Source organism: Pelagimonas sp. KU-00592-HH (assembly GCF_040369695.1).
In the GTDB taxonomy this organism is placed as follows: domain Bacteria; phylum Pseudomonadota; class Alphaproteobacteria; order Rhodobacterales; family Rhodobacteraceae; genus Shimia.
The window spans coordinates 1,287,475-1,455,762 of sequence record NZ_BAABWM010000001.1 but is presented as its reverse complement, the minus strand read 5'-3'; the positions used below and the strand labels follow the sequence as shown (position 1 = coordinate 1,455,762).

At 61.0% G+C, this 168,288-nt stretch carries 178 protein-coding genes, 1 other RNA gene and 1 riboswitch (1 of these 180 only partly in view); of the genes, 94 read left to right on the top strand and 85 right to left on the bottom strand.

Annotation, left to right across the window (positions count from 1 at the left end; all coding sequences use genetic code 11):
- Positions 1–207: 207 nt before the first annotated feature.
- Positions 208–756 (top strand): hypothetical protein, encoded by a 549-nt coding sequence (locus ABWV42_RS07130; RefSeq protein WP_353339496.1) that lies wholly within the window; start codon positions 208–210, stop codon positions 754–756.
- A 60-nt stretch (positions 757–816) separates the two neighbouring features.
- On the opposite strand, the gene ABWV42_RS07125 is transcribed toward ABWV42_RS07130, so the two are convergent.
- Entirely contained in the window at positions 817–1,590 is a 774-nt protein-coding gene (locus tag ABWV42_RS07125; RefSeq protein WP_353339495.1) for a FadR/GntR family transcriptional regulator, read from the bottom strand.
- A gap of 333 nt (positions 1,591–1,923) precedes the next feature.
- Between ABWV42_RS07125 and ABWV42_RS07120 the strand changes: the two genes are divergently transcribed.
- The 5 genes from ABWV42_RS07120 to ABWV42_RS07100 all read left to right on the top strand — a co-directional run bounded on the left by ABWV42_RS07120 (position 1,924) and on the right by ABWV42_RS07100 (position 8,621).
- The gene (locus ABWV42_RS07120; protein WP_255109994.1) at positions 1,924–2,976 is read left to right on the top strand and encodes a TRAP transporter substrate-binding protein; all 1,053 of its coding nucleotides are present in this window, start codon (positions 1,924–1,926) and stop codon (positions 2,974–2,976) included.
- A gap of 126 nt (positions 2,977–3,102) precedes the next feature.
- The gene (locus tag ABWV42_RS07115; protein ID WP_353339494.1) at positions 3,103–4,806 is read left to right on the top strand and encodes a TRAP transporter large permease subunit; all 1,704 of its coding nucleotides are present in this window, start codon (positions 3,103–3,105) and stop codon (positions 4,804–4,806) included.
- The gene (locus ABWV42_RS07110; RefSeq protein ID WP_353339493.1) at positions 4,803–5,168 is read left to right on the top strand and encodes a TRAP transporter large permease subunit; all 366 of its coding nucleotides are present in this window, start codon (positions 4,803–4,805) and stop codon (positions 5,166–5,168) included. Before ABWV42_RS07115 ends, ABWV42_RS07110 begins: the two co-directional genes overlap by 4 nt.
- Positions 5,169–5,183: 15 nt before the next feature.
- Complete coding sequence (gene dld / locus ABWV42_RS07105; RefSeq protein ID WP_353339492.1) at positions 5,184–6,866, top strand: D-lactate dehydrogenase; 1,683 nt, start codon at positions 5,184–5,186, stop codon at positions 6,864–6,866.
- A 93-nt stretch (positions 6,867–6,959) separates the two neighbouring features.
- A complete protein-coding gene (locus ABWV42_RS07100) occupies positions 6,960–8,621 on the top strand; it encodes a sulfatase-like hydrolase/transferase (RefSeq protein ID WP_353339491.1) in 1,662 nt (553 codons plus the stop codon).
- Position 8,622: 1 nt separating this feature from the next.
- On the opposite strand, the gene ABWV42_RS07095 is transcribed toward ABWV42_RS07100, so the two are convergent.
- Complete coding sequence (locus ABWV42_RS07095) at positions 8,623–9,303, bottom strand: GntR family transcriptional regulator (RefSeq protein WP_353339490.1); 681 nt, start codon at positions 9,301–9,303, stop codon at positions 8,623–8,625.
- Between the two features lie 103 nt (positions 9,304–9,406).
- Here ABWV42_RS07095 and ABWV42_RS07090 point away from each other — a divergent pair, with 103 nt between their 5' ends.
- Genes ABWV42_RS07090 through ABWV42_RS07070 form a run of 5 tightly spaced genes read left to right on the top strand, consistent with a single transcriptional unit; the run spans position 9,407 to position 14,226 of the window.
- Entirely contained in the window at positions 9,407–10,009 is a 603-nt protein-coding gene (locus tag ABWV42_RS07090) for an amino acid synthesis family protein (RefSeq protein WP_353339489.1), read from the top strand.
- Entirely contained in the window at positions 9,981–10,799 is an 819-nt protein-coding gene (locus tag ABWV42_RS07085) for an alpha/beta fold hydrolase (protein WP_353339488.1), read from the top strand. The genes ABWV42_RS07090 and ABWV42_RS07085 overlap by 29 nt, the downstream gene beginning before the upstream one ends.
- The gene (locus ABWV42_RS07080) at positions 10,786–11,703 is read left to right on the top strand and encodes a flavin reductase family protein (protein ID WP_353339487.1); all 918 of its coding nucleotides are present in this window, start codon (positions 10,786–10,788) and stop codon (positions 11,701–11,703) included. Before ABWV42_RS07085 ends, ABWV42_RS07080 begins: the two co-directional genes overlap by 14 nt.
- A 3-nt stretch (positions 11,704–11,706) precedes the next feature.
- Entirely contained in the window at positions 11,707–12,744 is a 1,038-nt protein-coding gene (locus ABWV42_RS07075; protein ID WP_353339486.1) for an LLM class flavin-dependent oxidoreductase, read from the top strand.
- A gap of 18 nt (positions 12,745–12,762) precedes the next feature.
- Positions 12,763–14,226 carry an aldehyde dehydrogenase gene (locus ABWV42_RS07070; RefSeq protein ID WP_353339485.1) on the top strand — a complete coding sequence of 488 codons (1,464 nt, stop codon included), beginning with the start codon at positions 12,763–12,765 and terminating at the stop codon, positions 14,224–14,226.
- A gap of 31 nt (positions 14,227–14,257) precedes the next feature.
- Here ABWV42_RS07070 and ABWV42_RS07065 read toward each other — a convergent pair whose 3' ends face one another.
- On the bottom strand, positions 14,258–15,142 hold the full coding sequence (locus ABWV42_RS07065) for a LysR family transcriptional regulator (protein ID WP_353339484.1): 885 nt from the start codon (positions 15,140–15,142) through the stop codon (positions 14,258–14,260).
- A gap of 106 nt (positions 15,143–15,248) precedes the next feature.
- Between ABWV42_RS07065 and ABWV42_RS07060 the strand changes: the two genes are divergently transcribed.
- The 5 genes from ABWV42_RS07060 to ABWV42_RS07040 are packed head-to-tail and all read left to right on the top strand — an operon-like array spanning position 15,249 to position 20,942.
- A complete protein-coding gene (locus tag ABWV42_RS07060) occupies positions 15,249–16,685 on the top strand; it encodes an aldehyde dehydrogenase family protein (protein WP_353339483.1) in 1,437 nt (478 codons plus the stop codon).
- Entirely contained in the window at positions 16,685–17,659 is a 975-nt protein-coding gene (locus ABWV42_RS07055; protein ID WP_353339482.1) for a membrane dipeptidase, read from the top strand. The genes ABWV42_RS07060 and ABWV42_RS07055 overlap by 1 nt, the downstream gene beginning before the upstream one ends.
- A gap of 5 nt (positions 17,660–17,664) precedes the next feature.
- A complete protein-coding gene (locus ABWV42_RS07050) occupies positions 17,665–19,353 on the top strand; it encodes a hypothetical protein (protein ID WP_353339481.1) in 1,689 nt (562 codons plus the stop codon).
- A complete protein-coding gene (locus ABWV42_RS07045) occupies positions 19,350–19,919 on the top strand; it encodes a DUF3726 domain-containing protein (protein ID WP_353339480.1) in 570 nt (189 codons plus the stop codon). Before ABWV42_RS07050 ends, ABWV42_RS07045 begins: the two co-directional genes overlap by 4 nt.
- A 12-nt stretch (positions 19,920–19,931) precedes the next feature.
- Positions 19,932–20,942 carry an Ldh family oxidoreductase gene (locus ABWV42_RS07040; protein ID WP_353339479.1) on the top strand — a complete coding sequence of 337 codons (1,011 nt, stop codon included), beginning with the start codon at positions 19,932–19,934 and terminating at the stop codon, positions 20,940–20,942.
- Positions 20,943–20,978: 36 nt separating this feature from the next.
- On the opposite strand, the gene ABWV42_RS07035 is transcribed toward ABWV42_RS07040, so the two are convergent.
- The gene (locus ABWV42_RS07035) at positions 20,979–21,614 is read right to left on the bottom strand and encodes a ChrR family anti-sigma-E factor (protein ID WP_255110023.1); all 636 of its coding nucleotides are present in this window, start codon (positions 21,612–21,614) and stop codon (positions 20,979–20,981) included.
- A complete protein-coding gene (locus tag ABWV42_RS07030; RefSeq protein ID WP_502930943.1) occupies positions 21,614–22,177 on the bottom strand; it encodes a sigma-70 family RNA polymerase sigma factor in 564 nt (187 codons plus the stop codon). The genes ABWV42_RS07035 and ABWV42_RS07030 overlap by 1 nt, the downstream gene beginning before the upstream one ends.
- Positions 22,178–22,340: 163 nt before the next feature.
- Between ABWV42_RS07030 and ABWV42_RS07025 the strand changes: the two genes are divergently transcribed.
- The 7 genes from ABWV42_RS07025 to ABWV42_RS06995 all read left to right on the top strand — a co-directional run bounded on the left by ABWV42_RS07025 (position 22,341) and on the right by ABWV42_RS06995 (position 28,477).
- On the top strand, positions 22,341–23,630 hold the full coding sequence (locus ABWV42_RS07025) for an NAD(P)/FAD-dependent oxidoreductase (RefSeq protein WP_353339478.1): 1,290 nt from the start codon (positions 22,341–22,343) through the stop codon (positions 23,628–23,630).
- 14 nt (positions 23,631–23,644) lie between these two features.
- The gene (locus tag ABWV42_RS07020) at positions 23,645–24,376 is read left to right on the top strand and encodes a DUF1365 domain-containing protein (protein ID WP_353339477.1); all 732 of its coding nucleotides are present in this window, start codon (positions 23,645–23,647) and stop codon (positions 24,374–24,376) included.
- On the top strand, positions 24,370–25,518 hold the full coding sequence (locus ABWV42_RS07015) for a class I SAM-dependent methyltransferase (protein ID WP_353339476.1): 1,149 nt from the start codon (positions 24,370–24,372) through the stop codon (positions 25,516–25,518). Before ABWV42_RS07020 ends, ABWV42_RS07015 begins: the two co-directional genes overlap by 7 nt.
- A 61-nt stretch (positions 25,519–25,579) precedes the next feature.
- Complete coding sequence (locus ABWV42_RS07010; RefSeq protein ID WP_353339475.1) at positions 25,580–26,020, top strand: chalcone isomerase family protein; 441 nt, start codon at positions 25,580–25,582, stop codon at positions 26,018–26,020.
- Positions 26,020–27,222, top strand: coding sequence for an MFS transporter (locus ABWV42_RS07005; protein WP_353339474.1), 1,203 nt, complete (start codon positions 26,020–26,022; stop codon positions 27,220–27,222). Before ABWV42_RS07010 ends, ABWV42_RS07005 begins: the two co-directional genes overlap by 1 nt.
- Positions 27,219–27,764, top strand: coding sequence for a DUF3833 family protein (locus tag ABWV42_RS07000; RefSeq protein WP_353339473.1), 546 nt, complete (start codon positions 27,219–27,221; stop codon positions 27,762–27,764). Before ABWV42_RS07005 ends, ABWV42_RS07000 begins: the two co-directional genes overlap by 4 nt.
- Entirely contained in the window at positions 27,764–28,477 is a 714-nt protein-coding gene (locus ABWV42_RS06995; protein ID WP_353339472.1) for an SDR family NAD(P)-dependent oxidoreductase, read from the top strand. Before ABWV42_RS07000 ends, ABWV42_RS06995 begins: the two co-directional genes overlap by 1 nt.
- Positions 28,478–28,479: 2 nt before the next feature.
- Here the strand turns inward: ABWV42_RS06995 and ABWV42_RS06990 are convergent, their stop codons facing one another.
- Entirely contained in the window at positions 28,480–29,268 is a 789-nt protein-coding gene (locus tag ABWV42_RS06990; RefSeq protein WP_353339471.1) for a helix-turn-helix transcriptional regulator, read from the bottom strand.
- Between the two features lie 70 nt (positions 29,269–29,338).
- Here ABWV42_RS06990 and ABWV42_RS06985 point away from each other — a divergent pair, with 70 nt between their 5' ends.
- The 8 genes from ABWV42_RS06985 (at position 29,339) to uvrC (ending at position 39,235) form a co-directional block, all read left to right on the top strand.
- Entirely contained in the window at positions 29,339–32,551 is a 3,213-nt protein-coding gene (locus tag ABWV42_RS06985; RefSeq protein ID WP_502930942.1) for a reductive dehalogenase, read from the top strand.
- A 60-nt stretch (positions 32,552–32,611) separates the two neighbouring features.
- Positions 32,612–33,133, top strand: coding sequence for an SRPBCC family protein (locus ABWV42_RS06980; RefSeq protein WP_353339469.1), 522 nt, complete (start codon positions 32,612–32,614; stop codon positions 33,131–33,133).
- 93 nt (positions 33,134–33,226) lie between these two features.
- Positions 33,227–34,156 carry an ABC transporter ATP-binding protein gene (locus tag ABWV42_RS06975; protein WP_353339468.1) on the top strand — a complete coding sequence of 310 codons (930 nt, stop codon included), beginning with the start codon at positions 33,227–33,229 and terminating at the stop codon, positions 34,154–34,156.
- The gene (locus ABWV42_RS06970; RefSeq protein WP_255110047.1) at positions 34,153–34,914 is read left to right on the top strand and encodes an ABC transporter permease; all 762 of its coding nucleotides are present in this window, start codon (positions 34,153–34,155) and stop codon (positions 34,912–34,914) included. The genes ABWV42_RS06975 and ABWV42_RS06970 overlap by 4 nt, the downstream gene beginning before the upstream one ends.
- 108 nt (positions 34,915–35,022) lie before the next feature.
- Complete coding sequence (locus ABWV42_RS06965; RefSeq protein WP_353339467.1) at positions 35,023–35,820, top strand: S49 family peptidase; 798 nt, start codon at positions 35,023–35,025, stop codon at positions 35,818–35,820.
- 1 nt (position 35,821) lies between these two features.
- Complete coding sequence (locus tag ABWV42_RS06960) at positions 35,822–35,989, top strand: hypothetical protein (RefSeq protein ID WP_255110051.1); 168 nt, start codon at positions 35,822–35,824, stop codon at positions 35,987–35,989.
- A 3-nt stretch (positions 35,990–35,992) separates the two neighbouring features.
- Positions 35,993–36,949 (top strand): calcium/sodium antiporter, encoded by a 957-nt coding sequence (locus ABWV42_RS06955; RefSeq protein ID WP_353339466.1) that lies wholly within the window; start codon positions 35,993–35,995, stop codon positions 36,947–36,949.
- A 411-nt stretch (positions 36,950–37,360) separates the two neighbouring features.
- Entirely contained in the window at positions 37,361–39,235 is a 1,875-nt protein-coding gene (gene uvrC, locus ABWV42_RS06950) for an excinuclease ABC subunit UvrC (protein ID WP_353339465.1), read from the top strand.
- Between the two features lie 19 nt (positions 39,236–39,254).
- On the opposite strand, the gene ABWV42_RS06945 is transcribed toward uvrC, so the two are convergent.
- Positions 39,255–39,587, bottom strand: coding sequence for a hypothetical protein (locus ABWV42_RS06945; RefSeq protein ID WP_353339464.1), 333 nt, complete (start codon positions 39,585–39,587; stop codon positions 39,255–39,257).
- Positions 39,588–39,720: 133 nt separating this feature from the next.
- Between ABWV42_RS06945 and pgsA the strand changes: the two genes are divergently transcribed.
- From pgsA to ABWV42_RS06930, 3 genes are read left to right on the top strand one after another with little or no spacing between them, the layout of a single operon-like run.
- Positions 39,721–40,380 (top strand): CDP-diacylglycerol--glycerol-3-phosphate 3-phosphatidyltransferase, encoded by a 660-nt coding sequence (gene pgsA / locus ABWV42_RS06940; RefSeq protein ID WP_353339463.1) that lies wholly within the window; start codon positions 39,721–39,723, stop codon positions 40,378–40,380.
- Between the two features lie 4 nt (positions 40,381–40,384).
- Entirely contained in the window at positions 40,385–40,636 is a 252-nt protein-coding gene (gene moaD / locus ABWV42_RS06935) for a molybdopterin converting factor subunit 1 (protein ID WP_353339462.1), read from the top strand.
- Between the two features lie 4 nt (positions 40,637–40,640).
- Positions 40,641–41,084 carry a molybdenum cofactor biosynthesis protein MoaE gene (locus ABWV42_RS06930; protein ID WP_353339461.1) on the top strand — a complete coding sequence of 148 codons (444 nt, stop codon included), beginning with the start codon at positions 40,641–40,643 and terminating at the stop codon, positions 41,082–41,084.
- A 241-nt stretch (positions 41,085–41,325) separates the two neighbouring features.
- Here the strand turns inward: ABWV42_RS06930 and ABWV42_RS06925 are convergent, their stop codons facing one another.
- From ABWV42_RS06925 to ubiA, 3 genes are all read right to left on the bottom strand, one after another.
- Positions 41,326–41,652 (bottom strand): hypothetical protein, encoded by a 327-nt coding sequence (locus tag ABWV42_RS06925; protein WP_353339460.1) that lies wholly within the window; start codon positions 41,650–41,652, stop codon positions 41,326–41,328.
- Positions 41,639–43,621: an OmpA family protein gene (locus tag ABWV42_RS06920; protein WP_353339459.1), complete on the bottom strand. Its 1,983-nt coding sequence runs from the start codon at positions 43,619–43,621 to the stop codon at positions 41,639–41,641. Before ABWV42_RS06920 ends, ABWV42_RS06925 begins: the two co-directional genes overlap by 14 nt.
- A gap of 79 nt (positions 43,622–43,700) precedes the next feature.
- Positions 43,701–44,666, bottom strand: a complete 966-nt coding sequence (gene ubiA / locus ABWV42_RS06915; protein ID WP_353339458.1) for a 4-hydroxybenzoate octaprenyltransferase — start codon at positions 44,664–44,666, stop codon at positions 43,701–43,703.
- Between the two features lie 12 nt (positions 44,667–44,678).
- On the opposite strand from ubiA, the gene ABWV42_RS06910 reads away from it, so the two are divergent.
- The 5 genes from ABWV42_RS06910 (at position 44,679) to ABWV42_RS06890 (ending at position 50,249) form a co-directional block, all read left to right on the top strand.
- A complete protein-coding gene (locus ABWV42_RS06910) occupies positions 44,679–45,404 on the top strand; it encodes a 16S rRNA (uracil(1498)-N(3))-methyltransferase (protein WP_353339457.1) in 726 nt (241 codons plus the stop codon).
- 10 nt (positions 45,405–45,414) lie between these two features.
- Entirely contained in the window at positions 45,415–46,329 is a 915-nt protein-coding gene (locus ABWV42_RS06905; RefSeq protein WP_353339456.1) for a hypothetical protein, read from the top strand.
- A complete protein-coding gene (locus tag ABWV42_RS06900; RefSeq protein ID WP_353339455.1) occupies positions 46,326–46,835 on the top strand; it encodes a hypothetical protein in 510 nt (169 codons plus the stop codon). The genes ABWV42_RS06905 and ABWV42_RS06900 overlap by 4 nt, the downstream gene beginning before the upstream one ends.
- Positions 46,836–46,900: 65 nt before the next feature.
- The gene (locus ABWV42_RS06895; RefSeq protein WP_353339454.1) at positions 46,901–48,271 is read left to right on the top strand and encodes a glutamate--cysteine ligase; all 1,371 of its coding nucleotides are present in this window, start codon (positions 46,901–46,903) and stop codon (positions 48,269–48,271) included.
- Between the two features lie 148 nt (positions 48,272–48,419).
- On the top strand, positions 48,420–50,249 hold the full coding sequence (locus ABWV42_RS06890) for a calcium-binding protein (protein ID WP_353339453.1): 1,830 nt from the start codon (positions 48,420–48,422) through the stop codon (positions 50,247–50,249).
- Between the two features lie 58 nt (positions 50,250–50,307).
- On the opposite strand, the gene ABWV42_RS06885 is transcribed toward ABWV42_RS06890, so the two are convergent.
- From ABWV42_RS06885 to ABWV42_RS06865, 5 genes are all read right to left on the bottom strand, one after another.
- Positions 50,308–50,784 (bottom strand): YHS domain-containing (seleno)protein, encoded by a 477-nt coding sequence (locus ABWV42_RS06885; protein ID WP_353339452.1) that lies wholly within the window; start codon positions 50,782–50,784, stop codon positions 50,308–50,310.
- A 169-nt stretch (positions 50,785–50,953) separates the two neighbouring features.
- The gene (locus tag ABWV42_RS06880) at positions 50,954–51,886 is read right to left on the bottom strand and encodes an AEC family transporter (protein ID WP_353339451.1); all 933 of its coding nucleotides are present in this window, start codon (positions 51,884–51,886) and stop codon (positions 50,954–50,956) included.
- A gap of 109 nt (positions 51,887–51,995) precedes the next feature.
- Complete coding sequence (locus ABWV42_RS06875; protein WP_353339450.1) at positions 51,996–52,484, bottom strand: hypothetical protein; 489 nt, start codon at positions 52,482–52,484, stop codon at positions 51,996–51,998.
- Positions 52,485–52,549: 65 nt separating this feature from the next.
- A complete protein-coding gene (locus tag ABWV42_RS06870; protein WP_353339449.1) occupies positions 52,550–53,149 on the bottom strand; it encodes a pyridoxamine 5'-phosphate oxidase family protein in 600 nt (199 codons plus the stop codon).
- Between the two features lie 55 nt (positions 53,150–53,204).
- On the bottom strand, positions 53,205–53,786 hold the full coding sequence (locus ABWV42_RS06865; RefSeq protein ID WP_353339448.1) for a TetR/AcrR family transcriptional regulator: 582 nt from the start codon (positions 53,784–53,786) through the stop codon (positions 53,205–53,207).
- Between the two features lie 117 nt (positions 53,787–53,903).
- Here ABWV42_RS06865 and ABWV42_RS06860 point away from each other — a divergent pair, with 117 nt between their 5' ends.
- The gene (locus tag ABWV42_RS06860; RefSeq protein WP_353339447.1) at positions 53,904–54,791 is read left to right on the top strand and encodes a DMT family transporter; all 888 of its coding nucleotides are present in this window, start codon (positions 53,904–53,906) and stop codon (positions 54,789–54,791) included.
- Positions 54,788–55,186 (top strand): SAM-dependent methyltransferase, encoded by a 399-nt coding sequence (locus ABWV42_RS06855; protein ID WP_353339446.1) that lies wholly within the window; start codon positions 54,788–54,790, stop codon positions 55,184–55,186. Before ABWV42_RS06860 ends, ABWV42_RS06855 begins: the two co-directional genes overlap by 4 nt.
- A 19-nt stretch (positions 55,187–55,205) precedes the next feature.
- On the opposite strand, the gene mbfA is transcribed toward ABWV42_RS06855, so the two are convergent.
- The gene (gene mbfA, locus ABWV42_RS06850) at positions 55,206–56,180 is read right to left on the bottom strand and encodes an iron exporter MbfA (protein ID WP_353339445.1); all 975 of its coding nucleotides are present in this window, start codon (positions 56,178–56,180) and stop codon (positions 55,206–55,208) included.
- Between the two features lie 124 nt (positions 56,181–56,304).
- On the opposite strand from mbfA, the gene ABWV42_RS06845 reads away from it, so the two are divergent.
- Positions 56,305–56,937 (top strand): TetR/AcrR family transcriptional regulator, encoded by a 633-nt coding sequence (locus ABWV42_RS06845; protein ID WP_353339444.1) that lies wholly within the window; start codon positions 56,305–56,307, stop codon positions 56,935–56,937.
- Here the strand turns inward: ABWV42_RS06845 and ABWV42_RS06840 are convergent.
- Both ABWV42_RS06840 and ABWV42_RS06835 read right to left on the bottom strand, forming a co-directional pair.
- On the bottom strand, positions 56,910–57,632 hold the full coding sequence (locus tag ABWV42_RS06840) for an NYN domain-containing protein (RefSeq protein ID WP_353339443.1): 723 nt from the start codon (positions 57,630–57,632) through the stop codon (positions 56,910–56,912). The two genes, ABWV42_RS06845 and ABWV42_RS06840, sit on opposite strands and share 28 nt — an antisense overlap.
- A gap of 79 nt (positions 57,633–57,711) precedes the next feature.
- A complete protein-coding gene (locus ABWV42_RS06835; RefSeq protein WP_353339528.1) occupies positions 57,712–58,848 on the bottom strand; it encodes an S-(hydroxymethyl)glutathione dehydrogenase/class III alcohol dehydrogenase in 1,137 nt (378 codons plus the stop codon).
- A gap of 133 nt (positions 58,849–58,981) precedes the next feature.
- Here ABWV42_RS06835 and ABWV42_RS06830 point away from each other — a divergent pair, with 133 nt between their 5' ends.
- On the top strand, positions 58,982–59,257 hold the full coding sequence (locus ABWV42_RS06830) for an I78 family peptidase inhibitor (protein WP_353339442.1): 276 nt from the start codon (positions 58,982–58,984) through the stop codon (positions 59,255–59,257).
- A 12-nt stretch (positions 59,258–59,269) separates the two neighbouring features.
- Here ABWV42_RS06830 and ABWV42_RS06825 read toward each other — a convergent pair whose 3' ends face one another.
- The gene (locus ABWV42_RS06825) at positions 59,270–59,566 is read right to left on the bottom strand and encodes a c-type cytochrome (RefSeq protein WP_353339441.1); all 297 of its coding nucleotides are present in this window, start codon (positions 59,564–59,566) and stop codon (positions 59,270–59,272) included.
- Positions 59,532–59,714, bottom strand: a complete 183-nt coding sequence (locus tag ABWV42_RS06820) for a hypothetical protein (protein ID WP_353339440.1) — start codon at positions 59,712–59,714, stop codon at positions 59,532–59,534. The genes ABWV42_RS06825 and ABWV42_RS06820 overlap by 35 nt, the downstream gene beginning before the upstream one ends.
- A gap of 93 nt (positions 59,715–59,807) precedes the next feature.
- Between ABWV42_RS06820 and ABWV42_RS06815 the strand changes: the two genes are divergently transcribed.
- Both ABWV42_RS06815 and ABWV42_RS06810 read left to right on the top strand, forming a co-directional pair.
- Entirely contained in the window at positions 59,808–61,481 is a 1,674-nt protein-coding gene (locus ABWV42_RS06815) for a Y-family DNA polymerase (RefSeq protein WP_353339439.1), read from the top strand.
- Positions 61,482–61,686: 205 nt separating this feature from the next.
- The gene (locus ABWV42_RS06810; protein ID WP_353339438.1) at positions 61,687–62,028 is read left to right on the top strand and encodes a DUF2794 domain-containing protein; all 342 of its coding nucleotides are present in this window, start codon (positions 61,687–61,689) and stop codon (positions 62,026–62,028) included.
- A 6-nt stretch (positions 62,029–62,034) separates the two neighbouring features.
- On the opposite strand, the gene ABWV42_RS06805 is transcribed toward ABWV42_RS06810, so the two are convergent.
- The 3 genes from ABWV42_RS06805 to ABWV42_RS06795 all read right to left on the bottom strand — a co-directional run bounded on the left by ABWV42_RS06805 (position 62,035) and on the right by ABWV42_RS06795 (position 64,711).
- On the bottom strand, positions 62,035–62,874 hold the full coding sequence (locus ABWV42_RS06805) for a C40 family peptidase (RefSeq protein WP_353339437.1): 840 nt from the start codon (positions 62,872–62,874) through the stop codon (positions 62,035–62,037).
- Entirely contained in the window at positions 62,871–64,253 is a 1,383-nt protein-coding gene (locus ABWV42_RS06800; protein WP_353339436.1) for a leucyl aminopeptidase family protein, read from the bottom strand. Before ABWV42_RS06800 ends, ABWV42_RS06805 begins: the two co-directional genes overlap by 4 nt.
- Positions 64,254–64,318: 65 nt before the next feature.
- Complete coding sequence (locus ABWV42_RS06795; protein WP_353339435.1) at positions 64,319–64,711, bottom strand: hypothetical protein; 393 nt, start codon at positions 64,709–64,711, stop codon at positions 64,319–64,321.
- A 135-nt stretch (positions 64,712–64,846) separates the two neighbouring features.
- Here ABWV42_RS06795 and ABWV42_RS06790 point away from each other — a divergent pair, with 135 nt between their 5' ends.
- Positions 64,847–65,494, top strand: a complete 648-nt coding sequence (locus ABWV42_RS06790; RefSeq protein ID WP_353339434.1) for a carbonic anhydrase — start codon at positions 64,847–64,849, stop codon at positions 65,492–65,494.
- A 72-nt stretch (positions 65,495–65,566) separates the two neighbouring features.
- Here ABWV42_RS06790 and ABWV42_RS06785 read toward each other — a convergent pair whose 3' ends face one another.
- From ABWV42_RS06785 to ABWV42_RS06765, 5 genes are all read right to left on the bottom strand, one after another.
- The gene (locus ABWV42_RS06785; protein ID WP_353339433.1) at positions 65,567–65,860 is read right to left on the bottom strand and encodes a hypothetical protein; all 294 of its coding nucleotides are present in this window, start codon (positions 65,858–65,860) and stop codon (positions 65,567–65,569) included.
- 129 nt (positions 65,861–65,989) lie between these two features.
- Entirely contained in the window at positions 65,990–67,012 is a 1,023-nt protein-coding gene (locus ABWV42_RS06780; RefSeq protein WP_255107840.1) for an aspartate-semialdehyde dehydrogenase, read from the bottom strand.
- 123 nt (positions 67,013–67,135) lie between these two features.
- Positions 67,136–68,179 carry a glycosyltransferase family 4 protein gene (locus ABWV42_RS06775; protein ID WP_353339432.1) on the bottom strand — a complete coding sequence of 348 codons (1,044 nt, stop codon included), beginning with the start codon at positions 68,177–68,179 and terminating at the stop codon, positions 67,136–67,138.
- Between the two features lie 7 nt (positions 68,180–68,186).
- Positions 68,187–69,359 carry an MFS transporter gene (locus tag ABWV42_RS06770; protein ID WP_353339431.1) on the bottom strand — a complete coding sequence of 391 codons (1,173 nt, stop codon included), beginning with the start codon at positions 69,357–69,359 and terminating at the stop codon, positions 68,187–68,189.
- 66 nt (positions 69,360–69,425) lie between these two features.
- The gene (locus ABWV42_RS06765; protein ID WP_353339430.1) at positions 69,426–70,838 is read right to left on the bottom strand and encodes a pyridoxal phosphate-dependent decarboxylase family protein; all 1,413 of its coding nucleotides are present in this window, start codon (positions 70,836–70,838) and stop codon (positions 69,426–69,428) included.
- A 176-nt stretch (positions 70,839–71,014) separates the two neighbouring features.
- Between ABWV42_RS06765 and ABWV42_RS06760 the strand changes: the two genes are divergently transcribed.
- A complete protein-coding gene (locus tag ABWV42_RS06760; RefSeq protein ID WP_502930941.1) occupies positions 71,015–71,380 on the top strand; it encodes a MarR family transcriptional regulator in 366 nt (121 codons plus the stop codon).
- 3 nt (positions 71,381–71,383) lie between these two features.
- Here ABWV42_RS06760 and ABWV42_RS06755 read toward each other — a convergent pair whose 3' ends face one another.
- The 7 genes from ABWV42_RS06755 to ABWV42_RS06725 form a co-directional block, all read right to left on the bottom strand.
- A complete protein-coding gene (locus ABWV42_RS06755; RefSeq protein ID WP_353339429.1) occupies positions 71,384–72,205 on the bottom strand; it encodes a PaaX family transcriptional regulator C-terminal domain-containing protein in 822 nt (273 codons plus the stop codon).
- 96 nt (positions 72,206–72,301) lie between these two features.
- Positions 72,302–74,332, bottom strand: coding sequence for a phenylacetic acid degradation bifunctional protein PaaZ (paaZ, locus tag ABWV42_RS06750; RefSeq protein ID WP_353339428.1), 2,031 nt, complete (start codon positions 74,330–74,332; stop codon positions 72,302–72,304).
- Between the two features lie 154 nt (positions 74,333–74,486).
- On the bottom strand, positions 74,487–75,674 hold the full coding sequence (locus ABWV42_RS06745; protein ID WP_353339427.1) for a cytochrome P450: 1,188 nt from the start codon (positions 75,672–75,674) through the stop codon (positions 74,487–74,489).
- Entirely contained in the window at positions 75,674–77,026 is a 1,353-nt protein-coding gene (locus ABWV42_RS06740) for a TRAP transporter large permease (protein ID WP_353339426.1), read from the bottom strand. Before ABWV42_RS06740 ends, ABWV42_RS06745 begins: the two co-directional genes overlap by 1 nt.
- Positions 77,023–77,529: a TRAP transporter small permease gene (locus tag ABWV42_RS06735; RefSeq protein ID WP_353339425.1), complete on the bottom strand. Its 507-nt coding sequence runs from the start codon at positions 77,527–77,529 to the stop codon at positions 77,023–77,025. The genes ABWV42_RS06740 and ABWV42_RS06735 overlap by 4 nt, the downstream gene beginning before the upstream one ends.
- Before the next feature lie 81 nt (positions 77,530–77,610).
- Positions 77,611–78,633, bottom strand: coding sequence for a TRAP transporter substrate-binding protein (locus tag ABWV42_RS06730; RefSeq protein ID WP_353339424.1), 1,023 nt, complete (start codon positions 78,631–78,633; stop codon positions 77,611–77,613).
- Between the two features lie 78 nt (positions 78,634–78,711).
- On the bottom strand, positions 78,712–80,745 hold the full coding sequence (locus ABWV42_RS06725; protein ID WP_353339423.1) for an FAD-dependent oxidoreductase: 2,034 nt from the start codon (positions 80,743–80,745) through the stop codon (positions 78,712–78,714).
- A gap of 103 nt (positions 80,746–80,848) precedes the next feature.
- On the opposite strand from ABWV42_RS06725, the gene paaG reads away from it, so the two are divergent.
- The 4 genes from paaG to ABWV42_RS06705 are packed head-to-tail and all read left to right on the top strand — an operon-like array spanning position 80,849 to position 83,986.
- A complete protein-coding gene (gene paaG, locus ABWV42_RS06720; protein ID WP_353339422.1) occupies positions 80,849–81,634 on the top strand; it encodes a 2-(1,2-epoxy-1,2-dihydrophenyl)acetyl-CoA isomerase PaaG in 786 nt (261 codons plus the stop codon).
- A complete protein-coding gene (gene paaI / locus ABWV42_RS06715; RefSeq protein ID WP_353339421.1) occupies positions 81,631–82,056 on the top strand; it encodes a hydroxyphenylacetyl-CoA thioesterase PaaI in 426 nt (141 codons plus the stop codon). The genes paaG and paaI overlap by 4 nt, the downstream gene beginning before the upstream one ends.
- 19 nt (positions 82,057–82,075) lie before the next feature.
- A complete protein-coding gene (gene paaK, locus ABWV42_RS06710) occupies positions 82,076–83,386 on the top strand; it encodes a phenylacetate--CoA ligase PaaK (RefSeq protein WP_353339420.1) in 1,311 nt (436 codons plus the stop codon).
- A gap of 3 nt (positions 83,387–83,389) precedes the next feature.
- Positions 83,390–83,986, top strand: a complete 597-nt coding sequence (locus tag ABWV42_RS06705) for a TetR/AcrR family transcriptional regulator (RefSeq protein WP_255107798.1) — start codon at positions 83,390–83,392, stop codon at positions 83,984–83,986.
- 62 nt (positions 83,987–84,048) lie between these two features.
- On the opposite strand, the gene ABWV42_RS06700 is transcribed toward ABWV42_RS06705, so the two are convergent.
- Positions 84,049–85,098, bottom strand: coding sequence for a Glu/Leu/Phe/Val family dehydrogenase (locus ABWV42_RS06700; protein ID WP_502930952.1), 1,050 nt, complete (start codon positions 85,096–85,098; stop codon positions 84,049–84,051).
- Between the two features lie 147 nt (positions 85,099–85,245).
- On the opposite strand from ABWV42_RS06700, the gene ABWV42_RS06695 reads away from it, so the two are divergent.
- Both ABWV42_RS06695 and bluB read left to right on the top strand, forming a co-directional pair.
- A complete protein-coding gene (locus tag ABWV42_RS06695; protein ID WP_255107793.1) occupies positions 85,246–85,704 on the top strand; it encodes an Lrp/AsnC family transcriptional regulator in 459 nt (152 codons plus the stop codon).
- Positions 85,705–85,832: 128 nt separating this feature from the next.
- A riboswitch (cobalamin riboswitch) is annotated at positions 85,833–86,026 on the top strand.
- 42 nt (positions 86,027–86,068) lie between these two features.
- A complete protein-coding gene (gene bluB / locus ABWV42_RS06690; protein WP_353339416.1) occupies positions 86,069–86,842 on the top strand; it encodes a 5,6-dimethylbenzimidazole synthase in 774 nt (257 codons plus the stop codon).
- Between the two features lies 1 nt (position 86,843).
- Here bluB and ABWV42_RS06685 read toward each other — a convergent pair whose 3' ends face one another.
- Positions 86,844–87,317, bottom strand: a complete 474-nt coding sequence (locus ABWV42_RS06685; RefSeq protein ID WP_255107789.1) for a PACE efflux transporter — start codon at positions 87,315–87,317, stop codon at positions 86,844–86,846.
- 78 nt (positions 87,318–87,395) lie between these two features.
- Here ABWV42_RS06685 and ABWV42_RS06680 point away from each other — a divergent pair, with 78 nt between their 5' ends.
- Positions 87,396–87,896, top strand: a complete 501-nt coding sequence (locus tag ABWV42_RS06680; RefSeq protein WP_353339414.1) for a MarR family winged helix-turn-helix transcriptional regulator — start codon at positions 87,396–87,398, stop codon at positions 87,894–87,896.
- Between the two features lie 34 nt (positions 87,897–87,930).
- On the opposite strand, the gene ABWV42_RS06675 is transcribed toward ABWV42_RS06680, so the two are convergent.
- The 14 genes from ABWV42_RS06675 to hmgA all read right to left on the bottom strand — a co-directional run bounded on the left by ABWV42_RS06675 (position 87,931) and on the right by hmgA (position 100,627).
- The gene (locus ABWV42_RS06675) at positions 87,931–88,689 is read right to left on the bottom strand and encodes a Phenylacetic acid catabolic protein (RefSeq protein WP_353339412.1); all 759 of its coding nucleotides are present in this window, start codon (positions 88,687–88,689) and stop codon (positions 87,931–87,933) included.
- 13 nt (positions 88,690–88,702) lie between these two features.
- Positions 88,703–89,779 carry a 2Fe-2S iron-sulfur cluster-binding protein gene (locus ABWV42_RS06670; protein WP_353339411.1) on the bottom strand — a complete coding sequence of 359 codons (1,077 nt, stop codon included), beginning with the start codon at positions 89,777–89,779 and terminating at the stop codon, positions 88,703–88,705.
- A 12-nt stretch (positions 89,780–89,791) separates the two neighbouring features.
- Positions 89,792–90,253, bottom strand: coding sequence for a 1,2-phenylacetyl-CoA epoxidase subunit PaaD (gene paaD / locus ABWV42_RS06665; protein ID WP_255107777.1), 462 nt, complete (start codon positions 90,251–90,253; stop codon positions 89,792–89,794).
- A gap of 48 nt (positions 90,254–90,301) precedes the next feature.
- The gene (gene paaC / locus ABWV42_RS06660) at positions 90,302–91,066 is read right to left on the bottom strand and encodes a 1,2-phenylacetyl-CoA epoxidase subunit PaaC (RefSeq protein ID WP_255107775.1); all 765 of its coding nucleotides are present in this window, start codon (positions 91,064–91,066) and stop codon (positions 90,302–90,304) included.
- Positions 91,066–91,350: a 1,2-phenylacetyl-CoA epoxidase subunit PaaB gene (gene paaB / locus ABWV42_RS06655; RefSeq protein WP_093095465.1), complete on the bottom strand. Its 285-nt coding sequence runs from the start codon at positions 91,348–91,350 to the stop codon at positions 91,066–91,068. The genes paaC and paaB overlap by 1 nt, the downstream gene beginning before the upstream one ends.
- Positions 91,351–91,371: 21 nt before the next feature.
- A complete protein-coding gene (gene paaA, locus ABWV42_RS06650) occupies positions 91,372–92,364 on the bottom strand; it encodes a 1,2-phenylacetyl-CoA epoxidase subunit PaaA (RefSeq protein ID WP_353339409.1) in 993 nt (330 codons plus the stop codon).
- A 17-nt stretch (positions 92,365–92,381) separates the two neighbouring features.
- Positions 92,382–93,584: a 3-oxoadipyl-CoA thiolase gene (pcaF, locus tag ABWV42_RS06645; protein ID WP_353339407.1), complete on the bottom strand. Its 1,203-nt coding sequence runs from the start codon at positions 93,582–93,584 to the stop codon at positions 92,382–92,384.
- 211 nt (positions 93,585–93,795) lie between these two features.
- Positions 93,796–94,434: a maleylacetoacetate isomerase gene (gene maiA, locus ABWV42_RS06640; protein ID WP_353339405.1), complete on the bottom strand. Its 639-nt coding sequence runs from the start codon at positions 94,432–94,434 to the stop codon at positions 93,796–93,798.
- An 81-nt stretch (positions 94,435–94,515) separates the two neighbouring features.
- On the bottom strand, positions 94,516–95,061 hold the full coding sequence (locus tag ABWV42_RS06635; RefSeq protein WP_255107766.1) for a VOC family protein: 546 nt from the start codon (positions 95,059–95,061) through the stop codon (positions 94,516–94,518).
- Between the two features lie 6 nt (positions 95,062–95,067).
- Positions 95,068–95,268 (bottom strand): DUF2783 domain-containing protein, encoded by a 201-nt coding sequence (locus ABWV42_RS06630; RefSeq protein WP_255107763.1) that lies wholly within the window; start codon positions 95,266–95,268, stop codon positions 95,068–95,070.
- A 5-nt stretch (positions 95,269–95,273) separates the two neighbouring features.
- Entirely contained in the window at positions 95,274–96,896 is a 1,623-nt protein-coding gene (locus ABWV42_RS06625) for an FAD-dependent oxidoreductase (protein WP_255107762.1), read from the bottom strand.
- Between the two features lie 134 nt (positions 96,897–97,030).
- Complete coding sequence (locus ABWV42_RS06620; RefSeq protein ID WP_255107761.1) at positions 97,031–97,981, bottom strand: MBL fold metallo-hydrolase; 951 nt, start codon at positions 97,979–97,981, stop codon at positions 97,031–97,033.
- An 11-nt stretch (positions 97,982–97,992) separates the two neighbouring features.
- Positions 97,993–99,252: a fumarylacetoacetase gene (fahA, locus tag ABWV42_RS06615; RefSeq protein WP_353339402.1), complete on the bottom strand. Its 1,260-nt coding sequence runs from the start codon at positions 99,250–99,252 to the stop codon at positions 97,993–97,995.
- A gap of 13 nt (positions 99,253–99,265) precedes the next feature.
- Positions 99,266–100,627 (bottom strand): homogentisate 1,2-dioxygenase, encoded by a 1,362-nt coding sequence (hmgA, locus tag ABWV42_RS06610; RefSeq protein ID WP_500154569.1) that lies wholly within the window; start codon positions 100,625–100,627, stop codon positions 99,266–99,268.
- Positions 100,628–100,704: 77 nt separating this feature from the next.
- Between hmgA and ABWV42_RS06605 the strand changes: the two genes are divergently transcribed.
- From ABWV42_RS06605 to ABWV42_RS06590, 4 genes are all read left to right on the top strand, one after another.
- Complete coding sequence (locus ABWV42_RS06605; protein WP_353339401.1) at positions 100,705–101,142, top strand: MarR family transcriptional regulator; 438 nt, start codon at positions 100,705–100,707, stop codon at positions 101,140–101,142.
- 6 nt (positions 101,143–101,148) lie between these two features.
- The gene (locus ABWV42_RS06600) at positions 101,149–102,378 is read left to right on the top strand and encodes an adenylate/guanylate cyclase domain-containing protein (protein ID WP_353339400.1); all 1,230 of its coding nucleotides are present in this window, start codon (positions 101,149–101,151) and stop codon (positions 102,376–102,378) included.
- 83 nt (positions 102,379–102,461) lie between these two features.
- On the top strand, positions 102,462–103,922 hold the full coding sequence (locus tag ABWV42_RS06595) for a pyridoxal phosphate-dependent decarboxylase family protein (protein WP_353339398.1): 1,461 nt from the start codon (positions 102,462–102,464) through the stop codon (positions 103,920–103,922).
- Complete coding sequence (locus ABWV42_RS06590; RefSeq protein WP_353339396.1) at positions 103,919–104,782, top strand: DMT family transporter; 864 nt, start codon at positions 103,919–103,921, stop codon at positions 104,780–104,782. Before ABWV42_RS06595 ends, ABWV42_RS06590 begins: the two co-directional genes overlap by 4 nt.
- Here ABWV42_RS06590 and ABWV42_RS06585 read toward each other — a convergent pair whose 3' ends face one another.
- Complete coding sequence (locus tag ABWV42_RS06585; protein WP_353339395.1) at positions 104,783–105,592, bottom strand: division plane positioning ATPase MipZ; 810 nt, start codon at positions 105,590–105,592, stop codon at positions 104,783–104,785.
- 218 nt (positions 105,593–105,810) lie between these two features.
- Between ABWV42_RS06585 and ABWV42_RS06580 the strand changes: the two genes are divergently transcribed.
- Positions 105,811–107,268 carry a sulfatase family protein gene (locus tag ABWV42_RS06580; protein WP_353339393.1) on the top strand — a complete coding sequence of 486 codons (1,458 nt, stop codon included), beginning with the start codon at positions 105,811–105,813 and terminating at the stop codon, positions 107,266–107,268.
- 14 nt (positions 107,269–107,282) lie between these two features.
- Here ABWV42_RS06580 and ABWV42_RS06575 read toward each other — a convergent pair whose 3' ends face one another.
- A complete protein-coding gene (locus tag ABWV42_RS06575; protein ID WP_353339527.1) occupies positions 107,283–107,918 on the bottom strand; it encodes a pseudouridine synthase in 636 nt (211 codons plus the stop codon).
- Between the two features lie 109 nt (positions 107,919–108,027).
- Between ABWV42_RS06575 and ABWV42_RS06570 the strand changes: the two genes are divergently transcribed.
- A complete protein-coding gene (locus ABWV42_RS06570; RefSeq protein WP_353339391.1) occupies positions 108,028–109,170 on the top strand; it encodes a trans-sulfuration enzyme family protein in 1,143 nt (380 codons plus the stop codon).
- A 93-nt stretch (positions 109,171–109,263) separates the two neighbouring features.
- On the opposite strand, the gene ABWV42_RS06565 is transcribed toward ABWV42_RS06570, so the two are convergent.
- From ABWV42_RS06565 to ABWV42_RS06555, 3 genes are read right to left on the bottom strand one after another with little or no spacing between them, the layout of a single operon-like run.
- The gene (locus ABWV42_RS06565) at positions 109,264–110,226 is read right to left on the bottom strand and encodes an NAD-dependent epimerase/dehydratase family protein (protein ID WP_353339390.1); all 963 of its coding nucleotides are present in this window, start codon (positions 110,224–110,226) and stop codon (positions 109,264–109,266) included.
- Positions 110,126–111,067, bottom strand: a complete 942-nt coding sequence (locus ABWV42_RS06560) for a hypothetical protein (protein WP_353339389.1) — start codon at positions 111,065–111,067, stop codon at positions 110,126–110,128. Before ABWV42_RS06560 ends, ABWV42_RS06565 begins: the two co-directional genes overlap by 101 nt.
- Positions 111,068–111,105: 38 nt before the next feature.
- The gene (locus ABWV42_RS06555; RefSeq protein WP_353339387.1) at positions 111,106–111,657 is read right to left on the bottom strand and encodes a helix-turn-helix domain-containing protein; all 552 of its coding nucleotides are present in this window, start codon (positions 111,655–111,657) and stop codon (positions 111,106–111,108) included.
- A gap of 96 nt (positions 111,658–111,753) precedes the next feature.
- Between ABWV42_RS06555 and ABWV42_RS06550 the strand changes: the two genes are divergently transcribed.
- Positions 111,754–112,923, top strand: a complete 1,170-nt coding sequence (locus ABWV42_RS06550) for a benzoate/H(+) symporter BenE family transporter (RefSeq protein WP_353339386.1) — start codon at positions 111,754–111,756, stop codon at positions 112,921–112,923.
- On the opposite strand, the gene ABWV42_RS06545 is transcribed toward ABWV42_RS06550, so the two are convergent.
- The gene (locus ABWV42_RS06545; protein ID WP_353339385.1) at positions 112,920–114,308 is read right to left on the bottom strand and encodes a sensor histidine kinase; all 1,389 of its coding nucleotides are present in this window, start codon (positions 114,306–114,308) and stop codon (positions 112,920–112,922) included. The two genes, ABWV42_RS06550 and ABWV42_RS06545, sit on opposite strands and share 4 nt — an antisense overlap.
- A gap of 289 nt (positions 114,309–114,597) precedes the next feature.
- Between ABWV42_RS06545 and ABWV42_RS06540 the strand changes: the two genes are divergently transcribed.
- Entirely contained in the window at positions 114,598–115,356 is a 759-nt protein-coding gene (locus tag ABWV42_RS06540; RefSeq protein ID WP_353339384.1) for an acyl-homoserine-lactone synthase, read from the top strand.
- Between the two features lie 77 nt (positions 115,357–115,433).
- Here the strand turns inward: ABWV42_RS06540 and rpmE are convergent, their stop codons facing one another.
- The 11 genes from rpmE to ffh all read right to left on the bottom strand — a co-directional run bounded on the left by rpmE (position 115,434) and on the right by ffh (position 122,677).
- Positions 115,434–115,655, bottom strand: coding sequence for a 50S ribosomal protein L31 (rpmE, locus tag ABWV42_RS06535; protein WP_255107730.1), 222 nt, complete (start codon positions 115,653–115,655; stop codon positions 115,434–115,436).
- An 11-nt stretch (positions 115,656–115,666) separates the two neighbouring features.
- A complete protein-coding gene (rplS, locus tag ABWV42_RS06530; RefSeq protein WP_255107729.1) occupies positions 115,667–116,041 on the bottom strand; it encodes a 50S ribosomal protein L19 in 375 nt (124 codons plus the stop codon).
- A 311-nt stretch (positions 116,042–116,352) separates the two neighbouring features.
- Positions 116,353–116,685 carry a YegP family protein gene (locus tag ABWV42_RS06525; protein ID WP_255107727.1) on the bottom strand — a complete coding sequence of 111 codons (333 nt, stop codon included), beginning with the start codon at positions 116,683–116,685 and terminating at the stop codon, positions 116,353–116,355.
- 84 nt (positions 116,686–116,769) lie between these two features.
- Entirely contained in the window at positions 116,770–117,588 is an 819-nt protein-coding gene (trmD, locus tag ABWV42_RS06520) for a tRNA (guanosine(37)-N1)-methyltransferase TrmD (RefSeq protein WP_353339382.1), read from the bottom strand.
- Between the two features lie 77 nt (positions 117,589–117,665).
- Positions 117,666–118,478 carry a hypothetical protein gene (locus ABWV42_RS06515; protein ID WP_353339381.1) on the bottom strand — a complete coding sequence of 271 codons (813 nt, stop codon included), beginning with the start codon at positions 118,476–118,478 and terminating at the stop codon, positions 117,666–117,668.
- Between the two features lies 1 nt (position 118,479).
- Positions 118,480–118,983: a ribosome maturation factor RimM gene (gene rimM, locus ABWV42_RS06510; RefSeq protein ID WP_255107720.1), complete on the bottom strand. Its 504-nt coding sequence runs from the start codon at positions 118,981–118,983 to the stop codon at positions 118,480–118,482.
- A 173-nt stretch (positions 118,984–119,156) separates the two neighbouring features.
- On the bottom strand, positions 119,157–119,513 hold the full coding sequence (gene rpsP, locus ABWV42_RS06505; protein ID WP_353339379.1) for a 30S ribosomal protein S16: 357 nt from the start codon (positions 119,511–119,513) through the stop codon (positions 119,157–119,159).
- Between the two features lie 71 nt (positions 119,514–119,584).
- Positions 119,585–119,881 (bottom strand): chorismate mutase, encoded by a 297-nt coding sequence (locus ABWV42_RS06500; RefSeq protein ID WP_500153200.1) that lies wholly within the window; start codon positions 119,879–119,881, stop codon positions 119,585–119,587.
- Between the two features lie 4 nt (positions 119,882–119,885).
- On the bottom strand, positions 119,886–120,491 hold the full coding sequence (locus ABWV42_RS06495; protein ID WP_353339378.1) for a GNAT family N-acetyltransferase: 606 nt from the start codon (positions 120,489–120,491) through the stop codon (positions 119,886–119,888).
- The gene (locus ABWV42_RS06490) at positions 120,491–121,045 is read right to left on the bottom strand and encodes a GNAT family N-acetyltransferase (protein WP_353339377.1); all 555 of its coding nucleotides are present in this window, start codon (positions 121,043–121,045) and stop codon (positions 120,491–120,493) included. Before ABWV42_RS06490 ends, ABWV42_RS06495 begins: the two co-directional genes overlap by 1 nt.
- Positions 121,046–121,156: 111 nt before the next feature.
- Positions 121,157–122,677, bottom strand: coding sequence for a signal recognition particle protein (gene ffh, locus ABWV42_RS06485; protein WP_353339376.1), 1,521 nt, complete (start codon positions 122,675–122,677; stop codon positions 121,157–121,159).
- Positions 122,678–123,145: 468 nt separating this feature from the next.
- Here ffh and ABWV42_RS06480 point away from each other — a divergent pair, with 468 nt between their 5' ends.
- A complete protein-coding gene (locus tag ABWV42_RS06480) occupies positions 123,146–123,682 on the top strand; it encodes a prolyl-tRNA synthetase associated domain-containing protein (protein WP_353339375.1) in 537 nt (178 codons plus the stop codon).
- A 51-nt stretch (positions 123,683–123,733) separates the two neighbouring features.
- Here the strand turns inward: ABWV42_RS06480 and ABWV42_RS06475 are convergent, their stop codons facing one another.
- Complete coding sequence (locus ABWV42_RS06475; protein ID WP_353339374.1) at positions 123,734–124,276, bottom strand: FMN-dependent NADH-azoreductase; 543 nt, start codon at positions 124,274–124,276, stop codon at positions 123,734–123,736.
- 124 nt (positions 124,277–124,400) lie between these two features.
- Here ABWV42_RS06475 and ABWV42_RS06470 point away from each other — a divergent pair, with 124 nt between their 5' ends.
- Together ABWV42_RS06470 and ABWV42_RS06465 are read left to right on the top strand one after the other, a co-directional pair.
- Positions 124,401–125,282 (top strand): LysR family transcriptional regulator, encoded by an 882-nt coding sequence (locus tag ABWV42_RS06470; protein ID WP_353339526.1) that lies wholly within the window; start codon positions 124,401–124,403, stop codon positions 125,280–125,282.
- A complete protein-coding gene (locus ABWV42_RS06465) occupies positions 125,279–126,160 on the top strand; it encodes a DMT family transporter (RefSeq protein WP_353339373.1) in 882 nt (293 codons plus the stop codon). The genes ABWV42_RS06470 and ABWV42_RS06465 overlap by 4 nt, the downstream gene beginning before the upstream one ends.
- 103 nt (positions 126,161–126,263) lie before the next feature.
- On the opposite strand, the gene ABWV42_RS06460 is transcribed toward ABWV42_RS06465, so the two are convergent.
- On the bottom strand, positions 126,264–126,593 hold the full coding sequence (locus tag ABWV42_RS06460; protein ID WP_255107699.1) for an ArsR/SmtB family transcription factor: 330 nt from the start codon (positions 126,591–126,593) through the stop codon (positions 126,264–126,266).
- A 200-nt stretch (positions 126,594–126,793) separates the two neighbouring features.
- Between ABWV42_RS06460 and ABWV42_RS06455 the strand changes: the two genes are divergently transcribed.
- The 6 genes from ABWV42_RS06455 (at position 126,794) to ABWV42_RS06430 (ending at position 129,812) form a co-directional block, all read left to right on the top strand.
- A complete protein-coding gene (locus ABWV42_RS06455; RefSeq protein ID WP_255107697.1) occupies positions 126,794–127,153 on the top strand; it encodes an AtpZ/AtpI family protein in 360 nt (119 codons plus the stop codon).
- A gap of 53 nt (positions 127,154–127,206) precedes the next feature.
- A complete protein-coding gene (locus ABWV42_RS06450) occupies positions 127,207–127,914 on the top strand; it encodes a F0F1 ATP synthase subunit A (protein WP_502930951.1) in 708 nt (235 codons plus the stop codon).
- Positions 127,915–128,005: 91 nt separating this feature from the next.
- Entirely contained in the window at positions 128,006–128,230 is a 225-nt protein-coding gene (locus ABWV42_RS06445; protein WP_022572950.1) for a F0F1 ATP synthase subunit C, read from the top strand.
- A gap of 91 nt (positions 128,231–128,321) precedes the next feature.
- Complete coding sequence (locus ABWV42_RS06440) at positions 128,322–128,849, top strand: F0F1 ATP synthase subunit B' (protein ID WP_255107693.1); 528 nt, start codon at positions 128,322–128,324, stop codon at positions 128,847–128,849.
- 4 nt (positions 128,850–128,853) lie between these two features.
- On the top strand, positions 128,854–129,411 hold the full coding sequence (locus ABWV42_RS06435) for a F0F1 ATP synthase subunit B (protein ID WP_255107690.1): 558 nt from the start codon (positions 128,854–128,856) through the stop codon (positions 129,409–129,411).
- 107 nt (positions 129,412–129,518) lie between these two features.
- Entirely contained in the window at positions 129,519–129,812 is a 294-nt protein-coding gene (locus ABWV42_RS06430; RefSeq protein WP_255107688.1) for a hypothetical protein, read from the top strand.
- Here ABWV42_RS06430 and ABWV42_RS06425 read toward each other — a convergent pair.
- Positions 129,781–130,428, bottom strand: a complete 648-nt coding sequence (locus tag ABWV42_RS06425; RefSeq protein WP_353339370.1) for a ribonuclease T2 family protein — start codon at positions 130,426–130,428, stop codon at positions 129,781–129,783. The genes ABWV42_RS06430 and ABWV42_RS06425 overlap by 32 nt on opposite strands.
- 133 nt (positions 130,429–130,561) lie before the next feature.
- Here ABWV42_RS06425 and ABWV42_RS06420 point away from each other — a divergent pair, with 133 nt between their 5' ends.
- Entirely contained in the window at positions 130,562–131,320 is a 759-nt protein-coding gene (locus ABWV42_RS06420; RefSeq protein WP_255107684.1) for a DUF1013 domain-containing protein, read from the top strand.
- 69 nt (positions 131,321–131,389) lie between these two features.
- Here the strand turns inward: ABWV42_RS06420 and ABWV42_RS06415 are convergent, their stop codons facing one another.
- From ABWV42_RS06415 to ABWV42_RS06400, 4 genes are all read right to left on the bottom strand, one after another.
- Positions 131,390–132,850 carry a calcium-binding protein gene (locus tag ABWV42_RS06415; RefSeq protein WP_353339369.1) on the bottom strand — a complete coding sequence of 487 codons (1,461 nt, stop codon included), beginning with the start codon at positions 132,848–132,850 and terminating at the stop codon, positions 131,390–131,392.
- A gap of 110 nt (positions 132,851–132,960) precedes the next feature.
- Positions 132,961–133,551, bottom strand: coding sequence for a recombination mediator RecR (recR, locus tag ABWV42_RS06410; protein WP_255107679.1), 591 nt, complete (start codon positions 133,549–133,551; stop codon positions 132,961–132,963).
- A 47-nt stretch (positions 133,552–133,598) separates the two neighbouring features.
- Positions 133,599–133,943, bottom strand: coding sequence for a YbaB/EbfC family nucleoid-associated protein (locus tag ABWV42_RS06405; RefSeq protein ID WP_255107677.1), 345 nt, complete (start codon positions 133,941–133,943; stop codon positions 133,599–133,601).
- Positions 133,944–134,035: 92 nt separating this feature from the next.
- The gene (locus tag ABWV42_RS06400; protein WP_502930940.1) at positions 134,036–135,787 is read right to left on the bottom strand and encodes a DNA polymerase III subunit gamma/tau; all 1,752 of its coding nucleotides are present in this window, start codon (positions 135,785–135,787) and stop codon (positions 134,036–134,038) included.
- A gap of 186 nt (positions 135,788–135,973) precedes the next feature.
- Between ABWV42_RS06400 and ABWV42_RS06395 the strand changes: the two genes are divergently transcribed.
- Both ABWV42_RS06395 and ABWV42_RS06390 read left to right on the top strand, forming a co-directional pair.
- A complete protein-coding gene (locus ABWV42_RS06395) occupies positions 135,974–136,897 on the top strand; it encodes a calcium-binding protein (protein WP_353339367.1) in 924 nt (307 codons plus the stop codon).
- Between the two features lie 129 nt (positions 136,898–137,026).
- Positions 137,027–137,509 (top strand): phosphatase domain-containing putative toxin, encoded by a 483-nt coding sequence (locus tag ABWV42_RS06390; protein ID WP_353339366.1) that lies wholly within the window; start codon positions 137,027–137,029, stop codon positions 137,507–137,509.
- A gap of 177 nt (positions 137,510–137,686) precedes the next feature.
- On the opposite strand, the gene rsgA is transcribed toward ABWV42_RS06390, so the two are convergent.
- The 3 genes from rsgA to ABWV42_RS06375 form a co-directional block, all read right to left on the bottom strand.
- Positions 137,687–138,721 (bottom strand): ribosome small subunit-dependent GTPase A, encoded by a 1,035-nt coding sequence (rsgA, locus tag ABWV42_RS06385; RefSeq protein WP_353339365.1) that lies wholly within the window; start codon positions 138,719–138,721, stop codon positions 137,687–137,689.
- 276 nt (positions 138,722–138,997) lie between these two features.
- Positions 138,998–139,096: signal recognition particle sRNA small type (gene ffs, locus ABWV42_RS06380), an RNA gene on the bottom strand.
- Positions 139,097–139,151: 55 nt separating this feature from the next.
- Positions 139,152–140,960 carry a bifunctional 2',3'-cyclic-nucleotide 2'-phosphodiesterase/3'-nucleotidase gene (locus tag ABWV42_RS06375; protein WP_353339364.1) on the bottom strand — a complete coding sequence of 603 codons (1,809 nt, stop codon included), beginning with the start codon at positions 140,958–140,960 and terminating at the stop codon, positions 139,152–139,154.
- 214 nt (positions 140,961–141,174) lie between these two features.
- Here ABWV42_RS06375 and nudC point away from each other — a divergent pair, with 214 nt between their 5' ends.
- Together nudC and ABWV42_RS06365 are read left to right on the top strand one after the other, a co-directional pair.
- Complete coding sequence (gene nudC, locus ABWV42_RS06370) at positions 141,175–142,143, top strand: NAD(+) diphosphatase (protein ID WP_353339363.1); 969 nt, start codon at positions 141,175–141,177, stop codon at positions 142,141–142,143.
- 34 nt (positions 142,144–142,177) lie between these two features.
- Positions 142,178–142,645 carry an SRPBCC family protein gene (locus tag ABWV42_RS06365; protein WP_255107663.1) on the top strand — a complete coding sequence of 156 codons (468 nt, stop codon included), beginning with the start codon at positions 142,178–142,180 and terminating at the stop codon, positions 142,643–142,645.
- 3 nt (positions 142,646–142,648) lie between these two features.
- On the opposite strand, the gene ABWV42_RS06360 is transcribed toward ABWV42_RS06365, so the two are convergent.
- Positions 142,649–143,503, bottom strand: a complete 855-nt coding sequence (locus ABWV42_RS06360) for a LysR family transcriptional regulator (RefSeq protein ID WP_353339362.1) — start codon at positions 143,501–143,503, stop codon at positions 142,649–142,651.
- A 95-nt stretch (positions 143,504–143,598) separates the two neighbouring features.
- On the opposite strand from ABWV42_RS06360, the gene ABWV42_RS06355 reads away from it, so the two are divergent.
- Positions 143,599–144,594 carry a quinone oxidoreductase family protein gene (locus tag ABWV42_RS06355; RefSeq protein ID WP_353339361.1) on the top strand — a complete coding sequence of 332 codons (996 nt, stop codon included), beginning with the start codon at positions 143,599–143,601 and terminating at the stop codon, positions 144,592–144,594.
- A gap of 45 nt (positions 144,595–144,639) precedes the next feature.
- Here ABWV42_RS06355 and ABWV42_RS06350 read toward each other — a convergent pair whose 3' ends face one another.
- Positions 144,640–145,539, bottom strand: coding sequence for a TauD/TfdA dioxygenase family protein (locus tag ABWV42_RS06350; RefSeq protein WP_353339360.1), 900 nt, complete (start codon positions 145,537–145,539; stop codon positions 144,640–144,642).
- Between the two features lie 132 nt (positions 145,540–145,671).
- Between ABWV42_RS06350 and ABWV42_RS06345 the strand changes: the two genes are divergently transcribed.
- Positions 145,672–146,547: a LysR family transcriptional regulator gene (locus ABWV42_RS06345; RefSeq protein WP_353339359.1), complete on the top strand. Its 876-nt coding sequence runs from the start codon at positions 145,672–145,674 to the stop codon at positions 146,545–146,547.
- A 15-nt stretch (positions 146,548–146,562) separates the two neighbouring features.
- On the opposite strand, the gene ABWV42_RS06340 is transcribed toward ABWV42_RS06345, so the two are convergent.
- Positions 146,563–147,399 carry a prephenate dehydratase gene (locus ABWV42_RS06340; RefSeq protein WP_353339358.1) on the bottom strand — a complete coding sequence of 279 codons (837 nt, stop codon included), beginning with the start codon at positions 147,397–147,399 and terminating at the stop codon, positions 146,563–146,565.
- Between the two features lie 119 nt (positions 147,400–147,518).
- Between ABWV42_RS06340 and ABWV42_RS06335 the strand changes: the two genes are divergently transcribed.
- From ABWV42_RS06335 to ABWV42_RS06310, 6 genes are all read left to right on the top strand, one after another.
- Positions 147,519–148,040 carry a c-type cytochrome gene (locus ABWV42_RS06335; RefSeq protein ID WP_353339357.1) on the top strand — a complete coding sequence of 174 codons (522 nt, stop codon included), beginning with the start codon at positions 147,519–147,521 and terminating at the stop codon, positions 148,038–148,040.
- A gap of 209 nt (positions 148,041–148,249) precedes the next feature.
- A complete protein-coding gene (locus ABWV42_RS06330; RefSeq protein ID WP_353339356.1) occupies positions 148,250–150,184 on the top strand; it encodes an extracellular solute-binding protein in 1,935 nt (644 codons plus the stop codon).
- A gap of 6 nt (positions 150,185–150,190) precedes the next feature.
- Positions 150,191–151,291, top strand: a complete 1,101-nt coding sequence (locus ABWV42_RS06325; RefSeq protein WP_255107645.1) for a microcin C ABC transporter permease YejB — start codon at positions 150,191–150,193, stop codon at positions 151,289–151,291.
- A gap of 3 nt (positions 151,292–151,294) precedes the next feature.
- Complete coding sequence (locus ABWV42_RS06320; RefSeq protein WP_353339355.1) at positions 151,295–152,401, top strand: ABC transporter permease; 1,107 nt, start codon at positions 151,295–151,297, stop codon at positions 152,399–152,401.
- Complete coding sequence (locus tag ABWV42_RS06315) at positions 152,398–152,694, top strand: hypothetical protein (RefSeq protein WP_353339354.1); 297 nt, start codon at positions 152,398–152,400, stop codon at positions 152,692–152,694. Before ABWV42_RS06320 ends, ABWV42_RS06315 begins: the two co-directional genes overlap by 4 nt.
- Positions 152,691–154,274, top strand: coding sequence for an ABC transporter ATP-binding protein (locus tag ABWV42_RS06310; protein ID WP_353339353.1), 1,584 nt, complete (start codon positions 152,691–152,693; stop codon positions 154,272–154,274). Before ABWV42_RS06315 ends, ABWV42_RS06310 begins: the two co-directional genes overlap by 4 nt.
- 40 nt (positions 154,275–154,314) lie before the next feature.
- On the opposite strand, the gene ABWV42_RS06305 is transcribed toward ABWV42_RS06310, so the two are convergent.
- Both ABWV42_RS06305 and hemN read right to left on the bottom strand, forming a co-directional pair.
- On the bottom strand, positions 154,315–155,229 hold the full coding sequence (locus ABWV42_RS06305; RefSeq protein ID WP_353339352.1) for an endonuclease/exonuclease/phosphatase family protein: 915 nt from the start codon (positions 155,227–155,229) through the stop codon (positions 154,315–154,317).
- Between the two features lie 22 nt (positions 155,230–155,251).
- Positions 155,252–156,607, bottom strand: coding sequence for an oxygen-independent coproporphyrinogen III oxidase (hemN, locus tag ABWV42_RS06300; RefSeq protein WP_353339351.1), 1,356 nt, complete (start codon positions 156,605–156,607; stop codon positions 155,252–155,254).
- A gap of 64 nt (positions 156,608–156,671) precedes the next feature.
- Between hemN and fnrL the strand changes: the two genes are divergently transcribed.
- On the top strand, positions 156,672–157,418 hold the full coding sequence (gene fnrL, locus ABWV42_RS06295) for a transcriptional regulator FnrL (protein WP_353339524.1): 747 nt from the start codon (positions 156,672–156,674) through the stop codon (positions 157,416–157,418).
- 70 nt (positions 157,419–157,488) lie between these two features.
- Here fnrL and ABWV42_RS06290 read toward each other — a convergent pair whose 3' ends face one another.
- Positions 157,489–158,328, bottom strand: a complete 840-nt coding sequence (locus ABWV42_RS06290; protein WP_353339350.1) for a universal stress protein — start codon at positions 158,326–158,328, stop codon at positions 157,489–157,491.
- 207 nt (positions 158,329–158,535) lie between these two features.
- Between ABWV42_RS06290 and ccoN the strand changes: the two genes are divergently transcribed.
- The 6 genes from ccoN to ABWV42_RS06260 all read left to right on the top strand — a co-directional run bounded on the left by ccoN (position 158,536) and on the right by ABWV42_RS06260 (position 163,774).
- Positions 158,536–160,140, top strand: a complete 1,605-nt coding sequence (gene ccoN / locus ABWV42_RS06285) for a cytochrome-c oxidase, cbb3-type subunit I (protein ID WP_255107623.1) — start codon at positions 158,536–158,538, stop codon at positions 160,138–160,140.
- Between the two features lie 14 nt (positions 160,141–160,154).
- Positions 160,155–160,883, top strand: a complete 729-nt coding sequence (gene ccoO / locus ABWV42_RS06280) for a cytochrome-c oxidase, cbb3-type subunit II (protein ID WP_255107620.1) — start codon at positions 160,155–160,157, stop codon at positions 160,881–160,883.
- A gap of 12 nt (positions 160,884–160,895) precedes the next feature.
- Positions 160,896–161,066: a cbb3-type cytochrome c oxidase subunit 3 gene (locus ABWV42_RS06275; RefSeq protein WP_255107619.1), complete on the top strand. Its 171-nt coding sequence runs from the start codon at positions 160,896–160,898 to the stop codon at positions 161,064–161,066.
- Between the two features lie 12 nt (positions 161,067–161,078).
- A complete protein-coding gene (gene ccoP / locus ABWV42_RS06270) occupies positions 161,079–161,945 on the top strand; it encodes a cytochrome-c oxidase, cbb3-type subunit III (RefSeq protein ID WP_353339348.1) in 867 nt (288 codons plus the stop codon).
- Between the two features lie 204 nt (positions 161,946–162,149).
- Positions 162,150–162,545 carry a hypothetical protein gene (locus ABWV42_RS06265; RefSeq protein WP_353339347.1) on the top strand — a complete coding sequence of 132 codons (396 nt, stop codon included), beginning with the start codon at positions 162,150–162,152 and terminating at the stop codon, positions 162,543–162,545.
- Between the two features lie 371 nt (positions 162,546–162,916).
- Entirely contained in the window at positions 162,917–163,774 is an 858-nt protein-coding gene (locus tag ABWV42_RS06260; protein ID WP_353339346.1) for a LysR family transcriptional regulator, read from the top strand.
- Here the strand turns inward: ABWV42_RS06260 and ABWV42_RS06255 are convergent.
- Positions 163,771–164,400, bottom strand: coding sequence for a DUF2270 domain-containing protein (locus ABWV42_RS06255; protein ID WP_353339523.1), 630 nt, complete (start codon positions 164,398–164,400; stop codon positions 163,771–163,773). The genes ABWV42_RS06260 and ABWV42_RS06255 overlap by 4 nt on opposite strands.
- Positions 164,401–164,866: 466 nt before the next feature.
- Here ABWV42_RS06255 and ccoG point away from each other — a divergent pair, with 466 nt between their 5' ends.
- The 3 genes in view from ccoG to ABWV42_RS06240 are tightly spaced (at most 4 nt apart) and all read left to right on the top strand, a layout consistent with a single transcriptional unit that may run on beyond the window.
- On the top strand, positions 164,867–166,300 hold the full coding sequence (gene ccoG / locus ABWV42_RS06250; protein ID WP_255107611.1) for a cytochrome c oxidase accessory protein CcoG: 1,434 nt from the start codon (positions 164,867–164,869) through the stop codon (positions 166,298–166,300).
- The gene (locus ABWV42_RS06245; protein ID WP_353339345.1) at positions 166,300–166,761 is read left to right on the top strand and encodes a FixH family protein; all 462 of its coding nucleotides are present in this window, start codon (positions 166,300–166,302) and stop codon (positions 166,759–166,761) included. Before ccoG ends, ABWV42_RS06245 begins: the two co-directional genes overlap by 1 nt.
- A gap of 4 nt (positions 166,762–166,765) precedes the next feature.
- Positions 166,766–168,288, top strand: the 5' portion of a protein-coding gene (locus tag ABWV42_RS06240) for a heavy metal translocating P-type ATPase (RefSeq protein WP_353339344.1). The gene runs 664 nt beyond the window's last position; 1,523 of the gene's 2,187 nt are visible here — the first part of the coding sequence; it begins with the start codon at positions 166,766–166,768; the stop codon falls past the right edge of the window.

The window sequence follows — 168,288 nt, the reverse complement described above, 5'->3', positions numbered from 1 at the left end:
TCCTACGTCGAATATCAAATACTTAGCGCCCCAAGGGGCGCTTTTTGTCGTTTGAACTTAAAAGCCTGCAGATGAATTGTGCGTGGATGCCGTTGTGGAGAGGTAGATACTGTAGATACTAAGGGTCGTGTCTGTGGCGTGCTAGGGGAGTTTTCTGGCGTTGCTCCGGGAAAAAGTGATTTGAGAAACGAGAACTAGGGGAAGCATGTGAAAAGAACTTTTTTGAGGGTCATTGTTGTGAATTTTTTCGCTCTAATGTGTTGGGGTGTCACGCCGTCCAGTCGCGTTCATGCGGACGAGTTTAAGAGCAGATTTGCTGCCGAATTCTTCAACGAGGGCGGAAAAAAGATCGACTACGTTCTTTGGGGATTTCCCGAGGGGTTTGAGTCTTCATTTAAAGAACAGGATAAGGAAGGCTTCTTTGGAGAGCAGTTGAGCATCTATGATTTCGATCGCGCAGACATGTTGTTTTTCTCGCTTGAGGCCTGGCGAGATGCGTTGTTGTTGCCACTACTTTTGCTGGATTTTAAAGCAGTGTTTGATCACGCAGCTGAAGAGTCTGAACGCCAAAACCTGTCAGTAGATATTGTTGTGGAAAGAGAGGAGCGTCAAAGCCCAATGCGCGTTTACTTTATCAACACCACGATATCTGGAAATGCAGTGGCGAGCACTTGGTGTTTCGCAGAAACTGTTTATGTGACGTCGACAACAGATGAAGTGTTTGAAAACAGGGATCGTACGATTTGCACGCCGTGAGATTGACTCTTCATTCTGGGTCAGCGGTGGAGCTGCCGTGACAAAGGTGGCCAGTGCTTCCTACTGAGAAAGCTTCCTGCGTTTGGCGGCGCGGGTTTCGCGTTCGGCTTGCTCCTGGCCGAGACGGAAGCACTGTTCCACAAAATCCAGGTGAGCGCGCGCGGCCCGTTCTGCCCGATCAGGATTACCGGACAGGATGGCTTCGACGATCTGTCGGTGCTGGTCCAGGAGCTTCTCGCCGGTACCGTCCATGGTGCGCAGGTATTTGCGATTATAGAACAGGCCTTGGCGCGTGAGGTCATAGATGGAGGCCATCATGTGGATCAACGTGGTGTTCTGGCTGGCGTCCACGACGGCAACGTGCAGTGCGAGGTCGGCCTCCTGACTGGTTTCCGCGTCTTCCTCTTCCCAGGCTTTCTGGAGGGTCTGGAGGATGTCCGACAGGCGTTCCTTGTCGGACTGCGTGGCGCGTTCCGCTGCCAGTCGGCTTGCGAAGGCTTCCTGTTCGCGCCGGTATTCGAGATAGTCGTAGAACGCGCGTCCGTGACGCGTGTAGAGCGCGAGGAGGGCGGGGGACATGGCCCGTCCACTCAGGGCGGCGATGTAAGTTCCTTCTCCGTGACGGACGTGCACAAGCCCGCGTTCTTCCAGGATCTGTAGGGCTTCACGCAGCTTGGGGCGCGAGACGCCAAGGGCTTCTGCAAGGTCCCGCTCTGAGGGAAGTTTTCGACCTTCCTTGAGAATGCCGTCAACGATCATCGATTCGATTTGATCGACCACGGCGACGGCAAGTGATTCGTGTCCAACAGGGTCAAAGGGGCTGGAATGGTCCATGATTTCCCGTTTCTGCGGTTCTGGCGGTGAAAAAAGGTTGTCACTAATATTTACCAGTGAGGCGCTTTCAATCAAGGGGCTGCTACCCAGAAACCCGTATATCAACAGCGTCGGTATGCGATTGAATACAAAAGAAATTCGATTTTTTCTTAAGAAAAACGCAGATTTTTGCCTGTCTGAACGTCGATCTTGAATTCGCCACTTCGCTCATGAATTGGTCAATAAAGTTGTTGACTGAATTTAGAGGTAAACAATATTTACCATGATGTGCCGCGGAGGCGGTGTGATTGCTGGCCGAGAAACCGGCTGATCTGAATTCTGGAGGAGACACTCATGAAAAAGACCCTGACTTCGCTGGCTGTGGCCGCGTCGCTTCTGGCAGCCCCTGCCGCAATGGCGAAAGACAAGATGCTGCTGAAAACCCCGATCGCGTTCTCGACTGCGCTGCCGGGCCTGGGCTCGCCGATCCCGCGTGTTGCCGAACAGCTTGACCTGATGTCGGGCGGCACCCTGAAGATGAAGGTGTACGAGCCGGGCAAGCTGGTTCCGCCGTTTGAAATCCTCGACGCTGTTTCGTCGGGCAAGATCAACTCGGGTTACACCACTGCCGGCTACTGGGCGGGTAAAATCCCCGCGGCACCGCTGTTCTCGGCCGTTCCGTTTGGTCCGGAGGCGGGCGAATACATGGCGTGGCTGTACTATGGCAACGGCATGAGCCTGTACCAGGAGATGTATGACCAGGCTGGTTTCAACGTGAAGGTTCTGCCCTGCGCGATCATCGCACCGGAAACCTCGGGTTGGTTCGCAAAAGAGATCAACAGCCCGGCCGACCTTGAGGGCCTGAAGATGCGTTTCTTCGGTCTGGGTGGCAAAGTCATGCAGAAACTGGGTGTTGCGACTTCGCTGCTTCCGGGTGGTGAAATCTTCCCGGCGCTGGAAAAGGGCGCAATCGACGCAACCGAATTCTCGATGCCTGCCATCGACGCGCGTCTGGGCTTCCACAAGCTGGTCAAGTTCAACTACTTCCCGGGCTGGCACCAGCAGGCCACCGTGTTTGAACTGCTCGTGAACAAGGACGTCTGGAACGAAGCATCTGAGCAGCACAAGGCGATCATCGAGAACGCATGTAAGGCTTCGATGGCAGACTCGTTCGCAGAAGGTGAAGCGATCCAGCACGCGGCTCTGATCGACAACGTCGAGAACAACGGCGTGACCATCAAGCAGTGGGATGACGAGATGCTCGCCACCTTCCGCAAGACCTGGGACGAGGTTGCTGCCGAAGAAGCAGGCAAGGATGCCTACTTTGCCAAGGTTCTGGCTGACATGAACGAGTTCCGCGCGGGCTATGCCGTCTGGAAAGAGAACGCGTTCCTCCCTCGCAAGTAATCCCGATTACTTGCACCCCGGGGGCGGCCTTCCCATGCGCCGCCCCCGACCTTTCTGATTTTCTTTATTTCCCCGACTTTTCCGGCCGCTTTTCCGGCCCCGTGCCAGCATCTTTAGGAGGAGACCATGGCCGAGAACCTGCATCCGCAAGACGACCCGATCGAGGTCTATGAGCACATCCTGGAACACGACGACCGCGACCAGCAGGCGATTGCCGTTGCAATCGACAAGGGGGTCAAGGGCGTCGGCAATGTCGTGATGTGGGCGAACCTGCTTCTGGTGCTTGCCATCGTATCGCAGGTGGGACTGCGGTATCTCTTTAACCAGAACTACCCCAAGCTGGACGAGATCCAGTGGCACTTTTACGGTCTGGTGACGATGATCGGCATTTCCTATGCGCTTGTCACCGACAGCCACGTGCGTGTTGACCTGTTGCACATGCAGCTGTCCGAGCGTGCTCGGCGGGTTATCGAGATCATCGGTATCCTGACGCTTCTGGTGCCGTTCATCTACCTGATGATCGACCAGGGCTATGACTATTTCTATGAAAGCTGGCGGGTGAACGAGCGCTCGGACAGCCCGACCGGTCTGCCGGCGCGTTGGGCCCTGAAAGCGGTGATCCCGATCAGCTTTGTCATGCTGGCGCTAGCAGCCGTGGCGCGACTGATCCACGACGTTCATGCGCTTTGGATGAACCTTGAGGAAGAGCGCGAAGGCAAAGGCCTGCGGCTGATCTTCTGGGCGTTGGTCTGCTTTGCAATCGTTGCGACCGCCTTGACCTTCCTTGTGCACACAACCGAGGAAAAGCTGGTCATCGCGATGTTCCTGACCTTTATCGCGCTTCTGTTCACCGGTTTTCCGGTGGCCTGGACGCTGGCGGGTGTGGGTGTTGCCTACTGTGGTCTGGCCTACCTGTTCGACAATGGCATGATGAACTGGACAGGTCTGGAAGAAACCCTGACCGGTCTTGATTACCTGACATTGGGTGCCGTGGTGAACCGGGTCTATGCCACCATGTCGAACGCTGTTCTGGTCGCGCTGCCCATGTTCATCTTCATGGGGCTGATGCTGGACGAGTCCGGTGTGGCCGAACGCCTGATGTCTTCGATGCAGCGCCTGTTCGGCACGGTGCGGGGAGGTCTGGCGATCACCGTGACCATGATCGGTATCATCCTTGCTGCTTCGACCGGTATCATCGGGGCCTCGGTGGTGCTTCTGGGTGTGTTGTCGTTGCCGTCGATGATGGAGCAGAAGTACAACCCGTCGCTGGCGGCGGGTGTGGTGTCCGCCTCTGGTACGCTGGGTATCCTGATCCCGCCGTCGATCATGCTTGTGATCATGGCCGACCAGATGGCGCTGTCGGTTGGTGACCTGTTCATGGCAGCAGTCTTCCCCGGCGTGATCATCGGTGCGCTGTACCTGAGCTATATCTTCGTGATCGCCCTGATCAAACGGGATGTCGCGCCGGTTCCCGAAGGCGCAAAGGCGCCGGACTGGGCCGCTGTTAAAGACGTGCTGATTGCCGTCCTGCCGACGCTTGGCCTTATTCTCGCGGTTCTCGGGTCGATCTTTGCGGGCCTGACAACGCCGACCGAAGCCTCCGGTGTTGGTGCCTTGGGCGCGACCCTGCTGGCGCTTGGGTATCGCAAGTTGACGTTGCACAAGCTGATCAACGTTCTGAAGGCGACCTTCAACACCACCGCCTATATCTTTGCGATCTTCCTTGGCGCGACCGTGTTTTCCTATGTTCTGCGTGAACTGGGCGGCGACGCGCTGATCGAAGAGATGATCCAGGGACTGGCTTTGGTCCGAATGGCACAGTCTTCATGATCCTGTTCATCGTCTTCCTGCTTGGCTTTGTGCTGGACTGGATCGAGATCACGCTGATCGTGCTGCCGCTGATGCGTCCGATCGTGAATGGCCTTGGTCTTGATATTCCGGGCTTTGGCGTGATGGATGAACCGGCGCTGGTTTGGTTCGTGATCCTTGTCGCGGTGACATTGCAGACGTCCTTCCTGACGCCACCCGTGGGATTTGCGCTCTTCTATCTCAAGGGGGTCTGTCCACCTGAGATCAAGCTGACGGATATCTACAAGGGCATCATTCCCTTCGTGATCCTTCAGTTGACCGGTCTGGCCTTTGTCTTCCTGTGGCCGCAACTGGCAACGTGGTTGCCATCGGTTGCCTACTAAGCGAGGCTTGACCCCATGACCGATGCAGAACTGATCAAGCGTTTGAAATCCATTTGTGGGCGGCGGCATGTGCTGACCGGCGCCCGCCGGACCCAGCGGTTTCGCAAGGGGTTTCGATCCGGTGAAGGGGATGCGATTGCCGTGGTGCAGCCTGCGACCCTTCTGGAGCAGTGGAAGGTGCTTGAGGCCTGTGTCGAAGCGGACAAGATCGTCATCATGCAGGCGGCCAACACCGGCCTGACCGAAGGGTCGACGCCGAAGGGCAGCTATGATCGTGATGTCGTGCTGATCAACACGCGGCGGATGGATCAGCTGCAACTGATCAATGACGGCAAGCAGGTGATCAGCTTTCCGGGGTCGACCCTGTTCGCGTTAGAGAAGCTTCTGGCACCCATTGGCCGGCAGCCGCATTCGGTGATCGGGTCGTCCTGCATTGGTGCTTCGGTTGTCGGGGGCGTCTGTAACAACTCTGGCGGTTCGCTTGTCGAGCGTGGCCCTTCGTATACCGAGCTGTCGCTGCATGCGCGGATCAACGCGGAGGGGCAACTTGAACTATTGAACCATCTGGGGATCGATCTTGGTGACAGCCCGGAAGAGATTCTGAGCCGACTGCAATCCGGCACCTATGGCGATCAGGACATTGCGGTCGACAATCGCAAGGCATCCGACACCGATTACGCGCGTCGGGTGCGCAACGTGGATGCCGACACGCCCGCGCGGTTCAATGCCGACAAGTCGCGCCTTTACGAAGCAGCAGGGTGTGCCGGAAAGCTCGCGGTTTTTGCGGTGCGTCTGGACACCTATCCCAAGAATGATGACGAGCGCACGTTCTACGTCGGGACGCGTGATACCGCCGCGTTGACAGAGTTGCGCCGTCGAATCCTTGCGGATTTCAAGACCCTTCCGGTGAGCGCGGAGTACATGCACGAAGAGGTCTTTGACGTCTCTGATCGCTATGGCAAGGACACCATGGTGATGATCGACAAGCTTGGCACGGATCGCTTGCCGGTGTTTTTCGCGATCAAGGGGGCTGTAGACGCGCGATTGGCAAATGTGCCGGGCCTTGCGAATTTCACGGACAACTTCATGCAGTTCGCGATGAAGTTCTGGCCTGACATTCTGCCGAAACGCATGCGGGCCTTTCGCACGTCGTTTCCGCATCATCTGATCCTCAAGATGCGCGATGGGGGGATTGAAGAGGCGAAGGTGCTGCTGTCGGATATGGCGGGTGAGGGGAAGCTCGACTTTTTCGAATGTGATGACCGTGAGGCCAAGATCGCAGGGTTGCACAGGTTTGCCGCGGCGGGGGCCGCCATTCGCTACATGAAAGTGCATGCTAGCGAGGTGGAAGACATTATCGCCCTGGATATTGCCCTGCGCCGCAATGACACCGAGTGGTTCGAAGACCTGCCGGCAGAGATTGGCGATCAGCTGGTGAGCCGTCTCTATTATGGCCACTTCATGTGTCACGTTCTGCATCAGGACTATGTTGTGAAGAAAGGGGCTGATCCCAAGGCCCTGAAGCAGGCGATGCTGGAGATCCTGGACAAGCGTGGCGCTGAATACCCGGCCGAGCACAATGTCGGGCATCTGTACCCTGCCAAGCCGGACCTTGCGGCGTTCTACAAGTCGGTTGATCCGACCAACAGCATGAACCCCGGTATCGGGAAGATGTCGCGGAACAGGAATTACGGCTGAAGGATGGGGCGTAATTAAATTTGCCTTGTTAATTACTTTCCGTTGGACAGCAGATCAAGTTGTGGCAGTCTCCCCTGAAACGAGGAGGCCCACATGTCCGCGCAATCCCAGGCACCCAACATCCTGTTCATCATGTATGATCAACTGCGGTTTGATTACCTGAGTTGTGCCGGCCATCCGCATCTGCATACGCCCAACTTTGATCGCGTCGCCAAGATGGGAGTGCGGTTTACCAATACATACGTGCAGTCGCCGATCTGTGGCGCGTCGCGGATGAGTTTCTATACCGGGCGCTATTGTGCGAGCCACGGCGCACAGTGGAACGGTTTTCCCCTGCGTGTGGGCGAACAGACCCTTGGCGATCATCTGCGGCGCGAGGGGATGGCGTGTTGGTTGCTGGGCAAGACGCACATGAAGGCAGATGCAGAGGGCATGGCGCGTCTGGGTCTTTCACCGGACAGCGAGATTGGCGCAAGGCAGGCAGAGTGCGGGTTCGACAGTTGGATCAGGGATGACGGGCTTTGGGCCGAAGGGCCGGACGGGTTCTATGATGAGAAGCGGTCCCCTTATAACGAATACCTGAAGTCAAAGGGCTATCCCTCTCAGAACCCTTGGTCGGATTTCGCCAATGCCGGGGTAGATGAGGACGGTGATATTGCCTCTGGCTGGATGTTCAGGAATGCCGACAAGCCAGCGAACATTCGCGAGGAAGACAGCGAGACCCCGTGGCTCACCCAGCGCACGATCGAGTTTATCGAGCAAGCGGAAGGCGCGTGGTGTGCGCATGTGAGTTTCATCAAACCCCATTGGCCCTATATCGTGCCGGCGCCCTATCATGACATGTTCGGGGCCAACCATGTTCCGGCGGCCAGCCGTGACGCGATTGAACAGGATGATCCGCATCCGGTGTTCGGGGCCTATATTGGCAACAAGATTGCTCAGGCGTTCCAGCGCGAGGATGTGCGCCAGAAGGTGATCCCGGCCTACATGGGGCTGATCAAGCAGTGTGATGACCAGTTGGGGGTGCTGCTCGACTATCTGGAAGAGAGTGGTCGGCTGGACAACACGATGATCGTGCTGACCTCGGACCACGGGGATTATCTGGGAGATCACTGGCTGGGCGAGAAGGACCTGTTTCACGAGCAGAGCGTGAAGATCCCGCTGATCATCTATGACCCGCGTCCGAAAGCGGATGCAACGCGCGGCACCACCTGTGATGCGCTGGTTGAGAGCATCGATCTTGCCGCCACCTTTGTGGAGGTGGCCGGGGGCAAGGTGCCAGACCACATTATCGAGGGGCGGTCGCTGGTACCCTGGCTTCATGGTGAGGTGCCGGAGTGGCGGGAGTTCGCGATCAGTGAGTATGACTACTCGGCCACGCCACAATGCGTGAAGCTGGGGCTTGAGCCACGTGATGCGCGTCTGTTCATGGTGTTTGATGGACGTTACAAGATGATGCATGCCGAAGGCGGTTTCCGCCCCATGCTGTTCGACCTAAAAAACGATCCGGAAGAGTTTCACGATCTTGCAAAGGGCGATGCCCATCAGGCGGAAATTGATCGGCTCTATGGCTATCTCGCGCGGTGGGGGCGGCGCCTGTCGCAGCGGGTGACGCGTTCGGAAGATGATATCAAGGCGATGCGCGGCAGATCACTGCGCAAGGGTATCCTGCCGTTCATGTATGACGGGTCAGAGGTGCCTGATGATCTGACAGAGAAGTACCGTGGCAAGGCACCTGCGGACTATACCGAGTAGGTCAGGAGGCTTGGGCGGCGAGGAGGCGTTCTGCAATAGCCGCCGTATCCGCCAGATGCGCATGAACCGCGCGTTCGGCGGCCTCGGGATCGCCGGCGACAATTGCATCGCAGATTGAGAGCATATGGGACGGGCCGGGCTTTTCCCGGTTGGTATCGGACAGGGTCATCATCCTCAGGCGGCTGATGCGGCCGTTCAGGCGCTGGACGATTTCCCAGGCGACATTGTGGCCCGCGCCTTCGAAAATCTCCTGATAGAACCGATTGGTCGCGGCGAACAGATCGCTGGCGACACCGCTGTCGATACCCCTTTGCAGGTCGGCCAGAGCCGATTTGAGACGTTCAGCGCGATCCCCGGTCACAGAAAGGGCACAGGCACGGGCCGCAGCGGTTTCGAGCATGCGACGGATGTCATAAATCTGGCGGGCGTCGGACCAGTTCATCTCGGCGACGATCGGGCCGTGGCCGGGGAGGATTTCCACCAGACCTTCTGCTTCGAGGTAGCGGATGGTTTCGCGCACTACCGTACGGCTTACCCCCAACTGTTCGCAGAGTGGGCGTTCGACAAGGCGTTCGCCGGGTTTGAAATGGCCCGTGATGATCGCGTCGCGCATGCGTTCCTGCACCATGTCCCGCAGGGTTTGTGGAGGTTGCGCGATCTTTTCGAGCGAGGGCGTGTTCATGGCGACGGTAATACCAATGGGTTGGAAGATGGGCAAGCAGATTGACAGACTATATGTTGGTATACCATAAGATCGGAGAGAGATTCCCACAACAGGTGCCGCCATGCCCGCTGACATCCGAAAAACACTTCTGCACGTCGAGAACACGCTGATCGAGGGCGGGAAGGTTGCCGAGACCCCGTTGAAGATGATCGCTGCGGTTGCCGTGATCCGAAACCCATGGGCGGGGCTTGGGTTTGTCGAAGACCTGCGCCCGGCGATTCACGATTGCGCGCCGGGGCTGGGGGCGTTGCTGACCGAGATGATCCTTGAGGCGGCCGGTGGGGGTGACAAGGTCGAAGGCTATGGCAAATCGGCGATTGTCGGTGTGAACGGCGAGGTCGAACACGCGTCGGCGCTGATCCACACGCTGCGGTTCGGGAACCACTATCGTGAGGCGGTCGGGGCGAAGTCCTATCTTGCGTTTACCAACACGCGCGGCCCGGCGAATGCGCCTTTGCAGATTCCGTTGATGGACAAGAATGATGGTGGGCGCCGGAGCCACTATTTGACCATCCAGTTGTCGGTCGCGGATGCGCCCGGACCGGATGAGATCGTGGTTGCGCTGGGCGCGTCGGTTGGTGGGCGTCCACATCACCGGATCGGGGATCGCTATCAGGACCTCAAGGAATTGGGCCATGACCTCGACAATCCGGCAGCTGTATGAGCCCTACGGTAGTCTGTCCTACCGCGAGGTGGGGCATGGCCGCCCTTTGGTGCTGGTGCATGGTGTCGGCATGCAGTCGGCGGCCTGGGGGCCGCAGATCGACGCCCTGTCGCGCAGTCATCGGGTGATCGCATTGGACATGCCGGGGCATGGAGGTTCGTCGCCCTTGCCCGAGGGCGCGGAACTGTCGGACTTTGTGGCCTGGTTGGCGGCGGTGTTTCAGGCCCTTGGTCTGGAAGGCGTGAGCCTTGCCGGGCATTCCATGGGGGCCTTGATCGCATTGGGGTTTGCTGTTGAGCATCCGGAGCGGTTGGCGCGGGTTGCCCTGCTGAATGGTGTCTATCGACGTTCGATGGCGGCGCGTTCGGCGGTTGAAGCGCGGGCGGACGAGATAAAAGCTGGCATCGTGGATTTCGACACACCCTTGTCGCGCTGGTTTGGCGATAGCCCGCGTGAGCAGGCAGCGCGCGCGGATGTGGCGGCATGGCTTGGGCAGGTCGATCTGGCGGGATACGCGACGGCCTATGGCGCCTTTGCGCGCGGCGATCAGGTCTATGCCGACCGGCTTGCCGACATAACGTGCCCCTTCCTTGCGATCACGGGTGACGGTGATCCGAATTCAACGCCTGAGATGACACATGCAATGGCGGACGGCGTCGCGCATGGCCGGGCTTTGGTGATTTCCGGACATCGGCATATGGTGAACCTGACCGCGCCGGATGTGGTGACGGCGGCCATGCAGGAGTGGCTGGACTGGTGTGAGGAGGGAAGCGCAGATGACCGAGATTGATCCGCGCGAATTGCGCAATGCTTTCGGGGCTTTCATGACGGGTGTCACAGTTGTGACAGCGCATGACGAAGACGGGCAGCCGATCGGGTTTACGGCCAATTCCTTTACCTCTGTGTCCCTTGATCCGCCGCTGGTATTGGTGTGTCTTGCCAACACGTCGAGCAACTATGGCCCGCTGTCCCGTGCGCGCGGATTTGCCGTCAACGTCTTGGCCGAAAATCAGAAAGATGTGTCCAACACCTTTGCCCGACCGGTCGAGAACCGGTTTGCGGCGGTGGAGTGGCAGGCCGGGCCGCATGGATCGCCTGTTTTCGACGGTGTGTCCGCCTGGTTCGATTGCTCGATGTTCAACACGGTTGAAGCGGGCGATCACCTGATCCTGATCGGCAAGGTCGAGGCGTTTGAAAACAGCACGCATCCCGGCCTTGGCTATGCGCGGGGGGCCTATGTCACCCCTGCCGCCGAGGCCGAAGCCCTGAGCAACAGCGCCAACCTGATGGTATCGGCGATGATCGAATACCAGGGGAAAATCCTTTTGGTGGACAATGGCGCCGGGCGTTTGGTGCTGCCGGAGATCAAGGTCGGCAAGGCTGGAACAACGGCGGCGCTTGGGCGGTTGATCGACGCCAGCGGCACGGATGCCGAACCCGGTTTTGTCTATTCCGTTTACGAAGATGAAGCGCGCGAAACACAGCACATCTCGTTCCTGTGCCAGGCAAGCGGTGAGGTCGCCTCGCAAGGGGTTTTCACCGAGCTGACGGCTTCGACCCTCATGGATATTGCCGACCCTGCGGTCTGCACCATGCTTGAGAGGTTCGCAGCTGAAAGCCGGATGGGGAATTTCGGGGTGTATTACGGCAATCAGGTCAGCGGCAAAGTCCGTCCGATGACATCAGGGAGGTGAGACATGAAGTTCTCGCTTTTTGCGCATATGGAGCGCATTTCCTCGGCTGAGGATCAGAAGAAACTGTATGACGAGTTCATCGCGCTCTGCAAAATCGCCGACGAGGGCGGTATGCACGCGGTCTGGACCGGCGAGCATCACGGGATGAATTTCACCATCGCGCCCAATCCGATGCTCAACCTTGTCGATCTCGCGCGTCAGACCAAGAACGTGCGCCTTGGGACGGGCACGGTCATTGCGCCGTTCTGGCATCCGATCCGGTTGGCGGGCGAGGCGGCGATGACGGATATCATCACCGGGGGCCGTCTTGATCTGGGGATCGCCCGGGGGGCCTATTCGTTTGAGTACGAACGGCTGATGCCGGGTATGGATGCCTGGGAGGCAGGACAAAGGATGCGTGAGCTGGTGCCCGCGGTACAGGCCCTGTGGAAAGGGGACTACACCCACGAAGGTGAGTTTTTCCAGTTCCCCAAGACCACTTCGTCGCCGCAGCCCGTGCAACAGGACGGCCCGCCGATCTGGATTGCGGCGCGTGATCCGAACAGCCACGAGTTTGCCGTGTCGAACGGCTGCAACGTGCAGGTCACGCCGCTTTGGAACGGCGACGGAGAAATCCGCGACCTGATGGGCAAGTTCAATGCGGCCTGCGAGAAATTTCCCGAACGTCCGCGTCCGAAGATCATGCTGTTGCAGCATACCTACGTGGCCGACAGCGATTCAGACGCCAAGCAGGGCGCAATCGAGTTGAACCGTTTCTATTGCTATTTCGGCGCGTGGTTCATGAACAAACGCGAGATCAACCAGGGTTTGATTGACCCGCTGAGCGATGAGGAAATCGCAGCCCATCCGATCTATTCGCCCGAGGCGATGGAGCGGGATCTCGTGATCGGCACGCCGGACACGGTGATTGCGCGTCTCAAGGAATACGAGGCGCTTGGGTATGACGAGTATTCCTTCTGGATTGACAGTTCGATGCCGTTTGAACGCAAGAAAGCTTCGCTCGAACGGTTCATAAACGAGGTCATGCCAGCGTTCGCCTGAGGCGGGAAAGGAAGAGAGATGCAGAGCTTTCAGCAGTACATCGGTGGGGCATTCGAGGACGCGGCCCAGCAGTTCGAGAGTCTTGACCCGGCCACCGGTACGCCTTGGGCGCGGATGCCTGCTGCATCGGCGCAGGATGTTGATCGGGCGGTTTCGGCGGCGGAACGTGCGTTTCTGGCACCGGAGTGGGCCGGGATGACGGCGACCGCCCGTGGTAAGCTGTTGATGCGACTGGCTGACCTTGTTGCCGAAGCCGCGCCGCGCCTTGCCGAGCTGGAAACGCGGGATACGGGCAAGATCATCCGCGAAACCAGTGCGCAGATTGCCTATGTAGCGGAATACTATCGTTACTATGCGGGGTTGGCGGACAAGATCGAGGGCGCGCATCTGCCGATCGACAAGCCGGACATGGAAGTCTGGTTGCGGCGTGAACCGATCGGTGTCGTCGCGGCGGTGGTGCCGTGGAACTCGCAGTTGTTTCTTTCGGCGGTCAAGATCGGACCAGCCTTGGCAGCGGGGTGCACCGTTGTTTTGAAAGCCTCGGAAGAGGGGCCCGCGCCGATGTTGGAATTCGCGCGGATTTTCGACCAGGCAGGGTTTCCCAAGGGCGTGCTGAACGTGATCACCGGCGGACCGGATGCCGGGGCCGCGTTGACCAGCCATCCGAAAGTTGCGCATGTGGCCTTTACCGGCGGGCCGGAAACGGCGCGGCATATCGTGCGGAATTCGGCAGAGAACCTTGCCTCGACCTCTTTGGAGCTGGGGGGGAAGTCGCCGTTCATCGTGTTTGACGATGCCGATCTTGAAAGCGCGGTGAATGCGCAGGTTTCAGGTGTTTTCGCGGCAACCGGGCAGAGTTGCGTGTCGGGGTCGCGACTTGTTGTTCAGGAAGGCATCAAGGAGGCTTTCCTAGCGCGCCTGAAGGAGAAGGCAGAGGCCGTGGTGATCGGGGCGCCGGATGAAATGGCAACGGAAGTTGGCCCCTTGTGCACCGAGAAGCAGCGGGAGAATGCGCTGCGCCTGATTGATCAGTCGGTTCAGCAGGGGGCGACGCTGATCACAGGGGGCGTTGCGCTGGATAGGCCCGGTTTCTATTTCCCGCCGACCATTCTGGACTGCGACGGCGCACCGGACGCGGCAAGCCTAAGCAACGAGTTTTTTGGGCCTGTGCTGTCGGTGGTCAGCTTCAAAGACGAGGCCGAGGCCATCGAGATTGCCAATGATACGCAATTCGGGCTGGCGTCGGGGCTGTTCACGCGTGATCTGACCCGGGCGCATCGCATGATCCGTGCCATCCGCGCCGGGATCGTCTGGGTGAACACCTACCGTGCAGTCAGCCCGATTGCCCCGTTCGGCGGGCATGGGCTTTCGGGGCATGGACGCGAAGGGGGCATCGAGGCCGCGCTGGATTACACCAAGGTGAAAGCTGTCTGGCTGCGCACCAGTGATGAGCCGATTCCCGATCCATTTGTCATGCGGTGAAGGCTGCATAAGACGGGCTTGCCTCGGTGCATCACCCGTCCGGATTTCCGTTCAGCAGGTTCGTCAGTTTATGGCGCGCGTCCTGCGTGGCCTTGGGATGAGAACTCTGGTCACGCGTGTAGAGGAAGACCTGCCTCACATCGGGCAGGTTCCGGATTGGACGGAACGCGAGACCCGAAGGGGCTAGCCCCAATACGGATTGGGGAAGGACGGTCACCCAGTCCCCCTGAAGAACCATGGCCAGCAGGGACTGCGTATTGTGAACGGTCACATCTGTTTGGCCCAGGTGGTCGCGAAAGGCCTGAGTTTCGATCTGGTCGCAGAGGGCGTTGCGCAGGAACGGCGCGCCAAAGATGTCTTCAATGGCAAGTGGCGTCTTTGATTTCGCCAGAGGATGGGTTTCGGACAGGACCAGCCCATAGTTGTCTGTGGACAGGGGGACCGTTTCTATTCCGTTCAACACGTGGTGCGTGGACGCGATCCCGATGTCGGCCCAGCCCTGTACCAGCGCCTCGATCACACTCGGGCTGTCGGCATCGCGCAGTTCGATTTTGAGACCAGGATGATTGGACGTCAAATGCCGCACCAGAGGTGGAAAGGCGAGGGCCGCGACGGATGGTACGGCGGACACACGCAGCACACCCTGCGGTGCCTGCGCGAGAAGCTCCATGGCGCTTATCGAACTGTCAAAGTGTTTGAGCTGTTTCTCGCCCAGTTGGAACACCTGCTCTCCTAGGGCTGTCAGGCGGTTCTTGCGCTCGCTTTCGAAAAGCGGGCTGCCAAGGTTGGCTTCCAGTTGCTTGAGCGACATGGAGACAGCGGATTGCGTGCGCCCCAGGCGGGAGGCGGCATCCGAGAGGTTTCCAGCCTTGGCGACGGCGCAAAAGCAGCGCAGCATTTCGATCTTTATGGCCATGTTTCAGAAATTCTGAAGTTTACTACAGAAGTTTGAATTTGACTGATGTGACTTGAAATGTCCACCATTGGCCAAATTCCCAAATTCGAGAACTCCCGTGACTCATATGAATCTTATCGCCGGCGAATGGCTGGCAGGCGACACCGAGATCGAAAACCGCAATCCGTCTGACGTGACTGACCTGATCGGCATGTTTGCCCAGGCCACGCCCGACCAGCTTGAGGCGACATTGGATCAAGCCCAGGTCGCGCAGCGTGAGTGGGCTGCCTATGGTCTTGAGCGCAAGCAGGCCGTGCTGAATGCGATTGGCAACGAGATGATGGCGCGGGCCGAAGAGCTTGGCACGCTGTTGTCGCGCGAAGAGGGCAAGCCCTTGGCCGAGGGCAAGGGCGAGGTCTATCGCGCGGGCCAGTTCTTTACCTACTATGCCGCCGAATGCCTGCGCCAGATCGGCGAAAATGCAGATTCGGTGCGTCCGGACATTGAAATCGACGTGCGCCGTGAAGCTGTTGGAACCGTGGCTATCATCAGCCCCTGGAACTTTCCGACCGCGACCGCCTCGTGGAAAATCGCGCCGGCGCTTTGCTATGGCAACGCGGTGGTCTGGAAGCCCGCGAACGTGACGCCGGCCTCTGCCGTTGCTCTGACTGAAATCATTAACCGGCAGGACATTCCGAAGGGCCTGTTCAGCCTCGTGATGGGTGCGGGCGGTGCGATTGGCCAGCGTTTGGTGGAAAGCCCCAAGGTGAACGCGATTTCCTTTACGGGGTCGGTGCCAGTGGGCAAGGGCATTGCCGCTGCCGCGATCCAGAACCTGACCAAGGTGCAGATGGAAATGGGATCGAAGAACGCATTGGCCGTGATGGATGATGCCGATCTTGATCTGGCTGTTTCCCTTGCGCTGGGCGGTGCCTTTGGTGGGACGGGGCAGAAATGCACGGCCTCTTCGCGCCTTGTGGTGCATGAAGCCATCCACGACGCTTTTGTCGAAAAGCTGGTGGCCGGTGCGCAGGCGATGAAAGTTGGGCACGCTTTGGAAGAAGGCACCCAGATGGGGCCGGTGGTCAGCGAACAACAGTTGAATGAAAACCTTGCCTATGTTGATCTGGGTAAATCGGAAGGGGCGGAGCTGGCCTGTGGCGGCGCGCGTCTCGAGATGCCGCACCAGGGGTTCTATATGTCGCCGGGGGTTTTCCTGAACACCACCAATGACATGCGCATCAACCGCGAAGAGATGTTTGCGCCGCTGACTAGCGTGATCAAGGTCGGCAGCTATGATGAAGCCCTTGCCACGGTGAATGACACCAACTTTGGCCTGACCTCGGGGATCGTGACCAAGTCTTTGGCGCGAGCCACGCACTTCCGTCGCAATGCACGAACCGGCGTTGTAACTGTTAACCTGCCGACGGCGGGCACGGATTATCACGTGCCGTTCGGGGGACGTGGTGACAGCTCGTACGGTCCGCGCGAACAGGGCAAGGCGGCAGCCGAATTCTACACAACCGTGAAAACGGCCTATATTTCGGCAGGGAGCCCGGAATAATGCTTATTGATGGCCTGCAATATGCCAATTGGTCGGAAAAGGTTTTCCGCCAGATGCGTGAAGGGGGCGTGGACGCGGTTCACGTCACCATCGCCTATCACGAGACATTTCGGGAAACGGTGCTGAACTTTGAAAAGTGGAACCGCTGGTTCGAACAGTATCCTGATCTGATCATGAAGGGGCAGTGGGCCAGCGACATCGATAAGGCCCGCGAGACGGGGCGTACGGCGATTTTCTTTGGCTTTCAAAACCCTTCGCCGATCGAGGATGACATTGGCCTTGTGGAAATCCTCCACACCCTCGGCGCGCGGTTCATGCAGTTGACCTATAACAACCAGTCGCTTCTTGCGACCGGGTGTTACGAGGCCGAAGACATGGGGCTGACCCGGATGGGCAGGCAGGTTGTCAAAGAGATGAACCGCGTGGGTCTCGTGGTGGACATGAGTCACTCGGGCGATCGTTCGACCATTGAGGCCGCCGAGGCATCAGAGCGTCCGATCGCGATCACCCATGCGAACCCGCATGACTGGCACCCGGCGCTGCGCAACAAAAAGGACGACGTGATCCGCGCGGTAACGGAGAACGGTGGCATGCTTGGGTTCTCGGTCTATCCGCATCACCTTAAGGGAAAATCGGATTGCACGCTCGAGAGCTTTTGCGAGATGATCGCCCGAACCGCCGAGAAATTCGGAGCCGAACATCTGGGGATCGGAACGGACCTGTGTCAGGATCAGCCTGACAGCATCGTTGAATGGATGCGCGTCGGTCGCTGGACCAAGGAAATCGACTATGGAGAAGGATCGGCCGCGGCGCCCGGATTTCCGGATATGCCAAGCTGGTTCGAGGACAACCGACATTTCGGCAACATCAAGCAGGGGCTGTGCGCGACCGGCCTGAGCGAAGATGAGGTTGCCGGGATCATGGGCGGGAACTGGTATCGGTTCTTTGCTGAAAACTTTGGCCCACAAGGATAATCCACATGCACGGTGCCGCGCATACATCTATCCCCCGGCGAGACCCGCAGACAGTCATGCGCCTGTCGCGGTTGGGTTCGCTTCATCAATGTCGTCTGAGTTTCATGCGGGTGCTGACGCGCCGCATGGCGGAAGAAAACTGGAGCTTTTCGCGCCCCAAGTTCGACGTTGACGAAAAGGGCGTGGGGCGTGCGGTTTATACGGCGCAAGGGCCGGAGCGGGCTTATTCTCTGGTGGCTTTTGCGCATGATCTGCCGCCCGAGATGCGTTCGGATCGGGTGATCGCGACGGCGTGGGATGCAACGTTCACCCTGTTTGATGGTATCCCGAACGAGGCGGACATCGACCGCTTGTCGGGCAATGTACCGCTACAGGAAGCCGGTCGGGTGAGTGAACGCGAGATTTCTGTTTCGCGGGCCAACCGGTCCGTGCGGCTTTGGGAGCACATGGTGGATGCGTTGTCGCGTGGGGAACAGCCCGATGCCGCGATGCTGCGCTCTGTTGGCTACCTGATGCGGACCACCGCGGTTTATGGCTCGGGTAAGCTGGGAGCTGCGGATCGCGAGATGATCGCGGATCGACCAGAGATGCAGGCACCTTTTCAAGCCGAGATGCTTTCGGTTTTCCTGACCCGCTGGTTCGTGCGTGATCTTGTTGAACACATGGCAAAGGTGCGCGGCGGAGATGCGGCTGTGTCGCTTGCGCCCGAAACAGCACGTCAGCTTGGGATCGGGAACTCGACCGGCCTTGGTATGGCGCCGTTCATCGTTAACCATCCGGTGCTGTTCAACAACTGGATCATGGCGCGGGAAGAGGCGATTTCCCGTGTCAGGAGTGTTGAGAAGGCGACCGAGGAGGAGATCGCGCATTTCCTTGAACTGCTGGCCAAGACGCGAACCTCGGTGGATAGCTGGATGTCCGAGCATCCCTTGCAGATCGAAAAGCTGGCCCAGTTGAAAGGCGATCTCGATGCGTTGGAAACGCAGGTTGAGACCCATGATTTCGCAGGCCGTTTTCCGTGGGACGGTCTTGTGTCGTGGGCGCAGGAAGCCTTGAGCGAGGAGGGGCAGGAATGTCTGGCCTCGTTGATCCTCGAACCCTATGGCGCATTGGTGGACGGGTTGTCGAGGTGCATGGCCGACAGCAATTCGGACGCCTTCGTGATTGACGGTGCCATGCCGGTTGGCGAAGTGCGCGACCTGATCGAAAACAGCTTTGGCTGGGCCAAAGATGTTGATTGGTCCGCGCGAGAGAATTGCGCGCGTGCCTGGTATGTATCCGAAGAAAAGCTCGAGCCCCGTCTGGGTGAACGGTTTGAAGAACCCATTGCAGACTATGAACAGCCGCTCGCGCCCGCGCGGGATGCAGCGATGGCGTTGCGGGCTTTGGAAGGATGGTCTCCGGACGGGCCGGTTGCCGCCTTCCTGTCGGCACATCCCGAACACCGCCACACGGTGCGCAGGGCGCAGATCACCCGCGTCGCGCCCTATGGTGAAATCCACGACAACACGATTTCCGCCCAGGTCATGCCGATCGACATGCTGCGTGCCAAGCTCTCGTTCTTCGGGGCGACACATTTCGATCCGAGGTCGGATCGCTGGGTGCGCATCTGCATGTACGCAGGGGCGCCCTATCCGCAGGAACTCTCGACCGAGAACTGTGATTTGTGGGTCTATCCGGAGGGTCGGGCATGAGCTTTGCATTGAACGAAGTTGAGGCAACCGCCAAACGGGCGACGCGTGGGGCCGGGTATCCGTGGGGGCTTGCCGAGGAGGCATCAAAGGCAACACGGTGGCTTTGTGCGCAGGGCCTTGATGGGGTGTCTGTATTGGCTGCGGTGCTTCAGGGCGAGACAAAGCCGGTGTCTACGATCAGCCAAGGTGCTGCGCTATCCGACCGTGCCGCAGGGTTGAAACAGGCGGATGCGAGCCTTGGAGAGATTGCCGAACCTTTGATGATACTGCCGTTTGCGGCCATGGCGGCGCGGCAACTTGAACAAACGGTGACGGTCGCCTGTGCCAAGGCTAAGGCTGTTACAGATGGTTCGCTGGTGAGTATTTCGGGAGAGTTTCCGAAAGACGCTAAACTGATTGTGCAGCTTGGAGGGAGGCTTGATGCAGCCCGTACCAAGGTCACACGCGCCACACCCGACAAAGCCGCATGGGAGGCGCTGAATGCGCTGGCCCATCGCACATATGCTCCTGCCACAGAAGAAAGCCGCCGCCTTGGAGCGGGTGCCGGGCTTTCCGACAATGATTGATCCGAGGTTCCGATGATTGAAACGAAAACCCTGACGCTTGCTGAAATCGAAGACCTGTCGCTGCGCGCCCTGATGGCGGTTGGCACGACCGAAGAGAACGCCCGCCCGCTGGCCGTGGCCACCGCCGCGACCGAGGCGGATGGCGTTGCAAGCCACGGGCTGGCCTATATCCCGATCTATTGCGAGCACGTGCAGTGCGGCAAGGTTGATGGCGCGGCTGTGCCAGTTGTCGAACGTCCCCGTCCCGGTGTCGTGAGCGTCGATGCGGCGACCGGATTTGCGCATGCTGCGATCGACAAGGGGTTCGAGGCGCTGATCCCGCTGGCCCGCGAACAAGGTGTGGCCGCCCTGGCCATTCGCAACAGTTATAACTGCGGGGTTCTGGGCTATCACACCTATCGCCTTGCGCAGGCGGGGCTGATGGGGATCGGGTTTACAAACGCGCCTGCATCCATTGCCCCGTCGGGTGGTGCGAAGCCGGTTGTGGGCACCAATCCGTTTTCGATTGCAGCACCCGGAGAAGATGGGCAGCCGGCTGTGTTGATTGACCAAAGCGCCAGCACCATTGCCAAGTCAGAGGTGATGAAACACGCGCGCGAAGGTCAGCCCATTCCCGTTGGTTGGGCGCTGGATGCCGAGGGCAATCCGACCACCGATCCTGAAGTGGGCCTCAAGGGGTCGATGGCGCCTTCGGGTGGCTACAAGGGGGTGGGCGTTGCCCTGATGACCGAGATGATGGCGGCCGCGATGACGGGGGCGACCCTGGGCATTCACGCCTCGCCGTTTTCGGGCACGGCGGGTGGGCCGCCGAAGACCGGACAGTTCTTCCTTGCGATTGATCCGGGAGCCACTTCGGGTGGCGATTTTGCGGCGCGCATGCGCGATCTGGTGGCGGCCATTCACGATCAGGATGGTGCGCATCTTCCCGGCGACGGTCGCCGGTCCAAGCGTGTCAAATCTGCGGACGACGGTGTGGCCGTGAACGTTGCAACGCTGGCGAAGATCGAAGCCCTATTGGGGTGATGTCTAAAGATGATGCGCCGCAGGGAGCTGCGGCGCTCAGATCTTGAGAATGGGCTGAAGCAGGCGCGGGATCAGGCTGTTGAAGCGCAAAGACGCGTCTGTTGCCGCAAGGCAGATACAGGCCTCGCCTTCTTCTGCAATCGGTGTGTGCTCCAGATCGTCATTGGCGATTTCCAGATCCCCGACACCGAAACGGCCGGTGGAGTCGCTGAACGCGCCTTGCAGGACCAGTGTCAGTTCCAGACCATTGTGGCCGTGATCCGGCACGGCCTGACCGGCCGGAATGTAGAGCAGCCGCACCGACCCCTTGTTGTCGTCCGACAAGATCGACTGGCGTGATCCGAAACCAAGGTGTTTCCAGCGGGGTGGCTCGAAATTCAGCGCCTCGAACAGGGGGGCGGGGAAGATGCCTGCACCCTGTACAGGCGGGGCAATCGGAGCCGGTTCGTCAAGCATGGCAAGCACACGTGACTTGAGTCCGGGATCGACATCCATGGCGGCTGTTTCTTCCACGATGAGGCCGGCCATGGTTTCATGGGCGGCAAGGCGGACGCGGCATTCATCGCACATCGACAGATGCGTCGCGACCACGAGGGCAAACGGGTAGGGCAACGCACCAGCGGCGTAGGCTACCAAGAGCTCCTCAGAGACGTGATGATTGATGCGTTTCATTAGCTGCGGTTTCCTTTCAACTCGTGCCGGAGACGTTCCAGCCCGAGCCTTATTCTCGATTTGATAGTGCCAAGCGGCATTCCCGTTTCCGCCTGGATTTCCGTGTGGCTCAACTCGCCCAGATAGGCCTTTTCGAGCATTTGTCTCTGGTTGGGAGACAATTTTTCGAGAGCACTGCGGAGTTGTTGTGTTTCCTGTTCCAAAGCAACGATATGCGCGGCGTCCACTTCGGTTTCTTCTGCCGGCGCGAGCTCCTCTGGGACCGGGCGCCGTTCCTTCCTGATGATGTCGATCTGGCGGTTGCGGGCGATCTGGAACACCCAGCCCGAAACCTGGGCACGATGCGGGTCGAACTGATCTGCTTTGCGCCAAACGGTGAGCATGGTGTCCTGAACGATATCCTCGGCCATGGCCGAGGATGCGCCAGACCGCATCAGGACGGCCTTGATCCGCGGAGCGTAGTAGTCGAACAGCTTGGCAAATGCCCGTTTGTCGCGGTTCGAACGCACCGCGATCATCCAGACCGTTTGCTCGGAAAATTCAGGGCGAGATGGTTCCGCCACGCGGGACACAGTCCTTTCCGCCCCGATCTTGGGGCCCGCAATCCTATGATCATCCAGCACGAACATATGACGACTACGACGCCGCCAGATTTTTGGATCACTTTATTTGATCCGATGTGCTTTTTATCTCGTAACACTCTCAAACAACTACAGGGTTTTCGCAATGTCCTTTGATGCCGCGCCTCCTTCACCACAGCGTATTGCCGTAATCGGAGGCGGAATTTCCGGCCTGTCGGCGGCTTACGAGCTGACGCCGGGTGCAAGTGTCACCCTATTTGAGTCAGAAGACCGTCTTGGGGGTCATGCGCATACCGTTCTTGCAGGGCGCAACGGTGATGTTCCGGTGGATATGGGTTTCATCGTTTTCAACTATGCCAACTATCCGCACCTGACCCGCATGTTCCGCGATCTTGAGGTGCCGGTCGTGCGCAGCAACATGAGCTTTGGTGCGACCATCGATGACGGGCGGGTTGAATATGGTCTGCAAAGTGCCGGCGCGCTGGTTGGGCAGAAGCGCAACCTTGGACGCCCGGGCTTTTATCGGATGGTGAGGGACATCTTTGCCTTCAACGCACGGGCGGAAGACGCGGCCGCCACTGATGAAGTCAGCGTTGGGGACCTGATGAAAGAGTTGGGTCTTGGGGACTGGTTCAAGGAATATTACCTGATGCCGATTTGCGGGGCCATCTGGTCGACACCGCCGAACGGGATCGAAGCCTTTCCGGCGCGTAGTCTGGTCCGGTTTTTCCGTAATCATGCCCTGTTGAGCGCGACAGGCCAGCATCAGTGGTGGACCGTGGATGGCGGCAGTATCGAGTACGTCAAACGCCTTGAGCGTCACTTGCGCGGTTTGGGTGTGGTTATCCACACGGGCACGCCGGTGCAGGGTGTGACGCGGAACGAGAGTGGCGTGGAAGTGTCCTTTGACGGGCGCAGTGAACGGTTCGATCAGGTCATCTTTGCCTGCCACAGTGATGTGGCTCTGCGGCTTATCTTTGACCCGACCCCGGCAGAGACCTCGGCGCTGGGCGATGTGCGGTATCAGGATAACGAGGTGATCCTGCATTGCGATCCGACACAGATGCCGCGGCGCAAGGCGTGTTGGGCAAGCTGGGTCTACAAGGCGGATACGCGGTTCCCGCAGACGGCCATTGGCGTGACCTATTGGATGAACCGGCTTCAGAACCTGCCGGAGGATGATCTTCTTCTGGTCACGCTGAATCCGGCCCAGCCCATTGCGAAAAACAAGATTTATGAAACACGGGTGTTCCGCCACCCGGTGTTCGACAAGGCGGCATTGGATGCCCAGGAGCGGATCAAGACCATGCAGGGCCAGAACCGGACGTGGTTTGCAGGCGCCTGGCTGCGTCACGGTTTCCACGAGGATGGCTATGCCAGTGCCATGCGCGTCGTGCGTCAGATGGGGCTGCAATTCGAAGGCCAGCCCGCATGAACCGCCCGCTTCACATGAAAGGGTCAACAACCCATGCCCGCAAGGGCGGGATCGACAATGCTTTTCGCTATGGCGTTGATTTCGTGATGATTGATCCGGACGAGACGGCTGGTCCTGTGGTTTTTTCGCGGAACAGGTTCAACCTTTATGCGGTTCATGATCGCCTGCATGGCGGTGAACGGAAGAAGGGCAAAGGGGTTGCTTGGGCGCGCGAGGTGTTCGAAGGCGCGGGGCTCGAGACCTGCGATATCCGCTTGCTGACCCAGCCCAGTTTTCTTGGGCACAACTTCAATCCGGTCAGCTTTTGGATGGCGTTTCGCGGTGCGGATCTTGTGGCGGTCATTGCCGAGGTGAACAACACCTTTGGGGATCGGCACAGCTATCTTTGCCATTTGCCGGGTTTTGCGCCCATGAAGGGAAATGACAGGATAGAGGCAAAGAAGATTTTCCACGTCTCGCCGTTTCAGGACATCGCCGGAACTTATGTGTTCCACTTTGATGTGACCCGATCCAAGGTCGCCATTCGCATCCAGCATGACAATGGCGAAGAAGGTTTGATCGCGACACTGGTCGGATCGCTTAAACCTGCCTCAAGTGCCTCGCTGATGGGTGCCGCGATCCGCCGGCCGTTTGGCACGATACGTGTTGTTGCGTTGATCTACTGGCAGGCCCTCAAACTGAAATTCAAGGGCGCGCGCTATAGAACGCGTCCGGTTCCCCCAACAGAGGAGATCAGCGGATGCTGAGCAAACGCGTAAAACACGACTTTCTCGAAAGCTGTCAGCGCATTCGAAAGGGCTCGCTTCGTATTCTGACGCCCGAAGGAGAGGTGCATGATTTCGGCGGAGGGGGACCGCAGGCCGAGATGGTGATCCATGACTGGGCTGTTGTGACGGCAATGGCGGCGCGGGGTGATATCGGCCTTGGCGAGACCTATGTCGCGGGCCTGTGGGATACCCCGTCGATCGAGGATGTGACGACGGTGGCGCTCAACAATCTGGATGAGCTGTCGGAATATGCCTATCCGGGGTTCTGGAATCGCGGGAAATTCCGCCTCGTCGACCGCCTGCTGCGGGCCAATTCGCGCAGGGGGGCCTCGCGCAATATCCGGGCGCACTATGATGTCGGCAATGAGTTCTATCAGCTGTGGCTTGACGACAGCATGACCTATTCCTCGGCGCTGTTTGCCGATGGGGATGCGGATCTTCAGCGTGGGCAGCTGCGCAAGTATGACCGTATCTTGCAGCGTGCGCGGGGCGAGCGGGTTCTCGAAGTGGGCTGTGGTTGGGGCGGTTTCGCCGAACGCGCCGCCGAGCAGGGGCGGGACGTGACCGGCATCACCATTTCGCCAAGCCAAAAGGGATATGCGGATGCGCGCCTTGATGGTCGGGCGCTGATCCAGTTGCAGGACTATCGCGCGACCCAGGGCAAGTTTGACAGCATCGTTTCGATCGAAATGGTCGAGGCCGTCGGCGAGCGGTACTGGCCGGACTATTTCAACATGCTGAACGCACGTCTGGCCGAAGGTGGCCGTGCCGTTGTGCAGGCTATTACCGTTCCCGATGTGTATTTCGACATCTACCGCCGTGGGTCGGATTTCATCCGCCACTATACTTTCCCCGGCGGTATGCTTTTGTCGGATGCGGTGATTGCCGGACAGGCGCGAAAAGCGGGCCTCAAGGTTGTCGAGAGCTTTGCCTTTGGCGACAGCTATGCCCAGACCTGCCGGATGTGGTCGGAGCGTATCAAGGCGCAGGAGCAGAAAATCCTCAGACTGGGCTACGACCAGAAATTCCTGCGCAACTGGCATTTTTACCTCGAAATCTGCGCCGCGTCCTTTGCGGTGAAACAGACCGATGTCGTTCAAGTGGAGTTATGTCATGCATAGAGCACTACTTTTGGCCGTCCTGATTTGTATCGCTTCTGTCGCGAGAGCGGACGCATCGACCATGCCGGGGATAAACCAGGCGCAGCTTGCCGGGCAGGCAACACTGCGATGGTTCGGGGTGAAGGTTTATGATGCAGAGCTGTTCACGCCAAACGGCGCACCCTACAAGCGTGGGAGCGCTGCGGCGCTGCGTTTGCGCTATAACGTGGAGTTCTCGCGGGAAGAGCTGGTGGGGGCGACGATCAAGGAACTCGTGCGGCTGGAGAACACGCAAGCCGACCATGAGGTCCTGCGCCGCAAGCTGGGCAATTGCTTTGCCTCGGTTGGAAAGACGGACCAGTTTCTTGCGCTTGCCCCGAAGGCGGATCAGATCAAGTTTTACCTGAACGGGCGGCAGACCTGTAGCCTTTCGCACCCTGACATTCGGGGGCGTTTCCTTGATATCTGGCTTTCTCCCAACAGTCGAAACCCGCGTCTTTCCGAGCGCCTTCGAGGTTCTTGATGGCCAACGCCTCTGTCTCCCTTTACGCGATGGCGCTCGCTGCGGCGGGGCTTCCGCTCTATATCCACTTGCCGCGATACGCCGAGGTTGAACTCGGCTTGTCGCTGTCCGTGGTGGGCGCGGTGCTGATCGGGGTACGGATTCTGGATTTCGTACAAGACCCCGCCCTGGGGTGGATGGTGGATCGCTGGCCCCGTTTGCGATCGCGGTTTGCCTGGGGGGCAACCATCGGGCTTGGCCTCGGGTTTCTGGCGCTGTTTTCCGCGCCACCGCTTGTTGATTCGGTGACGTGGCTTGTGCTGGTTCTGGTTCTTGTCTTCACCAGCTATAGCCTCGCCGCGATCCTGTTCTACAGTCAGACTCGCGCTCTGGCAGAGAGTGACAGCGCCGAGGACCTAGTGAAGGTGGGCACATGGCGCGAGATTGGCACCCTTGGGGGGATCGTGGTGGCCGCCGTGTTGCCGAGCCTCTTTGGCTACACGGTGTTCGGGTTCGTTTTGATGGTGATCGTGCTAGTGGCCGGTGTCGCCGCCGCGCCGATCTGGCGGCTGCAGACCGAGCGCCAAGCCAAGCTGAACTGGTCGCGGTTTGCCGCCTCAGGGGGGATGTGGCTCCTTGGGTTGGCTCTTGTGAATAGCCTGCCCGTTGCGATCACCTCGACGCTTTTCCTGTTCTTTGTGGAAGATGCCCTGCAGCTTTCCGGCATGTCGGGCCTCTACCTGATCCTGTTCTTTGTCGCCGCGGGGACATCCATTGCACTTTGGTCCATGCTGGCGAGACGTTTCGAAGCGCGAAACGTGCTGGTCGGGGCGATGACGCTGGCGATCTTCTGTTTTGTCTGGGCGGCCTATCTGCCTGCGGGCGCATCCCTTAGCTTTGCCATGATCTGCGTTGCCTCTGGGCTGGCGGCGGGCGCGGATATCCTGCTTTTGCCTGTGCTGTTTTCGGGGGTTCTTGCCCGCGCCGGGCTGCAGGCCGGACAGGCGTTTGGTCTTTGGGCATTTGCCAACAAGATGGCGCTGGCCCTTGCTGCGGCGCTTGTCTTGCCCATTCTTGATGCGTCCGGTTTCCGTTCGGATCAGGGGAATTCGCCCGAGGCGATTGAAACCCTTACCATCCTCTATGCGGTCGTTCCGCTTGGCCTCAAGGCCCTGGCGATCGGTCTCGTTCTTCTCCTTCCTCGAAAGGCGCTTTTGCAATGAAACTGTTGCTTGTGTTCGCGGTACTGTTGGTTGTGGTTCTTTTGTGGGGGCCGGGGAGTGGCTTTCGCCTGAACCGGTTGCAGGACTTTGCGGGGACGTCCCCGAAGCTCGACATTCGCGAGGCGATGGCCGGGCGGATGATCAGCGAAGGCGTGATCTATGGACCCAGCGGCAAGGTTGCCTCGCGGTTCGTGGCCGAAATGCAGGGCGATTGGACCAGTAATTCGGGCGAGATCGGCGAGAGTTTTGTCTATGACACCGGCAACACCCAAGAGCGGCGCTGGACTTTGACGGTCTCGGATGACGGCAAGATCACGGGTACGGCGCCTGATATCGTGGGCAAGGTCGAAGGCCAGCAGATGGGATCTGCGGCGCGGCTAACCTATCGCATTCGATTGACCGAAGAGGCCGGGGGGCATGTGCTGTCTGTCACGGACTGGCTTTATCTGATGGACAACGGAACGCTCATGAACCGTTCCCAGATGCGCAAGTTCGGAATCACCGTTGCCGAGCTGATCGCAACAATCCGACCGGTCGAGTGATGCTGTCGGGCAAACGCGTCTGGCTGATCGGGGCAAGCGAGGGGTTGGGTCGGTCCCTTGCCTTGGCGCTTGCATCAGAGGGATGCCGGCTGGTTCTGTCGGCGCGGACCTTGTCTCGTCTGCAAGATATCGGGATTGAGGGTGCGCAGCTGGTTGAGTTGGATGTGACGGATGATGCCTCTGTTGCTGAAGCTGTCGCGGCGGTAGGAGATGTCGATATCGTTCTCTACTGCGCCGGGGCCTATGATCCGATGGTCGCGCAGAAGTGGGACAGTGCGCGCGCCTTGAAAGTTTTTGATGTGAACTTCCTTGGGGCGATGCGCGTTTTGCCAGATGTTCTGGCGGGCATGGTGGCCCGCGACGCAGGGCGTGTTGTGCTGATTGGGTCATTGTCCGCCTACTACGGTTTGCCCGGTGCCATTGGCTATAGCGCAAGCAAGGCCGCGCTGATGCATCTGGCCGAGAACCTCTATGTCGATCTCAAGAACACCGGTGTCGAGGTGCAGATCATCAACCTCGGCTTCATTGCCACGCGACTGACCGACAAGAACTCGTTCAAAATGCCCCAGATCATGACACCGGATGCGGCGGCGAAACATGTGATCAAGGCGATGAAGCGTGGCAGGTTCCGCACGGATTTCCCAAGGCCGTTTGCATGGGTGTTCCCGCTGATGCGGCTTTTGCCGGACCGGTGGGTTCGGGCGATGTTCTGAATCTACGCAAGATCGTTCAGGACAAGCGCTGCGATCTGCATCGCGGAATTGACCCCCAGTTTGACATAGGCACGTTTGCGTAGCGTGCGAACCGAGTTGTCGGAGATGCCAAGGGCAACGGCCGTGCCGGCGACGCTGACACCTTGGACCAGCATGTCACAGACTTCGGCTTCGCGATCGGACAGGCGTGCGAACTGGCCGACCTGACGTTCCTTGAGGGCCGACACACGCTGTTGCGAAGAAAAGTGAAAGGCTTCCGACCCGATGATGCGGTGGCGTAGCCCGATGAGTTCGTGCGCGAGCGGGAGAATGGCGCTTAGTCGGTTGACCTCTTCCTCGTCCATCCAGCCGTGTTCCTTGCCCCGGAGGTAGAACGACAGAAAGCCGGTGTTGTCCGTGCGCGAGGATACGGTGATGCGTTCGATCACCTCGTCGCGTACGTAGATCGGTGCGCGAGGGTCATCAGGCTGAGGTCTCCAGCGTTCAATGGCGAGGCCCTGTTCCGGCGCGGATTGGATTCGGCGCAGGATGTCCTGTTTCAGGCTGTCGTGAGAGAGGATGGTTCGGGCATTGCGGTTGAACCAATAGCTGCTCATGTCGCCGGCCCAGATTGAAAGAACGGGTTCCGGGCGGCGCAGGTCGGACACGTAGAAGGCGCCGATGTTGGCGATTTCAGCTGCCTCGCGGACGTATTGCATCAAGGCTGCGCTGAACGCGGGGCTTGGGACAGCGGCGGCAAGCGCGGCGGTTGCATCACGAGGCAGGGGGCGAGAAGGGAATGTGTCACTCATTTGGGTGACAGATTGAGGGTTTGGGTATGGGATAGTCAAGACGCCTAGCCACCACTCATGAGCCACCGCCTTGTCCCAGATCTTTTCAACCCGAAATCGCCCTGTCCATCTTGGTCCGTATCCTCTTGAGCGGCTCGCGCGAGGGGCGATGCCGGACCTGAGCAGGGTGGTGGCCTCGGAGCCTTTGAGCTTTCACCGGCCGGAAAATCCCGAGAGCATCGTGAACGCGATGGGCGAATTCCAGGCGATGATGGATGCCATTCGCGATGGCTTTGTGAACAAGGCGACCGCAGATATTCCTGCTGATCCGGTTGAGCGTGCCAATCACCTGAAGGCCTTTGGCTATTTCAACGATGCTTCGATGGTCGGCATTGGGCCGCTGCCGGACGCCGCGCTGTTGAAAGAACCGATCCGCAATCCGGATATTGATCGCCTCGCGCACGCCCTGAAGACGCGGCAGACCAAGACACTGGCCAGCGGCATTGACGTGATCATGGCCGATCTCAAGGAAAGCATGGAGGCCCCGGCGACCACGATTGAGGGGCACAAACATGCAATCGTGTTTCTGTACGAGCATATGCGTGATCCGAAACCCGATGAGCCGGGCAGCGATTGGATCATGGACGCGCAGGACCATCGCGGCTGTATTCGTGCAACCGAAACGGCCGTTGTGATTGCGAACTATATTCGACTATTGGGCTTTGATGCGCGGGCGCATACGGCGACATCCAGTGACGTCGATCTCAACAAACTCACGATCGCCGCCGGATTGGCCAGCTGCGAAGACGGCGTTCCCGTGGTGCCCTGGTTGGGCCGTCGGTTCAGCGTGGCCGTGGTGACCACGGAAATGGACCTTGGCCATGACGGGGCGTTGCTTGAGATGGCCAAGCAACCCAGCCGCGTTTTGGGCGGCATGGGCTGGAAACTTGGTCTGGGGCACGCCAAGGCCGCGTTCAACCGTGATCCCTTTTCCAAGCGCAACTATGCCGACGGGGCGCATCCGTTCGAGCGGTTGAAGCGTGTGGAAACCCCGACGACCTATATCGACGAAGCCAACGTGGCGCGCGTGCCAAAGCGGGCCGACATGTTTGCACGTGCCCAGTTCGGGGATATGGGCAAAGCACTTCAGGACAGTGCGAAGGGGGGATACTATGTTCGCAAGTCCGCGCCGAGCTTTGCGCAGCGCAGAGCCCTTGGCGCATTTGTTCTCTTGCAGGATGGCGCAAGTGCGGATGTGGAGCGGCCGACGGACGCAGAGCGCAATGCAGCGAATGTGAAGGCGGCCACCTATTTCCTTGGGGTGGATGCGGTGGGTCTGTCCCGCTGTCCCGAATGGGCGTGGTACAGCCATGATGCAACCGGAGAAGAGATTGTGCCCGAGCATGATCAGGCGATCAGCATGATCGTCGATCAGGGCTATGAGACAATGGAAGGCGCAAGCGGTGACGACTGGATCAGCGTCGCGCAGTCCATGCGGGCTTACCTTCGGTTTTCCCTGCTGGGCGGCGTGATCGCCCAGCAAATCCGGAATCTGGGTTACAAGGCCAAGGCCCACACGGTCATGGATGGCGAGGTCTTGCAGCCGCCTCTCCTGCTTCTGAGTGGCTTGGGCGAGGTGAGCCGTATCGGTGAGGTGATCCTGAACCCCTACCTTGGCCCCCGCCTGAAAAGCGGCGCGGTGACGACCGACATGCCGCTTGTGCATGACAAGCCGATCGACTTCGGGCTTCAGGCGTTTTGCGAGTCCTGCAACAAGTGCGCGCGCGAATGCCCGTCCGGAGCGATTACGGCAGGGCCAAAGCTGATGTTCAATGGCTATGAAATCTGGAAGTCGGACAGCCAGAAATGCGCCACCTACCGGATCACCACCCAAGGCGGATCCATGTGTGGGCGCTGTATGAAAACTTGCCCTTGGAACCTTGAAGGGCTGTTTGCCGAAGCGCCGTTCCGATGGGCGGCGTCCAACATCCCCGCCGCCGCGCCGGTGCTGGCCAAGTTGGATGACATGGTTGGCAATGGCGGTCTGAACGACACGAAAAAGTGGTGGTGGGACATCGAGTTGCAGGATGATGGTTCCTATCGGCCGACCAAACACCCGTTGAACCGCCGCGATCTTCAGACTGATCTGGACCTGAAGTACGAAGATCAGACGCTTGCCGTCTATCCGGCGCCGCTGGCACCGCACCCGTGGCCCTATCCGTTTCCGATGGATCGGGAAGCGGGCATTCAGGCCTACGAAAAGATGGTGTCGGCGCAGGAATATCGCGCGCGGATGGCCAAAGGCGACATGAGCGTCGTGCATACCTATTCCGTTCCGGATGTGGCCGACGCGCCGGTTATCCGCGTGGCGTTGAGCAAGGCCGAGAAGATGACCGCCGACGTCACGAAATACGAGTTTTCGACCCTTGATGGATCGGAGTTGCCCGAGTGGACGGCTGGGGCGCACCTTGACGTGTTGGTAGCGCCAGAGTTCCTGCGCCAGTATTCAATGTCGGGAAATCCGTCGGACCGTTCCAAGTATCAGATCGGTGTGCTGCGCGAGGATGAAGGGCGGGGCGGATCGTTGCTGATGCACAGGATCTTCAGTGAAGGACGCAAGGTTTTCATTTCCAAGCCGATCAATCACTTTGAATTGGACGAGGGGGCGACAAAAACCTTCCTGATGGGCGGCGGTATCGGGATCACGCCGATGATCGCCTTTGCCCATCGCCTGCATCAATTGGGGGCGGATTTCGAACTGCACTATTCCGCGAGCCGAAAGGACGGGGCCGGGTATCTGGATGATCTGGCCGAAGTGCCCTGGGCGGATCGCGTGCAGTTTCATTTTTCGGATCAGGGCACCCGTGCCGATCTGGATCAGGTGCTGGCGGGGTACAGGGACGGTTGGCACGTCTATACCTGCGGACCGGATCGGTTCATGGAGGGTGTCATGGCTGCGGCTGAACGGCAGGGTTTTCCGGAAGAGGCCTGCCATCTTGAGTACTTCAGCGTGCCTGAACAGCCGGAGTATGAAAACCATCCGTTTACGGCAAAGCTGGCGAAGTCGGGCAAGGAGTTGCATGTAACGGCGGACAAGCTTTTGTCGGATGTCCTGCTTGAGAATGGTATCCATGTGGATGTCAAATGTTCAGACGGTATTTGCGGGGTGTGCAAGTGCGGGGTGCTGTCGGGCGAGGTTGAACATCGCGATTTCGTGCTGTCGAACAAGCAACGTGAAACGACGATCATCACCTGCCAGAGCCGCGCTGCCGAGCCGGATGGCGTTATTGAATTGGACCTGTGACTGGACCTTGCCTGCGAAGCTGCCTAACTTGTTCACCAACAGGAGAGAGGAAACAGTTTCATGCACATGAGCGATCAGCGCGAGATTGCCGCGCCAGTGTCCGAGGTTTGGGCGGCCCTTCTGAGTGCCGACACCTTGCTTGCCTGCGTTCCCGGCGCAAAGGAGGTGATGGGCAACGCGGAAGATGGCTTTGATGCCACGGTCGTTCAGAAAGTTGGCCCGGTGAAAGCGACGTTCAAAGGGCATGTCTCTCTGTCCGATCTGGTGGAGCACCAGAGTTTGACGCTGTCGGGCGAAGGCAAGGGCGGAGCCGCCGGATTTGCCAAGGGTGGCGCAGATGTGAAGCTGTCTGAAACCGAGGGCGGAACGCTTCTGGAATACGAAGTGGATGCCAAGGTTGGCGGTAAGCTGGCACAGCTTGGAAGCCGCCTGATCGACGGATTTGCCAAGAAGATGGCGGATCAGTTCTTTGCCAACCTTCAGGAAACGCTGGAAGGTCCGGCAGAGCCCGAGGACGATGACACCGAGGCGGACGCGCCAGAGGAAAAGAAGGGTTGGGTCAAGCGCCTGACCGGCGGCTGATCCTGCGCGGGCGCACAGGCCCTCCTCTCGAAATATCGGTTTGATCCTTCTGCCACGTTGCTATCCTATGGGCCGGCGATCAGGAGGGGTATGATGTCGGCGATTGTAGAGATTGAAGGCCTGCGCAAGGTCTATGCAGGCGGGTTCGAGGCGCTCAAGGGCGTATCGCTTGCCATCGAGGAAGGCGAAATTCTCGCGCTTCTGGGGCCGAATGGGGCCGGCAAGACCACATTGATTTCAACCGTCTGCGGAATCACCAATCCGGGTGGCGGCGTGATCCGGGTTGGCGGGCATGACGTGGTGCGCGAGTATCGTCAGGCGCGCCGCCTTATCGGTCTGGTGCCACAGGAGATCAATCTCGAACCCTTCACCAAGGTGATTGATACGGTGCGCTTTTCCAGAGGCCTTTTTGGCAAGGGGCGCGACGATGCCTACATCGAGAAGCTCTTGAAACAGCTGTCCCTTTGGGACAAACGCGACTCGCGCACGATGGAATTGTCCGGTGGGATGAAGCGCCGCGTCTTGATCGCCAAGGCGCTGGCGCACGAGCCGCGCGTTCTGTTTCTTGATGAGCCGACTGCGGGTGTCGACGTGGAACTGCGCAAGGACATGTGGGATGTCGTGGCGGACCTCAAGGCAGATGGCGTGACGATCATCCTGACCACCCACTATATCGAAGAGGCCGAGGCGATTGCAGACCGTGTCGGAGTCATCAACAAGGGTGAACTGCTGCTGATCGAAGAAAAGGCCTCGCTCATGGCGCGGTTTGGTCAGAAGCACCTGCAGATCGAATTGCAGACCCCGATTGCAGAGGTCCCTGAGGCCTTGGCCTCGCATGGTCTGAGCTTGGGCGATGGCGGCGATGTGCTGCACTATGCCTATGACACGCGGGGCGAGCGGACAGGCATTACGGCGCTGTTGAATGACATTGCCGCTGCCGGTCTGGTGATGCGGGATTTGCGAACCGAAGAAAGCAGCCTTGAGGAAATTTTCGTGTCTCTGGTCAAGGAGGATGCGGCATGAACTGGTCCGCGATCAAAGCCATCTACGTGACCGAAATGGCGCGGTTCTTCCGTACATTGGCACAGTCTTTCATTTCGCCCGTGATCTCGACGTCGCTTTACTTTGTCGTCTTTGGCGCGGCTATCGGCAGCCGTATCCAGGAGGTCGAGGGCGTGAGCTATGGTGCGTTCATCGTACCGGGGCTGATTATGCTGTCGGTGATCACCCAAGCCATTTCGAACGCCTCTTTCGGGATCTATTTTCCAAAGTTCATCGGGACGATCTATGAGCTGTTGTCAGCGCCGGTGAACTTTCTTGAAATTGTCCTCGGGTTTGTTGGTGCGGCGGCGACCAAGGCTCTTTTCATTGGCGTGGTAATCCTTGGGACGGCCTCATTGTTTGTCGATCTCGAAATCCAGCATCCGATTGCAATGGTCGCTTTCCTTGTCCTGACCTGTCTGAGTTTTGCCCTGTTCGGCTTTATCATCGGGATCTGGGCGCAGAACTTTGAACAGCTGCAATTGATCCCGCTGCTGGTTGTGACCCCGCTCGTGTTCCTTGGTGGGTCGTTTTACTCGATCTCGATGCTGCCGCCGATCTGGCAGACGATCACGCTCTTTAATCCGGTGGTCTACCTGATTTCAGGGTTCCGGTGGGCGTTCTTCGGGCTGGCGGATGTACCCATCGGCCTGAGCCTTCTGGCGATTGCGGGATTCACGGCGCTTTGCCTTGCCGCGATTTGGTGGATCTTCCGGACGGGATGGCGCATCCGGTCGTAAGTGACGTCGCGATATGCGTATCACGAAAACGGGATATTTCTGCCACGTCGCACGTTTCATGGCCCTCATGCCTTGTCTGAGGGCACATGCGCTTTTAAATGGCTCTGCATGGCACGCTGGATCCCCTTCACCAAATCTCCGCCCACGGTGGCTGTACTGCGCCTTTCGGGCGCTATCGGCGCAGGCAATCGTGGGGCGTTGAATGATCGCGCATTGGCGCCGTTGATCGAAAAGGCGTTCAGAAAAGGAAAGCCGGTGGCAGTTGTCCTTGAGGTCAATTCGCCCGGTGGCAGCCCTGTGCAGTCCTCGTTGATTGGCGCACGTATTCGCCGCCTGGCCGAGGAAAAGGATATTCCCGTTCTGGCCTTTGTCGAAGACGTTGCCGCGTCGGGCGGCTATTGGCTCGCTGCGGCGGCGGACGAGATTTACGCGGACGAGAGTTCGGTGGTTGGGTCTATCGGCGTGATTTCCGCAAGCTTCGGGGCGCATGTGTTCCTGAGCCGGCAGGGGATCGAGCGTCGGGTGCATACGGCAGGTAAGTCGAAGTCCATGCTGGACCCGTTCCGCCCGGAGAAACCGGAAGACGTGGTTCGGCTGCGTTCGATGCTGGAGCAGATCCACGCCAATTTCATCAACCACGTTAAGGCCCGTCGCGGACCGAAGCTGTCGAATGAACCAGAGCTGTTCACCGGCGAGGTCTGGATTGGTCGTCAGGCACAGGAGCTTGGCCTGATCGACGGGATCGGGCACATGGTGCCGATGCTGAAGGAACGGTTTGGCGACAAGGTGCGCCTGCGCCGCTATGACACGCGCCGCCCATTCTGGCAGCGGTTCGGGGCGTCGGTGGCAGCAGATGCCATTGCCGCGATTGAGGAACGCGCCGAGTTCGCGCGGTTCGGTCTCTGAGATGATATTCAAGATTGTCACCCTGTTTCTGGTCGGCATGGCAGTGCTGGCGATGTTTGGAAAGCTGACCTATCCGGGCAAGAAACGGCTGCAATCGGCGAAATGCCCCAAATGCGGGCGCTACAAGATCGGCAAGGGCCCGTGCCCCTGCACCAAGGGTAAGGGATAATCCATGGAGTGGCTTTTTGCCGGACTTGGTCTGCTCATTCTGCTTCTGGCAGGCGACTCGCTTGTGCGCGGTGCCGTGAATCTGGCGCTGCGTCTTGGCATTCCTGCGCTTGTTGTCAGCCTGACCATCGTGGCCTTTGGCACCTCTGCGCCAGAGTTGCTGATCTCGGTGCAAGCGGTGCTTCAAGGGGTGCCGGGCATTGCAATCGGCAACGTGGTGGGGTCGAATACGGCCAATATCCTGCTGGTCCTGGGCTTCCCGGCCATTCTGGCTGCGCTGCATACCTCTGCCTGCGAGAGCAGAAAAACCTATATCCAGATGATAGTCGCCACGGTGGTCTTCATCGGGCTGGCCTTCCGGGGTGTCTTTGATTTCTACGCCGGGCTGCTGTTGCTGGCGATGCTGGCCTACATGCTCCTGGACGCGGTGCGCGAAGCGCAGATGCATCGGCGGATGGGGGATGAATGCTGTGATCCGGATCTTGACGAGCCGGAAGGCATGGACCCGGATATGCCCTGGTGGAAGATCGTTGTTTTTCTGGTGCTTGGCCTGATCGGCTTGCCTTTGGGGGCGGATCTTCTGGTCGACGCTGCGCAGGTGATTGCACGTGATTTCGGAGTGAGTGAAAGCGTGATTGGACTGACGCTTGTCGCGCTTGGCACATCGCTTCCCGAGCTGGCGACGACCACCATGGCGGCGCTTCGTCGGCAGGCGGATGTGGCCATAGGTAACGTCATCGGTTCGAACATGTTCAACCTATTGGCGATTATTGGCGTCGCCACCATGGTTGGACCAATTCCTGTCGATCCCGAGTTCCTCAAATTCGATCTCTGGGTGATGCTGGCGGCGTCGCTCTTGCTGATCCCCTTCGTGTTCTTCCGTCGTGACATTGGGCGCACGTGGGGGATCGTGTTGACGGTGCTCTACCTTGTCTACGTGATCGGTGTCCTGACCTGCTGATAACACTGGTTAGGCGTTTTGCTTCCCGAGCGATCTTTTCTGCTTACTGAGCGTTGCTCAGGTGCGTTTCATGCGCGGTAGTGCTTGCCGATAGGGAAGGCATTCTGCCCCTTGAAAAGATGTGGCTGACCAAAGTTTTGCACTTGTAACGGGAGCGTTACAAATGTGTTACGAATTTCCTAATGTTTTCAGTCCTTTGTTAAGGGGTGAAAAAAATATCGTTTAAAGTCAATGCCTTGCATTTGTGCCTATTTTTTAATCAATCACATGAAATGGGCGGAAAACAAGGGAATTTCCCTCGTCACGAAAAGATATCTTCAGACTTATCCACAGGAATGGTGGACATGTTTTTTCTTGCCCTCGGTTTCTGAAGATTGCAGGCGTCGCAAAAGAATCATATTTCGTTAAATGATGACGGATCAGGATAAACAAACGTCGGCAGGACCGTTCGGTCATGACTGTATCAAGGGCTATCTCAAAACTCTGGATGGCTCACCCGGCGTCTACAGGATGCTGGATTCGCAGGCGCGCGTTCTTTACGTGGGCAAGGCGCGGAACCTGAAAGCGCGGGTTTCCAACTATGCGCGCCCCGCCGGACATTCCGGCCGGATTGCGCGGATGATCTCGGAAACCGCGTCGATGATGTTCCTGACGACGCAAACCGAAACAGAAGCACTCCTCTTAGAGCAGAATCTGATCAAGCAGCTCAAGCCCAAGTACAACGTGCTTTTGCGGGACGATAAGAGCTTTCCGAATATCCTTGTGAGCCGGGAACATGCCTTTCCGCTGATCAAGAAGCATCGTGGGGCGAAGAAGGAAAAAGGCAGCTATTACGGACCCTTCGCAAGTGCGGGCGCGGTGAACCGGACGCTGTCGCAATTGCAGAAAGTTTTCCTCTTGCGGAACTGTTCGGACGCGATGTTCGAGAGCCGGTCGCGCCCCTGTCTGCTCTACCAGATCAAGCGGTGTTCCGGGCCTTGTGTCGGCAAGATCAGCGAGGCGGATTATGCCGACAGCGTGCGTGATGCAGAGCGTTTCCTTGCCGGGCGGTCGACCCAGATCCAGGAGACGCTGGGCAAGCAGATGATGGCGGCATCAGAAGCGATGGAGTTCGAGCGGGCAGCGGCGTTGCGGGATCGCATACGGGCGTTGACGCAGGTGCAGACGGCGCAGGGGATCAATCCGCGCGGCGTGACCGAGGCCGATGTAATCGCGCTTCACCTCGAGAACGGGCAGGCCTGTGTTCAGGTATTCTTTATCCGCGCCAACCAGAACTGGGGCAACAAGGATTACTACCCGCGGGTTGGGGCCGATATCGAGGCGGCGGAAGTGCTCGAGGCCTTTGTCGGTCAGTTCTACGACACCAAGGAGCCACCGAGGCAGCTTATCCTGAGCCACCCGATCGACAACCCGGACCTGATGGCCGAAGCCTTGAGTGGCAAGGCGGGACGCAAGGTGGAGATCCTTGTGCCGCAGCGCGGGGAGAAGGCCGAGCTGATTGCCAATGCGGCCCGCAACGCGCGCGAAAGCCTTGCGCGCAAGATGAGCGAGACCGCGACGCAGGCGAAGCTGTTGAAAGGTGTGGCAGAGGCCTTTGACCTGGATGGCCCGCCTGCACGGATCGAGGTTTACGACAACAGTCACATACAGGGCACGAACGCCGTGGGGGCGATGATCGTGGCGGGGCCGGAAGGGTTCATGAAGAACCAGTACCGCAAGTTCAACATCAAGGGGGATGACCTCACGCCGGGGGATGATTTCGGCATGATGAAAGAGGTGCTGACCCGGCGGTTCAAACGGTTGCTCAAGGAAGATCCGGACCGGGCGCAGGGCATGTGGCCGGACCTGTTGTTGATCGACGGGGGCGCGGGGCAGGTGTCTGCCGTGGCCGAGATCATGCGCGAACACGGGGTAGAGGATATCCCGATGGTGGGCGTGGCCAAGGGGGTGGACCGCGACCACGGCAAGGAGGAATTCCACCGGAGAGGCACGCGGCCCTTTGCTCTCAAGCGCAATGATCCGGTGCTCTATTTCATCCAGCGGATGCGGGACGAGGCACACCGGTTTGCAATTGGTACCCACCGTGCCAAGCGGGCAAAGGCCGTTGGCGCGACACCGCTGGACGATGTGCCAGGCGTGGGGGCAACCCGCAAGCGCGCGTTGCTGGCGCATTTCGGATCAGCCAAGGCCGTGAGCCGCGCGAATCTTGCCGATCTGAAAGCCGTAGACGGCATCTCGGACGCATTGGCCGAGACAATCTACGACTACTTCCACGAAAAAGGGTAAACGCATCGGTCTGGCCGGGTCAGGCGGCTTCGCGTTCGCGTTTTCGCAGCACGATGTTCTCGACGATCTGCGCGGCGAAGGGGGCGAGGCCGTGCGGGCCGGATGCGCGGTCCTTGAGGTGAATGCAGACGTCCGGGCGCATCTGGGCAATGAGCCCGACGAGATCGCCGCGCATCCGGTCATCAAGGCCGCCGCCCATGATCACGCATTCGATCCTTGGTTCGGTTTCCAGCTGGCGCACGACTTCGCCGTGATCGTGTGCGCCGAGCCATTCGATTGGCAGGTGATCAAGCTGTTGCGCGATCTCGCAGGATTGCGGCATGTCGGCCACGAGCAAAACAATGGGGTGCATCTTGTCCTCCCGTTCTTTGGTGCAGGCAGGGGAGGCCGCCACGAAGGCGCCCGCCCCCGTTCATTGGCCCAGTATAGCACATTTCGAAAGGGCAGTGCTTTCCACGCCCTGAAAGACAGGTTAGGAAGACCTCATGACTTGGACGATCCCCAATATCCTTTCCGTGCTTCGTCTTCTCGCGGCGCCTCTTGTCGCGGTAATGTTCCTTTATTTCACCCGCCCCTATGCGGATTGGTTCGCACTGGGCCTGTTTGTGCTGGCCTCGGTGACCGATTGGTTCGACGGCTATCTTGCGCGAGCCTGGGGGCAGGAGACCCGGATGGGCGCGATGATCGACCCGATTGCCGACAAGGCGATGGTGGTGATCGCGTTGATGGTGATCGTGGGCTATTCGTCGATGTCGCCCTGGCTGGTGCTGCCGGCCACCGTGATCCTGTTCCGCGAAGTTTTTGTCAGCGGCTTGCGGGAGTTTCTTGGCGACGTGGCTGGGACCCTCAAGGTGACAAAGCTGGCCAAGTGGAAGACGGCGACGCAGATGGTGGCGATTGCCTGCCTGTTCGGGCAGGGTGTTTTTGAACACTACCTTGGCATGTCGTCGCTGGGCATGGATCCACAGATCGTTGCGCAGATGGTGGCCGGAGAAATCGAGGATACACAGGGGCTTGGCTGGAAGCTGACGGGTATGATCTGGAGTGGTTGGGCCGGTTTGATCCTGCTGTGGATCGCGGCGGCGCTGACCGGGATCACCGGGATCGACTATTTCCGCAAGGCCTATCCGCATTTGAAGGACTGACGCGATGAAGCTGGATGTTTTGTATTTTGCCTGGGTGCGTGAACGGATTGGCCTGCCGAAAGAGAAGGTCGAGACGAGCGCCACGACGGTGGCCGAGCTGGTCGAGGAGCTGAAGGCGCGGGAAGAGCGCTACGAGGCGGCCTTTGCCGACCTGGGTGCCCTGCGGGTGGCGATTGACCAGGAGTTGACCGAGTTCGATGCGGCGCTGGATGGCGCGCGTGAGGTGGCGTTTTTCCCGCCGATGACCGGGGGCTGACGGTATGAAGATTCTGGTTCAGGAAGAGGCGTTTGATTTCGGTGCCGAGGCGCAGGCCTTTGCCAGTGGTCACACCGACATGGGCGCCATTGTGACCTTTACCGGCGTTGTGCGCGACCTGCCGGATGACCCGCTGGACCGGATGGAGATCGAGCACTATCCGGGGATGACGGAAAAGGCGCTGACCAAGATCGCGGAAGAGGCGCAAAGCCGTTGGAATCTGGGAGATGTTCTGGTGATCCATCGCCACGGGACGCTGCGCCCGGGCGACATGATCATGATGGTGGCAACCGCTGCGCCGCACCGTGTGGATGCTTTTGCGGCGGCCGAATTCCTGATGGATTACCTCAAGTCGCGGGCGCCGTTCTGGAAGCAGGAATTCACTGCGGATGGCGGTGCATGGGTTGCGGCCAAGGATGAAGATGAGGACGCGCTGAACCGCTGGTGAGCGGTTAACGGGGCGCGCCCTATCGGTATGTGTGGCGCGGGCGCATTTGGGCGAATCGTTCAGGTTAACAAGGCAGAATTGGCAAAAACGGCTGTCGGTGCCACGTCGGTATTACGTCGGTATTACGGAGGTGGGCACAGACGATCTGGCCAGTTTAAGGCACCGTGCGCTCAGGCTTTGTTAAGGAATTTCTTCACCGATTTTGGCCGGGCTTGATGCAGCACCCCGCATCGAAAACGGCTTAGCCAGCGTTCATGCGTTCGATGTGGCTGCGCAGTTCTTCGGCCTCGTGGCGGGCGTCGCGCAGGCCTTCCATGGCGGCAGAGAGTTCGGCTTCGGTCTGGGCCAGCTGGTTGGTCAGTTCGGCCTCGCGCTGTTGCAGGTAGGTGATGGCCTGATCGCGGGTTTCCTCGGCCTCGTGCAACTCCTGGCTCATGCGCTCAAGCTGGTCGACGTCGGACTGCGAAACGCGCGAGAAGCGGTGCACCAGCCAGTTGGCGAACCAGCCCATGCAGAAGGCGACGAACAGGATGATCGCGGTGGCGATGATGAAATCAGTTCTGGTCATCGGTTGTCTCCTGCTGGCCGTCGTCTTGGGGTTGTTCGGCCGGTGCCGCATCCTGTGCGGCGTCGTCTTGTACCGGATTCGCGCCGGTGTCTACAGCGGTTTCTTCACCGGTTTGTGCTTCACCATCCGCATTTTCGCCCTCTGGCGGGGTCTCTTCGGGTTGGATGAGGACAAATTCGATGCGGCGGTTGGCCTCGCGGCCTTCCTCGGTCTTGTTGTCGGCAATCGGCTGGGCCTCGCCATAACCCTGTGCCGAGAAGTTTCCGGTCAGGATACGGCGGTCGTGCAGGGCGTTCAGAACCGATTGGGCGCGGGTCTGGCTTAGGGCCATGTTCATTTCCTCGCGGCCCTGGCTGTCGGTGTGGCCCTGAATTTCCAGCTTGAGGTTGATGTCCTGACAGTCCTGAAGGATCGCGGCAAGTTCGTCGATCACGGGGCCCGCGGTTTCATCCAGCGTGCCGGAGCCGGGTTCGAAGCTGATCTTCTGGGTGCCCTGTACCTCTTGCAGGCGGGCCAGACATTCCTCAGGGGTGGGAAGCTGGGCAATCGGGTCGAGCGCCTCTTCGTAGCGCACGTTGAGGGCATAGTGGTCGCCCTGATCCAGCTTTTCCGCCAGCAGGCGGGAAATGCGGTCACTGGCCTGCGGATCACCAGTGGTGCCGGAGATGTCGAGGGTGTCGGGGGTGACGGTCAGGGCACCGTTGTGCAGCTGTGACAGGGCGTCGAGACCGGCGAGAACGCGAAGCGACCAGGTGCCGGGCAGGTTTTCGTCAAGGCGGGCGGCCATGTAGACGTCTTCCATGCCGAAACGGGCGTTGGCGTAGCTTTGCGCCATGGTGCGGCTGACGTCGTCGCGCAGGCGACCGCGCAGTTGCAGGGTGCCTTCGGGGCTTAGGGTCGCGGTGAATTCCGGGGTGCCTTCGTCGGTTTCCTCGATCGGGACCGGGCGGGTGGCGTGCAGGGCGAAGACCTCGGGAAGGGCGCTTTCGACCTCGCCGATGACCTTGTCGAAGAGATCCTGTTCGGTGCCGATGCGGGCGATCAGGGTGATGTCGGCGTCGGAGAAGGTAACGCTGCCGCCACCCAGTTCGGAGAGGCCTGAGATGGCGGTTTCGACCGCGTCGCCCCAAGACGGAGTAGGCACGCCGAGACCGATGGTGCAGGCGGCACTGCCTTCGAGGCCGGCCTGTGTCGCGGCGGCGAGGATCTGGCTGCGGGCGTCCTCGGTGTCGGCAGAGCAGGCATCGAAGCGCGCGCCAAGATCGTCGATCAGGAAGCGCAGGGTGAAGGGCGTGATGACGGGGCGGGGCGCCGAAATGGTCAGAGCGAGGTCAAGCGTCGGCGGTGCCTTGCGGGTTAGGATGCCTTCCAGCTCGCGGCGAGCTTCGGGGCTGTCGCTCATGGCGGTGACGCTGACGCGGCCTGCCTCAAGCGAGATCTTGGCGCGGGGCAGTTCTTCGAGGGCGAAGAGGGCATAGCTCAGGGCCTGCTGCCATCCTTCGGGAACGTCGTATTCGGCGGTTTCAAGGAAGTCGGTGACCACCGGACTGCCGTCGAGGCCACGCAGATCGCCAATGATTTCGGCGCGGTTGCTGTCTTCGGGGATCAGACCGATGAGCTGGATGCCCGAGTCATTGCGCAGGATCTCGATCGAGAAACGCGGCGGGCCGATGTCGGCGGTGGCCTCGATCTGCATGTTGTCGATCACCCGGGCGGCATCGACAATCTTGCCAGCCGAAGAGATGGCCTTGAACCGCTCGGCCTCGGTCGGGGCGACGCCGGTGATGAAGACCTGAAGGCCCTCGGCATGGATGGTGGCCCAAGTCATGCCTTCCTTGGCCAGCTCGCTTTGCACGCCGCGGCGCGAGGCCTCTTCGATCAGGTCTGCCGAGAACACCGCGGCGACGGCGCTGAAGCCGGCGGCCAGAGTGAAGGTGGTGGCAATGGGCAGGTAGTCGGAAAGGCGCATCAGGAGCGTTCGGAAGCGTTTGTTTTGTTCGAGTTAGCGTTTGATACGCTGCTGCCAGCCTGCATGCAATCACTTGCGCTCAAAGGAAGCAGGCGACGGCGAAAAACAGCAAGGGGATCAGACCGGTGTCGCGGTTCGAGCGGAACAGGTGCAAGAGCACGTCGTTGTCCTCGGTGTTCAGGCGGCGCATCTGCCACTGCATGTGCCAGCCCATCGCCCAGGGGCCGGCGAGGGCGATCACCATCGAGAGCGGGCTGCGGTCGCGGGTGGCAAGGAAGGTGGCGATGGCCATCAGGGTGACGGTGAGGATCAGGAAGGCCTGAAGCCATTGCGGGGTTTTCTCGGCAAAGAGGCGGGCGGTGGACTTCACGCCGATGAGGGCGTCGTCCTCGGTGTCCTGATGGGCATAGATGGTGTCGTAGAACAGGGTCCATGCGATGCCCGCGAGATAAAGGACAACGGCGGGCCATTGCAGCGATCCGGTGTGTGCCGTCCATGCCAGAAGCGCGCCCCAGTTGAAGGCGATGCCAAGGAAGACCTGCGGCCACCATGTAAACCGTTTGGCAAAGGGGTAGACGGCGACGGGGGCGAGGGAGACCACGCCAAGCAGGATGGCATTGGGGTGGAATGTCAGCAGGATGGCGAATGAGATCAGCGCCTGAATGCCCATCCACAGCGCGGCCTGCCGTGCGGTGACCTGACCCGAGGGGATCGGACGGGAGCGGGTGCGTTCGACCTGGGCATCGAAGTCGCGGTCGGTGATGTCGTTCCAGGTGCAGCCTGCGCCGCGCATCAGCCATGCGCCCGCCGCGCATCCGATGGCGATCCAGAGGTCTTCGAGGCGCGCCTGACCATCGTAGAGCATGGCCAGCAGGAGCGACATCCAGCAGGGCAGCAGCAACAGCCAGGTGCCGATGGGACGGTCGGCGCGGCTGAGGCGCAGGTAGGGGCGGGTGGCGTGCGGGGCGAGGTGATCGACCCAATTGCCGCGGACCGCGTCGGAAACCTGACCTTTCGGCTCTGGTGTTGTGGGCGTGTCGCTCATATGAAGGTTTCCATGAAACAGGCAAAAGTCAGGCTGTATGTAGAGCATCCCTTGGGCCAAGGGCAATCGGTTCCTCTTGAACGCGATCAGGCGCACTACCTTTTCGGGGTGATGCGGATGGGCGTGGGGGACCCGGTTTTGTTGTTCAACGGGGTAGATGGTGAGTGGCGCTGCGAAGTTGCCCAAGCCGGCAAGCGCGGTGGTGTTCTTGTGTGCGAGGAACAGACCAAGCCGTTGCAGATGCCGCCGGACCTTTGGTTGATGTTTGCCCCGATCAAGAAGGCGCGGACCGATTTCATCGTCGAGAAGGCGGCCGAGATGGGGGCCGCGAAGATCATGCCGGTGCAGACGGCCTTTACCAATTCCGAGCGCATCCGGCAGGACCGGTTGCAGGCCCATGCGGTCGAGGCGGCAGAGCAATGCGGGGGCACCTTTGTGCCCGAGGTTCGTGACTTGCAGAAACTGGAGCGGGTTCTGGCGGAGTGGCCGGAAGACCGGCAGTTGATGTTCTGTGACGAGGCCGAGGTTGGATCGGCCAAGTGTCTTGGAGCTGCCGAAGGCGGCAAATGGGCGATCCTGATTGGACCGGAAGGTGGTTTTTCCGAAGCAGAGCGCGCCAAGCTGCATGCGCATCCACAGGCGCACGTGGTGGCCTTGGGGCCACGTATCCTGCGGGCGGACACCGCGGCGGTGGCGGCGATGACGCTTTGGCAGCAGGCCCTTGGCGACTGGGCGTGAAGGGGGCGACATGAGCCAGGGGTTTCTTGACCGAATGCTGGAATGGTCAGCACGGGGACAAGAGATTCAGGACCTGCTCGACCGGGTTTACGGGACGAAGACTGCCGAGATCAAAGACGTTGTGAAATCCGATGATCGCGCCACTGTCATCAGGGGCAGGTTGCGTGGGGCGCCGGTGTTTTTCAAACACCTGCGCGTCAAGGATGCGAGCGGAGGTGTGGAGCGTGCTTGCCGCGAGCTTGGATTTCTGCACGAGGCGCTGGGCGATGGGCAGAACCGGGTGATGCGGGTTCTGGATGCCTTTCCCGATCACGGGCTACTGGTGACAGAGAAGGTGCCCGGCAAGACGGTTGGCGAACGGATAAAATCCGCGCCATCGCGGCGGCGTCAGAAGCTGGTGCGCCTGTCGGCGGAGTGGTTGCAGGAGGTGGCGGCGCTGCGGGCTGAGACGCGGGTCTTTCCGGCGCAAAAAAGCCTGACACGGCTTATGCCGCCTGATGCCAGAGCCAAGCCGGAGATCATCAAGGCGCTGAACCGCTTTCGCTCGGAGCTGGATGTCTTGGCGCGGGAGATGGAGGGCCGCGAGGTCATGTTCTCGGTCGGGCATGGGGATTTTAGCCTGACCAACCTGATGTATGATGGCACCCACATGTGGGGGATCGACATTCATGGCAGCCACCAGATGCCGGTTTTGCAGATGGCGGCGCGGTTTTGCCTTGGGCAGGAAATCTGGTGTACCCCCGACGAACTTGCCGCATTTCGCCCAAGCCGGTTTGCCGTTGGTGACGATTACGCAACCGTGTTCCGGTTTTTCATCGGGTTGGAGATGTATCGCAAGTATGGCTCACCTAAGTATCTAGAACGTGACGACCTGATCTTGCCGCAGGTTGATCTGTTTCTAGCAGGATGGGAGCCTGACGCATGAGTTTCATTCGACCAGAAGCCAGCGCTTTTGTTGATCGATGGCGCGAGGTGATGATCGGGATCGTGGTCGTGGCCCTTGGCATCTACTGGGCAAGCGGTTTCGGACTTCTGAAGTGGGTCGGGATCGTGGTGATCCTGATTGGTGCGGCCCTTTTGGTGGCCGGTGTTCAACGCGCCCGGTTTCGAATGGGCAAGGGCGGCCCGGGTGTCGTGCAGGTCGACGAGCGGCAGATCACTTATTTCGGCCCCCTGGATGGCGGGGCCGTTGCGATTGACGAGATGATGGGCCTGAGCCTTGAGGCGCATAGCGTGCCGCCGGTTTGGGTATTGCGCCAGCCCGGACAGGCCGATCTGCGCATTCCCGTGAACGCGGAAGGATCAGATGCGTTGTTCGATGCCTTTGCCGCCTTGCCGGGTATCCGGACCGAGCGCATGCTGGCGCAGTTGAAGTCGAAACCGGATCACCCTGTCGTGATCTGGTCAAAGGTCGCCGCAACGTTGCATTGACACTTTGCGCATTTCCGATCACCACTGACCGGACATGCGCATCCAAAAGGACCGGAGAAACCGCAATGTCCATTCCTCAGTCCGGTGGCGGACCGATCGAGCACCACTCCCAACTTGGTGAATATCTTGAAAGTGGCTGCAAGCCGCGTGAACAGTGGCGGATCGGGACCGAACACGAGAAGTTCGGGTACTGCAAGGAAACCCTCAAGCCGCTGCCCTACGAGGGCGAGCGGTCGATTCTCGCGGTGCTGAAAGGCCTGCGTGATGGCCATGGCTGGACGCCGGTGGAAGAGGGCGGCAAGCTGATCGGTCTTGAGAAAGATGGCGCCAACGTGAGCCTTGAACCGGGTGGTCAGCTGGAACTGTCCGGCGCGCCGCTGGAGAGCATCCACCAGACCTGTGACGAGGTGAATCAGCACCTTGCCGATGTGAAGGACATTGCCGACAAGATCGGTGTCGGGTTCATCGGTCTCGGTGCGGCGCCTGTTTGGTCGCACGAGGAAATGCCGGTGATGCCGAAAGGGCGTTATCGCTTGATGACCGATTACATGGACCGTGTGGGCACCATGGGCAAATCCATGATGTACCGGACCTGTACCGTGCAGGTGAACCTTGATTTCGCCTCTGAGGCGGACATGGTGCAAAAACTTCGCGTGGCGCTGGCCCTGCAACCGGTGGCGACCGCGCTGTTTGCCAATTCGCCGTTCTTTGATGGCAAGCCGAATGGCCACAAGAGCTGGCGGTCGCGCGTCTGGCGTGACCTTGATCCGGCGCGCACAGGCATGCTGCCTTTCGTGTTCGAAGAGGGCTTCGGGTTCGAGGCATGGGTGGAATACGCGCTCGATGTGCCGATGTATTTCGTCTATCGCGACGGTGAATATATCGACGCGCTGGGCATGTCGTTCCGTGATTTCCTGAAGGGTGAACTGCCTGCACTGCCGGGCGAGACCCCGACGTTGAGCGACTGGGCGGACCACCTGACCACGGCCTTCCCAGAGGCGCGGATCAAGAAATACATGGAGATGCGCGGCGCCGACGGTGGCCCGTGGCGTCGCCTGTGTGCGCTGCCTGCTTTCTGGGTCGGGTTGATGTACGACCAGTCATCGCTGGATGCAGCCTGGGATCTGGTGAAGGGCTGGGATGCCGAAACCCGCGAGATGTTGCGCGTGGCGGCCTCGGTCGACGGTTTGCAGGCACAGGCGGGCAACGTGAAGATGCACGATCTGGCGCGCGAAGTGCTGGCGATTTCCGAAGCGGGCCTTGCGGCGCGTGGCAAGGAAGGCGCGGGCGGTCTGGTGCCGGACGAGACCCATTTCCTCAACGCGCTGAAGGAAAGCGTGGAAAGCGGCAAGGTGCCGGCGGATGAGTTGCTGGACCACTACCATGGTGACTGGAACGGTGACCTGAGCCGGATCTACGGCGAGTTCAGCTACTGACCTTGTCTGAGAAGCAACATCTGAAAGGGCGCCTTGGGGCGCCTTTTTTGTTGAGGTGAAGGGGGAGTGAATTGTGTCGTTTTGTTCGGGGGGGTGCGCTAAGCTGGGGTCAATTTCCAGAATATAGATATCTCAGTTGGAGCAATTCATGGCGACGATTACCGAGACGACCGATGCGGCAACCGGTTTCAGCACGATCTATACCCTCAATGTTGGCGATACGTTTTTCGGCTCGGTTGCGGGAAGCGACGAAGTGGATCGCGTACTTGTCGATCTGACGGCGGGGGAGGAATACACGGTTACAATGACCGGCCTTTATGGTGGCACAAGTGCAGGTGTGCTGTTGGTTGCGAATTTCGACAGCGGCGTGACGTCCTGGGTTTTGGGATACGCCGATGGGGCGACAAGCGGACAGATCGGGGGATTGCAGGTCACCGACCTTGGTGACGGGTGGCGCGTTGTGTTTACCGCGCCGGTGACGGGGCAGTATTCGCTGGTGGTTGATGATAACGGGGATGCGCTGGCGGCTGCATATCAGATGTCTATCACCGGGGTCCTGCCGCCGCAGCCGACGCCGGGGGATGATGTGATCCAAGGGACCGCAGGGGCGGATGTGTTCAGCCTTTTGGCGGGGAACGATCTGTTTACGGACTTTGGGGGGGACGACACGGTTTCGGGGAACGGCGGTAAGGACACGCTGCTTGGTGGTGGCGGAAATGACCTGCTGCTTGGGGGGGCTGGAAACGACTCCCTCAAAGGGGGTGGGGATGAAGATGACCTGCGGGGCGGGGATGGCAATGATCGTCTTTTCGGCGGTAGCAAGGATGACAAGCTGCTTGGCGGGGGAGGTAATGATTATGTCGAAGGCGGGGCTGGCGACGATACGATCCGTGGCAACGCCGGGCGAGATACGTTGAACGGCGATGCTGGTGACGATCGCCTTTTTGGCGACAACGGATTTGACCGTCTCAATGGCGACGCTGGCAAGGACCTTTTGTCCGGAGGTGTGGGCGAAGATACCCTGAACGGCGGGCGCGGCCATGACACGCTTGTCGGTGGAAAGGATAACGATGTTCTGAATGGCGGCAACGAAGGCGACATCCTTCGAGGCGATGCGGGTGCAGACCGGCTTTATGGCCAGAAAGGCAAGGACCGGCTTGATGGCGGTTGGGGCCATGACACGCTGGTTGGCGGGGATGGTGCGGATGTCTTTGTCATTGATGGCAAGGGTGTGGATCGCATCAACGACATGCAGATCGGCAAGGACACGATTGATTTGTCCGGGTTCGCAGACGGATCGGTGTATTCAGTGGCCGATGATGGGACCGGTAATACCAGCCTGAGCGTGGATGGTACTTTGGTTGCGGTTCTCAAGGGCATTGATGCCGGGGATTTGTCCGATGCTGATTTCGTTTTGCCTGCGCCGCTGACCAGCAAAATTACCTTTGATGGCGGTGCGGTTTCCGGCAGTACCTACACGGAAGCGGGTTTCACCGGCACGGTTCAGACGCACGCTTTTCAGACGGTGTCACAGGACCCCTTCCAGGATCTTGATGGCGATGGTGATCTCGACTTTGGTGTCACCGACGAAAGTGATGCGGTGACAAATATCGATGTCTTCGCCGCGATCACCTTTACCAAGGACGATGGTGATGCGTTCGATTTCCTGGGCTTCACTCTTGTCGGCGAAGGGGGCGGGGACGCGGATGGGAACCTGATCTTCTCGGGTGAGAACGACACGACGGGTTACGCGGCGACCGCAACCTTTATGGCCGAGGGAGATGGTTTGTGGGACCTGACAATCCGGCCCGATTTTGCCAGCGGGTTCAACACGAACCTTCAGGATGTGTCTGAAGCGGACATGCTTGGGTATTTTGTTGATCTGGATAGCCTGTATATCCGGTCGGCGGATGGCGATGGGAGATTGGCCGTGGACACCGGCAACGGGATCGGTGTGGATGATCTGATTTTCGGATGATACGCAAAACGGCGGCAGGATGCCCTACCGCCGCTCTGATCCGTGAGTGGATTGGGATTTACTGCTCTTGCAGCTCTTCCGGGGTCTTGTCTGCGATGTCGACCCAGTTGGCCGAAGCTTTTTCGATGAAGCCCGGAACGTCGCCTTCCCAGCGTTCTTGAACGCCAGCCGACAGGTTCAGGTAGAGCTTGTTGTCAACGATTTTCCAGATTTCCGGATCGCCGTCGAATTTGAAGCCCATCGCGGTGCCGAAGGCGCAGTAGCCGCCGTAGGCCGGAGCGTATGCTTCGGGGTTGGCTTCGAAGGTGGCTTTGTTCTCTTCCGAGGCGAAGCGGTAGGTCGCGTCGTTGTAGGTTGCGGTGATCTGGAAGTCGCCTGGGGTCGGTTCACCTACGGTATGGTATGCAACCGGATCGTAGCCGCGCAGGGCAAGGCCGGTGGTGGTGGCATTGACGTCGACGCCTGCTGCCAGGGCCGAGGTGACGAGAGCTGCGGAGAGGGCGATGCCGCCGATGAGGGATTTGAAAGCGTTCATTGGTTTTGCCTTTTCAGAGTGCTTGACCTGGCCAGCCGAAATTTCCGGACAGATCGGAGTTGTTTGCGCCGCAAGCGATATTGCGCTGCGGTGACCTCGAGTTAGGAACCGGGTCAATCACGTTCAAAACAACTAAGGGTGATGTGCGCCTTTGCAGAAAGGCTGTGCGTCAGGTGAGGGTGGCGACCCATGCGATGACAGCGGAAACGGTGCCGATGCTAACGACGGTCGAGAGCAGGATGGCGGCCGAAGCGCGGTGGGGGGCGACGCCGTAGTGCTGGGCGAGGATATAGACGTTGCCGGCCACGGGCAGGGCGGCAGCGGAGATCACCACGGCAGCGGAATAGGGATCGATCGGGATGATCCAGAGCGCCGCGATGGCAACGGCGGCCGGATGCAGGACCAGTTTGCAGAACGAGAGCCAGGCGGCGACCTGAACGCGTTCCGCGGCAATGGCGGCCAGCGAGGCTCCGATGGCGAACAGCGCGCCGGGGGTGGCTGCCGCGCCAAGCAGTGCGAGGAATTCATTCAGCGGCGCGGGGATCGGGATTTCGAGGGCTGACCAGATCAGGCCCGAGGAGATCGCCACGATCATCGGGTTGCGCAGCAGGCCGAGACCGACGGTGCGCAGGATGGCAAAGCTCATCCGGCCATCCCGGGAGCCGGTGATCAGGATCACGATCAGAGAGGAAAAGACGATCAGGTCGACCGCGAGGACCAGCATGACCGGACCAATGGCCCGTTCGCCGAGCAGCAGGACAAGCATGGGCACGCCAAGGAAACCGACGTTGCCGATGACGGCGCATTGGGCCTCGATCGCGGCGGTGGGAATGTCGAGGCGGCGCAGAAATGCGACGCCGGTGGCGAGCAGGTAGATCGCCAGCGTGCCCAGTAGGTAGGCGCCGACGAGCGGCCAGTCGAGCACCTCGGCCAGCGAGAGGTTCGCGGCAAAGCGGAACAGCATGGCCGAGAGGGCGAAGTAGAAGACGAACTTGGTGAGGTAGGCGGTGGCTTCCTGGCTGAAGAACTTCGTGCGCCCGGCCCAGTAGCCAAGGCCGATGATCGCAAAGAACGGCAGGGTCTTGAGGAAGATCGCTAACATGGCAACTTGGTAGCATCCCGGCAGGGCAGGGCAAGGGATTTGTTGGCCCGTCGCGCATTCGCGGGGGCGACCGTGTCATTGTCGGGTGTTTTCGAAGCGAATGGCGGGATCAAAAGCGGGTACAGTCCGGATCGGTCAACGGGTTGCAGTTGGAGCTCCAGGTGCCGCCTTGGCCGAGGGGGACCGTCGGACGGAAGGCATGGGAGGGCGTCAAAGGCTGTGAAGGCTGGCGTTTTTCGGCCCAGTACCAGCGGCGGTTGGTCCATATCAGCCCAAGGGAAATGCTGCCGTCTTTTTGCAACCCGCCCCGGAAAGTCAGGATGCCATCGGGGTGGCGTGATACGGGGCTGCTGAAGGACAGGTCGGTAAATCGATCGGGAATGCGACCGGAAAATGCAGGCGGCGGGCATTCGGGGCAATCGCGTATCAGGGGATAGGGCGTGAGGGTTTCAGGATCATAGGTCAGCCCAAAGTCCGAGAAAGGCGGCGTGGTGGACGGGAAAACCGTATCGTCTGCCAGGCTTTGGGCGTGTGCCGCCGAGAGCGACACGCCCAGTAAGAGGCAGCAGGCTACCAGGGGTTTCAGCGGTTTGGCCACGGTCTTTCGGCCCTTTCCTGACGGGCGTCCAGCATAGGCCAAGGCGCGGCGCATGGCAAAGGCGGCTACCACATCCGCGTTTTGGCGTATTCCGCGTAGCCTGCGTCATAGGATTTGCCGTCGAAGTCAGCTTTCATTTCCTGGATGAACTGTCCGGCGGTTGGGACGTTGTCCGGGTGTGGCGTGGTCCAGAGGCCCGAGCGCATGATCGCCTTGGCGCATTGGAAGTACATTTCGGCGAGGGTGAAAACGATGACGGACTTGGGGTGCTTGCCCGCCTGCGTGAACTGTTCGGTCATCTCTGCATCTGTTGTCAGGATCGCGGTTCCGTTGCAGCGCACGACGTTGGTTGTGCCGGGGATCATGAACATCAGGCTGGCGCGCCCGTCGCGTACGATGTTGCGCAGGCTGTCGATGCGGTTGTTGCCGCGCCAGTCCGGCAGCAGGAGGGTGTGATCGTCGGCGATTTTCACAACCGGGCCATCGTCACCGCGCGGGCTGGCGTCGGTGCCCTCGGGGCCAACAGTGGAGAGCACGACAAAGCGCGCGGCCTCGATCCACTGGCGGTACAGCGGGGTCATGCGAATGGCGACCTTGGTCAGCGAGGCAGGAACCGGTTCGCCGTATAGGGCTTCGAGAGAGGCGATGTCGGTGATCTGGGGCATGGGTGTCTCCTGTTCCCCTTGGTTCTAGCGGGTCTTTAGGGAAATGGTGATCGAATTATTCGTTTGCGACGGCCGAAAGGAGCCAGCGGGTTGAAGTGCGGGCGTGGTCTTCGAGGGCGTGGGCATCGGGCACGGGGCGGCCAAGCAGAGCATCGGTGCGATATGCCAGAAGCATACCGGTGTATTGGCGAAGGGCGGTTTCGGGGTCTTCGATGTTCAGCCTGTCGCGGAAGAAGGTGGCAAGGGTTGAGCCCGTGTCATCAGGGCCCACTTCGAAAAAGGCACTGACCAGTTCGGGGGCCTTGGTGCTTTCGGCGATCAGCAAGCGGAAGGTTTCCAGATGCGCGTCACTCATATGTGCCTTCACGAAGCCAATGGCGAACTTCTCAAGTGCTGTTTTGGTATCCGGGATTTGGAGGTGTCGCAGAAAGCTATCGCCGGCGCGTTCACCCATATGGCGCAAGGTGTCCCGGAAAAGATCGCTCTTTGAAGGGAAGTAGCGGTAGACGGTCTGTTTCGTGACCTGTGCCTGGGCCGCGATTCTGTCCATGTTGGCCAGCAAAAAACCGTCTGAGAGAAAGGCCTCTTGCGCGGCTTCCAGGATGGCACGGCGTTTCTGTGCGCGTTTCTCTTCCATTTTTCCCAAGGTTTTCAATTCTCCTGCGGAAAACATCATACCAATAAGTATGATTATATTGACATTTGGGCAAGGGTGAATAAATCACACCAATCAGTATGATTTTGGATGAGCATCATGACCCAGACCACGACCTTTCCGTCCCTTGGACAAAACCCCCGCTCGACGGGGCTTGCGATTGCCCTAGCAGGGGCGATCTTGATGAGCTTTGACCCGATTTTCATCCGGTTTTCGGGTGTCGGAGGATTTGACACCGCTTTCCTGTTCGGCCTGTTCACGGCGATCTCGATGCCGATTTTCATTCACCTGCGCGACGAGAGGGGTGTTCTTGGAACGTTGAAAGCCAGCGGCTGGCCGGTGGTTCTGTCCGGGCTCTTGATGCTTGGCAGTGCCTCGGCATTGGTGCTGAGCATCAAGAACACTTCGGTCGCCAACACCTTTGTCATCCTGAGTACGGCCCCTGCGCTTGCGGCTGTCTTCAGCAGGATCTTCCTGGGTGAGGTGACGCGGAGGGCCACTTGGATTGCCATCGTCGCGGTGATGGTCGGGATCGCAATCGTGGTGTCGGGCTCTTTCGGGGCAGGCAACCTTTATGGGGACGTGCTGGCGTTTTTTGCGGTGACCTGCGTGTCACTGAACCAAACCCTGTTGCGGCGGTTCCAAAGTGTCAGCCGTATGGCCAGCGTGGGCATGGGCGGATTGTTCCTTGCCGTGGTGATGTTCTTTCTTGCCTCGCCGGAAAGCTTCAGCCTGAGCACATGGATCATCATGGCTGCGATGGGTCTGTTTACCGCGCCGTTTGGACGAGTGCTGTCGCAGGTTGCGACCCGCTACATCACCGCTCCTGAAGTAGGGATGATCCTGATGTTGGAGGCCGTCTTTGCCCCGCTTTTCGCTTTTGGTTTTTTTGGTGAGGTGCCGCCGCTGACGAGCTTTGTTGGCGGGACAGTGATCCTTGTGACGGTGTTTGTCTATGCGGTGGTATCCAGCCGGGAGGAGGCATGATGGGACAAGCCGAGTTGACGTTCATTGGTGAAATTCGCACGCCCTACGTGCGGCTGGAAGACTGCCCAAACAATGTGCAGGCCGACGGACCAGAGTGTGTGTTGGAGCTGGACCAGGCTTACGCCCACGGGCTGGTCGGTTTGCGGCCGGGACAAAGGGTGCTGGTGCTTTACTGGTTTGAAGGTGTGGATCGGAATCGTATCAGCCAAAGCCGCGGGTGTCGTGGTGGCGGGGCGGCGACGGGTGTCTTTTCGCTACGCTCGCCGCACCGACCAAACCCGATTGCTGCCGCTGAAGTGCCGATTTTGAGCATTGCTGATGGTTGCCTCTTCGTGCGGGGGCTGGACTGCCTGGATCGAACCAAGCTGTTGGATATCAAGCCCGCATCCCGGTGAAAAAGCGCAGCGGCCGGATCTAGCCGCTGCCGATCAGCACCCCTGCGGCGAAGACGAGGGCACCGCCCAGCACGACCTGGAAGGCAGCACGGAAGAACGGGGTCTCCATGAATCGGTTCTGAATCCAGGCGATGGCCCAGAGTTCGAGGAATACCACGAGGATCGCGATGGTGGTTGCGGTCCAGAAATCGGGGATCAGGTAGGGCAGGGCGTGGCCGAGGCCGCCCACGGTTGTCATGATGCCCGACGCGAAGCCGCGCTTGATGGGAGAGCCGCGACCCGAGAGTTCGCCGTCGTCCGAGGCGGCCTCGGTGAAGCCCATCGAGATGCCGGCACCAACCGACGCCGCAAGGCCGACAAGGAAGGTGGTCCAGGTGTCCTGCGTAGCGAAAGCGGTGGCGAAGATGGGGGCCAGAGTTGACACCGACCCATCCATGAGACCGGCAAGGCCGGGTTGCACCCATGTCAGGATAAACTGGCGTTTGGCGGTGTCTGCTTCTGTCTCGCGGCTGTCATCGTCGAGGTGCTGCTGCTCCAGACCGTGCGCCGTGTCCTGATGGCCGGCCTCTGCGGCGGCGAGATCACCAAGCAGTTTGCGGGTCGCGGCATCCTGACTGCGGGCGGCGGCGGCAAGGTAGAACCGTTCGGCATCGCGTTCCATCGCGGCGGCTTCGGTGCGGATGCGGTCGATCCCGAGGTTTTCAACCAGCCAGATCGGGCGGCGGGCATAATAGCCTGCAACGTGTTCGCGGCGGATCAGGGGGATCACATCGCCAAAACGGGTTTGATGCAGGTCGATCAGTCGCTGGCGGTGGGTGTCCTCCTCGGCGGCCATGCCATCGAACACCTTTGCCGTTGCCGGGAAATCGCTGCGTAGCATCTCGGCATAGGAGCGGTAGATTCGGGCGTCATCCTCTTCCGAGGAGATGGCCAGCGCGATGAGTTCCTGTTCGCTCAGATCCTTGAAGTGGCGTCGTTGAGAGAAAAAACGCATGGGGGGACTCGCATGTTTTAGAATAATTCTAATTTATGTGACTGCGGGTCAGGTGCAAGGTGTTTTTCTTGTGGTAACTGAACCGCTCAGTTTATATTCGAATTCCAAATAGCCAGGAGCGTCAATGAACACGCACAGCCCAGTCATCCGTAGGGGACGCAAATTCGACCAGGTGCTTGAAGGAGCACGTGAGGTGTTCCTTCGCGACGGGTTCGAAGGGGCGAGCGTGGACGAGATTGCTAAGGTGGCCGGTGTCTCAAAGGCCACGCTTTATAGCTATTTTCCCGACAAGGCCGTTCTGTTCCGTGAAATTGCGACCAACCAATGCGACCGGATGGCGGATGAAATCCTTGCCATGCTGACCGAGGACTGTCCTTTGCGTGAAGCCTTGCTGATCGCGGCAGAACGCTTGGCGAGCTTTCTGGTTTCTGATGTGGCCCAGGGGGTGTTTCGTATCTGTGTGGCAGAAAGGGACCGCTTTCCCGAACTGGGCGCGGCCTTCTACGAGGCCGGGCCGCGGATGGGACGGGACCGGATGGCGGCCTTTCTTGAATGCGCGGTGGCGGAAGGCGCTTTGCAGATTGATGATGTGAAGATGGCCGCGGAACAGTTTTCGGAACTGTGCAAGTCGACGATCTGGAACAGGGCGGTTTTTGGGATCCAGAGCGAGTTTTCCCAAGAGGAGATCCGCAACGTGGCGGAGAATGCGGTCGAGACGTTCCTTGCGCGTTATGGGGTGCGGGCGACCTCAAGCTGATTGCCGTTTCCACTTGTGCGGCGGGTTTTGAACCCCTTCAGGCTTTGAACAAGAGTGCTGAGCTTGGCATGCCCATAGGTTCGGGTGTCAAAGTCGGAATGCGCTGCGGCAATTTTCTGACCCAAGGCCCCGAGAGCGTACCATTCGCTGTCCGGATCGATCTTGTCCATCGCGGCTTCGAGCATTGGCACAACTTCTTTGAGGGAACGCTTGCTTTGCTGCTCGGTGCTGTTGGTCGTGGATTGCGGCGTGGGGGCAACTATGTTCTCGATCAGGACAAAGCGATTGCAGACGTTGCGCAGGCTGAGGGGCGCTTTGCTTTCGCCAATGCCGATAACTGTAAGCCCCTGTTCGCGTATGCGGTTGGCCAGTGCCGTAAAGTCGCTGTCGGAACTGACTATGACGAACCCGTCAAAGCGCCCCGTGTGCAGGATGTCCATTGCATCTATGACTAGCCCTATATCGGAGGCGTTTTTGCCTGCCGTATTGGCCGTTTCCTGGTGCGCGACAAGACCAAGGGCGCGGGCCTGCTGCGTCCAGTTTTGCAGGGATGCAGAGGACCAATCTCCGTAGACCCGTCTCAATGCGGGTTCCCCGAAGGAAGTAATCTCCTTGAGGATGGCGGCGGCATGTTTCGCGGGAATGTTGTCTGCGTCGATGAGAACGGCGAAAAGCGGACGGTCAGGTTTTGTCATGTAATTTATCAAGCAATTTCAAAAAGAAAGGCGCGCCAAGGTGGCGCGCCCTGTTGTCTCTAGAATGGGTGATCGAAGATCAGAATTCAACCACCGCGCGGATGGATTTGCCTTCGTGCATCAGGTCGAAGCCTTCGTTGATCTGATCGAGGGTCAGCTTGTGGGTGATCATCTCGTCAATCTCGATGGTGCCGTTCATGTACCAGTCGACGAACTTGGGCACGTCTGTGCGGCCCTTGGCGCCGCCGAATGCAGTGCCTTTCCAGACGCGGCCGGTGACCAGCTGGAATGGGCGGGTCGAGATCTCGGCCCCGGCCGGCGCCACGCCGATGATGACCGACACACCCCAACCGCGGTGCGAGCATTCCAGCGCGTCGCGCATGACCTGCACGTTGCCGGTGGCGTCGAAGGAATAATCCACGCCGCCGAACTGGTCTTCCTCGGTCTTGGTGAGCTCGATGATGGCCTCGGTGACCGACTGGCCCTCGGGCAGGTCTTTCGGGTTCACGAAGTCGGTCATGCCGAACTTCTTGGCCATCTCGGCCTTGTCGCTGTTCAGGTCGACACCGATGATCTTGCTGGCGCCAGCCATGCGCAGGCCCTGGATCACGTTGAGGCCGATCCCACCCAGGCCGAAGACCGCCGCGGTGGCGCCGGTTTCAACGCCGGCGGTGTTGATCACCGCGCCGATGCCGGTGGTGACGCCACAGCCGATGTAGCAGATCTTGTCGAAGGGCGCGTCGTCGCGCACCTTGGCCAGCGCGATTTCCGGCAGGACGGTGTGGTTGGCGAAGGTCGAGCAGCCCATGTAGTGGTAGATCGGGGTGCCATCCAGCATCGAGAAGCGGGTGGTGCCATCGGGCATGAGGCCTTGACCCTGGGTGCCGCGGATCGCGGTGCAGAGGTTGGTCTTGCCCGAGCGGCAGGCAAAGCATTCGCCGCATTCCGGGGTGTAGAGCGGGATCACGTGATCGCCGGGTTTGAGCGTGGTGACGCCTTCGCCCACCTCCAGAACGACGCCCGCGCCTTCGTGGCCGAGGATCGAGGGGAACAGGCCTTCGGGGTCGGCGCCCGAACGGGTGAATTCGTCGGTGTGGCACAGGCCGGTGGCCTTGATTTCCACGAGAACCTCACCGGCCTTGGGGCCTTCCAGGTTCACTTCCATGACTTCGAGGGGTTTGCCGGCCTCAAGGGCGACGGCGGCTCGGGTGCGCATCATTATTGAATCCTCCTTGGTTGACGCGAGGTTGGGCGAAACCGTGCCGCTTTTCAATAGAGGTTGCGACCAAGACTTGTTTCATAGCGACGAGACATCAGATAATTGTCGGAAAATGAAAGGAAATTGTCGGATGAAACATATCGGGCTGGTGGCGCTGGTGGCCCTGGCGGGCTGCATTGGCGAAGACGACGAGGCACAGCAGCGGACCCTTGGGGCGGCTGTTTGCGATCCGGCGGCGTTCTCCTTTCTGATCGGCAAACCGGTCGCGGCGCTGGACGGGGTGCTGACACCCGAGGCCATGCGGATTGTCGCGCCGGATTCGATGTTGACGATGGATCACAACCCGGAGCGTCTGAATGTTTACCTTGATGACAAGGGGATCATTCGCGAGGTGCGCTGCGGGTAGTCAGGGGGCCGCTTAGTTTTTGATTTTGCGGTATTTTTCGTGGCAGTCGAGGCAGGTTGCGCCGAGCTGGATCAGGGATTGCTGAAGGCCACCCAGCGTCTTGGTGTCAACGGCCTGTGCAGCGCGCACCGTGGCCTCGTTCTTTTTCAGAAAATCGTCCCAGTTCTCCCAGATCAGGGGCAGGGCCTCGCTTGTCGGGTCTTTGGCGTGGGTCTTGAACAACTCGGGGGTCTGGCGCGAGAGGGTCACCAGTGCCGATTTGGCCTGTTCCGCCCTATCCGGATCGAGTGGACGCAGGCCTTTGGCCATGTCGCCAAGTATGTTGAGCGCCTTTTTTACTGTCCAGCATGGCATCCATGCGGGCAAGAACGGTTTTGTCCTTGGTGCCGCCGTGGGCATGGACAAGCCCGGCCAGCGCGAGCGTCAGGATAATGGCGGTGGGCAAAGTCGGGCGCATGGCGGATCTCCTGTGAGTGGACATCATCAACTCGACATGCGGGGTAGAATCAAGATAAAAAATAAGAACAAAAAGCGAACATATGCTGCCAATATGCCTACGCGACGTCTGTTATCCCTGTGGTTTCCCCGCTTCGGGGCCGAACGCCTGATCCGGCTGGATCCGGGACTGATCGGCGTGCCGCTCGCGGTGTTGCGGGATACCGGACAGATGCAGGTGGTGGAGTCGCTTTCGGCCGAGGCCAGCGCGGCGGGCGTCCATATCGGCCAGCCGTTTCGTGATGCGCAGGCGATGTGCCCGGAGTTGGTGACGCGGTTGCAGAACCCGCAGGCGGAGGCGGCGTTCCTGTCGGTCCTGTGCCGCTGGGCCGGGAAGTATTCGCCCTGGGTCGCGCAGGAACCGCCTTCTGCCCTGATGCTGGATATCACCGGATGCGCGCATCTGTTCGGGGGGGAGGCAGAGATGCTGGCCGCGATGCAGGCGGATTGCGCGGTGCTTGGATTGCAGGTCGAGGGCGGGGTGGCGGATACGCCGGGGGCGGCCTGGGCGCTGGCGCGGTTTGCCGGGAGTGCGGGGGCCGAAAACCATCGCAGCGGGGATGCCATTGACCAGGAGGCGCGGGCCACGCGGTCGCGGGCGGTGAAACGGCGGCACTGGACCAAGGGCGGCGCGGCACCGGCAGTGCAGGGGGGCGGGCAACCTGTTGCGCGGATTGCACCACCGGGACAGATGCACGGGGCGCTTGCCGCCTTGCCGGTGGCTGCCCTGCGGATCGAACCGGCGACGCGGGAGGCGCTGGCGCGGCTTGGGCTGCGGCAGATCGGGGATGTGCTGGGCCAGCCGCGGGCCAGCCTTGCGCGGCGGTTCGGGCAGGGGTTGGTGTTGCGGATCGATCAGGCGCTGGGTGGGGTGCCGGAACCGATCAGCCCGGCCAAGGCGACGCCGCATTTCGCGGTGCGGATGACATTGCCCGATCCGATCGGGTTGTTTGATGACGTGATGGCGGCGGTCGAGCGGTTGCTGGAGCGGTTGTGTGACCTGCTGCGCGACAAGGGGCAGGGCGCGCGGGTTGTGCGGCTTCAGGCCTATCGGGCGGATCAGACGATGCAGTGGGTGGATGTGGGGCTGGCGCGGGCCAGCGATCAACCGGAGCGGATTCGCCCCCTGCTGGCGATGAAGGTGAGCGAGATCGAAGCGGGCTATGGCATCGACATGCTGCGCCTTGCGGTGGTGCGCTCCGAGGCCCTGCCCAGGCGCAAGCAGGTGGGGCATCTGGATGCGGCCCGCACCGTCATGGAACGGCAGGCCGCCGAGGCCGCAGGGGGGCGGGCGATGGAAGACCTGTTCGGGCGGATCGGAGCCCGGATCGGGCTGGAGCGGGTGGCACGGTTGCATCCGGCCGAGAGCCATATTCCGGAAAAGGAGGCGCAGGTGATGGCGGCGGCGTGGTCGGAACCGCATGAAGGCGAGTGGCCCGCGCCGGTGGCGCAGCGCCCCTTGTGTCTTTGGCGTCCCGAGCCTGTCATGGTGCCGGATCACCCGCGCCTGCCCGAGTGTTTCCGGTTTCGCGGGCGGGATTTGCAGGTGGCCGAGGTGGTCGGGCCTGAGCGGATTGCCCCGGAATGGTGGCTGGATGATCCGCTTTGGCGCAGCGGCACGCGGGACTATTGGCAAGTGGATTGTCGTGACGGAACAAGGCTTTGGCTGTTCTACGCACATGGCGGCACGATGTCCTCTGGCTGGTTCTGCCAGGGGGCGTTTGCATGATCTGGGAAAAAGGGCCTCCGGCGACGCAGACTGGGTGGGGGCAATAACGCCGCGCCGCCGAAGGTAGCGTTTGTGTTTCGCTATGATGTGAATATGCAGGCGGGGTTGGGCGACAAGAGGGAAGGTGCGAGGCCTTTTGCAGAAGAATTTGGGGCAAAAGCGGGGCAGGCTTGATTTATTGAAAATTCAGCGCAACTCTGGAGATATGAATGCACAGCCTCCCATTCCCTTTGCCGGAAGCGCCCCGACGCAGGTCTCATTTCATCGCACGGAACTGAACGTGATCCTTTCGCTTTACGGGCGGATGGTGGCCGCGGGCGAGTGGCGGGATTATGGGATTTCATCGCTGAAGGACGTTGCCGTGTTCTCGGTGTTCCGGCGCACGGCCGAGAACCCGCTCTACAAGATCGAGAAGCGGCCGAAGCTGCGTGCAAAGCAGGGGATGTACGCGGTGATCGGCATGGATGGCCAGATTCTGAAGCGCGGGCATGACCTCAAGACCGTGCTTCGGGTGCTGGAACGCAAGCTGATCCGCGCGGTCGAGTAAGACCCTTCAAACCTCTACGACAGGCAGGCGGCGATGAGCCGTGACCGGGCCGTCGCCCTGTTGCGCGATGCGCTCGATCGCGGCGTCAAGGGGTTCATAGGCCACCGCCATGTGGTGAGCATTGGCGTGAATCAGGGTGTCGCCACTGACCACAAGCGCGACATGGCCTTTCCAGAACAGGAGATCACCGCGTTGTGGTGGCGTGCCTTCGGGCAGCAGCGTGCCAAGTTCAGCGGCCTGCATGTCGCTGTCACCGGGGCAGGGGATGGTGCAGGCAAGGCAGGCGGCCTGGATCAGGCCTGAACAGTCGATGCCGAAGGCCGAGTTGCCGCCCCAGAGGTAGGGGGTGCCAAGGAAAAGCGCAGCGACAGCGGTGGGATCGGTAAGGTGTTCGCCCAGGGGCGTTACGTGCTGTGCCGGGATGAACCCGTCGGGAGTTTCGCAGAAGCGGCCCTTTTGGGAGGTGATCCGAACCCGGCTGCCAAAGCTGAGGGACAGGCGGTCGGCGGATTTGAAATCGGGCTTGGTATAGAGATGTGTGGCCGGGGCGCTGACCCAGTGGGTTGCCTCTTGCGGGGCGGCAAGCGCGGTGTCGGGCAGGTAGCCGACGTAGCCGTCTTTTGCGGCCTGAACAAAGCTGAATCCGTTGCGCGCCTCGATCAGGGTGACCTCATCGCCGAACAGAAGCTGGCGGTCGCGCGCGCCTTCGGGCGCGGCGAGGAGATCGGCGACAGGCACCGAGATGCGCGCGGGAACACCTGCCACGCGCGGCAGGTTGGCCGGGGCCGAGGTGGCGCTTTCAAGGGCGACACGGGCGTTGGCCGGGGTGCGGCGGCGGTCCATCACAGGCCCAGCATGTCCGGCAGGGCATCAAGCAGCGCGCGCGCCCCCATGCCGACGCCGCCCTTGGGGCGTGCCGGTGCCGGGGCGGGGTTCCAGCCGTAGATGTCGAAATGGGTATAGCGCGCATTGTCGACGAAACGGCGCAGGAACAGCGCGGCGGTGATGGAGCCTGCGAAACCGCCGGAGGGGGCGTTGTCGAGATCGGCGATGCCGGGTTCGATCATCTTTTCATAGGGCTCCCAGAAAGGCATCCGCCAGACCGGATCGGAGACGTTGGTTGCGGCCTTGGAAAGGGCGGCGGCGGTGGCGTCGTCATCGGTGTAGAAGGGCGAGAGATCGGGGCCGACGGCGACGCGGGCCGCCCCGGTCAGCGTGGCCATCGAGATGATGGTGTCGGGATTGTCCTCGTTGGCAAGCGCAAGGGCGTCGGCCAGAACAAGGCGGCCTTCGGCGTCGGTATTGTTGATCTCGACGGTCAGCCCCTTGCGCGATGTGAGGATGTCACCGGGGCGGAAGGCGTTGCCGGACACGGCGTTTTCCACTGCCGGAATCAGGACACGCAGTTGCAGCGGCAGGTTCAGCGCCATGATCATGCGGGCGAGGCCAAGAACGGTTGCCGCGCCGCCCATGTCCTTTTTCATAAGCGCCATCGAGCCGCCGGGTTTGAGGTTGAGGCCGCCGGTGTCGAAACAGACGCCCTTGCCGACAAGGGTAAGTTTCGGGCCAGTGTCGCCCCAGTTTATGTCGATCAGGCGCGGCGCCTTGGCAGCGGCGCGGCCAACGGCGTGGATCATGGGGAAGTTGTTGTCGAGCAGCGCCTCGCCGGTGGTGACGGCAATGGTGGCATCGAAGGTGTCGGTCAGATCGCGGCAGGCGGCCTCAAGGGCGTCCGGCCCCATGTCGGCGGCGGGGGTGTTGATGAGATCGCGGGTCAGGGCCTCGGCGTTGGCGATGGCTTCGACGCGCGCGGCGTCGACCCCTTGGGGACAGGTCAGGCGGGCCTTGGCCCCGGATTGCTTGGCGTAACGGTCAAAGGCATAGGCCGACAGGAGCCAGCCGAGGCATTCGGTTTCGAGGTCGCCCGCGGGCAGGTCACTGGCAAGATGATAGGTGCCTTCGGGCAGGGATTTGGCCGCGGCGGCAAGCGGGAAACGGCCGCGGGCGCGGGCCTTGGCATCGCCGTATCCGGCAAGGGCCATGACGGGCGTGCCATCAGTGCCCGGGATCAGGGCCGTCGCGCCGATGGACGGTTTGAACCCCGTTGCGTCGAGCCAGCTGCGCGTGGCATCGGATTGCGCTTCGCGCCAGGTGTCGAAGCTGTCCTTGTCGACGATGTGCAACGGAAGGGTATCGGAAGACGCGGGCGCAAAGCTGAGGGTCATGTGGGGCCTATTCGATCAACGGTTTGATCGCAGGTTAGCGCCTTGGGGCAGCCCTGCAACCCGTATCAGCGCGTCAGGCCCTGCAACTCGCAAATCTCGGACAGGGAGCGTTCGCCGATCCGCAGAAGGCGGGCGGTGGTCGCGGCGGTGGCGATGGGGTCATTGTTTTCGATGCAGGTGGCGACGTCTTCGGCCACCATCGTCAGGGTATCAAGGCCGATCTGGTCGGAGATGCCAAGCAGTGACCGCGCGCAGCGGCAGAGTTCATCGGCGGAGGCCGTTTCAAGGCGGTTTGCCAGATGCCCCAGCCGCAGGGCGGTTTCCTCGACCGCGCGGGCAAGGATGTCATGGGCGGCCTCCTGTCCGGATTGGCGCACCAGTTGTTTCACCCGGTCAGGATTGACATAGACCGGTTCCTTCATTGTCAGGATGGATACCTGCATTTCCTTCACCCACATCGTTTTGCCCCCACAGCACGCCCAAAATGCGGCAAAGGCCTTCGAAAAAGGTTTATCTGCGACACGAAAATAACTCGAATTTCTCTGCAATTGAGACTATTCCACCTTTTCAGAAAAAGAATGGAAGGGACGCTGATGACACATGCGAAGGCTCTGCCGTCATATCTGGTGAAGCGCTATCAGGGCTGGAAGGCCAACACATACGAGGCGAATGCGTCCTGGTATCGCAAGTTGGGCGAGGGTCAGCATCCTCGTGCAATGGTGATTTCCTGTTGCGACAGCCGCGTTCATGCCACCGAATTGTTTGGCGTTGATCAGGGCGAGTTCTTTATGCACCGCAACATCGCCAATATCGTGCCGCCCTATCAACCGGATGGCGGGCAGCACGGAACCTCTGCGGCGATCGAATATGGTGTGACTGCCTTGAAAGTGGCGCACCTGATCGTGATGGGGCACTCGGCATGCGGTGGCGTTCAGGGCTGCATTGACATGTGCGAAGGCAATGCGCCGTCTCTGGAAGAGAAAGAGAGCTTTGTCGGTCGCTGGGTGGATGTTCTGCGTCCGGCATACGCCAAGGTTGCGGAAATTTCGGACCCGGCCGAGAAGGCGCGGGAACTTGAAAAAGTCGCGGTTCTTGAATCAATCGCCAACCTCATGACTTTCCCGTTCATCAAGGAACGCGTGGAACAGGGCGACCTTTCGCTGCATGGTTTGTGGCACAATATCGCCGAGGGCGGGCTGGAAGCCTATGATCCGGCGACCGGAAACTTCAAGCAGGTCTGAAGCACATAAAAGTTTCGCGAAAGCAGCCCATTTCCCGGGCTGCTTTTTTGTTCGCCATGCGGTTATCGGGTGTTACTGCATGGCGCGGCGTTTGATCCCCAGAAAATCAAGCGAGCAGATTGCGGCGCGGGTCTGGATGTCGCGCAGGATGAGACCGCCCGGACCTTGCGAGAGGTAGACGCCTTTCTTGGCGAGGCGCGCCTTGAGGCCGCGGAGTGTATTCGAGGCTTCGAAGGCGGGGCGCAGGCTGGCGCGGAGCCAGACGCTTGTTTCGGTATCCAGTCGCGCGGCGTGGCGGGCGCTGGCCCATGCGGTCTGGCCGAGCGATTGGTCAGAGATTGATTGGTCGTTGCGTGGAGTCTGCATGGGTTTGGTTCCTTTGGCAGAGATGCCCCCAAGGATCATGCTATGCGGTGAGGTCTGTCAGAGTCGGCCCCCTCAAACGGAGAAGGGGCGCCCCTTTCGGAGCGCCCCCCTATCCGGATGTCGAAAGGCTTAGCCTTTCTTGAGAACCTCGCGGCCCAGGGTTTCGGCGATCTGAACGGCGTTCAGCGCGGCGCCCTTGCGCAGGTTGTCCGAGACGCACCACAGGTTGATGCCGTTCTCGACGGTCGAATCCTGACGGATACGCGAAATGAAGGTGGCGAAATCGCCAACGCATTCGCGCGGGGTGACGTAGCCGCCGTCTTCACGCTTGTCGATGACCATGATGCCGGGCGCTTCGCGCAGGATGTCACGGGCCTCGTCTTCGTCGAGGAACTCTTCGAACTCGATGTTCACGGCTTCGGAGTGGCCCACGAAGACCGGCACGCGCACGCAGGTTGCGGTGACCTTGATCGACGGATCGACGATCTTCTTGGTTTCAACAACCATCTTCCACTCTTCCTTGGTCGACCCGTCTTCCATGAACTTGTCGATGTGGGGAATGACGTTGAAGGCGATGTCCTTGGTATAGACCTTGCGCGCATAATCGTCGGTGGGGTTGTACTGGGCCTTGGTCTGATCCCAAAGCTCGTCGATGGCGTCTTTGCCCGAGCCGGAGACCGACTGGTAGGTCGAGACGACAACGCGCTTGATCTTGGCGCGGTCGTGCAGCGGCTTGAGCGCCACAACCATCTGCGCGGTCGAGCAGTTGGGGTTGGCGATGATGTTTTTCTTGGAATAGCCGTGGATCGCTTCGGCGTTACACTCGGGCACGATCAGCGGTACGTCCGGATCGTAGCGGTAGAGCGACGAGTTGTCGATCACGACACAGCCGGCCGCCGCAGCGATGGGCGCGTATTTCTTGGTGGCGTCCGAACCGATGGCGAACAGGGCCATGTCCCAGCCCGAGAAATCGAACTGTTCGATGTCCTGGGTCTTGAGAGTGGTGTCACCAAAGCTGACCTCAGTGCCAAGCGAACGACGGCTGGCAAGAGCGGCGATTTCATCCACCGGGAACTGGCGCTCGGCCAGGATATTCAGCATTTCGCGGCCCACATTGCCCGTGGCGCCTGCGACAACGACGCGATAACCCATTGTCTCTCTCCAAAGTTTAGGACGCGCTCTATTAGCGCCGTTTTGGCAGGGAAAAAAGGGGGAGGTGATGGATTCTTCTTATTTGCCGCATTCTGAAACGCGATGTTTCGCTTCAAAAGTGGGTTACTTGGCGTCGAGAAGGCCCTTGTAGATGGCGACAAGGCGCTGGGCTTCACCTTCGATGCGGAAGTTTTCCTCGACATGGGCGCGGGCTGCGCGGCCGGATTCGGCAAGGGCGGCGGCGTCGGACAGGAAGGGTCTGGCGGCTTCGGCAAGTGCCGCGGGATCGCCGGGTTCGACAACGGTGCCGATCTGGGGCGTGGTCACGATTTCCGAGAAAGCACCCACGTCGGTGGCCACGACCGGGACACCGCAGGCCATCGCTTCGAGCGGGGTGAGGCCAAAGCCTTCCCAGCGTTGCGGGGCGATGAACAGGTCGAGCACCTGATACCACGCGGGGATTTCATCCACGGTGACTTCGGGCTTGAAGAGGATGCGATCAGCGAGGCCTTCGGCGGCGACCTTGTCTTTCAGGTCTTGCAGGAAGGTCTGGTGCTTTTCGGTGGCACGGCCCATGACGATGCCAAAGACATCCTCGCGGTCCTTGCAGAGCGTGATCATCGCATCGACAAAAGCATCGGTGCCTTTCTGGTGGCGGATGCGGCCATAGCAGCCAAGGAGCAAACCTTCGGGCAGACCAAGGTCGCGGCGCAGGGCGGGTTTGTCGGCGGGGATGGCAAAGTTTTCAAGGTCGATGCCGTGCATCACCACGTGCGCCTCGTGATTGAGGTAGCTGCGGGTCTTCTGCGAGGTGGCGATGACGTCGTCCATCTTGGAGATCAGCCACTTGGTATAGCCGCTGTGATGGCGCTGCGAGGCGCTGGTGAACAAAAGCTTGAGCGGCAGGCGCAGGACATTGCGCAGGAACAGGCCCAGCAACATTTCGGTGTTGCGGCGGGCGTGCCAGACAATCGGGGTGCGGCGCGACAGGAAGGGCAGTTTCCAGAGCGGGATATGCGGAACATCCGCTGGCAGACCGGGGCCGGTGGCGCGGATGCCGATCATCGAGGACTGCAGCGGGACAAGGCGCGCGATGGTGGCGGTTACGCCAGAGAGGCGGCGCTTGAGATTGGGGGCGATGACCTCGATCTGTGTTGTGTCGCGCATGGGGGCCTCAATCGGTTCTGTCGGTGGAGAACAGATAGACCAGAAGGCCGACGAGCAAAAGCACCCCGAAGAAGGCAAAGAGGGTTTGGTAGGCAAGCGTGGGAGAGGTGGCGGCAATCTGCCCGTGCAACCGGCCCGAGGCGAACTGCATGACGCCGACGCCACCGATTCCGAATAGGTTGAGGAGCGTCACGCCGCGCCCGGTGAGATGCGGCGGAAAGAAGCTGCGGGCGTGGGCGATGATGACGGGGAAGGCGGCACCGAAGAAGCCGATGACGCTCATAAGGATGATCGACACAAGTGCGGAGGAGGTGAGCCAGAAGGCCAGGGCAAAACAGGACAGGGCCACGATCAGGTTGCCGATCAGGACCACCCATTTGCGGGTGCCGAAGATGCGGTCGGCGGGGCCATAGGCCAGTGTGCCGGCGATCATCGCGAGCCCCATGATCAGGGAGGCGGTGCCGACGCCGGTGGTGGAGGTGCCGAAGACATCGCCAAGGTAGGGGCCGATCCAAAGGCCGCGAATGCCTGCGGCGGGCATGTAGTTCACGAACATCAGCGGGAACAGGCACCAGAGGGCAGGCATTTTGAGAAGGTCCAGCAGCGAGCCTTTTTCGGAGTGATCTTCCTTGGCGGGGTCCTTCACAAGGAAAAACAGGCCAACGGCCGTCAGCGCGCTGAATGCGGCGAGGGCCACGAGGGAAAGGCGCCAGCCGATCATCTCGGTCGCCCAGGCCATCGGATAGGAGGCGACGAGGTTCCCGACCGATCCGACGCCCAGCATCAGGGCGGCGAGCGTTGCAAAGCGGGCGGGGGGATAGGATTTGGCAAAGATGAAGTAGGAGGCCATCAGGACTGGCGAACAGCCGACCCCGATCAGGGCCATCGCAATGCTGATGTGCAGGGGTGTTGTGGCAAAGGCAAACAGCAATGCGCCGCCACCACCGCCGATCAGCAGGAGGGCCGAGGATGTGAGGCGCGGGCCAAAGCGGTCAAGCCAAGCGCCCACGGGGATCTGCATCGCGGCAAAGACGAGGAACCAGAGGCCGGAGGCGGCGGCCAGATCCTCGGGGGTGGCACCGATGTCGGCGTTCAGAACTTGGCTCAGGACCGCGAGGAAGGCGCGGAAGAACTGGCTGAGCACGTAGGCAAAGCACAACAGGATCAGGTCAGGGCGCATAGGGTTGGTCTCCTCCGGCGGTGACAAGAGCGGAGGAGACCGGGAAAGGCAAGGCCCAAGGTCAGATCAGGAAAGCGCGCGGGCGATTTCCTTGATGGTGTCGAAGGCAAAGAGCACGTCTTCGCGGGTGGCATCTACCTGCCCAGCCTGAAAGCGGATCACCAGCTGGCCCTTGGTGCGGGTCTGGGTGATGTAGATGCGGCCGTCGTTGTTGATGGTGTCGACGAGGCGCTGGTTCAGGGCGTCGAGATCGCTGGCCCCGTCCGGGGTGTAGCGGAAGGTAAAGAGCGACAGGACCGGTTCGGTGACGATCTCGAAATCGGGTTCGGCGGCGAGCAGGTCGCGCAGTTCGTGTGCCCATGTAACGTGATTGCGGATCATCTGTTGCAGGCCGTCGAGGCCATAGACCCGCAGGACAAACCAGATTTTCAGCGCACGGAAGCGGCGGCCAAGGGGAACGGACCATTCCGAGTAGTTGATGATGCCGTCCGCGCCGTGGGTTTTGAGGTATTCGGGTCGGATGGCCAGCGTGCGCACGAGATCTTCGGGGTTCTTGACGAAATGGGCCGAGCAGTCGAACTGCATGCCCAGCCATTTGTGCGGGTTGAAGACAACGGAGTCGGCCTTGTCGACCCCCTCCCAGTAGGGACGGTATTCGGGGCAGATCATCGCGGCCCCGGCCCATGCGGCATCTACGTGGACGTAGAGGTCGTATTTGGCAGCAATGTCGCAGACGGCGGAAATGTCATCGCAGCCACCGGTGCCGGTGCCGCCAACGCAAGCGACGATGCCCGCGGGTTTGAGGCCATTGGCGAGGTCTTGCTTGATTGCGGCTTCGAGCGCGTCGGGCTGCATGGAGCGCAGGGGACCGTGGGTCGGGACGCGGCAGAGGTTGTCCTGGCCGACACCGGCAATCCAGATGGCGCGGTCAACCGATGTGTGGACCTCTTCCGAGCAGTAGATGCGCAGGGTGTCGAGGCCGGAGAGCCCCTTTTCGTTGCCCTGCCAGCCAAGCGCGCGTTCGCGCATGGTGAGAACGGCGGCAAGTGTGGCGGTGGAGGCGCTGTCTTGAATGACACCTTCGAAGTGGTCGGCAAGGCCCAGCGACTGGCGCAGCCATTGCAGCATCCGGGTTTCCATTTCGGTGGCGGCAGGGGAGGTCTGCCAGAGCATACACTGCGGGGCGATCACCGTGGCGAGGTAGTCTGCCAGCATCGAAGGGGGCGTTGCGTTGGCCGGGAAATAGGCAAAGAAGCGCGGGTGTTGCCAGTGAGTGAGGCCCGGCATGACGATCTTTTCGAAATCGGCAAAGACCGCATCCATGCTTTCGCCGACTTGCGGCGGGGTGGTGGGCAGTTGCGCGAGAATATCGCCGGGCGCGACCTGTGCGCGGACAGGGTGATCGCGCAGCGTGCGATGATAGCCCTTGGCCCAATCCGAGATACGCGCCCCCCAGGTTGCGAAATCGTCCCAATTCATGGCGAAACTCCCTTTGTTACTATTAACAGGTTAATTAACGGCAAGGTTGTTGACAAGTGAATTGATGTTGCGTTTTTCGCCCAAAAGTGCATGAAAGAACCATGACTACAAGTGTTACTCCCCCGTCGACGGCTCGTTCCCTTCCCATCGTTCTTTTGCGTGCGCGCGAGCGTGTCATGGGGCCGATCAGGGGCATGTTGGCGGATGCGGGTGTGACCGAACAGCAATGGCGTGTTCTGCGTGTTCTGGACGAAGAGGGGCCGCTTGATCCGACCTCGATCGCAGACCGCGCGGTGCTGTTGCTGCCCAGCCTGACACGCATTCTTCAAAAGCTGGAAGAGAAGGGTTATGTCACCCGTCGTCGTGACGAGCATGACCGCCGTCGTCAGGTGATCGAAGCCACGGACACGGGCCGTGCGATCATTGCCGAGAACATGGAAACCAGCCGCCGTATCCTGACAGAGATGAAGGCAAAGCTGGGCGAAGAGAAGCACGAGCAACTGATCGCGCTTCTGGGTGAACTTACCGAACTGGACGTCTGAGGATTAGGCCGCGGCTGCGGTGTCTTCTAGAGACTGAAGATTAGGTTGAGGCAGCATGTCGAGTGCGGCCATGACCTTGTCCCGGCATGTGAAACCGCGCCAGTCTGACGGGAAAAATGTGGCCGGCAGAGGCGGGTGCGCCAGAAGTGCGCGCCGCCAGTTGTGAACAATCACCACGCGCAGGATTGCGGCTTGTAGCGGCGAAGGTGTCGGTGCGCCCTGCATGATGTCAAAAAAGCCGTCGAGCGCGGTTTCGAGATCGCGGTAGGCCTGGGCGATTTCCTCGGGTGCCATGGTTGCGCGCAGCCAGAGCGGGATGTCTGACAGTGTGCCGGTCACGACAAGGTGGTTTTCGAGATCGGCAGGCGCCGGACCCTGACCGAGGTAGCATCCGGGGGCCGCGATGATATAGCCACGGGCGTGCCATGATTTGTCTGCGCCGCTGCGGGCGGTGCCGCGGGCGGGTTCCGCGACAACCACGTGCCATTGTTCTAAAGTAGCCGGGTCGGAGCCATAGATGCGTGGGCTGGCTGCGTCGGACTGTTCCAGACCGGACGCGGTGAGGGAGTAGTGGCTTGCCCGCCCAACCCGCTCGGATGTCAGCCAGCCATCCCCACGAAGGCGGTGCAAGGCCACGCGCATCGCCTCGGGTTTGATGCCCATCGGTTCGGTCAGGCGGGAAAGAACGGCACCGCTGATCCGGTCGCCGGGGGTGCGGGCGAGATCGCCAAAGATTGTCACGAGGATCGACCAGACCCGCTGGTTGCGGTTGTAGGTCAGCGTATCGAGACTTTGCCCGAACCATGTATTTGGGTCACTATTCATGCCCCTTTTATAAGGGGAGGGCAGGAGATTTGCCAGCGATTGGCCCGCGACCCCAATCAGAAAGGGCCGAGGCATTTGCCCCGGCCCAATTCGTGATCAGTAAGCGTTCATGGTGAGGAGTTCGTATTCCGCGACCAGCTCGTCATCCTGATTGGTGAGGGTGACGTGCCAGCGGACCTCGCCGTATTCGTCGTTACGCTTGGTCTTTTTCTTGACCGTGAGGCGCACCTTGATGCTGTCGCCTGCTTCGACGGGCTTCATAAAGCGCAGGTTGTCGAGTCCGGTGTTGGCCAGAACGGGGCCTTCGTTGGGTTCAACAAAGAGGCCGGCGGCAAAGCTGAGCAGCAGGTAGCCGTGGGCGACGCGACCGGGGAAGAAGGGGTTCCGCTCGGCGGCTTCCTGATCCATGTGGGCATAGAAGGTGTCACCGGTGAAATGCGCGAAGTGTTCGATGTCTTCCATCGAGATGGTGCGCGAGGCGGTGTTCAGGGTCTCGCCGATGGCCAGTTCGCCGTACTTGCGGGTGAAGGGGTGGGCCGGACCTTCGATCTCGGTTGCGCCGGGCACCCATTTCTCGCCGATGGCAGAGAGGATTTCAGGGCTGCCCTGGATAGCGGTGCGCTGCATGTAGTGTTTGACACCACGCACGCCGCCCATTTCCTCGCCGCCGCCTGCGCGGCCGGGGCCACCGTGGACCATGTGTGGAAGAGGCGAGCCGTGACCGGTGCTTTCCTTCATGGAGTCGCGGTTGTTGAAGTAGAGACGACCGTGGTAGGCACCGGCCCCCAGAGCGACGTGGCGGGCAACGGTCGGGTCATGGGTGATGACCGAGGCGACCAGCGAGCCTTGGCCCTTGTTGACCAGTTCGATGGCGTGGTCGAGATCGCGATAGCCCATGATGGTCGAGACCGGGCCGAAGGCTTCGGTGTCGTGCACGCGTTGGGCGGCATCGGGGTTGGCGCAATGGAACAGCATCGGCGGCACGAAGGCGCCTTTCTCAGCGTCTGCACCGTCGACATCAAAGGCCTCGGGGTTGCCGAAGACGCGCTCAGCTTCCTGGCCGATGATGGCGGCTTTTTCCAGCACGTCGCGTTTCTGGCCGTTGGAAACCAGCGCGCCCATGCGGGTGGTTTCCTTGCGCGGATCGCCGATCACAGTTTTCGCAAGGCGCGCCGACAGGGCTTCGATCACCGCCTGCACAGTGTTTTCCGGCGCGATGATGCGGCGAATGGCGGTACATTTCTGACCGGCCTTGGTGGTCATCTCGCGCTGGACCTCTTTCACGAAGAGATCGAACTCGGGCGTGCCCGGTTGGGCGTCGGGGCCGAGGATCGAGGCGTTGAGACTGTCCTGTTCGGCGACAAAGCGGACCGAGTTTTCGAGGATCACCGGGTTCGAGCGCAGTTTCATCGCGGTGTCGGCGGAACCGGTGAAGCTGACGACGTCCTGCATGGTCAGGCGGTCGAGCATGTCGCCAAGGCCGCCGGACACCAGTTGCAGGGCACCGGCGGGCAGGAGACCGGAGTCGAGCATCACCTTGACGGCGAGTTCGGTGACATAGCAGGAGTTGGTGGCGGGCTTCACAATCGCGGGGACACCAGCCAGGAGGGTCGGGGCCAGTTTTTCCAACATGCCCCAGACCGGGAAGTTGAAGGCGTTGATGTGTACGGCCACGCCTTGCAGCGGGGTGCAGATGTGTTGGCCGAGGAAGGTGCCGTTGCGGCTTAGCTGTTCGACGTCGCCATCCAGATAGACGTGGCCGTCAGGCATTTCGCGGCGGCCTTTCGAGGCGAAGACCAGCATCGTGCCGATGCCACCATCAATGTCGATCATGTGATCGGATTGGGTTGCGCCGGTTTCAAAAGACAGATCGTACATCGCCTGTCTGTGCTCGCGCAGGTGCAGGGCCAGCGCCTTGAGCATCTTGGCGCGCTCGTGGAAGGTCATGGCACGCAGTGCCGGGCCGCCGACCTTGCGGGCATAGTCGAGCATGGCCTGCGCATCGAGGGCGTTGTTGCCTGCGGTGGCGATGACCTCGCCGGTGATCGCGCTGGCGATGTTGCGGGCACCTTCGCCCGGGGCAAGCCATTCGCCTGCGGCGAAGCTGGAAATCTGCTGGATGGTCATGTCGGTTCCTCCTGTTGCGCCGCGCCGGGGCGCAACACGTTCTAGTGCGAATCTCGTGTCCGGCGTGGGCCGGTTTGAGGGTATGTTATTATTGGCCGAACGGTCGGTCAATCAATTTGCGTGGCAGGGCGGATAGTCGCCCTGATCCGTTTTGTCAGGTCAGACGCGCCGGGAGGCGCGCGTAGCCGCGAAAGCGGACGCGACCACCGCGTTCCGCGCCGGGCTGGATTTCATAGTCCGGATAGCGTTCCAGGAACCGTCCCACCGCGATGCGACCTTCCATGCGCGCCAGGGTCAGGCCGACACAGGTATGCGCGCCGCCAGCAAAGGCGAGGTGCTTGTTGGGGCGGCGGTTGAGTATCATCTCGTCGGGATCGGCGAATTGCTCTGGGTCGCGATTGGCACCGCCCATGCAGAGATGGATGTCGGTGCCTGCGGGGATGGTCAGACCGTGTAGTTCGATTTCGGCCGTGGTGAGCCGGTTGCCAAACTGGTTGGGGCTTTCCATGCGGAGGAATTCGTCAACCGCGGTGTTGATCAGGGCGGGGTTCGCGATCAGTTCGGCACGTTTATCACGGTGCTGATCCAGAAGCGCAAGCGAATTGCCGATCAGGTTGGTCGTCGTCTCGTGGCCCGCATTCAGGATGAAGATGCAGTTCTGGTAGAGTTCCACCTCGGTCAGGTGATCGCCTTCGGTGTGGATCAGGCGGGTCAGCACGTCGACTTCGGGATCGCCGGGGTTGGCCTTGCGGTCCTCGATGATGGTGCGCAGGAAGGCCTTGAAATCCGTGACCGACTGGTTGCCATGCGCTTCCTGTTCCGGCGTCAGCTGGGGTTCCAGAGCGCCAAGGATGGCAAGCGACCAGTCCCGCAGCGGATCGCGTTGATCGCGGGGAATGCCAAGCAAGTTGCCGATCACCTCGATCGGGATGGCACCGGCAAAGGCTTCGATCAGCTCAACCACGGCCTTGCCTTCCATCTCGTCGAGAAGGCCCGCAATCAGGAGTTCGAGGCCCGGTTCCATCTGTGCCAGGGCACGCGGGTTCATCGCGCCGACCATGACCTTGCGCACGCGTGTGTGCAGGGGCGGGTCGTTGAAGACAAGCGAATTGGTGTGGTGCTCGTAAAGCGGCGAGTCGACACCATACTTGGGGCCGAAGACAGCTTTCTTGTCCGAGATGAAGGTGGTGGTGTCGCGGTAGATGCGATCGAGGTCTGCATAGCGCGAGACCACCACGCTGCCATCCGGTTGCAGGCAGGCGGGCGCGTCTTCACGCAACCGCCTGTAGTGCGGGTAGGGGTTCTCGTGGAACCCGTCCGGCAGGTCCGTCAGGATGAACATCAGTGACCCAGCGCGCCCATCTGCTCGGGTAGGACGAGCACGATCCAGGGGATCAGCACGATCAGCGCGAGGCGGAAGATGTCGGCGATCCAGAACGGGGTCACGCCCTTGAAGATGGTGCCGGTGGAGACGTCGCCGACAACCCCCTTGAGGATGAACACGTTCAAGCCAACAGGGGGTGTGATGAGCGAGATCTCGGTCACGACAACCACAACTATGCCGAACCAGATCGGATCGTAACCAAGCGAGGTCACCAGCGGGAAGAAGATCGGCACGGTCAGCAGCAGCATCGAGAGCGATTCAAAGACACAGCCCAGGATGATGTAGATGCCGAGAATCATCAGGATGACCATGAAGTTCGGCACGTCATAGGCGGTGACCATGGCGATCAGCGCTTCGGGCAGGCCCGCGAGGTTGATGAAGTTCGAGAAGATCTGCGCACCGATCAGAACCGAGAACAGGGCCGCGGCGGTGAAGGTGGTTTCCTTGAGAACTTCGAGGGTCGACTTGATGGTCAGGCCACCACGCGACAGGGCGATCAGGAAGGCGCCCATAGCGCCCATGCCTGCGGCCTCGGTCGGCGAGAAGGTCAGGTTCAGCGGGTAGAAATCAAAGGCACCATAAAGGCCGCCGATCACCAGGAAGAACAGCAGCAGTACGGCCCAGACCGATTTCAGGGCTACGAGACGCTCAGTCCAGCTGGCCCGTTCGCCGGCGGGGCCGGAGTTCGGATTGCGCCAAACGGTCCAGCGCACGGCGAAGAGATAGAACAGGATGCCCATCGCGCCGGGCAGGATACCTGCCATGAACAGCTTGCCGATCGAGGTTTCGGTCAGCAGGCCATAGATTACGAGGATCACCGATGGCGGGATCAGGATGCCGAGCGTGCCACCCGCCGCGATCGAGGCGGTCGACAGTTCGTCGGAATATCCGTAGCGGCGCATCTCGGGCATGGCGACCTTGGACATGGTGGCCGCGGTGGCCAGCGACGAGCCGCAGATGGCCGAGAAACCACCACAGGCGGCCACGGTGGCCATGGCGATACCGCCACGCAGGTGGCCGAGGAAGGCGTTGGACACGGCGTAGAGTTCCTTGGCCATGCCGCCCTTGTTCACGAAGAGGCCCATCAGGATGAAGAGGGGCACAACCGACAGGCCATAGTCCTGTGCGGTGTCGGTGATCTGGCGTCCGACCATGGACATGGCAGCCTTGAGGCCGCGTTCGGAGAGGATCGAGCCGCCCCGTTCGTAGGCGAAGCCGAGGGTGCCAACGAGGCCCATGGCAAAGACGATGGGCAGGCGCACCAGCACCAGCAGAAGAACGATGGCGAAACCAATGAGTGCGGCGGTCATGTGCGGCGCTCCGTCAGAAGATGGGGTGCAACGAAATGCAGGATGCCGGTCACGATCATGGCGACAGCGGCGATGGCGGTGAAGACGGTGATGAACCAGCCCACATAGAACTGCGGGATGGCCAGGTATTCGGTCACGTCACCATAGTCACGGGCGCGTTCCGCCAGAACGTAGACGCGCTTGATCGGCCAGTAGAGCATGATGCCCGAGCCGATGAAGATGATGCCGTCACGGATGTGGCTCAGGCGCAGGCGGGCAAAGATGCCGTCGGTCAGGTCAACCGCGATGTGATCATTGCGGGACGACACAACGGGAAGCACCGCGAAGACAAGGATGGCCATGAGGATGCGGGTCAGTTCGGTCGCGGCCTCGATGGGCGCGTTAAAGACCGACCGCAGGACAACGTCACAGAAGGTCATGACCATGAGAATGAAGAGCGCAGCGGAAGCGACAAGAACAGGAATGTTGCTCAGCCTGCGGATGATGTGAAGCAGCGCAGCCATTGGGCGGGCCTTTCATCAAACGGGGGAGTGGAGGAAACGGGCCCGGCAAGGGAACAGCCGGGCCCGCGGGGAAAGCGTGGCTTATTGAGCCGCCATTTCCGCTTTGATCATGTCGTATGCAGCCTGGCCGTCGATGCCTGCGTCGGTGACTTCGGCGATGACTTTGGTGCGTACGTCAGCTGCGATGGCGTTGAACTTTTCCAGGTCAGCGGCAGACGCGGCGTTGATGGCGTTGCCTTCGGCAGTGGTGGTGGCGTCACGACCGATGGTGTCGATCTCGTCCCAGATCTTGCCGATTTCACGCGACAGCGGTTCGCCGAAGACTTTTTCGTCGAGGGCTTTTTGCAGGTCGGCCGGCAGATCGGCAAAGGTGTCTTCGTTCATGATGAAGGCGAAGGAACCACGGTACAGGCCACCCGGAACTTCGTAGACGTTCTTGGCAACTTCGGTCAGTTTGAAGCCCTTGCGCGATTCAAACGGCATGACAACACCGTCGGCTGCGTTCGATGCGAGGGTTTCATAGACTTTCGGGGCCGGAACCGCGATGCCGGTTGCGCCGAGTGCCGCGCCAACGTCGCCGCCAACACCACCGGGGATGCGGACTTTCAGGCCTGCGATCTCATCCATGGCGGTAACCGCTTTGTTCGAGTGCAGCTGGGCCGGGCCGTGGGTGTGCAGGGCGATCAGTTTCACGCCGCGGTGCTCGTTGGCCTTGGACAGGTACTTTTCATAGGCGCGCCAGTAGGCAACCGAAGCTGCTTCGGCAGAACCTTCGTAGCCCGGCAGTTCGATCATCTTGGTGGTGACGAAACGACCAGCCTGATAGCCGTGGAAGATGATCGATGCGTCGGCTGCGCCGTCCATGATCAGGTCCATCTGTGCCGGCGGCGGGGCGATGCCCAGCTTGAGTTCGGCGGTCACCTTGCCGTCGGTGGCTTCCTCAACCATCTCGACGAACTTGGGCCACATCTTGGCGTTGATGCCGTGGGTCGGCGGCGCCCACGACGAGATCACGAGGGTGTGGTCCGCTGCAAAGGCCGCAGCTGCCGACAGAGCCATGGTGGCACCTGCCAGGAGCGAGGTGATTTTCGAGAATTTAGCCATGAGATCCTCCCTAAAATGGCAATTCATTGCTGTGTTAAGTGTTGATTTTGTAACTATCAACACCTTTCGGTTCAAAATTCAAACCACCCCTTTCCAAGAGGCGACTTTCCATGAGCCGGGGCTGTCTGTTGCCACCAGCTGCATGAATTCCTTGGATTTTTCCAATCCGATTTCCTTGGCGTATTGCATCGGGCCGCCGCGCCAGCGGGGGAAGCCGTAGCCGTGGACCTTGACCATATCGACGTCAGCGGCGCGTTCGGCGATTCCTTCCTGCACGATCAGGGCGCCTTCGTTGGCGATGACAGCGAGAAGGCGACCGGCGATTTCCTCTTCGGTAAAGGCGCGGCGGGTGATGCCGTTTTGTGCCGAGTAGGCCTCGACGATGGCTTCGACTTCGGGGTCGCGGAGGGGTTTGCGATTGCCCTCTTCGTAGGTGTACCAGCCCTTGCCGGTGCGCTGGCCAAGGCGGTCCATTTCGCAGAGTTGGTCGGCGATGGTCACATAGCGTTCGTTCGGATCACGCGTGGCGGCCTGACGCTTGCGGTTGGCCCAGGCGATTTGGAGACCGGTGAGGTCCTGCATTTCGTAGGGGCCCATCGGAACGCCCATTTTGCGCATCGCGGCGTCCACCTGATAGGGCAGGGCGCCATCGGCCAGAAGGTAGTCGGCGGCGCGGCGATAGGCGGCAAGGATGCGGTTGCCGATAAAGCCGTCGCAGATCCCGGACAGGACCGAGATCTTGCGTAGGCGTTTGCCAAGGGCAAAGCCGGTGGCGAGGACTTCGGCGCTGGTGTGCGGGGTTTTCACGATCTCGAGCAGCTTCATGATGTGAGCAGGCGAGAAGAAATGCAGGCCGATGCAGCGGTCCTGGTTTTCGATGCCCTCGAAGATCAGCATGGGGTCGAGGTAAGAGGTGTTGGTTGCCAGGATGGCATCGTCGGCCATGACCGCGGCGAGCTTCTGGAACACTTCGCGTTTGACGGCGACATCTTCAAATACAGCTTCGATGGCGAGAGGGGCGCTGGCTGCTTCGGCGTAGTCGGACACGGCGCGGAAGGCGGTCTTGCGCGCCTCGAAGGCGTCGGCAGTCATCTTGCCGCGTTTGACGGCCCCTTCTAGTAGGCCATGGACACGGGTTTCGGCCTGTTTGGCGGCATCGGCATCGCGTTCGATCAGGGTGACGGAAAGGCCGGCGTTGAGCGCGGAGGTGGCGATACCGGCCCCCATGAGGCCACCGCCGACGACGACCAGAGACGCGATGTCACGCGGAGTGGCGCCCTTGATGGCGTCGGGTTTTGCGACCACGCGCTCGGCAAAGAAAGCGTGACGCAGGGCGCGGCTTTCGGGGCTGTGGCGCAGGGCAAGGTGGCGTGCGCGTTCCTTGGGTTGGCCTTCGGCAAAAGGCTCCAAGGCCCATTGCAGGGCTTCAAGGTTTTCAAGAGGGGATTGCTGGCCTTTCGCGCGCTTGGCGAGGGCCGCACGTTTGGTTTCGATCAGGTCATCGGCGAATGCGGGAACCGTGCGGGCGCTGATCGCGGTGGGGCGGGCGGGCAGGTCTGCGATGAAGCTGTTCACGTCCGCCTCAAGGTTGTCGGACACCATGTCGATGCCCCCCAGAGCCAGCATTGCGTCGGCTTTGACGATCTTGCCCGAGCAGGCGATGTCGATGGCGGCGTCCATGCCGATCAGGCGGGGCAGGCGCTGGGTGCCTGCCGCACCGGGGATCAGGCCGACGTTGACTTCGGGGAGGCCAAAGCCGGTGCCGCTGGCCGCGATGCGCCATGCGCAGCCCATCGCAATTTCAAAGCCGCCGCCCAGCACGTTGCTGTGCATCATGGCGACAAAGGGGGTCGGGCTGTCTTCGATCATCTGCACAACGTCGGGCAGGTGCGGCTCGACCGGCGGGGCGTCGAACTCGGACATGTCACCGCCCGCAACAAAGGTCCGGCCCGCGCATTTCAGAACGGCAACACGCGCCCCGGCGACAGCGGCCACGGCGTCTGCCAGCCCCTGACGGACGGCAGTTGAGGTTGCGTTAACGGGTGGGTTGTTGATTTCAACCCATGCCACATCGCCCTTGTGTGTGACCGTGACCACCTGATTTTCCGACATGCCCAAATATTCCGCGCTTTGAGAATCAATCTTGAGGTCTTTTATTGACCAACCGTTCGGTTTATGCAAGATGGGATTGAAATGATCGCCAAGGGAGAGAGCTGTGAGCGATACGATTCTTGCGCAGGACCACGGGACTTGGGTCGAAATCACCTTGAACCGCCCGGATCGGCTGAATTCGTTTAATGACGAAATGCATCTGGCGCTGCGTGCGGCACTGGAAGGTGCGCGTGACAGTGGCGCGCGCTGTGTGCTGCTGACCGGTGCGGGGCGCGGCTTCTGCGCCGGACAGGACCTTGGCGACCGCGATCCATCGAAAATGGAGGGCAAGCCGGACCTGTCGAAAACAGTGCGGACGTTTTACGCGCCGCTGGTGCGGTTGATCCGTTCGCTGGATTTCCCGGTGATCTGTGCGGTGAATGGTGTGGCTGCTGGCGCGGGTGCCAATGTGGCCTTGGCCTGCGACATCGTGCTTGCCGCTGAAAGCGCCAAGTTCATCCAGTCGTTCTCGAAGGTGGGGCTGATCCCCGATACCGGCGGGTCGTGGCATTTGCCGCGCCTGTTGGGTGAAGCGCGCGCGAAGGGTCTGGCGTTTACGGCGCAGCCGTTGCCCGCGAAACAGGCGGAAGACTGGGGGCTGATCTGGAAGGCCCTGCCCGACGAGAGCCTGATGGACGAAGCCCGCAAGATGGCGGAACAGTTTGCCAATGGTCCGACCCTTGGCCTTGGCCTTACCAAACAGTGCATTCAGGCCGCTGCCGTCGACACGCTGGATGATCACCTCGAGATGGAGGCGGACGCGATGAAAACCTGCGGTGAAAGCGATGACTATGCCGAGGGCGTGTCCTCGTTCCTTGAAAAACGTGCGCCGGAGTTCAAGGGCCGATGACCCCAAAGGAACGCGCAGAGAAATCCGCCGCGGCGATGTGGGCGGGTGACGAGGCCAGCAAGTGGTTCGGCATGCAGATCGACGAGGTCGATGAGGGCCGCGCGGTCCTGTCGATGACGGTTGGTCCGGAGCACTGCAATGGCCATGGCACCTGTCACGGCGGTGTCAGCTTTTCGCTTGCCGACAGTGCTTTTGCCTTTGCCTGCAACAGCCGCAACAAATCAACCGTGGGGCAGCACACCTTCATGAGCTATCTCGCGCCCGGCCGTGCCGGGGATCGTCTGACCGCGACTGCCGAGGAAGTTTCCCTGGCAGGGCGCAGCGGTATCTATGACGTCAAAGTCACCAATCAGGATGGTGTCGTCATCGCGGAATTCCGCGGTGTGTCGCGCACCGTCAACGGACAGCATTTCGAAGAATGACCGTGTCGAGGAGGATGCGATGAAAGACCTGACCCCGAACAAAGCCGATCTGGACCCGATTGAAATCGCCTCGATCGACGAAATCCGTGCCACGCAGCTTGAGCGTCTGAAGTGGTCGCTGCGCCATGCGTATGAAAACGTGCCGATGTACAAGCAGCGGTTCGATGAAGCGGGTGTGCATCCGGATGATCTCAAGGATCTGAAAGACCTTGCGAAGTTCCCCTTCACCTACAAGAACGATCTGCGCGACAACTATCCCTTTGGTCTGTTCGCCGTGCCGCGTGAACAGATCATCCGTCTGCACGCCTCGTCGGGCACCACGGGCAAGCCGACGGTTGTTGGCTATACCAAGAATGACATCTCGATGTGGGCCGACGTTCTGGCCCGTTCGCTGCGGGCTGCCGGTCTGCGTGCGGGTGATACCGTTCACAACGCCTATGGCTATGGTCTGTTCACCGGTGGCCTGGGTGCGCATTATGGCATTGAACGCCTTGGTGCGACGGTTGTGCCGATGGGCGGCGGCCAGACCGAGAAGCAGGTTGGCCTGATCACTGATTTCCAGCCTGACGGGATCATGGTGACACCGTCCTACATGCTCAACATCCTTGAGGGGTTCCGCAAGGCGGGCATCGATCCGCGGTCTTCGTCGCTTTCGGTTGGCGTGTTCGGGGCCGAGCCCTGGACCAACGCGATGCGTCTCGAGGTCGAGGATGCCTTTGATATGCACGCGGTCGACATTTACGGCCTGTCGGAAATCATTGGCCCCGGTGTCGCCAACGAATGTGTTGAAACCAAAGACGGCCTGCACATCTGGGAAGACCATTTCTATCCCGAGATCATCAACCCTGCGACCGGTGAAGTGGTTGAGGACGGTGAGGAGGGTGAGCTTGTGTTCACCACGCTCACCAAAGAAGGCATGCCGATGATCCGCTATCGTACGCGCGACCTGACCCGCCTGTTGCCGGGGTCGGCCCGTTCGATGCGCCGGATGGAGAAGATCACCGGCCGTTCGGATGACATGATCATCCTGCGTGGGGTGAACGTCTTCCCGACCCAGATCGAAGAACAGGTCATGGCGACCGGTGGCCTTGCACCGCACTTCCAGATCGAACTCTACAAGGCGGGCCGCATGGACGGGATGCGCGTCTTCGTCGAGGCGACCCCGGATGCGACCGACAACCTGTCCAAGACCGCCGCGGCACGGATGCTGACCAAGCACATCAAGGACATGGTTGGCGTGTCGACCGAGGTGATTGTTGGTGATCCGGGCGATGTGGCACGTTCCCAAGGTAAAGCCGTTCGTGTTATCGACAACCGGAACAAGGAGTAAGTTTTGGCCCGTACGATCGCGAAAGACCACGACCAGAAGCGCGAACAGATCCTGACGAACGCCGCCAAGGTATTTGCAACCGAGGGGTTCGATCGCGCCTCAATGGCGATGCTGGCGCGTGAGTGCGGGATCTCCAAGGCGAACATCTACCACTATTACGACAGCAAGGATGCCTTGCTGTTCGACATTCTCGAGACCTATCTGCGTGAGTTGCGAGACCGGATTTGCGGGATCGAGATTTCGGGAATGTCGCCGCGTGAGCAATTGTGTGCTGCTGTTTCGGAAACCTTGCAAGCCTATCAGGGGGCGGATCACGAGCACCAGGTTCAGATCGGTTCCATGTCGGCGCTGCCGGAGGATCAGCAGAAACTGCTGCGTGGGTATCAGCGGGACATGGTGGTTTTCGTACGTGATATCGTGCAGGCCAATGCGCCCGAGGTTTTCGAAGGCGATGCCGAGAAGCTGCGGGCGACGACGATGTCGGTCTTCGGGATGCTGAACTGGTATTACATGTGGAATACAGGTGCTGGCAGCAAGGCGCGGGAAGACTATGCCGAGTTGGTCTGCAAGCTGACCCTCGGAGGCCTCAAGGGGCTGTAATATTGGGGTAAATTGAGATGCGAAAGCGCCGGGCAGAGATATCTGTCCGGCGCTTTCCTGTTTCAGGCCGCTTTTGGGGCCAGTTTTTCGTCGACGATCTCGGTGGCGACGGCATTGGGGCTGCGGTCGCGCTGTTTCGCGCGGGTCAGGATCTGGGTCAGGGTCTCGTCGAGCGTGGCGAGCTTTTCATCTACAAATGCCGCGCGATCCTGGATCGAGAGGATCTCGGTGGCGACGTTGATGATGCCACCTGCATTGGCCACGAAATCGGGCGCGTAGAGGATACCGCGCGTATGAAGGCGCGCGCCGTCGTCTTCGGTTGCCAGTTGGTTGTTGGCACCGCCACAGACCGCGGCAACCTTGAGGTTTGCGATGGTGGCTTCGTTCAGGATCGCGCCGATGGCGCAGGGCGCGAGAATGTCTGCTTCGGCCCCGAGGATGCCCACCGGATCGGCGGCGGTGGCATTGTAGGTTGCGACGGCCTTGGCAACACGAGCCTCATCGATGTCGGCCACGATCAGTTTGGCACCCGCGTTGTGCAGCATGTCGCAGAGATGCGCGCCAACATGGCCAAGGCCCTGAACAGCAACGGTTTTGCCCGTGAGGTCCGCGTCGCCAAAGCAGTGGCGGGCCGTGGTCTGGATCGACTGGAAGATGCCGCGCGCGGTGATCGGAGAGGGATCGCCGCTGGCGAATTCTCCGTTGGGGAGGCCGGCGACGTATTGGGTGACCTCGGCGAGGGTGGCCATGTCTGCCGGGGTCATGCCCATGTCTTCGGCGGTCCAGTAGCGGCCTTCAAGCGTGTTAATAGCGCGGGCGAAGGCGTGCAGCAGGGCAGGGGTTTTCAGGAGTTTGGGATCGCCCATGATGACAGCCTTGCCGCCCCCGAGTGGCAGGCCGGCGGCGGCGTTCTTGTAGGTCATGCCGCGCGACAGGCGCAGTACGTCCTCGATGGCGTCCGCTTCGGTCTCGTAGGGGCGCATCCGAAGCCCACCGGCGGCCGGGCCGAGGGTGGTGGAATGCACGGCAATGAATCCGATCAGCCCGCTGGCAAAATCTTCGACGCGCAGCACGGTTTCGTGGCCTGGTGCGAATACCTGGGTGATGGACATCGGGGTGGTCATAAGGGGTGTCTCCTCCTGTTAAGTGACCTCCAAAATGACATGAAGAGGGGAGTGGTTTTCTCTAAATTCAGGTGTGTAGCTTGGAAATGTTAGAGGTTTCGTCTAATAATTGGGGGAGTGTTAGGGGAAATCGGCATGGATGCGATTGATCGTAGAATCATAAAGGCGCTTCAGCGGGACGGTCGGATGAAGATTGCCGACCTTGCCGAAAGTGTTGGCCTGTCGCCGACACCCTGTGCAAGGCGGTTGGAAAAGCTACAGGCAGACGGGGTGATCACCGGCTATGCCGCCAAGGTGGATGCGGCCAAGATCGGGCTGCCCGTGACGGTGTTCGTGTCGGTTGAGCTTGAACAGCAGGCACGCGGCGGCATCGACGCGTTCGAGCAGGCGATCAAGGATTTCGACGAGGTGATGGAGTGCCATCTGATGACCGGATCGCGCGACATCCTGTTGCGGATCGTGGTGGCCGATCTGGCGGCGTTTGACTGGTTTCTTGAGAACCGGTTGATGCAGGTTCCGGGCATTCGAAACCTGCGGTCCAACTTTGCCCTGCGCACGATGGTGCGGCGCGAGGTGATGCCGGGATTGGGCTAAAAACCGGTGTCGGTATTACGTCGGTATTCCGACGGTATCGCGGAGGTGCGAAATCCGGATGGGCCGCAAATGAGTCTTGCGCGGGAACCGGCGGGATTCTAGAGTCCTGCACCGGCGGGAATCCTGCCGACACTCACATATTTTCAGGTGCCCCTGAGCCGACAAGGTTGGTGAGGGGGAGAATCGGGAAGGCGGTGCAAGTCCGCCACGTGCCCAACGCTGTAACGGGGACCGATCGTGCAAAGCCCACTGGAGCATTCCGGGAAGGGGCACGGGCGGGACGAACCGAAGTCAGAAGACCGGCCTGAAAAGCGTACCAAACCGCGTGGACGGCGGGGCGGTGGTTTCCATCAAGGGGAATGATATGGAAACACAGGCCATGGCCGATGAGGCCCACGGTTTCGACCGGACCGAGCGCGAGGCGCTTTATAAAACCATCTTCACGCGGCGCGATGTACGCGGGCAGTTTCTGGATCGCGAGATTCCCGAAGACGTTCTGAGCCGCATCCTGCTGGCGTCGCATTACGCGCCGTCGGTTGGTTTCATGCAGCCGTGGAACTTTGTTCTCGTGCGGGGGCAGGAGGTGAAGGCCAAGGTGCATGGGTTGTTCCGCAAGGCGCATGACGAGGCGGCCGAGATGTTCGAGGGCGCGCGCAAGGACACCTATCGCAACCTCAAGCTCGAGGGGATCATGGAGTCTCCGGTCAATATCTGCGTGACCTGTGACAAGGATCGCGCGGGGCCGGTTGTTCTTGGCCGGACGCACCAGCCGGAGATGGACCTTTATAGCAGTGTCTGTGCGGTTCAGAACATGTGGCTTGCGGCGCGCTCGGAAGGGGTGGGTTTCGGGTGGGTCAGTATCCTGCGGCACGAGGAACTGGCCGAGGTACTTGGCCTGCCGGAGAACGTGACACCTGTGGCCTATATCTGCCTTGGCTATGTCTCGCATTTTCACGAGAAGCCGGAGTTGCAGAAGACCGGATGGCGCAAGCGGTTGCCGGTGGGCGAGTTGGTGAACTTTGACGGCTTTGGCGCCGGCGCGGATGACGACTATGCCCGCCGCCTGATCCGCCAGTTGGGCGAAGATCAGACACGGCTGGAAGACAGTGGCTATGACGGGCGGTTCGTGCCGGGGTAGGTCAGTGTTCGGGCTGGCCTTCTTTCTGGGCCATCATCGGCGTGCCGCAGCGCACGGTCTGCACGGTCCGGACCGGGAAGATCACGTCGTAAGCCCAGTTGTAGACATAGGCATAGACCAGGAAGAACGCTGAGAAGCCGAGGTCGAGGATGAAGGCTTCGACAAAGGTGATCTTGAGCCACCAGACGGTGAGGAACAGGCCGGGGATGAGAACGCCGATTTCGAACAGGCAGGCATGGGCGGCGCGCAGGAGCGGGCCGCGCGGGGCCATGTTGCGGTAGCGGCGGTCCCAGAGGTCGAACAGCAGGTTGAAGACAAAGTTCCACGCCATGGCATAGAGGCTGAACATGATCGACAGGCCGCCGATGGCCTGCATCGAATGGCCGGTGATCCAGGCACCGAAGACCGAGACCAGCGCAAGGGCAATGCCTTCGAACAGGAGGGTGTGACGGATGCGATCTTTGACGGTGCGCATGGATGTATCTTTCCGGAAAGGTATTTCATTCCATATAGAGATAATGTATCTTTCTGGCAAGATACATGATGGGGTGGCATGGCCGACAAGCTGACAATTTCCGAAATCCTTGGGCAGATCCGCGAGAACTGGCCCGAGATGGATACGCCGGAGACCGCCGTGATGCTGTCGGTGTTTCGTCTGAATGATCTGGTGATCGAGAGTTCAAGCCGGGTGCTGGCCGAGTTCGGCCTGTCGCAATCGGCCTTCGAGGCGCTGGTGACATTGCGCGCCCAGCCCGAGCCACGGCGGATGACGCCGACCGAGCTTTACCGCGCGGTTCTGGTCACGTCGGGCGGGATGACCAAGGTTCTCAAGCAGCTTGAGGCCGAAGGTTGCGTGCGGCGCGAGGACAACCCGGATGACCAACGCAGCCGTTTCGTGTGTCTGACACGGGCGGGCGAGGTAAGGGCGGAAGAGGCCATGCGCGCGGTGGCCGAGGATGACCGCCGGTTGCTGGGCACGTCTTTGTCCGAGCAGCAGATTGCGCAACTGGGCAAGGTGCTGTTGCGCACGGTTGGCAAGCTGGAAGAGGATTGAAAAACGCCCCCGGCACAGCGGGGGCGTTGATCTGTCAGCCTGCGGTGAGGCCGAGGTTGTCCAGGATTGCCCTGGTTTCGGCTTCCCAGCGGGCCTTGAGATCGGCGTTGGCTGTCTTGCGCAGGCCCATGGCCTTGAGGGTCTCCGCTTTCTCCGAGCTTGCCGAGCCAAAGGAGGCGGCGACGCGGGGCCACCAGTAATCGACAGAAGCCTGAAGCGCGGCCTTGTCGGCGGTTTCCAGGAGCTTGGTGACGCCCTCTTCGGCCAGTTCGGCGTGGCGGGCTTCGATCGGCGCGATGGCGCGGAAGGCCTCGGCGAGGGGCTGGTAGGACACCATCGAGAACTCGGCCATCTGCACGGCCACGGCGCGGCCCATCAGAAGGTTCATGACAACCGCATCGGCCCAGCCATCCAGCGGATAGTTGAACACGGCCAGGCGCATGTCCTGTTCGCTGCGCGAGGTGCCGATGTCGGCGTCGCGGTCGAGACGGGCCGTCCACGGGTGGTGGTTGGCATATTTGTCCTCGTTGGCGCCGAATTCGCCCATGATCTTGAGGACGCGGTCGGCGTTGTCGGTTTTTTCCAGAACGATCTTGGCAGCGGCGATGCGCTCCTTGATGCCGGGGCCCTGGTTGATGATGTCGGCAAAGCCTGCCGCACCGGCCAGTTCGCTGTCCACGAAGGTGGCCATCAGCTTCATCAGTTCGGCGCGGTAGCGCGAGGGCACGTTCGAGGGGTTGGTCAGCACGCCGCCCTGGGCGAGGTAGCTTTCGATGCTTATATCTTCGGCCATGATGGTTCCTCCCTTACTGGTCGAAGTCGACAACGACGTTGTCGGTGACGGGGTAGGCCTGGCACGAGAGGACATAGCCCTTCTCGACCTCGTAATCTTCGAGCGCGTGGTTGGCGACCATGTCGACCTCGCCCTCGATCACGCGGCAGCGGCAGGTCGAGCAAACGCCGGCCTTGCAGGCGTAGGGGGCGTCCATCTTGTTCTCGAGGGCTGCGTCGAGGATGGTGAGATCCTTGGGCATGTCGATGGTCTGGGTCGAGCCGTCCAGCGTGATCGACGCGCTGGCCTGGTTGGCACCCGATGCGGCGTCCTTGGACACGGCCTTGCGCTTGGCGCGGCCGGGTTGCGAGGAGGCAAAGAGTTCGAACTTGATCTGGCTGTCGTCGAGACCTGCGGTGCGCAGGGCGGCGGCGATTCCAAGCATCATCGGCTCGGGGCCACAGATGAAGGCGGTGTCGACGGACTGGATGTCGATCCAGCCAGTGTTGAACAGTTGGGCGCATTTCTCTTCGGTGACGAGGCCGGTGAAGAGGTCGATTTCCTGTGCGTCCGATTCAAGCACGTGGATGACGTTGAAGCGGCCCATGAAGGTGTTCTTCAGGTCTTCAAGCTCTTCACGGAACATGATCGTGTTCACGCCCTTGTTGGCGTAGACCAGCGTGAAGGTCGAGTTGGGCTCTTGGGCGAGCGTGGTCTTGAGGATCGACAGCACCGGGGTGATGCCCGACCCGCCGGCAAAGCCGAGGTAGTTCTTTTCGTTCGCTGCATCCAGCGCGGTGAAGAAGCCGCCCATCGGGGGCATGGCCTGAACCGTGTCGCCGACCTTGAGGTCTTCGTTGGCCCAGGTCGAGAAGGTGCCGCCGTCAACACGTTTGATGCCAACTTGCAGGATGCCTTCGTCCTTGCCGGCGCAGATCGAATAGGAGCGGCGCAGCTCTTCGCCGTCAAAGTCCTGGCGGAAGGTCAGGTACTGGCCCTGGGTGAAGTCGAATTCCTCGGCTGCACCGTTGACGGGTTTCAGGGTCACGACGACTGCGTCGCGGATGGTTTTGTGGATGTCGGTGACTTCCAGATCGTGGAAACGTGCCATGGGGCTCCTCCCTCAGATGCACTTGAAATATTCAAAAGGCTCAAGACAGTCCTGGCAGCGCCATTGTGCCTTGCACGGGGTCGAGCCGAACTGGCTCAGCTTTTCGAGATGGTTGCCACCACAGTGGGGGCAGCGTTGGGGGCCGCCCGCCGGTTGCGGCGGGGCGATCCCGTATTTTTCCAGAGCGGCGCGCGCCTTGTCGGACATCCAGTCGGTGGTCCATGCGGGGGCCAGCTGCTGTTTCAGCTCGATCTTGTCGAGGCCGCAATCCCGCAGCTTGGTTTCGATGTCCATGTTGATCATCGAGGTGGCCGGGCACCCGGAATAGGTGGGGGTGACAGAAACCACGCAGGTTTCGCCGTGGAATTCCACGTTCCGGATGATGCCGAGATCGACGAGGGTAATCACCGGAATCTCGGGGTCGGGGATGGTCTCCAACCATTCCCAGACCTGTTTCACACTTGGCTGGGTCATGTCCTTGCTCCTTGGGGTGGGGCCTTGGCGGGCAAGGCCCCTATCGCATCACCATTCGCAGCCCGGATAGGCGCGTTGCAGCCACTGCATCGTGGCCAGCAGGTGACCGAGGTGTTCGGTGTGCATGTAGCCGGTGCGGCCGCCCTTGTGGGCGTATTTGGCCGCCGGGATGTCCAGCGTGGCTTCGGTCAGAACCTTGCCAACCAGCGCGTCGTATTCCTCGCGCAGGCCTGCCGGATCGGGGGCGATACCCGCTTCGGCCATGGCCGCATCGATGTCGTCGCTTTCGAACATCTCGCCGACATAGGGCCAGAGGTATTCCAGCGCCGCCTGCATGCGGTTGTGGCTTTCCTCGGTGCCGTCGCCCAGACCAACCACGGTGTCGGCGGACCGCTCGACGTGGTAGGCCACCTCTTTCGAGGCCTTGGCGGCAATGGCGGCAACCGTTTCATCCGAGGACTTCATCAGGCGGCCCATCAGAACCGACTGGAAGGCATCGAACAGGAACTGGCGCAGCAGGGTCTGGCCGAAGTCACCGTTGGGCAGTTCGGTCAGAAGCACGTTGCGGAAATCCCATGCGTCGCGCAGGAAGGCGAGATCGTCGGCCGATTTGCCTTCGCCCTGTACTTCGGCGGCATAGCCGAGCCACATCTGGGTCTGGCCGATCAGGTCAAGCGCGGTGTTGGCCAGCGCGATGTCCTCTTCGAGGATCGGCGAGTGGCCGCACCATTCCGACACGCGGTGGCCGAGGATCAGGGTGTTGTCGCCCTGACGCAGCAGGAACTGCAGCAGTTTATCTTTATCGACAGCCATTACATGTGCCCCACTTCTTCGGGGATGTCGAAGAAGGTCGGGTGACGGTAGACCTTGGACTCCGAGGGTTCGAACAGCGGGCCTTTTTCGCCCGGCGCGGTGGCAGAGATGTGCTTGGCTTCGACAACCCAGATCGACACGCCTTCGTTGCGGCGGGTGTAGACGTCGCGGGCGTTCTTGATTGCCATGTCGGCGTCAGGGGCGTGCAGCGAGCCGACGTGGCGGTGGCTCATGCCGTGCTGACCGCGGATGAAGATTTCCCACAGGGGCCATTCGTTTTTCATTTCTGATCTCCTCCAGAGAAATTATTCGGCTGCGACCTTGGCAGCGGCTTTTTTGCGGGCGTGGGCCAGAAGGCCGTCGCGGACCCATTGCCCGTCTTCCCATGCGTTCACGCGATCTTTCATGCGGTCCACGTTGCAGGGGCCGTTGCCCTTGATAACGTTGAAGAATTCATCCCAGTTCGGGTCCGAGAAATCATAGTGGCCGCGTTCCTCGTTCCACTTGATGTTCGGATCGGGCAGGTCGAGACCGAGGTATTCGATCTGCGGTACTGTCTGGTCGACAAATTGCTGGCGCAGTTCATCGTTCGACTTGACCTTGATCTTCCAGGCCATCGACTGGTCCGAGTTGGTCGAGTCCGCGTCAGTGGGGCCGAACATCATGATGGCCGGGAACCAGAGGCGGTTGACCGCGTCCTGGGCCTGTTTCTTCTGTTCAGGCGTGCCGAAGGCCATTTTCATGATGGCGTGGTAGCCCTGACGCGCGTGGAAGCTTTCTTCCTTGCAGATGCGGATCATCGCGCGCGAGTAGGGGCCGTAGGAGGTGCGCTGGAGGGCGACCTGGTTCACGATGGCGGCGCCATCCACCAGCCAGCCGACAGCACCGATGTCGGCCCAGTTCAGGGTGGGGTAGTTGAAGATCGACGAATACTTCATGCGGCCTTCGTGCAGGAGGCGCACCAGTTCATCGCGGCTTTCGCCGAGGGTTTCGGCAGCCGAGTAGAGGTAGAGGCCGTGGCCGGCTTCGTCCTGAACCTTGGCGAGCAGGATTGCCTTGCGCTCGAGCGTCGGGGCGCGGGTGATCCAGTTGCCTTCGGGCAGCTGGCCGACAACCTCGGAGTGGGCGTGCTGGCCGATCTGGCGGATCAGCGTGCGGCGGTAATCGTCAGGCATCCAGTCGCGCGGTTCGATCTTGATATCGTTGTCGATCTTGTCCTGGAATTCCCGTTCCTGATCGGTCATTTCCTCGCGGGTTTTGACACCGGAGCGGGCGGTCTTGATCATCTGTGCATACATCTTGGCTCTCCTCTAGCTCAGACGCGTTCGAGAATAATGGCTGCGCCCTGGCCGACGCCGACGCACATGGTGCAGAGTGCGTAGCGGCCGCCGGTGCGCTGTAGTTGGTAGGCGGCGGTCAGGACGAGACGCGCGCCGGACATGCCGAGCGGGTGACCCATCGCGATTGCGCCGCCATTGGCGTTCACGTGCGGGGCGTCATCTGCCACACCCAGTTCGCGCAGGGTTGCGAGGCCCTGGGAGGCAAATGCTTCGTTCAACTCTATCACATCCATCTGGTCGATGGTGAGACCTGCACGCGCCAGAACCTTTTGCGAGGCCGGAACGGGGCCGATGCCCATGACGCGGGGGGCAACCCCGGCGGCGGACATGCCCACAACGCGGGCCATCGGCTTGAGACCGTTCTTGGCGGCTGCGGCTTCGCTGGCGAGCAGGATGGCAGCGGCACCGTCGTTCACGCCCGAGGCATTGCCTGCGGTGACCGAGAGGTCGGGGCCGTTCACGCCGCGCAGACCGGAGAGTTTTTCGGCAGTGGTGCCGGGGCGGGGATGTTCGTCGGTGTCGACGATGACCGGATCACCTTTGCGCTGGGGCACGGAGACGGGGGTGATTTCGTCGGCGAACAGGCCGGCCTCTTGCGCCGCGGCCCAACGGGCCTGGCTGGTGGCGGCGAACTTGTCCTGATCTTCGCGGCTGATGTTGTAGTCCGCGGCGACGTTGTCGGCGGTCTGCGGCATCGAGTCGGTGCCGTACATCTCGTGCATCTTCTTGTTCACGAAGCGCCAGCCGATGGTGGTGTCATAAACTGCGTTGGCGCGGGTGAAGGCGCTGGTGGCCTTGGGCATCACGAAAGGCGCGCGGCTCATGCTTTCGACACCGCCTGCGATGGCCATGTCATAGTCACCGGCCTTGATGCCACGTGCGGCCATGCCGACAGCGTCCATACCAGAGGCACAGAGGCGGTTCACGGTGGTGCCGGGCACGTCGATGGGCAGACCGGCAAGCAGGGCGGCCATGCGGGCCACGTTGCGGTTGTCTTCACCGGCCTGGTTGGCCGAGCCGTAGATCACGTCGTCAATGCTCGCCCAGTCGACCTGGGGATTGCGCGCGACCAGAGCAGCGATGGGGGCTGCTGCGAGGTCATCCGCACGTACGGAAGAAAGGGCGCCGCCGTAGCGTCCGATCGGGGTGCGGGTTGCGTCGCAGATGAATGCGTCCATGGGTGTTTGCCTTTGTCCTGTTCATCGTCGGTGAATAATCGACCGCATGGTCGGTCTAATCAAGAAAATGATTCGAGGCAAGAAAAACATTACACAAAGCAATCAGTAATGGAAAATTCTGTAACGTATTGGGGTGGGCGCGGGTATGTGGCTGACGCGAAAAGAAAAAGCCGCGCAGAGGCGCGGCTTTGGGATTGTGATTGGGGATGGTTCAGGCCGGTTTGACCTGATCCGGATAGGCGGCGGCAAAGGCCGGATGGTCGGCGCAGGCCTGTTCGACGGCCTGAATTCGGGTGCATTCGCTGAAGTCTGCGCCCCAGCGGCGCGCATTGTAGAGCTGTGGCATCAGGCAGACGTCGGCAAGCGACGGGGTGTCGCCGCAGCAGAAGGGGGATTGATCGAAGTCGGCCAGAAGGGCCTCAAAGGCGGCCAGGCCCGGTGTGATGAAGTGTTTCATCCAGTCAACCTTGGCGTCGGGCTGGTCCGGCAGGAGGCGGGAGACGTGGCCGACAACCCCGAGGTTGCAGACCGGATGCACGTCAACGGCGACGGAGTGCGCCAACGCACGCACCTTGGCGGCGGCGGCGGGATCGGCGGGTAGCAAACCGAGGGTCCGGGTGTCGTTCAGGTAGTCAAGGATGGCCAGTGACTGGGTGAAACGGTGGCCGTCAATCTCGAGCACGGGGACGAGGCCCTGCGGGTTGCGCGCGATATGCTCGGGCGATTTGTGGGTGCCTGCGACCAGATCAACCGACACGGCCTTGTAGTCGATCCCCGCCAAGTTGAGCGCGATGCGCACCCGGTAGCTCGCGGAAGAGCGCCAGTAGTCGTAGAGGATCGTGTCGGTCATGTATCTTTGGTCCAGTCTGATAAAGAACAACCGGCCCCGGGAGGCCGGTTGTTAACATCTTAACGCAATTCAATTGCGATGTTAAACGTCTTTGTTCAGTTCCTTGGCGTGCAGCCAGTCTGCGTGCTTGGGCGCTTTCTTGGTCACGGACCATTCGTTCAGCATGTCCCATTTCACTTCGTCCATGCGCTTGAGCATGGCTTCTTCTTCCGGATCCGGGCAGGCCAGCTCGACGCGGTGGCCATTGGGATCGAAGAAGTAGATCGAGTGGAAGATGGAGTGATCGGTCACGCCCAGCACTTCGACGCCATTGGCTTCGAGATGTTCCTTGAACTCGATCAGGGTGGCGCGGTCCTTCACCTTGAAGGCGATGTGCTGCACCCAGATCGGGGTGTTCGGATCGCGGCCCATTTCCGGCTTGGTTGGCAGTTCGAAGAAGGCCAGAACGTTGCCGTCACCCGCATCGAGGAAGAGGTGCATATAGGGATCGGGTTCGTGGGTCGACGGAACATGGTCCTCGGCGATGGCGAGGATGAAATCCATATTCAGCATCTTGCCGTACCATTCCACGGTCTCTTTCGCGTCCTTGCAGCGATAGGCCACGTGGTGGATTTTTTCGATTTTCATTTCGGGTCACTCCTCCGATTTGAGCGCGGCGGCAGCCAGCGCCTGAGACAGGGTCGCGCGGTCTCCAATGTGGTTTGCCATCACCAGAACCAGGCGCGCGTTGAGCGCGTGGCTGTCCTCGTCGGAGAGGCCTTCGTGGGTGGCGATCAGTTCGGCGTAGAAATCGTCAACGCCATTGATGTTTGGGGTAAGGATCAGATCGGACATGGGGGTTACTCCTTGCCGGTTGCGCGGCGTACGGCTGCGCGAATTTGGTTTTCGTCAAAGGTGGCGCGGCGTGCGGCCACGTGCTGGTCAGGGCGGATCAGGTAGACGGCCGAGGGCGCGTCGCCGAGATAGCGTTCCTTGAGCAGCATGGTCGGGTCGTCATGTGTCGACAGGGCCAGGCGTTTGACGGTGATGCCGTCTTCCTCGAATTCCTCGGGGGCGTCGGTGTCGATGGTCAGCAGGATGAATTCGTTGCCCAGCTTGGAGAGCAGGAAGTCATCGCCAAGCGGCGCGTCGGGGCAGGGCGAACCGGGCCGGGTGCGGGCCGGACCGTCAAGCGCGTCAGCCGAGTTGAGCGGCGAGCCGTCATAGGTGCAGGGCACCGAAAGGCGACCCGAGTTCACCATCGGGCGGGCGAATTCATAATGCTCCGACAGGGCCAGAACCGAATCCCGCAGCAGGGTCGACATGTTCGACTTGGGGGTGATGAAGTCGGTCGAGCGGGTCGAGTTCAGGATGTTCTCGTCCGCGCCGTGGATACGTTCATAGTTGTAGGTGTCCAGAAGGCTTTCGGGGGCTTTGCCCGCCATCACGAGGCCGAGTTTCCAGCCGAGGTTGTCGACGTCCTGCATACCGGAGTTGGCACCACGCGCACCGAAGGGCGAGACCTGGTGGGCGGCGTCGCCGGCAAAGAAGACACGACCGTGGCGGAACTGTTCCATGCGCTTGCACTGGAAGGTGTAGATCGAGGACCAGACCATGTCGTATTCGACACCGCCGAGGAAGGCGTCGAGGCGACGGCGGATGTTTTCCTCTTTCATCTCTTCCTTGCGGTCCACGTCCCAGCCGATCTGGAAGTCGACGCGCCAGACATCGTCGGGCTGGCGGTGCAGCAGCATCGAGGCGCCTTCACCGTGCGAGGGTTCAAACCAGAACCAGCGCTCGGTCGGGAAGTCGACATCGCCCTTCATCTTGATGTCGGCGATCAGGAAGCTGTCCTGGAAAACCTTGCCGGTGAAGTCATAGCCCAGCATTTCGCGCAGGGGCGAGGACGCGCCGTCGCAGCCGATCAGCCAGTCGGCTTCGATGGTGTATTCGCCGTCGGGGGTCATGATGGTGAGGACAACGTGGTCGTCCTTGACCTCGACGTTGTCGATGCGGTTCTTGCCGCGCACCTCGATCGGGGCGCCCTGGGCCTGAAGCTCTTCGAAGCGGTCGAGCTGGAAGCTCTCGTAGTAGGGCTGTTGCAGGTTGATGAAGGCGGGGTACTTGTGGCCTTCTTCCGGCAGCAGGTTGAATTCGAAAACCTGGTCGTCCTTGTGGAAGACCTTGCCCACGTTCCAGACGACGCCCTTGTCGAGCATCGGTTCGCCGCAGCCGTAGCGGTCGGCGACTTCGAGACAGCGTTTGGCGAAGCAGATGGCGCGGGAGCCCATGCCGACGCCTTCGTGGTCATCAAGGACCAGTGTCGGGATGCCCTGAAGTCCAAGATCCAGCGCGGTTGCGATGCCGATCGGGCCGCCGCCCATCACAACAACGGGATGGCGCACGGGGGTGCTTGCGTCCTGATCGGGGGATTTCTTGTAGGGGTAGCGCTTGTAAGCGAGCGTATACCGGTCGTCAAACATGGGTTCATCTCCTCCAAAATTCGGGCGCACGTATCGAAACCACTGCCTCGAGTGGCGCCATTGCAGTCTATTTTATTGTGTTCTGGCCCTTGTGCGCTGATCTGAAACAAGGCGCACAAGGGGATCAGAGCAGTTTAGCCTTGCAGGGCTTCCCACATTTCCAGATCGCGCTGGGCGGTCCAGATACGGGGATGCGCGATGCCGCGGGCTTCGTCATAGGCGCGGGCCACGTTGAACGGCAGGCAGTGTTCGTAGATCGCGTAGTCGGCGAACTTCGGGTCGCACTCGGCGCGCACCGCGTCCCATGCTTCCTTGAGCGAGCCACCGCGCGCGGCCACGCGGGCGGCCGGCAGGTAGGTGCTTTGAACAAAGTCGCGGGTGCTTTCGATGGCGCGTTCCACAGCCTCTTTGCCAACCAGTGCGCCGCCACGGCCCGGTGCGATGGCGTCGACGTCATAGGCCTTGATGTTGTCGAGGGTCTGGCCCCAGTCGGCGAAGTGGCCGTCGCCGCAATAGCAGGCCGAGTGATCCTCGACGATGTCACCGGTGAACATGACGTTCTGGTCCGGCACGTGGATGATGGCGTCACCTGCGGTGTGGGCGCGGCCGATCTGTTTGATGTTCACGCGGCGCTTGCCAAGGAACACGGTCATCTCGTCCGAGAAGGTGGTGGTCGGGAAGGTCAGGCCGGGGATCGACTCGTGGCCTTCGAACAGGCGCGGGAAGCGTTGGAATTCGCTGTCCCAGTCTTCCTGACCGCGTTCCAGAACCATGTTGTAGGCCGCGTTGGACATGATCACCTGTTGGGCGTTGAAGGCCGAGGCGCCAAGCACGCGCACGGCGTGGTAGTGGGTCAGGACAACGTGGGTGATCGGTTTGTCGGTGACCGAACGCACGCATTCGATGACTTTGTTGGCCAGGCGCGGGGTGGCCTGTGCCTCGACGATCATTACGCTGTCGTCCCCGATGATGACGCCCGAGTTCGGGTCGCCCTCGGCGGTGAAGGCGTAGAGGCCCTCGCCGATCTCATCAAAGGTGATTTTCTTTTCGGTCATGTCCCCTTGGGACGCGAATGCTTTTGCCATTGGGGTCTTCCTTATTTTGCGGGCCATGCCACGGAGGGCAGGATTTTGCCGGTGCAGTCGCCGAAGCCGATGGTGTAACCGTCGCCGCGTGCGTTGCCGCGCAGGGTGAGGGTATCGCCGTCTTCGATGAAGGTGCGGGTTTCGCCGGTGTCGAGGGTGAAGGGTTCGCGACCTGCCCAGCTGACTTCCATCAGCGAGCCGTATTCGCCCTTGTTCGGGCCGGAAATCGTGCCCGAGCCCAGAAGGTCACCGACGTTCATGCCACAACCGCCGATGGCGTGGTGACACAGTTGTTCCGCCGCCGAATAGTACATGCGGTTGTAGTTGGTTTTGGCGACAATCGAGGCTTTTTCGGCCCCCTCGGGCTGCATGAGCACTTCGAGGTCGATGTCGTAGAGGCCGTCCTTGCTGCCGTCGAGGTAGGGCAGCAGTTCCTTTTCACGCTCCGGGGTCGGGGCGCGGAATTCTTCCAGTGCGGCGGCGGTCACGATCCAAGGAGAGATCGAGGTGCCGAAGGCCTTGCCCTGGAACGGCCCGAGCGGCTGGTATTCCCAGCCTTGGATGTCACGGGCCGACCAGTCGTTCAGCAGGACATAGCCGAAGATCATGTCGTCGGCCTGATCCACGGTGATCGGCTGGCCGAAGTCCGAGGCGGTGCCGACGATGGCGCCCATTTCCAGCTCGATGTCGAGGCGCATGGAGGGGCCGAAGCTTGGCATTTCGGCGTCGGGGGCCTTGCGCTGGCCGTTGGGGCGGTGGATGTCGGTGCCGGAGATCACCACCGAGGATGCGCGGCCGTTGTAGCCGATCGGGATGTGCAGCCAGTTGGCGGGCAGATCGGGCGAGCCACGCAGGATCGCGCCCATGTTGGCTGCGTGCTGACGACCGGCGTAGAAGTCGGTGTATTCGCTGACAGCGATGGGCATATGCAGGGTGGCATCGGCCATCGGCACAAGGAAGGCCTCGGCGGTGGCCTGATCGGCGCTGCCTTCGGCGAGGATTTCGGTTACGCGGGCGCGCAGTTCGGACCAGGCGTCCTGACCCATGTCCATCAGATCGTTCCAATAGGGCGCGTCGAAGACCGGGATCTCGGAGATCGAGACAAGGCCCGCTTCTTCAGCCGCGGCCATGTCGAGGATCATGTCACCGATGGCAACGCCACAGCGTTCCTCGGTGCCGGCGGTCGAGAAAACACCGTAGGGCAGGTTGTTCAGCGGGAAGGGGTGGTTGGCGTCGTTGGCCGAAGCCACCCAGCTTTTCATCAGAGGCATAGGTTGTTGTTCCTTATTTCTTGCCCGGAGTGCCGTCGAATTTCTTTTCGATATCGGCCCAGCAATCGATGTAGTCGTCTTGCAGCGGAGCCTCGTTCGCGGCGAAGGCGGTGAGGTGCTGCGGGAAGCGTGTTTCGAACATGAAGGACATTGTGTTGTCCAGCTTGTCCGGGCCGAGGTTGGCGTTGGACGCCTTTTCAAAGGCTTCTTTGTCGGGCCCGTGTGGCAGCATCATGTTGTGCAGCGACACGCCACCCGGCACGAAGCCCTGCGGTTTTGCGTCATACTCGCCATAGATGTTACCCATCAGCTCGGACATGATGTTCTTGTGGTACCACGGTGGGCGGAAGGTGTCTTCCATCACCATCCAGCGTTCGCGGAACAGCACGAAGTCGATGTTGGCGGTGCCGGGCTGGCCCGAGGGGGCGGTCAGGACGGTGAAGATCGAGGGATCGGGGTGATCAAAGAGGATCGCGCCAACCGGGCAGTAGGTGCGCAGGTCGTATTTCACCGGCGCGTAGTTGCCGTGCCATGCCACCACGTCGAGCGGCGACTGGCCGATCTCGGTCTTGTGAAACTGGCCACACCATTTGACGGTGACGGTCGAGGGCACTTCGCGGTCCTCGAAGGCTGCGACGGGTGCCTTGAAATCGCGGGGGTTCGCCATGCAGTTGGCCCCGATCGGGCCGCGGCCGGGCAATTCGAACTTCTGGCCATAGTTTTCGCAGACGAAGCCGCGCGCCGGACCTTTGAGCACTTCGACACGATAGAGCAAGCCGCGCGGGATGATGGCGATTTCCTTGGGCTCGAGATCAATGATGCCGAGTTCGGTCGAGAAGCGCAGAACACCTTCTTGCGGCACCACGAGCAGTTCGCTGTCGGCGGAGAAGAAATAGTCATCCTCCATCGAGGTGTTCACCAGGTAGACGTGGCTGGCCATGCCGACCTGGGTGTTGACGTCGCCGGCGGTGGTCATGGTGCGCATGCCGGTGATCCAGTTCAGCGGCTGTTCCGAGTGGGGAACCGCATCCCAGCGGTACTGGCCGAGGCTGGTCACGTCAGGATCGACATTGGGCGCCGACTTCCAGTGCGGCACGTCGATCTTGGTATAGCGATGCGAGTGCTTGACGCTCGGACGGATGCGGTAGCACCAGGTGCGTTCGTTCTGGTGAGCAGGGGCGGTGAAGGCCGTGCCCGAGAGCTGTTCGCCGTAAAGGCCGTAGTTGCATTTCTGCGGAGAGTTCATGCCTTGCGGCAGGGCTCCCGGCAGGGCCTCGGTTTCGTAGTCGTTGCCAAAGCCGGGCATGTAACCTTCGTGCGGGCCGGCCATCGAGGGGGCCATCTGCATTCGGGTCGGAACAGTATGTTTGGTCATTTCGCGCGCTCCTGTTTCGAATTTGGTTGCTTTGGTAATAGTTGTTTTTGTAACTAACAAGCAGGAGGACGCGCAAAATGTCAAAAAATGATGATTTCGATCTTGGGGTCTTTCTGCCGTACTTGCTGAACCAGGCGGCGGAAGAGAGCAGCCTCGCATTCACCCAACTATACAAGAATAAATACGGAATGTTGCGTACCGAATGGCGGGTGCTGTTCCATCTTGGCAGTTTCGGGCAGATGACGGCGACCGAAATCGTGGATCGCGCCAAGATTCATAAAACCAAGATCAGCCGCGCGGTGCAGAAACTTGTCGAAAAGCGATTCGTGGCGCGGGAGCGGTCCGAGAACGACCGAAGACAAGAAAATTTGATCCTGACCCCCTCTGGTAGGGCCGCCTATGAAGACTTAAGTGAGGTCGCACGCGAATACGATGCACGATTATGTGCAAAATTCACCGACGAAGAAGTGCGCCTTCTGCGTAAGATGCTCAGGCGGCTGGGTGAACTGGAATAGGATTACATGGCAAAACGGCGATCCATCGAAGCGCGCGAACTGGCGCGCTGGCTGGTACAAATGGGGCTGGAAGGGGCGGGGCAAGCCGAGCTTCTGGAAGGGTACTGTGCAAAGGTCGTCGCGCTGGGCGTGCCGATCATGCGTGTGCAGGTGGCGCACCGGTCCTTTCATCCCAAGTTTGGCGGGATCGGCTTCACCTGGCGCCCTGAAGGGGGCGTGACGGATGAGCAATACCCCTACATGGAAACGCCGCCGCCGGAATGGCACGAAAGCCCGTTCTACGAGGTGCTGACCTCTGGTATTGATGAATTGCGCGAAAGGCTGACCGAGCCGGGGTGCGTCAGTCGGTTTCCGGTTGTGCGTGGTTTGCAGCAGGAAGGGGCGACGGATTACCTCACGATGGCGATTAGCTTTGGCCGCGAGGAGATGCCTGAGAAGCTGACGCCGAACAACATGCCGGAAGGGGTGATGATCTCCTGGACGTCAGACGGCCCGCAGGGGTTCTCGGAATCCGATCTGGATGTGCTGCGCAACACGGTTCAGGAACTGGCGCTGGCGCTGAAATCGGCAGCGAACCGGCAGACGGCAAAGACCCTGTTGCAGGTCTACCTTGGGCGGGATGCAGGACGGCGCGTGCTGTCGGGAGAAATCCGGCGCGGCAGTGTCGAGGCGGTCAACGCCGTGATCCTGTTCTTTGACCTCGCGGCCTTTACTGCATTGACCGAGCGGTCGACGGGGCGGCAGACGGTTGCCATGCTGAACGACTATTTCGGGCTTGCGGTGGATGCGGTGCGGTCGGAAGGGGGCAATGTCCTGAAGTTCATGGGCGACGGGATGCTGGCCATGTTTGGGCAGGATGACATCGGCGAGGCGGCGCGTGCGGCGCTTCGCACGGCGGATCGGCTGCGGCGCGAGATGAGCGAAGCAAACGAACGTCGCATGGCGGCGGGCGAACCGGCAACGGGGTATACGATGGCGCTGCATGCCGGTGAAATTCTCTATGGCAATATCGGTGCTGATACGCGCCTCGACTTTACGGTGATCGGATCGACCGTGAACACGGCGGCGCGGATGGGGACATTGAATGCGGCGCTGGGCCACCCGATCGTGATCTCTGCCGAGGTGCGCGCAGCGGCGGGCGATGTCGATCACGAGTTCATCCCCCTTGGCGAACATTGGCTGCGCGGTGTTTCCGAGCCGAAGGTGCTTTTCTCGATCGAAGAGAAACTGGACTGATCCAATCCGCTTGATTGGCCTTTACCTTTGCCTGCGATCCGCGCACTGATGCGGGAGTACCCCAACGTCAAAGAGGAACGCAGATGGTGGCCGAGCCCGACAGACCCCTTGCAGCCGGTGGGCTGGACCCTGAAGACTGGGAGGCGTTTCGTGCCCGTGCCCATGCGATGCTGGATGCTGCAATGGACAGGATGCAGGGTGCTGAAGCGGGACGGGTCTGGACACCTTTTCCCGAGGAGGACAAGGCGGCCTATGCGATGCCCGTGCCGCGCGAAGGGCTTGGCGGGGAGGCCGTGAAAGACCGGCTTGAAGCGCTATTGCCTTATGGCGTGGGCAATACCCATCCGCGGTTTTTCGGTTGGGTGCATGGCAGCGGCACACCGGGCAGCGTGGTGGCCGAGATTGCCGCATCGGCGATGAATGCCAACCTTGGCGGGCGCGATCACGGGGCGATCTATGTCGAGAAACAGGTGGTGGCCTGGTGTCGCGAGATGTTTGGATTTCCCGAAGGGGCCAGCGGCCTGATCGTTTCGGGCACGTCGGTGGCGACGGTGGTGGCCCTCAAGGCGGCGCGGGACCGGGCGCTGGACTGGCAGAGCCGCACCGCCGGTGTCGAAGGCGCGCAGCTTGTTGGCTATACCTCTGAACAGACCCATTCCTGTGTGGCGCGGGCGTTTGATATTCTCGGGTTGGGGTCGGATGCGCTGCGGAAAATTCCGACGGACGGGGATTTTCGGGTGGATCTTGCCGCGCTGCGGGCGGCGATTGCGCGGGATCGCGCGGCGGGTTTGCGGCCTTTCGCGGTGATCGGCACGGCGGGGGCGGTGAATGTCGGTGCGATTGATGATCTTGATGCGCTGGCGGATATGGCGGCCGAGGAGGACCTTTGGCTGCACGTGGACGGGGCCTTTGGCGCGATGGGGATGCTGAGCGATGCGGTGCGCCCCAAGTTGAAGGGGCTGGACCGGGCGGATTCGCTGGCGCTGGATTTCCACAAGTGGATGCATGTGACCTATAGCGCGGGGCTTGTTCTGGTGCGGTCCGAAGACGCGCATCGGCGCACCTTTTCGGAGCGGCCGGATTACCTCAAAGGGGCCGAGCGCGGGTTGGCTGCGGGCAATCCCTGGCCGGTGGAGTACGGGCCCGAGTTGTCGCGCGGGTTTCTGGCGTTGAAGGTTTGGGCGCAGATTGCCGAACATGGCACCGACACGCTGGGCGCGATGGTGGCGCGCAATTGTGCGCAGGCGGCCTATCTCGGGTCGCTGGTCGCGGCGGGTAACGATGTTGAGTTGATGGCACCCGTGGCCTTGAACATCTGCTGTTTCCGCGTGGTGCGTGATGGTGTTGCGCCGGAAAAGCTCGACTGGTTGAACGAGGAAATCGTGATCCGGTTGCAGGAAGACGGGATTGCCGTTCCCTCGACCACCAAGCTTGGGGGGCGGATCGCGATCCGGGTGAATATCACCAATCACCGGACGCGGCAGGAGGACATGGATATCCTGCTGGCGGCGGTGCGCCGGATTGCCGGGGAGATCGAGGTGTGAGCCCGCAGGCCAAGGGGCTTTTGATCACGACGCTGGGTGCGCTGCTGGTGGTGCCGGATTCGCTTTTTGTGCGGATCATCGAGGCCGAGCCGCTGGTGATTGCCTTCTGGCGCAACATGATTTCCGGCTTGGGTATCTTTCTTGGCGTGCTGATGTTGCAGGGCACGCAGCCGTTTCGGGCGGTTCTTGGCACCGGCTGGCACGGCGCGGTCTATGTTGTGACGCTGGCCGTCAGTGGGGTGCTGTTCGTACTGGCGATTAGCCTGACAAGCGTTGCGAATGCGGTGTTCATCATTGCCGCCATGCCGATTTTCGCTGCGATCTTCAGCCGGATTTTCCTGCATGAACGGATCAGCCCGCGGATGATGATGACCATCGCGGCCGTGATCGCGGGTTTGGCGGTGATCGCCTATGGATCGGGCGAGACCGAGAATGCCTCGTTGCTTGGTGATTTCGTCGCCATGCTGGTGGCGGCGAGTTTCGCAGCCGGCCTGACGGCGGCGCGGCGGGTGCGGCAGGTGTCGATGGTGCCGGCGATTCCTCTGGCCTATGTCGGCAGCGCGGTCTGCCTGATGTTCTGGGTCGATGTGACGGACGTTCCACGCGAACAGATTTGGATCGTGGCCCTGCACGGTGCCTTTATCGTCGGCAGTGCGACGTTCCTGGCCTTGGGGCCGCGATACATCACCTCGGCCGAAGTGGCGCTGTTGATCCTGCTGGAATCGGTACTGGCACCGCTTCTGGTGTGGTTCGTCCTGGGGGAAGATCCCGGCGTCTGGGCGCTGATTGGAGGCGCTGTCGTGATCGGGGCGCTGGCGGTGTCGAACGCGGTGGTTCTGATGCGCCGCAAGGGCGCCTGATCAGAAGTCGATCTCGACGTCGGGCAGTTCCAGGGATTTCATCAGGTCGCGCAACTCCTGACGGGCGGCGACGTTGGAGATGTTGAGCTGTTTGACACCAATGTCGCGCAGGTCAAGCAGTGTGAGGCCACGCGGGAAGAGTTCGCGGAAGATCACGCGCTCATGAAAGCCGGGGGCGACGCGGAAGCCGATGCGCTTGGCGAGGTTTTCCAGCGCCTTGCCCATCTTTTCCTTGTTGACCATCTGCTGCGCGCCCATGCGGTTGCGCAGGACCACCCAGTCAATCGGCTTGAGACCGGCCTGTGCCCGCAGTTGGCGCGCGTTCCAGACCATCTCGGAATAGACGGAAGGCCCGAGGATCTTTTCGCCATTGGCGTCGATATGGGCGAGCAGGTCGAAATCGACGAAGCTGTCGTTCAGGGGGGTGACCAGCGTGTCGGCCAGCGAGTGGGCGACCTGGCTGAGGCGGGTGTGGGAGCCGGGGCAGTCGATCAGGATGAAATCGCAATCGGGCTCGAGTGTGGCCACGGCCAGCGACAGGCGCTGGTCATAGATGTTCTCGCCGGGTTGCAGGCTCTCTGGGTCGATCTCGGGCAGCTGGTGAAAATCGGGGCCGGGCAGGTCGAGGTTGGCCTCGGCCATGAAGGCCTTGCGGTTGTTGGCATAGCGGCCAAAGCTTTGCTGGCGCAGGTCGAGATCAAGCGCACCGACCTTGTGGCCCATGCGCGAGAGCGCGGTTGCGATGTGCATTGATACGGTGGATTTGCCCGCACCGCCCTTTTCGTTCCCGACAACGATGATATGTGCCATGTCTTCGGTCCCCGCTCACCCTACAGATCTATTGGCGCCCTTTTGGACGCCGCTTGCAGCGCACTATATGTTGTGGCGGGCGCAAGGGGAAGCGCCATGACTGCCTGTTGGGGGCAGTTTCCTGTGGATATCTGCAAATGTCGCCTTTGGCAGGGCATGTCGGGAATGAACATGCGCCCCCGTGGCGGGATTGGTTTTCTGGGCGCAGGAGGCGAGAGATGACACCGAAGAACCTGCTGATCCTGATTTCCGACGAACATCGCCGTGATGCGATGGGCTGTATGGGCCATCCGATCGTGAAGACCCCGAACCTTGATGCGCTTGCGGCACGGGGGGCGGTGTTCGAGAACGCCTATACGCCGTCGCCGATGTGCGTGCCGACGCGGGCCGCGCTGGCGACCGGGGATTGGGTGCACAGCATCCGCAACTGGGACAGCGCGACACCCTATGACGGATCGCGGCGCAGCTGGATGCACGTGTTGCGGGACGCCGGTATGGACGTGGTGTCGATCGGCAAGCTGCACTTCCGGTCGGGCGAGGACGACAACGGGTTTTCGCAAGAGATCTTGCCGATGCACGTGGTGGGGGGGATCGGTTGGCCGATCGGCCTGTTGCGCGAGGACCTGCCGGACTATGGCGCGGCGGCGGAGCTTGCGGCGGATGTGGGCGTGGGCGAGAGCAGCTATACGCAGTATGACCGTGACATCACGGCAGCGGCCGAGACGTGGTTGCGTGACAGGGCGGGGGCAGAGCGGCCTTGGGCGGCATTCGTGTCTCTGGTCAGCCCGCATTATCCGCTGACCTGTCCGAAGGAGTGGTATGACCTCTATGACCCGGCGGAGATGGATTTGCCTGTTGGCTATGGCGCGGGTGGGCCTAAGCATTCCGAATTGAAGAATGTCGCGGGGTTCTGGGACTATGACCGGTATTTCGATGAGACCAGCCTGCGCGAGGCGAAGGCCGCCTACTATGGGCTGACGTCTTTCATGGACGATTGCGTGGGGCGGGTTCTGGCGGCGCTGGAAGAGAGCGGCCAGGCGGAGGAGACGCTGGTTCTGTATGTCTCGGATCACGGGGACATGATGGGGGACCAGGGGTTCTGGACCAAGCAGGTGATGTACGAACAGTCAGCCGGCGTGCCGATGATCCTTGCCGGGCCGGGGGGGCCGGAGGGGCGGCGGGTGACGACCTGCGCCAATCTCGTGGATGTGGCGGCGACGGCTTATGAGGTTGCCAATGTGGATGTGCCCGCCGTTGGCGTGTCGCTGGTTGGTCTGGCGCAGGGTGCGGATGATCCGGAGCGCACGGGGTTCAGTGAATATCATGATGGCGGCTCGACCACGGGCACTTTCATGGTGCGTTGGGCGGATTGGAAATACGTGCATTACGTTGGCCATGCGCCGCAATTGTTCGATCTCGCCGATGATCCTCATGAACTGCACGATCTGGCGGGGGAAGAGAGTGCGCGGGTGCAGGACGCGCTGTCAGAAGGGGCGGCGCGGTTGCGCGGGATTTGTGATCCCGAGGCGGTGAATGCACAAGCCTTTGCCGACCAGCGGCGCAAGATCGAAGCCTTGGGTGGGCGCGAGGCCTGTTTGACGGCCTACCTGTTCAACCACACCCCGACACCGGGCGAGCAGGCCGAGATGTCGGATGCCTCCGGCGGGAGTATTTGAGGTGCATTGAAGCCCTAGCGGCGGCGCGGTTTGCGGGGCGGTTTGGGTTTTGATGTGGGTTTGCCTGTGCGCGGATTTGGTTCGGGTGGCAGGCGGTGCGGTGGGGCATCATTCCATGTGCCGGGCAGGAGGCCGTCGAGGGTCCAGGGGCCGATGGCATAGCGGATCAGGCGCAGGGTCGGGTGGCCGATGGCGGCGGTCATGCGGCGGACCTGTCGGTTGCGGCCTTCGCGGATGGTGAGCCGGAGCCAGCTGTCGGGGACAGACTTGCGCACGCGGATGGGCGGGGTGCGTGGCCAGAGGTTCGGTGGTGCGTCTATGCGGGCGGCTTCGGCGGGGCGGGTTTTGCCATCTTTCAGGTCAACGCCCTTGCGCAGGATTTCGAGGGCCTCGTCGGAGGGGATGCCTTCGACCTGAACCCAGTAGGTCTTGGGCCACTTGTTGCGCGGGTTGGCGATTTTCTGTTGCAGACCGCCGTCGTTGGTGAGCACCAGAAGGCCCTCGCTGTCGCGATCGAGCCGACCGGCGGCATAGACGCCGGGCAGGTCGATGAAATTCGACAGGGTCTGTCGGGGGGTGCCTTCGGTGCCCTTGTCGGTGAATTGCGACAGCACGTCATAGGGTTTGTTGAACAGGATGGTGCGGGACATGCAGGGCCTTTGGATCAGCGGTTGTCCTGTCATAGAGGGCGGCGAGGGGGGCTTGCAAGTTGCAGGCGAATGGCGACAGATGGGCGCGTGACATGACATGGGGTGCGAGATGGAATTCAAGGACATGCAACCGGCGACCCTGGCTGCGCAGGCCGGTGGGGCAATCGACATGCAGAGTGGTGGTGTGGTGCCGTCGATCCAGCCCTCGACAACCTTTGCAAGGGACCGCGACTATGATCCGCTGAACGCGGCGAACACCTATGCCCGCGACCACAACGACGTGGTGCGGCAGGCGGAATCCGTGCTGGCCCAGTTGGAAGGCGGCAGCGAGGCGCTGTTGTTTCCCAGTGGCATGGCGGCGGTGGCGGCGCTTTTCCGGACGGTTCCGAACGGGGGACGCGTGGTTGTGCAGTCGGGCATCTACTGGGGCACGACCAAGTGGATCCGCGAGTTTTGCGAGCGTCGCGAGGTGGAGATGTGCGAGGTGGATGCCAGCGATGCAGAGGCGCTGGCGGGTGCCTGTGCGGAAGGGGCGGCGCATCTTGTGTGGATCGAGAGCCCGTCGAACCCCTGGCTGAAGACGGTGGATATTGCTCGCGCTGCCGAGGCGGCGCATGGGGCGGGGGCGCTTTTGGTGGTGGATGGAACGGCGGCGACGCCGGTCCTGTCAAAGCCGCTTGAGCATGGTGCGGACATGGTGATGCATTCGGCGACCAAGGCGATCAATGGCCATTCGGATGTGCTGGGGGGCGTGCTCGTGACCCGGGACGGCCATGCGGTCTGGGACGAGATCAGGAATGATCGCGCCAGCGCCGGGGCGGTGATGGGGCCGTTCGAGGCGTGGTTGCTGCTGCGCGGGATGCGGACCCTGCCGTTGCGGGTGGAGCGGATGTGTCAGAACGCGATGCAGGTGGCAGAGTTTCTGGCCGATCACCCGCAGGTCGAGGATGTGCTGTATCCCGGGCTGAAAAGCCATGCCGGGCATGAGCTTGCCAAGGTCCAGATGCAGGGCGGGTTCGGGTTCCTGATGTCGTTCCTTGTGAAGGGCGGACGGGAAGAGGCGCTGAAGGTGGCGGGGCGATTGAACCTGTTTCATCGCGCCACCTCGCTTGGCGGGGTGGAGAGCCTTGTCGAGCATCGCCATACGATCGAACCGCATACCGGCATTCCCGAAAACCTGTTGCGGATCTCGGTGGGGATCGAGGATGCCGGGGACCTGATTGCCGATCTGGGGCAGGCGCTGGGGCAGTGATCCGGCGCAAAGGTTAACGTGAAAACCGACGTCGGTATTACGTCGGTATTCTGGCGGTATTGCGGAGGTGCCGGCCGCGCCCCGCGCCATAAGTTAACGGTTTTGCACCTGCGTGTTGATCCAGTCATAGGTTCTGGACATGCCGTCGCGAAGAGGCGCATCGGGCGACCAGCCGAGTTCCTGGTGGATCAGCCTGTTGTCGGAGGTGCGTCCGCGCACGCCCTGAGGGCCGGGGATGTTGGTGATGGTGAGGGATTTGCCCGACAGGTCGATGGCCATGCGGGCCAGATCGTTGATCGAGATCATCTCGTCCGAGCCGATGTTGACCGGGCCTTCGAAGTCAGAGGCGGTAAAGCGGCGGGTCGCTTCGATACATTCGTCGATGTAGAGGAACGAGCGGGTTTGCAGACCGTCGCCCCAGACGTCGATGCTGCCGCCGTCGGGTGTTTCGGCGACCTTGCGGCAGAGCGCGGCGGGGGCCTTTTCGCGGCCGCCTTCCCATGTGCCGTTTGGTCCGAAGATGTTGTGATAGCGTGCGATGCGCACGGTGAGGCCGTACTGGCGGGCGGCGGACAGGTAGAGGCGTTCGGAGAACAGTTTCTCCCAGCCGTATTCGCTGTCGGGATGGGCGGGATAGGCCGAGTGTTCCGAGCAGACCGGGTTGTCCGGATCTTCCTGGTTTTCCTGCGGGTAGATGCAGGCCGAGGAGGCATAGAAGATGCGGCCAAAGCGGTGGTGGTGGGCGCGGGCCAGGACGTTGAGATTGATCTGGGCCGAGTTCTGCATGATGGCGGCGTCGTGATCGCCGGTGAAGATGTAGCCGGCCCCGCCCATGTCGGCGGCGAACTGGTAGATCTCGTCAAAGTCGCGGTCCATCGCTTGCGCGGCGAAATCCTGATGGGTCAGGTCCCCAAGCAGAAACTCGTCGGCCTGCGTGGTCTGGAATTCGTGGGTTTTAAGATCGACGCCACGCACCCAGTAGCCTTCGGATTTTAGACGGTTGACCATCTGGCCACCGATGAATCCGCCGGCCCCCAAAACCAAAGCTGTCTTCATTGTCATCTCCGGGTCGTTCGAGTTCGTAGAGGCAGATGCGCCCCTGTTGTGGTGTGTGGTGCCAGACCTGTTCGGTTTCGCAGGTCACGAGGAACAGCTTGCCGTCCTTTTCATAGAAGGAGGTCGGATCGACGATGCGATATCGTTCCGGGAAATCAAAGGCGCATTCGTAGTAGGCGAGGCTTTTGTCCGGGCGGTAGACGAAGAAAAAGGGGCGGTGGTAGGTGTTGGTGTGCACCTTCGGGCCAATGCGGTCGTTGGTGTGGCCCACGCCGACAATCAGGTCGCCGAACTGAAGCGCGTTGGAGCCGCCGCGCAGACGGGTATAGTTGTCGTCTGCCTTGCGGGTGGGCATCTCGTGTTCCGCGACGGTGTCGAGCAGCAGGAAGCCATCGTTTTCGTGCAGCATACGCGCCTTGAAGACGCGGAAAGGGGAGAACCCGTGGACGAAATAGAGGTCTCCGTCCTTCACGAAGGGGCTCCAGTTTTTGCCTGCGTCCAGGTTGTCCGGAGGCAGCAGGGTGAGCCAGCGGTTTTCCGAGAGGATGTAGATCTTGTTGATGAAGCCGTGCCCCGGGTTGAAAAACGCGGCGCTGATGCAGGGGCTGTCGCGCCAGAGGAAGGCGCGAGGGTCTTCACCACTTCCGACAACCTGCGATCCGTTCATTACGACGGTGGTGTCGACCCAAGGCTGCTGTGAATCTTCGATCTTGCGGGCAAAGTGGACGAGGCCGTGGGTGGGGCAGTTTACATAACTGTCGAAGACGAAATTGGCGTTGTCGGGGGTGGATTTGTCTTCGAGGGTAAACTCTCGCAGAACCGAAACCAGCTTGAGCGTCATGAAACCGACCTGAAAACAAAGTGACCTTTCCGGAAAGGCTAGGGGATTGCAGAGGGGCTCGCAAGCGGTTCGGGGTAGTGGATGGTGTTGTGAAACCGCGCACCTGTATTGCCGGCGGTGCGATAGCCGTGGGGTTGATCGGCGGCGAAGCGCAGGGCCTCTCCCGGGGCAAGCGGGTGCCAGGTTCCGCCATGCAGCACTTCGATTTTGCCGTGTATGGCCACCACGTCTTCGATCACGCCTTTGTCGTGGGCGCGGGATTCATGTGACTGGCCGGGGGCGAGTGTGATCATGAAGCTTTCGTTGCCAAGGGCGGGGTCGAAGGCAAAGAGGGTCTGCACCGTGATGCTTTCGGGAAAGGCGATGGTGTCGTCGGCGGGCAGGCCCGGATCGGAAATGAAGGCGGTGAGGGGCAGGTGGAAGCCCTTGGCCAGCTTCCAGAGGGTCGCGATGGTCGGGCTGGATTCACCGCGTTCGATCTGGCCGAGCATGGCCTTGGACACGCCGGTGAGATCCTGGGTTGCGGAAAGGGAAAGGCCGGCCTTGGCGCGGATGGCGCGCAGGTTGATGGTGATGGGGGCGTCGGACATGCGAGATTTCAGTTGTGCGTTATAACGCACAAAGCCTATAGTGCCTGTTGTTGCCCCAGTTATAGGGGCGGAAATGGCGAAAGGCACGGGAAAGACATGTTGGCGGACTTGCGCATGAGCCATGTGGTGGCGGGTATCGTGGCGGTGCTAGTGGGATATACCGGCAGCGTGGCGATCATCTTTCAGGCTATTGAGGCGGCGGGGGCCTCGCAGGCGCAGGCCAATAGTTGGATGCTGGCGCTTGGGGTCGGGTGCGGGGTGTCGAGCCTGTACCTGTCTTTGCGCCACAGAATGCCCGTCCTCACGGCGTGGTCGACACCGGGCGCGGCGTTGTTGGCGGTGGCCTTGCCGGGGGTGCCGCTGGGCGAGGCGGTGGGGGCCTTCGTGTTCTGCGGTGTTCTTCTGTGGCTGACCGGCGTGACGGGATGGTTCGAGAAGCTGGCCAAGGTCATTCCGGATGCCATCGCAAATGCCATGCTGGCGGGGGTGCTGTTCCAGTTCGGGCTTGGGGTGTTCACGGCCCTGCCGGATGCGCCGGTGTTGGTCGGGGCGATGTGTGTCGCGTTTCTGGCGGGGCGTCTTTTGATGCCGCGCATGGCGATCCCGCTGGTTCTTTTGGTGGGGATTGGTGTCGCGGTGGCCTCGGGCCAGTTTCAGGGCGGCGTGGGGGCGCTTGAGATTGCGCGGCCTGTGTTTGTGATGCCGGAGTGGTCCCTGTCGGTGATGATCGGGGTGGGGGTGCCTTTGTACCTTGTCACCATGTCCTCGCAGAACATGGCGGGCGTGGTGGTGTTGAAGGCCTCGGGCTATGCGCCGCCGGTGTCTTCTGCCTTGTCGGTGACAGGTCTGCTGAGCCTTGCGCTTGCGCCATTTGGGGGTTTTGCGATCAATCTGGCGGCGATCACGGCGGCGATCTGCGCCGGGCCGGAAGCGGGCGAGGACAAGGCCACGCGCTATTGGGCGGCGGCGGTGAGTGGTGTTGTCTATCTGCTGCTAGGCCTGTTCGGTGCGGCGGTGGTGAGCCTGTTCCTCGTGGCACCCAAAGCGCTGGTGGTTACGGTGGCGGGGCTGGCCTTGCTGGCGACCATCGGCAATGCGCTGAACGGGGCGCTGGAGCGGCCATCAGCGCGTGAAGCGGCGCTTGTGGCCTTTCTGGTCACCGTTTCCGGGATCAGCTTTGCGGGGATCGCTTCGCCGGTTTGGGGGCTCTTGTTCGGGGTGACGGTGCTTTATGTCCTGTCGCCCGAGGATCGGCCCTGGGCCTAACCGGCCTTGCGACGGGCCGCGCCGCGCAGGCGTTTTGAGGCCGCGGGCTTTTCCTTGTCTTGCCGGGATTCGCTTGGCTTGATTTCGGTCATTGGGATCGAGACATAGAAGGTCGAGCCCTCTCCCAGTGTGCTTTCGTAGGTCAGTGTGCCGTTGTGCTTTTCGGCAATGAGCTGGGCGATGTTCAGGCCGAGGCCCGCGCCGCCGACCTTGCGCTGGTCGGAATTGTCGAGCTGGGTGAACTTTTCGAAAATCTTGGCCTGTGCCCCGGGGGGGATGCCGATGCCCTGATCGGCTACGGCAAGGCGTGCCATGCCGCCGGTGATGTCGGCAGAGAGGGTGACGGTTGTGCCCTTGTCCGAGAATTTCACCGCGTTCGATACGAGGTTCTTCATCAGTTGCAATAGCCGGGCCTGATCGGCGCGGATGTGGATGCCGGCGGGCCACTGGCCGACGGTCAGCGCCATGTCCGCGGTTTCGACGCGGTCGTGCATGGCATCGCGTACATCGTGCAGAAACTCGCCCAGTTCGAGAGGCTCGAAGCTGAGGGTGAGTTCATCCGACTCGAGCGATTGCAGGGTGAGGATGTCTTCGATCAGGAAGGTCAGGCGCGCGCAGTTGCTTTCGGCGATCTTGAGCATGGCCTGCCGTTTTTCCGGTGCGGCGTCGAGGGCGCCGGAACTGATCAGGCTGAGGCTGCCGGAAATGGAGGTGAGGGGGGTGCGCAATTCGTGGCTGACGGTGGCGAGAAACTCGGTCTTGGCCTTGTAGGCCACCTTGGTACGCTCGTGTTCCTTTTGCAGGTTCTTCAGTTGCCGGAGGTTGTGGCGATAGAGCTTGAGGAAAATGAACGAGCAGTCGATGACGAAGTACATCACGAAGAGGCTGGTGAAGAGTTGCAGCCAGAGGATGTCATCAATCGGGGGCCAGTAGCCGATCAGGTCGTGCAGCGGGATGTAGAGGAAAGACAGCCCATACATCAGCAGACGCAAGAGCAGGACCGGCAGGATCTGGTGGTTGTTCACGGCGGCAAAGATGCCGGCCGCGAACAGGAAGAACAGCGGGGTGAAATAGGCGGTGGGGCCGGCCTTGGTGGCCATGGATATGACGAAGCCGCAGATGGTGACCGAGCTGATCACCGTGCTGCCGAGCAGGTACATCATGAACCGACGGCCATCGGCCAGCGACCACTTGCCGTGACGTAGGATGCGGCGCGAGATGGTGTTGTCGATGAACTCGCTCAGAAGGACCAGCGAGTACCAGAACAGGGCCACGGTTGGATCAAAGTAATAGGCCGAGAGAATGGTTGCAGCGAGGAAGGTTGCCTGACGCTGCCAGATGAGACTCATCCCGCCTAGGATGTAGTCCTTTATCTGTTTTTCCATCCGGAAGCTGCTATGCCACCCGGTTTTCGCGGCAAAGCCGCGGATCCATTTCGCCATGCGTTCGAAGCCTGCTCTTGAGTGTTTTTTGCCCGCGGATTTTTCCGTTCAGGTAATGAAAACATATACTTGTTACGCACCAGTATCGTAATTGAAAGTCCCTATTGGCGTGACTGACATGTCACCTGATACCGCAAATTGGGCATTAACTCAACAAAAGGTTGTTTTTTCTGTGGCGACTCGCGTCCATTTTTGCCATGTTTGTTAAAACAACCATAAGTTGAGGCAGAAAATGACGCGGCGATACGACAAGAGCCGCCTTGAAAAGAAAGGTGCCAGGGTCTTGCCCGGGCTTGCTCCGGCCCATGGGGATGGGGAGAGCGAGTTGGTGGCGGCGCAAGCGGTGCTCAAGGGAAAGGCGGCCACTCACGACAGGACAAGTGAAGTGACAGACGCAGGTCATGTCACCTGTACGGTGTTATCGGTGGCCAACATGAGCACCTATGGCAACCTCTATGTCGACTTTCTCAAGGCGCGGCGACAGATATTCGTGGAGGACAAGGGCTGGGGACTGCCCGAGGTCGACGGGATGGAGTTCGACCAGTACGACACTCCCTTTAGCCGGTGGATCGTGCTTCATGAGTACGGCGAAATCCTTGGTGGAGTGCGGATGATCCCGACGACGGCAGAGTGCGGGATGTATTCCTATATGCTGCGGGATGCGCAGTTGGGGTTGCTTGACCAGATCCCGCCGGACATCCTTTTCATTGACGCGCCGGTGAAAAAGAACATCTGGGAGGCGTCGCGGATTTTCATTACCGGGAACGTGCCGGCGAAACGCCGGTTACAGGTGCAGACCAAGCTGATGGAGGGGATGATACACACCGCCCGCGAGCTGGGGGCGACACATGTGATCGGGATTGTGCCCGCCGTGTGGTCACGCTGGCTGCGGCGGATGAACCTCAAGGGGTTTCCCTGCGGGCCGCGGATGCAGTTTGGCAAGGACAAGTCGCAGGCCGTCCTGTTGAACGTTGTCGAGCAGATGCACTGAAGCCTGCGCCACGATCCGGACAAAGAAAAACGCCGCTCGAAAGAGCGACGTTTCTTTTGAAACCGATGTGGCAGGGATTAGAAGCCCAGGCCTTCGTATTTCTTTTTGAACTTCGACACGCGGCCGCCAGCGTCCAGCAAGCGCGAGGTGCCGCCGGTCCATGCCGGGTGCACGGTGGGGTCGATGTCGAGAGCCAGAGTGTCGCCTTCTTTGCCCCAGGTCGAACGCATCTTGATGATGGTGCCGTCGGTCATTTTGACGTCGATGAAGTGGTAATCGGGATGAGTGTCTTTTTTCATGATACCGCTCCTTAGGCTTTCTTGGCTTTGTAAGTGGTGTCTTCTGCGATACGGGCCGATTTACCACGACGCGAGCGCAGGTAGTACAGTTTGGCGCGACGTACGCGACCACGGCGAACAACGGTGATCGAGTCGATGTTGGTCGAGTACAGCGGGAATACACGCTCTACGCCTTCGCCGAACGAAATCTTGCGAACGGTGAACGAACCGGCAATGCCCGAACCGTTTTTACGGCTGATGCAGACGCCTTCGTAGTTCTGCACACGGGTGCGCGAACCTTCGGTCACCTTGAAGCCGACGCGGATGGTGTCACCGGCTTTGAAGTCGGGGATGTCTTTCCCCAGGGCGGCAATTTGTTCCGCCTCGAGTTGTGCGATCAGATCCATCTGACCATCTCCTAGATTTGCTCGTGGTTGCTCCACGAAGTTGGTGTCGTCCAAGAGCTCTGTGTCTTCACCGGGTCCGCCGCAGCGCCCGCCAGAGGTAAGCCGTCGTTTCTTGCGTCTTCTGCCCTGATCCGGTTCAGAGATGAAGAAATCCCCGACAATGGAATACAGAACAGGTCCGAACGACTCATTTGAGTCCCGGACGGGCGGTGTATAGGGGGGAAATCGGGGTGTGGCAAGGCCAAGAAAACGGAAACGGCCTTGTTTTCAAGGTTGGGCAGGGCTGCCCAACCTGATTGTGTCGTGACCGCTCAGGTCAGGTCTTCGAGCTTGGCCTCGGGGGCGTTGCGCATGACCGAGTCGATGCCGTTGTCGCGGCCCGATGCGCTTGTGTAGCTTTGCGAGGTGCCGATCACCTGGCCGTTGGTGGCCTTGAGGTTGAACATGTACTTGCCGGCCGCGGTTTCCTTGCGCTCGTAGCGGGCATCTTCGGGCGCGTTCTTGCGGACGGACGCGATGCCGTTTTCGGCGCTGGCCTTTTGCTTGTAGCCTTCGCTGGCCAGAATGTTCTCGCCATTGCCTGCCTTGAGGCGGAAGCGGAATTCACCGGCGTTGTCGGTGTAGAGTTCGAATTTTGCAGCCATGTTATCCATCCCTGATCAAATCTGCCTTGAGGCACTAAAGCACTTCGCGGGGCAGGCCGCAACGGATTGGTGTGTCTGCGGTTTTCAGTCCTTGCTGCCATCGGGGTCGAGACCCCTGGCCTTGCAATAGTCCTGCCACATGTCGGGGCGGCGTGTTTTGGTCAGGTCCTCGGCCATCTGTTGCCGCCATTCGGCGATCTTGCCGTGGTGGCCGGACATCAGGACATCGGGGATCTTGCGCTCCATCCATTCGGCGGGGCGGGTGTATTGCGGGTGTTCGAGCAGGCCGTTCGAGTGGCTTTCGTCCTCGATGCTTTCGGCATTGCCAAGGACCGAGGGCAGAAGGCGGACGGTGGCATCGATCATGGCCTGCGCGGCGATTTCCCCGCCTGTGAGGACGAAATCACCCAGCGAGACTTCCTGAATGTTGTAGTGGTCGAGAACCCGCTGATCGACGCCTTCGAAGCGACCGCAGAGCATGGTCACGCCATCGCAGGAGGCCCATTCCCGCGCCATCTGCTGATCGAAGCGGCGCCCGCGGGGGGAGAGATAGACCAGTGGCAGCCTGCCGCGTGCGCCCTTCAGAGTGTGATCAATCGCCTTGCCCAGCACATCGGCGCGCAGGACCATGCCGGCACCGCCGCCTGCGGGCGTGTCATCGACATTGCGGTGCTTGCCTTCGCCGAAGAGGCGCAGATCGGTGGTTTCGATCTGCCACTTGCCATCCTTGAGGGCCTTGCCGGTCAGGCTTTCGCCGAGGACACCGGGAAAGGCTTCGGGGAAGAGGGTGATGATACGGGCGGTCCAGACACCGGCGAGACGCGGGTTATTCGTGACGAGTTCGCGCGGTTTGAACGAGACGGAGATCGACTTGCGGCCATGGGAGCGGGGTTTGTCGGTCATGGGGTGTCTTTCGCGGGTTCGGTTTCTGGTGGCTGTCCCATGCCGGAAAATGCGGGCAAGGTCTAGCCCGGGTCCGGTCAGCTGTTTTGTTTGGCGCGCTGGCGCAAGCGGTAGCGGCGGCGGGCGTTTTCCTTGGCGTTGCGCAGTTCCTCGGCGTCTTCGGTGGCCTCGTTGATCAGCAGGAATTCGTGGCGCAACTCGTCCGGGATGCCGACGTTGGCCGGGGGCAGCAGCTTGATCTCGCGGCGCAGGGGCTCGGGCCAGTCGAGCAGATCGGCGATTGGTTGCAGGGGGCCAAGGGGGGCGTTGGTGAAGTCTTCGAGCCAGGCCGTTTCGACGCGATGGGGTGCGACGGCGATGCGGACCTTGTCAATGATGCGCGGCAGATCGGCGGATTCGGCGTAGGCTTTGAAATAGGCCTCGGGCTGCATGGTCATGCGCACGACGCGCACGTGGTGGCTGTGACAGCTGTGCAGCCAGGATTGCGCCTCGCGCATCGAGAAGTAGAAGATCACCTCGGTTGGTGTTGCCAGCGCCTTTTCCAGGGTGTGGGAGATGGCCTTCATCAGGATCGGGGCGATGTCGTAGGTGACAATATCGCGCCGTCCCGGCATCAGGCCGCAGAGGTCTTCGGAGCTGATCAGGATGTCGCGGGTGTCATCCGACGGAATGTCTTCGAGCAGTTCTGCGAACCGTTGCGTGAGTTCGATCAGATCGGCGGTGGCGACCTCGGAGGAATAGGCGCGGGCCAGTTTGTCGATGCCGTTGAGGTTCTTGTTCAGCAGGACATGGGTTGTCGGGGCAAGAAGCTGGCGGTTCTTGAAGAGCATTTTCTGAACGCTCTTGGTGCCGGTCTTGTGAAAACCGGCATGGATCAGAAGACGGCGCATTTCAGAACAGCCCTTCGGGCGGATCAGCGATGATGCGGCCGCCGGAAATGTCGACGGTGGGTACGGCTTCGCGGGTAAAGGGCAAAAGGACGGTTGCCTTGAGGCCGGGGCCGTGGATTTCCAGAAGGTCGGTTGCGCCGTGGTTCTGCACCGATTTCACATGGCCAAGCACCGTGCCGCCGGTGTCGCGGACTTCTAGGCCCACAAGATCGGTATAGTAGAATTCGTCGTCATCGAGATCGGGCAGTCGGTCGCGCGGCACGAAAAGCTGAGTGCCCTTGAGCGCGTCCGCCTCTTCCTTGGTCGAGACCCCGGACAGGCGGGCAGCGAGGCCATTCTTGATGGCGCGGGTGATGGTCAGGGTAAAGCTCTGCGTGCCGTCCTCGGTGGTTAGCGGCGCATAGTCGGCGATGGCCTCGGCCTCGGCGGTGAAGCTCTTGAGGCGCACCTCGCCCCGGACGCCATAGGCCCCTGCGATTGCGCCGACACAGACCATTTCAGTCATTTCGATCTTCCGCCCCGTTTGCCGTGTTGATCCCTGTTTTCCCTTATCCGGTGGCCAAGGGCAACCCGTTGGCCGGGGTGGTTGGCCTTGCGGGCGAAAAAACTGTGAGCTCAAACGCATCGGGGCGCCCCAGCAAGGAGCGCCCCGTCACCAAAGTGGTGAGAAAACCGGCCTTATTCTTCGGCTGCGGCTTCAGCTGCCTTGGCGGCTTTTTCTTCAGCGCGATCCTTGGCTTTCTGGCCCGGCTCGGCTTTTTTCGGGTTGTTGCGCTCGGTCTTGGCGAGGGTGCCAGCCGCTTCGAGGAAACGTGCAACACGGTCGGTGGGCTGAGCGCCCTGGTCGAGCCAGTATTGGATGCGTTCCATGTTCAGTTTTACGCGCTCTTCCGAATCTTTCGGCAGAAGCGGGTTGTAGGTGCCCAGTTTCTCGATGAAACGGCCATCGCGGGGCATACGGCTGTCAGCCGCAACAACGCGATAGAAGGGACGCTTTTTCGAGCCGCCGCGGGCGAGACGAATTTTCATAGCCATGGTGATTACTCCTGTTCCTAAGCTATTTGAGGGGCCTGGCCCCGTCATTCCTGTTGTTCGATCTACCAGCCTTACTGCTGGTGTTTCTTGTGGTGCCTGATGACCTCATCGATGATGAAGTTCAGGAATTTCTTGGCGAATTCCGGGTCAAGATTGGCCCGGTTGGCAAGGTCTTCGAGGCGCGCGATCTGCTTGGATTCACGGTCCGGATCGGACGGCGGCAGCGCATGTTCGGCCTTGAGCCTGCCAACGGCCTGGGTGTGCTTGAAGCGTTCGCCCAGGGTGTAGACAAGGATGGCATCGAGGCGGTCGATGCTTTCGCGGTGTTCGGCGAGGATCTCGGACGCGCGGATCACGTCGTCGGTCACGGGGTCAGTCAAGCGCGTATCCTTTCGGTTTGAACATCGGGTCGGCGTAGTGGCTGATTTCCATCTCGATGCCGTGGTTGATCTGGCTGTCTTTCAACTGCTCCGCCGAGGGATGGCGGTAGACTACGTCGTGACCATCAACCGAGGCGGCCTCTTTGTCCTTTTGCGCCCCGAGGCGTTCCGCGAGGCGGATCGAGTCGAGGTTCTTGGGATCGAGGTAGGAGACGGCGCTGTCCCAGCCAAGTTGATCATAGAAATACTTGCGGGCGGCGTGGGTGGCCTCGAGCGCGTAGCCGTGGCCTGCCTTGTCGGGCCAGATGATCCAGGCGATTTCGCGTTCGGGCCAGGCGGCGGGCATCCAGCCACCGGCCATGCCGTAGGTTTCATCCGTGTCCTTGTCGTGGATCATCCACATGCCATAGCCGCGGATGTTCCAGTGTCCGATCTCGGCCGCATAGAGCATCCAGGTCTCGTACGGGTTGAGCGGGCCGCCCATGAAGCGCGAGCGGTAGGAGGCGAAGGTTGCCTTGAAGTTCGGATAGTCCTCGGGTTCCGGGCCACGCAGCACGAGGCGTTTGGTTTCGAGGATGGGGATGTTCTTGGTGGCCATTACGCGTATGCCTCCATTCCGCCATTGACGAGGTCTTCGGGGGCCGGGTGGCGCCAGATTTCGATGGTGCCATATTCGGGATCTTCGAAGTGCTGTTCGAAACGGGCCCCGAGGCGTCGCGCTACACCTTTGGAGGGCTCGTTTTTCGGGTCGATCTGGGAGATCGCGGTGTCCCAGCCCAGAATGTCATAGGCATAGGCGCGCGACGCCAGGGCCGCTTCGGTGGCAAAGCCCTTGCCCTGTGCCGCGGGCATCAGGGTCCAGCCGATTTCACGTTCGAACCAGCCGTCGGGATACCACAGGCCGACGCGGCCCATGTAGGTGCCGGTGGCTTTTTCCTCGAGCGCCCAGAAGCCGAAGCCGCGCAGGGCCCAGTGGCCGACCACCATGGCGATGGAGCGCCATGCCCGGTGCGGCGGCAGCGGGCCGCCGACGAATTTCGACGCATCGGAGGCAAAGAAGGCCTTTTCGGCGGCGATGTCCTCTTCGCGGTGGGCCCGCAGGATCAGGCGTTCGGTTTCAAGCGTCGGGATGGTGAAGGTGGTCGCGGTCATCAGGCAGCCCCTTTCGATACGCCGCGCGAAACCGCCGCGCCGGGCGCGGTGGGGAGGGCAGGATGCCTCCGGCGGGAGTATTTGGGGTGCATTGAAGACATGGTCTGCGCTTTACTTCTTTTTACCAAAACCCGAGAGGCCCGGGGGCAGGCCACCCATGCCGCCGCCCAGACCGGGCAGGCCGCCGGGAAGGCCGCCTTTGCCGCCCATGGCCTTGGCGGCCTGTTCAAGTTGCTTGGGGTCCATGCCAGCGGCCATCTCCTCGGGCGAGGGGCCGCCCTTGCCGAACATGCCTTTCATGGCCTGTTTCAGCATGCCGCCTTTGCCCATCTTGCCCATCTTCTTCATGACGTCGGACATCTGGCGCTGCATCTTGAGGAGCTTGTTCAGCTCGGACACTTCGAGACCGGCACCGGCGGCGATGCGTTTCTTGCGGCTGGCCTGAAGGATCTGCGGGTTGGCGCGTTCCATCTTGGTCATGGAGTTGACCAGTGCGATCTGGCGCTTGATCATCTTGTCGTCGAAGCCGGCCTCGGAGACCTGTTTCGACATCTTGGCCATGCCGGGCATCATGCCCATCACGCCTTCCATGCCGCCCATCTTCTGCATCTGTTCGAGCTGCATCTTGAGGTCGTTCATGTTGAAGCGGCCCTTCTGGAAACGCTTCATCATCTTTTCGGCCTGTTCGGCTTCGATGGTTTCCTGGGCCTTTTCAACCAGCGCTACGATGTCGCCCATGCCGAGGATACGGCCTGCGATCCGGTCGGGTTCGAAGGTTTCCAGCGCGTCCATCTTTTCGCCGAGACCGACGAACTTGATCGGCTTGCCAGTGACCGCGCGCATCGAGAGCGCCGCACCGCCACGGCCGTCACCGTCCATCCGGGTCAGGACCACGCCGGAGATGCCGATCTTGCCGTTGAATTCCTCGGCGACCTCGACTGCGACCTGACCGGTCAGGCCGTCGACCACCAGCAGGGTCTCACGCGGTTTCACCACGTCGCGGACGTCTTCGACCTCTTTCATGAGGACTTCGTCAATCTGCAGGCGGCCCGCGGTGTCGAGCATGTAGACGTCGTAGCCGCCCAGCGTGGCCTGTTGCTTGGCCCGCTTGGCGATCTGGACGGCGGTTTCGCCGGCGACGATGGGCAGGGTGTCGACACCGATCTGGGTGCCGAGCACCTGAAGCTGCTGCATCGCGGCAGGGCGGTAGATGTCGAGCGAGGCCATGAGGACCCGCTTGCCGTTCTTTTCCTTGAGGCGCTTGGCGAGCTTACCGGTGGTGGTGGTCTTACCCGAGCCTTGCAGACCGACCATCAGGATCGGGGCGGGCGGGTTGTCGACCTTGAGTTCGCCGGGTTCCTCGTTGTCGCCTTCGAGGACGTTTTTCAGCTCGTCATGGACGATCTTGACGACCTGCTGGCCGGGGGTGACCGATTTGGTCACGGACTGGCCGGTGGCCTTTTCCTGCACCGCCTTGACGAAGTCGCGGGCCACGGGCAGCGAGACGTCGGCTTCGAGCAGGGCAACGCGCACTTCGCGCAGTGCGGTCTTGACGTCGTCTTCGGACAGGGCGCCCTGTTTGGTCAGGCGATCGAAGACACCGGAAAGGCGTTCGCTCAGATTTTCAAACATCGCTTTCTCGGCTCCTTTTCAACCGCTGCTATCTGGCCCGAACATAGGTACGAACCGCCCAAACGCCAATGTCCCCCGTGGGCGCATCGCGCTGACGGGGGGCGATCCCGGCCAAAGGCCATGGGACCGGAAGTTTTGACGGACTCCCGGATTGAGGGGCGTTTAGACTCGGAGGGGGCGAGAGTCAAGGCGTGCAGCCTTGCGATGTTGCGCTTTGAGCGTTGGAGGTGTGGGTTTGTCTTGTTGGTGCATGGCATCATTTGAACGACTTTGTTGAGCGGCGATCAGAGGCAAAGGGCCTGTGCCGACAGACCTATCGCCAAAGGGCCGGATATTGCGGGTGATCCGGATCGTCGCGACGGGTGCAGGGTTTGAGGCATATATTCCCGAAAGCTGTCGGTTTCCGGCTTGAGGAGGGGCGTTGAATGGGCCAAGAGCGGAAGGCACGCCATCAGGGAGACATGTGCCATGGACGCCTCTTCGACTTATCAGGACAGCTTGCCGGTATCATCGGATGCCCTTCTCGAACAGCTTCGGGGCTGGGGGCTTGAGTTCACGTTTCATGAGCACGTGCCGCTGCGCACGGTGGAAGATGCGAAATCGGTGGAAGCGGGGCTTGTTGTCGAAGGCGAGACCGCGTTTCGCGTGAAGAACCTTTATCTGCGGGACAAGAAAAAGCGCAACTACCTGGTGACGCTGGAGCAGGATCGCGAGATTGATCTCAAGGCGCTTGGGGCGCAGCTTGGGGTGGGCAACCTGTCTTTCGGGTCGGCGGATCGCCTTATGGAGAACCTGGGTATCCGTCCCGGCGCGGTCAGCCCGCTGGCGATGGTGAGTGGTGCCGAAAAAGGTGTGACCTTTTTCATGGACGCGGCGGCGAAGACGGCGGACCGTATCTACATGCATCCGCTGGTCAATGATCGCACCATCGGCATGACCTTTGCCGATCTTGCGGTGTTCTTTGAAAAGATGGATGTCAGCCCGACCTGGCTGGATCTGGACTGACACACTGTCGGGAGGGGAAGGCCCCTCGCCGATCTGTTGTCGCTGGTAGCGTCAGGCCGCGGCCAGTTCCGGGGCGTTGCCGTCCTTGTCGAGGATGGTGACATCGGTGATGCCGATGAAGCCAAGCGCAAAGCGCAGGTAGGTCGAGGCATAGTCATAGTCGGAGCCGACCGGAACGCCGCCGGTGGCCATGGTCACGATGACCTTCTTGTCTTCCAGCAGGCCCTTGGGGCCGTTTTCCGTGTAGGCAAAGGTCACGCCAGCACGGGCGGTCTGGTCGATCCATGCCTTCAGGACCGCGGGGATCGAGAAGTTGTACATCGGCGTGCCGATCACGATGGTGTCGGCGGCTTGCAGTTCGGCGACCAGCTCGTCTGAAAGATCAAGCGCGCGGGCCTGGGCCGCGGAGCGTTCGTCCGGGGCGATGAAGGTGCTTTCCACCCAGGCCGCATCCAGGAAGGGCAGGCCGTTGGCGAGATCGCGGGTGATCACCTTGTCGGCGCCGAGCGCTTCAACGATCTTGGCGGATTGCAGGCGCGAGAGCGAGCCTTCGTGGCGGGCGGAGGCGTCGATGTGCAGTACGGTGTTGGTCATGGGATGGTCCTTGTCAGATGCGATGTTTCCGTGTCTTTCTGAAGGGACATTTGGTTATTGCAAAAACAAACACAACTCGCATAATTTGCGCAGAGTATGTTGAAATTTGCACAGGGTGTTGATGATGGATAACTGGGACGAGGTGCGCACGGCCTATCAGGTGGCGCGCAAGGGAACCGTGAGCGGGGCGGCCGAGGTGCTGGGCGTGCATCATGCCACCGTCATCCGGCACATTGATGCGCTTGAAGGCAAGCTTGGGGTCAAGCTGTTCCAGCGCCATGCGCGCGGATACACGCCGACCGAGGCCGGCGAAGACCTGTTGCGCGTGGCCAAGGCGACAGACGATCAGTTCGGTCAGTTGGAAGGTCGCATCAAGGGGCGCGGCGAGGAAATGCGCGGCGAGTTGGTTGTGACCTCGCTGGAGAACATGACACCGCTGATGGCGCCGATCCTCGCGGATTTCCAGGAGGAACATCCCGACATCATCATCCGTTATCTGACCGGCACCCGGTTGTTTCGCCTGGAATACGGCGAGGCGCATGTGGCACTGCGGGCTGGTCCGCAGCCGGAGGAACTCGACAACGTGGTGCAGGGTATCGGGAGCCTGCCGGTGGGGCTTTATGCCAGCAAGGCCTATGTTGAACGGTTCGGGATGCCCAAGGATGAAGAGGAACTGATCAAGCACCGGTTTGTCGGCCCCGACGAGGTGCGTCTGCGCGCGCCGTTCTTGAAGTGGCTGAATGACCATGTTCCGCGCGAGCAGGTGGTGTTTCGCACGATGGACGCGCTGGCGACGGAACGCGCGGTTGCGGCGGGGGCCGGGATCGGTTTCCTGTCGGTGTGGAGCGCGTCGAATTATGACGATCTTGTCGAGATCATGGAGCCGCGCGCAGACTGGAGCGGGCCATTGTGGCTGGTGACCCATGTCGACTTGCACCGCACCACGAAGGTGCAGACCTTCCTCACCTTCCTGAAGGCGCGCATCAAGAACTGGGATTGCATATGAGCCCGATTGCGCGTGGCCATCTGGCCATGCTGGTGTTTTCCGCGCTTGTGGCCGGCTCGTTTTCGCTCGGGTCACTGGCGGCAAATGAGATTGCACCGGCGGCCTTGAATGCCCTGCGGTTCCTGATCGCGGGGGCGGTGATCGGTGTTGCGGCGACGGCCACGACCGGATTGCCGCGCAGCGCGGCGCGTGCGCCCTGGCGGTATCTGGTGCTGGGCGGGTTGTTCGCCATCTATTTCGTCCTGATGTTCGAGGGGCTGAAGACGGCGGCGCCGGTCAGCACCGCCGCCGTCTTTACCCTGACGCCGCTGATGTCGGGTTTGTTCGGGTACCTTCTGTTGCGGCAGGTGACGACGCGCCGGATGGCGCTGGCGCTGTCGATTGGTGCCGTGGGGGCGCTCTGGGTGATCTTCCGGGCTGACTGGGCCGCGTTCCTGCGGTTTCGGGTCGGACAGGGCGAGATCTATTACTTCTGGGGCTGTGTGGCGCATGCGATCTATACGCCGATGGTGCGCAAGCTGAACCGGGGCGAGCCTGCGGTGGTGTTCACCTTCGGGATGCTGGTCGCCGGGTTCGTCATCCTGACGGTCTATGGCTGGCGTGACATCGTGGCGACGGATTGGGCGGCGTTGCCGGGGATTGTCTGGATCACTGTCTTCTATCTGGCGATCTTTGCCTCGGCGGCGACCTTCGTGCTGTTGCAGTTTGCCACGCTCAACCTGCCGAGCGCGAAGGTGATGGCCTATACCTACCTCGTGCCCAGCTGGGTTATCGGATGGGAGATCCTTCTTGGCCATGGGGCGCCGACCGGATTGGTCTGGGGGGGTGTGGCGATGACGGTTGTGGCGCTCTTGCTGCTGTTGCGAAACGAGCACTGAGGGGCAAAGGCTTTTCGAAAAGCCTTTGTTGCGCCGGTGGCGGTGGCAAGCGCCTTCGAAGGCGCTTGCACAAGACGTTTTGAAACGTCTTGTGGGCGCTGCGTCAGGCCTCGTCCTGCAGTTCGGTTTCCAGGAAGCGTTCGAAGGCGTCGAGGTTGACGGCCTCGAACTGTCCGAAGCTCTGCATCCAGACCGAGGCTTCGCGCAGGGCGTCGGGTTCCAGTTTGCACCATTTCACCCGGCCGCGTTTTTCCTGCGAGATCAGACCTGCCTTGGTGAGGATTGTCAGGTGTTTGGAAATTGCCGCAAGAGACATGTCAAACGGCTCGGCCACGTCGGTTACGGCCATGTCGTCCTCGAGCAGCATCGACAGGATCGTGCGGCGCGTGGGGTCGGCGAGGGCGGAGAAGACGGTATCGAGCGGGTTGGACATGATTTCCATAAATAGGGGCGGGGGATAATCGTCAACCATTTGGTTGAATAAGGGTTTTGGCGTGAATCCGGTCCCTGCGGGCCTGCGACGGAATCGACGCACCTTTCGAGATTGATAAAATGTTGTTTATTTACAATGCCTTGAATGGGGTATCGTGAGGGCGCTAACGTTGTTGACTCGGAGGGTGCTGCACCGTAGCAATGCGCCAACGTCTGAATGTGGAATTGCGTGTGACCGATCCCGACCAAAAAGAGCGCATGGCGCAGCTTGAGGAGCGGATCGAGGCGGCCCGACGGGCCCAGGACCCCAAGCCACGTGTGGACGAGCACTATTCGGCAGCCAATCTGGCCTGGCGCATGGTGATTGAACTGGTAGCCGGTCTCGGGATCGGCTTTGGCATCGGATACGGGCTGGATAGCCTGATTGGGACCCTCCCGATCTTCATGGTGCTGTTTACAATGTTGGGTCTCGCGGCCGGTATCAAGACGATGCTGCGCAGCGCTACAGAGATCCAGGAGAAACACGAGGCCGAAGAGGCCGAGAGAGACGAGAGGACGTAAACGTGGCAAGCGAAGCACACGGCGCAGAAGAAGGCGGTCTGGTATTCCACCCGATGGATCAGTTCATCGTGAAGCCGCTGTTCGGCGGTGATCACATCGGCATGTTCACCATCACCAACGTGACCCTGTGGATGGCCCTCGCGGTTATCGCAATCATCGCGATGATGGTTTTCGGCACCTCGCGCCGCGCAATCGTCCCGAGCCGCAGCCAATCGGTTGCCGAGCTGGCGTATGGCTTCATCTACAAGATGGTTGAAGACGTGGCCGGCAAGGACGCGGTCAAGTTCTTCCCCTACATCATGACCCTGTTCATGTTCATCGTGTTCGCCAACTTCCTTGGCCTGCTGCCGATGTCCTTCACCACCACCTCGCACTTTGCCGTGACCGTTGTTCTGGCGCTGCTGGTGTTCCTGACCGTAACCATCGTCGGTTTCGTCAAGAACGGTGTTGGCTTCCTCGGTCTGTTCTGGGTCTCGAGCGCACCTTTGCCGCTGCGCCCGATCCTGGCGATCATCGAACTGATCTCTTACTTCGTGCGCCCCGTCAGCCACAGCATTCGTCTTGCTGGTAACGTGATGGCCGGCCACGCCGTGATCAAGGTTTTCGCAGGCTTTGCCGCGATCGCAGTGGTCAGCCCCGTTTCGGTGGTCGCGATCACCGCCATGTACGGTCTCGAGGTCCTGGTGGCCTTCATCCAGGCCTACGTATTCACCATTCTGACCTGTGTGTACCTGAAGGACGCACTGCATCCGTCGCACTAAGGATCTGGCGGGGGGCTCCCCGCCTGACCCAAGCACACACGTCACACCTCACACATCAAGTTTTAACTTCCAATCGTAAGGAGATACACCAATGGAAGGTCAACTCGCACACATCGGCGCAGGTCTCGCAGCAATCGGTTCGGGCGCCGCAGCTATCGGTGTTGGTAACGTTGCAGGCAACTACCTGGCAGGCGCACTGCGCAACCCGTCGGCAGCCGCTTCGCAAACCGCCACCCTGTTCATCGGTATCGCATTCGCAGAAGCACTGGGCATCTTCTCGTTCCTGGTTGCTCTGCTGCTGATGTTCGCCGTCTAAGCCTACGGAACAATCCTTACGTGCGGGCGCGGGCGCGCCACGACGGCTAGCGCCCCGCCCGTAACCCAACGGAAGTTCCCAGGAGGACGACATGGCGACTCAAACGCACGCCGCAGAGGCAGCCTCTGCACCGGGCATGCCGCAGCTCGACTTCTCGAACTGGGGTAACCAGATTTTCTGGCTGTTGGTCACGCTGGTCGTGATCTACTTCGTCCTTTCGCGCATTGCCCTGCCGCGCATCGCAGCGGTTCTGGCAGAGCGTCAGGGGACCATTACGAATGACATCGCCGCGGCTGAAGAGCTGAAGGCGAAAGCTGTTGAAGCGGAAGAGGCCTATAACAAGGCGCTCGCAGATGCCCGTGCGGAAGCACAGCGCATCGTCGCTGAAGCAAAGGCCGAGATTCAGGCCGATCTGGATGCTGCAACCGCCAAGGCGGATGCCGAGATCGCAGCCAAGGCTGCCGAGTCGGAGAAGGCGATTGCCGAGATCCGCGCCGGTGCCCTTGAAAGCATCAAGGCCGTGGCAACCGATGCGGCTACCGAAATCGTGTCCGCGATGGGTGGCAAGGACGATGCCAAAGCCGTTGCAGCCGCGGTTGAAGCACGAGTGAAAGGGTAAGGACATGCGGAAACTTGCAACCATCCTCGCCCTGACCGCCGCTTCGCCTGCATTCGCTGCAAGTGGTCCGTTCTTCTCGCTGAAGAACACCGACTTCATCGTGCTGCTGGCCTTCATCCTGTTCATCCTTGTGCTGATCAAGTTCAAGGTTCCCTCGATGCTGGGTGGCATGCTGGACAAGCGCGCCGAAGGCATTCAGTCGGAACTGGACGAAGCCCGCGCCCTGCGTGAAGAAGCACAAACCCTGCTGGCCTCGTACGAGCGCAAGCAGAAGGAAGTGCAGGAACAGGCAGACCGCATCGTTGAGCATGCAAAAGCCGAAGCCGCAAATGCTGCGGACCTGGCCAAGGAAGACCTGAAAGCTTCGATCGCGCGCCGTCTGGCCGCTGCCGGAGACCAGATCGCCTCGGCAGAAGCTGCTGCTGTGAAAGAAGTGCGCGACCAGGCCATCACCGTGGCCGTAAGCGCCGCCAACGAAGTGATTGCGAAACAGATGACTGCTGCCCAGGGCAACAAGCTCATCGACGAAGCAATCGCCGAAGTGGACGCCAAGCTGCACTAAGCGCATCGCGAGACTGACGATCGAGAGACCCGGCCCAGGTGGCCGGGTTTTTCTTTTGTGGGGCGAATCATGTTAGGGTCGGAGTCTGCTGCCAAAGGAGACACCGCATGGTTCTCATTCCCTTCCCACGCCGGGCCAAGCGAAGCCCGGAGGAAATTCTTGCCGAAGTCCAGAAACGCCTGTTTTCAGGCCAGCTCTTGCAGGTCGAAGCCCTGACCCAGGATGAGATGGCGGCGGTGGGCACGCTTTTGATGCAGGGCAAGGCGCGGATTGGCAGCGCCGATCACCAGACGGTTGTTCTTGCCAAGATCACCGAGGGGCAACCGGCGCGTGCGCGGATGCCCCGGCGCCCATTACGTCGCGGATTGTTCAGCGGACCGGATCGAAGCGAGCGTCCTTGAGGCTGCAATCGCGGATCACGTCGCGACCGCAGGGCACGGGCTCCAACTCTTTGGACAGGCACACGCGCGCCTCCTGAATGAACCCGTCGCGGCAGGTGATGGTGAGCATGTCGGCATCTAGATCGGGGTTGGCCTTGAGAAAGGCCTGTTCGACAACAGAGGCGGGCAGTTTCACCGACTTATCCAGTTTTCGGAACACGGGTGGCTTGGAGACGTTGTCATAGGCCCTGCGTGACAGGGCATAGTAATCCTCGGCCGAGAGGCCGGAACAGCGCCCGTGTTTCTTCCACTGGTACCAGGCGAGACCAGAGGTGCCCATGATGTCGGCCATCTCCTCGGTCAGCCAGCGCGGGGGATTGCGTTCGATGGTGGTGCAATGCGCGGGCCAGCCCCGGTGGTATTGCGGCCAGAGACCATGCAGCACCCAGCCGAAATCTTCGCGCGGGTCGCATTGCGGCGATCCCTTGGCATCGCCTTCGATGGCGCACCAGTTGGGTGACCAGCTTAAGGCAAGCACGTAATAGTCGAATTCGCCAGCGATGTTGTCCTGCGCCTTTGCAGGGGCGGCCAATGATGTCAGCAAGGCCATGCCGAGGGCCAGAAGGGGGGTACGCATTCACTCTTTCCTTATTCTTCGAAAGTTACTATATAGGCCGCAAGTTCCCCGACAACGGAAACCCGCACCCTTCAAACCGGTGCCGCCTGCGAAGTCAGGCAACGGGGAAGATATGTGTTAAGGAGACATGCAAATGAGCAAGCTGCTGCACCCCAAGGCAACCGCCGTCTGGCTGGTGGACAACACCACGATCAGCTTCAAGCAGATCGCGGATTTCGTAGGCATGCACGAGCTGGAAATCCAGGGCATTGCCGATGGCGACGTGGCCGTGGGCGTGAAGGGGTTCGACCCGATTGCCAACAACCAGCTGACCCAGGACGACATCGACAAGGCGCAGGACAACCCGCTGCACAAGCTGAAGGTCAAGTTCAACGCCGCTGCTTCGGGTGAAGAGAAACGCCGTGGCCCGCGATATACGCCGCTGTCCAAGCGTCAGGACCGTCCGAATTCGATCCTGTGGCTGGTCAAGTTCCACCCGGAACTGTCGGACGGCCAGATTGCCAAGCTGGTGGGCACCACCAAGCCGACGATCCAGTCGATCCGTGAGCGCACCCACTGGAACATCGCTAACATGCAGCCGATCGACCCTGTTGCGCTTGGCCTGTGTAAACAGTCTGAGCTGGACCAGGCGGTTCAGAAAGCCGCGGCGAAGGCAGCAGCTGATGGTGCGGTGATGAGCGATGACGAGCGCCGCAAGCTGGTGTCGACCGAACAGTCGCTGGAAATGGAAGCCGAGCCGAAGATCCCGACCGCCATCGAAGGTCTGGAAACCTTTTCGTTGTCGGGTGACAGCGATGATGACGAAGACACCCGCAAGGACGATGATTTCGCCGACGCGGACAGCTTCTTCAACCTGCCGGGCGGTGATCTGGACGAAGACGAACAGCCCTGATCGACCGCTGATCGGAAAAAGAAAAGCCCGCCGGATTTGGCGGGCTTTTTTGTTGGGTTCGCACTGGGTTCAGACGATCCCGAAAATGTCGTCTAGAATGCCGCTTGTATCGGTCTCATTCTGGATCAGGATGGTGCCGCCCCGTTTCTGGGTCAGGAGGGTATCGTTGCCAACGATCTGTGCGGTCAGGTTTGACTGGGTTGCGAAGAAGAAGTTCAGGTCGTCGATGCCAAGCTGGTAGTCGGTGATCACCTTGGCGTCGGTGTTTGCGATTTGCGCGATCAGGAATTCATCTGCACCCAGTCCACCCGTCATCGTGTCATTGCCAAGGCCGCTTTCGATTATGTCCCGGCCCTTGCCGCCGAAGAGTTTGTCGTTACCGCGTCCGCCCTGAAGGCTGTCAAACCCGTCACCCCCGACAAGGAGGTCGTTGCCCAGTCCGCCAGCCAGAGTGTCGGTGCCGCGCCCACCTTGCAGGGTGTCTGCAAAGGTGCCACCGGCCAGCGAGTCATTGCCGGCCTCTCCGAAGAGGCGATCCTTGCCGCCGCCGCCATCAAGAACATCGTTGTGGGCCCCGCCGCGGATCAGATCCTTGCCGTCTTGTCCCTGGAAGTTGTCATTGCCGGACGCGCCGATGAGTGTGTCGTTCCCCTTGCCGCCCTGAACCGTGTCGTTGCCGCCGGCTGCGTCATTGTCTTGGAACAGGTCGCGGCCATCGCCGAGGAAGGCCGTGTCCGCGCCTGATCCTCCTAGCACGGTATCGTTGCCGGTGTCTGCGTATATGAGATCATCGTCAGCGTTGCCTTGCAGGAGGTCGTTCCCGCTTCCGCCAAAGAGCGTATCGTTCTGATTGCCGCCGAGGATGGTGTCGTTGCCTGCTTCGCCTTGCAGGTAGTCCCGCCCGTCCTCGCCCGATATGTAATCGTTGCCAGCGCCCAGACGGTAGTTGTCGGTGCCGGAGGTGCCGATGAGGGAATCGTCTTCGGTTTGGGAAACGAAGCCGTCGATGTTGGTCAGGGGGATCGTGACACCTTCACCAAAGCCTGTAGGCATGGTGGAAGATAGGGTGGAACTGGCCAGAAAGTTGGCCCACTGGTTGTAGGTTGCGTAGTTCGGCAGGGCGTCTCCGTCGACGAGGACAATGAAGCTGAGGCCATGGCCGGTTTTGCTGACGAGGTCGTTCCATTCGTAGGCGACGTTCAGGACCGTTGATGTCTTGCTGCCCCCTGCCCACGTGATGGTCATCAGATCGGTTGCGGCATAGGAGGGGCCCGTGACCGAGGAGGCGCCGCCCAGACCGGCAAAATCGATGCCATAGTGTGTGCCGAAGCCGCTGAGGCTTACCTCGATGCCGGAGTCGTAGTCGAAATCGATCGAGTAGCGAGTGGAATTGGTTGAGCCCTGTGTGATCCAGTTTATCGGGGTCTGCGCGATCTGGATGCCGGTCAGAACCTGATCATAGTATCCGTTTTGCAGAACGAGATTGTAGGTGGAGCGGGAAGCAAAGCCCTGGAACGTGTAAGTGGCCATGAGATACCGGAACCGAAAACAGATTTATCAAGAAGCTCAGGGCAAGCTTACAGGGGTGAGGTAACAATTCAAAGTCGTGGTGTGGGATATCCGCGAATTGAATGCGTTTCCTAAAGCGTTTTGCGCGCATTCAGGGCGGCCGAGATGGTGCCCTCGTCAAGGTAGTCGAGTTCACCGCCGATTGGCACGCCCTGCGCCAGCGATGTGAGGCGCACGCGGCCTTCGAGTTGGTCGGCGATGTAGTGGGCGGTGGTCTGGCCATCGACGGTGGCATTAAGCGCAAGGATGACTTCGGAGATATCTTCCGAGGTCACACGGTCGATCAGCTTGGGGATAGACAGTTCTTCGGGGCCGACGCCGTCGAGGGCGGAGAGGGTGCCGCCAAGGACATGATAGCGGCCCCGGAAGACACCAGCGCGTTCCATGGCCCAGAGGTCGGACACATCTTCGACCACACAGAGTTCACCGGTGGCGCGCTTGTCCGAGGCGCAGATATCGCAGATGTCGGAGGTGCCGACATTGCCGCAGTTCAGGCATTCGCGGGCCGTGGCGGCGACGGTCTGCATGGCGTCGGACAAGGGCGTGAGCAACAGGGCGCGTTTGCGGATCAGGTGCAGCACCGCGCGGCGGGCCGAACGGGGACCAAGCCCCGGAAGCTTGGCCATCAATTCGATCAGGTTGTCGATGTCGTTGCTGCTCATGAAGGTCCGTATAGAATTTGCCCCGGAGCGTGTCCGGGGCGAGGGGATCAGAACGGCATTTTGAAGTCTGCCGGCAGGCCGAGGCCCTCGGTCAGCTTGGCCATTTCCGATTGCGATTTTTCGGCGGCTTTGGATTGCGCGTCCTTGATGGCGGCGAGGATCAGGTCTTCGACCACTTCCTTGTCGTCGCCGTTGAAGATCGACGGATCGATGTCGAGGCCCTTGAGTTCGCCCTTGGCGGTGGCGGTGGCCTTGACGAGGCCCGCGCCGGACTCACCGGTGACGGTCATGGTTTCGAGGTCTTCCTGAAGTTGGGTGACCTTGGCCTGCATTTCCTGTGCTTGTTTCATCATCTTGGCCATGTCGCCAAGCTGGCCCAGTCCTTTGAGCATGGTGGTATCTCCTGAATTCGGGGCGGCAGAGGCCGCGTGTGTTGGGGTTGGGGTCTATATCGTGTGATCTGCCCACAAGGGCAAGGGGCGCGTCAGTCCTCTTCGAAGGGGTCCCATTCGTCCTCGACCTCGGGAAGGGCCTCGGCCATGGCTTCGTTGGCGATTTCGCGCTGGGTCTTGATCTCGGTGATCTTGGCCTTGGGAAAGACGTTGAAGACGGCCTGCACCATCGGGTGTTTCTCGGCCTCGGCCTTGATCGCGTTTTCGGCGGCGTTGCGTTTCTCGACCACGGTTTCGCCGCCGCCCTGGTTGGCGATGATCACCGCCCAGCGGTTGCCCGTCCAGCTTTGCAGGCGAGAGCCAAGGCGTTGGGCGAGGTCCGAGGGGGCGTTGTCAGTTGGGACGAATTCGATGCGGCCGGGGCGATAGGAGACAAGGCGGACATCGGCCTCGACATCCATCAGGAGTTTGCCATCGCGGTTCTTGCGGATCAGTTCGATGACGTGATCGAAGGTGGCGAAACGGGCCAGCGCGTGTTCGGCATCGTGGGCCAGCGCGGTGACCGTGCCACCCGGGCCGCCCGCCATCTGGGTCGTACTGTAGGCCTGTGCCGTGCCGCCACCATTGGGAGTCGGGGCGCCGCCACCGGGGCCACCGCTGGGTGGCATTGGCGGGACGGGCGTGTTTTGCAGCTTGCGGACAAGCTCTTCCGGGCTGGGCAGGTCGGCGACGTGGGTGAGGCGGATGATCGCCATTTCGGCGGCCATCATGGCGTTCGGGGCGGCGGCCACTTCTTCCAGTGCTTTCAACAGCATCTGCCACATGCGGGTCATCACGCGCATGGGCAGCTGTTCCGCCATCGAGATACCGCGGGCGCGTTCGTCGGGTGATACGGTCGGGTCTTCGGCGGCGTCGGGGGTGATCTTGACGACGCTGACCCAGTGGGTGATCTCGGCAAGATCGCGCAGCACGGCCATCGGGTCGGCCCCGTCGGCATATTGCGCGGACAATTCGTTGAGGGCGGCGCCAGCGTCGCCACGCATGATCATGTCGTAGAGGTCGAGCACGCGGCCACGGTCGGCGAGGCCCAGCATGGCGCGGACCTGATCGGCGGTGGTTTCGCCTGCGCCGTGCGAGATGGCCTGATCCAGAAGCGAGGTGGCATCACGGGCAGAGCCTTCGGCGGCGCGGGTGATAAGGGCGAGCGCGTCGTCGGTGATCTCGGCCCCTTCGGAGGTCGCGATCTTGCGCAGAAGGCCGATCATGTCCTCGGGTTCGATGCGGCGTAGGTCAAAGCGTTGGCAGCGCGACAGGACGGTTACGGGAACCTTGCGGATCTCGGTGGTGGCGAAGATGAACTTTACGTGCGCCGGCGGTTCTTCGAGCGTTTTCAGCAGCGCGTTGAAGGCGCTGGTCGACAGCATGTGAACTTCGTCGATGATGTAGATCTTGTAGCGCGCCGAGGCGGCGCGGTAGTGGACGGAATCGATGATCTCGCGGATGTCGTTCACACCGGTGCGCGAGGCGGCGTCCATTTCCATCACGTCGACATGGCGGCCTTCCATGATGGCGGTGCAATGTTCGCACTGGCCACAGGGTTCGGTCGTGGGACCGCCGGTGCCATCGGGGCCGATACAGTTCATGCCCTTGGCGATGATCCGGGCCGTCGTGGTTTTACCGGTTCCGCGGATGCCGGTCATGACAAAGGCCTGGGCGATACGGTCGGCCTCGAACGCGTTTTTCAGGGTGCGCACCATGGCGTCCTGACCAACGAGATCGGCAAAGGTCTCGGGGCGGTATTTGCGGGCGAGAACCTGATAGGCCTTCTGCTCGGTGTCGCTCATGGGGTGCTCTTTGATCCTGCGGCAGGTTGCGGCGTCGGCCTAGGGTAAAGCGGTGAGGAAGTGAGGTCCACCGTTGACTTTGTTGATCGGGTGGAAACGGTGATTTTCCGCGATCCTTAACTTAGCAGTGGCGCGCGCGTGTCTGGGAAATTAGACATACAGCATAAAGCTTTAGGAGTTGGTTTGATGATCGGTTTGATCCTTTTGATGGGGGCATCCATTGGTTTGGCTGCTTTTCTTATTTCTGATGACGATGATGCGGGTTCGGACGCCGTCGGGAGCGACGGGGTCGATATTGTCTCGGACAAGGACTATGAAGACGAGATCAATGCCGACATTGATGACCTGGTCCAGAGCAACGAGTTGACGGCGGAGCAGGGGCAGGCGGTGCGTGATGCCGTCCAATATTCCGATGGTCCGCTGGATGTTGAAACCAAGGGTGGCAACGACGTTGTGCTTGGTACCGATCAGGATGACAGCGTGCACGCTGGCGAGGGGATCGACCTTGTTCTGGGTGGCGCGGGAGATGATGACATCCACCTTGGGGATGGTGACGACGTTTACGGGATTGATGGCCGCTTTCAGGAAAACGTGAACGATGACATCGTGCGCTTCCCCTATAACGAGGCGGAAGTTGGCGAAGAAAGCACGCATGAGGCGGGCAATGACACGGTCTTGGGGGGGGATGGCGATGACGCCATTGCCGATGGCTATGGCAATGACGAGTTGCGCGGTGGTCATGGCGATGACTTCATCATCTCGGTGGATCAGGACGGCAACTCTCCCGACACGGTTGTTGGTGGTCCGGGGCGTGACGAGTTGGTCGTGGATGAAGGCGATGTGGTGGAGACCGGCGGTTGGTCTGACCTTGTGATCGTGGAGCTGCAAGAGCAGGTCGCGGAAGGCTATGCGCAGGTGCAGGTGACCGACTTTGACAAGGCCGCGGACCGGTTGGGCGTACGTGTCTGGGATGGTGCTGTTGATCCCGAGGTGACCGTGGCGGACAGTGCGGATGGCAAGGGCGCGATTGTCTCGGTCGATGGCATCGAAATCGTGAATGTCGTTGGTGGCCAGGGGCTTACCGTCTCGGATATCCATCTCTTCACCTGATTTCAGCCGATGTATTTGGGAAAGAATCCCGGTTCCTGAAAAGGGGCCGGGATCTTTTGTTTGCAATGTCTGTTGCGGGTTGCAGTATGGCCGCAAGCGGGCGGGCCGTTGGCAGAGGTGAGGGGTGTCATGGGATTTGTTATCGCGTCGTTGCAGGCGTCGAACGGAGAGATCGGGATTTGTCCGGCGCCGGGGCGGTTCGGGGATTATGCCTCTGATCTGGCGATGATTTTCGAATGGAAACCCAGGCTTGTCCTGACCATGACCGAGGCGCAGGAACTGGCGCGGATCGGGGCGGCGGGCCTGGCAGACGATCTTGATGCAGAGGGCATTGGCTGGGCGCATCTGCCAATCCGCGACTTTGGCGCGCCAAGCGGGGAGACCCTTGCGAAATGGCCGGAAACTGCAGCGCAGGCCAAGGCGGTTCTGCGCGATGGGGGGCGGGTTCTGGTGCATTGTTTCGGGGGGTGCGGGCGTTCGGGCATGGCGATTCTGCGGCTGTTGGTCGAGATGGGGGAACAGCCGGAAGACGCCTTGCAGAGGTTGCGGGCGGTGCGGCCCTGCGCGGTGGAAACGGACGCACAGTTCGATTGGGCGGCGAATCGGGGTTAACGCGCTGAAATCGCGGGAAATCGGGTTTCGGTATTTCGTCGGTATTGCGACGGTATTGCGGAGGTGCCGATCTCAGGATCTGGCGCAGTAACGGGCCGTACGGTGCGGCAAGGCGATGTTCAGGACATGCGGGTTGGCAAACGGGGCGCGAGTCGGATCGCGCCCCGTGCCATTGGGTCAGTCCTTGTGGCGGTTCTTCTCTTTCATGACAGAGCGCACCATTTTGCCAAAGGCACGATCACGGGCGCGGGCCTCGTGCAGGGTGGCGCTGTTGTGGGCGTCTTCGCGCAGGAGTTTGCGCCAGCGGTTGAGCCTGTCTTCGGCGAGGGTGCCCTCGGCAAGCGCCGCCTGAACCGCGCAGCCCGGTTCGGTCTCGTGCCGGCAGTCGGAAAAGCGGCACCTGCGGGCCAAGGTCTCGATGTCATCGAAGATGGTTTCAATGCCCTCGGAGGCGTCGGCAAGGCGCAGGGCGCGCATACCGGGCGTGTCGATCAGCCAGCCCCCGAACCGCGTGGCAAAGAGGCCGCGCGCCGTGGTGGTGTGCCGGCCCTTGGCATCGTCTTCGCGAATGCCCTGCGTGGCCGAGGTGATCGTGGTGATCGCGTTCGACAGGGTCGATTTGCCGACACCGGATGAGCCGACAAGGGCCAGCGTCTGGCCGGAGGAACACCACGGCGACAGGGCTTCGGCCTCAAGCGGATCGGTGGCGTTGAGGCTGATGGCGGTGACCAAGGGCGAGAGCCGTTCGGCGCGGCGGGCAAAGTCACGCGGGTCATCGCAGAGATCGGCCTTGGTGAGGATCACCAGAGGCAGGCAGCCCGCGCTGGCAGCGAGCGCGAGATAGCGTTCCAGCCGCGCCTCGTTGAAGTCGGCGTTGCAGGAGGTGACGATACCCAGAGTGTCGACATTGGCGGCAATGAGCTGGCTGTCGGCACCGGTGCCTGCGGCGCGGCGCGCGAGCGAGGTTTGCCGGTTGAGCAGACGGTCAACGCGGGTGCCATCCGGTGTGGTGATCACCCAGTCGCCGGTGGCAAAGGCGCCGGTTGTCATGGATGAGGGCGGCAGAATGGTGCGCGGGCCAGATGTGGTGAGTACGAAGAGGCGGTCACGCGCCACCGAGGTGATGCGGGCCGCAAGCGGAAGGTGGTCCACGTCGATCTGCGCGTGGAAGTGGGCCGACCATCCAAGGTCGGTGTGAGAAAGTTGGGTCAATGTTCCAAGTCCCGATACGAATCGAAATCGGCGCAGGCAGGAGCCTTGCGCGGTTCAAAACGGCCGGGCGGTGACTGTCGGGGTTCAGACAGTGACGGCCCGGAAGGGTGCTACATTCTCCATGTATCCTCCGGCGTCTTAGGGTGTGCCATCTGGCGTTGCGTCGTAACCGTTGAGCGGAACGCGACCGTCGCAACCTGCTTTCAGCAGAACACGACCGCCGCAACCCGCTACGCGGACCGCGACCGTCGCAACCCGCTACGCGGAACGCGACGTTGGTGAGAGGCTGGACATCGACCCAAGCGGGGCTCGTTGTGGCTGCTACCTTCCGGTCCTGACCAGGTTGGCGAGGCGCTTGCCCGCGCCAACCTCTCAAGGGCGGATATAATGCGCTGTTTGCAGAGATGCAAGCGGTGCGAATGCGGCGCTATCAGATCGGGGTGCGCAGGCGCAGGAAGCCCTGATCGGTGAGGTCGAGGTCCTGGAGGTTGGTGTCTTCGAGCAGGCGGCGGGCGGCCGGGCCGGTTTCGAACAGGCCAAAGGCGCCGGGGATCGGGGTAAAGCGCCAGGGGAAGGCGATCTCGGGGTCGCCGTCGAGGGTGGCGATGTAGTTGGCGAGGATGTCGCGCACCTTGGTGTCGCGTTCAAAGACGATCCGATCAGAAGAGACATGCGGGAAGTACCCGCCGCCGCCGGACCGATAATTGTTCATTGCCACAAGGAAATCGGCGGATGGGGAAATGGGGGCGCCGTCGTGGTGCAGCGCGCGGATGCGGCGGCTTTCGGCGTTCAGGAGCGTGCCATCGGTGGCATAGCGCGGCGGTTGGGTGAGGTCGATCTCGTAGGTGAGGCCGAAGATCGTATCGCTGTTGTAGGCGGGGAAGGCGGGATCGAGCAGGGGCTGGTCGCCGCCATGCGGTGTGATCTGGCGGTACATGCTGGCCGACATTTCCAGCCAGTCGGCGATCTCGGCCCCGGTCAGGCGCATGACCGAGATCTCGTTGGGGAAATACTGGATGTCGGTGACATGGCTGAGGGCGACGGGGCCGGCGGGGACGTCGGTGAAATGGTCGGGGCCGCTGCGGCCGCCGTTCTTTTGCGGGGCGCTGGCCGACAGGAGGGGCAGGGTGGCCAGCGGTGTGTCTTTGAGTTGGCGGGCGACGTAGTGGCGCTGGGCCTCGGCGATGAGGCAGGCGGGGTTGCAGTCGGGCAGGACGCAGAAATAGCTGTGCACGGGGCGGGGCAGGGTGCCGACGGGGCGGCGGATGCCCGTGAGGGTGCGTTGGTGGGCCGGTTCGAGAAGCGCGCGCAGGTCTTGATCTTCGCCGTGGGTTTCTGGCGTGGCGGGTAGGAGGGCGGCGGAGGAGTTGGTGACCTGCCATTTGGTGGTGGTGCGGGTCAGGGTGAGGTCGATGCGGCCAAGCTGGCCCGCTTCGGCGGCGGGCAGGACGGCGGGGGTGGCCTTGGTGGTGCTGAAGGGCAGGTGGGTGTGGCCGAAGACGATGGCTTCGATGTCGGGCAGGGCGAGGATTGGGTGGGCGGCGTTTTCCATGCCGTCCTCGTGGGTTTCGGAACCAAAGCCGGTGTGGGCAAGGGCGATGACGACGTCGGCCCCTTCGGCGCGCAGGGCGGTTGTGGCGGCGCGGGCGGCGGTGACCATGTCGGTGGCGGTCAGGCGGCTGCCGATCCGGGTGTGATCCCAGGCGAGAACCTGTGGTGGCAGGACGCCGAACAGGCCGATGTTGAGGGTGTGAGGTGTGCCGTCGGTGTCCTGAAACGTGCGGCGCAGGATCAGGCGGTCGCGCCAGAGACCGTTCAGGGCGGTGCCTGTCGCGGTGGGATGCAGGTTGGCGTTGAGGCGCGGGAAGGTCGCCTGTTGCAGGGCGCCGGCGAGGTCGGACAGGTCGAGGTTGAATTCGTGATTGCCAAGGCCGGCGGCGTCATAGCCGAGGTGGTTCATTGCGGCGATCACCGGATGGGGCATGTCGGTGGGCAGGCCATTTTCGCAGAACAGGTCGGACAGGGCGGTGCCCTGAAGGAAATCGCCGTTGTCCAGCAGCAGGACATTGGGATGGTCGCGCCGGATTTCGGCGATCAGCGTGGCGAGACGCGTGAGGGCGGGTTTTTCGGTGGGGTGGTCCGAGAAGTAGTCATAGGACAACAGATGCGCGTGGACATCGCTTGTCGCGAGGAGCGTGAGCGGGATGGTGGCTAATCGGGCTGGGGTATCCTGGGGCACGGTATCGCTTGGGTTTTGGGAAAAGAAACAAACTACACCAGCACCTTACGTGTTCCGAGATATCTTGTCTCAGGTTGATCTCAACCGGGGTGATGCTTTTCTTTCGATCTGAATCACAAAGGCCACAGGTTGCCGGATGAGGGTGTTGTGATCGGATGTGTCATTGCGCCCGTGGGTGGGGCGTGGCAAGCCTTGGGGGAACAGGAGGGGCGACATGAAACATGCGGAAACAGTGACGTTTGGCGGTTCGGGGCTGGACCGGGCGGCCGAGGTGCGCGGGGATGCTGCGGCGCTGGCCGAGGCGATGGCCGCGCCCTCGACGCGCACCATCCTGTTCTGGCGCGGCAAGCCGCTGGTGCGGGGGGCGGATCGCGGAGAGCTGGTGCGCCTGCCAATGGATCATCCGGCGCTGAAGGAGTTGGCGATCAAGCCGATTTACCTTGGCCGCGAGGACAGCGGACATTGCTTTGCGCACGATATTTCAGGCTGGGTTCCACAGGATCTTGATGCCGATGCGCTGGGCCAGTTCGTGGATCGCAGCGAGCAGCAGCATCCGGATTTGCCCGAGGGCGAGGTGTTTTGTGAGTTGCGGGCAATCATGTCGCGCATGGGATTGCGCGACGCGGAGCTTGCGGCGACGGCAAAGGCGGTTCTGGGCTGGCACCGGTCGCACCGGTTCTGTGCCATTTGTGGCCATGAAAGCGAGATGGCGATGGCGGGCTGGCAGCGCGACTGCCCGTCATGTGGCGGACACCACTTTCCGCGCACGGACCCGGTTGTGATCATGCTGATCACCCACGGCAACAGCGTGTTGATGGGGCGCTCGCCGGGGTGGCCCGAGGGGATGTATTCTTTGTTGGCGGGATTTGTCGAACCGGGCGAGACGCTTGAGGCGGCGGTGCGGCGCGAGGTCTTTGAGGAGGCCGGTATCAAGGTCGGGCAGGTGGATTACCTTGCCAGCCAGCCCTGGGCCTTTCCGTCCTCCCTGATGTTCGGGTGCCGCGGCAACGCGCTGGATCGGGAGATCACAATCGACCCCAACGAAATCGAGGATGCGATCTGGGTGTCGCGGGAAGAGATGATGCAGGCCTTTTCCGGTGCCCATCCGGTGCTCAAACCCGCGCGAAAAGGTGCCATCGCGCATTTTATCCTGCGCAACTGGCTTGCGGACAGGCTGGATTAACGCGTAATTAAAGAGCAGGCATTGAGGGCGAGTTATGAAGTTTAAATCCAAGGAAGATCTGGACGTTCCGATCGCACAAGTTTTCGACATGATCGCGGATTTCGAGCGTCATGAACGTTCGGCGATGCGCCGTGGGGTCAAGATCAAACGGTTGGATTCCCTTGAGGCGCCGGGCCTTGGCGCGAAGTGGGATATCGGTTTCCAGATGCGTGGCCGCGAACGGCAGGCCGAGGTTGAGGTGACGGGGTTCGACCGTCCCAACGAGATGACCTTCGAGGCACAGATTCAGGGGCTAGATTCCACCGTCGAGGTGGTGCTGGTACCGCTCTCCAAGACACGAACACGGCTGAATGTTGTTGGGACGCTGAAGCCCAAGACGTTGTCGGCGCGGCTGATGGTTCAGTCTCTGAAACTGGCCAAGAAGAACATTTCCAAGCGGTTCGACAAGAAGCTGGCCGGCCTTGCGCGGGACATGGAAGACCGCGCGAGCAAGGCGGCTTGATCCTTAGGGCGTTCCGGCCCTGTCTCGGGACGCCATGAAGTCGATCAGGTCACGGGTGTGGGACGGCAGCAGCCGTTTGCCCGGGTATACCACGAACATGTCACGATCGATGGGCGTTGCACCCTTGACTCGGAGCGGCAGCAGATCGCCCTTGATCATCTCGCGCGGGAGAAGTGCGGTGCCAAGGCCGAGCGTGGCGGCCTTTTGCACAAGCTCCAGATCATCCAGTTCATGAGCGATGTTGGTGGGATCGAGGCTTTCGTTCCGGTTGACGATCCACGGCTGCCGCGTGACCAGTGCGGGCAGGTCGAGAAACTGAGCAAGGGCCAGATCCGGACCGAGGCCATGTTTTTCCAACAGCTTTGGCGCGGCGCAGAAATCGTAGGTGAGCGTCCAGAGTTTGCGCGCGACAAGGCTTGAATCTCCCAAGGGGCCAAGGCGGAAAGCGAGATCGATATTGTCGCGGAAGAAATCGAGGTTGGCGTTTGTCGGGGTCAGATCGAATGTGATGTCGGGCCGGGATTGCGCGAAGTCGAGCAGCAGCGGGCCGATGTCGACGCGCAGGGCCAGCGGGGCGGCGGTGACGCGGATCGTCCGCCTGTGGGTGTCTTCGGTAACGCCGGAGAGGTCGAGCAGGGCCTCGATCGGATCCTGACAGCGGTCAAGGAGGCGGCGGCCTTCCTCGGTCAGGCGGACCTTGCGGGTGGTGCGTTCGAAAAGCTTGACGCCAAGGTGATCTTCGAGTTCGGCAATGCGCCGGCTGACCCGGCTGAGCGGGATGTCGAACTGCTGGGCCGCGGCCGAGAAGCTCAGGTTGCGGGCGACAGCGGTGAAGAGGGCGAGGTCGTTGTAGATCATTATCCTGTTGGCGTGATTAAGTATTCTATTTGTGAATATTATCATGAAATGCGCGGATCGCTAGGTTCTTTGGTGAAACGAAACTGGAGAAACCGATGTCAATTGCAATTTCCATTCCCGCAACAGGCGCCCATGACGTTCTTGAGCGCATTGACCTTGAAACAGCGCAGCCGGATCGGGGTGAGGTTCTTGTGCGCAACCATGCCGGGGCGGTGAACTTTATCGATACGATCATTCGCAGGGGAGAGATGCCGGAGGGCATGATGCCCGCGTTGCCGCATGTGCCGGGGGTCGAAGGTGCGGGGATCGTCGAGGCGGTGGGAGCCGATGTCGACGGCCTTGCCGTGGGCGACCGCGTGGCGTGGATAGGACCGATCGGAGCGGGTGGCTATGGCAGCCATTCCGTGATCGGGGCCAGCTATGTGGCGGCGATTGGCGACGAGGTGGCGTTCACCACGGCGGCGGCGATGCCGGTGAACGCGCTGACGGCGTGGCATATGCTGGTGAACCTCGGGCGGGCAGAGGCGGGTGACAGCGTGCTGATCCATGCGGCGGCGGGCGGTGTCGGCACGATGGCGGTGCAGATTGCCAAGCACCTTGGTCTGGAGGTGATCGCCTCGGTCAGCACGGACAAGGTGGCCTATGCCCGCGAACAAGGGGCGGATCACGTGATTGACTATCGCAGCGAAGACATCGTGGCACGTGTCGCCGAGATCACAGGCGGGCGCGGTGTGGACATCACGCTGAACCCGGTGTCGGGCGAGAGTGTGAAAGGGGATCTGGAGAGCCTTGCGCCACTGGGGACGGCGGTGATCTTTGGTTTCCTTGCCGGGCCGCCGCAGGGCAGTTTCGAGGAGGACCTTGCCAGGCATTTCCAGAAGTCGATCGCGGTGCGGGTCAGCGATATCTACACCTATTTCGGGGCGAAACCGACGGCTTTCCACGCCGATTTGCAGAAGGTGTTCGATCTTTTGGGGGAAGGCGTGTTGCGGCCGACGCTGACGGTTTTGCCGCTGGAAGAGGCAGGCGAGGCGCATCGCAGGCTTGAGGCGGGGGAGACCGTGGGCAAGCTGGTTCTGTCCATCGCGTGATGGTGCGCACCGGGCGGGGTGGGCCGCCCGGTGCGTTGGTTCGGATCAGGCGGCGTCCATGCGGATGGTGTCGAGGCCGTCGCGGGCTTGGGCGCTGCTGCAGATGCTGGAGAGTTTGCGCGGTTCCTCGTAAGGCCAGGGGGTGCCGCGGTGCATGACGGCGCGTTGGTCCCACATCAGGACGTCGCCGACGTTCCAGTTGTGGGAATAGACGAAACGGGGCTGGGTGCAGTAGGCGGTGAGTTCGTCAAGAAGGGCCTCGCTTTCAGCCTCGTCATAGCCGTCGATCCGGAAGGCGTGGCTGGCGAGATAAAGCGCCTCGCGGCCATTGGCGGGGTTGGTCCAGATCGAGCTCCAGTGCTGGTCGGGCCACTTGTGGAACATGGGCAGTTTCGACAGTTCCTCGGAGATCTTCTTGCGGGAATGGCTGTAGCGGTGCCAGATCCCGCGACCGCGGATGCGGGATTTCAGCTCTTCCGGCATGTCGGCCCATCCGGCGCGTGTCGAGGCCAGTTCGGTGGCGCCGCCCGTCGAGGGCACGATGCGGGCGGTGATGACGTTGACCAGTGCCGGAGTGGGCAGGAAGGTGCTGTCGGAGTGCCACAGGAAGTTGGATTTGAGGTTCAGCGTGTGCAGGTCCATCGCTTCGCTGACGCTGCCGTCTTCGCGCACGTTGGAAACCTCGGGGACCTTGTAGGCCTCGCCGGGTTTGCGTTCGTCGGCAAGGCGGTCTTCGATCGGGCCGAAGAAATTGGCAATGCGCAGGTGCGCCTCGTCGGTGAGGGTCTGGTTGCGGAACAGAAGGGTCGAGTGTTCGTCAAACAGGTCACGCAGGGGGGCGAAGTCGGCCTCGGTCATGATCTGGGTGAGGTCGATGTCATGAACTTCGGCGCCAAAGGTTTCGGTCAGCGGGGTGGTTTTCGGGGTCCCGTTCGCGGCAGGCATCTGGCTTTCCTTTTGAATTGGATGCAGTTTGTGAAGCGTGGCATTGGGTAGGGTGCAAATAAACTTCAAAAATCTGCATCAATTGCATACGTTGAGTGTATGAAGGCACGATTTCGAAGATTGCAGACACTGATGACACCCCTGCGGGTGTTCGAGGCGGCGGCGCGCCACGGCAGCTTTACGCGGGCAGCGGAAGAGCTGAGTTTGAGCCAGCCCAGCGTCAGCCGCCATATTGCGACGCTTGAGCAGGATCTGGGCGTGGCGATGTTCCAGCGCGATCACAACAAGCTGCGGCTGACGCCCTCGGGCAAGTCTTTGGCGGCGGCGGTGTCGCGGGGGTTGTCGGATATGCTCGAGGCGGTGGAGTTCGTGGCTGCCGCGCCGGAGCGCAAGGGGCTTGTGCTGGCTTGCACGCAGACCTTTGCCCATGGCTGGCTGATGCCGCGGTTCAGCGCGTTGCGGCGGGCGGCGGGGGATGCGCCGATCAACCTCGCGGTGTCGCTTTGGTTGCAGGACATCAATCTTGACGAGGTGGATATGGTGATTGGCTGGCGGGCCGAAGGGCAGACGGGGTGGCCGAAGATGCCGCTGTTCCGCGAAGAAGTGTATCCGGTTGCCGCGCCGCAGGTGTTGTCACAGATGCAGGAGCCGGAGGCGCTGCTTGCGGCGAAGCTGTTGCATTTCGACATGCCGGAGGCGGCCCATGCCTATTGGCCCGAGTGGTTTGCCCATTTCGGCGTGGCCTTTGATGCGTCCGGAGACGGGTACCGGCATTCGAACTACCAGTTCATGATGCAGGCGGCGCTGGACGGGGAGGGGGTGGCGCTTGGCTGGCATCACCTTGTGGCGGATCATGTGGCCGCGGGGCGGTTGGTGCAGGTGGGGCCGGTGTTTGCGCCGCAAAACACCAAATACGCCATCGAGTACCGCCCCGAGAAGGCGGGGCAGGCGAATCTGGAGAGTGTTCTGGCGTGGTTTCGCGCGGAGGCACGGGGGATGGGGGCGTAACACCCCCGTCCAAGATCAGGTGTGGCGCGGTTTGGCCGCCGGATAGACACCGAGGATGTTCAGGTAGTTGGTGAAATAGTCCAGCTCTTCCAGCGCGCGGCGCACGGGGGCGTCGTCGGGGTGGCCTTCGATGTCGGCGTAAAAGCGGGTGGCGGTGAAGGAACCGTCGACCATGTAGCTTTCCAGCTTGGTCATGTTGACGCCGTTGGTCGCGAATCCCCCCATGCCCTTGTAGAGCGCGGCGGGGATGTTGCGGACTTCGAAGACGAAGGTTGTCATCATTTCGATCTCGCCGCGGCGGGTGTGATCGGGTTCGCGGGACATGATGACAAAGCGCGTGGTGTTGTGGCCGTGGTCCTCGATGTCGGAAGCCAGAACGTTGAGGCCATAGATCTCGGCCGCGAGGTCGGAGGCGAGGACACCTTCGTTGCGGGTCTGGTGTTCGGCCAGTTCGCGGGCGGCACCTGCGCTGTCGGCGGCGGCGATGCCCTTGATGTTGTTTTCCTCAAGGAAACCGGCGGATTGCGGCAGCAGCACGAGGTGGGCGCGGACGGTGTCGATTTCGTCAAGGGTCACGCCGGGCAGGCCCATCAGGGCGATGCGCACACGGACAAAGGCTTCGTCGACAATGTGCAGGCCGCTTTCGGGCAACAGGCGGTGGATGTCGGCAACGCGGCCGTAGGTCGAGTTCTCGATCGGCAGCATGGCGAGGTCGGCCTTGCCGGTTTTGACCGCATCGATCACCTCGTCAAAGGTGTGGCAGGGCAGGGCTTCCATGTCGGGGCGGGCCTGCTGGCAGGCTTCGTGTGAATAGGCGCCGGGTTCCCCCTGGAAAGCGATGCGGTTGGTCATGTGTTGTCTATTCCCTGCACAGTCTGCGAATTGGGCGTTTGGTCGCGGTAACTATACCTTGCGTTTGCCAAGAGGAAGCGGATAGATAGCCCGCAAACGCCACGAGATGGAAACGTAGCATGTTTGACACGATGACAATGACCAAAACCCTGGGCGCGCTGTGTGGCGCCCTTCTGATCTTCCTGCTGGGCAAGTGGGCTGCCGAAGTGATGTATCACACCGGTGGTGGCCACGGCGATCACGCCGCTCAGGCCTATGTGATCGAGGTCGAAGGTGGCGATGATGCGGGTGCCGAGGAAGAAGAAGCGGCCCCGACCCTGGAAGAACTGCTGGCGGCTGCCGATGCAGGCAAGGGCGCGAAAGTGTTCAGCAAGTGTAAAGCCTGCCACAAGCTGGAAGACGGTGCGAACGGCACCGGCCCGCACCTGTTCGCCGTTGTTGACCGTACCGTTGGTTCGGTTGACGGCTTTGGCTACTCGGGCAAGCTTGTTGCGGTTGCAGAGACCTGGTCGGCTGAAAACCTGGATGCCTTCCTGACCAACCCGAAAGGCTTTGCGCCGGGCACCAAGATGTCGTTCACCGGTCTGAAAAAGGCCACCGACCGCGCCAACCTGATTGCCTATCTGCAGACCATCCAGTGATCTGACGGATAAGAGAATTCGAAAAAGGCCGCTGCCCCGCGCAGCGGCCTTTTTGATTCCGGGCAGCGGCCTTTTTTGATTCCACCTCTGCGCACGGCGATTTCACGCCTTGTTGAGCCTTTCACGCCTTGAATGTGGGCAGGCAGGCACTTTAGCTTTATGTAAAAGTAACAAGATCGAAAAACCGTCCAGCAGACAGAGGAAGAGCCATGTCCCAAATGCGTGTGAAAGCTGCCGTAACGCCGGATTTCGGCCTGTTCGGGCGGTGGTTGTTAGCCGGGGCGGCGGCGGTTGCCCTGTTGGGCGCGGCCAAGGCGGTGTCGGCCGAGGACGACGGGATCATCCGCAGCCACGGCTATTCCTTTTACGGTGACCTGACCTATCCGGCGGATTACCAGCATTTCAACTATGTGAATCCGGATGCGCCGAAGGGCGGCGAGATTGCCCTGTGGGCACCGGGAACCTTTGATTCGATGAACCCCTACAGCCGCAAGGGGCGGGCCGGGCGCTATAGCTGGATGATGTACGAGAGCCTTCTGGGCGACGCGCTTGCCAGCGGGTCGGCACCGGCGGATGTGTATGGCGAAGGCTATGGGCTGTTGGCGGAAAGCCTTGAGTATGACGAGGGCAAGACCTGGGTCATTTTCCACATGCGCCCCGAGGCGCGGTTTTCGGACGGATCGCCGGTGACGGCGCATGACGTGCTGTTCAGCCACAACCTGCTTTTGGAGCAGGGGCTTCCGTCTTATGCGCAGGCGGTGAAGAAGCGTATTCCCAAGGCCGAGGTGATCGACGATCACACCATCAAGTTCTATTTCACTGAAGGCATTTCGCGTCGTAGCCTGATTGACCAGGTGGGGGGCGTGCCGGTGTGGTCGAAGAAATGGTACGAGGAAACCGGCGCGCGTCTGGACGAGCCGCGCATGGAGACCTCGCCGGGGTCGGGGCCGTACATGGTGGACAAGGTGGATGTGAACCGTCGCATCACCTACAAGCGCAATCCGGACTACTGGGGCTGGGATCTGCCGTTCAACAAGGGGCGGCATAACTTTGACAAGATCCGGATCGAATATTTCGCCGATGATGCCGCGGCGTTCGAGGCCTTCAAGGCGGGGGAATATACCTTCCGCGCAGAGGGTAATTCGAAGAAATGGGCCACCGGATACGAGTTTCCGGGCATCGAAAAGGGCTGGGTCGTGAAAGAGGCGCTGCCTGATGGGACGCCGCCGGTGCCCACGGGCGTTGTGTTCAACCTTGGCCGCGACATCTTCAAGGACCGCCGTGTGCGCGAGGCTGTGGCGCTGGCCTTCAACTTTGAATGGGTGAATGAATCGCTTCAGTTCGGGCTGTTCAAACAGCGCCATTCCTTTGTGCAGGGGGCCGATCATGCGGCCAGCGGCGTGCCGGAAGGTCTTGAGAAGGACATCCTGATGTCCCTGGGCGATCTGGTGCCGGAAGAGATCATGACGACGCCTGCGGTGATGGCGCATTCTTCGAACGGGGCGCGGGAAGTGGACCGTCGCAACCTGCGCAAGGCGATGAAGCTTCTGGACGAGGCCGGCTGGGAAGTTGGCGATGACGGGATGCGCCGGAACGCGGCGGGGGAGACGATGAAGATCAACTTCCCCTATCCATCGTCGGTCTCGGCAACGCTTGCGGCCTTTATCGAGGTGTTCGTGCAGAACCTGCAAAAGATGGGCATCGAGGCCACGCAGGAGAAGGTGGATCCGGCGCAGTATACCCTGCGGGAACGCGAGCGGGACTATGACCTTGTCTATGACAACTATCGCTCTTTCCTGTCGACCGGAACCGGGCTGATGCAGATGTATGGCTCGGGCGAGGCGGCGTTTTCGCTGTTCAATCCGGCGGGGCTTGCCAGCCCGCTGGTGGACGCGATCATCGAGCGTTCGCTGAATGCGGAATCGCGCGAAGAGGAATACGCGGCGCTCAAGGCGCTGGACCGGGTGCTGCGCTATGAGCGGTTCATCATTCCGGTCTGGTACAACGACAGTGTCTGGGTGTCCTATTATGACCAGTATGAATACCCGACCCCGTTGCCGACATTCGCGCTGGGTGAGCTGGACTTTTGGTGGTTCAATGCGGAAAAAGCGGCCAAGCTGAAGGCCGAAGGCGCTTTGAGGTAATCGCGCATGGGCGCCTATATTCTACGACGTTTGCTGCTGATCATTCCGACCCTGTTCGGGATCATGCTGATCAACTTTGCCCTCGTGCAATTCGTGCCGGGCGGGCCGGTTGAGCAGGTCATTGCCCAGATCCAGGGGCAGGGGGACGTGTTCGAAGGCTTTGCGGGCAGTGGGCAGGATGCCGGCGCGCTGGAAACCGATGATTTCGCGGGGGGTGCCAACAGCAAATATGCCGGGGCGCAGGGGTTGCCGCCGGAGTTCATTGCCCAGCTGGAAGAGGAATTCGGGTTCGACAAACCGGCCTACCAGCGGTTTTTCATCATGCTTGGCAACTATATGACGCTGGATTTCGGCGAGAGTTATTTTCGCAAGATCGGGGTGATCGACCTTGTGCTGGAAAAGCTGCCGGTGTCGATCACGCTTGGCCTTTGGTCGACGCTGATTGCCTATCTGGTGTCGATCCCGCTGGGTATTCGCAAGGCGGTCAAGGATGGCTCGCCCTTTGATACCTGGACCTCGGGGGCAATCATCGTGGCCTATGCGATCCCCGGGTTCCTGTTTGCGATCATGCTGCTGGTGCTGTTTGCCGGTGGCTCCTACTGGAAGCTGTTCCCGCTGCGCGGGCTGACATCGGACGGGTTCGAAGACCTGACGATGGTGGGCAAGGTGCTGGATTACTTCTGGCATATCACCCTGCCGGTGGTGGCCTCGACCATTGCCGCCTTTGCGACGCTGACGCTGTTGACCAAGAATTCGTTCCTCGACGAGATCAAGAAGCACTATGTGATGACGGCGCGGGCCAAGGGGCTGACGGAGAACCGGGTGCTTTATGGGCATGTGTTCCGCAATGCGATGCTGATCGTGATTGCGGGCTTTCCGGCAGTGTTCATCGGGGTGTTCTTTGGCGGTTCGGTTTTGATCGAGACGATCTTCTCGCTCGATGGTCTGGGGCGGCTTGGCTTCGAGGCGGCGGTGCAGCGCGACTATCCGATTGTCTTTGGCACCCTGTTCATATTTGGCCTGATCGGCCTTGTGGTGGGGTTGTTGTCGGATTTGATGTACGTGCTTGTCGATCCGCGTATCGACTTTGAAAAGCGGGAGGGCTGAGCCATGGCGTTGTCCCCGCTAAACCAGCGCCGCTGGCGCAACTTCAAACGCAATCGCCGGGCGCTGTGGTCTCTGGTGATCTTCTCGGTGGTGTTTTTTGTTTCGCTGTTTGCCGAGGTTCTGGCCAACGACAAGCCGATCCTCGTGAGCTATCGCGGCGAATACTATGTGCCGATCGCCAAGTTCTATCCCGAGACCGCCTTTGGTGGCGATTTCAAGACCGAGGCGGATTACAAGGATCCGGTGGTGCAGTGCCTGATCGAGACCGGTGGTGTGGAGTTCTGCTTTGACGAGCCGGAAGACATTCTGGCGCAGGTCGCGGCGGGCAGTTATGCCGAGGAGGGCTTTGAGAAGGGTTGGACCCTCTGGCCGCTCATTCCCTATTCCTATGACACGCCGGTGGATCGCCCCGGTGCCGCGCCGTTGCCACCAAGTGCGCAGAACTGGCTGGGCACGGATGACCGCAAGCGGGACTTGGTAGCGCGGGTCTTGTATGGTTTCCGTCTGTCGATTGTCTTTACCCTGATCGTGACCGCCGCGGCGAGCGTGATCGGCATCATTGCCGGGGCCGTGCAGGGCTATTTCGGAGGCTGGATCGACCTTGTGTTCCAGCGGGTGATCGAGATCTGGGGCGCGACGCCGCAGCTGTATGTGATCATCATCATGTTCGCGGTTCTGGGGCGGAGTTTCTGGCTTTTGGTGATCCTGATGGTGCTGTTCGGCTGGACCGCGCTTGTGGGCGTGGTGCGGGCCGAGTTCCTGCGGGCGCGCAACCTTGAATATGTGCGTGCGGCCAAGGCACTGGGTGTCAGCAACCGGGTGATCATGTTCCGCCACATGCTGCCGAATGCGATGGTGGCGACGGTGACCATGCTGCCCTTTATCGTGACAGGCACGATTTCGGTTCTGGCGGGGCTGGATTTCCTTGGCTTCGGGCTGCCGTCGACGGCGCCGTCGCTGGGCGAGCTGACCTTGCAGGCCAAGCAGAACCTGCAGGCCCCGTGGCTGGCCTTCACCGCGTTTTTCACCTTTGCCATCATGCTGTCGCTGCTTGTGTTCATCTTCGAGGGCGTGCGCGATGCCTTTGACCCGAGGAAGACCTTTTCATGAGCGCCGGGGTTTGCGAGTCGAAGTGGCAGTGCCAGGCAAACGGGCTGGCGGGGACTGCGATGGCCCTGTCGGTTGCTGTGCTGGCTTGGGTGCTGTTTGAGGCGGTTGAGGCGGGGGTGGGTGCTGCGGCGGCCGCGTTTTTGGGCCTGCTTTATGCGCCGACCTTTCTTTCGGTGCTTTATGGCGCGCTGCGACGTGTGGGGCGGCAACCGGCGGGCTGGCTTGGGTTTGGCGTCGCGGTCGGTGGTGCGGCCTGGGGTGTTGTGATGTTGAATACGATCGGAAGCCTATGAGTATCCTCGAAGTCAAAGACCTGCGCGTCGGGTTCCGGCAGGATGGCCGGGTGGTGCAGGCGGTGAAGGGTGTGTCCTTTACGGTGGATCGCGGCGAGACCGTAGCGCTGGTGGGGGAATCCGGTTCGGGCAAGTCGGTCACGGCGCTGTCGACCGTGTCGCTCTTGGGGGCGAGTGCCGAGATCGAGGGCTCGATCACCTATGACGGGCAGGAGATGGTGGGCGCGAAGGAGAACCTTTTGCGCAAGGTGCGTGGCAACGACATCTCGTTCATCTTCCAGGAGCCGATGACCTCATTGAACCCGCTGCACACGCTTGAAAAGCAGCTGGCCGAGAGCCTGTCGCTGCACCAGGGGATTGCCGGTGACAAAGCGCGGGAGCGTATTCTAGACCTGTTGCGCAAGGTCGGCATTCGCGATGCCGAGAACCGTCTGGGCGCCTATCCGCACCAGTTGTCCGGCGGGCAGCGGCAGCGTGTGATGATCGCCATGGCGCTGGCCAACAAGCCCGACATCCTGATCGCGGACGAGCCGACAACGGCGCTCGATGTGACCATTCAGGCGCAGATTCTCGAGTTGCTGAAAGAGCTGAAGGATGCCGAGGGGATGGGGTTGTTGTTCATCACCCATGACCTTGGGATCGTGCGGCGGATTGCCGACAAGGTCTGTGTGATGAAGGGCGGCGAGATCGTCGAGGCCGGGCCGGTGGACGAGATTTTTGCCAATCCGCAGCATGACTATACCAAGACGCTTTTGAGTGCGCGGGCGGCGGGAGCGCCGGAGCCGGTGGCCGGGGACGCGCCGGTGATGGCGGAAACCGAGAACCTTAAGGTGTGGTTCCCGATCCAGCGCGGGTTTTTCAAGCGCACCGTCGGTCATGTTAAGGCGGTGAACGAGGCGACGATCGACGTGCGTGCGGGTGAAACGCTGGGCATTGTCGGGGAATCCGGATCGGGCAAGACGACGCTGGCGCTGGCGATCATGCGATTGATCGCCTCGGAAGGCGGGATCACCTTTGACGGGCGCGACGTGCGTAAGTGGTCGACGCGGGAATTGCGCGACCTGCGCAAGGACATGCAGATCGTGTTCCAGGATCCGTTTGGTAGCCTGAGCCCGCGCATGACCTGTGAACAGATCATTGCCGAGGGTCTGGGCGTGCACGGGCTGCGCGAAGGGCGCTCGGAGCGCGAGATGGTGGCCGAGGTGATGGAAGAGGTTGGTCTGGACCCGGCGACGATGGACCGCTACCCGCACGAGTTCTCGGGCGGGCAGCGGCAGCGGATTGCCATTGCGCGGGCGATGATCCTGCGGCCCAAGCTGGTGGTGCTGGACGAGCCGACCTCGGCGCTGGACATGACGGTGCAGGTGCAGATCGTCGATCTTCTGCGGGGTTTGCAGAAGAAATACGGGCTGGCCTATCTGTTTATCAGCCACGACCTGCACGTGGTGCGGGCGATGAGCCACAAGATCATGGTGATGAAGGCCGGCGATGTGGTGGAGCAGGGTGACGCGCAGAGCCTGTTCGACAATCCGCAGACCGAATATACCCGCAACCTTCTGGCGGCGGCGCCGGATCTTTAAGGCGCCTCCGGCGGGAGTATTTTCAGTGCATTGAAGCCGGTCAGAGGCCCGGCAGGTCGAGGACCAGCGCGGCGTGGTCCGAGGCGTGGGGGCGATGTGTGCCCACGGTATCAAGGCGCGGGCCGTGGTAGCGTCGGGCCTCGTAGGGCAGGCCCGAGCGGATCAGCTCTGGCCGGGCCTTTGGGAAGCGCTGGGCCAGTGCCGGGGAGGCGAGGATCGCGTCGGGACGGGCGTAGAAATCATCCATCGTGTCGTGATAGCTCCAGCGGCTGCCTGCGGGCATGCGGGCAACAAGGTCGACGGCGAAACCGGAGGTGAGCGGCGCGGTGGCGGGCAGGTCTTCGTGGCGCGGCTGGTTGAGATCGCCGAGGATCAGCCAGTTTTCCTTGGCCGGGGTTTCGAAGCGGCGCTTTATCAGGGCGCACACGGCGCGGGCCTCGAGGTTGCGCACGGGCCATGTTGCGGCGGCATCCGGGTAGGGGGCCTTGAAGTGACAGATGAACAGCGTCAGCGCGGGGAAGGTGATCTCGAGGCAGTCGCGGCGGAACAGCGGGGTATGGGGAGACAGGCCCTCTGGCGCGTCGAGGCCGAGGTGGGCCGGGGTCAGGTGGGCGTGGCTTTGGATCGCCTGCGGGGCGATGCGGGACAGCAGGGCCACATCAAGGCCGCGTCCGTCATTGCCGGGCAGGCAGATGCGATAGGGATAGGGGGCGATGCCCGCATCGTGCAGGCAGGTGTCGTGGAAATGATCGAGGGTCGGTTGGTCGAAGACTTCCTGAAGCGCGATGATGTCCGCGCCGGTCTCGCCGATCACGGCGGCGGTCAGGGCGCGGTCGTAGTCATCAAGAAGCGGGGCGGCGGGACCGAGATCCTGCGGCATGTCGCGATCCCGCGCGCCGTCGAGGTGATCGGCGCGCAGGCGCATGTTCTGCACGTTGAAGCTTGCCAGTCGCATTGCGGGTGGCAGGGCGCAGGCGTCAGATTGCCGAGCTGTGCCCTGCCGAATCCATGTCGTAGGCGTCGAGCGCGCGGGCCATCATCCGGGTCAGGGGACGGGCCTCGACCGGGATCGAGAGACCTTCGGGGGTGATCTCAACCATGCCGGGGAAGCCTTCGATCACCGGTTTGTAGAGTTCCTGAAGACGGACCGGTGAAATCTTGAAAGTCTGCATGATCTCGGTGCTGTCGATGCGGAAGTCGCACATCAGGGCCTCGATCAGGCGGCCGCGCAGCTTGTCTTCTTCGGTGAAGACGTGGCCGCGGGTGGTGGTGAAATTGCCGTCGCGGATACGCCCGGTATGGGCCGAGGTGGCCGGGGCGTTCTGGGCATAGCCCTGCGGGAAGCGCGAGATCGAAGAGGCACCTACACCGATCAGGGCCTCGGCCAGATCGTCGGTGTAGCCCTGGAAGTTGCGGCGCAGCTTGCCGGCCTTCTGGGCGACCGAGAGGCCGTCTTCCTTGGTGGCGAAGTGGTCGATGCCGATTTCCTCGTAGTTGTCCCAGAGGAACAGCTTGCGGGCGGTCTCGAAGAGTTCGAGACGCTCCTGCGGGGTGGGCAGGGCATCGGAGGGGATCATCTGCTGGCGCTTGGCCATCCACGGAACGTGGGCATAGCCGTAGAGGGCCACACGATCCGGCGAGAGCGACAGGAGTTTCTGAACGCTTTCGGTGATGCGGGCCTGGTTCTGGTGGGGCAGGCCGAAGAGGATGTCGGCGTTGAGGCTGTAGACGCCGTGGGCGCGGATCATGTCGACCGCTTCCTTGGTGACGTCATAGCCCTGGATACGGCCGATGGTTTTCTGAATCTCGTCATCGAAATCCTGCACGCCGATGGAGGCGCGGTTCATGCCGGCCTTGGACAGCACGGCGAGGCGGGCATCATCGACTTCGCAGGGATCGATCTCGACCGAGAATTCGCCCTGGTCCGCCATCGGGGCGACATCGAAGATCGCGCCGGCGAGGTCTTCCATCATGCCCGGTTCGAGCAGGGTTGGCGTGCCGCCGCCCCAGTGCAGGCGCGAGAGGGAGACGCCCGAGGGCAGGTGGGCCTTGAGGATGGCGAGTTCCTGCTTGAGGGTCTCGACATATGCTGCGACCGGCGAGGCGGAGGCGGTACCCTGGGTGCGGCAGGCACAGAACCAGCACAGGCGCCGGCAAAAGGGGACGTGGATGTAAAGAGATATCTGCGAATCAGGTTTGATTGCAGAAATCCATTCCCCGAAAATCTCGGGGGTTACGTCGTTCTTGAAGTGCGGTGCCGTTGGGTAACTGGTATAACGCGGTACCTTCGCGTCAAATAATCCCAGCTTTGCCAATTGTGTTTTCGTCGTCATGGATTTACGCTTATGCACACAGGTCCAGGCCAATCCTTGACCCAGATCAAGCGCGAACATGAATATGCTAAATGAACCGTCCTTAATCAGTTCGCACGAGTGTGCGGATTGTCCGATTCGCCACAGGGCTGTGTGCGCACGCTGCGACGCAACTGAACTCGAGGCGCTGGATGAGATCAAGTATTACCGCAGTTTCGAGGCGGGACAGACCGTTATCTGGTCTGGTGACCCGATGGATTTTGTCGGCTCGGTGGTGACCGGGATCGCCTCTTTGACGCAGACGATGGAAGATGGACGCACCCAGATGGTGGGCCTGTTGCTGCCGTCGGATTTCGTTGGACGTCCGGGGCGCGAGGGCGCGGCCTATGACGTGGTGGCGACCACTGACCTCGTGATGTGCTGTTTCCGCAAGAAGCCGTTCGAGCGGATGATGATCGAGACGCCGCATATCGCGCAGCGCCTTCTGGAGATGACACTGGACGAGCTGGATGCGGCGCGTGAATGGATGCTGGTGCTTGGTCGCAAGACCGCGCGCGAGAAGATCGCGAGCCTGTTGTCGATCATCGCGCGGCGTGATGCGTCTTTGAAGCTGTCGGGGATGCAGGGGCCGCTGGTGTTCGATCTGCCGCTGACCCGCGAGGCGATGGCCGATTATCTGGGCCTGACGCTTGAGACGGTGAGCCGCCAGATGTCGGCGCTGAAGCGGGATGGTGTGATCCAGCTTGAGGGCAAGCGGCATGTGACCATTCCCGATTTGTCCCGCCTTCTTGAGGAAGCCGGCGACGATGCGGACGGCGGTATGATGGCCTGAGCCAAACCCGGTTTCACAGACGAGAAAAGCCGCCGAGGATTTCGGCGGCTTTGGTTTTTTTGGGGTGTCTTCAGTGTGCCATGAAGACGGGAATATCGGCCTGTTCCAACATGTTACGGGTTGCGCCGCCGAGGATGGCCTCGCGGAAGCGGGAGTGGCCATAGGCGCCCATGACAACCATTTCGCACTCGGTGTCCTTGGCATGGCGCAGCAGGACGTCGGAGACGCGCGGCAGAGTTTTGGACAGGACGTCGATCTCGACGCGGACGCCGTGGCGCGACAGGAACTGTGACAGAAGGCCACCCGGGTCAGACCGGTGCGGGCCGTGGGTGGGCGGATCGATCACGACAACGCGCACCGCGTCGGCCTTTTGCAGGAAGGGCAGGGCCGCGCGTACGGCGACAAGGGCTTCGGCGCTTTCGTTCCAGCCGATCGAGATGCGTTTCGGGGTGGCCATCGGCGGGGTGTTGTCGGGGATGACCAGCACCGGGGCCTGACCTTCGAACATCGCGGCCTCGATGGTGGGCTCGAGTTCGGCGCCGTGATCCTTGCCATAGGGTTTGGGCAGCACCACGAGATCGGCAAAGCGGGCGCGGGCGGCAACGTGGCGGCCGAGATCGGCGATCTGGGCTACACCGGATTCCGTGCCCCAGCGGATGCCCGCGGCGCGCAGGTGTTCGATGGCCTGTTCTTCGAGGTCTTTGCTTTCCTTCTGGGCGCGGTTCAGGGTTTCCTGAAGGATCATCGCATTGGCACCGGCGTAGTAGTAGCCGGTCTGGCTGCGGTCCACGCCGAGGCAGAGTGCGTCAAGATGCGCCTCCTGGCCGCGGGCGAGTTCAATGCCCTGCGCCAGCGTGCTTTGAACAAAGGTTTTATCGGTCAGAACCGACAGAATTGATTTATAGGCCATTTCTTGAGCTCCGTGGCACGGGTCTGCGGGTGATTTCAGAACAGATTTGGGGCCTGTCCGTCCCATTGCCTTGATTAGGAGACCTTTTGAAAAGAAGTGCTTTGACACAGATCAATGCGTTTCTGCGACTGCGAAAGCAAAACACACTCAGTCTAAATCCGCCGAGGCAAAATCCGAATCGTGCCCGGCAAGACGAAGGGACGCAAAATGTTGAATTATATCAAGCTGATCGCGCTTGCTTTGGTCACGCTCTTCGCGTTGATCGCAGCAAACTATGCGCGCGATGTGGCTTACCTGGTCCATGCCGTGATCGTGGCATTGGTCTCGGGTGGCCTCTTTATCTGGACCTTGCGTGGGTTCGGGGATGCAAAAACCCCGGCGCCGCAGAACGAATATCTCGACAGCGTGGTCCGCGCTGGTGTTATCGCCACCTCCTTCTGGGGTGTGGTCGGGTTCCTGGCGGGCGTTTTCATCGCGTTCCAGCTGGCGTTCCCGGTGCTGAACTTTGATTGGGCACAAGGCTATGCCAACTTTGGCCGCCTGCGTCCGCTTCACACTTCGGCGGTGATTTTCGCATTTGGCGGCAACGCGCTTCTGGCGTCGTCGTTCTATGTTGTTCAGCGTACCTCGGCTGCCCGTCTCTGGGGCGGCAACCTCGCGTGGTTCGTGTTCTGGGGCTACCAGCTCTTCATCGTTCTGGCGGCAACCGGCTATCTGCTGGGCGGCACCCAGTCGAAAGAATACGCGGAACCCGAGTGGTATGTTGACCTCTGGCTGACCGTTGTTTGGGTGGCTTACCTGGCCGTGTTCCTGGGTACCATCATCAAACGCAAAGAGCCGCACATCTATGTTGCGAACTGGTTCTACCTGTCGTTCATCGTGACCGTTGCGATGCTGCACGTCGTCAACAACCTGACGATCCCCGTGTCGATCTTCGGTTCGAAGTCGGTCATCGTCTGGGCCGGTGTTCAGGACGCGATGACCCAGTGGTGGTATGGCCACAACGCTGTGGGCTTCTTCCTGACCGCAGGCTTCCTGGGCATGATGTACTACTTCATCCCGAAACAGGCTGAACGCCCTGTGTTCTCGTACAAGCTGTCGATCATCCACTTCTGGGCCCTGATCTTCATCTACATCTGGGCGGGTCCGCACCACCTGCACTATACCGCGCTGCCTGACTGGGCTTCGACGCTGGGCATGGTGTTCTCGGTTGTTCTGTGGATGCCTTCCTGGGGCGGCATGATCAACGGTCTGATGACCCTGTCGGGTGCATGGGACAAGCTGCGCACCGACCCTGTGATCCGTATGATGGTGATCTCGGTTGGTTTCTACGGCATGTCGACCTTCGAAGGTCCGATGATGTCGATCCGCGCCGTGAACTCGCTGTCGCACTACACTGACTGGACCATTGGTCACGTGCACTCGGGTGCGCTTGGTTGGAACGGCATGATCACTTTCGGTATGCTGTACTTCCTGGTTCCGGTTCTGTGGAAGCGTGAGCGCCTGTATTCGCTGCAACTGGTCAGCTGGCACTTCTGGCTCGCCACCATCGGTATTGTTCTCTATGCGGCGTCCATGTGGGTGACCGGCATCATGGAAGGCCTGATGTGGCGCGAAGTTGATGCCAACGGTTTCCTTGTGAACTCGTTCGCTGACACCGTGGCAGCTAAGTTCCCGATGTACGTTGTGCGCGGTCTGGGTGGGGTCATGTTCCTCGCTGGCGCCGTCATCATGTGCTACAACCTTTGGATGACTGTCCGTAAGGCCCCGGCTAAAGAAGCCAGCCTGTCGGTTGCAGTCCCGGCTGAATAAGGAGGGCCGGAGCAATGGCAATTCTCGATAAACATAAAATCCTCGAGACCAACGCGACCCTCCTGCTGATCTTCAGCTTCCTGGTCGTAACCATCGGCGGCATTGTGCAGATCGCACCGCTGTTCTGGCTGGAAAACACCATCGAGGACGTAGAGGGCATGCGCCCCTACACCCCGCTGGAAATGGCCGGCCGCGAGGTCTACCTGCGTGAAGGCTGCTATGTCTGTCACTCGCAGATGATCCGTCCGATGCGCGACGAGGTGGAGCGCTATGGTCACTACTCGCTGGCAGCGGAGTCGAAATACGACCACCCGTTCCAGTGGGGTTCCAAACGTACCGGTCCCGATCTCGCCCGTGTAGGCGGCCGTTATTCGGATGACTGGCACGTAGACCACCTGCGTGATCCGCAGTCGGTTGTTCCGGAATCGGTGATGCCGAAGTACGGCTTCCTTGAAAAGAAGAAGATCGACGGCAAGTACATCGGTGACATCATGAGCACCAACGCTCTGTTGGGTACGCCCTACACCGAGGACATGATCGCCAACGCCCAAGCCGACTTTGCGGCCCAGGCGGATCCGGACAGCGACTATGATGGTCTGCTCGAACGCTATGGTGAGAAAGTCAACGTACGCAACTTTGACGGTAAGCCCGGCGTGTCCGAAATGGACGCAATGGTTGCCTACCTGCAAATGCTGGGTACGCTGGTCGACTTCTCGACCTTCACGCCGGACGCGTCGCGGTAAGGAGTTAGGAACATGGAGACCTATTCCCTACTGCGAGAGTTCGCTGATAGCTGGATGCTTCTGTTCCTGTTTGCGTTCTTCATTGGTGTTGTCGTCTGGGTTTTCCGCCCAGGCGCCACCAAGGAGTACCGCGACACCGCAGACATCCCGTTCCGGCACGAAGACAAACCCGCCACGGAATGAGGAGGCGAGGACATGAGTAAAAAACCTGTTCAAAAAGGAAACCAGATCGAGACGACTGGTCACTCCTGGGACGGCATCGAAGAATATAACAACCCTCTTCCCAAGTGGTGGGTCTACATCTTCTATGCCTGTATCGTTTGGGGCATTGGCTATACCATCGCGTATCCCGCATGGCCCGGTATCAAAGGCGCAACCGCCGGTGTTCTGGGGTATTCGACCCGGGGCGAAGTGGCTGCCGAGATCGACCGTGTGAATACAAGCCTCGCGCCGATCAACGCCAAGCTGGAAGCGGCGGAACTGACCGCGATCACAGAGCCTGGTGAATTGAATGACTATGCAAAGTCTGCCGGTGCCGCCGTGTTCAAGACCTGGTGTGCCCAGTGTCACGGTTCGGGTGCTGCCGGTGCGGTTGGCTATCCCAACCTTCAGGATGATGACTGGCTGTGGGGTGGTGACATCGAATCGATCCACACCACCGTTAGCCACGGTATCCGGAACGAAGAAGACGAAGATGCGCGTTTCTCGGAAATGCCTGCCTTTGGCGACGACTATCTGGAAGACGAGCAGATCGAAGCTGTCGTCAACTACGTGATGTCGCTGTCGGGTGATGCGAAAGACGCATCGCTTGTTGCAGATGGCGCAGTTGTCTTTGCGGACGAATGCTCGGCCTGCCACATGGATGACGGTACCGGTGACCGCGCACAGGGTGCGCCGAACCTGACCGACGCCATCTGGCTGTTCGGCGGTGACTATGACTCGATCAAAGAGACCGTCACCTATAGCCGCGCAGGCGTTATGCCGAACTGGAACACCCGTCTGACCGAAGCGCAAATCCGCGCCGTGTCGGCCTATGTGCACCAGCTGGGTGGTGGCGAATAAGCCATCCTGACATTTCCGGGGGCAGGATTTGCCCCCGGCTCAAGCGCCAGTCTCCGTCATGTTCGCGCGTTTCCCGGGGGCTGGCGTTTCCTTTTGGCCCAATCAATTTTCAACACGCCTTGCAGGGTGACGCAGGGCGAGACGTTTCATAGACTGGTGGCAGAATGGCCCCTGTGTCGGGCCGGATTGCCGAAAGGATATTTCATGTTTCGAATTTTCGCGGCGCTGGCCTGTGTTGTCGGCCTGAACGCCTCACCCGCCCAAGCCCAGCAGGTGATGGGCGAATACCTGACCTGGCTGGGCCCTCGGGATCTTGTCAATTCGAGCGGAACTCCGTTGACCACCTTCGGGGCGGTGCTGGCGCAGGATCGGGCCAATTTTCACCGTTTTGGCAAGCGGGATGACTATGATGGGAATGATCCGTTCTTTCACCGTCGGGACCTGCGTGCCAACCTGCCGGCTTATTATCGGGCGGGACAGCCGGTGGCGCGTTATATTTTCGAGGACGTGATGAGCGGGCGCGGGCATTACGTGTTTGTCCGCATCTTTGGCAGCGGGGGGCGGATCACCCATGTGAACGTCTATGAAGGGGCCGGGTAAGGCCGCCTGCGGGATCTGTCACATTAGTGTCGTACAGCAGGTTTAGAAATTGGTTCACCGGCATCCGACCCTACAGGGGTGCCGGGAATTTCAGGCCAGAATCATGCCCGCCCTTCCAGGCGGGCTTATTCTTTTGGGGCCATCAGTCTTTTTTGCCTGTGCTGCGGGTTTGCGGTTTGGGGGGCAGCTGGCCAAGGGGGGATTGGCGGGTTGCGATGTTGAAGACATCTGAAAGTAGAAATAGCATGTCAGCCTCCTTTGGTGGTTCGTTTCTGTCTTGAAACATGGCGTTTCGGGCGCGAAACTGCGACTCAGGAATGAAAGCAACATGTAAGCCCTGATTACATATGGACTGGACGAGACTGCCCCCGATGAGCGCGCTTCGTGCCTTTGCCGCCTTTGCCGAGAAGGGATCGGTGCAGGCGGCGGGGGCGGGGCTGAACGTGAGTCACGCGGCTATCAGCCAGCAGATCCGCAATCTGGAGGCGCATCTGGGCGTGCCGCTTCTGGATCGCGCGGGGCGCTCTGCGGTCCTGACGGTTGAGGGGCGGCGTCTTGCGGATGCCTTGCTGGACGGGTTCACGACGATCGCGGAGCGGGTTGAGGAACTGTCGATGCAGGAGGGGGGGCGCCCCCTGCACGTGGCGACAACACCGCAGTTTGCCTCGAACTGGCTGGTGCACCGGCTGCCGGCGTTTCGCGCCAAGCATCCAGAGATCGATATCATGATTGATCCGAACCCGGCGCTGACCGATCCGAGACCGGGCGGCATTGATCTGTGTATCCGCTATGGCGACGGGAACTGGCCGGGGCTGGAGGCGCAGGAACTGGTGCATACGCCGATTGCCGTGGTGGCGGCGCCCGAGTTGATCGGGGACAGGAAGGTGGAAAGTGCCCTGGACCTTGCCGACCTGCCCTGGTTGCAGGAGTTGGGCACCTCGGAAGCAAGTCTCTGGCTGGAAGAGAACGGCGTGGCCGAGGGCGCCACGAAGGGGGGCATGATCCATCTGCCCGGCAACCTGTTGCAGCACGCGGCGCGCAATGCACAGGGGGTTGCGGTCAGTACGCGGATCTGGGTCGAGGATGATCTGGCGGCGGGGCGGCTGGTGCAGCTGTTCGAGGGGGCGTTCGAGAAGGGCTATCACGTGGTCAGCAACCCGGCCGCGCTGCGACCGGCGGCCAAGGCATTCCGGGCCTGGGTTCTGAGGCAGGCCCGGAGTGAACGTTAACCCATTGCGCTTTCGGTTTTGCGGGCGCGGGCGCGGCGGGCGTCGTCGCGATCGCTCCAGAAGGCGAGGAAGACCCAGGCAATCATGTAGACGGTTCCGAAACCGATGATCACCTCGCCGGGAAGCGGGCCAACATCGGCGCGGCGGAAGGCCTCGTCCCAGGATTGCACGGCGGTGGGGTGAACGGCGATCTTGCCTGCGAAAGCGAGGGACTGGATCAGCAAAATCCACAGGTAGTTGCGGCGGATGCGGCGTCCGACGGCGACCATGTAGGGCACGTGGTATTTGGGGCGCATGTAGTCGTTGGCGAGAACCTTCTGCCAGTTTTCCTCGAGGTGAAGATCTCCGTCATACAGCATGGGGGCGTAGAAGTGGGTTTCCAGCCACCGCGCCCTTGCACGCCAGACGTTGAAATAACGGTAGCGGCGGGCTTCGAGCATCAGGAAGAAGATGATGAGGACACCAACCAGCACGAGGGGCAGGGGAGAGGCGTCAGGTGATGCAAAGGAAATCGACAGGGCCACGCCAAGGGTGACAACGGCCCAGTTCGTGGTCGTGTCCAGCCGGGTGCGCCAGATGGTGCTGCGATAGACTTCGCCGCGGTAAAGGTGGGCCACGGCCCCGATCTCGGCGGCGTTGAGCGACTTGCGCTCGCTTTCTTCTTGGGAAATCGTCCTGCCTCCACTTCAAGATGATTTTTCCCGCTCCCTGACAAGGATAATGCACGCAGTTTGATCTGGGTCAAAGGCCGTAAGGCGGGAATCGGTGAGAGTGAGGGAAGAAATTGGTCCTTTGGCCGTACTCACGGAATGGACCTGAAAGTTGCCCGCGGCATTTTGGCGTGGAGCAAAAGTGCCGGCTTTCCGTCCTGTTCGCGCGTTTCCTGGAAAGCCGGCACTCATTCCTCCCCGATATAGCACCTGAAACGGCGGTCGCAAGGTGTGTGCGGCGCAGTTCCTGTTTTTGTGAGCCGTGGCGGATGGCCGCGTTTAAAGCTACATTTTTAATACAATATTTGACCCATATCAAAGTTCCGAACGGCTTCAGAGGCCAAAAGAACATCAGAGAATTCCCTATGCGCGAGTGATTCCAGTGAGCACTACTGATCAAGAACCTGGCCTTTACGCTGCCCGAGAGCCGATTTTCCCGAAGCGGGTCAAAGGCAAGTTTCGTAACCTGAAATGGTACCTGATGGCCGTCATGCTGGGTATCTATTACCTGACGCCGTGGATCCGTTGGGACCGCGGTCCGAGCTTGCCGGATCAGGCAGTTCTGCTGGACCTTGGCAACCGCCGCTTCTTTTTCTTCATGATCGAGATCTGGCCGCACGAATTCTATTTCGTTGCGGGTTTGCTGGTGATGGCGGGCCTTGGCCTGTTCCTGTTCACCTCGGCACTTGGGCGTGTGTGGTGTGGTTATGCCTGTCCGCAGACCGTTTGGACCGATCTTTTCATCCTCGTGGAGCGATGGATCGAAGGGGACCGCAACGCGCGCCTGCGTCTGCATCGTCAGAAGAAATGGGATCTGCGCAAGTTCCGCCTGCGGATGATCAAATACCTGAGCTGGATTCTGATCGCCCTGGCGACCGGTGGGGCCTGGGTGTTCTATTTCACAGATGCGCCGACGCTGATGGTGGACCTGTTCAAGGGAACGGCGCACCCGATTGCCTATACCACCATCGCGGTCATGACCTTCACCACGGTATTCTTTGGGGCCATCGCGCGGGAACAGATCTGTATCTATGCCTGCCCGTGGCCGCGTATCCAGGCGGCGATGATGGACGAAGACACCCTGACCGTCGGGTACCGCGACTGGCGCGGTGAGCCGCGCAAAGGATCGCAAGAGGTGCGTGACGGCGAAACGCAGGGTGATTGCATCAACTGCATGGCCTGTGTGAACGTCTGCCCGGTGGGTATCGACATTCGTGATGGTCAGCAGCTGGAGTGCATTACCTGTGCGCTGTGTATCGATGCCTGCGACGAGATCATGGACAAGATCGGCAAGCCGCGTGGCCTGATCGATTATCTTGCCGTTGGTGACGAGGCCTGGGAGACCGCTGGCAACGCACCGCGCAGCATCTGGAAGCACCACTTCCTGCGTCCGCGCACGATCCTTTACACCACGTTGTGGTCGCTGGTGGGCGTCCTGCTGGTGGTGGCCCTGTTCCTGCGGACCGATATCGACATGACGGTTGCGCCGGTTCGGAACCCGACCTTCGTGACGCTGTCGGATGGGACCATCCGCAACACCTATGAGATCCGTCTGCGCAACAAGCATGGCGAGGACCGTCCGTTCCGCATCTCGGTCAAGGGGGATCCGACCCTGCGTATCGATCTGGAAGGCACGCCCTATGAGACCGTAACGGTTCCGGCGGATACGATGAAGTTGCAACGTGTCTATGTTCTGGCGCCGAAGGGATCGCTTCCGGCGAACGGCGAAGCCACTGATTTCCGTTTCTGGGTCGAAGATGCGCTGAACGGTGATCGCGTGTATAAGGACACGGTGTTTAACGGGAAGGCCAACTGATGAGTTCAGAACGTAAATTCACCGGCAAACATGCCGCCATGATCTTTGTCGGCGCGTTTGGTGTGATCATCGGGGTAAATGTCCTCCTGGCAGTCTCGGCTGTCAGGACCTTCCCCGGCCTTGAGGTCAAGAATTCCTACGTGGCCAGTCAGGAGTTTGACGACCGTCGTGATGCGCAGGAGTCGCTGGGCTGGAAGGTTGCGGCGCGGCACACTGGCGGGTTGTTGATCCTTCAGATCTCGGACATCAACGGCCGTCCGGTAGAGGCCCGCGAGCTGGATGCGGTGCTGGGGCGGGCGACCCATGTGAAAGATGATGTTGTTCCCGATTTCGAATTCGACGGCACCGCTTATGTGGCGCCGATGGCTATTGAGAAGGGCAACTGGAACATCCGGATGAAGGCTGTTGCCAAAGACGGGACCGAGTTCAACCAACGGGTTGTTCTCTATGTGACGGAGTAAGTTCATGACCGCTGCCATGCGCCCCGGAACCTCGGCCTGTCCTGCCTGCGTTGCTGCGCCTGCCGCAGAGTCGCTGGCCGAGCAGGAGGCCCATGAAGAGGCCCGCCTTGCCCTTTCTTTGCCGACCATTCACTGCGCGGCCTGTATCTCGGCGGTTGAACGCGAGTTGCATCGCCAACCCGGTGTGAAATCGGCGCGGGTGAATCTGACGCTGAAGCGGGCGACGGTTGAGGCCGAGGCGGATGTGACGGCACAGGACCTTGTGAAGGTGCTGGAGGGGATCGGTTACGAGGCGCACGAGCTGGATGCGGGGACGCTTTCGGCAACGGCGTCGGACAAGGCGGGGCGTGATCTGCTGATGCGTCTGGCGGTGGCCGGGTTCGCCTCGATGAACGTGATGCTTTTGTCGGTGTCGGTCTGGTCCGGCGCCGAGGCGGCAACGCGGGACATGTTCCACTGGATTTCGGCAGCGATTGCCCTGCCGACCATCGTGTTTTCGGGCAAGCCGTTTTACGTGAATGCCTGGTCGGCGCTGAAGAACAAGCGCCTGAACATGGATGTGCCGATTGTGCTGGCCATTGTGCTGGCGGTTGTGACCTCGCTTTGGGAGACCATGCTGTCGGGGGAACATGCCTATTTCGATGCGGCGCTGACGTTGGTGTTTTTCCTGCTGGCAGGGCGGTATCTTGATTATCGCACGCGGGCGGTGGCGCGCTCTGCGGCCGAGGAGCTTGCGGCGCTTGAGGTGCCGCGCGCCATTCGCGTGGTCGATGGCGTGGAAGACACCGTGCAGGTGTCCGAACTGGCGGTGGGCGACCTTGTGCTGGTGCGCCCCGGCGGGCGGATGCCGGTGGACGGTGAGATTGTCGAAGGCCAGTCTGAGCTGGATCGCTCGCTTCTGACGGGCGAGACCCTGCCGGTCTATGCCGAGCCGGGGCTTGGCGTAAGTGCCGGGGAAGTGAACCTGACCGGGCCGCTGGTGGTGCGGGCGACGGCGGTGGGCGAGGAGACCTCGCTGCATCGCATGGCCGATCTGGTGGCGATCGCGGAATCGGGGCGGTCACGCTATACCTCATTGGCGGACAGCGCTGCCAAGCTCTATGCGCCCGGTGTGCATATACTGTCGGCCTTGGCCTTCGTGGGCTGGTTCCTTTACACTTTTGACATGCGCACCGCGCTGAACATCGCGGCGGCGGTTCTGATCATCACCTGTCCCTGTGCGCTTGGGCTTGCGGTGCCTGCGGTGACGACGGCGGCCTCGGGGCGGCTGTTCAAACAGGGGATGCTGATCAAGCATTCCACGGCGCTGGAACGGCTGGCGCAGGTGGATACGGTGGTGTTCGACAAGACGGGCACCTTGACGGCGGGGACGCCGGAAGTGACCAACCTCGGGGATTTTCCGCGCCGCGAGGTCGAAGTGGCCATGGCGTTGGCGATGGGCTCATCGCACCCCTTGTCGCTGGCGCTGGTCGATGCCGCGCGGGAGGCGGGGATCAAACCGGCCCAGTTGAGCGACATCGAGGAAGT

Bases quoted from the DNA above. Each gene is read 5' to 3' on its own strand.
- ABWV42_RS07125 (WP_353339495.1), bottom strand. From the start codon at position 1,590: ATGGACCATTCCAGCCCCTTTGACCCTGTTGGACACGAATCACTTGCC.
- ABWV42_RS07120 (WP_255109994.1), top strand. From the start codon at position 1,924: ATGAAAAAGACCCTGACTTCGCTGGCTGTGGCCGCGTCGCTTCTGGCA.
- ABWV42_RS07115 (WP_353339494.1), top strand. From the start codon at position 3,103: ATGGCCGAGAACCTGCATCCGCAAGACGACCCGATCGAGGTCTATGAG.
- ABWV42_RS07110 (WP_353339493.1), top strand. From the start codon at position 4,803: ATGATCCTGTTCATCGTCTTCCTGCTTGGCTTTGTGCTGGACTGGATC.
- dld (WP_353339492.1), top strand. From the start codon at position 5,184: ATGACCGATGCAGAACTGATCAAGCGTTTGAAATCCATTTGTGGGCGG.
- ABWV42_RS07100 (WP_353339491.1), top strand. From the start codon at position 6,960: ATGTCCGCGCAATCCCAGGCACCCAACATCCTGTTCATCATGTATGAT.
- ABWV42_RS07095 (WP_353339490.1), bottom strand. From the start codon at position 9,303: ATGAACACGCCCTCGCTCGAAAAGATCGCGCAACCTCCACAAACCCTG.
- ABWV42_RS07090 (WP_353339489.1), top strand. From the start codon at position 9,407: ATGCCCGCTGACATCCGAAAAACACTTCTGCACGTCGAGAACACGCTG.
- ABWV42_RS07085 (WP_353339488.1), top strand. From the start codon at position 9,981: ATGACCTCGACAATCCGGCAGCTGTATGAGCCCTACGGTAGTCTGTCC.
- ABWV42_RS07080 (WP_353339487.1), top strand. From the start codon at position 10,786: ATGACCGAGATTGATCCGCGCGAATTGCGCAATGCTTTCGGGGCTTTC.
- ABWV42_RS07075 (WP_353339486.1), top strand. From the start codon at position 11,707: ATGAAGTTCTCGCTTTTTGCGCATATGGAGCGCATTTCCTCGGCTGAG.
- ABWV42_RS07070 (WP_353339485.1), top strand. From the start codon at position 12,763: ATGCAGAGCTTTCAGCAGTACATCGGTGGGGCATTCGAGGACGCGGCC.
- ABWV42_RS07065 (WP_353339484.1), bottom strand. From the start codon at position 15,142: ATGGCCATAAAGATCGAAATGCTGCGCTGCTTTTGCGCCGTCGCCAAG.
- ABWV42_RS07060 (WP_353339483.1), top strand. From the start codon at position 15,249: ATGAATCTTATCGCCGGCGAATGGCTGGCAGGCGACACCGAGATCGAA.
- ABWV42_RS07055 (WP_353339482.1), top strand. From the start codon at position 16,685: ATGCTTATTGATGGCCTGCAATATGCCAATTGGTCGGAAAAGGTTTTC.
- ABWV42_RS07050 (WP_353339481.1), top strand. From the start codon at position 17,665: ATGCACGGTGCCGCGCATACATCTATCCCCCGGCGAGACCCGCAGACA.
- ABWV42_RS07045 (WP_353339480.1), top strand. From the start codon at position 19,350: ATGAGCTTTGCATTGAACGAAGTTGAGGCAACCGCCAAACGGGCGACG.
- ABWV42_RS07040 (WP_353339479.1), top strand. From the start codon at position 19,932: ATGATTGAAACGAAAACCCTGACGCTTGCTGAAATCGAAGACCTGTCG.
- ABWV42_RS07035 (WP_255110023.1), bottom strand. From the start codon at position 21,614: ATGAAACGCATCAATCATCACGTCTCTGAGGAGCTCTTGGTAGCCTAC.
- ABWV42_RS07025 (WP_353339478.1), top strand. From the start codon at position 22,341: ATGTCCTTTGATGCCGCGCCTCCTTCACCACAGCGTATTGCCGTAATC.
- ABWV42_RS07020 (WP_353339477.1), top strand. From the start codon at position 23,645: ATGAAAGGGTCAACAACCCATGCCCGCAAGGGCGGGATCGACAATGCT.
- ABWV42_RS07015 (WP_353339476.1), top strand. From the start codon at position 24,370: ATGCTGAGCAAACGCGTAAAACACGACTTTCTCGAAAGCTGTCAGCGC.
- ABWV42_RS07010 (WP_353339475.1), top strand. From the start codon at position 25,580: ATGCCGGGGATAAACCAGGCGCAGCTTGCCGGGCAGGCAACACTGCGA.
- ABWV42_RS07005 (WP_353339474.1), top strand. From the start codon at position 26,020: ATGGCCAACGCCTCTGTCTCCCTTTACGCGATGGCGCTCGCTGCGGCG.
- ABWV42_RS07000 (WP_353339473.1), top strand. From the start codon at position 27,219: ATGAAACTGTTGCTTGTGTTCGCGGTACTGTTGGTTGTGGTTCTTTTG.
- ABWV42_RS06995 (WP_353339472.1), top strand. From the start codon at position 27,764: ATGCTGTCGGGCAAACGCGTCTGGCTGATCGGGGCAAGCGAGGGGTTG.
- ABWV42_RS06990 (WP_353339471.1), bottom strand. From the start codon at position 29,268: ATGAGTGACACATTCCCTTCTCGCCCCCTGCCTCGTGATGCAACCGCC.
- ABWV42_RS06980 (WP_353339469.1), top strand. From the start codon at position 32,612: ATGCACATGAGCGATCAGCGCGAGATTGCCGCGCCAGTGTCCGAGGTT.
- ABWV42_RS06975 (WP_353339468.1), top strand. From the start codon at position 33,227: ATGTCGGCGATTGTAGAGATTGAAGGCCTGCGCAAGGTCTATGCAGGC.
- ABWV42_RS06970 (WP_255110047.1), top strand. From the start codon at position 34,153: ATGAACTGGTCCGCGATCAAAGCCATCTACGTGACCGAAATGGCGCGG.
- ABWV42_RS06965 (WP_353339467.1), top strand. From the start codon at position 35,023: ATGGCACGCTGGATCCCCTTCACCAAATCTCCGCCCACGGTGGCTGTA.
- ABWV42_RS06960 (WP_255110051.1), top strand. From the start codon at position 35,822: ATGATATTCAAGATTGTCACCCTGTTTCTGGTCGGCATGGCAGTGCTG.
- ABWV42_RS06955 (WP_353339466.1), top strand. From the start codon at position 35,993: ATGGAGTGGCTTTTTGCCGGACTTGGTCTGCTCATTCTGCTTCTGGCA.
- uvrC (WP_353339465.1), top strand. From the start codon at position 37,361: ATGACGGATCAGGATAAACAAACGTCGGCAGGACCGTTCGGTCATGAC.
- ABWV42_RS06945 (WP_353339464.1), bottom strand. From the start codon at position 39,587: ATGCACCCCATTGTTTTGCTCGTGGCCGACATGCCGCAATCCTGCGAG.
- pgsA (WP_353339463.1), top strand. From the start codon at position 39,721: ATGACTTGGACGATCCCCAATATCCTTTCCGTGCTTCGTCTTCTCGCG.
- moaD (WP_353339462.1), top strand. From the start codon at position 40,385: ATGAAGCTGGATGTTTTGTATTTTGCCTGGGTGCGTGAACGGATTGGC.
- ABWV42_RS06930 (WP_353339461.1), top strand. From the start codon at position 40,641: ATGAAGATTCTGGTTCAGGAAGAGGCGTTTGATTTCGGTGCCGAGGCG.
- ABWV42_RS06925 (WP_353339460.1), bottom strand. From the start codon at position 41,652: ATGACCAGAACTGATTTCATCATCGCCACCGCGATCATCCTGTTCGTC.
- ABWV42_RS06920 (WP_353339459.1), bottom strand. From the start codon at position 43,621: ATGCGCCTTTCCGACTACCTGCCCATTGCCACCACCTTCACTCTGGCC.
- ubiA (WP_353339458.1), bottom strand. From the start codon at position 44,666: ATGAGCGACACGCCCACAACACCAGAGCCGAAAGGTCAGGTTTCCGAC.
- ABWV42_RS06910 (WP_353339457.1), top strand. From the start codon at position 44,679: ATGAAACAGGCAAAAGTCAGGCTGTATGTAGAGCATCCCTTGGGCCAA.
- ABWV42_RS06905 (WP_353339456.1), top strand. From the start codon at position 45,415: ATGAGCCAGGGGTTTCTTGACCGAATGCTGGAATGGTCAGCACGGGGA.
- ABWV42_RS06900 (WP_353339455.1), top strand. From the start codon at position 46,326: ATGAGTTTCATTCGACCAGAAGCCAGCGCTTTTGTTGATCGATGGCGC.
- ABWV42_RS06895 (WP_353339454.1), top strand. From the start codon at position 46,901: ATGTCCATTCCTCAGTCCGGTGGCGGACCGATCGAGCACCACTCCCAA.
- ABWV42_RS06890 (WP_353339453.1), top strand. From the start codon at position 48,420: ATGGCGACGATTACCGAGACGACCGATGCGGCAACCGGTTTCAGCACG.
- ABWV42_RS06885 (WP_353339452.1), bottom strand. From the start codon at position 50,784: ATGAACGCTTTCAAATCCCTCATCGGCGGCATCGCCCTCTCCGCAGCT.
- ABWV42_RS06880 (WP_353339451.1), bottom strand. From the start codon at position 51,886: ATGTTAGCGATCTTCCTCAAGACCCTGCCGTTCTTTGCGATCATCGGC.
- ABWV42_RS06870 (WP_353339449.1), bottom strand. From the start codon at position 53,149: ATGCCCCAGATCACCGACATCGCCTCTCTCGAAGCCCTATACGGCGAA.
- ABWV42_RS06865 (WP_353339448.1), bottom strand. From the start codon at position 53,786: ATGGAAGAGAAACGCGCACAGAAACGCCGTGCCATCCTGGAAGCCGCG.
- ABWV42_RS06860 (WP_353339447.1), top strand. From the start codon at position 53,904: ATGACCCAGACCACGACCTTTCCGTCCCTTGGACAAAACCCCCGCTCG.
- ABWV42_RS06855 (WP_353339446.1), top strand. From the start codon at position 54,788: ATGATGGGACAAGCCGAGTTGACGTTCATTGGTGAAATTCGCACGCCC.
- mbfA (WP_353339445.1), bottom strand. From the start codon at position 56,180: ATGCGTTTTTTCTCTCAACGACGCCACTTCAAGGATCTGAGCGAACAG.
- ABWV42_RS06845 (WP_353339444.1), top strand. From the start codon at position 56,305: ATGAACACGCACAGCCCAGTCATCCGTAGGGGACGCAAATTCGACCAG.
- ABWV42_RS06840 (WP_353339443.1), bottom strand. From the start codon at position 57,632: ATGACAAAACCTGACCGTCCGCTTTTCGCCGTTCTCATCGACGCAGAC.
- ABWV42_RS06835 (WP_353339528.1), bottom strand. From the start codon at position 58,848: ATGCGCACCCGAGCCGCCGTCGCCCTTGAGGCCGGCAAACCCCTCGAA.
- ABWV42_RS06830 (WP_353339442.1), top strand. From the start codon at position 58,982: ATGAAACATATCGGGCTGGTGGCGCTGGTGGCCCTGGCGGGCTGCATT.
- ABWV42_RS06825 (WP_353339441.1), bottom strand. From the start codon at position 59,566: ATGGCCAAAGGCCTGCGTCCACTCGATCCGGATAGGGCGGAACAGGCC.
- ABWV42_RS06820 (WP_353339440.1), bottom strand. From the start codon at position 59,714: ATGCGCCCGACTTTGCCCACCGCCATTATCCTGACGCTCGCGCTGGCC.
- ABWV42_RS06815 (WP_353339439.1), top strand. From the start codon at position 59,808: ATGCCTACGCGACGTCTGTTATCCCTGTGGTTTCCCCGCTTCGGGGCC.
- ABWV42_RS06810 (WP_353339438.1), top strand. From the start codon at position 61,687: ATGAATGCACAGCCTCCCATTCCCTTTGCCGGAAGCGCCCCGACGCAG.
- ABWV42_RS06800 (WP_353339436.1), bottom strand. From the start codon at position 64,253: ATGACCCTCAGCTTTGCGCCCGCGTCTTCCGATACCCTTCCGTTGCAC.
- ABWV42_RS06795 (WP_353339435.1), bottom strand. From the start codon at position 64,711: ATGTGGGTGAAGGAAATGCAGGTATCCATCCTGACAATGAAGGAACCG.
- ABWV42_RS06790 (WP_353339434.1), top strand. From the start codon at position 64,847: ATGACACATGCGAAGGCTCTGCCGTCATATCTGGTGAAGCGCTATCAG.
- ABWV42_RS06785 (WP_353339433.1), bottom strand. From the start codon at position 65,860: ATGCAGACTCCACGCAACGACCAATCAATCTCTGACCAATCGCTCGGC.
- ABWV42_RS06780 (WP_255107840.1), bottom strand. From the start codon at position 67,012: ATGGGTTATCGCGTCGTTGTCGCAGGCGCCACGGGCAATGTGGGCCGC.
- ABWV42_RS06775 (WP_353339432.1), bottom strand. From the start codon at position 68,179: ATGCGCGACACAACACAGATCGAGGTCATCGCCCCCAATCTCAAGCGC.
- ABWV42_RS06770 (WP_353339431.1), bottom strand. From the start codon at position 69,359: ATGCGCCCTGACCTGATCCTGTTGTGCTTTGCCTACGTGCTCAGCCAG.
- ABWV42_RS06765 (WP_353339430.1), bottom strand. From the start codon at position 70,838: ATGAATTGGGACGATTTCGCAACCTGGGGGGCGCGTATCTCGGATTGG.
- ABWV42_RS06760 (WP_502930941.1), top strand. From the start codon at position 71,015: ATGGGGCCGATCAGGGGCATGTTGGCGGATGCGGGTGTGACCGAACAG.
- ABWV42_RS06755 (WP_353339429.1), bottom strand. From the start codon at position 72,205: ATGAATAGTGACCCAAATACATGGTTCGGGCAAAGTCTCGATACGCTG.
- paaZ (WP_353339428.1), bottom strand. From the start codon at position 74,332: ATGACCATCCAGCAGATTTCCAGCTTCGCCGCAGGCGAATGGCTTGCC.
- ABWV42_RS06745 (WP_353339427.1), bottom strand. From the start codon at position 75,674: ATGTTCATCCTGACGGACCTGCCGGACGGGTTCCACGAGAACCCCTAC.
- ABWV42_RS06740 (WP_353339426.1), bottom strand. From the start codon at position 77,026: ATGACCGCCGCACTCATTGGTTTCGCCATCGTTCTTCTGCTGGTGCTG.
- ABWV42_RS06735 (WP_353339425.1), bottom strand. From the start codon at position 77,529: ATGGCTGCGCTGCTTCACATCATCCGCAGGCTGAGCAACATTCCTGTT.
- ABWV42_RS06730 (WP_353339424.1), bottom strand. From the start codon at position 78,633: ATGGCTAAATTCTCGAAAATCACCTCGCTCCTGGCAGGTGCCACCATG.
- ABWV42_RS06725 (WP_353339423.1), bottom strand. From the start codon at position 80,745: ATGTCGGAAAATCAGGTGGTCACGGTCACACACAAGGGCGATGTGGCA.
- paaI (WP_353339421.1), top strand. From the start codon at position 81,631: ATGACCCCAAAGGAACGCGCAGAGAAATCCGCCGCGGCGATGTGGGCG.
- paaK (WP_353339420.1), top strand. From the start codon at position 82,076: ATGAAAGACCTGACCCCGAACAAAGCCGATCTGGACCCGATTGAAATC.
- ABWV42_RS06700 (WP_502930952.1), bottom strand. From the start codon at position 85,098: ATGTCCATCACCCAGGTATTCGCACCAGGCCACGAAACCGTGCTGCGC.
- ABWV42_RS06695 (WP_255107793.1), top strand. From the start codon at position 85,246: ATGGATGCGATTGATCGTAGAATCATAAAGGCGCTTCAGCGGGACGGT.
- bluB (WP_353339416.1), top strand. From the start codon at position 86,069: ATGGAAACACAGGCCATGGCCGATGAGGCCCACGGTTTCGACCGGACC.
- ABWV42_RS06685 (WP_255107789.1), bottom strand. From the start codon at position 87,317: ATGCGCACCGTCAAAGATCGCATCCGTCACACCCTCCTGTTCGAAGGC.
- ABWV42_RS06680 (WP_353339414.1), top strand. From the start codon at position 87,396: ATGGCCGACAAGCTGACAATTTCCGAAATCCTTGGGCAGATCCGCGAG.
- ABWV42_RS06675 (WP_353339412.1), bottom strand. From the start codon at position 88,689: ATGGCCGAAGATATAAGCATCGAAAGCTACCTCGCCCAGGGCGGCGTG.
- ABWV42_RS06670 (WP_353339411.1), bottom strand. From the start codon at position 89,779: ATGGCACGTTTCCACGATCTGGAAGTCACCGACATCCACAAAACCATC.
- paaD (WP_255107777.1), bottom strand. From the start codon at position 90,253: ATGACCCAGCCAAGTGTGAAACAGGTCTGGGAATGGTTGGAGACCATC.
- paaC (WP_255107775.1), bottom strand. From the start codon at position 91,066: ATGGCTGTCGATAAAGATAAACTGCTGCAGTTCCTGCTGCGTCAGGGC.
- paaB (WP_093095465.1), bottom strand. From the start codon at position 91,350: ATGAAAAACGAATGGCCCCTGTGGGAAATCTTCATCCGCGGTCAGCAC.
- paaA (WP_353339409.1), bottom strand. From the start codon at position 92,364: ATGTATGCACAGATGATCAAGACCGCCCGCTCCGGTGTCAAAACCCGC.
- pcaF (WP_353339407.1), bottom strand. From the start codon at position 93,584: ATGGACGCATTCATCTGCGACGCAACCCGCACCCCGATCGGACGCTAC.
- maiA (WP_353339405.1), bottom strand. From the start codon at position 94,434: ATGACCGACACGATCCTCTACGACTACTGGCGCTCTTCCGCGAGCTAC.
- ABWV42_RS06635 (WP_255107766.1), bottom strand. From the start codon at position 95,061: ATGAAAATCGAAAAAATCCACCACGTGGCCTATCGCTGCAAGGACGCG.
- ABWV42_RS06630 (WP_255107763.1), bottom strand. From the start codon at position 95,268: ATGTCCGATCTGATCCTTACCCCAAACATCAATGGCGTTGACGATTTC.
- ABWV42_RS06625 (WP_255107762.1), bottom strand. From the start codon at position 96,896: ATGTTTGACGACCGGTATACGCTCGCTTACAAGCGCTACCCCTACAAG.
- ABWV42_RS06620 (WP_255107761.1), bottom strand. From the start codon at position 97,981: ATGGCAAAAGCATTCGCGTCCCAAGGGGACATGACCGAAAAGAAAATC.
- fahA (WP_353339402.1), bottom strand. From the start codon at position 99,252: ATGCCTCTGATGAAAAGCTGGGTGGCTTCGGCCAACGACGCCAACCAC.
- hmgA (WP_500154569.1), bottom strand. From the start codon at position 100,627: ATGACCAAACATACTGTTCCGACCCGAATGCAGATGGCCCCCTCGATG.
- ABWV42_RS06605 (WP_353339401.1), top strand. From the start codon at position 100,705: ATGTCAAAAAATGATGATTTCGATCTTGGGGTCTTTCTGCCGTACTTG.
- ABWV42_RS06600 (WP_353339400.1), top strand. From the start codon at position 101,149: ATGGCAAAACGGCGATCCATCGAAGCGCGCGAACTGGCGCGCTGGCTG.
- ABWV42_RS06595 (WP_353339398.1), top strand. From the start codon at position 102,462: ATGGTGGCCGAGCCCGACAGACCCCTTGCAGCCGGTGGGCTGGACCCT.
- ABWV42_RS06585 (WP_353339395.1), bottom strand. From the start codon at position 105,592: ATGGCACATATCATCGTTGTCGGGAACGAAAAGGGCGGTGCGGGCAAA.
- ABWV42_RS06580 (WP_353339393.1), top strand. From the start codon at position 105,811: ATGACACCGAAGAACCTGCTGATCCTGATTTCCGACGAACATCGCCGT.
- ABWV42_RS06575 (WP_353339527.1), bottom strand. From the start codon at position 107,918: ATGTCCCGCACCATCCTGTTCAACAAACCCTATGACGTGCTGTCGCAA.
- ABWV42_RS06570 (WP_353339391.1), top strand. From the start codon at position 108,028: ATGGAATTCAAGGACATGCAACCGGCGACCCTGGCTGCGCAGGCCGGT.
- ABWV42_RS06565 (WP_353339390.1), bottom strand. From the start codon at position 110,226: ATGAAGACAGCTTTGGTTTTGGGGGCCGGCGGATTCATCGGTGGCCAG.
- ABWV42_RS06560 (WP_353339389.1), bottom strand. From the start codon at position 111,067: ATGACGCTCAAGCTGGTTTCGGTTCTGCGAGAGTTTACCCTCGAAGAC.
- ABWV42_RS06555 (WP_353339387.1), bottom strand. From the start codon at position 111,657: ATGTCCGACGCCCCCATCACCATCAACCTGCGCGCCATCCGCGCCAAG.
- ABWV42_RS06550 (WP_353339386.1), top strand. From the start codon at position 111,754: ATGTTGGCGGACTTGCGCATGAGCCATGTGGTGGCGGGTATCGTGGCG.
- ABWV42_RS06545 (WP_353339385.1), bottom strand. From the start codon at position 114,308: ATGGAAAAACAGATAAAGGACTACATCCTAGGCGGGATGAGTCTCATC.
- ABWV42_RS06540 (WP_353339384.1), top strand. From the start codon at position 114,598: ATGACGCGGCGATACGACAAGAGCCGCCTTGAAAAGAAAGGTGCCAGG.
- rpmE (WP_255107730.1), bottom strand. From the start codon at position 115,655: ATGAAAAAAGACACTCATCCCGATTACCACTTCATCGACGTCAAAATG.
- rplS (WP_255107729.1), bottom strand. From the start codon at position 116,041: ATGGATCTGATCGCACAACTCGAGGCGGAACAAATTGCCGCCCTGGGG.
- ABWV42_RS06525 (WP_255107727.1), bottom strand. From the start codon at position 116,685: ATGGCTGCAAAATTCGAACTCTACACCGACAACGCCGGTGAATTCCGC.
- trmD (WP_353339382.1), bottom strand. From the start codon at position 117,588: ATGACCGACAAACCCCGCTCCCATGGCCGCAAGTCGATCTCCGTCTCG.
- ABWV42_RS06515 (WP_353339381.1), bottom strand. From the start codon at position 118,478: ATGCGCCGTCTTCTGATCCATGCCGGTTTTCACAAGACCGGCACCAAG.
- rimM (WP_255107720.1), bottom strand. From the start codon at position 118,983: ATGACTGAAATGGTCTGTGTCGGCGCAATCGCAGGGGCCTATGGCGTC.
- rpsP (WP_353339379.1), bottom strand. From the start codon at position 119,513: ATGGCTATGAAAATTCGTCTCGCCCGCGGCGGCTCGAAAAAGCGTCCC.
- ABWV42_RS06495 (WP_353339378.1), bottom strand. From the start codon at position 120,491: ATGGCCACCAAGAACATCCCCATCCTCGAAACCAAACGCCTCGTGCTG.
- ABWV42_RS06490 (WP_353339377.1), bottom strand. From the start codon at position 121,045: ATGACCGCGACCACCTTCACCATCCCGACGCTTGAAACCGAACGCCTG.
- ffh (WP_353339376.1), bottom strand. From the start codon at position 122,677: ATGTTTGAAAATCTGAGCGAACGCCTTTCCGGTGTCTTCGATCGCCTG.
- ABWV42_RS06480 (WP_353339375.1), top strand. From the start codon at position 123,146: ATGGACGCCTCTTCGACTTATCAGGACAGCTTGCCGGTATCATCGGAT.
- ABWV42_RS06475 (WP_353339374.1), bottom strand. From the start codon at position 124,276: ATGACCAACACCGTACTGCACATCGACGCCTCCGCCCGCCACGAAGGC.
- ABWV42_RS06470 (WP_353339526.1), top strand. From the start codon at position 124,401: ATGGATAACTGGGACGAGGTGCGCACGGCCTATCAGGTGGCGCGCAAG.
- ABWV42_RS06465 (WP_353339373.1), top strand. From the start codon at position 125,279: ATGAGCCCGATTGCGCGTGGCCATCTGGCCATGCTGGTGTTTTCCGCG.
- ABWV42_RS06460 (WP_255107699.1), bottom strand. From the start codon at position 126,593: ATGTCCAACCCGCTCGATACCGTCTTCTCCGCCCTCGCCGACCCCACG.
- ABWV42_RS06455 (WP_255107697.1), top strand. From the start codon at position 126,794: ATGCGCCAACGTCTGAATGTGGAATTGCGTGTGACCGATCCCGACCAA.
- ABWV42_RS06450 (WP_502930951.1), top strand. From the start codon at position 127,207: ATGGATCAGTTCATCGTGAAGCCGCTGTTCGGCGGTGATCACATCGGC.
- ABWV42_RS06445 (WP_022572950.1), top strand. From the start codon at position 128,006: ATGGAAGGTCAACTCGCACACATCGGCGCAGGTCTCGCAGCAATCGGT.
- ABWV42_RS06440 (WP_255107693.1), top strand. From the start codon at position 128,322: ATGGCGACTCAAACGCACGCCGCAGAGGCAGCCTCTGCACCGGGCATG.
- ABWV42_RS06435 (WP_255107690.1), top strand. From the start codon at position 128,854: ATGCGGAAACTTGCAACCATCCTCGCCCTGACCGCCGCTTCGCCTGCA.
- ABWV42_RS06430 (WP_255107688.1), top strand. From the start codon at position 129,519: ATGGTTCTCATTCCCTTCCCACGCCGGGCCAAGCGAAGCCCGGAGGAA.
- ABWV42_RS06425 (WP_353339370.1), bottom strand. From the start codon at position 130,428: ATGCGTACCCCCCTTCTGGCCCTCGGCATGGCCTTGCTGACATCATTG.
- ABWV42_RS06420 (WP_255107684.1), top strand. From the start codon at position 130,562: ATGAGCAAGCTGCTGCACCCCAAGGCAACCGCCGTCTGGCTGGTGGAC.
- ABWV42_RS06415 (WP_353339369.1), bottom strand. From the start codon at position 132,850: ATGGCCACTTACACGTTCCAGGGCTTTGCTTCCCGCTCCACCTACAAT.
- recR (WP_255107679.1), bottom strand. From the start codon at position 133,551: ATGAGCAGCAACGACATCGACAACCTGATCGAATTGATGGCCAAGCTT.
- ABWV42_RS06405 (WP_255107677.1), bottom strand. From the start codon at position 133,943: ATGCTCAAAGGACTGGGCCAGCTTGGCGACATGGCCAAGATGATGAAA.
- ABWV42_RS06400 (WP_502930940.1), bottom strand. From the start codon at position 135,787: ATGAGCGACACCGAGCAGAAGGCCTATCAGGTTCTCGCCCGCAAATAC.
- ABWV42_RS06395 (WP_353339367.1), top strand. From the start codon at position 135,974: ATGATCGGTTTGATCCTTTTGATGGGGGCATCCATTGGTTTGGCTGCT.
- ABWV42_RS06390 (WP_353339366.1), top strand. From the start codon at position 137,027: ATGGGATTTGTTATCGCGTCGTTGCAGGCGTCGAACGGAGAGATCGGG.
- nudC (WP_353339363.1), top strand. From the start codon at position 141,175: ATGAAACATGCGGAAACAGTGACGTTTGGCGGTTCGGGGCTGGACCGG.
- ABWV42_RS06365 (WP_255107663.1), top strand. From the start codon at position 142,178: ATGAAGTTTAAATCCAAGGAAGATCTGGACGTTCCGATCGCACAAGTT.
- ABWV42_RS06360 (WP_353339362.1), bottom strand. From the start codon at position 143,503: ATGATCTACAACGACCTCGCCCTCTTCACCGCTGTCGCCCGCAACCTG.
- ABWV42_RS06355 (WP_353339361.1), top strand. From the start codon at position 143,599: ATGTCAATTGCAATTTCCATTCCCGCAACAGGCGCCCATGACGTTCTT.
- ABWV42_RS06350 (WP_353339360.1), bottom strand. From the start codon at position 145,539: ATGCCTGCCGCGAACGGGACCCCGAAAACCACCCCGCTGACCGAAACC.
- ABWV42_RS06345 (WP_353339359.1), top strand. From the start codon at position 145,672: ATGACACCCCTGCGGGTGTTCGAGGCGGCGGCGCGCCACGGCAGCTTT.
- ABWV42_RS06340 (WP_353339358.1), bottom strand. From the start codon at position 147,399: ATGACCAACCGCATCGCTTTCCAGGGGGAACCCGGCGCCTATTCACAC.
- ABWV42_RS06335 (WP_353339357.1), top strand. From the start codon at position 147,519: ATGTTTGACACGATGACAATGACCAAAACCCTGGGCGCGCTGTGTGGC.
- ABWV42_RS06330 (WP_353339356.1), top strand. From the start codon at position 148,250: ATGTCCCAAATGCGTGTGAAAGCTGCCGTAACGCCGGATTTCGGCCTG.
- ABWV42_RS06325 (WP_255107645.1), top strand. From the start codon at position 150,191: ATGGGCGCCTATATTCTACGACGTTTGCTGCTGATCATTCCGACCCTG.
- ABWV42_RS06320 (WP_353339355.1), top strand. From the start codon at position 151,295: ATGGCGTTGTCCCCGCTAAACCAGCGCCGCTGGCGCAACTTCAAACGC.
- ABWV42_RS06315 (WP_353339354.1), top strand. From the start codon at position 152,398: ATGAGCGCCGGGGTTTGCGAGTCGAAGTGGCAGTGCCAGGCAAACGGG.
- ABWV42_RS06310 (WP_353339353.1), top strand. From the start codon at position 152,691: ATGAGTATCCTCGAAGTCAAAGACCTGCGCGTCGGGTTCCGGCAGGAT.
- ABWV42_RS06305 (WP_353339352.1), bottom strand. From the start codon at position 155,229: ATGCGACTGGCAAGCTTCAACGTGCAGAACATGCGCCTGCGCGCCGAT.
- hemN (WP_353339351.1), bottom strand. From the start codon at position 156,607: ATGACGACGAAAACACAATTGGCAAAGCTGGGATTATTTGACGCGAAG.
- fnrL (WP_353339524.1), top strand. From the start codon at position 156,672: ATGCTAAATGAACCGTCCTTAATCAGTTCGCACGAGTGTGCGGATTGT.
- ABWV42_RS06290 (WP_353339350.1), bottom strand. From the start codon at position 158,328: ATGGCCTATAAATCAATTCTGTCGGTTCTGACCGATAAAACCTTTGTT.
- ccoN (WP_255107623.1), top strand. From the start codon at position 158,536: ATGTTGAATTATATCAAGCTGATCGCGCTTGCTTTGGTCACGCTCTTC.
- ccoO (WP_255107620.1), top strand. From the start codon at position 160,155: ATGGCAATTCTCGATAAACATAAAATCCTCGAGACCAACGCGACCCTC.
- ABWV42_RS06275 (WP_255107619.1), top strand. From the start codon at position 160,896: ATGGAGACCTATTCCCTACTGCGAGAGTTCGCTGATAGCTGGATGCTT.
- ccoP (WP_353339348.1), top strand. From the start codon at position 161,079: ATGAGTAAAAAACCTGTTCAAAAAGGAAACCAGATCGAGACGACTGGT.
- ABWV42_RS06265 (WP_353339347.1), top strand. From the start codon at position 162,150: ATGTTTCGAATTTTCGCGGCGCTGGCCTGTGTTGTCGGCCTGAACGCC.
- ABWV42_RS06260 (WP_353339346.1), top strand. From the start codon at position 162,917: ATGAGCGCGCTTCGTGCCTTTGCCGCCTTTGCCGAGAAGGGATCGGTG.
- ABWV42_RS06245 (WP_353339345.1), top strand. From the start codon at position 166,300: ATGAGTTCAGAACGTAAATTCACCGGCAAACATGCCGCCATGATCTTT.